The sequence below is a fragment of the Arthrobacter sp. 210 2 genome, from assembly GCF_059093025.1.
On the sequence record NZ_JBNHIE010000001.1, the window covers coordinates 451624 to 681424 of the forward strand.

General features: G+C 63.4%; 208 protein-coding genes, 1 tRNA gene and 3 pseudogenes (2 of these 212 running past the window's edge). 104 read left to right on the plus strand and 108 right to left on the minus strand.

The window, feature by feature from the left end:
• On the plus strand, positions 1-291 hold the 3' portion of the coding sequence (locus tag AC5RWA_RS02160; RefSeq protein ID WP_494056365.1) for a hypothetical protein. Its footprint begins 96 nt before the window's first position; the window shows 291 of its 387 coding nt (coding positions 97-387); the start codon falls outside the window, past its left edge; its stop codon occupies positions 289-291.
• Positions 292-341: 50 nt separating this feature from the next.
• On the opposite strand, the gene AC5RWA_RS02165 is transcribed toward AC5RWA_RS02160, so the two are convergent.
• Complete coding sequence (locus AC5RWA_RS02165; RefSeq protein WP_494056366.1) at positions 342-2750, minus strand: tachylectin-related carbohydrate-binding protein; 2409 nt, start codon at positions 2748-2750, stop codon at positions 342-344.
• A gap of 260 nt (positions 2751-3010) precedes the next feature.
• Between AC5RWA_RS02165 and AC5RWA_RS02170 the strand changes: the two genes are divergently transcribed.
• Positions 3011-3532: a hypothetical protein gene (locus AC5RWA_RS02170; protein WP_494056367.1), complete on the plus strand. Its 522-nt coding sequence runs from the start codon at positions 3011-3013 to the stop codon at positions 3530-3532.
• 116 nt (positions 3533-3648) lie between these two features.
• On the opposite strand, the gene AC5RWA_RS02175 is transcribed toward AC5RWA_RS02170, so the two are convergent.
• Both AC5RWA_RS02175 and AC5RWA_RS02180 read right to left on the minus strand, forming a co-directional pair.
• Positions 3649-7257 (minus strand): choice-of-anchor L domain-containing protein, encoded by a 3609-nt coding sequence (locus tag AC5RWA_RS02175; RefSeq protein WP_494056368.1) that lies wholly within the window; start codon positions 7255-7257, stop codon positions 3649-3651.
• Complete coding sequence (locus AC5RWA_RS02180) at positions 7254-7850, minus strand: hypothetical protein (protein WP_494056369.1); 597 nt, start codon at positions 7848-7850, stop codon at positions 7254-7256. Before AC5RWA_RS02180 ends, AC5RWA_RS02175 begins: the two co-directional genes overlap by 4 nt.
• A 220-nt stretch (positions 7851-8070) precedes the next feature.
• On the opposite strand from AC5RWA_RS02180, the gene AC5RWA_RS02185 reads away from it, so the two are divergent.
• A complete protein-coding gene (locus tag AC5RWA_RS02185; protein WP_494056370.1) occupies positions 8071-8694 on the plus strand; it encodes a hypothetical protein in 624 nt (207 codons plus the stop codon).
• A 78-nt stretch (positions 8695-8772) separates the two neighbouring features.
• Here AC5RWA_RS02185 and AC5RWA_RS02190 read toward each other — a convergent pair whose 3' ends face one another.
• Together AC5RWA_RS02190 and AC5RWA_RS02195 are read right to left on the minus strand one after the other, a co-directional pair.
• Positions 8773-9402, minus strand: a complete 630-nt coding sequence (locus AC5RWA_RS02190; protein WP_494056371.1) for a hypothetical protein — start codon at positions 9400-9402, stop codon at positions 8773-8775.
• 431 nt (positions 9403-9833) lie between these two features.
• A complete protein-coding gene (locus AC5RWA_RS02195; protein WP_494056372.1) occupies positions 9834-10805 on the minus strand; it encodes a hypothetical protein in 972 nt (323 codons plus the stop codon).
• A gap of 635 nt (positions 10806-11440) precedes the next feature.
• Here AC5RWA_RS02195 and paaA point away from each other — a divergent pair.
• From paaA to galU, 12 genes are all read left to right on the plus strand, one after another.
• Positions 11441-12433 (plus strand): 1,2-phenylacetyl-CoA epoxidase subunit PaaA, encoded by a 993-nt coding sequence (gene paaA / locus AC5RWA_RS02200; RefSeq protein WP_494056373.1) that lies wholly within the window; start codon positions 11441-11443, stop codon positions 12431-12433.
• Positions 12430-12864, plus strand: a complete 435-nt coding sequence (paaB, locus tag AC5RWA_RS02205; RefSeq protein WP_494056374.1) for a 1,2-phenylacetyl-CoA epoxidase subunit PaaB — start codon at positions 12430-12432, stop codon at positions 12862-12864. The genes paaA and paaB overlap by 4 nt, the downstream gene beginning before the upstream one ends.
• Entirely contained in the window at positions 12861-13760 is a 900-nt protein-coding gene (gene paaC, locus AC5RWA_RS02210; protein ID WP_494056375.1) for a 1,2-phenylacetyl-CoA epoxidase subunit PaaC, read from the plus strand. Before paaB ends, paaC begins: the two co-directional genes overlap by 4 nt.
• An 8-nt stretch (positions 13761-13768) precedes the next feature.
• On the plus strand, positions 13769-14290 hold the full coding sequence (gene paaD, locus AC5RWA_RS02215) for a 1,2-phenylacetyl-CoA epoxidase subunit PaaD (RefSeq protein ID WP_494056688.1): 522 nt from the start codon (positions 13769-13771) through the stop codon (positions 14288-14290).
• A gap of 9 nt (positions 14291-14299) precedes the next feature.
• Positions 14300-15526 carry a 1,2-phenylacetyl-CoA epoxidase subunit PaaE gene (paaE, locus tag AC5RWA_RS02220; RefSeq protein ID WP_494056376.1) on the plus strand — a complete coding sequence of 409 codons (1227 nt, stop codon included), beginning with the start codon at positions 14300-14302 and terminating at the stop codon, positions 15524-15526.
• A gap of 112 nt (positions 15527-15638) precedes the next feature.
• Positions 15639-16427, plus strand: coding sequence for an enoyl-CoA hydratase/isomerase family protein (locus AC5RWA_RS02225; RefSeq protein ID WP_494056377.1), 789 nt, complete (start codon positions 15639-15641; stop codon positions 16425-16427).
• Between the two features lie 246 nt (positions 16428-16673).
• On the plus strand, positions 16674-17300 hold the full coding sequence (locus AC5RWA_RS02230; protein ID WP_494056378.1) for a hypothetical protein: 627 nt from the start codon (positions 16674-16676) through the stop codon (positions 17298-17300).
• Entirely contained in the window at positions 17297-17590 is a 294-nt protein-coding gene (locus AC5RWA_RS02235; protein WP_494056379.1) for a PqqD family protein, read from the plus strand. The genes AC5RWA_RS02230 and AC5RWA_RS02235 overlap by 4 nt, the downstream gene beginning before the upstream one ends.
• Positions 17591-17879: 289 nt before the next feature.
• Complete coding sequence (locus tag AC5RWA_RS02240; protein WP_494056380.1) at positions 17880-18809, plus strand: hypothetical protein; 930 nt, start codon at positions 17880-17882, stop codon at positions 18807-18809.
• A gap of 87 nt (positions 18810-18896) precedes the next feature.
• Complete coding sequence (locus AC5RWA_RS02245) at positions 18897-20477, plus strand: tyrosine-protein kinase domain-containing protein (protein WP_494056381.1); 1581 nt, start codon at positions 18897-18899, stop codon at positions 20475-20477.
• Positions 20478-20557: 80 nt separating this feature from the next.
• On the plus strand, positions 20558-21388 hold the full coding sequence (locus AC5RWA_RS02250; protein WP_494056689.1) for a nucleotidyltransferase family protein: 831 nt from the start codon (positions 20558-20560) through the stop codon (positions 21386-21388).
• A 65-nt stretch (positions 21389-21453) separates the two neighbouring features.
• Positions 21454-22344, plus strand: a complete 891-nt coding sequence (gene galU, locus AC5RWA_RS02255) for a UTP--glucose-1-phosphate uridylyltransferase GalU (protein ID WP_494056382.1) — start codon at positions 21454-21456, stop codon at positions 22342-22344.
• Between the two features lie 20 nt (positions 22345-22364).
• Here the strand turns inward: galU and AC5RWA_RS02260 are convergent, their stop codons facing one another.
• The 14 genes from AC5RWA_RS02260 to AC5RWA_RS02325 all read right to left on the minus strand — a co-directional run bounded on the left by AC5RWA_RS02260 (position 22365) and on the right by AC5RWA_RS02325 (position 39849).
• Positions 22365-22811 (minus strand): VanZ family protein, encoded by a 447-nt coding sequence (locus AC5RWA_RS02260; protein ID WP_494056383.1) that lies wholly within the window; start codon positions 22809-22811, stop codon positions 22365-22367.
• A gap of 271 nt (positions 22812-23082) precedes the next feature.
• The gene (locus AC5RWA_RS02265) at positions 23083-23718 is read right to left on the minus strand and encodes an LPXTG cell wall anchor domain-containing protein (RefSeq protein WP_494056384.1); all 636 of its coding nucleotides are present in this window, start codon (positions 23716-23718) and stop codon (positions 23083-23085) included.
• A 173-nt stretch (positions 23719-23891) separates the two neighbouring features.
• Positions 23892-25670 carry a DUF4012 domain-containing protein gene (locus AC5RWA_RS02270; RefSeq protein WP_494056385.1) on the minus strand — a complete coding sequence of 593 codons (1779 nt, stop codon included), beginning with the start codon at positions 25668-25670 and terminating at the stop codon, positions 23892-23894.
• Positions 25671-25768: 98 nt separating this feature from the next.
• Positions 25769-27082 carry a UDP-glucose dehydrogenase family protein gene (locus AC5RWA_RS02275; RefSeq protein ID WP_494056386.1) on the minus strand — a complete coding sequence of 438 codons (1314 nt, stop codon included), beginning with the start codon at positions 27080-27082 and terminating at the stop codon, positions 25769-25771.
• Between the two features lie 64 nt (positions 27083-27146).
• On the minus strand, positions 27147-28580 hold the full coding sequence (locus AC5RWA_RS02280; RefSeq protein ID WP_494056387.1) for a sugar transferase: 1434 nt from the start codon (positions 28578-28580) through the stop codon (positions 27147-27149).
• A gap of 37 nt (positions 28581-28617) precedes the next feature.
• Complete coding sequence (locus tag AC5RWA_RS02285) at positions 28618-29136, minus strand: serine O-acetyltransferase (RefSeq protein WP_494056388.1); 519 nt, start codon at positions 29134-29136, stop codon at positions 28618-28620.
• A gap of 9 nt (positions 29137-29145) precedes the next feature.
• Positions 29146-30252, minus strand: coding sequence for a glycosyltransferase (locus AC5RWA_RS02290; protein ID WP_494056389.1), 1107 nt, complete (start codon positions 30250-30252; stop codon positions 29146-29148).
• On the minus strand, positions 30245-31522 hold the full coding sequence (locus AC5RWA_RS02295) for an oligosaccharide flippase family protein (RefSeq protein WP_494056390.1): 1278 nt from the start codon (positions 31520-31522) through the stop codon (positions 30245-30247). The genes AC5RWA_RS02290 and AC5RWA_RS02295 overlap by 8 nt, the downstream gene beginning before the upstream one ends.
• A 14-nt stretch (positions 31523-31536) precedes the next feature.
• Positions 31537-32934 carry an O-antigen polymerase gene (locus AC5RWA_RS02300; protein WP_494056391.1) on the minus strand — a complete coding sequence of 466 codons (1398 nt, stop codon included), beginning with the start codon at positions 32932-32934 and terminating at the stop codon, positions 31537-31539.
• A gap of 44 nt (positions 32935-32978) precedes the next feature.
• On the minus strand, positions 32979-33836 hold the full coding sequence (locus tag AC5RWA_RS02305; RefSeq protein ID WP_494056392.1) for a glycosyltransferase: 858 nt from the start codon (positions 33834-33836) through the stop codon (positions 32979-32981).
• 4 nt (positions 33837-33840) lie between these two features.
• The gene (locus AC5RWA_RS02310; protein WP_494056393.1) at positions 33841-34821 is read right to left on the minus strand and encodes an NAD-dependent epimerase/dehydratase family protein; all 981 of its coding nucleotides are present in this window, start codon (positions 34819-34821) and stop codon (positions 33841-33843) included.
• Between the two features lie 87 nt (positions 34822-34908).
• Positions 34909-36393: a tyrosine-protein kinase domain-containing protein gene (locus AC5RWA_RS02315; RefSeq protein WP_494056394.1), complete on the minus strand. Its 1485-nt coding sequence runs from the start codon at positions 36391-36393 to the stop codon at positions 34909-34911.
• Between the two features lie 447 nt (positions 36394-36840).
• Positions 36841-37863 carry a UDP-glucose 4-epimerase GalE gene (galE, locus tag AC5RWA_RS02320; RefSeq protein WP_494056395.1) on the minus strand — a complete coding sequence of 341 codons (1023 nt, stop codon included), beginning with the start codon at positions 37861-37863 and terminating at the stop codon, positions 36841-36843.
• Positions 37864-37971: 108 nt separating this feature from the next.
• On the minus strand, positions 37972-39849 hold the full coding sequence (locus AC5RWA_RS02325) for a glycosyltransferase family 2 protein (RefSeq protein WP_494056396.1): 1878 nt from the start codon (positions 39847-39849) through the stop codon (positions 37972-37974).
• 1531 nt (positions 39850-41380) lie between these two features.
• On the opposite strand from AC5RWA_RS02325, the gene AC5RWA_RS02330 reads away from it, so the two are divergent.
• The 3 genes from AC5RWA_RS02330 (at position 41381) to AC5RWA_RS02340 (ending at position 46861) form a co-directional block, all read left to right on the plus strand.
• On the plus strand, positions 41381-41566 hold the full coding sequence (locus tag AC5RWA_RS02330) for a hypothetical protein (protein ID WP_494056397.1): 186 nt from the start codon (positions 41381-41383) through the stop codon (positions 41564-41566).
• A gap of 1028 nt (positions 41567-42594) precedes the next feature.
• The gene (locus tag AC5RWA_RS02335) at positions 42595-43863 is read left to right on the plus strand and encodes a WD40/YVTN/BNR-like repeat-containing protein (RefSeq protein ID WP_494056398.1); all 1269 of its coding nucleotides are present in this window, start codon (positions 42595-42597) and stop codon (positions 43861-43863) included.
• Between the two features lie 1675 nt (positions 43864-45538).
• The gene (locus tag AC5RWA_RS02340) at positions 45539-46861 is read left to right on the plus strand and encodes a MinD/ParA family ATP-binding protein (RefSeq protein ID WP_494056690.1); all 1323 of its coding nucleotides are present in this window, start codon (positions 45539-45541) and stop codon (positions 46859-46861) included.
• Positions 46862-47120: 259 nt separating this feature from the next.
• Here AC5RWA_RS02340 and AC5RWA_RS02345 read toward each other — a convergent pair.
• Positions 47121-47452 (minus strand): annotated as a pseudogene (locus AC5RWA_RS02345) (transcriptional regulator).
• A gap of 149 nt (positions 47453-47601) precedes the next feature.
• On the opposite strand from AC5RWA_RS02345, the gene AC5RWA_RS02350 reads away from it, so the two are divergent.
• Complete coding sequence (locus AC5RWA_RS02350; protein ID WP_494056399.1) at positions 47602-48417, plus strand: MBL fold metallo-hydrolase; 816 nt, start codon at positions 47602-47604, stop codon at positions 48415-48417.
• Between the two features lie 292 nt (positions 48418-48709).
• Here the strand turns inward: AC5RWA_RS02350 and AC5RWA_RS02355 are convergent, their stop codons facing one another.
• From AC5RWA_RS02355 to AC5RWA_RS02370, 4 genes are all read right to left on the minus strand, one after another.
• Positions 48710-49438, minus strand: coding sequence for an ANTAR domain-containing protein (locus tag AC5RWA_RS02355; protein WP_494056400.1), 729 nt, complete (start codon positions 49436-49438; stop codon positions 48710-48712).
• A gap of 732 nt (positions 49439-50170) precedes the next feature.
• Complete coding sequence (locus AC5RWA_RS02360; protein WP_494056401.1) at positions 50171-50635, minus strand: Lrp/AsnC family transcriptional regulator; 465 nt, start codon at positions 50633-50635, stop codon at positions 50171-50173.
• A 196-nt stretch (positions 50636-50831) separates the two neighbouring features.
• Positions 50832-51053 (minus strand): hypothetical protein, encoded by a 222-nt coding sequence (locus AC5RWA_RS02365; protein WP_115526443.1) that lies wholly within the window; start codon positions 51051-51053, stop codon positions 50832-50834.
• A 407-nt stretch (positions 51054-51460) separates the two neighbouring features.
• Positions 51461-52075 carry an ANTAR domain-containing protein gene (locus tag AC5RWA_RS02370; RefSeq protein ID WP_494056402.1) on the minus strand — a complete coding sequence of 205 codons (615 nt, stop codon included), beginning with the start codon at positions 52073-52075 and terminating at the stop codon, positions 51461-51463.
• 297 nt (positions 52076-52372) lie between these two features.
• On the opposite strand from AC5RWA_RS02370, the gene AC5RWA_RS02375 reads away from it, so the two are divergent.
• From AC5RWA_RS02375 to AC5RWA_RS02385, 3 genes are read left to right on the plus strand one after another with little or no spacing between them, the layout of a single operon-like run.
• The gene (locus AC5RWA_RS02375) at positions 52373-53611 is read left to right on the plus strand and encodes a thiamine pyrophosphate-dependent dehydrogenase E1 component subunit alpha (protein ID WP_494056403.1); all 1239 of its coding nucleotides are present in this window, start codon (positions 52373-52375) and stop codon (positions 53609-53611) included.
• Entirely contained in the window at positions 53608-54720 is a 1113-nt protein-coding gene (locus tag AC5RWA_RS02380; RefSeq protein WP_494056404.1) for an alpha-ketoacid dehydrogenase subunit beta, read from the plus strand. The genes AC5RWA_RS02375 and AC5RWA_RS02380 overlap by 4 nt, the downstream gene beginning before the upstream one ends.
• A gap of 2 nt (positions 54721-54722) precedes the next feature.
• Positions 54723-56315, plus strand: a complete 1593-nt coding sequence (locus tag AC5RWA_RS02385; protein ID WP_494056405.1) for a dihydrolipoamide acetyltransferase family protein — start codon at positions 54723-54725, stop codon at positions 56313-56315.
• 61 nt (positions 56316-56376) lie between these two features.
• Here AC5RWA_RS02385 and AC5RWA_RS02390 read toward each other — a convergent pair whose 3' ends face one another.
• The 14 genes from AC5RWA_RS02390 to AC5RWA_RS02455 all read right to left on the minus strand — a co-directional run bounded on the left by AC5RWA_RS02390 (position 56377) and on the right by AC5RWA_RS02455 (position 68819).
• Positions 56377-57333, minus strand: coding sequence for an ROK family protein (locus tag AC5RWA_RS02390; protein ID WP_494056406.1), 957 nt, complete (start codon positions 57331-57333; stop codon positions 56377-56379).
• Entirely contained in the window at positions 57326-58144 is an 819-nt protein-coding gene (locus AC5RWA_RS02395; protein ID WP_494056407.1) for a hypothetical protein, read from the minus strand. The genes AC5RWA_RS02390 and AC5RWA_RS02395 overlap by 8 nt, the downstream gene beginning before the upstream one ends.
• A 93-nt stretch (positions 58145-58237) precedes the next feature.
• Positions 58238-59320, minus strand: coding sequence for a hypothetical protein (locus tag AC5RWA_RS02400; protein ID WP_494056408.1), 1083 nt, complete (start codon positions 59318-59320; stop codon positions 58238-58240).
• A gap of 199 nt (positions 59321-59519) precedes the next feature.
• Complete coding sequence (locus tag AC5RWA_RS02405; RefSeq protein WP_494056409.1) at positions 59520-61391, minus strand: alpha-amylase family glycosyl hydrolase; 1872 nt, start codon at positions 61389-61391, stop codon at positions 59520-59522.
• Between the two features lie 98 nt (positions 61392-61489).
• Positions 61490-61819 carry a hypothetical protein gene (locus AC5RWA_RS02410; RefSeq protein ID WP_494056410.1) on the minus strand — a complete coding sequence of 110 codons (330 nt, stop codon included), beginning with the start codon at positions 61817-61819 and terminating at the stop codon, positions 61490-61492.
• A gap of 15 nt (positions 61820-61834) precedes the next feature.
• Positions 61835-62047 carry a hypothetical protein gene (locus AC5RWA_RS02415; protein WP_494056411.1) on the minus strand — a complete coding sequence of 71 codons (213 nt, stop codon included), beginning with the start codon at positions 62045-62047 and terminating at the stop codon, positions 61835-61837.
• A gap of 32 nt (positions 62048-62079) precedes the next feature.
• Positions 62080-63855: a M6 family metalloprotease domain-containing protein gene (locus AC5RWA_RS02420; RefSeq protein ID WP_494056412.1), complete on the minus strand. Its 1776-nt coding sequence runs from the start codon at positions 63853-63855 to the stop codon at positions 62080-62082.
• Positions 63856-63963: 108 nt separating this feature from the next.
• Positions 63964-64407 (minus strand): DUF2752 domain-containing protein, encoded by a 444-nt coding sequence (locus tag AC5RWA_RS02425; RefSeq protein ID WP_494056413.1) that lies wholly within the window; start codon positions 64405-64407, stop codon positions 63964-63966.
• The gene (locus tag AC5RWA_RS02430) at positions 64370-64876 is read right to left on the minus strand and encodes a hypothetical protein (protein WP_494056414.1); all 507 of its coding nucleotides are present in this window, start codon (positions 64874-64876) and stop codon (positions 64370-64372) included. Before AC5RWA_RS02430 ends, AC5RWA_RS02425 begins: the two co-directional genes overlap by 38 nt.
• Positions 64877-65142: 266 nt before the next feature.
• Positions 65143-65508 carry a hypothetical protein gene (locus AC5RWA_RS02435; protein ID WP_494056415.1) on the minus strand — a complete coding sequence of 122 codons (366 nt, stop codon included), beginning with the start codon at positions 65506-65508 and terminating at the stop codon, positions 65143-65145.
• Positions 65509-65576: 68 nt separating this feature from the next.
• Entirely contained in the window at positions 65577-65768 is a 192-nt protein-coding gene (locus tag AC5RWA_RS02440) for a hypothetical protein (protein WP_494056416.1), read from the minus strand.
• Between the two features lie 185 nt (positions 65769-65953).
• A complete protein-coding gene (locus tag AC5RWA_RS02445) occupies positions 65954-66949 on the minus strand; it encodes a DUF8320 family protein (RefSeq protein ID WP_494056417.1) in 996 nt (331 codons plus the stop codon).
• Complete coding sequence (locus AC5RWA_RS02450; protein WP_494056418.1) at positions 66946-68142, minus strand: sensor histidine kinase; 1197 nt, start codon at positions 68140-68142, stop codon at positions 66946-66948. Before AC5RWA_RS02450 ends, AC5RWA_RS02445 begins: the two co-directional genes overlap by 4 nt.
• Before the next feature lie 5 nt (positions 68143-68147).
• Positions 68148-68819 carry a LuxR C-terminal-related transcriptional regulator gene (locus AC5RWA_RS02455; RefSeq protein WP_494056419.1) on the minus strand — a complete coding sequence of 224 codons (672 nt, stop codon included), beginning with the start codon at positions 68817-68819 and terminating at the stop codon, positions 68148-68150.
• A 502-nt stretch (positions 68820-69321) separates the two neighbouring features.
• Between AC5RWA_RS02455 and AC5RWA_RS02460 the strand changes: the two genes are divergently transcribed.
• Positions 69322-77271 carry a PKD domain-containing protein gene (locus AC5RWA_RS02460; RefSeq protein WP_494056420.1) on the plus strand — a complete coding sequence of 2650 codons (7950 nt, stop codon included), beginning with the start codon at positions 69322-69324 and terminating at the stop codon, positions 77269-77271.
• Between the two features lie 167 nt (positions 77272-77438).
• On the opposite strand, the gene AC5RWA_RS02465 is transcribed toward AC5RWA_RS02460, so the two are convergent.
• Entirely contained in the window at positions 77439-77633 is a 195-nt protein-coding gene (locus AC5RWA_RS02465; protein ID WP_494056421.1) for a hypothetical protein, read from the minus strand.
• Between the two features lie 216 nt (positions 77634-77849).
• Between AC5RWA_RS02465 and AC5RWA_RS02470 the strand changes: the two genes are divergently transcribed.
• Complete coding sequence (locus AC5RWA_RS02470) at positions 77850-78584, plus strand: ANTAR domain-containing protein (protein ID WP_494056422.1); 735 nt, start codon at positions 77850-77852, stop codon at positions 78582-78584.
• An 845-nt stretch (positions 78585-79429) separates the two neighbouring features.
• Here the strand turns inward: AC5RWA_RS02470 and AC5RWA_RS02475 are convergent.
• The 7 genes from AC5RWA_RS02475 to AC5RWA_RS02505 form a co-directional block, all read right to left on the minus strand.
• The gene (locus tag AC5RWA_RS02475; RefSeq protein WP_494056423.1) at positions 79430-79576 is read right to left on the minus strand and encodes a hypothetical protein; all 147 of its coding nucleotides are present in this window, start codon (positions 79574-79576) and stop codon (positions 79430-79432) included.
• 291 nt (positions 79577-79867) lie between these two features.
• Positions 79868-80773, minus strand: coding sequence for a diacylglycerol/lipid kinase family protein (locus AC5RWA_RS02480; RefSeq protein WP_494056424.1), 906 nt, complete (start codon positions 80771-80773; stop codon positions 79868-79870).
• A gap of 9 nt (positions 80774-80782) precedes the next feature.
• Positions 80783-80941, minus strand: coding sequence for a hypothetical protein (locus tag AC5RWA_RS02485; protein WP_494056425.1), 159 nt, complete (start codon positions 80939-80941; stop codon positions 80783-80785).
• A 410-nt stretch (positions 80942-81351) separates the two neighbouring features.
• Entirely contained in the window at positions 81352-82152 is an 801-nt protein-coding gene (locus AC5RWA_RS02490; RefSeq protein WP_494056426.1) for a DUF2382 domain-containing protein, read from the minus strand.
• Between the two features lie 519 nt (positions 82153-82671).
• Complete coding sequence (locus tag AC5RWA_RS02495) at positions 82672-83367, minus strand: DUF3618 domain-containing protein (RefSeq protein WP_494056427.1); 696 nt, start codon at positions 83365-83367, stop codon at positions 82672-82674.
• Positions 83364-83795, minus strand: coding sequence for a phage holin family protein (locus tag AC5RWA_RS02500; protein ID WP_494056428.1), 432 nt, complete (start codon positions 83793-83795; stop codon positions 83364-83366). Before AC5RWA_RS02500 ends, AC5RWA_RS02495 begins: the two co-directional genes overlap by 4 nt.
• Positions 83792-84598, minus strand: a complete 807-nt coding sequence (locus AC5RWA_RS02505) for a hypothetical protein (RefSeq protein WP_494056691.1) — start codon at positions 84596-84598, stop codon at positions 83792-83794. The genes AC5RWA_RS02500 and AC5RWA_RS02505 overlap by 4 nt, the downstream gene beginning before the upstream one ends.
• A 143-nt stretch (positions 84599-84741) precedes the next feature.
• Between AC5RWA_RS02505 and AC5RWA_RS02510 the strand changes: the two genes are divergently transcribed.
• Together AC5RWA_RS02510 and AC5RWA_RS02515 are read left to right on the plus strand one after the other, a co-directional pair.
• Entirely contained in the window at positions 84742-85380 is a 639-nt protein-coding gene (locus AC5RWA_RS02510; protein ID WP_494056429.1) for a TetR/AcrR family transcriptional regulator, read from the plus strand.
• Positions 85381-85492: 112 nt separating this feature from the next.
• On the plus strand, positions 85493-85777 hold the full coding sequence (locus AC5RWA_RS02515; RefSeq protein ID WP_494056430.1) for a hypothetical protein: 285 nt from the start codon (positions 85493-85495) through the stop codon (positions 85775-85777).
• Between the two features lie 422 nt (positions 85778-86199).
• Here the strand turns inward: AC5RWA_RS02515 and AC5RWA_RS02520 are convergent, their stop codons facing one another.
• Both AC5RWA_RS02520 and AC5RWA_RS02525 read right to left on the minus strand, forming a co-directional pair.
• A complete protein-coding gene (locus AC5RWA_RS02520; protein ID WP_494056431.1) occupies positions 86200-86763 on the minus strand; it encodes a DUF1942 domain-containing protein in 564 nt (187 codons plus the stop codon).
• 77 nt (positions 86764-86840) lie between these two features.
• Positions 86841-87698, minus strand: a complete 858-nt coding sequence (locus AC5RWA_RS02525; RefSeq protein ID WP_494056432.1) for an SGNH/GDSL hydrolase family protein — start codon at positions 87696-87698, stop codon at positions 86841-86843.
• Between the two features lie 213 nt (positions 87699-87911).
• On the opposite strand from AC5RWA_RS02525, the gene AC5RWA_RS02530 reads away from it, so the two are divergent.
• On the plus strand, positions 87912-88331 hold the full coding sequence (locus AC5RWA_RS02530; RefSeq protein ID WP_494056692.1) for a nuclear transport factor 2 family protein: 420 nt from the start codon (positions 87912-87914) through the stop codon (positions 88329-88331).
• A 100-nt stretch (positions 88332-88431) separates the two neighbouring features.
• Here the strand turns inward: AC5RWA_RS02530 and AC5RWA_RS02535 are convergent, their stop codons facing one another.
• Positions 88432-88734, minus strand: coding sequence for a hypothetical protein (locus AC5RWA_RS02535; protein ID WP_494056433.1), 303 nt, complete (start codon positions 88732-88734; stop codon positions 88432-88434).
• 235 nt (positions 88735-88969) lie between these two features.
• Between AC5RWA_RS02535 and AC5RWA_RS02540 the strand changes: the two genes are divergently transcribed.
• Both AC5RWA_RS02540 and AC5RWA_RS02545 read left to right on the plus strand, forming a co-directional pair.
• Positions 88970-89794 carry an SGNH/GDSL hydrolase family protein gene (locus AC5RWA_RS02540; RefSeq protein ID WP_494056693.1) on the plus strand — a complete coding sequence of 275 codons (825 nt, stop codon included), beginning with the start codon at positions 88970-88972 and terminating at the stop codon, positions 89792-89794.
• A 181-nt stretch (positions 89795-89975) separates the two neighbouring features.
• Positions 89976-91178, plus strand: a complete 1203-nt coding sequence (locus AC5RWA_RS02545) for a serine hydrolase domain-containing protein (protein WP_494056434.1) — start codon at positions 89976-89978, stop codon at positions 91176-91178.
• Positions 91179-91705: 527 nt separating this feature from the next.
• Here AC5RWA_RS02545 and AC5RWA_RS02550 read toward each other — a convergent pair.
• The 3 genes from AC5RWA_RS02550 to AC5RWA_RS02560 are packed head-to-tail and all read right to left on the minus strand — an operon-like array spanning position 91706 to position 95282.
• Positions 91706-93385, minus strand: coding sequence for an ArnT family glycosyltransferase (locus tag AC5RWA_RS02550; RefSeq protein WP_494056435.1), 1680 nt, complete (start codon positions 93383-93385; stop codon positions 91706-91708).
• Complete coding sequence (locus tag AC5RWA_RS02555) at positions 93382-94674, minus strand: glycosyltransferase (protein ID WP_494056436.1); 1293 nt, start codon at positions 94672-94674, stop codon at positions 93382-93384. Before AC5RWA_RS02555 ends, AC5RWA_RS02550 begins: the two co-directional genes overlap by 4 nt.
• On the minus strand, positions 94671-95282 hold the full coding sequence (locus AC5RWA_RS02560; RefSeq protein ID WP_494056437.1) for a GtrA family protein: 612 nt from the start codon (positions 95280-95282) through the stop codon (positions 94671-94673). Before AC5RWA_RS02560 ends, AC5RWA_RS02555 begins: the two co-directional genes overlap by 4 nt.
• A 1027-nt stretch (positions 95283-96309) precedes the next feature.
• Here AC5RWA_RS02560 and AC5RWA_RS02565 point away from each other — a divergent pair.
• Positions 96310-97119 (plus strand): hypothetical protein, encoded by an 810-nt coding sequence (locus AC5RWA_RS02565; RefSeq protein WP_494056438.1) that lies wholly within the window; start codon positions 96310-96312, stop codon positions 97117-97119.
• Here the strand turns inward: AC5RWA_RS02565 and AC5RWA_RS02570 are convergent.
• Both AC5RWA_RS02570 and AC5RWA_RS02575 read right to left on the minus strand, forming a co-directional pair.
• Entirely contained in the window at positions 97010-98668 is a 1659-nt protein-coding gene (locus AC5RWA_RS02570) for a serine hydrolase domain-containing protein (protein WP_494056439.1), read from the minus strand. The genes AC5RWA_RS02565 and AC5RWA_RS02570 overlap by 110 nt on opposite strands.
• A gap of 9 nt (positions 98669-98677) precedes the next feature.
• Positions 98678-99403, minus strand: coding sequence for a hemerythrin domain-containing protein (locus tag AC5RWA_RS02575; protein ID WP_494056440.1), 726 nt, complete (start codon positions 99401-99403; stop codon positions 98678-98680).
• Positions 99404-99581: 178 nt separating this feature from the next.
• Between AC5RWA_RS02575 and AC5RWA_RS02580 the strand changes: the two genes are divergently transcribed.
• From AC5RWA_RS02580 to AC5RWA_RS02595, 4 genes are all read left to right on the plus strand, one after another.
• Complete coding sequence (locus AC5RWA_RS02580) at positions 99582-100748, plus strand: papain-like cysteine protease family protein (protein WP_494056441.1); 1167 nt, start codon at positions 99582-99584, stop codon at positions 100746-100748.
• Positions 100749-100856: 108 nt separating this feature from the next.
• Positions 100857-102533: a M48 family metalloprotease gene (locus AC5RWA_RS02585; protein ID WP_494056442.1), complete on the plus strand. Its 1677-nt coding sequence runs from the start codon at positions 100857-100859 to the stop codon at positions 102531-102533.
• Between the two features lie 111 nt (positions 102534-102644).
• A complete protein-coding gene (locus tag AC5RWA_RS02590) occupies positions 102645-102785 on the plus strand; it encodes a hypothetical protein (RefSeq protein ID WP_494056443.1) in 141 nt (46 codons plus the stop codon).
• 305 nt (positions 102786-103090) lie between these two features.
• Positions 103091-104296 carry an acyltransferase family protein gene (locus tag AC5RWA_RS02595; RefSeq protein ID WP_494056444.1) on the plus strand — a complete coding sequence of 402 codons (1206 nt, stop codon included), beginning with the start codon at positions 103091-103093 and terminating at the stop codon, positions 104294-104296.
• A 233-nt stretch (positions 104297-104529) separates the two neighbouring features.
• Here AC5RWA_RS02595 and AC5RWA_RS02600 read toward each other — a convergent pair whose 3' ends face one another.
• Positions 104530-104910 carry a DUF1304 family protein gene (locus AC5RWA_RS02600; protein WP_494056445.1) on the minus strand — a complete coding sequence of 127 codons (381 nt, stop codon included), beginning with the start codon at positions 104908-104910 and terminating at the stop codon, positions 104530-104532.
• A 149-nt stretch (positions 104911-105059) separates the two neighbouring features.
• On the opposite strand from AC5RWA_RS02600, the gene AC5RWA_RS02605 reads away from it, so the two are divergent.
• Positions 105060-107087 carry a multicopper oxidase family protein gene (locus AC5RWA_RS02605; protein ID WP_494056446.1) on the plus strand — a complete coding sequence of 676 codons (2028 nt, stop codon included), beginning with the start codon at positions 105060-105062 and terminating at the stop codon, positions 107085-107087.
• A gap of 124 nt (positions 107088-107211) precedes the next feature.
• Here AC5RWA_RS02605 and AC5RWA_RS02610 read toward each other — a convergent pair whose 3' ends face one another.
• Positions 107212-107658: an ANTAR domain-containing protein gene (locus AC5RWA_RS02610; protein ID WP_494056447.1), complete on the minus strand. Its 447-nt coding sequence runs from the start codon at positions 107656-107658 to the stop codon at positions 107212-107214.
• Between the two features lie 191 nt (positions 107659-107849).
• On the opposite strand from AC5RWA_RS02610, the gene AC5RWA_RS02615 reads away from it, so the two are divergent.
• The gene (locus AC5RWA_RS02615) at positions 107850-108113 is read left to right on the plus strand and encodes a hypothetical protein (protein ID WP_494056448.1); all 264 of its coding nucleotides are present in this window, start codon (positions 107850-107852) and stop codon (positions 108111-108113) included.
• Here AC5RWA_RS02615 and AC5RWA_RS02620 read toward each other — a convergent pair.
• The 5 genes from AC5RWA_RS02620 to AC5RWA_RS02640 form a co-directional block, all read right to left on the minus strand.
• Positions 108094-108915, minus strand: a complete 822-nt coding sequence (locus AC5RWA_RS02620) for an alpha/beta fold hydrolase (RefSeq protein ID WP_494056449.1) — start codon at positions 108913-108915, stop codon at positions 108094-108096. The genes AC5RWA_RS02615 and AC5RWA_RS02620 overlap by 20 nt on opposite strands.
• 38 nt (positions 108916-108953) lie before the next feature.
• Positions 108954-109853 (minus strand): diacylglycerol/lipid kinase family protein, encoded by a 900-nt coding sequence (locus AC5RWA_RS02625; RefSeq protein WP_494056450.1) that lies wholly within the window; start codon positions 109851-109853, stop codon positions 108954-108956.
• A 54-nt stretch (positions 109854-109907) separates the two neighbouring features.
• Positions 109908-110066 (minus strand): hypothetical protein, encoded by a 159-nt coding sequence (locus AC5RWA_RS02630; RefSeq protein WP_494056451.1) that lies wholly within the window; start codon positions 110064-110066, stop codon positions 109908-109910.
• A gap of 394 nt (positions 110067-110460) precedes the next feature.
• A complete protein-coding gene (locus AC5RWA_RS02635) occupies positions 110461-110712 on the minus strand; it encodes a hypothetical protein (protein WP_494056452.1) in 252 nt (83 codons plus the stop codon).
• Between the two features lie 222 nt (positions 110713-110934).
• Complete coding sequence (locus AC5RWA_RS02640) at positions 110935-111210, minus strand: hypothetical protein (RefSeq protein WP_494056453.1); 276 nt, start codon at positions 111208-111210, stop codon at positions 110935-110937.
• A gap of 180 nt (positions 111211-111390) precedes the next feature.
• On the opposite strand from AC5RWA_RS02640, the gene AC5RWA_RS02645 reads away from it, so the two are divergent.
• From AC5RWA_RS02645 to AC5RWA_RS02660, 4 genes are all read left to right on the plus strand, one after another.
• The gene (locus AC5RWA_RS02645; protein WP_494056454.1) at positions 111391-112107 is read left to right on the plus strand and encodes a TetR/AcrR family transcriptional regulator C-terminal domain-containing protein; all 717 of its coding nucleotides are present in this window, start codon (positions 111391-111393) and stop codon (positions 112105-112107) included.
• Between the two features lie 473 nt (positions 112108-112580).
• The gene (locus AC5RWA_RS02650) at positions 112581-113828 is read left to right on the plus strand and encodes a BTAD domain-containing putative transcriptional regulator (protein ID WP_494056455.1); all 1248 of its coding nucleotides are present in this window, start codon (positions 112581-112583) and stop codon (positions 113826-113828) included.
• Between the two features lie 1134 nt (positions 113829-114962).
• Entirely contained in the window at positions 114963-116096 is a 1134-nt protein-coding gene (locus AC5RWA_RS02655) for a glycosyltransferase family 2 protein (protein WP_494056456.1), read from the plus strand.
• An 11-nt stretch (positions 116097-116107) separates the two neighbouring features.
• Positions 116108-116254 (plus strand): hypothetical protein, encoded by a 147-nt coding sequence (locus AC5RWA_RS02660; protein ID WP_494056457.1) that lies wholly within the window; start codon positions 116108-116110, stop codon positions 116252-116254.
• Between the two features lie 13 nt (positions 116255-116267).
• On the opposite strand, the gene AC5RWA_RS02665 is transcribed toward AC5RWA_RS02660, so the two are convergent.
• Complete coding sequence (locus tag AC5RWA_RS02665) at positions 116268-117428, minus strand: glycosyl hydrolase (RefSeq protein ID WP_494056458.1); 1161 nt, start codon at positions 117426-117428, stop codon at positions 116268-116270.
• 269 nt (positions 117429-117697) lie between these two features.
• Positions 117698-117865: a hypothetical protein gene (locus AC5RWA_RS02670; protein ID WP_494056459.1), complete on the minus strand. Its 168-nt coding sequence runs from the start codon at positions 117863-117865 to the stop codon at positions 117698-117700.
• A 179-nt stretch (positions 117866-118044) separates the two neighbouring features.
• Here AC5RWA_RS02670 and AC5RWA_RS02675 point away from each other — a divergent pair, with 179 nt between their 5' ends.
• Positions 118045-119838 (plus strand): glycoside hydrolase family 5 protein, encoded by a 1794-nt coding sequence (locus AC5RWA_RS02675; RefSeq protein WP_494056460.1) that lies wholly within the window; start codon positions 118045-118047, stop codon positions 119836-119838.
• A gap of 133 nt (positions 119839-119971) precedes the next feature.
• Here AC5RWA_RS02675 and AC5RWA_RS02680 read toward each other — a convergent pair whose 3' ends face one another.
• From AC5RWA_RS02680 to AC5RWA_RS02705, 6 genes are all read right to left on the minus strand, one after another.
• Positions 119972-120316 (minus strand): hypothetical protein, encoded by a 345-nt coding sequence (locus tag AC5RWA_RS02680; protein WP_494056461.1) that lies wholly within the window; start codon positions 120314-120316, stop codon positions 119972-119974.
• 123 nt (positions 120317-120439) lie between these two features.
• Positions 120440-121516, minus strand: coding sequence for a LacI family DNA-binding transcriptional regulator (locus tag AC5RWA_RS02685; RefSeq protein ID WP_494056462.1), 1077 nt, complete (start codon positions 121514-121516; stop codon positions 120440-120442).
• Between the two features lie 38 nt (positions 121517-121554).
• Complete coding sequence (locus AC5RWA_RS02690) at positions 121555-122460, minus strand: carbohydrate ABC transporter permease (protein ID WP_494056463.1); 906 nt, start codon at positions 122458-122460, stop codon at positions 121555-121557.
• Positions 122460-123338, minus strand: a complete 879-nt coding sequence (locus tag AC5RWA_RS02695) for a carbohydrate ABC transporter permease (protein WP_494056694.1) — start codon at positions 123336-123338, stop codon at positions 122460-122462. Before AC5RWA_RS02695 ends, AC5RWA_RS02690 begins: the two co-directional genes overlap by 1 nt.
• A gap of 81 nt (positions 123339-123419) precedes the next feature.
• The gene (locus AC5RWA_RS02700; protein ID WP_494056464.1) at positions 123420-124754 is read right to left on the minus strand and encodes an ABC transporter substrate-binding protein; all 1335 of its coding nucleotides are present in this window, start codon (positions 124752-124754) and stop codon (positions 123420-123422) included.
• Positions 124755-124797: 43 nt separating this feature from the next.
• On the minus strand, positions 124798-126231 hold the full coding sequence (locus tag AC5RWA_RS02705) for a glycoside hydrolase (protein ID WP_494056465.1): 1434 nt from the start codon (positions 126229-126231) through the stop codon (positions 124798-124800).
• 272 nt (positions 126232-126503) lie between these two features.
• On the opposite strand from AC5RWA_RS02705, the gene AC5RWA_RS02710 reads away from it, so the two are divergent.
• Positions 126504-128063: a glycoside hydrolase family 32 protein gene (locus tag AC5RWA_RS02710; protein WP_494056466.1), complete on the plus strand. Its 1560-nt coding sequence runs from the start codon at positions 126504-126506 to the stop codon at positions 128061-128063.
• Positions 128064-128139: 76 nt separating this feature from the next.
• On the opposite strand, the gene AC5RWA_RS02715 is transcribed toward AC5RWA_RS02710, so the two are convergent.
• A complete protein-coding gene (locus tag AC5RWA_RS02715) occupies positions 128140-128787 on the minus strand; it encodes a LysE family translocator (protein ID WP_494056467.1) in 648 nt (215 codons plus the stop codon).
• Between the two features lie 66 nt (positions 128788-128853).
• Positions 128854-129267 carry a DUF7793 family protein gene (locus AC5RWA_RS02720; RefSeq protein WP_494056468.1) on the minus strand — a complete coding sequence of 138 codons (414 nt, stop codon included), beginning with the start codon at positions 129265-129267 and terminating at the stop codon, positions 128854-128856.
• Between the two features lie 56 nt (positions 129268-129323).
• Here AC5RWA_RS02720 and AC5RWA_RS02725 point away from each other — a divergent pair, with 56 nt between their 5' ends.
• Positions 129324-130661, plus strand: a complete 1338-nt coding sequence (locus tag AC5RWA_RS02725; RefSeq protein WP_494056469.1) for a cation:proton antiporter — start codon at positions 129324-129326, stop codon at positions 130659-130661.
• Between the two features lie 67 nt (positions 130662-130728).
• Here the strand turns inward: AC5RWA_RS02725 and AC5RWA_RS02730 are convergent, their stop codons facing one another.
• The 5 genes from AC5RWA_RS02730 to AC5RWA_RS02750 all read right to left on the minus strand — a co-directional run bounded on the left by AC5RWA_RS02730 (position 130729) and on the right by AC5RWA_RS02750 (position 138630).
• Positions 130729-132102, minus strand: coding sequence for an MFS transporter (locus AC5RWA_RS02730; protein ID WP_494056470.1), 1374 nt, complete (start codon positions 132100-132102; stop codon positions 130729-130731).
• Positions 132103-132141: 39 nt separating this feature from the next.
• Positions 132142-133617 carry an NAD-dependent succinate-semialdehyde dehydrogenase gene (locus tag AC5RWA_RS02735; protein WP_494056471.1) on the minus strand — a complete coding sequence of 492 codons (1476 nt, stop codon included), beginning with the start codon at positions 133615-133617 and terminating at the stop codon, positions 132142-132144.
• Positions 133618-133637: 20 nt separating this feature from the next.
• Positions 133638-134888 (minus strand): iron-containing alcohol dehydrogenase, encoded by a 1251-nt coding sequence (locus AC5RWA_RS02740; protein ID WP_494056472.1) that lies wholly within the window; start codon positions 134886-134888, stop codon positions 133638-133640.
• 164 nt (positions 134889-135052) lie between these two features.
• The gene (locus AC5RWA_RS02745) at positions 135053-137017 is read right to left on the minus strand and encodes a helix-turn-helix domain-containing protein (RefSeq protein ID WP_494056473.1); all 1965 of its coding nucleotides are present in this window, start codon (positions 137015-137017) and stop codon (positions 135053-135055) included.
• Positions 137018-137109: 92 nt separating this feature from the next.
• A complete protein-coding gene (locus AC5RWA_RS02750; protein ID WP_494056474.1) occupies positions 137110-138630 on the minus strand; it encodes a SulP family inorganic anion transporter in 1521 nt (506 codons plus the stop codon).
• Positions 138631-138807: 177 nt separating this feature from the next.
• Here AC5RWA_RS02750 and AC5RWA_RS02755 point away from each other — a divergent pair, with 177 nt between their 5' ends.
• Both AC5RWA_RS02755 and AC5RWA_RS02760 read left to right on the plus strand, forming a co-directional pair.
• A complete protein-coding gene (locus AC5RWA_RS02755; protein WP_494056475.1) occupies positions 138808-139209 on the plus strand; it encodes a VOC family protein in 402 nt (133 codons plus the stop codon).
• 133 nt (positions 139210-139342) lie between these two features.
• Positions 139343-139669, plus strand: a complete 327-nt coding sequence (locus AC5RWA_RS02760) for a hypothetical protein (RefSeq protein WP_275726116.1) — start codon at positions 139343-139345, stop codon at positions 139667-139669.
• Positions 139670-139690: 21 nt separating this feature from the next.
• Here AC5RWA_RS02760 and AC5RWA_RS02765 read toward each other — a convergent pair whose 3' ends face one another.
• Entirely contained in the window at positions 139691-140434 is a 744-nt protein-coding gene (locus AC5RWA_RS02765; protein ID WP_494056476.1) for an SDR family oxidoreductase, read from the minus strand.
• Between the two features lie 407 nt (positions 140435-140841).
• Entirely contained in the window at positions 140842-142524 is a 1683-nt protein-coding gene (locus tag AC5RWA_RS02770) for a sensor histidine kinase (protein ID WP_494056477.1), read from the minus strand.
• A 229-nt stretch (positions 142525-142753) separates the two neighbouring features.
• Here AC5RWA_RS02770 and AC5RWA_RS02775 point away from each other — a divergent pair, with 229 nt between their 5' ends.
• Complete coding sequence (locus AC5RWA_RS02775; protein WP_494056478.1) at positions 142754-143590, plus strand: alpha/beta fold hydrolase; 837 nt, start codon at positions 142754-142756, stop codon at positions 143588-143590.
• Positions 143587-145377, plus strand: coding sequence for a sensor domain-containing protein (locus AC5RWA_RS02780; protein WP_494056479.1), 1791 nt, complete (start codon positions 143587-143589; stop codon positions 145375-145377). The genes AC5RWA_RS02775 and AC5RWA_RS02780 overlap by 4 nt, the downstream gene beginning before the upstream one ends.
• Before the next feature lie 145 nt (positions 145378-145522).
• On the opposite strand, the gene AC5RWA_RS02785 is transcribed toward AC5RWA_RS02780, so the two are convergent.
• Positions 145523-145846 carry a hypothetical protein gene (locus tag AC5RWA_RS02785; protein WP_079596497.1) on the minus strand — a complete coding sequence of 108 codons (324 nt, stop codon included), beginning with the start codon at positions 145844-145846 and terminating at the stop codon, positions 145523-145525.
• Between the two features lie 218 nt (positions 145847-146064).
• Here AC5RWA_RS02785 and AC5RWA_RS02790 point away from each other — a divergent pair, with 218 nt between their 5' ends.
• The 3 genes from AC5RWA_RS02790 (at position 146065) to AC5RWA_RS02800 (ending at position 147935) form a co-directional block, all read left to right on the plus strand.
• On the plus strand, positions 146065-147222 hold the full coding sequence (locus tag AC5RWA_RS02790) for a hypothetical protein (RefSeq protein WP_494056480.1): 1158 nt from the start codon (positions 146065-146067) through the stop codon (positions 147220-147222).
• Complete coding sequence (locus AC5RWA_RS02795) at positions 147174-147431, plus strand: hypothetical protein (RefSeq protein ID WP_494056481.1); 258 nt, start codon at positions 147174-147176, stop codon at positions 147429-147431. Before AC5RWA_RS02790 ends, AC5RWA_RS02795 begins: the two co-directional genes overlap by 49 nt.
• Before the next feature lie 87 nt (positions 147432-147518).
• Positions 147519-147935 (plus strand): hypothetical protein, encoded by a 417-nt coding sequence (locus tag AC5RWA_RS02800; protein WP_494056482.1) that lies wholly within the window; start codon positions 147519-147521, stop codon positions 147933-147935.
• On the opposite strand, the gene AC5RWA_RS02805 is transcribed toward AC5RWA_RS02800, so the two are convergent.
• Complete coding sequence (locus AC5RWA_RS02805; RefSeq protein WP_494056483.1) at positions 147928-148269, minus strand: thioredoxin domain-containing protein; 342 nt, start codon at positions 148267-148269, stop codon at positions 147928-147930. The two genes, AC5RWA_RS02800 and AC5RWA_RS02805, sit on opposite strands and share 8 nt — an antisense overlap.
• A 153-nt stretch (positions 148270-148422) precedes the next feature.
• Between AC5RWA_RS02805 and AC5RWA_RS02810 the strand changes: the two genes are divergently transcribed.
• The 17 genes and pseudogenes from AC5RWA_RS02810 (at position 148423) to AC5RWA_RS02890 (ending at position 162372) form a co-directional block, all read left to right on the plus strand.
• The gene (locus AC5RWA_RS02810; RefSeq protein WP_494056484.1) at positions 148423-149640 is read left to right on the plus strand and encodes an MFS transporter; all 1218 of its coding nucleotides are present in this window, start codon (positions 148423-148425) and stop codon (positions 149638-149640) included.
• Positions 149641-149657: 17 nt separating this feature from the next.
• Entirely contained in the window at positions 149658-150362 is a 705-nt protein-coding gene (locus AC5RWA_RS02815) for an esterase/lipase family protein (RefSeq protein ID WP_494056485.1), read from the plus strand.
• Positions 150359-151291 (plus strand): LssY C-terminal domain-containing protein, encoded by a 933-nt coding sequence (locus AC5RWA_RS02820; protein ID WP_494056486.1) that lies wholly within the window; start codon positions 150359-150361, stop codon positions 151289-151291. The genes AC5RWA_RS02815 and AC5RWA_RS02820 overlap by 4 nt, the downstream gene beginning before the upstream one ends.
• Positions 151292-151424: 133 nt before the next feature.
• Positions 151425-151982, plus strand: a complete 558-nt coding sequence (locus AC5RWA_RS02825) for an alternate-type signal peptide domain-containing protein (protein ID WP_494056487.1) — start codon at positions 151425-151427, stop codon at positions 151980-151982.
• A gap of 70 nt (positions 151983-152052) precedes the next feature.
• Positions 152053-152661, plus strand: coding sequence for a hypothetical protein (locus tag AC5RWA_RS02830; protein WP_494056488.1), 609 nt, complete (start codon positions 152053-152055; stop codon positions 152659-152661).
• A gap of 55 nt (positions 152662-152716) precedes the next feature.
• Positions 152717-153295: a signal peptidase I gene (locus tag AC5RWA_RS02835; protein ID WP_494056695.1), complete on the plus strand. Its 579-nt coding sequence runs from the start codon at positions 152717-152719 to the stop codon at positions 153293-153295.
• Complete coding sequence (locus AC5RWA_RS02840) at positions 153295-153816, plus strand: hypothetical protein (RefSeq protein WP_494056489.1); 522 nt, start codon at positions 153295-153297, stop codon at positions 153814-153816. The genes AC5RWA_RS02835 and AC5RWA_RS02840 overlap by 1 nt, the downstream gene beginning before the upstream one ends.
• 655 nt (positions 153817-154471) lie before the next feature.
• Positions 154472-154564 (plus strand): annotated as a pseudogene (locus AC5RWA_RS02845) (acetyltransferase); the annotation flags it as partial.
• Positions 154565-154643: 79 nt separating this feature from the next.
• Positions 154644-155066, plus strand: coding sequence for an LbetaH domain-containing protein (locus tag AC5RWA_RS02850; protein ID WP_494056701.1), 423 nt, complete (start codon positions 154644-154646; stop codon positions 155064-155066).
• A gap of 73 nt (positions 155067-155139) precedes the next feature.
• On the plus strand, positions 155140-155436 hold the full coding sequence (locus AC5RWA_RS02855; protein ID WP_494056490.1) for a hypothetical protein: 297 nt from the start codon (positions 155140-155142) through the stop codon (positions 155434-155436).
• Positions 155437-155513: 77 nt separating this feature from the next.
• Positions 155514-156350: a gamma-glutamyl-gamma-aminobutyrate hydrolase family protein gene (locus AC5RWA_RS02860; protein WP_494056491.1), complete on the plus strand. Its 837-nt coding sequence runs from the start codon at positions 155514-155516 to the stop codon at positions 156348-156350.
• A 217-nt stretch (positions 156351-156567) separates the two neighbouring features.
• On the plus strand, positions 156568-157683 hold the full coding sequence (locus AC5RWA_RS02865; protein WP_494056492.1) for a glutamate--cysteine ligase: 1116 nt from the start codon (positions 156568-156570) through the stop codon (positions 157681-157683).
• A 34-nt stretch (positions 157684-157717) separates the two neighbouring features.
• Positions 157718-157861 (plus strand): hypothetical protein, encoded by a 144-nt coding sequence (locus AC5RWA_RS02870; RefSeq protein ID WP_494056493.1) that lies wholly within the window; start codon positions 157718-157720, stop codon positions 157859-157861.
• Between the two features lie 15 nt (positions 157862-157876).
• Positions 157877-158611: pseudogene (locus AC5RWA_RS02875) on the plus strand (aminotransferase class I/II-fold pyridoxal phosphate-dependent enzyme); the annotation flags it as partial.
• 330 nt (positions 158612-158941) lie between these two features.
• Positions 158942-159196, plus strand: coding sequence for an Orn/Lys/Arg family decarboxylase (locus AC5RWA_RS02880; protein ID WP_494056696.1), 255 nt, complete (start codon positions 158942-158944; stop codon positions 159194-159196).
• A gap of 21 nt (positions 159197-159217) precedes the next feature.
• Positions 159218-160999 (plus strand): N-acetylglutaminylglutamine amidotransferase, encoded by a 1782-nt coding sequence (locus tag AC5RWA_RS02885; protein WP_494056494.1) that lies wholly within the window; start codon positions 159218-159220, stop codon positions 160997-160999.
• Positions 160999-162372, plus strand: a complete 1374-nt coding sequence (locus AC5RWA_RS02890; RefSeq protein ID WP_494056495.1) for a M20/M25/M40 family metallo-hydrolase — start codon at positions 160999-161001, stop codon at positions 162370-162372. Before AC5RWA_RS02885 ends, AC5RWA_RS02890 begins: the two co-directional genes overlap by 1 nt.
• Before the next feature lie 102 nt (positions 162373-162474).
• Here the strand turns inward: AC5RWA_RS02890 and AC5RWA_RS02895 are convergent, their stop codons facing one another.
• The 3 genes from AC5RWA_RS02895 to AC5RWA_RS02905 form a co-directional block, all read right to left on the minus strand.
• Entirely contained in the window at positions 162475-163380 is a 906-nt protein-coding gene (locus tag AC5RWA_RS02895; RefSeq protein ID WP_494056496.1) for a phosphatase PAP2 family protein, read from the minus strand.
• 75 nt (positions 163381-163455) lie between these two features.
• Positions 163456-163962 carry an SRPBCC family protein gene (locus AC5RWA_RS02900; protein WP_494056497.1) on the minus strand — a complete coding sequence of 169 codons (507 nt, stop codon included), beginning with the start codon at positions 163960-163962 and terminating at the stop codon, positions 163456-163458.
• 4 nt (positions 163963-163966) lie between these two features.
• Positions 163967-164314 (minus strand): ArsR/SmtB family transcription factor, encoded by a 348-nt coding sequence (locus tag AC5RWA_RS02905; protein WP_476246304.1) that lies wholly within the window; start codon positions 164312-164314, stop codon positions 163967-163969.
• A gap of 68 nt (positions 164315-164382) precedes the next feature.
• On the opposite strand from AC5RWA_RS02905, the gene AC5RWA_RS02910 reads away from it, so the two are divergent.
• The 3 genes from AC5RWA_RS02910 to menD all read left to right on the plus strand — a co-directional run bounded on the left by AC5RWA_RS02910 (position 164383) and on the right by menD (position 169577).
• Positions 164383-165414 (plus strand): o-succinylbenzoate synthase, encoded by a 1032-nt coding sequence (locus AC5RWA_RS02910; RefSeq protein WP_494056498.1) that lies wholly within the window; start codon positions 164383-164385, stop codon positions 165412-165414.
• Between the two features lie 149 nt (positions 165415-165563).
• Entirely contained in the window at positions 165564-167639 is a 2076-nt protein-coding gene (locus tag AC5RWA_RS02915) for a PhoX family protein (protein ID WP_494056499.1), read from the plus strand.
• A gap of 207 nt (positions 167640-167846) precedes the next feature.
• Complete coding sequence (gene menD, locus AC5RWA_RS02920) at positions 167847-169577, plus strand: 2-succinyl-5-enolpyruvyl-6-hydroxy-3-cyclohexene-1-carboxylic-acid synthase (protein ID WP_494056697.1); 1731 nt, start codon at positions 167847-167849, stop codon at positions 169575-169577.
• Positions 169578-169600: 23 nt separating this feature from the next.
• Here the strand turns inward: menD and AC5RWA_RS02925 are convergent, their stop codons facing one another.
• From AC5RWA_RS02925 to AC5RWA_RS02950, 6 genes are all read right to left on the minus strand, one after another.
• Positions 169601-170425 carry a VOC family protein gene (locus AC5RWA_RS02925; RefSeq protein WP_494056500.1) on the minus strand — a complete coding sequence of 275 codons (825 nt, stop codon included), beginning with the start codon at positions 170423-170425 and terminating at the stop codon, positions 169601-169603.
• Between the two features lie 17 nt (positions 170426-170442).
• Positions 170443-171657, minus strand: coding sequence for an aminotransferase class I/II-fold pyridoxal phosphate-dependent enzyme (locus AC5RWA_RS02930; protein WP_494056501.1), 1215 nt, complete (start codon positions 171655-171657; stop codon positions 170443-170445).
• Between the two features lie 264 nt (positions 171658-171921).
• Positions 171922-172722, minus strand: a complete 801-nt coding sequence (locus AC5RWA_RS02935) for an amino acid ABC transporter ATP-binding protein (protein WP_494056502.1) — start codon at positions 172720-172722, stop codon at positions 171922-171924.
• A 12-nt stretch (positions 172723-172734) separates the two neighbouring features.
• Positions 172735-173526, minus strand: a complete 792-nt coding sequence (locus tag AC5RWA_RS02940) for an amino acid ABC transporter permease (protein ID WP_494056503.1) — start codon at positions 173524-173526, stop codon at positions 172735-172737.
• Positions 173527-173659: 133 nt separating this feature from the next.
• Positions 173660-174460: an ABC transporter substrate-binding protein gene (locus AC5RWA_RS02945; RefSeq protein ID WP_494056504.1), complete on the minus strand. Its 801-nt coding sequence runs from the start codon at positions 174458-174460 to the stop codon at positions 173660-173662.
• Positions 174461-174705: 245 nt separating this feature from the next.
• Positions 174706-176082, minus strand: a complete 1377-nt coding sequence (locus AC5RWA_RS02950; RefSeq protein ID WP_494056505.1) for an isochorismate synthase — start codon at positions 176080-176082, stop codon at positions 174706-174708.
• Between the two features lie 109 nt (positions 176083-176191).
• On the opposite strand from AC5RWA_RS02950, the gene AC5RWA_RS02955 reads away from it, so the two are divergent.
• The 5 genes from AC5RWA_RS02955 (at position 176192) to AC5RWA_RS02975 (ending at position 181511) form a co-directional block, all read left to right on the plus strand.
• Entirely contained in the window at positions 176192-176983 is a 792-nt protein-coding gene (locus tag AC5RWA_RS02955) for an alpha/beta fold hydrolase (RefSeq protein WP_494056506.1), read from the plus strand.
• 51 nt (positions 176984-177034) lie between these two features.
• Entirely contained in the window at positions 177035-177811 is a 777-nt protein-coding gene (locus tag AC5RWA_RS02960; protein WP_258868660.1) for a demethylmenaquinone methyltransferase, read from the plus strand.
• A 3-nt stretch (positions 177812-177814) separates the two neighbouring features.
• Positions 177815-179146, plus strand: a complete 1332-nt coding sequence (locus tag AC5RWA_RS02965) for a geranylgeranyl reductase family protein (protein WP_494056507.1) — start codon at positions 177815-177817, stop codon at positions 179144-179146.
• Positions 179143-180243 (plus strand): polyprenyl synthetase family protein, encoded by a 1101-nt coding sequence (locus tag AC5RWA_RS02970; protein ID WP_115526353.1) that lies wholly within the window; start codon positions 179143-179145, stop codon positions 180241-180243. Before AC5RWA_RS02965 ends, AC5RWA_RS02970 begins: the two co-directional genes overlap by 4 nt.
• Before the next feature lie 428 nt (positions 180244-180671).
• Positions 180672-181511, plus strand: coding sequence for a type IV toxin-antitoxin system AbiEi family antitoxin domain-containing protein (locus tag AC5RWA_RS02975; protein WP_494056508.1), 840 nt, complete (start codon positions 180672-180674; stop codon positions 181509-181511).
• Positions 181512-181623: 112 nt separating this feature from the next.
• Here AC5RWA_RS02975 and AC5RWA_RS02980 read toward each other — a convergent pair whose 3' ends face one another.
• Positions 181624-182052 carry a hypothetical protein gene (locus AC5RWA_RS02980; protein WP_079596531.1) on the minus strand — a complete coding sequence of 143 codons (429 nt, stop codon included), beginning with the start codon at positions 182050-182052 and terminating at the stop codon, positions 181624-181626.
• 13 nt (positions 182053-182065) lie between these two features.
• Positions 182066-182734, minus strand: coding sequence for a trimeric intracellular cation channel family protein (locus AC5RWA_RS02985; RefSeq protein ID WP_079596532.1), 669 nt, complete (start codon positions 182732-182734; stop codon positions 182066-182068).
• A 60-nt stretch (positions 182735-182794) separates the two neighbouring features.
• On the opposite strand from AC5RWA_RS02985, the gene AC5RWA_RS02990 reads away from it, so the two are divergent.
• The 5 genes from AC5RWA_RS02990 to AC5RWA_RS03010 are packed head-to-tail and all read left to right on the plus strand — an operon-like array spanning position 182795 to position 188629.
• Positions 182795-183676 carry a sirohydrochlorin chelatase gene (locus tag AC5RWA_RS02990; RefSeq protein WP_494056509.1) on the plus strand — a complete coding sequence of 294 codons (882 nt, stop codon included), beginning with the start codon at positions 182795-182797 and terminating at the stop codon, positions 183674-183676.
• A gap of 54 nt (positions 183677-183730) precedes the next feature.
• Positions 183731-185476, plus strand: coding sequence for a nitrite/sulfite reductase (locus AC5RWA_RS02995; protein ID WP_079596534.1), 1746 nt, complete (start codon positions 183731-183733; stop codon positions 185474-185476).
• Positions 185476-186276 carry a phosphoadenylyl-sulfate reductase gene (locus tag AC5RWA_RS03000; protein ID WP_494056510.1) on the plus strand — a complete coding sequence of 267 codons (801 nt, stop codon included), beginning with the start codon at positions 185476-185478 and terminating at the stop codon, positions 186274-186276. The genes AC5RWA_RS02995 and AC5RWA_RS03000 overlap by 1 nt, the downstream gene beginning before the upstream one ends.
• Positions 186273-187220, plus strand: a complete 948-nt coding sequence (gene cysD / locus AC5RWA_RS03005; protein WP_115526347.1) for a sulfate adenylyltransferase subunit CysD — start codon at positions 186273-186275, stop codon at positions 187218-187220. The genes AC5RWA_RS03000 and cysD overlap by 4 nt, the downstream gene beginning before the upstream one ends.
• A complete protein-coding gene (locus tag AC5RWA_RS03010) occupies positions 187220-188629 on the plus strand; it encodes a sulfate adenylyltransferase subunit 1 (RefSeq protein ID WP_494056511.1) in 1410 nt (469 codons plus the stop codon). Before cysD ends, AC5RWA_RS03010 begins: the two co-directional genes overlap by 1 nt.
• 93 nt (positions 188630-188722) lie before the next feature.
• Here AC5RWA_RS03010 and AC5RWA_RS03015 read toward each other — a convergent pair whose 3' ends face one another.
• Positions 188723-189160 carry an SRPBCC family protein gene (locus AC5RWA_RS03015; protein ID WP_494056512.1) on the minus strand — a complete coding sequence of 146 codons (438 nt, stop codon included), beginning with the start codon at positions 189158-189160 and terminating at the stop codon, positions 188723-188725.
• 78 nt (positions 189161-189238) lie between these two features.
• Here AC5RWA_RS03015 and AC5RWA_RS03020 point away from each other — a divergent pair, with 78 nt between their 5' ends.
• Positions 189239-190405 carry an RtcB family protein gene (locus AC5RWA_RS03020; protein WP_494056513.1) on the plus strand — a complete coding sequence of 389 codons (1167 nt, stop codon included), beginning with the start codon at positions 189239-189241 and terminating at the stop codon, positions 190403-190405.
• Here the strand turns inward: AC5RWA_RS03020 and AC5RWA_RS03025 are convergent.
• On the minus strand, positions 190402-190788 hold the full coding sequence (locus AC5RWA_RS03025) for a hypothetical protein (RefSeq protein ID WP_494056514.1): 387 nt from the start codon (positions 190786-190788) through the stop codon (positions 190402-190404). The genes AC5RWA_RS03020 and AC5RWA_RS03025 overlap by 4 nt on opposite strands.
• A 186-nt stretch (positions 190789-190974) precedes the next feature.
• Here AC5RWA_RS03025 and AC5RWA_RS03030 point away from each other — a divergent pair, with 186 nt between their 5' ends.
• The 6 genes from AC5RWA_RS03030 to AC5RWA_RS03055 all read left to right on the plus strand — a co-directional run bounded on the left by AC5RWA_RS03030 (position 190975) and on the right by AC5RWA_RS03055 (position 197342).
• A complete protein-coding gene (locus tag AC5RWA_RS03030; RefSeq protein WP_494056698.1) occupies positions 190975-192114 on the plus strand; it encodes an ABC transporter substrate-binding protein in 1140 nt (379 codons plus the stop codon).
• Between the two features lie 27 nt (positions 192115-192141).
• Positions 192142-192867 carry an ABC transporter ATP-binding protein gene (locus AC5RWA_RS03035; protein WP_494056515.1) on the plus strand — a complete coding sequence of 242 codons (726 nt, stop codon included), beginning with the start codon at positions 192142-192144 and terminating at the stop codon, positions 192865-192867.
• Positions 192857-193792 (plus strand): ABC transporter permease, encoded by a 936-nt coding sequence (locus AC5RWA_RS03040; RefSeq protein ID WP_494056516.1) that lies wholly within the window; start codon positions 192857-192859, stop codon positions 193790-193792. Before AC5RWA_RS03035 ends, AC5RWA_RS03040 begins: the two co-directional genes overlap by 11 nt.
• A 192-nt stretch (positions 193793-193984) precedes the next feature.
• Positions 193985-194431, plus strand: a complete 447-nt coding sequence (locus AC5RWA_RS03045; RefSeq protein ID WP_494056517.1) for an SRPBCC family protein — start codon at positions 193985-193987, stop codon at positions 194429-194431.
• Between the two features lie 87 nt (positions 194432-194518).
• Positions 194519-195775 carry a uroporphyrinogen-III C-methyltransferase gene (cobA, locus tag AC5RWA_RS03050; RefSeq protein ID WP_494056518.1) on the plus strand — a complete coding sequence of 419 codons (1257 nt, stop codon included), beginning with the start codon at positions 194519-194521 and terminating at the stop codon, positions 195773-195775.
• 100 nt (positions 195776-195875) lie between these two features.
• Positions 195876-197342 carry an FAD-dependent oxidoreductase gene (locus AC5RWA_RS03055; protein ID WP_079596545.1) on the plus strand — a complete coding sequence of 489 codons (1467 nt, stop codon included), beginning with the start codon at positions 195876-195878 and terminating at the stop codon, positions 197340-197342.
• Between the two features lie 93 nt (positions 197343-197435).
• On the opposite strand, the gene AC5RWA_RS03060 is transcribed toward AC5RWA_RS03055, so the two are convergent.
• From AC5RWA_RS03060 to AC5RWA_RS03070, 3 genes are read right to left on the minus strand one after another with little or no spacing between them, the layout of a single operon-like run.
• Positions 197436-198740 carry an SRPBCC family protein gene (locus AC5RWA_RS03060; protein WP_494056519.1) on the minus strand — a complete coding sequence of 435 codons (1305 nt, stop codon included), beginning with the start codon at positions 198738-198740 and terminating at the stop codon, positions 197436-197438.
• 30 nt (positions 198741-198770) lie between these two features.
• Positions 198771-199598 carry a DUF1206 domain-containing protein gene (locus AC5RWA_RS03065; RefSeq protein ID WP_494056520.1) on the minus strand — a complete coding sequence of 276 codons (828 nt, stop codon included), beginning with the start codon at positions 199596-199598 and terminating at the stop codon, positions 198771-198773.
• A 3-nt stretch (positions 199599-199601) separates the two neighbouring features.
• The gene (locus AC5RWA_RS03070; RefSeq protein WP_079596720.1) at positions 199602-199892 is read right to left on the minus strand and encodes a hypothetical protein; all 291 of its coding nucleotides are present in this window, start codon (positions 199890-199892) and stop codon (positions 199602-199604) included.
• Between the two features lie 155 nt (positions 199893-200047).
• Here AC5RWA_RS03070 and AC5RWA_RS03075 point away from each other — a divergent pair, with 155 nt between their 5' ends.
• Positions 200048-200584 carry a hypothetical protein gene (locus AC5RWA_RS03075; RefSeq protein ID WP_494056521.1) on the plus strand — a complete coding sequence of 179 codons (537 nt, stop codon included), beginning with the start codon at positions 200048-200050 and terminating at the stop codon, positions 200582-200584.
• Positions 200585-200686: 102 nt separating this feature from the next.
• On the opposite strand, the gene AC5RWA_RS03080 is transcribed toward AC5RWA_RS03075, so the two are convergent.
• From AC5RWA_RS03080 to AC5RWA_RS03090, 3 genes are all read right to left on the minus strand, one after another.
• A complete protein-coding gene (locus tag AC5RWA_RS03080) occupies positions 200687-201940 on the minus strand; it encodes an AI-2E family transporter (protein WP_494056522.1) in 1254 nt (417 codons plus the stop codon).
• Between the two features lie 85 nt (positions 201941-202025).
• A complete protein-coding gene (locus AC5RWA_RS03085; RefSeq protein ID WP_494056523.1) occupies positions 202026-202706 on the minus strand; it encodes a FadR/GntR family transcriptional regulator in 681 nt (226 codons plus the stop codon).
• Between the two features lie 11 nt (positions 202707-202717).
• Positions 202718-204004, minus strand: a complete 1287-nt coding sequence (locus AC5RWA_RS03090; RefSeq protein WP_494056524.1) for an MFS transporter — start codon at positions 204002-204004, stop codon at positions 202718-202720.
• A gap of 143 nt (positions 204005-204147) precedes the next feature.
• Here AC5RWA_RS03090 and AC5RWA_RS03095 point away from each other — a divergent pair, with 143 nt between their 5' ends.
• Positions 204148-205719, plus strand: coding sequence for a CYTH and CHAD domain-containing protein (locus AC5RWA_RS03095; protein ID WP_494056525.1), 1572 nt, complete (start codon positions 204148-204150; stop codon positions 205717-205719).
• A gap of 78 nt (positions 205720-205797) precedes the next feature.
• Here AC5RWA_RS03095 and AC5RWA_RS03100 read toward each other — a convergent pair whose 3' ends face one another.
• The gene (locus tag AC5RWA_RS03100) at positions 205798-207234 is read right to left on the minus strand and encodes a PucR family transcriptional regulator (RefSeq protein ID WP_079596552.1); all 1437 of its coding nucleotides are present in this window, start codon (positions 207232-207234) and stop codon (positions 205798-205800) included.
• Positions 207235-207405: 171 nt separating this feature from the next.
• Here AC5RWA_RS03100 and AC5RWA_RS03105 point away from each other — a divergent pair, with 171 nt between their 5' ends.
• Both AC5RWA_RS03105 and gabT read left to right on the plus strand, forming a co-directional pair.
• Complete coding sequence (locus AC5RWA_RS03105; protein ID WP_115526457.1) at positions 207406-208836, plus strand: aminobutyraldehyde dehydrogenase; 1431 nt, start codon at positions 207406-207408, stop codon at positions 208834-208836.
• Between the two features lie 73 nt (positions 208837-208909).
• Positions 208910-210280, plus strand: a complete 1371-nt coding sequence (gabT, locus tag AC5RWA_RS03110; RefSeq protein ID WP_494056526.1) for a 4-aminobutyrate--2-oxoglutarate transaminase — start codon at positions 208910-208912, stop codon at positions 210278-210280.
• A 76-nt stretch (positions 210281-210356) separates the two neighbouring features.
• Here the strand turns inward: gabT and rarD are convergent, their stop codons facing one another.
• Complete coding sequence (rarD, locus tag AC5RWA_RS03115; RefSeq protein ID WP_494056527.1) at positions 210357-211415, minus strand: EamA family transporter RarD; 1059 nt, start codon at positions 211413-211415, stop codon at positions 210357-210359.
• Between the two features lie 104 nt (positions 211416-211519).
• Here rarD and AC5RWA_RS03120 point away from each other — a divergent pair, with 104 nt between their 5' ends.
• The 8 genes from AC5RWA_RS03120 to AC5RWA_RS03155 all read left to right on the plus strand — a co-directional run bounded on the left by AC5RWA_RS03120 (position 211520) and on the right by AC5RWA_RS03155 (position 221057).
• Positions 211520-212518 (plus strand): DNA topoisomerase IB, encoded by a 999-nt coding sequence (locus tag AC5RWA_RS03120; protein ID WP_275728565.1) that lies wholly within the window; start codon positions 211520-211522, stop codon positions 212516-212518.
• Positions 212519-212570: 52 nt separating this feature from the next.
• Entirely contained in the window at positions 212571-214031 is a 1461-nt protein-coding gene (locus AC5RWA_RS03125; protein WP_494056528.1) for an FAD-dependent oxidoreductase, read from the plus strand.
• A 107-nt stretch (positions 214032-214138) separates the two neighbouring features.
• Positions 214139-215479, plus strand: coding sequence for a helix-turn-helix domain-containing protein (locus tag AC5RWA_RS03130; RefSeq protein ID WP_494056529.1), 1341 nt, complete (start codon positions 214139-214141; stop codon positions 215477-215479).
• A gap of 161 nt (positions 215480-215640) precedes the next feature.
• Positions 215641-217167 (plus strand): acetaldehyde dehydrogenase ExaC, encoded by a 1527-nt coding sequence (exaC, locus tag AC5RWA_RS03135; protein ID WP_079596722.1) that lies wholly within the window; start codon positions 215641-215643, stop codon positions 217165-217167.
• 43 nt (positions 217168-217210) lie between these two features.
• Positions 217211-218233, plus strand: coding sequence for an alcohol dehydrogenase AdhP (gene adhP / locus AC5RWA_RS03140; RefSeq protein WP_176156816.1), 1023 nt, complete (start codon positions 217211-217213; stop codon positions 218231-218233).
• Positions 218233-218640 (plus strand): DUF779 domain-containing protein, encoded by a 408-nt coding sequence (locus AC5RWA_RS03145; protein WP_494056530.1) that lies wholly within the window; start codon positions 218233-218235, stop codon positions 218638-218640. The genes adhP and AC5RWA_RS03145 overlap by 1 nt, the downstream gene beginning before the upstream one ends.
• Positions 218641-218815: 175 nt before the next feature.
• Complete coding sequence (locus AC5RWA_RS03150) at positions 218816-220381, plus strand: amino acid permease (protein ID WP_494056531.1); 1566 nt, start codon at positions 218816-218818, stop codon at positions 220379-220381.
• A 73-nt stretch (positions 220382-220454) separates the two neighbouring features.
• Positions 220455-221057 carry a TetR/AcrR family transcriptional regulator gene (locus tag AC5RWA_RS03155; RefSeq protein WP_494056532.1) on the plus strand — a complete coding sequence of 201 codons (603 nt, stop codon included), beginning with the start codon at positions 220455-220457 and terminating at the stop codon, positions 221055-221057.
• Positions 221058-221091: 34 nt separating this feature from the next.
• Here the strand turns inward: AC5RWA_RS03155 and AC5RWA_RS03160 are convergent, their stop codons facing one another.
• The 3 genes from AC5RWA_RS03160 to AC5RWA_RS03170 all read right to left on the minus strand — a co-directional run bounded on the left by AC5RWA_RS03160 (position 221092) and on the right by AC5RWA_RS03170 (position 223824).
• Positions 221092-221727, minus strand: coding sequence for a DUF2461 domain-containing protein (locus AC5RWA_RS03160; protein ID WP_494056533.1), 636 nt, complete (start codon positions 221725-221727; stop codon positions 221092-221094).
• A gap of 122 nt (positions 221728-221849) precedes the next feature.
• Positions 221850-223331, minus strand: coding sequence for a catalase (locus AC5RWA_RS03165; protein ID WP_494056534.1), 1482 nt, complete (start codon positions 223329-223331; stop codon positions 221850-221852).
• 7 nt (positions 223332-223338) lie between these two features.
• Entirely contained in the window at positions 223339-223824 is a 486-nt protein-coding gene (locus tag AC5RWA_RS03170) for a Fur family transcriptional regulator (RefSeq protein ID WP_494056535.1), read from the minus strand.
• A 131-nt stretch (positions 223825-223955) separates the two neighbouring features.
• Between AC5RWA_RS03170 and htpX the strand changes: the two genes are divergently transcribed.
• Positions 223956-224822, plus strand: coding sequence for a zinc metalloprotease HtpX (gene htpX, locus AC5RWA_RS03175; protein WP_494056536.1), 867 nt, complete (start codon positions 223956-223958; stop codon positions 224820-224822).
• 164 nt (positions 224823-224986) lie between these two features.
• Here htpX and AC5RWA_RS03180 read toward each other — a convergent pair whose 3' ends face one another.
• On the minus strand, positions 224987-225478 hold the full coding sequence (locus AC5RWA_RS03180) for a YajQ family cyclic di-GMP-binding protein (protein WP_079596566.1): 492 nt from the start codon (positions 225476-225478) through the stop codon (positions 224987-224989).
• 186 nt (positions 225479-225664) lie between these two features.
• On the opposite strand from AC5RWA_RS03180, the gene AC5RWA_RS03185 reads away from it, so the two are divergent.
• The 3 genes from AC5RWA_RS03185 to AC5RWA_RS03195 all read left to right on the plus strand — a co-directional run bounded on the left by AC5RWA_RS03185 (position 225665) and on the right by AC5RWA_RS03195 (position 226907).
• On the plus strand, positions 225665-225919 hold the full coding sequence (locus AC5RWA_RS03185; protein ID WP_476246262.1) for a hypothetical protein: 255 nt from the start codon (positions 225665-225667) through the stop codon (positions 225917-225919).
• Between the two features lie 168 nt (positions 225920-226087).
• Positions 226088-226169, plus strand: a tRNA-Tyr gene (locus AC5RWA_RS03190).
• A 312-nt stretch (positions 226170-226481) separates the two neighbouring features.
• Entirely contained in the window at positions 226482-226907 is a 426-nt protein-coding gene (locus tag AC5RWA_RS03195) for a CBS domain-containing protein (RefSeq protein ID WP_494056537.1), read from the plus strand.
• 101 nt (positions 226908-227008) lie between these two features.
• On the opposite strand, the gene AC5RWA_RS03200 is transcribed toward AC5RWA_RS03195, so the two are convergent.
• Both AC5RWA_RS03200 and AC5RWA_RS03205 read right to left on the minus strand, forming a co-directional pair.
• Complete coding sequence (locus AC5RWA_RS03200) at positions 227009-228016, minus strand: LysM peptidoglycan-binding domain-containing protein (protein WP_494056538.1); 1008 nt, start codon at positions 228014-228016, stop codon at positions 227009-227011.
• 364 nt (positions 228017-228380) lie between these two features.
• The gene (locus AC5RWA_RS03205) at positions 228381-229115 is read right to left on the minus strand and encodes a potassium channel family protein (protein WP_079596569.1); all 735 of its coding nucleotides are present in this window, start codon (positions 229113-229115) and stop codon (positions 228381-228383) included.
• Between the two features lie 67 nt (positions 229116-229182).
• On the opposite strand from AC5RWA_RS03205, the gene AC5RWA_RS03210 reads away from it, so the two are divergent.
• Positions 229183-229737 carry an acyl-CoA thioesterase gene (locus tag AC5RWA_RS03210; RefSeq protein WP_494056539.1) on the plus strand — a complete coding sequence of 185 codons (555 nt, stop codon included), beginning with the start codon at positions 229183-229185 and terminating at the stop codon, positions 229735-229737.
• 7 nt (positions 229738-229744) lie between these two features.
• Here AC5RWA_RS03210 and AC5RWA_RS03215 read toward each other — a convergent pair whose 3' ends face one another.
• Positions 229745-229801: the 3' end of an efflux permease Rv1217c-related protein gene (locus AC5RWA_RS03215; RefSeq protein ID WP_494056540.1), read on the minus strand. Its footprint extends 744 nt past the window's final position; only the last 57 of its 801 coding nucleotides appear in the window; its start codon lies beyond the right edge, outside the window; the stop codon is at positions 229745-229747.

Sequence of the window (229801 nt, forward strand, 5' to 3'; positions counted from 1 at the left end):
ATGGTTCAGTCGGGCGCGGTCCGTGAGGCGGTCCAGGAACTGGAGCGCGGCGTTGCGTCATTGGGCCTTCCGGACCACGAGGCCGCGGCAGTGCTTAGGCACGTGAAGAAAATCGACGAGGAAGTCAGCAGTCCCCATCCAGAGCCGGGGAAGGTGGCTGATCCACTCAGGAAAATCACGGAAATCGCGAGCGCCGCGGGTGCCCTTGCGAGCCTGGCAGGACCCATCCAGACCTTGGTCACGTGGCTCGGTCCGCTCGGAGAACCCATAGCCAGGCTGCTGGCCGGATAACCGCTTCGGGCCGGTGACAGACCTTGATGGGGACCGCTCCGGCCTGACTGTCAGGTCAGCAATACTTGCTGCACATCGGACCCGGCCCAACCGTCGCCAACCTTCGCCCCGGGGGTCCAGTTGGTTCCGCCGGTTTTGAAGTCGTGGTGGCGCCACATCCAGAGTTCCTGGTTTGTGTGGGTTGCGTAAACGAAGCCGTTGCCCGCCACCCCGAGTAAGCGGTATGGCTGCCAGCCAACGCCGATTTGCAGGGACCCGTGCCAGATCGGGTAGCCCTGGTCGTGGCCGTAATGCCGGTACCACAGCAGCCGCCCGTCGGGCAGGGTGCCATAGATGGTTCCGTCCGGTCCTGCCGCCAGTGCGGTGAACCCGTTCCAACCGTTCCCCACCGTGTAAGGACCCTGCCAGCTGACCGTCCCATCCCGGCGGCCGAGGTGGCGGTACCACAGCAGTGTGCCGTCGGGTTGGACCGCGTAGATCACGCCGCCGTCCCCGGCGAACACGCGGGTAAAGGTGTGCCACCCGCTTCCCACGGCCTTAGGTCCGTTCCACTGCGCGCCTCCCTGGTTGCGCCCCTCGTGGTAGTACCAGAGCAGGGTTCCGTCCGGTTTGATGGCGTAGATGACGCCGTCTCCGCCGGCGAAGACCGATTTGAAACCTGCCCAGCCCGTGCCCACCCGTTTTGGCGGTTCCCACTCGTAGGCCCTGCGGTAGCGGCCGTTGTGCCGGTACCAGTCCATGTTTCCGTTGGCCCTGACCAGATACAGGTTCGCTGACATGCGTGCTTCCGCGGGCCAGGCACGGTTGCCCCAATGCGTGATTCCACCCATCACGGCGTCTTCACGGGTGTGGTGAAGGAACTGGAAGAACTGGTTGCGGTTGTCTCCGCCGAAGTCCACGTGCGTGGGAATCTCCCAAGCGACGGATGTCGGGTCGATCCACGCCCGGCGGATGCCGCCGTCGGCCGCCTGTGTGTAGCTGGGGTCCGCGCCGACGCGCAGCTGTCCCTGCCAGCCGTCGTGCTGGCTGTCCCACGCGCCGATGGTTTCGACACGGTCGAAGCCGCTCCCGGCACCCACCGTGGTGCCGCGGGAGAGCACCACGCCGAACCAGGAGCCGTTCCACGCGCAGCGTCCCGCAGCCCGGTAGGGATCCCGGGAGTGCAGGTATAGCTCGAAGGGCTGGTCTCCGATCCGGCAGTGCAGGCCGCGTCCGCCATCAATGAAACCTCCCGTCACCGGGAGCGTTCTGCCGTCGGTCCCGTACCAAGTACCCAGGGCGATCGGGGCGTTGGGGGCAGGTACCCCTTTGTCGGAGCGGATGTCCAGGAACCGGCGGATGACCAGGCGTCCGCGCCAGCCGTCGTGGTCAGTTTCCCACCGTCCAAGCCACATCGCAGTCCACTGCGTCTGCACAGGACGGACGGATTTGATGTAGTAAGCCTGGGAGGTCACGAGGGAGAAGTTGGGATCCCCCGAGTACTTCATGGTTTCGAACCCGGGCAGGCGCTGTGAATTCTTAATCAACAGGACGCCCAGGTCGTCGTCGTACCCGTAAGCGAGCATGACGTGGCCCGGAACATTGATGACCACGTCGTACCCGGCCGCGAGGGTAGTTTTGAGGTCGGTGAGCGTGTAGTTCTGGAGGAGACCAAAATCTGCCACGCTGTATTGGGCGAACCACCTTGCCATCAGCGGGATACTGCGCAGGTCATACTCGAACCAATCAGCCTGGTCCAGGGTGCCGGGGCCGGCGTTCTGGAGGGCTCCGCCGGTGCCCGGTATGCCGTCGGCCAAAGCCTGCAGTGCCGGTTGGTCAATGTACGGGGCATGGTCGAAAAGCGGCAGGTGCCAGTACTTCATATGGTGAACAATGTCAGCGCTGCCCTGGAATCCGATAAGCGAATGGATTCCACCGCCCGTGTTCTGATTCTCATGCGCCTTGGAAACATGAAAGAGGTAATGCTCAGACAGTTTCACGCGGGTGCCCTGCCGGGCGTACGCCGCTTCGAGGGCAGCGGCGCCGGCGAAAGCCCAGCAGGTTCCCCTGGAACCCTGGGAGACCCTGAAATCTGTCTGCCAAACGCGGTGGTCGACGCGTCGTGGCAGCGGGGCCCGCTCCAGGACAGGGGGTCCCACCACCTCGGGACGCCACAGGTTCGCCGCCAGATATGCCTCAAAGCTTTCCGCCGGTTCCACCAGCGGGTGCTCCGGCCTGGCCGGCACCATTTCCGAGGCCCGCCGCGCAAAGTCCAGTGCGTCCACCGGCACCTGGGCCTGGTCAGGCTCCGGGGCTGAAAGTGATTCGGCGTCCAATCCCTTCGGTCCGGCCGCATAGCCGTCGTGTAGCGGCTCAGGCCACGCACCCCTTTGTGGATCCGATGCCAGTTCAGCAATGGGCGGCGGCTCTTCCGCCAACAACGGTCCGTCCTTGGCGCGGTCCCTCTCAAGTTCAGGCATGGCGTCGCTGTCCCTTCAGGCGTGCTGCGTAGTGCGCCTCTGCTGCCAGTGGCGTCATGCTTGAGTATTTGCACCTGGCGTTACTGGGCCGTTACTGGTACGTGCTTCCGCTTGAGTACCAGTCCGCAGGCGGGCCATAACCCTTCGGCGGAAGGGTGGTAACGCACCAGTAACGCCACGCCCCTATCCTGATCCTCATTCGACAAGGCGACCGCACGCTTGCGGAGTCAGGAACGCGGCAGTTCGGACAAGGGTTTGAAATGACAGGACAGAAAAGTACCCGAAACCCGTGGAAGATCGCATGGGCGATTGTCGGTGGTCTGGCTGTTCTTGTCGGTCTCGTGTCGGGTGCAATCACTTTGCAGGGCCAACTGACGGGGCCTCCTAAATTTGCATCAATCATCGAATCAGTGGATCAATCAGCAGATTTTGCAGCCTTCCTGCAGGACCATGACGGTAAACAGGTTGAGTTGGACGTGACGTGCAAATGGTCCAGCACTGCTTGTCATATGCCAACCGCGGACGAAGTAGACGCGGGCTTATTTTCCGACGACAACGTCTTGGTCCTTTACACACTGCAGCCTTGTGGAGACATGTTCAGATGCACTTCTGGAGCCTACTGGCTCCATCTCACCGCGGACCCCTCGGCCAATGCGCAAATAGATAACGGCGGTTTTGGTGCGGGAACTTTGGTCGTTAGGGGTTCCTTTTCCGTGCGCGTTGCGGGGCAGCTTGGGTCCCGGCCGCCCGAGGTCATGAATGTGAACCTACGCGCCAAGTAAGTTCCTCGGACTCGTGGATTGGTCCGGCACCAGGACTGGGTCCCCGAGGGCGATAAAACAGAAGGACCGGTCTCGCGTGGAGACCGGTCCTTCCTGTTCTCGTTCTATGCCAGCAGTTAGCTGACCTTGACTCCGGGCTTGCACTGTGCGGCAGGGTTCTCAACACTGCCGAACTTGATGCCGTCCAGGAGAACGGCCGAGTCCAGTGCCGAATCTCCCATGTCAAAGATGGATAGGAACAGCGAATGCTTGCCGGGCGTCACGGGCGTGGTGGCGCGCAGCATGCTGGTGGCTCCGTTGAACGACGTTCCGGCGGCGTTGTTCTCGTTGATGGTCCAAGGCCCCGCAGAGTTGATGGTTATGGGGTTCCCCAGCTCATCGAACGCGAAGTTCCGGGGAGCGGTGATCTCCTGGCCTTCAACTGTCCAAGTGCTCTTGTCCAGCTCAACGATGAAGGCATCGTTGAACACGGAGCCCACGTAGTGCGGGTATTCATCCGAGTAGAAGCGGAAATCGAACCCAACCAGGCAGTTGACCCCGGACGGTACGTCCAAATCGATGCGCAGGGTAGTGGCGTCATAAATACCTTGGCCGCGCTTCGACGCCACGCCGAACGATCCGTAGCTTTGGCCGGCATCAAAGAGGTAACCCGCGCGTCCTGTTGACAGGGCGAGATAGTCCGCTCCCGTCGTCGGCATCCCGGCCACGGCCTGCGTGAAGACGCCTGCTGCGCTGGGATCGGGCGGACCTTCCACAAAGTAGCTCGACGTGACATTCGCGCCGTCCACATCCAGTGCTGAGGTTTCCTTGGTGGCATTGGAAAGCTCGTCCTGCCCATAGTCAACCTCGTCGGCAGGGGGTTCCTTCCCAAACAGCTCGGAGTAGTCAACCAGGGTGGTTTTCAAGGACCACTTTTTGGTTGCTTCCAGCAGGGTGACGCTGAGCAGCTCCTTGTTGATGACCGGGACGGTCAGCTCCGCCTTGAGGAAAGCTTTACCCTCCAGGAACAGCTCAAACTCCACGTTTTTCTTCTCCAGGTTGAACGCCGCTGAAATGGCCGTTCCCACCTTCACGCTGAAGCCCACTTCCGGGCCGGCAAGCCCATATAGCCTTGCAGCGAAGCTGACCTCGGGACCCACCGTGGCCTCGACCTTCCCCGTGATCCCGGTGCCGCTGTCCAGGGCAAAGGGCTCGGTTGTGACCTCCGGACCCTTGTTGATGGGCGAGACCTTGCCGTTCTTGTACTCCATACCCAGTTCGGTCTTGCGCTGGATGGAAGCGGACCCCGCGAGCGTGGCAGTACCGGAGACCCCGAACTCGCCCGTCATCTCGATACCCGCATCCGACGTCAGGACCACGGGAATTCCCACGTAGAAGGTCATCGGCTTGAACTTGATGGTGTGCTTGGCGGCTTTGAACTCCTTCGACCAGGACTTCTCCACAGCAACCGACATCTTGGATGAAGCCTTTGCTGTCGACTCCATGACGGTGGAAAATTCGTCCACGCTGGGGTAGGGGAGCGGAGGCTTGGGCGGAAGCCAGGATCCCTCGGTCCACTTGGTCTGGGCCTTCAACTTCACCTTCAGCGCGAAACCCAGTTCAGCCTCGACGCCCAACTCCACGGATATATCGTCCTTGGTGTCCCCACTGGACGTGTCGTCGCCTGCGTCCTCTTCTTCATCCTTGAACGTGGCAGATGACTTGAAGGACAGGGATTCCTCGAACTCAGTTTCCATGGGCACAATGCCAGGCACGGCTGTACCGGCACTGCCACCGGTAGTCCCGAAGGAGCCCGTAACGGTGCCTGTGGCCACGTCCTGTCCCTCCGGGGTCAGGACTTCACCGGGGAACGGTGCCAGGTCCACGTCATCGCCGGTGAGCGCAGTGAAGAACACGTCGGAGACAGTGCCGGCATCCGCAGGGTCTACCGGTGCGGTGTCAGTGCCCGCAAGGTCGCCGGCATCCAGGGCTTCTGTGTGTTCATAGTCCACCTGGAGGAACACCTCGTCGAGCGTGGCGGCGATGGTGGTGAGCTTCCACTGGCCGTCAACAATGTCGACGGCGACAACCCTGCGAAGGAAACCGTCCGGTGCGCCCGAGCTGCTTCCGGCAACGATGATCTCTCCCGGTGCCACATTGGGGTCGGTAGCGAAGAAGACGGCGTCGGCGGTTACGGCCGCTACCTCGGCGGTGTGCCCGGGGCTGCCAATGACCACGGTGTCCGGTGTGATCACCGTGTCGCTGGCCGCTGGGACAGCCACTGAGCCGCTCCAGCTCGCGCTGGTTGTGGCCCCGGACCGGTGCACCAGGATGAACTCGAATGTATGCGCCGCGGAGTCCTGGACTGCCGTCGTAAACGTCCAGTCCAGGCCGTTTTCACCAGGGCGAACTGCGGCGGAACCGTGTGGTTCGCCGTCGAGCTTTACTTCGATCCGTAGTGGTGCCGTGCCGTCTGGCGTTGCCGTTCCATCAAACGTCAGTGCGTAGGTGTCGGTGGCATCAACCGTGCTTGTGGCCGGTGATGTGATGTCCAAGGCGCCCTGGGTGGAACTGCTTCCCGCCTCCGCGGCCAGGAAGGAGCCCAGTTCCAGCACGGATACGTCCGCTGAGCCGCGGCGCAGCGTCAGGGCCGGGTCCGTTACAGGAACGACGGCGAGCTGCGGCTGAGCGCCCGATTCCGGGTCAACCACGGCGCCGCGGGCGCGGCCGCGGTACGTGCTCCCCAGCTCCACCATGGTGAGGTCCTCGGCGGCGGAAGAGCCTACGAGTGCCAGCGCGTACTGGGTGCCGGAAACGCCTTCCAGGTTGACGGCCTGGGCAGCAGCATCTTTCAGCGCGTAGCTCTGCTGGCTGGCGCCGGCCGTGGGCCAGTACGATCCGGGGCCGTTGACTGCCGCCGCGTTTTCCGGAGCTTCCGCCACGTACCCGCGAACCGCAAGGCGGAGCTGGACGGCCGGACCGTCGGTGCGGACCTGTATGTCACCATCAGCGGACGGCGTGACTACCGTGGAGATGGAAGTCGTTCCGGCCTTTACGGGCAAGCGCTGGCCATCGAGGATCAGGGTTGTGGGAGCAGCGGCCGTGACGGTGCTGGTCACGTGTGCGGCCCGGACGCCGCTGACGGGAACGCCGCCAAGGCCGGTCAGGCCGACGGTGTTTTCGTCCTGGCCGATGCCTTCGCCCGGGCCGCCGGCGGCAAGGGCTGCGCCGGTGTCGGCACGGACCACTGCGTTGGCAAGGGCCACTGTTGAACCTGCCGCTGCGGGGTCACCGGCAAAGAGAGCGAGCACGTCCAACCGTGCGTTGACGTCGGACGTGGACTGAAGCGCCACCTGCCCGTTGCTCGCCGGGACCAGCACCGTGGTTGAGGCGGACTGGCCCTGCCGGTAGCTGAGCGCCGGCGTCCCGGCGGCGGAAACGTCCCCGTCCGCACCGGCATTGAACACTGAAATGCGGACGAGTGCGGAGTGTGCCGCTGCGGCGGCGGGGCCGAGCCCGACGGGCACCTGCTGGCCGCCCTTGAGTGCTTCGCCGCGGCCCAGTTGGGGTTCGTAGACGGGAACCGACGAAGGAACGGCCGGAGCTATGCTGGCCGGATCCGCCGGATAGGAGTCCACTGCCAGCGCCGGGGCGGCTGGGACCAGCAGGCTGAGTGCCAAGGACGCTGCGGCCACAGGCGCTACCCAGCCGCGCAGAGTCATGGATTTGTGCGCAGTTCTTCTCATGCCCGTGCCTTCTTCCTGGCGATAAGGAGGGCACCGAGGCCCAGGGCAAGGGCGGCGGCGGCAAACGGAAGCAGCATGCCCAAAACGGCGCCGGTGTCCGGCAGCGCGCCTTGCGCCGCTGCCGTCGGTTCGGTCGCCGCTGCTGCCGGGGTCAGCGTCCCGACGGCGGGCGCCACCGTTGCAGTAACTGTGGGTGCCGGCTCCGTTGGCTGCTGGGTTTGGGCCCGGGCCGCCGTCATCGCCGTGCGGTAATGCTCGGTGTAGAGGGCCGTGCCCGTGGCATCCACTGCAGTGAACGCAATGTCCGGGTCTGCCGCAACGGAAAGTCCGATTGTCACGGCCACGTCCTTGCTACCGGGAGTGACGATGGCCGCGGCCCCCAATGCCGTGTCCAGGGTGGACACGGCCTGTCCGTCCACCGTGATGGCGGTGTTGGCTGCGTTGACCGCCGGATCTTCCAGTTCGATCCAAAGCTGTTCGGCCCCCGGGGTGCCCTTGATGATGATGCGTGCGTACCCGTTTGAATCTAGTTCGACGGCTGACGCAGAGGTTGGTACGGAAGACAAACTCAGACCAATGGCCAGTGCGGCCATGGCTGCAAATCTTCGCCGGCGCAGGCCGGCGGATAGCTTTAAAATGCCCACTAAAGTGAAGCCCCCATTTATTTATTTTTGGACTCGGCCTGGCCCAGTGCGACGGAGTCTGGGCGGGAGTACGAAATCTCCCGGCAGCCGATAGTATCGAAGGAAAACTAACACGACTTGCGTAACCCGCAAAAATTGTTTCCGATTTGCGACGAAAGGGCGAATTGCTGTGGAACGTTACTCTGCTTTGGTTGGACTGGCTTTGCCATTAGGCACAGCCGGCGCTAATGGCCTCCCGGCCGAAACGCTTTTGATTGTCGTTGTTGGCGCACTGATAGCAGCAATTGGTGGGCGTATTCTGTGGCGCAAGGCGGCACGTGCTAAACGGACCCAGACGGCAACCATTGAGGGGCGCCGCGTTCCTGGCCGAGTTGTCGCAGTCAAGCCGCAAACGGGCTTTGACCGGGAGCGAAGCAGATTGGACATCCGCGTGAAGCTCCAGTACTTCAACCCGGCCCTCGGTCGCGAGGAAACTATTTTCTACATTCTCGACCGGAAAACGGACAACCTGCCCCCTCAGTTAGCCGGGCCTGGCGGGGGAATAGTTGATATGGGTGCCATATGGAACCGGCATGGGGAAATGCAGGGGTACAAGACGGCTCTGCAGGCGCAGGGCTATTCCCGGCAGCAGGTGAAAGAGGCCATGATGGAACGCGCACTGCAGCAGGCGGCGGAGGCGCCGGATGAATTGGACCATGACGGTTATTTGATCCTTAAAAGGCCCATCGAAGCCGGCGTTTTCATTAACACTAATAATCCCGGTGAATTACCTGGTGTTTATGTCGTTTTCTAAGGGTGCGTTACAGTCCCTGGTTATTTGAAAGCCGAAGCGCATTAGCCCTCGGTCGTTGTCACATCGATTCCACGCCTCCTACACCGGCAGGAGATTGGGGTGGTTTGCTAGGAGGTCTGCATTGGCTCCCTCAAAGACGTTGTTTACGGAGTCAATAAGGAAGTCGGGTTCGCCCGGCCCGGCACCGGCGTTGGGCACGAACGTAAGGTTTACCTGCAAAACACCTGTCAGGACGCCTTCCGCGTTGCCGTAATCCTTGAGGGAAACGGGAACGGCCACGTCGTAATTGAAGGCAACTTTGTTCGGCACGGAGAGGTCCATGTCCCTCACATGGCCGACCAATTGGCGGGCAGCGTTGCCCTGCCCGTCTTCGGTGGGTTCAGTGAAGGCGCAGATGCCCGAAGTCGAGGCCGCGCATGTTGGCGACGCCTTGACAGCGTCCTCACTGTCCGGGGTACCCAGGGCGAACAGCGCCCAAGCTCCGAAGGGAGCAGGGTCTCCGGAGCCCACCTGCTGGAATTTGTCCTGGAGTGCGGGGCTGAAGTAGTTGGCCCACAGTTTGGCGGTGTTGGCGTGGGAATTGCCATCCTCGGCCCACTTGCCGGAAAGCGAGTACTGGTTCTGCACCATGGCTGTTATGTACGCCTGCGCAAGGAGCATCTGCTTGTCGGTATCGCTCTGCTCGGCTCCTGGCAGCCCTTCCAGCATCTGCGTGTCCAGCGGCGCCGCTGACGGCCCGGATGGTGCCTCCGTGGCAGTTGTTGTCGCTGGTGCAGCGCTGGAAGATACGTCGGCCTGCTGGGTTGGTGCCGGCGCCCCGCATGCGCCTAAGCCAAGAGCCAGGACTCCCAGTAAAACCAAGGTGCGGTGGCGTGCAGCGGTATTCCCCATAACGATCCTGACATTGAAGCGTGCGATTTATGGGTTTGCGCGCGGACGGTGGCGTCCGTCGAAAGTTCCCCCAGACTTGAACTCTAATTGCAAGTCACATGGATTCCAACTCGACGCAGGCTATCGTTACGGCTCTGACCTGCGGAGATGCTATCTCGCGGGCAGGGCCGCAGGACCTAGGCCGTGCTTGGCGCTGCCGACATTCCGTGACGAGCCCGAAATATCGGTCGCGCCAGAGAATCTGCGTGTCATGGACGGGTTTGCGTGCCGGGGATGGCAGAGCGCGTAGGGCGGCGGGGCACGCCGGCCGCTGCCAACATGCGTTCCAGTTTGCCTGCCGTGAGATCGCCCCAGTCCCAGCGGACCACGTCCCTTCCCGTCGCTCGGATACGGTTTTCGCGGTTCTTTTCCGCCACAACAGCCTGCGAAGCGGTCTGGCCATTGAGGTATTCGAGTTTGAGGTACTTCTCCACGCCATCGAATTCACCAACGATCCTGGCCTTCTTCCAATAGAAGTCCGCGTAGCCCAGCAGGCCGGCCTCGTTTCGAATCTCCTGCTGCAGGATTGGAGCTTCGAAGCCGGCCAGGTGGATCAGGCCACGGCTCCACGATTCCCCGGCTGAGCCCGAAGCGGGATCGGCAAACTCAAGTACCGCCCGGATCCTCCGCCCGGCGGCAGCGGAATAGTTCGACCCGATGCCGGCTTCCAGTTCAGCCTTGGTCACAGCGGGCAGCCGCCGGGCCCGGTCCGGTCGAAGTACATGGTCCACGGGAACCACGGCTTCGGCGAATGGGGTAAACGCTGCCAGATCCAGAACGGTGCGGATGCGGTCGGTGACCAGCAGGCCCTCCCGCCGGACCACATTGAGGCCTGCCCTCGCGGTGTAGTGGCGGCTGACTCCGGCACGCGACCGGCCGCCGTCGTTCTTGAAAGTGAGGGCCTGGACCGGGAGGTGCATGCCAACGGTGGATATTCCCCACACGCTGGCGGACGAGTGGCGGGCGAAAACGGTGGGCTTCTCGAATGTCTCGGCAGCTGCCTGGACGCGGAGGCGGTACTGCTCCCACGGCTTCATGGCCCGCCATGCTTCCCCGTCTACGTAGACGCCGTGCCGGACGCGGACCAGGGTGCCGGCCTTCACGAGCTTGGCGAGCTCGTTCGGAGTCATCCCGTGAACGAAGCGGTCGCGGGACAACAAGAGTGGCGGAAGATCCGGCATGGACTCACGTTGCCAGCTCCGTGTCGCCCGTGGGCAGGGGGTGTGCCGCTATGTGGAGAAGTGCTGGCGACGCTTAATTCCGGGTCGACCCGCAGCTGTACTGGCGCGGCCGGTATATGGGCCGCGAAGGGGAATGTGCGCATCGAAACCGGGTTTGCGAGTCGCAGGGCAGAGCGCGCAGGTGTGGGCCGGCAGAAGCGGACGACGGCGGCGCCCGCCTCAGTAGCGGGAGATGGCGACGCTCAAATTCCGCCTCGACGCTCAGGTGCACTGACGCGGCCGATATATGGGGCGCGCGGGGAAATGGCCGCGTCGAAACCGAATTCGCGAGTCGCAGAAGGGGCGTCACGGGAAAACCTGCGGGAGGTGATAGTGCGTCGCCGGAAAACCTGCGGGAGGTGATAGAGCATTTGGCGAAAACCCGCAGGGGCTGATAGAGCGTCCCGGGAAAACCCGCAGGAGGTGATGGGGCGTCGGGAAGAGGGGGAGTAGCGGGGGCAAGGGAGCGGAGAGCGGAGCAGCGAGGAGGGGGAACACGCCCACCGCTTGACGGCCCCAAACGCTTCCGCATATCCTGAACGAACGGTCGGTAAATAATTCCGCACGTCCCAGAAGGTCTTTGCATAGGAGCAACCATGGCAGCGCAGAACCTGCAGTCAGTGCCCGCCGAGCTATCCCCGGAAGCAGAACAAGAGGCGCAGGCCCACTTCGACCGCGTCATGGCCGAGGACTCACGCATCGAGCCCAAGGACTGGATGCCGGCGGCCTACCGCAAGACCCTGCTCCGCCAGATCAGCCAGCACGCCCACTCCGAGATCATCGGCATGCAGCCCGAGGCCAACTGGATCTCAAGGGCCCCCAGCCTCAAGCGCAAGGCCATCCTCATGGCCAAGGTCCAGGACGAGGCCGGCCACGGGCTCTACCTCTACTCCGCCGCCGAAACCCTTGGCCAGACGCGGGACAAGATGATGGACGACCTCATCGCCGGCAAGGCCCGCTACTCCAGCATCTTCAACTACCCTGCGCTCACCTGGGCGGACATGGGCGCCATCGGCTGGCTGGTGGACGGCGCCGCCATCTGCAACCAGGTCCCGCTGTGCCGCGCCTCCTACGGCCCCTACGGCCGCGCCATGGTCCGCATCTGCAAGGAGGAGAGCTTCCACCAGCGCCAGGGCTTCGAGATCCTCCTGGAACTCTCCAACGGCACCCCCGAGCAGAAGCAGATGGCCCAGGACGCGGTGAACCGCTGGTACGCCCCGGCCCTGATGATGTTCGGCCCGCCGGACGACGATTCGCCCAACTCCAAGCAGTCCATGGCCTGGAACATCAAGCGCTTCAGCAACGACGAACTCCGCAGCCGCTTTGTGGGCATGATGGTGGAACAGGTCAGGGTCCTGGGCCTCACGCTCCCGGATGACCAGGTCCGCTTCAACGAGGACACCAAAAAGTGGGAGCACGGCCCGCTGGACTGGCACGAGTTCCAGGAAGTGCTCGCCGGCCGCGGCCCCTGCAACGCCCAGCGCCTGGAGCGCCGCAGGGAAGCGCACGACGACGGCGCCTGGGTCCGTGAGGCAGCCGCCGCCTACGCAGCAAAACAGTCAAAGAAGACGAAGGAATACGCAGCATGAGTCCGCACGGCAACCCGGAAGTCCCCGCAAGCTCGGCCACCGAGATCAACCGCGACGCCGAAAAGGTGAGCCCGGCGGTGGTTTCGACAGGCTCAACCAACGATCGTCCGGTGGTTGAGCCCGAGGTTTCGGCAGGCTCAACAACTGACCGCGGGGCCTGGGGCCTTTGGGAGGTCTTTGTCCGGTCGAGCCGCGGGCTGAGCCACGTGCACGCCGGCAGCCTGCATGCACCGGACGCCGCCATGGCCCTGCGCAATGCCCGCGACCTCTACACCCGCCGCAACGAGGGCGTCTCCATTTGGGTTGTCCCGGCCGAGGCCATCGCCGCCAGCGACCCGGACTCCAAGGGATCGTTCTTCGAGTCCCCGCAGGGCAAGGACTACCGGCACGCCACGTACTACACCAAGAGCGAAGGGGTAAAGCACCTGTGAGCACCCCCGAAACCACCACCGGCCACGGCGACATCTCCACCGGTGTAGCTGGCAGCGGCGACTCCAACGCCTCCGCAACAAGAATCACCCCCGGCAACGCGCTCCGCCCGGAGGACATCGCCCTCGAGGTCCGCACCGGCCTCGCCAAACCAAGCGAAGACGTCGCGGAGTACGCCCTCAGGCTGGGCGACGACGCCCTGATCCTCGCCCAACGCCTGGGCCACTGGATTTCCCGTGCACCCGAGCTGGAGGAGGACGTGGCCCTGGGCAACATCGCCCTGGACCAGCTGGGCCACGCCCGGTCCTTCCTCAGCTACGCCGGCGGTGCCTGGGACAAAACCGAGGACGACCTCGCCTACTTCCGCCGCGAGCACGAGTTCCGCAGTGTCCAACTGTTCGAGCAGCCCAACGGGGACTTCGCGGTGACCATCGCGCGGCAGTTCATCGTGAGCTACTACCAGTTCGAGCTGTACCGCCGCCTCACGGAATCGTCGGACGCCACGCTCGCAGCCATCGCCGCCAAGGCCGTGAAGGAAGTGGACTACCACCGGGACCACAGCGTCCAGTGGATCCTGCGGCTGGCCGGCGGCACCGAGGAGTCGTGCACCAGGATGATCCACGGCCTGCGCCTGATGTGGCCGTACGTCAATGAACTGTTCCAGGACGATGAGCTGACGAACCGCCTCGCCGAGGCGGGTGCCGCCGTCGCGCCGTCCACCCTGCGGGAGGACTTCGACCGGCTGACCGGCGACGTCCTCAAGGAAGCCGAACTGGAGGTGCCGGACGTTCCGGCAGCCCCCGGCGGCGGCCGGCACGGGAAGCACTCCGAGCACCTGGGCTACATCCTGGCCGAGATGCAGGTCCTGGCCCGCGAGTACCCGGGAGCCAAGTGGTGACCGCGGCCATGTACATCTCCAACTTCGAGACCAGGACCCGGACGCCGCGGCAGTCGGGGTGGGACATTGCCGCCACCGTCTGCGATCCCGAGATCCCCGTGCTGACCATCGCAGACCTGGGAATACTAAGGGACGTGCAGGTGACAGAAGACGGCGCAGTCACCGTCACCATCACCCCCACCTACTCGGGCTGCCCGGCCATGGACGCCATCCGCGACGACCTGCAGACAGCGTTCGCCAAAGAGGGCTACAGCAACGTCCACGTGGACCTGGTCCTCGCCCCGGCCTGGACCACGGACTGGATGACCGACGAGGGCAAGGCAAAGCTGCGGGAGTACGGCATCGCGCCGCCGTCGGGCAAAGCAGGGCTGGGCCACAACGGCCCCGTCCGCCTGAGCCTGGCCGTCAAGTGCCCGCAGTGCCAAAGCCTGAACACCAGGGAACTCACCCGGTTCGGTTCCACGTCCTGCAAGGCGCTGTATGTGTGCCAGGACTGCAAGGAACCGTTCGACTACTTCAAGGTCCTGTAAGGAAGCCCCATGCCTGTTGTCCGCCAGACCGCCGCCGAATCGGCGCAGGCCGCCGGCCGCCGTCGTCCGTCCTTCCACACGCTCGCCGTCAAGGAGGTGCGCCGGCTCACTGAGGACGCCATCGAGGTCTCCTTCCACGTCCCGGCGGAGCTCGCCGGCCAGTTCGACTACCTGCCCGGCCAGTACGTGGCCCTGCGCACCAAGCTGCCGGATGAGACCGGCGAGCTGCACGAGGTGCGCCGCAGCTACTCCATCTGCGCGGAGCCGCGCAGTTTCCCGGACGGCAGCAGCGAGATCCGCGTGGCCGTGAAGAAGGACCTGGGCGGGCTGTTCTCCACGTGGGCCAACGCCGAGCTGAAGGCGGGGGACACGCTGGACGTCATGAGCCCCATGGGCGCGTTTGTGTCCAAGCACGGCCGGGACGGCTCCACCGTGGAGCAGAACGTCATGAATTCCATGAACCATCCGGAGGACATGGCGGGGGAGCCGGGCAACTTCGTGGCCATCGCGGCCGGGAGCGGCATCACCCCGGTGATCGCGATCGCCCGCACCCTGCTGGCCGCCAGCCCGGACACCCGGTTCGACCTGATTTACGCCAACAAGGCGGCCATGGACGTGATGTTCCTGGAGGAGCTGGCGGACCTGAAGGACAAGTACCCGCAGCGGCTGGCCATCCACCACGTGCTGTCCCGCGAGCAGCGGATCGCGCCGCTGCTGAGCGGCAGGATCGACGCCGAGAAGCTCCAGCAGCTGCTGGGCACCGCCATCCACGCGGACGACGTGGACGAGTGGTTCCTGTGCGGGCCGTTCGAGCTGGTGCAGCTGTGCCGGGACACCCTGGCCGAGCGCGGGGTGAAGCCGGAGAACATCCGGTTCGAGCTGTTCACGTCGGGCAAGCCGGACCGCCCGGAGGGGCACGCCGGCCGGCCCGTGGTGGTGGACGAGTCCAAGGAGACGTACAAGATCACGTTCAAGCTGGACGGCCTGCAGGGCGACGTGGCCAGCCCCACGCACGCCCGCGAGTCCATCCTCAACGCCGCGCTGCGGGTCCGCCCGGACGTGCCGTTCGCGTGCGCCGGGGGAGTGTGCGGCACCTGCCGGGCCAAGGTGGTCACCGGCAGCGTGACCATGGACGAAAACTACGCGCTGGAGCAGGATGAGCTGGACAAGGGGTACGTACTGACCTGCCAGAGCCACCCCACCAGCAAGGAAGTCACCGTCGACTTCGACGTCTAAACGAGCGGGTGGTTTCGGTGGTCGAGCTTGTCGAGACCCAGAAGCCCAGGTGGTCGAGCCATCGCCGGTGGTTGAGCCTGTCGAAACCCAGCCCAAGTAGAAACGAGAACGAATGATCTCCCTCTCCATCAGCAACGGCGTCGCCGAGGTTGTCCTGAACGCCCCGCACAAGCTGAACTCGCTGGACGAGCAGGCCCTGCAGGATTTAACACAGGCGTACGACGACGCTGCTGCCGCCGCCTCGCGCGGTGAGGTGCGGGCGCTGCTTCTCAGGGGAGAGGGCCGCGCCTTCTGCGCGGGCCGGGACATCCAGAACGTGACCCCGGGGGGCGACGACGCCGCGGCGTACCTGGGCGGGCTGGTGGAGCCGCTGCTGAAGAAGATGGCGGCGTTCCCGGCGCCGACGTTCGCCGCGGCTCACGGTGCGTGCCTGGGCGTGGGGCTGGGGCTGCTGCTGGCCACGGACGTGGTGTACGTGGCGGAGAACGCGAAGTTCGGGTCGCCGTTCGCCAAGCTGGGAGCCACGCTGGATTCCGGCGGGCACTGGTACTTCACGGAGCGGCTGGGCATGCACCGGACGCTGGACCTGATCTACACGGCCGAGCTGATGAGCGGGGCCGAGGCGGTGGCGCAGGGAATGTTCAGCCGGGCGATGCCGGCAGATGAACTCCTGGACACGACGCGGGAAATTGCGTCGCGTGTGGCGCTGGGTGCCACCGGTGCCTTCAACGCCAGCAAGGAACTGGTGGCGCACATCCGCGACCAGCGGCTGGGCCTGTGGGAGGCCATGACCGAGGAAAACACCGAACAGGCGCGGCTCTGCAAGACAGAGGATTACGCCGAGGGATTCCGGGCGTTCCAGGAGAAGCGTGAGCCGAAATTCAGCGGCTTCGGTGGTTGAGTCCATCACCTTACGTGGTTGCGCCTGCCGCCTTTCGGTGGTTGAGTCTGTCGAAACCAAAGGGTCAATCTGATCACCCCGGGCGTTAGGCCTGTCGAAACCTCAACTCAAAACCTCAACGCCAAGCAGAGGAGATCTTGACTCAACCTTGAAGCTTTGGCTGGAGGAATCTTTAGACACATTCGCAAGAGTAGAAGAAGCCGGATATCCCGGCCCAAGCACAGCGTCGGCTATCAGTAGCTGACCATGCTCAAAACTACTCTGGGGGCGTCATTGTCTGAGGTTTTGAACGAAAAGGTCACTAGCGGCGAAGAGAACGGCTTCAGCCGCCGCAGGGTAGTCGCTGGGGTGGCTTGGTCGTTGCCCGTCATAGCGACTGCAATTGCCACTCCGGCTGCCGCGGCGTCGGGACCGACGCCGCCACCCGTGACCGTGACACCGGCATCCGGCTCATTCACAACCGGAACGCAAAGCATGCTTTCATCATCGGCTACGGGCCATGATCGTACAGGCGTGACGGTACCTGCAGCTTTGAGTCTTAAGGACCTGGGTGGAGTAATTGGTTCCATTCAGGTTTTGATTACTATCGCCCCTCAGTCGGCGGCCTCCTCTGCACCCGCCGTCTCCTTTTCAACGGTCACCGTGGGATCCACTACCTTGACCTTCACGCCGCCCTCTCAGGGCAACACGTTCAGCGCCAATTTTGCCCATACCTTGCAAGCAGGTGCTACAAGCCTCGAATTTCTGTTAAGCGGCTACACCTACAGCGGACGCAAGCAGGATGCCGCCACCTACGCTGTAACTTCCTTGATTACTTTCCAACAAAGCGGTACCACCAAACAACTGGTCCCCGGCTCCACGATAACGCTATGACCACGAACGTCATCTGGCGGCACTCCAGCCATGTTGCCAAAGCCCGCACCGGTTCTAGTTGCCGCGTCGCACTGCTTCACCTCGACGCAAACCAACCTGTGGTCCTCGAAGGCACGGCTGCGACCATCTGGGATCTCATCGACGGTAAACGAACAGAGCAGTCCATCCTCAGCGAGCTCGAAGCCACCTTTGAAGACCAGTCAGGGCAGATGCAGTCCCAGGTGGAACAGTTCCTTGCCAGCCTGGAAGCCCAGCGCTTGATCGAGGCTGACCGCGACGCTTCGCGCTAACAGCTTGTCCGGGGGAATCATGGGGAACGCATTTTTTGCATGGGAACAACGGCTGTTCGCCGAATTGGCAAGAAGCAGTGACCTGCTGGCCCTGGAGGTCTTGGGCACACAGTTCGCTGTTCGCTGGGGCCCTGCGGCCACGTGGCAGCAGCGCGAGAGTATGAGCCTGGCTTGGGGACGATGTGCCAGCAGCCGCAAGCCCCTGCTTCCTTCGCTGCCGATGGAACCCTCAGATGATCAGCCGTTCAGCGCTTCAGTCGCTTGGAAGTCGCATAAGCACGACGACGGGATGTTCCAGCTGCAGGCTGCCTCCTTCGAGGAGCTGGCTGAGAACCTCACGTCCCGGCTTACGGTGACCGCAATCCTTGCCAACGCAGGCGAGCTGACGATGCTCCACGCCTGCGGAGTGGCGGACCCAGCAACAGGGGCGGTGGTCGCGCTGGTGGCGAAGTCGGGAACGGGCAAGACCACTGCGGCTTCCGTGTTGTCCCGGAAATATGGTTATGTCACGGACGAAACCGTAGCCATCGCACCTGGCGGAACGGTGGTTCCATACCCAAAGCCACTCTCCATAAAGCATGCGCCCGGGCAACCCAAGCGACAGGTGGGACCGGACGAGCTTGGACTTCAGCCAGCGCCTGTTAGCCCCGTCATCAAGTCCATCGTGCTGTTGGACCGGGTCCAAAGTGACAGCCCTGTGGCGCCGGTACTGCAGAGGATCCCGCTGGCCGACGCTGTGCTTGCCCTGATTCCGGAGTCGTCCTCGCAGGGCGAGATCGAAGAGCCGCTGCAATCACTCTGCCGCCTGATCGACAGCGTTGGGGGAGTGTGGCAGGTGACGTATTCAGAGGCGGGTGATTTGCCGGCAGCGCTGGATTCATTGTTCGGCACACAGCCGCGGACAGAGCCTGAGTGGGACTCCGAGGCAATAGATGACGGCTGGCCCGGACACCTACCGAACGGCTGGATCCGGCGTGCAGTACCGAAGGATGCCGTGCGCATCGCCGGGGACATGCTGGTCATGCTGGAAAACGAGATTGTTCGGCTCAGTGGGATCGGCCCGGCGATCTGGGACGCATCCGCCGGCCCAGTCCCGCTGAACCAGTTGACTGAAGAAGTATGCAAGGTGCATGGCACACCGGAGGGCCACATGGACGCCGTCATGGCAGCCACAGAGCTGCTTATCGCGAAATTAGTCCTGCATCAGGGCAATAAGTAGTAGCCCGACCCCGGAGACCTTTCGAAAGCTATACCCGGCCGCAAAGACCGGACAGGAAAACTAGAATCTTGAGTGAAGGAAACTACCATGAGCACAACCAACGGGCCCGCGGAAGCACCGCCTGGCATGGACCTGACCGACTACCTCCGCATGCTTCGGGCGTACTGGAAGGCAATAGTCGCTTTCACCCTGCTGGGTACTTCATCGGCGGTCGGCTGGACTGTCGTCCAACCCAAGGTTTACTCCAGCGATTCCAGCGGCATCGTGGTCACTCCGGGCTCGGACAACGTCAGCCTGTCACTGGCTGGGGACAGCCTTGCCAAGGCCAAGGTCAAGAACTATGAGTCTGTAGCCAAGTCGCGGCTCGTGGCGGACCGCGTGATCGCCTCCCTGGCACTGGGGACCACCGCCGACGCCCTGCTCGGGAGTATCAGCGTGAAGGTACCGCTGGACACCGCCGAGATACGGGTGACCGCCGAATCCACCGACCCGGCCACAGCACAGCGCGTCGCGGATGCATGGGTCAACGGCCTCGCTGCACAAGTTGAAGCGATCGAAACGGCACCTGCAGCCGACTCCACCGTTGAGGCTGGCGCAAACGCTAACTCCGACGCGGGGTTGCCAGCAAACGTCACCGCAACGGCTGTCCGTGTGCTCCCGCTGGGCAAAGCGATCATTTCTACGAGCCCCACTTCGCCCAACCTTAAGCTCAACCTGGCATTGGGCGCTGTCGTCGGACTGGGCCTCGGCGTGGCCTATGCGGTGGTCCGCCGGCACCTTGACCGTCGTATCCGCAGGGCTGCAGAAATCGAAGGGTTGTTCGGTGTCCCTGTGATCGGCACGCTTCCGGTGGACCACCGCCTGGACAGGAAAAGCACGGTCTTGGATGCCGGCACTGCGGCGCAAGTGCAGGACGCCGGCGGAGCGATGGCTGAAGCACTCCGGGAACTGCGCACCAACGTCAGCTTTCTAGACGTGGACCAGCCGCCCCGGATCATCGTGGTGACTAGCTCGGTGCAGTCAGAAGGCAAATCGACCGTCACGGCTAACCTCGCGGTCACTATGGCGGCTGCGGGTGAGAACGTTGTAGTGGTCGACGGCGACCTCCGCCGTCCCACGCTGGTGGACGTTTTCAACCTTGTTCCAGGGGTGGGGGTCACCGATGTCCTCACCGGCACCGCTGAGTTGGCGGACGTCCTTCAGCCCTGGGGTGCGCTACCTAATCTGTCTGTCCTCGGATCCGGACGGATCCCTCCGAATCCCAGTGAGCTGCTGGGTTCCGGTGCCATGAAGAACATGCTCGATACCCTGGCCGAAGACGCAGTCGTCCTGATAGACGCTCCGCCTCTGCTTCCAGTAACCGATGCTGCCGTGCTGTCCCGCGCCGCTGACGGAGCTATCCTGGTGGTTCGTACGGGCCGGACCACTCAGGAACAGGTGGCACAGTCCCTAGGAAACCTTGAGAAGGTCAGGGGACGCATCCTCGGTGCGGTCCTGAACTACCTGCCGACCAAGGGAACAGACGCCTATTTGTATTACGGAACCTATACCTCCGCTGGGCGGCCAGCGGCTCTTGCTGAACTACAGCTGGTCCGCAGCGGAGGGGATACCGGTGCGGAAGGCGTCATAGAAGCGGCGCTGAGCGGGCGCAGGGCAAGGGATAAGTGACCTCCGTGGCGACCCCTGCCGATGAAACTCAGCTCAGCATCCCCGAAGGGGTGCTCTTGGGGCATGCCTTGGTGTCGCGTGTGGCCCAAGGTCTGGGCATTCGGGCCTTCTTTATAAAGGGCCCAGTCAGTGTGGTCCAAGGACTGCGCCAGCCGAAGATGTCAGCGGACGTGGACGTTTTCGTGTCACCCACGGATGTCGAACGAATGCTGCAGGGCCTACGCGAGCGGGGTTGGCAAAATCGGCCGGCAGATCCGGACACCACAACCTTCCCCAAGCATGCAATTACCCTCGTCCACCGTGAGTGGCCGTGCTGCATTGATCTCCACTTCCGCTTTCCGGGCATGGAGTTTCCCGCTACCGATTGTTTTGAGGCGATGTGGGCGCGCACCGAGGAGCTTGGGCTGGCGGGACAAGCGCTGCGGGTTCCATCAAGGGCGCTGGGGATTCTGATCTTGGCGCTCCATGCCCTCCGGTCACCGCAGTTGCCAGCTTGCCGACATGAACTGGAGTTTCTACGCCACCTGACGGAAGAAGAATCACAGGCAGCGGATGTTCTGGAAATCGCGACAGCGGCAGGGTCACTGGCGGCCATACGTCCATTTCTGGAGGGCCTCCTTTCGGGGATGGCGATGCCGGAGTGGCCTGAGCCATCCACCGAATGGCAGAACCGTCTCGTGACTAGGGCGCCTGGCAGCGCGCGGCTCATTGCAATCGTCCAAGCTCCATGGCTCGAAAAATTGAAAATGATATGGAGAGCGGTTTTCCCACCGCCTGAGGTCTTCCTAAGCGGCAACATACACGCCGACATGTCAATACGCGGACGCCTGTCGCTCCATCGAGCCAGATGGGCCCGGTTCCTACGCTCGGCTCCTCAAACCCTCCGGGACCTCAGGACCCTACGCGGTTGAGCTTTGAACCGAGAGAACGACCGATAAAATTGCCTTTATCTCCCGAGAATTTGTAAGGTTCAGCTATGACTATGGGGAAAGCTGTTACCAAAGCCGTCATTCCTGCTGCCGGACTGGGAACTCGCTTCCTGCCCGCAACCAAGGCGATGCCGAAGGAAATGCTGCCGGTTGTTGACCGTCCGGCCATCCAGTACGTCGTTGAGGAAGCCGTAAAGTCCGGCCTCAACGATGTCCTGATGATTACGGGCCGCAGCAAGCGTGCCCTCGAGGACCACTTCGACCGCGCTCCCGGCCTGGAACGGGTGCTGGAGGAGAAGGGCGACAAGGACCGGCTGGAGTCGATCCAGTACGCTTCCGAACTGGGTCCCATCCACTACGTCCGCCAGGGTGAGGCCAAAGGACTGGGCCACGCGGTGCTCTGCGCGAAGCAGCACGTGGGGGATGAGCCCTTCGCCGTACTCCTGGGCGATGACCTGATTGACGAGGCCGAGTCCCTGCTGACCACCATGATCGAGGTGCAGCAGAAAACCGGTGGCTCGGTCATCGCGCTGATCGAGGTTGATCCCTCCCAGATCAGTGCGTACGGTTGCGCGGACATCACCGCAGTCGAGGGTGAAGACTACGTCCGCGTCAACAGCCTGGTGGAAAAGCCGGCGGTGGCTGACGCCCCGTCCAACCTGGCCGTGATCGGCCGGTACGTGCTGCACCCGTCCGTGTTTGGCGTTTTGGAGAACACAGAACCAGGCCGTGGCAACGAGATCCAGCTGACCGATGCACTGCAGACCCTGGCCGCCGGCGAGGGCGAAGGCTCCGGCGTCTACGGCGTGGTCTTCAAGGGCCGCCGCTTCGACACGGGCGACAAGCTGAGCTACCTCAAAGCAGTCATCACACTGGCCTCGGAGCGGGTGGAGTTCGGTGAGGACCTGAAGACCTGGATGAAGGCTTTCGTTAACTAGCTCTTTGCCGTACTGACTTTTTAGAGGTCCGCAGCCGGAAGGCGGCGGGCCTCGAGTTTTTTGATTCCCCAAGCGGCAAGCAGAGCCCCTATGACAGCTCCCGTCGTATTTGTCATGAGATCCAGAAAGCTGGCATAGCGGCTGTGAAGAAAGAGGAGCTGGCCTAGCTCCATGCAGCCGGAGATGAGCAGCCCAAATGAGCCAGTCTCCCACCAGCGTTTGTTGGAAAATGCCAAAGCACTAACAAATCCGAGCGGCACAAAAAGGGCAATATTAGCCACCGCTTCAGTGAATCTGTAATTGAACCAGCGGGGAGCTCCTCGTTGCTGAAGGGAATTCAAGGTGTCGGTCAACTCCCCTTGTATAGGTTGGTCTACGGGGTTCGGCCAGAAAGCCACAACTGCCAAGGAAACCAGTATGGCCGCCAAGAGCAGTTGCCAAATCTTGCGATTGCGGATGAGGCTCACAAGGCCCTCAGGATGTCCGTAGAAGGGCTAACGCTGCCGCTACCACCAGGAGCGCGAGAAGGACGTGGTGGAGCACACGTGCGTGGGGGAGCGGCATTGAGAAGTCCGACTCGCGGGGTGTTTTGAACCAATGTTTCCCCATAGACGTAATAGATGCGACAGCCCGGCGGTGGCCGCGGTGCTTGAACCTGTCGAAACCTCAAACGCAGAAGGTGGGGGTTCTCCGTTCCCGGAGAACCCCCACCTTCCTTGTTGCTTTAGGCTCTGCAGACTAGGCTGAAGCCTCTGCCTTGGCGCGGCGGCGGACTACGACCACAGAAGTTGCGCCGGCGGCCAGTGCTCCAGCACCGACCAGGGTCCAGAGGACCAGACCGGAGTCAGCGCCTGTGTCAGCAAGACCGGTACCGGAGTTGGAAAGAGACGCTGATGCGCCCGTTCCATTGCTTCCACCTGCGTTAGCCCCTGCTGCGCCACCGTTAGCAAATCCCGGTGCGACTACAACCCTGACGGGCCCGACGGTTACACCGGACGTATTGCCTGTGGCCGTGATCGAGTAGCTGCCAGCCTCAGAGATAGAGATCGGGAATTCCACGACTCCCTGAGCGTCAGCGGTTGCACTGAACGTCTGCGGGGCCAAGAAAACCGGGATCTTTGCGGCGAAAGACGTACCACCAGCAATGTTGGCGCCACCGGCGGCCGGCGGGTTGCCGGGCGTAACGGTGATGGTGAGGGTTTCGCCTGCCAGGAAGCCCTGACCGCGGAAGACGAAAGTTTCGCCCGGGCCGACGGTACCGTCGGAGACGGCGGCCTGAGGCGGCAGTGGCGGGTAGGTGCCAGCGACGGCAGGTGCCGAGCCGATCAGTGCGATAGAACCGGCAAGCGCGAGTGCTGCAAGAGTTTTCTTCATGTGTCCCCCCGGAGACGTTTAAGTTTTTGATGTACCCGATTTTGGGGAGTATTCCCCTCCGCACGAGACCCTGTGCAGAACTACGGATAATTATCCCAAAAGAGACACTACCACTTGCTCTTCGCGGTGAGCAATCTCAATCAAGACGGTTTACTTAGTGTTAACGCTGACCCTTAGCTGCTACCGCAAGGCGCGTTTTCTGTTGGTCGTGTTACCTCGTTTACAGCTTGGACCGTAGGAGTGACAACCAATGTCGGTGGCGTGTGCTGAACAATTTTTCCGAATGTGAAGTCGACTGTCCGGCTTTCCCCTGGTGCTAAGCGTATGGCCAGTACTCCAACGGGCCTGTTGCTATGTAAATAGGGGGCAAATTCAGTCCTTTGCCCGTCTAGCTTCACCGTTTCAACGTTGGCTTGAATTGGTCCGTAAGCAAGGATATTCGTCTGTACTGACCCCCGCGGCACTCCGAAGTTGGCATCCCCAGTTACATAGGCTGGCAAGGAAGTGGCTGCATCCGCTGGCGCAGTGTTTGTGCTGGTGACCCGTACCGTGATCTGTTCGTAACCGTCCTTCGGGCACTCCTTGATCAACTGGACGGTTCGCCGAACATAATAATCCATTTTGGCGCCCGTCCCATCGTTGAAGTAGGCACCGAACTCCGCAGGCTGGACGCTTGGCCCTGAAATCGAGCCGCTCAAGGGGTATTTCCCTATGACCGTCTGCTCGTCAGTTAGACCTGACCACACCAGAACGCGTCCTTCCGTGGCCCCACGAGAAATGCCGCTGATCAGACTTTTCGCATCCGCGCGGCCGCCATCCAGGGCTGAGAATATCTGGCGTGCCACCTCTGCAAAGTAAGCATCTTGCATCTGAGGTTCCGGAATCCTGGCGTAGACATCCGAAAGTAGGGTTTGGACTACGTTTGTACCATTCAACTCTACCGGCAAGCCGCTTTCTGCAAGGTCGACATGTTCAGGAGCTGCAACAGAGACGGGACCGGTTGCCTGCAACAGATAACCAAGCGTCACTGGGTCAATGGACAGTACACCATCAACGTGCTGCCCCGTCTTTTGTTCCCACATGGACTGAGCGGTACGAGCTGCCGTCGGAAAATCGGGAGTCAGATTAGCGTCTTGCATAAAACGCCCCAAGCGTGTCGAGAAAATCTGAGTCTGTTCAGCATCAACAGGCACGGCAACGTCCATTACTCCTAGTTGACTCGCACTGGTCTGTTGCCCCAAGCTCAGTTTGCCTTCATCTAGCGTTAGCACCGCCAGTGCGCCTGGAATACCGCCAGATGCTCGAGACTCTGCGTTGTTCTGGATCATGAGAAGGTAGGTCCGAGGGCTGCCGTGTCCTAGCATGGGCGGTAGTAGCTGCGAAGCGTCCGCTGCGGCGTCGAGTGTTCCCGTCACTTCTCCCAGTTGTCCCCGAGCTTGAGTTAAGGGATCGGCTACTTGAGGCAGGAGGGAGCTAACGTCTAATCTTTCGAGTCGATCAGCAGATGTCCTTACCGCGTGGGCTGCAGAGACGATGGAAGGAGAAGCAGCGTCGACCACGGTCAGATCGACGCCGGCGGTACCGGGCACTAAGGTGTTCCAGTCTAGAGAAGCGGCAACGCTAATTAGTGGAGTAAGACCCAGTTCGACTACGTCGTCAGCTGTGCGAGCAACTTCCGATACGGCACCGAAATTAGCTCCCAGGCCAGGCATTGCAGAGGCTAAGCTCCAGACTGGGTCTTCAGCAGCTAGGCGCGCTGAAGTTGTGTGGGCACGCATCTGCGCAAGTGTTGCCTCGGCTTTGTCCAGATCATTTGTGCTGATGCTGTCCTTGAGAGGCGCAACCAACGCGGTTGCCGACTCAAGTTCGTCCTTGATTACCGATGCTTTTACTGCCAGCCAAGCCAGAGCGGCGGCACTTATTAGCACAAAGATTGCGAACCACAGACTCACCCGCGCCAGATTTCTTCGGTTTCTCTGGTTCGCGGTCGCCGGCGGTCGATATGCCGAACGTAGACGGTGGTCGACGCCGCTGAGTACTACTGGTGTCGTCACGGTCGCCCGATCCCTCTATAAGACCAACCGGCAGCGCGCCATTTTGCTACGTTGAGGACGTTACGGCCGTCCAGAATGCGCTTACTGGCAACATGCTCAGCGATTTCGTATGGGTCTAGGTCACGGTATATGTCCCACTCCGTTAGGAGGAGTAGTGCGTCAGCGTTGGCCACTGCTTCATCAATTACCAGCTCATACTGGAGCTCAGGGAAACGCCGGGCAGCATTAGGCAGGGCGCACGGATCGGTGACAGTTATTATGGCTCCATGTAACTGCAATTGAGCCGCAATGCTCAAGGCGGGTGAATCACGTACGTCATCACTATCGGGTTTGAAAGCAGCCCCCAGCACGGTAATTCTCTTACCCAAGAGAGTTCCCTCGCATAATTCACGCGTAAGTTCTACCACTCGCGAACGGCGCCTCATATTGATCGCGTCAACCTCACGGAGGAAGGTTAGAGCTTGATCGGCTCCAAGTTCCCCAGCCCTGGCCATAAAGGCGCGAATGTCTTTCGGCAAACAGCCACCCCCGAAACCTATACCGGCATGTAAAAACTTTCGTCCTATTCGATCGTCGAGGCCTATAGCGTCCGCCAACCGCGTCACATCCGCTCCTGCCGCCTCGCAAACTTCAGCCATAGCGTTGATGAATGAAATCTTAGTTGCAAGAAACGAATTTGCTGCGGATTTAACTAGTTCAGCCGTCGCGTGATCGGAAACTATCCGGGGGACTCCGGAGGCGAGAGGTACGGCGTAGACTTCATCGAGGATGGCGACTGCTGGATGCTCTTCGGACCCGTCATCGACACCGTAAACGAGGCGATCAGGTCGCAGGGTGTCTGCAATCGCATGGCCCTCACGGAGAAACTCGGGATTCCAGACTAGGTGTACCTTCGCGTTATGCCCGCTTAGAAGCTCGGCTAGTCGTCCTGCAGTGCCGACAGGGACAGTTGATTTTCCGACGACCACCGATCCGTCTTCCAGATAGGGAAGTAAGCCGTTGAAGGCCGCATCCACGTGAGTTAGATCCGCCCCGTTCTCACCCTTTTTTTGAGGCGTCCCAACGCAAACGAAGTGCACCGCACTGCCTGAAGCTAAGGAGATATCCGTTGTAAAAGTCAGATTACTTGCGACCGCGGAATCCTGAAGAAGTTGGTCAAAAGCCGGTTCGAAAAACGGCGCCTTGCCATCAGATAGCATGCGGACTTTCTCTTCGTCCACGTCAATACCAATGACTTCGTGTCCGAGCTTCGCCATGCATGCTGCGTGAACTGCCCCCAAATACCCGCAACCAATCACAGAAATGCGCATTACGTTTTCCATCCTTACTGTGCTGAGAAGAGAATTTTCTGCCTAGAATCTACGGGATCGAAATCTAGACTGCGCCCGTGCTTGCAAAAACAGCCTTAAAAGTCTTAAGGAGGATTACGACGTCTCCCATCAGTGACCAGTTCTCCACATAGTAGAGGTCAAGCCTGATGCTCTCTTCCCAAGTCAAATTTGAGCGACCGCTTACTTGCCATAATCCGCTCATTCCAGGGCTGACGTAGAGCCTCCTATGCGCGTCGTCGTCATAAAGTGCAACCTCTCCCTCACGCTGCGGACGAGGTCCGACGAGACTCATGGAGCCACCTAGGACATTGAACAATTGCGGCAACTCGTCCAGGGAATACTTCCGAAGAATACGACCGACCGGGGTGATGCGTGGATCATTTTCGACTTTAAAGAGTGGTTTGTCGGAAGTCCCTTGGGCTGCCAGCAACGCATGAAGCTCATCATCTGCATCAACTCTCATAGACCGAAACTTAAGCATCATGAAAGAGGTGCCCCGAATGCCAATGCGCTGCTGGCGGTACAGGACGGGGCCGCTACTTGTGGTCTTGACAATAAGTGCAATAGCGAGGAATAGCGGAAGCAGGCCCAAAACGAGTATCCCGGCGAACGTCAGGTCAAACGCCCGTTTTGCGACCTTTTTGCCACCTGTGAGTTTTGGTGTCGAGACGTGAATTAGCGGAAGTCCGGCTACAGGCTGAGTGTGTATGCGGGGCCCAGCTACGTCGGTTAAGGCTGGGGCAAGAATCATCCCAACATCTCGCGCGGCCAACTCCCATCCGAGCCGCCGCAACTCCCGCGGATGCATGTTCACACCTGCGGATACAGCCACTGAATCCACGCCCAACTCGTTGATTGTGGACAGAATCGAGTCGAGGTCTGAATCTACGCCTGCTACGGGAACTCCTACTTCGGCTAAGGCAGTGGAGGCGGGTGCACCAGGTAGGTATGCGGCCACGGGCTGATAGCCAGCTGCGGGGGCACTTCGTAATGATTTGACGAGGTGCGATGCAGCATGGCGGCTCCCGATAATGAGAACTCGAGAACTGCTTTTCCCTTGGCGGCGATCAATGCTCAGATGTTGCCGGAGAAGCCAACGGGCAACCAAAAGTCCCACCACTCCTGCTGGGAAGGCGAGACCTACGAATCCTCGGGCAGTGTCCACTCTCGCTGCATAGGAAAAAACTGCAACAAAGCCAAACAACCAAGCCGATGTTGCTATTACCCGTTTATATTCCTCGGAACCAGCACCCAGAATGTGGGGTTCCCGGGAGCCCCAGAAACCGAGCATGATCCACCAACTCGCCGCCAAGATGACAGAAAGAAGGATGTAATCAATATCCTGACGTTTGTCTTCCGAGATATCGTCAAATCCGAACCGCACGCCATACGCTCCAACAATGGCCCAAACTATGACAAGAGCATCGACACATCGGATGCGCCTGACATATTTTGCCCGCCATTTAATAGCCTTCAAAAAAACCCCATGCCTTTTTCTACTTAGCGAACAACGACTAATGACCGTACTTAGAAAGTGCTACTGCGGGAACGCCTACGGCCGTAGAGTCATCCGGGATATCGGAAAGAACAACTGCATTGGCCCCTACGGTCACGCGATTACCAATGGCTACCCCGCCCAGGACGCGACAACCAGCGCCAAGATAAACGTTTCGACCGAGTCTGGGGGAATCAGACCCATCCCAGATTCTGCCCGACGCACCAAGCGTTACTCCCTGTTGGATTTGGCAATCGGAATCGATGACGACGTCTGGGCCAATCACAACACCTGATGGATGAAATAGAACCAGATTTGGGCCGATATCGGCCTGCCATGAGATATCGGCTCCGGTAAGTACCTGATTCAGCTGCTTTATGAAATAACCGCAGGCGGGGCTGATTGCGCCAAGCCTTGATGACAACCGGTATAGCCATACGGCCTGATATCGCACAGTACAAAATGTCAAAATAGATCTTGAGGTCCGAGACACATTAGCGGTTGTGTGAGACACGTTGCACTCGAAGTCTTGGAGCATAATCTTCTCCTAAGACGAAGATGAAGTTGTAGTTTGGGAGTAAATTTGAAAAGACGCGGGTCCAAGCCGCCTACTGTCGAAACGTTGTTGGGCATAGCACGCAGCGCTTTCGCCGAACTCGCGACGGAGGCCCTCATCGTTGATGAGCTGCCAAAGGTAGTCCCGCAATTCCTGATCATCCTTAGCTATAAAGCCCGTTACGCCATGCTGAACCACGTCGACGTTGCCGACACAATTTGAGACTACGCAAGGAATACCAAGAGCTTGAGCTTGGACGACGGCGATTGGGAGGCCCTCCCACAGCGAAGTTGATACATAAACGTCGAGGCCCGCGATCTTACGAAGGGCCATCTCTTCGGTCTGCCAGCCGGTCACGTGAACAGAAGGAGTTGAGATCCAAGCATCTGCTTCAGAAGTCCCACCCCCTCCAATCCATAGAAAATCTGCAACGCCTTCAAGTTCGCCTGCCAACGCCGAAAACTTCCACGGAGCCTTTGCATACGTCACTCGGCCGGCTGTGCCGATCATCGGACGAAAGCCTTCCCGACTAGCAGGAGGCAGTGAAAGGATGTCGATTCCGTTTTCCAGTACGAACAAGCGCTTTGAGGAAAGACGGCTTCGCGCTGCCTCACGCTCGGATGGAGATACGAGCGCCATGGAGCTGCCTGTCGAATGCAGAGCTCGCTCTATCAGAGCGAATATGCGCCGTTTGCCTGCAGAGACGTCCTGGCGAAGGAACGAGAAGCCATGAGGGCTGTATATTGTTGTCTTTTGCCGATTCAATCTTAGGGCGGCAAGTCTTCCAACCGCACCCGCAAAGGACGAGTGGAGATGGATATGGGTGGGATGAATTCGTTTGATCACCCGAACCATCTCGCGAAATAGGATGAACGAAGATTTAATGCTCATGCCCCGGCCGGATGCCTCAATAAGGCAAATGTCGTCAGCGAAGAGTCGTCGTAGATCTTCTGGACTTGGCGTATCGTCCCTCCGACAAAGCAAGACATGAACACGTGCAGCGCTAGCCGACTGTGAGTTTGCCAACTGCACGAGTGCATTCAGCACGCCGCCACTACTGGCTTGAGAGACATGCAAAATTTCGAATTGATCAGACATGCTGGTTTACACCTTTAGCGAAAGATTTGCCTTGCCCTCGTTCATCGCGCTTTTCGCGACGGTATAGTCCCATAAAAATGGTAGCCATAAAAAGTGCAAGGCCTGATGAGCAGACTAAAGCAGAAACTATTACGAAATCGGGGCCCACGACGGGGATTAAGGCCACGTTGGCTATGACAGCAACCAGCGCCGCTAAGAACTGCACGATGCTCCTGAGAGCTTGCCGGCCCAAGCCCATCAGAGCATCACCGAATAAATAATGGATCCCGTTCATGGCGAGAAGAGGGGATAATGCCCATAAGTAGGTGCTTGCCTGTTGGTAAGACGGTCCCAAAATCACAGGAATGAGGGGCGAAGCCAGGGCAAGCCCAATACCGATCAGGAGTCCATAGGCCAAAGTGAAAAAGAAGGGCTTCTTTATCACGCCCCATGAAGAGACGGGTCCTTCTAATCCTGCTCGAAACAGTTTCGTGTTGAGGGAATAGACCATTGCTTGTATTGGCGCCGACGCCATCGTAATAATCTTGGAAGCGGCTGAAAGGGCGCCCGAGGCCGTCAAGAGGCCGTATGAGGAAAGAATATACTTGTCCGCATCCGTATAAAGGGTGCGTGAAGCGGTGCCTAAGCTGAAGTAGATGCCCAGCCTCCAAGTCGTCTTCATGTTGTCCCACTTGACAACCGGGCGACCAGTGGCCCTCAAAGCCCAAGCGAGTACAATCGCGCTTGTTAGCACCGTTGTTCCTGCGTATAGGAGTGACCAGTTTGCTGCCGTGGGAGTTGGATAGAAACTGAACGCCAGGGCTGCTAAAACCCGTAGTAATCCCGTCAAGATCCCGCATAGGGCAGTCCGACCAAGTTGATCTTTAGCTTGGAAGACCTGTTGAGCTAAATCAAAAAGACGAAGGGTAAAAATCTCAGAGACGATAAGTGGGACGAGCACGTTGAGAAAGCGGCTGCCGCCTAGGGAGCCTACCCAGAGAGCAGTCAGGGCAAAAGGAACCGCAGTCGTCAGTATATAAATGATTGCAGTCCCCATTTGCGGCCGAAGCATGAGAGGGTCTCTTGCAGTCTGGAGGACTAGAACATTTCCCGCCCCAACGCCAACTAAGCAAGCCAACACGGAAACAAGAGCTATAGCACCGGTGAATAGACCGAACTCAGACGCACCGAGCGTTCGGGCTATCAGAACGAAATAAATTCCCTGAGTGATAAATCCGAATGCGTAGGAACTGAGCATTCGAGCGGCACCTGAGGTCGCCACTTGTTTCATGAAAGAGGTCCTCTTCACCTTAGTATCCTCTTTCTTGACATTCCCACGCTGAATTTGGACGCGGTAGTACCATACATAATCCAGGGTAACGTGACAGCGGCGATCGCAGTCATATAGAGATACCTAAAGTCACCCAGTAGTGCGTTCACGAAGAAGGACCAAACTATGGAAACCATCAGAACCACAAGCACAGGTAGCGCGGCGATACTGCCCATCTGATACCTCCGCAAGGCCATTGAGGCAACGAAGCCGATGATCAGGGGCATGAGCACGACTCCAGGCCATCCGAAGTCGAAATAGAAATCCAGATAGGAGGTCCCGGTATTAGTGGTGAAAGGTGCACCGAATATCTCTACAGAGTAATAATCGAACGCATGGGGCGCTACTGGAACTGGTATGCCAGCCCGCTTGAGCAGCCCGAAGAGACCGGTGAAGGTATAAGCTCCGAGACCTTCAGCGGGTGCGACAGTTCCGCTTATTTCTGCCGGTGGGGTCGCTATAGAGAAGCCAGGGGCGATTCGTTGGTTAAGACCAGCAACAGAAGATACGAGATATTGGGCGAGAGATTCAAGGCCGGTCGAGTTATGCGTGGCATTATTACGCTGCTGTATAGGATAAAGGAGTACCGGAAGCAGCACGGCACCACCTATAACCAAGGCTGCAAGGCGACCGCGACTCCTTTTCTGTCTTCTTGAACGCGCTTTCGAATCATCGTTTCTTGAAATTTTATCGGCATAAAGAGCGGAAACTGTGAATATAAGGAAACACATGAAGAAAGACGTCCGCTGAAGACTGAAGAGGCTATAACCAGCAGACAGGATCAGTGGTATCGATGCCATGACACGGTGGCCGGTCTTCCAGAGGACCGCACCAGTGAACAGCGAAATATGACCGAGAAATAGAAGATAACCAAGGCTTCCACTGATAAATGTAGAACCGTCCAATGCCGTACTTGTCATCTGCAGCCGGTCTTGAGAGTACTGGTATTTGTATTCATTGCCGAGGGCGGCGGATGTAGAAAAGATGGCTTGAACGCCGCCCAGCCTCTGCAAGATGGGCCATGCGTCAACAGCCTGCATCACGCCGTAGCCTGCTAGAGCAAAGCTCAAACCGAAATGGACTCTGAATATCCGCTGGCTATTTATTTTCGGAAGGATACGTCCATCCGTTTTCCAAGACGCGCTAAATAGCCACCCTAGTAGCGAGCCCGTAGCACAGGCCAAGAACCCAACGAAGACCATCGTCCATAATTCGGGCGTCAACGAAGGCTCTAGTGCACCGGGAAAAGTGGCGATTAGCATCACTGCTACCCACGGAGCTGCCAGGGCAGAAATTGGATTGAGCCAAGGCATGCCCAAGTAGTGCCCTATGACTAGTAGAGAGGCTGCTACAGCGATTAGAGCGATGATCATGTGTTACTCACATTTTGTAATTACGAGGAAGGTACGTGGTGATGCTAGAGCGAAAGAATATGATCGAGTTCCGAGACAGCCTCTATGCGTTGTGACTCATCGAGAGTCGTCCACTTTCGGTCATAAAGAAATTCTGCTACGCGTCCTGCCGTAGCAGCAAAAAACATGGCCTCTTTGAAGTACGACCTGGTCAGGCACAGAGCCCGCGCAGCCTTGGAATCCTCAAGCGAAATATAACGAAGGAGAATCAGTCGGTTGTAGGACTCATTCCGACGAAGTCGAGAAGAGGACATTTTACGCGGAACACGGTAATACATGAGCCGATCTGGTAGCTTCGCAAACTTGCTAGTTTGACAGGTGCGAAGCCAGAGTTCTTTGTCTTGAGCACGAAGCAAATGCTCATCATAGGGGTTTGCGCGAAACCAGCAGGTTTTGCCCATAACAGTTGGATGGGAAAAGGCATTGCTGCGGAGAAAGCCTCTAGGGTGGGTCGGTAGCTCTGGCTCTATGAAGGCGCCGACCAGTTCTGAATCCTCATTGATCATGAACGCCTTGGTGCCCAGCACATCCAAGTCGGGATCCGATTCAAACTCCCGCACCTGCCGTTCTATGCGAAGCGGGTGCATCAGATCATCGCCGTCCATCCGTGCAAGGAGGGGGAAGCGAGCCAACTGAGCTATCTTATTGAGCGCAGCAGCTAAACCTGATCGCTCGTGTTGTTCATAAACCCTGACGCGCGGATCTCGAAAACTTTTCGCTACTACTGAAGCGGCCGGGCTTGGGCCGTCTCCAAGGAGAATCAGTTCCCAGTCCTCATGTGTCTGGTTTAGCACGGACTTGACGGCCAGTGCCAGTTCCTCAGTTTGATCTGTATAGGGAATCCCAATGGATACAGAACTCATGCTGCTACCGTCTGTTCCCGGCACCACTTGAAAGGAGACTAGATGGGATTCCCCGCAACCATGCGACCTGACTTTCCAAACCTTCTTCGATACCAATGGCCGGGACCCAACCCAGTAACTCTTCTGCTCGCATAGTACTTCCCCCAGTTCTCCGCACGTCGCCAGGAACCTTGGAAGCATATGAGACCTTGAGGCGTTGTCCCAGAATCGACTCCAATATCTGGAGGGTGCTATTGACAGTAATTGAAGTGCCACCGGAAAGATTGATGACAGAACCAGGGGTAGGGGGTGATGCAAGGACACGTAGGTTCGCCGAGACAATATCGCTTACATGTGTAAACTCGCGTACTTGTTCGCCGTCGCCGAAAATGGTCAGTTCACCTCCTTCTAGGCCCGCCTTTATAAATTTAGTGAACGCCATATCAGGTCTTTGCCCAGGTCCATAGACCGTAAAATATCGAAGTGAGGTCGTTGGCACTCCAAAGTTTTTTGCGTAAAGAGTGACGAGATGCTCTGCCGCTAGTTTAGACACGCCATATGGACTCATTGGGTTCGGCAGGTCAGATTCTTGTGTCGGATATGCGACTGCATCACCATAAACCGATGAGGACGACGCATAAACAAAAGCGCGAATCGAAGAATGCATCTTGGCTTGCTCAAGCAAACGTTGTGTCGCAATAATATTTTGGCGGGTGTAGTCGGTGAAGTGCGAACCCCAAGACTTTCTCACGCCAGGTTGTCCGGCTTGATGGAAAACGGCACTGGCCCCCTCGAGGAGACCAGCTAGGTCGCCATCCACTAGATCAACGTCAAGGAGAGTGAAGCGTGGATTATCCAGGGATGAGACGTTGAATCGCTTTATGTCTGGGTTGTAATAATCTGTAAAACTGTCAACCCCGACTACATCAATCTGTGGATCGCGAAGTAATTCACGGCAGAGATTACTTCCGATAAATCCGGCGGCACCAGTTACTACGACTTTCATAAAAGGGGTTCCATTCAAATAGCTTTAGTCAAATGCTTGCTGCGTGACCGGAACGGATATACCGAGTCTGACAGCCCAATTCAATATTTACGTTGAAGGGAATTTGCTCGCCGATCGAGTGGGGCGATTGTCCAGCTGGTGGACGTAGTCGTCGAAAGCCTCTGTGGCAGGAGGTACATCTTGGCTTTGGGATTTAATGGCGAGCTTCTGTGGACTGGATGCGGGGCCATGTCCGTAGTAGCTGTATGCGTACGCGTCTGGACCTTTCACCGGAAGCCGATTTAGGACAACTCCGAGAACCGTCGCGTCAACCATTTCCAGAGCATTTAGCGACTTTTCAAGCTCTGGTGTTTTCAATTTTTGTGATCCAACGACGACAACAACTCCGCCGACATGCTGCGAGAGCACGGCGGCGTCCGTAACCGGAAGCAGCGGCGGCGCGTCAATGATGACTGTGTCAAACACTTCTTCTAGCCGCTGCAGTAAACTGCTCATCTCGTCCGACCCGAGCAGTTCACTGGGGTTCGGCGGGATCCGTCCCGAGGTTAGTACAAACAGATTGTCTTCCCCCCAGGGCTGCAAAAGTTCGTTGACATCAGCAGCCCCAATCAGGGCCGTTGTGAGTCCCGCGTCGCGCCCAAGTCCGAGGTACTCATTCACCATGGGGCGCCTGAGATCAGCGTCGATCAGGCACACCGACTGCCCTGCCTGAGCAAGTGCTATGGCCAGGTTAGTTGCGGTGGTGCTTTTGCCTTCACCAGGCAGGGAAGAAGTGACCAAGACTGTTTTGGCGTTACCAGAAACGTTGGCAAATTGTAGGTTGGTGCGCAGCTGCCGGAACGACTCGGCCCGAGGGCTCTGAAACCCTGCTTGGGTGAGCAGCGGTTTCTTTGTGGCTTCCTGATCGAAGGCGATGCCGCCAAGAAGGGGAACATCTGTCACTCGACGCAAATCTGCTTCGCCCCGAATGCGACTGTCTTGGGTGTTGCGAAGGAAAGCTGCCCCTAACCCAAGGGCAAGACCTGCAGTCAGACCCGCGAGAAGATTGAGCTTTGTATTAGGTGCCGACGGCGCCGTTGGGGCCTCTGCAGGAGTAATGATCGATAACCCGACCGGTGATGTCCCACCCGTTTTTGGCTTTTCAAGACTATCGATTGCCCTGATAAGGCTATCCCCGATCGCTTGAGCAATCGCAGCGGCCTGCACGGGGGAGGTATCTGAAACGGAAATGTTGATCAGGACAGTGTTGAGATCGGTTGAAGCAATAACCCGTTTTGACAACTCTTCCGAGGTGTCGGACAAGCCCAGGGCATCGATGGCCGGCTTCAGGACTACCGGCGTTGTCACAGTCTTAACATAGGACTGGACGCGTGCTTGACTGAAAGTGTTTCCTTGCTGAAGCTCAACGACTGTGCCCGAATTTTGAATCGACACAAACAGTTGAGTAGTAGCTGTATATGTTGGCTTAACAAGGATGGATGTCACAGCTCCGGTCATTAGACCCGCTAGTGTTAGGACAAGAACCAAGATCCAGTTGCGGCGTAAGATGCGCGTGAAGTCGCGTAGATCCATACTGAGTCCCCCCGAAGTGATTACAAGAGGCTGTATTGGCGCCTCATGAGCAAGAAATAGCTCGTTCTAGGTAAATCATACCTGCTCGGCGATGCTCAAAAACGCTTGTGGCCATTGTGCTACTCAATACGTGCTCGCCTTTGAGTATGACGAGGAAGCGTAGCGTGGCTGCACTCGTGGATGGCGGTAATGATGTCAACCTAGACGGACGCTTGGGCAGCCTTTGCCAAAACTAGTCATTCAGCTCGACGGACGATGAGGTTTTGGACAGGCGATGTGATTCTCACAACTTACTCAGCAAGTTGGCCGGGCCCTGCGCAAGTAGAAAGCAATTATCAATGGTCGTTTCCAACGGAGACTCAGGAGCTGAGGACTCCAAGCGCCGACCTGTTGTGGTCTGAGGGGTGCACCTGTTTTTCTAAAAGGGCGTAGACCGATTGTCCTACGTCAGGCTGAGCTGCTGCCGTAACCGCTTGGATTTAAACTTTGCCAGCGCCAGTGGTCTTCACACATTTGGTTCAGATCGCGTTGCGCAGACCATCCAAAGTCGGCGAAAGCAGCTGACGGATCGGAGTAACTGACGGCGGCGTCGCCTGGTCGCCTCGATGCAAACTCATAAGCGATAGGTCTGCCAGCAGCCATGCTGAAGGCCTGTATCACCTCGAGGACGGAGTACCCCCGACTCGTGCCTAAATTCCAGCGGTGTATGCCGGTCTTACCAGGGAGGTAATCTAGCGCAGCGAGATGGCCGGTTGCTAGGTCAACCACATGGATGTAATCCCGAACTCCTGTCCCGTCGGGAGTGGGATAATCGGATCCGAAGACTTTGACGAGTGGTCTACGCCCAATAGCTACTTGCGCCACATAAGGTACCAAGTTGTTAGGAATTCCCGTGGGATCTTCACCTATGAGTCCCGACTCGTGGGCCCCGACTGGGTTGAAGTAGCGAAGAACACCAATCCTCCAGCCGGGGTCTGCCGCAGCCACATCCGCCAAGATGTCTTCGATTTGCTCCTTCGTGCGGCCGTACGGATTTGTCGCGTCCATTGGCGTGTCTTCGGCCAGAGGCATGTGTTCGGATAAGCCGTAAACCGTGGCAGAAGAACTGAAAATCAGAGTGCGTACGCCAGCCTTATCCATACACTCCAAAAGGTTCAACGTACCGACAACGTTATTACGGTAGTAGCGCATTGGCTGTGCAACCGACTCGCCAACCGCCTTTAGTCCAGCGAAATGAATAACAGCATCGAACTCGAACTCCGCAAATACTGAACGCAGCGAATTCATATCGAGCAGATCGACCTCACGGAAAGATAAGGCTCTTCCGGCCAGTTTTTGAACTCGCTGGAGCGATTCGTACTTTGAGTTCACCAGATTATCAAGGGCAACTATGTCGTGCCCCGCTTCGAGTAGGGCCAGAGTTGTATGCGATCCGATATAACCCGCGGCGCCCGTAACCAATAGTCTCATTTGTCCAACTTCGGTTGAATACGTTTTGTATATGAATTGATTAAATCGACAACTTCTTTTAGCGAAGTGATCACGTCTCTGGTACTCAGCAGTCGGGTGGGAGGCGGATCAGTGCCAGAATGTCCTACTGAAATCCCCTTTGAGGCCAGCTTCTATTCCTTCAGTAATACGCTTAGCCTGGTCTAGCTTCCGATAGCGAATGGCAGTGACCCACAGGGCTGACCGGAAGACTTTCTGATTCAACTTGAGCCGGAGCCGCTGGCTTGGGCCAATGCTTCTACCTACATCAAAAGCGACTCGATTGCGAACGGCGAAGTAGGTCCGTTTCGAGTCAGTTGCGTGGAGTAACCCTGCAAGGCCGGCGTGGCCGTTCGACTCAGTCCATTTGGCATCAATGTCTTGCACGACTGCATGTGTAGCCAAGGCTAAATTGCCTCCAAGTTGCCAAAATCTTGCCGTATATTCCGTGTCATCTTCGTATAGACCGAGGGCGGGATTTGGAAAACCGACAATTTCTATCGCTTTGCGGGAGACCAGCAGGCCACCGTAAGGGGCATAAGGTACTGCTGCATGAGAAGTGTCGTTGTATCGGTTTGTTTTTGGAGCGAATTTTCGCGCAAAAGAAAAAAATCGATGTGCAACATCAAAGTACATAAAGGAGCCCTTTGGCGGATAAGCGCGTGACGCGGAAGTGCCACGAGCAACCGCCACATGTCCGGTGTTAGTCGGTCTGAGCGCACAAACCCCAATAGGGCCGCCAGTACTCGATGATTCTAAGTTCTCATGCACGCGAAGTATTTCTTGTAGCGCTTGCTGATCGCACTCGTTATCGTCATCCAGCAGCCATACATAGTCTGCGCCGGCACCAAGGGAAGACTTTATTGCTTCTTCGAAGCCGGCTGCTGAGCCTCTATTCTCGTCAAACGCGACCAACTCGATTCGACTGTTGTTGCCCGAGAATGTTCGAAGCTTAGTTTTGGATGGCTCCTCTGATCCATTATCAATGATAATAACTTTGGCAGCACCGGCAGCCAGAGCAGCTCGAGCTGTCCGTTCAACTAGGTCGTATCGATTGGAATAAGTCACGGTCGCAGCAACGACGTGACACTCAGTCGCAGATGGAGACAAGGCCGAAAGTTCCTTTAGCGTAGTTAGAACTTGCGAGGCGGTAAAAAATTCTTCGTCATTGACATGTTCCCATTTGGTGTTGAACAGTACGGGCGAAAGGCCGCAGTTACCGATAAGGCCAAGAAGTGCTTGTTTCAAATGGGATGCCATGTTTCGTTTGATCCGTAAATGGGGGGCCGGATCGTAAACATCGAACTTACTTAGGATGAGTCTGTTGTAGGCCTCATCTCGTTGCATGCGCCTGGCGGGCAGAGAACGCGGGCGACGATAGTACAATAAACGGTCAGGCAATTTCTCAAATTCGCTATGCGACCAAGTTCTCAACCATAGTTCTTTGTCCTCACCGCGCAAAAGACTTTCATCATAAGGGTTTTCAAGAAACCAGTCTCGTTTGGCCATAACGGTGGGATGCGTGAAAGCGTTACTTTTGAAGTATCCTGCGCCAGTTTGCGGAAGGTCAGGCTCCTTGAAGGTGCCCGCTAATTCCGAGTTTTCGTCTATCAAATAGGCTCTGGTCCCAAGGACGTCTAAAGAAGGAGACTGGTCGAATTTCTTTTTTTGGAGCTCGATTCTGAAGGGATGCATGACGTCGTCGCCATCCATGCGCGCTACTAGCGGGTACCGGGCCAATCGACTGATTCGATTCAGAGTCGCGGCAAGCCCCATGCGCGAAGCATTCTCGTAGTGTCGAATTCTAGGATCATCGTAGAGCCGTGCGATGGCCGCCGTTGCATTGTCGGGCTTATCACCGATGAGGATAAGCTCCCAATCCTGATAGGACTGAGCTAGGACGGAACGGATGGCGAGGCCGAGAAGTTCGCCTTGATCTGTATAAGGCAAGCCAATTGAAACGCTCATCTAAGTCCCACTCTGTTTGCAGAAAGCCTGGTAACGGAGGGGCAGGTGAAATCGGAAAGACAAAGCAGTTCCGCTTCCGCACTGGGAAGCACGATCAACGCGCCACGGTTTTATACCGTCCCCCCACAGTTGGCTAGAATAGCAGGCTCGCGGCTTCGGATTTGCACTTCACACGCGGTCTAGGTGGGCTGACCACGCACGTTAGGCGACAGTCGCCGTGGTTAGGTGACATGAATAAGACGAGCCCAAACCAACGGCAAAGTCGAACGGTGTAACCACACCATGCGACAGGTATGGGCTACTTCTGCCCCTGCCGCTCAGAGACCGAGCGCGTCGCCAGCTTCCGGGATGGCTTCATAGCTAGACCACCGTCGAACTTCCACTGCCCTGAAAGGTCAGACAGCGGCCGGCCGCACCAACCTCTCCCGTCATGCAGCTAGCTCGGCATCGGCAGTAGCGGTCGTATGCGGCAAGCTACCTTCCTAAAGTGACAGAATGTTTCGACAGGTGCCAGGTGCATTCCCATTGAGTTCGGTTTCTTGGCGACCGGTTTGTCTCGGGGTCTTCACCGGCCGGGCCCCCGCGTCACCGCGGCTGCCGGTCGGTTTGCCTTCAGAGGGCACCACTCAGGGCGGCACCCGTCCGCCGTACGCTGCGTCCGCAAAGCGGCCTTAGGTGGCTCGCGGCAAGGGCCAGGGGCTCGCTCATCATTAGCTCTCGTGGAGCCCCTCAAGGGGCTGCTCGCACTGTATGCGCGCTGTAGGGGAAAATAGTTTTCTTGATCATCGATGGCCGCTGATGGACCCCACTCGGCGACCAAGGCAGAGGCGAAGTTACTTGCCGAAGCTGACCCGCTGCACGCCTTTCTACTGGAGAGGACCGTTTACCTGCTGGACGCCACGGGTGGACTGGGACGCGTAAAGAACATTGTGCGCGGTCAGTCAGCAGGGAGATGCCTAGGCTTGCCGACCAATGTCGACATAAAGCGGCTCTCGGACGCCCTTGAGCAGATGAGCCGAATGTGGGAACCGCCGACCGCCTAGGTATTGGAAGGTTCAGCCTTCGACAGATGCCTCCTACCAGAGCCACTGCCGCAATACCACCAAGGCGATCAGCAGAATAGGCGTGCCCCACTGGAGGATTCCGCAGGCTTGGCTTGTAAAGCTCAAACCTGCGCCCTCGGTGTTGTTGCTCGGGCGCCGAACCAAGGTGCGGTACGCGACTAAGTATCCACTGCCAGTGAATTCGAGTACACGACACTCTGCCCATGGCTTCAGGACCGGTCATACCGTCGGTAAATGGAGCGTTTTTATCAAGCGGTGTGCAAATTCGTAGCTGGGTGGATCGTGTGTGATGACCCGGATAAAGGGCCTTCACGCCTTGATCAGGAAGATTTGCTCGCCCACTTACGGTATGAGCTGGGTGGCCTTTCAAAGTAGGCTGCCCCTGCCGTGTCCCTTGACGAGATCCTTCACAAGCCTTGATCGAATCTTGACCGTGGCAACAGTTCTAGCTTGTAGTGTCAACTTCTATGGATGCAAAGCCTGCTGATGATCATGACTACATCACGCCCGACGCCATCGAGGCCGAGGCTCAACGGCTCTACGGCGAGGACCGGTACGCGGCGCTGCAGGATGAGCACGTGAAGGACGCCTATCGGAAGCGGGCCAAGCAAATTCTTCAGGACGCCATAGACGCCCACGGATGGAACGGCTAGCCAACCGCTACCGAGCATGCACCTTCGGCCACGACTCTTGCCACTCCTAAAGGCCAAGGTTCATCCTTTCGGCGTAGTGGCAATCAGTTAGGTTCACCGTAACTTGGTTGGTCCGTCATAGAATGACACGCCCCCTAAACTTGCAGCCTGCAAGAACCACGAAGCGATGCATGAATGCGGTTGCCTTGGATCCTAAATTCCTCGGGCGGTTTTTCGCAGAGACCGAATTCCACGTCGCCGGTTCAGCCTTGCGGGTGGCTTCAGCGTTGCGCACGATCATAGAAGCGGCCTTACGCGCTGATGGGAACTTCGCCGATTGGGATCTTATCGGAGACCGTCCACCGCGCCCGCTTTTGGTACGGCGTACTGAAATCGTCAGCAATGGCCAACGTCGGAAACATATTCTGGCCAGTCCCAAACCGCAAAGGTTCAAAGCAGTGTGGTCAAGCGCTGCGAAAAACGCTAGTCGTTCCAGATCTCAGCCTCCTTGCTTTGCATGACGTCCGAAACGGCATGCTGCCCTCGACGAAGGGCTGGACGAGTGGGACAAGAATGGAATACCCGTGGATCTAACGGCCCAGGTCACAGATTACGTGTCCGTGGGTCAGTGTCTCCGTGTTCCAGGCCAGTACGAATTTCTAGGCAGCGGCCAACGACATTTTCGAAGTGGTAGCGACAATTCAGGCGCGAGAAGCTAAAACCTTAAGATGATCTTGAGTTTCAAGTATTCTTCGCAGAATTCGTGCGTATCGAAGCAGCCGAGTTAAGTGAAATATGGTGGGTGCTCGTCGAAAATTCAGGTAGTTAGTACTGTGTGGGCGGAGAGATTCGCCCACTACTTTCGTGTCATGGAACCCATACAGCACTCCTCAGATGTCCCCCGGGTTAGTCGGCGGAAAATGTTCGGCATTGTGGCGTCTTCGACAGCCGGTGCCGGGGCGACCGCTCTTCTCGCCGCCGCGCCTAGTAGAGCGGCCTCGATCGAGCCGGCTGCCGTTGTTCCCGCGGCCACCCCCACTCCGACTTTCATGCTCGACCAGCGCATTACGAGCTCCAGGCCATACGGCGATACTTCTCAGGCTGTTGGTGGACGGTCCATCATCGGGGTTTTCAACGACGGAAAGACTCTCTTAGGCCTGAATTCGTATGGCTTGGCCCAATCTGATAATGGCGGAAGCAGCTGGTTTCCACGCAATGTGCCCGCCGATGCGCCGCCATCTGCCTCGAAGGCTGGCAAAACGGCTATTGTCTTGTTTAAGGGAAACTACTACTTTCAGACGCTCAAAATTTCTGACGGTCGCCCAGGCATTTTCCGTGCAGCCCCCGTTGCTGGAATAGGCAACTTCAACTGGTCAGGTTCCCTGCTCAACGGTGCACAAGGTTCCACCATTTTCAGCACCGCCTTCGACGCCGACGCCCAATACATCTACTGGGGGGAGTATGGCGACGCTGTGGGGGGCCCCTCCGTTTACCGCTCGGCCGACGGAACAACGTGGCAGCGCGTTCTCGGGCCCGGCGGTTTCGCTGCCCGCCATGTCCATGGAATCAGCGCAGACCCCTACAACCCCGGTCACGTCTACATGGCCATAGGTGATGCTGATTCTTCGGGCTACAACTACAGGTCAACGGATTACGGAGCTACTTGGGCGAAACTTCCCGGGGAATTGGGCGCATCTCAGGCGTACCAGTCGTGCCAGATCAGCTTCGATGCCAGTTCCATCTGGTACGCCTCAGATACCACGGCAGGAATGTCCGTTCTTCGTGTCGACAAAGAAACTCTGACTCCGAGATGGCACGCACGCCACAGCCACCGGCACACAGCCGTCCCCGGCGGGCTTCCGTCCCGCAAAATAAATGACCTCGCACTGACCAGCGGGAGCCCGGTCGTTACGTCCGCGTCTGCAAAATTCTCGGCAGAGGACGCGGGGAGCAGGCTCCGAACCCTGGGACAAGACTTCGTCCCGATAGATACATACATTAAGTCAGTTGACTCACCCACCCAGGTCACGTTGTACAACAACGCGAAGCTCACGATTACAGGTGTAACTTCCATCTTGGGCGGGGAGTCGTGGGGGGTCATGGCGTACTACGGAGCGGTCGACCCCAAGACGGGGATCTACTACTTCGTGTCCATCAACGGCGGGGCCGGGGGGAACGTCGACGGTCTGTTCGCGTGTTACCCAGATGGCACGACGGTGTTGTTGGATGTTCTCACAACCTCACCTGACAGCCGCATGTTCATTGCGGGCGGTCGACTTTGGGTTCAAGGCTTTTCGCGGCCGCTCCTCACCTTGTAAAAGCGTCTGAGACGTGCTTACGCGCCGCTCTGCAGGGTCCCGGCGGCTAGTTGCAGCAAGCGGTGTCACACAATGACTTGCCGGGGAGCGAGTCGCATCGCGAGCGGCCGAGAATATCGTCGGGCCTTCATCACCACAGAAACGGCCCGAACCATGTGAAACTTTCGGCACCAGCCAACAGTGCTGGGCGGAACGGGCTGACAGCTCGTTCGAGATCTTGAGCGAGTGCAGGTACTAATACTTCACCGCCGCCTTGCCCGCGTGGAGGACGATGACACGTCGCTGGGGACGTGTCACGTCGATCCACGCACCGGCACTGTCGGACAGGGCGAGGCCCAAGGTGTTCCACCGAGCATGTTGTTGCCATTGCCCGCCATACCAATGAGACCGCGGCGACTGCCGACCTCAGCTGAGTTCGCAGAAGCCGGTGCAGGAAGTCCTATTCGCTCATTAGGCCAAGAATTCATACGTGTTGATACGTATATCAAGTCACGGATTGTGCCACTTAGGGGACGCCTTACAACAGCGCAAAGCTATCCGTTTCAGTGTGACCGTGGTCTTAGCGGTGAACTATTTGGGGGCCATGGCTCTTAGGAGCGGCGGACGCGAGATCTGGCATAGATTCTGTTTGGATAAAGGGGGCCACGGTGCACATGTGAGCGGTCTTTTCGCCTGCTACCCCAACGGCACCGCCGTGCAGTTCTCCTGGACATATGCACACCATTCTGTGACAGGATCTATATCCGTAAAGGCCGGATTAGGGTCAAAGCATTTTGCGACCGCTGTGGGCCTGTGAACGACTGGTGCTGGCGTTCGGAGCGGGTTGTCAGGCGTGCCGACGACATTCAGATTGGCGAATACGCACTGAAGGCCGCAATCGAGTTCGGTGTCATATCTCCGCTGAAGCATGATCCTAAATGTAGCGCTGGTCCTGAACGGGCCCGTTCATCATCAAGCGCCTCCGCCGAATTGACATGGCAATAGAAGGGTTTAGCATCCTGTGTTTTGTCATGGCCGCGCGTCGTCACAATGACTGTGACTTGATCAAACCTTGAGGATGTGTTCAGTACTATCCGTTGCATGGGTAATCACACGCGCTATGCCTATACGCGAACGTCACGCTGGGATCTGCGGCAGGCGCGGTACCGCATCTTCTCCTTTTGTGCGTTGACCGTTCTTGCTGCAGTGACGATAACAACCGTGGTGATCGCCCTCTCTCCGTAGTCTCCATGAGCAGAGGGAGCTGTTAACGTGACTTGTCAAAGGACGAGTCACGTGGTTAGGTCGTGATCGATGGGGATCACTGTGACCGATGGAGGCTGTTGTGGCTATTCACGAATTTGCTATTGCTCTATGTACCATGCTTGGCACGTTGCTGGTTCCCTTTTTTGTCATACATCAAATGTTGCGATTGAAGCGCCGCGCAATCCGGTTTACCGCCCCCGTTTCATCACGAGGTAACCGCCGCTAGCTGTGCCATACGTTGACATCAATCCTCATAAGGGCCGCCCCAGATGGCACGGTTACGCCGTCCTGGCTGTCCTGCTCATCCTGACTGCCGCCGCCGTTGGGAATGCCTTCAGCAGGTTCTGATCAGGCATTCCCGCTGAGGCCCTTAGACTTAATGTCTGAACCAGTGCTGCGAAAATTTTGCCGAATCTCCTGGGGGGACTTAATGCCAGATGCGGCGGATCAGAACGCACGCGCCCATACAGAGGATGCAGGGCAGCCACGACTGCGCCGACGCCGCGACTTTCGTCGCGCCGACGGCGATTTGTCGGATACCCGGACAGGAACCATGCCAGCTGTAACACCCAACGCTTCTAGCCACTCAGAAGGCAAGCCGATGACGCGCCGCACCTCCTGGGCGGAAGCTGCAGCCGCAGCGGACGCTGCAAAGCCGGCAGCCCCCAGCCGTCCACCGGTATCAGCTCAATCGACCGACTCGGAAGCCATTCCCTCGGTCTCTGGTGCAATCGAGCTGGAAGTTGCGTCCGCTGCCCCGCGTGAAACCCCGGTTTATCGGCGTTCCAGACCCACAGTGGCGGACGCTATCGCCGAAAGCCCTATGCCAGGTTTCATCAGCTCGCCCGGACTATTCGTCAAAGAACAGAAGCCCCGCCCGGTAGGTGGGTTCCGTGGTGCCCTCTATAAGATGACCGGCGGAGCATGGAACCTGGGGCCAGGTGCTAAGCAGCGGCAAGAAGACGAGTTGGCCCGACGCATTTCGCGTCAGCTCCAAGGCAGCTACAACACAGCTATCCTGAGCCTCAAAGGTGGCATCGGTAAAACCTCGACCACTGTCGGTGTTGGCTTAACCTTGGCCGAATACCGCGGAGACGCTCCGTGCGCAATCGACGCAAATCCCGACTCCGGAGATCTTGTGGAACGCGCATTGGGTGAAGGCATCTACCAGCAGTCCAGCCCGAGGACAATCACAGATTTGCTGGAAAACATTGAATCCATTGACTCGCTCACGGCCCTTGCCCGATACATGCATCACGCCGGCCGGCTACACCTGGTCGCGGGGGAGCAGGATCCGGAGGTTTCGGATTCACTAACGGCTGCCGAATACCTGCGCATCCGGAGGCTTGTCTCCAGCTACTACTCCGTCGCGCTGACCGACTGTGGTACTGGCGTAACCCACAACGCGATGAGTGGAATTCTGCAGTCCGCAGACAACTTGGTGATCGCGGCTGGATACGCTGTCAGTGGTGCGAAGAGGGCTCGGAGCACTCTGCAGTGGCTGGCAGGCCACGGGTATGAGGACCTGGCGCGGAATGCCATTGTGGTGATCACGGACAAAGATGAAGTCTCCTCCCGGGTGGACAAGGACGCTATCGAGGAACACCTCTCCGGTATCTGCCGCGAGTTGATCGCCGTTCCGCATGATCGTGGTGTTGCGGACGGCGACCTGGTCACTCTGGACGTGCTCAAGCCTGAAACTCGACGTGCCTACAAGGAGATTGCTGCCGCAATCGTCGACGGGTACAGATAGAAAAAGGTCGCGCGAGTGTCTCGCCGTTTGCTGCTCCGTTCTTTGAGAGTGCCCAAATTTCGACCACAATCCTAGTCGAGCCTTCGGCCGAGGCCGAGCTTTCGGGCGCAGCTTGAATCCATTAGGGCACGGCATTACGAAGGAGTGGCGGAATGACTATCACCGTATACGCAGTAGCACTGGACGGAATGGTGGCATCACTCGCGGGTGTGGGACTTTGGGCCGTGGGCATCATCAAGGTAAAGGCCCGGCACAGCAATTAGCGCGTGTCCACGTCCTCGAAGACCAGGAACGTCTGAGTCTCCAGCACTCCCGGCATCCACTGCAGGTGGTCGAAGATGGCCCGTCGCAGCGCGACGTTGTTTACGGCGTGGAGCAGCAGCATCACGTCGAAGTCGCCGCCTACAGGGCCACTGAGGTAGTCCTCGGGGATAGCGCCGAGCTGGAGCTCGCGGCACGCGTCCTGCTTCCGCTTCGGCGTCGCGTAGGCTGACGAGCGGAGACTCGCCTTGATCGGGTGTCAACCAGCCCCGTGAACCTAGACAGCACCCCTTCACTCGTGATGTCGGTGACGGTCGAAAAGTGAGCCAATGTGAAGGCTTGGCGTCCAGCGGTCGTACGGTTTCGACAGGTTCAAGCGTTGAGGGATTCCGGGGGTTTGGCCAGGTCAACCCAGGATCGGTGGGTACAATCGACGCCTAGACGAACGCACACTGCTTTGACGGAGGTACGGAGAAACAATGTGGGAATGGCTCGAAGTCGGCGCGAACAACTATTTGCTGGTCACCGAAGGATCGCAGCTCAATACCGGACTGATTGTAGGATCCGAACGGGCTATGGTAATTGACACCGGCTGCGGTCCTCGGCAGGGCCAAGAGATCTTGGAAGCGGTCCGGGAGAAGACTCAACTGCCTCTCGTCGTCGTCAACACCCACCCCCATTACGACCACTTCTTCGGCAACGCAGTATTCGCCGAAGCTGGCGTCACCGAATTCTGGGGTCACCAGCACTGCGCCACTGAAATTGATGAGCGAGGGGACCTCCAGCGCCGCTTCGTCGGGACACTGGAACCGGAGATGTCAGCCGGAGAAGGTCAGAACGTGGAACTCGTGGTGCCCAACGCCATCGTGAAGGACCAGCCCGTATTGGTGGATCTAGGCGGACTGACCGCTACGCTCTTCCATTTGGGCCGCGGCCACACTGACGGCGACCTGCTGGTCGGTACACCCACTACCTTATTCGTAGGCGACCTTGTGGAACAGGGCGCGCATCCGTCCTTTGAAGACTCCTACCCGGAGGAGTGGGCGGACGCGCTCCGGCACATCTCAGCGCTGCGCCACCGCTACGAGTTCCTAATTCCCGGGCACGGTAAGCCGTGCAGCGACCAGTTTGTCAAAACCATGGCGAATACCATGACCACCGCGGTTCGCCAGGCGCGGCAGTCGATACGAGATACTCCGAGTGATGCCACTAAGGCCATACCGGTCCTGCCCTACGGACCGGAGCAGTCGCGCTGGTTTATCAAGCGGCTCCAGGAGACCCGCAGGGAGCACTAGCTCGTGTGCCGCTTTTCGGGCTCCTGTGCACAAACCTTGGCCCAACCTTCGGGTGATTCTTCACGCAATCTCGCGCCTGATCACGTAGCTCGTTGCTTGAGGCAATCCCGGGCAGGACGAAGGGAGCAAGTACGACTATCACCGACTACCTTGTAGCCCCTGGCAGAATGCTGGGATCGGTGGGGGCCGCTGCCTTCTCGGCGACGGACCTATGCAAAGGCACGCCACTAATTGGAAAGTCAAAGCCGGAATTGAACCGCCGCTCCTGGGCGCAGCATTGCGATGAAGTCCGCTACGCCAGCATTGGAGGCTCGAACCGGGTCCCCGGCGAACCGCCGGCCATCGCTTTGAGAATGTTCTCCGCAACGCTACGGACCTTCAGGTTCCGCTGCCGGGACACTCCTGCAAGCTTGCTGAACGCCTCGCTGTAGGAGCAGCGGTTCTGTGCCATAATCACCCCGCACGCAACATCGATAGAGGTGCGGCTTTCCAGAACCGTCTTCAGATTATCTCCAGCGGAACGGACGCTTCGCACCTCCAAGGCCAGCTTCATGCTGGACGATGCGAGCCCCGCCAGCCACGTGGCCTCGCCCACCAGCTCAGACGTGAACTCGAACCCCGCCGGCCCCAAGAACACCAGGGTGCAGGTGGTCCGCGCCTCAAGCGCTAACGGAACAGCCAGCGCCCCTCCGTACCCGGAGCCCGCCAGCCGGCGCCGGTACGCCTGCCACCGCTGGGCCGTGCCGTCGGTTGTCACTACCACGGGTCCTGCCGTCGCAGCCGCCTGCTCCATGGGACCATCGCCATACCGGTCCTCGGAGGACGCCACGTTCACGGCCGTGCTGGTATTGCCAGCAGTGACGGGTGGACTTCCCGGGTACACCATTGTGGCGGCACAATCAACTGCGGTCGCCGCCGATCCGGTGAGCGCCAGTGCAGCGGCATCAGCCAGCCGCTGCACGGACGCCACTTCTGTGTCCGCTCCTGTGATCAGGTCCAACAGAAACCCAGGGCGTTCCATGCGCTTGCTTCCGGATGCCGGTTGTACTGTCACGTTTTTGCCCCCACTCGACGTTCATTCCGCACCGCGGCAGCGCGGCCCTTTCCTCGAGGCTAGAGGTGTGCTCCGGCGCGGACACGAGTAGCGGGTACTCTACTTTTCCTGCCGGTTCTGGGCAGTACTTGCTTTACGCTGAAGCTTCCGAAGCTCTGCAGAAAGGCCAGTAGAAGAGGACTTTCGGTGGCGACCACTTCGGCTTCGATGAGGTTTTTGCGATATTGCTGTCGATTCAGCGAACTGGGTAGCGCGGCCAAATTCGAAAGTTTTGCCGATTCCACAACGAAGTGACAGTCGATCAACGACACCAGGTCCGGCCCCTGCTCGGGACACTTTCTGCCGCTGACGCCCCTGTCGTGGGCATGGCGCGTGCTGCACGGCGAACTAAATCATCAATCAGATCATCCGTAAGGTTCCCCTTTATAGAGCCAGCTGCGAGGCGGCACAATTCGCGAAGTGTACTGATATCCAGGCCAAGTGAAAGGCCCCGCAGCAATGTGACTAGCGCGGGGCCTTCCCAGTCCCTTTACGCAACTGATGAGTACTTGTTAAGGGGACTGCAGCCAACGTTAATCGAGAGGGTCACCCGGTTTCCAATCGAGCGGCTAAGTAGCTTCCCATCTTGTGGCAAAAGTAATCCCCGGCCTTATGGAGGAGGACAGCCTGACCCTGGATGTGCGAGCTCGCCCCCGGAGCTCAGCGGGTATCCACGTCCTCGAACACCAGGAACGTCTGTGTATCGAGTACTCCGGGCATGGACTGCAGCTGGTCGAAGATGACTCGCCGCAGGTCGATGTTGTCCACCGCGCGGACCAGCAGGATCACATCGAAGTCGCCGCCCACCAGGGCGATGTGGTGCACCTCGGGGATGGCGCCCAGCTGGTCACGGAGCTCCCGCCAGGAATCCTGCCGCAGCTTCAGGGTCACATAGGCGGACGACCGGAGACCCGCCTTGATGGGATCCACCAGCGCCGTAAACCGGGACAGCACCCCCTCGCTCGTGAGCCTGCCGATCCGGGTGTACGCATGCGCCCGGGAGATGTGGACGTTCTCCGCCACCTGGGTGACGGACATCCTGCCGTCCCGGGTGAGTTCGGTAATGATCCTGCGGTCAATGTCGTCCAACGGTACGGGTTCCGTCCCGGCATCCCTGGCTGCCATTTGTCCACGGCCCCTGTTCGGCGATTCTGGTGAGACTTACAATTCGTCTTCCAGCATAGGCAGAATCGGCCAGCTTCTCCACGGATCCCGCAGGCACAGGATACGAACCTCCCGCGGCAGGGCACTGGGAGTGGATACTGGCCTTCAGGAAGGCCGGCAACAACGGGTCGTCGTTCAGGGCAGCGGAGACGACAGGTTACCGCCGCTGGGCATCATGCAGTTCCGCTGCACGCCGGATGAAGTCGCAGTCGCTGGGGGAGAGGATGCTCTCACCGTGCCGGTCCTGTTCGAACTCGGCGCCAGTGGCTTTTTTGATTTCCGCTGCGATGGTCCGGGGGAGGATTCTGCACCCCGGATTGTCCAGCAGCCACTGCCGCGTTTCTGGCTCGAGCCGGTCCCACAGCTTGTCGATGCCCATTACAGTTACCCCACTCTTAGTCATTCCCGGTATGTGAAATGCCGCCTCGCCCGCGGGACGGATGACGCAAGTCCCAGTCCCCGCCAGCCGCAGGGAAGGCTGACCGCGAGGAGTGATCCAGAGGCGGAGGGGACCGCGCTGTCCCCTCCGCATCCGTCGCCGCACCACGAGCCCCCAAACCACGGGAAATCCCTGCCACCTGATGCGGAGCTTCCTGCCTGTAATGAACGGAAGAAATCTTCCGACATTGACTGATTGACGTTTTCGTCAATCACGACCATCCGAGTGTGGCCCTCCCGTAAGTGGGGGTCAAGGGCTTTTTGAAAAGAGACGAACCTTTACTCCAAGGGGCAGGCTGGCGGCACTTGATTGCTTTGGCAACCGGGCAGACGGGGGAGTGCCGAGGGTCAGGTTTGGCGCTGTTCCTGCCCGCTGCCAAGTTCGTCCCGGGCGGCTTGCAGCAGGGTGACGCCGCGGGTGCGTGCTGTCCCGAAAAGCTGTGCGGCTGCTTCTTCCGGGGTGCAGCCGCTCCGCGCGGCGATCGCTGTGCGGGCCTCCGCGATCACCGAGCGCGAGGCCAGAAGTGACTCCAGCTTGGACAACTGTTCATCCAGCAAGGCCGGATCCGGTAACTCCTCCGGCGCGGGGCGCAGGGCTCCGTCGGCGGATGCCGTCCGGGCCTGGAGTACGGAACGGGCAGCGGCGAGCAGGCCGGCGGCTTCCGGGTATGCGAGCCGGTAGACAAGGCGCCCGTCGGACCAGAGGCGCTGGATCAGCTGCTGCCCGCGCAGCTGGGTGAGGTGCCGCGCCAGGTGTGTGGCCTTCACTCCCGTGCCTTCGCAGAGTTCGGGGATGGAGGACTCGCCGTGGGAGAGCAGCTCCAGGATCTGTGCCCGGACCGGATGGGCCACGGCCTTGAACACCTCCGCCGCAGCAGACATCGCCGGTCCGGCGCCGCCACCATGTATCGGTGCGGCCATCGGAGCCGCGCGGCTCTCCGAGCCAATGTCATGGCTGCTCATGCGCTTCGCTTCCTTGGGCTATGCAAGCCATTATCCTCCGCTCTGCGGTTCACGGCCGGGAGATCAGGTCGGGGAATTCAGGCGTCAGTGGAGGTGGGTGGGTTCGGCCGGCTTGAGCCCAGTATCCCCAGCCGCCATTTTGTCCACGGCGCTGCCGGTAACCTGCGCCACACTTACAATTCGTCTTCCCGCAGGACCAGAAACAGCCAGCTTCTCCACGATTCCCGCAGACGCTGGATACGAAACCTTCCCCGGGTCAATACTGGGAGTAAATAGTGGCTTTCGAAGGATGGACCAATGACGATCTCCGCAGACCACACCGCACCGGACACTGCCAAGGCCAACCAGGCCGGCAACGCGCCAACCGAGGACGCCCTCACCGAGGCTGTCAAGAAGTTCGGGATCACGGTGGAGGACTACATGCTCCCGGCCCGGCACCAGATCCAGATGGTGGACCCGGACGGCCGGCTCAAGCCCGAAGGTGAGCAGGGCACCGAACCCGGCCACGAGTACCCTTTGCCCGGCGATGCTGAACTGCTGGCAGCGTACGAGCAGCTCGTCGTCGGACGCCGCGTCAACGACCAGAACTCTGCGCTGGTCCGGCAGGGCCGCATGGCCGTGTACCCGTCCAGCCACGGCCAGGAGGCCTGCCAGGTGGCGGCCGCCCTGTGCCTGTCCGGCGGCGACTGGATGTTCCCCACCTACCGTGATGCGGTCGCCGTGATGGCGCGCGGCGTGGATCCCGTCCAGGTGATGACCATCTTCCGCGGCGACTGGCACGGCGGCTTCAACCCCATCGAGCACAAGGTGGGCATCCAGTGCACGCCGCTGACCACCCAGCTGCTCCACGCGGTCGGCGTTGCCCACGCGGCCAAGCTCCGCGGCGAGGACACCGTGGTGCTGGCCATGTGCGGCGACGGCGCCACCAGCGAAGGCGACTTCCACGAGGCCCTGAACTTCGCCGCCGTCTTCCACCTGCCGGTGATCTTCTTCGTCCAGAACAACAAGTACGCCATCTCGGTGCCGCTGGCACACCAGTCCGTGGCGCCGTCGCTCGCGCACAAAGCCGTGGGCTACGGCATGGCCGGTGAACGCGTGGACGGCAACGACGTCGTCGCGCTCCTCGCCGTCCTGGACCGGGCTGTGAAACTGGCCAGGCAAGGCTCCGGCCCCCTGCTGGTGGAGGCGCACACCTACCGGATGCAGGCGCACACCAACGCCGACGACGACACGCGCTACCGGGAGAGCGCTGAAGTTGCCGAGTGGCGGGCCAAGGACCCCGTGAACCGGATGCGGACCTACCTTACGGACCGCGGTCTATTGGACGACGACGGCGAGCGGCGGATCCGCGAGAAGGCGGAAGCGGTTGCCACGCAGCTGCGTGACGGCCTCAGCGAGGACGTGCCGGTGGACCCGCAGGAGCTCTTCCGCCATGTTTTCGCCAAGACCACGCCGCAGCTGAAGGAACAGTCCGCCCTGCTCGCCGACGAACTTGCCCGCGACGCCGCATCATCTACCGAGGAGGCCGCCAAGTGAGCCCCACCATCACCACCTCGTCCGAGGCCAACGGCAACGTTTCTGCCGCTACTGCCCGTGCCGCCGCGTCGGCCGCGGCTTCGGCGGAAGCCGCCGGGCCGCAGCCGGTCACTCTTGCCAAGGCGCTTAACACTGCCCTGGCTGACGCGATGCACGCCGATCCCTCCGTCCTGGTGTTCGGCGAGGACGTGGGCATGCTGGGCGGCGTCTTCCGGATCACCGACGGGCTCACCGCGACGTTCGGCGAGCAGCGCTGTTTTGATACTCCGCTGGCCGAGTCCGGGATTGTGGGCATGGCCGTGGGCATGGCGATCAACGGGATGCGCCCGGTGATCGAGATGCAGTTCGACGCGTTCGCGTACCCGGCGTTCGAGCAGATCGTCAGCCATGTGGCCAAGATGCACAACCGGACTAAGGGGGCGGTGAAGCTGCCGCTGGTGATCCGGGTGCCCTACGGCGGCGGCATCGGGGGAGTGGAGCACCACTGCGACTCCTCCGAGTCCTACTACGCCCACACCGCCGGGCTGAAGGTGTTCACTCCGGCCACCGTGGCGGACGGGTACCGGATGCTCCGCGAGGCCATCGACTCGGACGATCCCGTGATGTTTATGGAGCCCAAGAAGCTGTACTGGTCCAAGGACCTGGTGGACCTGTCCGAGCTTCGGTCCTCCTACTCTTCTGCTGCTTCGGCGGGGCAGTCCTCTGAGGGGCGTGCCGCCGTCGCGCGTTCCGGCACTGACGCGACGCTGATCGCATACGGGCCGTCCGTCCCCACGGCGCTCGCCGCCGCCGAGGCCGCCGCGCTGGAAGGGCGCTCCCTAGAGGTCATCGACGTGCGCACCATTGTGCCGTTCGACGACGCTACGGTCTGCGAGTCGGTCCGGAAGACCGGCCGGGCCGTGGTGATCGCGGAGGCGCACGGCTTCGCGTCCGTGTCCTCCGAGATCGTGGCCCGGGTGCAGGAGCGCTGCTTCCACTACCTGGCGGCCCCGATCCGCCGCGTGACCGGGTTCGACATCCCGTATCCGGCGCCGAAGCTTGAGAAGTATTACCTGCCCGGCGTGGACCGCATCCTCGACGCCGTTGACGATCTGCAGTGGGAGAACTGACCATGAGTGAAGCACGCGTGTTTTTGTTGCCGGACCTGGGCGAGGGGCTGACCGAGGCGGAGCTGGTGTCGTGGCATGTTGCGGTGGGTGACACGATTTCCGTGGACCAGCCGATTGCGGAGGTGGAGACGGCCAAGTCAACGGTAGAGGTGCCGTCGCCTTATGCCGGGGTTGTGGCTGAGCTGCACGGGCAGCCGGGGGAGACCCTGGACGTGGGGAAGCCGCTGATCTCGGTGACGCCGGTTTCCTCGGTGGTTGAGCCTGTCGAAACCTCGGTGGGCGAGCCGGTGGTTGAGCCTGTCGAAACCAAGCCCGTCGAAACCGAACTGGGCGACCCGGTGGTTGAGCCTGTCGAAACCAAGCCTCTCGAAACCAAAGAGGCCGAAACCTATCGTGAAGAAGAAAAGGCCGGGTCCGGGAACGTCCTGATCGGCTACGGAACCCCTGGCGGCCACGGCGTAGCCCGACGCACCCGGGCACCCAAGTCATCAGTGGCGGTGGTTGAGCCTGCCGAAACCAAGCCCACGGAGGACGACCTCACCCTCCTGCGTACTCGCGTCCCCGGCAAGCTCGGCGCAGTGATTTCCCCGCTGGTCCGACGCATGGCCCGGGAGCACGGCGTCGACCTCGGCGAAATCCCGGGCTCCGGCGACGGTGGCCTGATCATGCGCAAAGACGTCGAAGCGGCGATCCACCCGGCGGTAGTTGAGCCGAGCCCGGTGGTTGAGCCCAGCCCGGTGGTTGAGCCTGGGGCCACGACCGCAGGGTCCCCTGGCCGAGCTAGCGAGGTTAGGGAGCGGGTGGGGAGCGAAACCAAGCCTGCCGAAACCTCCGGGGCTCCTGGATCTCGACAGGCTCGATCACCGGAGGGAACCGACGCCCGCACCGGCCTCGCCGTCTCCTCCCGGACTCTGGTCAGGGGCGTACGCAAGGCCGTCGCAGCGAACATGACCCGCAGCCGGTCGGAAATCCCCGAGGCGACAGTCTGGGTGGACGTCGACGCGACTGCCCTCGGAGAGCTTCGCAAGGGGCTCAAGGCCGGTGGTTCCGAGGTGCCGGGCCTGCTCGCGTTCATTGCCCGCTTTGTCACCGCGGGGCTGAAGATGTACCCGGAGCTGAACACTCGTATCGAGACCGGGCAGGACGGGTCGCAGGAGATCGTCTCTTTCGACGGGATCAACCTCGGCATCGCTGCGCAGACCGATCGTGGTCTCGTGGTGCCGTCGGTCCGGTCTGCTGAGAAGCTGAGTGCCCGCGAGTTGGACGCGGAAATTCGCCGGCTGACCGACGTGGCCCGGCAGGGCAAGGCCACGCCGACCGAGCTCGGCAGTGGCACGTTCACGCTGAACAACTACGGGGTGTTCGGGGTGGACGGGTCGGCGGCGATCATCAACCACCCGGAGGTAGCCATCCTTGGGGTGGGCCGGATCATCGACAAGCCCTGGGTTGTGAACGGTGAACTGGCGGTCCGCAAGGTCACCGAGCTGACGTTGACCTTCGACCACCGCGTCTGCGACGGCGGAACGGCAGCCGGCTTCCTCCGCTTCGTGGCCGACGCCATCGAAAACCCCACAACCCTCCTCGCCGACCTCTAACCCGTCGCGGGGTTTCGACAAGCTCATGCATGATGGCACCAGCCAATAGTCGAAGGCGATACTAGGTGCGCTGCATGTCAGTTGCCATCAGGGCAGCACCTGAGGCTGCTATAAAGGGATCAAGACGAGCAATTGTTATCCGGCAGTTGCTCATGTCACTGAAAGCGTAGTCCGTGACCGCATCATTGAACGCTGTTTGGAAAAGTGTTGCCGATGGGTGCTGTGAGTCCTGGCCCAGGAACGGCTCAGGACCCCCGACCACAATCGACGCCGGATTGAAAAGATTAATAAGAACAGCTAAACCCTGCCCGAAGTTGCGACCTGCGCGAGTAAAGGCAGAAATCGCAGCCGAATCGCGCTTGGTGACAAGATGTGCAGCCTCAGCAAGTGTCCTGACGTTGTTTCTCCGTCCCCAATTAATTTCACGGGTGATATTCGCAGCTGACAGCAGAGCCTCCAGGCATCCGCGTGAGCCGCATCTGCAACGTGCTCCTGTCGGCTGGACGATGACGTGTCCGAATTCGCCGGCGCCGCCAGTCATGCCGCGCAGCAAATTCCCGCCAGCAATTATCCCACTGCCTAATCCGTGTCCCTCAGGAGCAATGTACACGGCAATGATATTGCTGCCTTCCTCGACTGATGCACTGGTTTTTGCATAGTGATAGACCATGCAATTAACGTCATTGTCGAGGAATACCGGTAAGCCAGTGAGTGCCTCCAGATCGGACTTGACACTGATGTCAGTCCAGTCCTGACCTTTGGGAGCAAGGGCTGGAGCATAAACGACCCTTCCGGTCTTGGGATTAACATGTCCACCGATTGCGATTCCTACAGTTGCAATATGTTGGTCAGCCAGGCGTTCCGCACGCGCTGCAATGAGGCGAAGGACGTCGTGCGGGGTTTTGATCGTATGGTTCAGGGGGATGTCATCCAGGGTCGGTGAGCCGGTCAGAGAAGGCTCCGCGACGACTATCGTGTCTCGAAGGACCGTACAACCCAGGGCTAGGGGTTTATTCATCAAGATTGTCCATAGCAGGGTTTGGATCGCGCAGGTTCATGATAATGCCCTCAACCCAGTGCAAGACATGGCCGAGGTAATAGGGGCTAAATTCCGGCCTGTCATAATCCCACTGCCATGAACGGGCGCTAGGAGTTAAGAGGTTTGTGCGGTCCTTTTCAAAATGCTTATGCGTTAACTTGCCGACCATGTCCTGTAGTTCGGTGGTGACTTGGATCTCGACCTCACTCCGTCGGAGTTCAGGTCCTAGGTAATCTAATCCAATCACTTCAAATTCCTGAGGTATTATTATGTGTATTGCATAGTATCCCGTGTCTTTTGCTTTTGCTTGAACGCTCGGATTGATTGAACTAGCTTTTGCCTGCTCATCGATTTTATCGACCAAAAACTTCACGCCGTCCAAATACCGGACGGTAAAACGTGTCCTGATGATATCCCAAAACCGCTCGAACCAAGTGTCCGGTAGAACCCAGCCGAGGTCGGGTTCACGAGGCCAATTCCGATTGTTGAGAACGTTTTCGCGCCATGTCTTGTTGAGGAAGGAGTCCCAGGATTTCATATCCAGCCTCGCGGATGCCGGCCCGGAGAACAGTCGATGGCCATTCGTTTCGCTATATTCTTCGGCCCAGCCAGAGAGCCCGCGTTGCACCCCGGACCAAAAAGGCGAGGATTCAAAGTGATTCAGCAAATCCAGTTGTTGATGCAAGAAACGTCCTGGTCTGAGCTCACGGTTATCGCCATCCCAGGTTTTTTCGAGCCACTCAAGATAGTTTTCGAGGGTGGGTTTATCCTGCAGTGGTCCTTTTTGCATGATGCTGCCTTTACATCGTCCTGATATTTCACCCGGGGGGTACTTACACGCTCATCGGCGGCTGGTTGCCTACCCAACACTGTTCTCGAGCCTTTATTCCGTAGCGGGTCTTTCAGCAGTGCTGTGTGGTTTTCCTCCGACGAGATTGAGCACAGCGTGCGCTTGGCGGTCGACGAACTTGGTGATGAGTTGCTGTGCGGCGCCGAATATGACTGCCCAGGCCAAAATTTGAGCGGAGCTATCCAGGGCCGAGAGTCCAGGTACAAAACCTCCGCGCATGAGAAGTAGACCGACGACAGCGGTCAGTGCTCCCGTGGGCAGTTTTACGATGGCCAACGCCACCGGCAGGCTGAACGGTGTACTCGATCCCCTCACTTTCCTTAGTGAGGCGGACCCGGAGAGCGCCGCTGCTACAAGACCGACAAACTCAATGAGCAAGACATCGCTTGCACGCGCGGCTTGGGCGACTACTTCGTCGACGTCGGTGCCATCTCGCGCAGCTGCGGCCGGATCAAAGCGGCTCTCGTTGGTGGGGCACACGATTTTGTTCAGTTCTTGTGGATAGAAACATAAGGCCAAATCTTGGGGACGCAACCATCCCAGCACCGCTACCGCCACGGAGATCGCGAGGAGGGTCAATGCGGTGATAAGTAGTGTATTTCGAAAGGTTCGTACTTGTGCGTATTCCAATCGGGAGCTGGTATGGGCGGCTGCCACCGCGATGGCCAAGTTTTCTTTGCCCTCTTCGTTCAAAGCGCCGGTTCCCTCATGGACAATCTTTTCGACGCGGATTCTTCGGGGATCGTTGCCGTCGAGGTACTTGCGGACGTCCGAGTGTATGTCCGGGAGCCGCCCCTTTACATATGCGGCAGGTGCCCTTCGCAGTAGAAGCTCGTCAGCTGCGTGCAGGCTCCCAAGCGCGGATTCCATGGCAGTTCCGGAAGCGGCGCGACCGGCCCCAATGCCGTGATTGATTGCTGCTTGTTCGGCTGCCAACAAGTGCTTCTCGATACCGTCGTCTAGGGCAGCTAGTGCTTCCGGAGACCTCTGTTGGTCGGCGGGAAGGTCAAGGGTTTTGATCCATGCCATCATGGCCCTGGCATTAGTGACGCGTATGAGAACTAGTTCCCGCCATACTTGGCTCTTATGTGAAGTGTTATCCGCAGAATTGTTCATGATCGGCTCCTGATGCCATGAGCTTGGAGACACTGAACGTATCTGGAAGAGCGTTATCACTGCGTTATTGCCAAATGCGCCCCGTCAGGGTGGCTCTGCCAAGAAACGAAACGAGCACCGGTACACCTGTCTCAGCCACTTCCGCAACAGAAGAGTACGACGGGGTCCGCGTCTCGCTTGCCCACTTCGGTGGCCGCGTCTAAGAGTGCAGGTAAACGGCACCGTAATTCGAAGGGACGCGGACCGGGAGGACGTCGCCGTCGTTGGGGACCTGCCGGTCGGGCCGCGGGTTGCTTGCCTTGTCGATCTGTTCCTCCCAGCGGCCCGCCTTGGGCCATTGGATCCTGGCCTCAACGTCCTGGTCCGAAAAGTTGAGGACGACGACGATCCGTTCAGCGGGAGCACCGCCGTCGGTGTCGGCCTCCCGCCGGAAGGTGATGATCCCGTTCTCCCGGTGCACCGGATCGTCGTAGTAGAAAAAGGAGCCCCGGCTGCGCAGCGCCCGGTGCCGGGAACGCAGTTGGCCCATGATCCGGTACAGCCGGATCAGTGCCTTGCCTTGGGCATCGTAGAAGTACTCCCAGTGGAGCGGGCGGCTGTACAGCACGCGGCCCAGGCCATGGCCCGGCACGCTCCAGTTTTCTGCGAACTCCTGTCCCTGCCAAAGCATGGGCACGCCTTTGGCGGTGTAGAGGGCAATCACGTAGGGCTGAGTCTTGTAGAAGCGTTCGCGGTTTCCAAAGGGCTCGCCGAGCAGGTCGGCCGGCCCCTGCGTACCAAATTGGTTGATGAAACGGCTGTGGTCATGCGACTCGAGGTATTGGAATGGTGCCACGGGAATCACGTCACCGGTTGCCGGGTTCGTGTACCGGCTGGGGTAGCCAATCAATTCAGGGTCAAGCTGGTGCGCGAACGAAACCTGGACCTGGTTGCCCGCCTGCCGGTTTGCTTCATCGAGCAGCCCGTTCTGCCAGGCGGTGTTCGAGTACGTGGTGCGGAGAACGCCGCGGGCGTCCGGGAGGTGTTCTGCGCATTGAATGATCCGGCTGTATCCGCTGTCCGCCAGGAACCGCGGGTAGGTGCCTGATTGCTGACTATGAGTGTAGGTTCGGTAGACGAGGTCGGCGTACCCGTTGCCGGTTGGGCCATCGAAAATTCCCGGCACGTAGTCGTAGCGGAAACCGTCAACGTGAAACTCGTCCAGCCAGTACTTGCTGGCGGTGAAGAAGTAGTCGCGGGTGAATCCGCGTGTGAAGTCTGTACCTGGCCGGGCGAAGAACTCACCTGCGAACGGACCCATCATTGGATTGGGCCGGCCGGAGCTTTCATAAACCAGGTTGTAGGCAAACTCGGGATGGGAGTGGGAATAGACGGCGTCCAGGATGACCGCCACCCCTTTGGCGTGGCATGAGTCCACCAGGCGCTTCATGCCTTCCGGTCCGCCGTAGCGTTCATCGGGCGCAAAGTAGGACAGGGGTGTGTAGCCCCACTCAACGTCCTCCTTGACGTTGGTCACAGGCATCAGTTCAATGGAGTTGACGCCCAGGCCTTTGAGGTACTCAAGCTGGAGGACGAGCCCATCGAAGTTGCCGTTGAATTCGCCCACGTGCAGCTCGTAGACCACCAAGTCGTCCACAGCGGGCACCACAAAGCCGGCGTCCTGCCAAGGGAAGGCAGCGGCGGCACCGTCCACGGTGAAAGCAGACAAATTTCCCCTGCCCGTCGCCCGGGCAAAAGGATCGGAAAACCAGTACGTCACCACGCGGTTATGGTGCAGCAGCTGGAACCGGTACAGGTATGTGCCCTCCTGGCCAAAGTGGCCGTCACTGTGCGCGGTCAGGTCGATAGTGGCATCCCACAGGCTGAATTCGGAGCCGTCGTGCCAGGACAAATGGAAAATCTTCGGTTCGATGCCCCGGACAAACTGGTCCTGTTCGTGGATCACGCGCACCTGCACGCGGTAGCCGTCCCAAAAAGTGATGCCGGGCAGATAAATGCCGATATGCAGCTGCCAATGCCCGGCCGGATCCCTGGTTACTGAAGCGCCGCTGTCCCTCAAGCTGATTGGCACCTTGCTGTTCCTCTCCTATGTCGTCCAGGCAGGGCTGACTACGCCAAAGCCTTAAGGCAGGACATACGACGGCGGCGCGCGCCGCCGTCGTACTCCGCTTATTTGTCCCGCAGTTCCTCTGGCGGCAGCGGCTCGGGTGCGCTTGTTCCGCCAGCCGGCGCGAACGAATCCGAAGGCGACGGCGGCGGCCCGGCTGCGTCCCCGCCCGCCGCCGGGGCCACCAGCTGGTCCAGCGGCAGTGGTTCCGGAGCGTCGCCGGCCGTTCCGGCGGCTGTGCCTTGGGATGCGTCGGTGGGGGAGCCAAGCACATCCGGCCCCAGCGGTGACGGCGCGCTGGAACTCCCGGAACTCCCGGCGGCCCCTGTGCCGGCGGTCTGTTCCGTGCCCGAGGAATTGATGGTGATGTTGATGGGGAACTCGTTCGGCATCACTGTCTCCCGTGGCTACAGGTAGACCTGGGTGATGTTCTTGGCCGCGTCCAGGACGACGAATACCTGTTTGCCGTTGGCCTTCGCCGTGGCGAGCAGCAGGTGGACGTTGGTGACGCCGTCCGTCGAGTTGGGCAGGACCTTGTGCCACGCCCCGTCCAGGGCGAGGATGGCCCACGCGTTCTGCGAGTGGTGGGTGGTGAAGACTTGGTTGACTGTGGTCCACATGGTGCTTTTCCTCCGTGCTGTTTGTAAGGGGGTCAGATGTATGCCTGGAAGACGGCTGCGGCGTCAGCGTTGACGGTGACCGTGAGATTCCGGCACCTGGCAAGTGCGAACAGTGCCAGCATGTTGGTGATGCCGTCCGGCGTTCCGGTCTGGATTTTTCGCCAGCCGTGGCCGGCCAGATTCACCCACCCGTTTTGGGCGTGGTGGGTGGCGTAGACGCTGTCCACGGCCAGGTTGGAGTACCACTGGGCTCCTGTTGCCCTGGTCTTGACGGTCATGGATGCCCCGACGGCGGAAACCTGCTCAATCTCCAGGCCTGATGCCGTCCCGTCCCACCAGTTGCTGGAGGGAGCGGTGGCCGCGCCGAAGGTACCGCCCGCGCCGCCGTAGAGGTCCTCCACGTCGCCGGCGTTGGCCCTGCGCTCGAGGTCGAACCGGTTGTCGGCCTGTTCCAGCGAGCATTCGTAATGCTGGCTCGCGGTCATTTGTTCGTGGCTGTTGTTGCCGTTGACGTCCACATGCCAGATCGCCAGGCCGGCGTCAGGCAGCGCGGCGTCCCGGCCGGACTGCTGGCGGTTTTCCAGGATGAAGTACTCGGAAGCGTTCCGGGCATGGATGAGGAAATCGTTCTTGCCCGCCTCCACAGTGGCAGTGGTTCCGGCGGCCAGGGTGGTCACGCGTGAGGACCATCCTGCGGCGTGTTTCAGGTAGGCCTCAACCTGGGTGGGGTTTTTGTCCGGCCCGCCGAAGCACATCAGGGAGTAGTGGCCAATGCCGTTGCCGACGTTGACGGAGTCATAGTCGTATAGGTCCGGGAAATCGCAGACCATGTGCCCGTTTTCGTGGCAGAACGTGCGGAGGGTCAGCTGGCTGCCGAGGTCGGTGATCTGGTAGTCGGAGAACCGGCGGCCGCCGCCCACGCTGTAGGACGTCGCCAAAGCCCAGGCGTGCGGCCACAGCCCCTGGGACCAGGCGTTGGACCGTGCGCCGGCGTAAAAAACGCTGAGCGCCTGGATGAACCCGCCCGAGTCTGCTGTCAGGGTGGAGAAGTTGAATCCGTCTGCCTTGAGTTTGTCCAGGGCTTCTTTGATCAGCTCCTGCGCGCGGGTGCCGTAGGTGATGGCAGGATCCGTGTAATGGGTCCGTGGGTGTTTGGCGCGGTAGTAGGCCGCCACCACATTCTTGTACCTGAGCTTGCCGTCCGAGACGTCCCTGAAGTAGTCGAATGCCGAACCGTTGTTCCCGAATCCGGAGTAGCCCGGCTTGTTGCAGAAATCGTCCACTTCGCCGCGGCTGATGGTCTGCGGGAAGTCCGAAAAATCGATCAACAGGACCAAGCCGAGGTAGTCGCCGGTGGTGCTCCCGGGCGGGGGTGCGCCGCTGGGTCCCTCCGGCGCTCCATCCGGTGCCAGTCCCTCCGGCGGACGCACGTTCCGGAGGTTCTGGTCCTCCTGCCGCCGCTGCATCCAGCGGGGAACGGGTCCCATCGCTCGCCGCGCTTCGTCGGCGTGAACCCGCGAGGCCTGCCGCGTCACCCGCAGGTGCTTGGGCAGCGAAGGCACCTGCCGGTCCTCGGCCTCAGCACTGGGAGCAACACCGCCGGGAACCCTGGTCCCGCTGGCCACCAACGCTGTGCCGTCGTCCGTCAGCTTCGCATACTCGTAGTAGCCATCCTCCGCTTGGACAACGGTGTAGCCGTCAAGGGTTTCGAAGACGGCCTCGAACTGGTTTCCCCATCCACGCAGTGTCACCTCAGAGTCATCGGGGTTCCTGAACGTGAAGATGTCACCTACAAAAGGACTGGGCATATCCCGCCTCTTTCTTCCGAAGAATTGCCTTGATGAATGCAATACATGGGCGATTGCTACGGTAGAGGTGGCGGCGTTATTGGGGCGTTACCGGACCGTCAGGGTGGCTTAGACGGGTAGGGGCCAAGGCCATACAGCGAGGTTTCGAATAACGCCGAATGCCAATATTGCTGCGATAAGAACATCGGTTACTGCTTGGTCAAGACGGTGGGACAGCAACGGCTGCCTGCTCAGCAGCATGAGAGCGCACCACAGCCAGAGGCATCCAAAGAGAGGAAAACCCGCGTTCATGCTGGCGATCCCGCCCCAGTCGCCTGTTGCAAAGCTGTACGTCGCCCTTGTGAAACCGCAGCCTGGGCAGGCGTACCCACTGACTTGGCGGAACAGGCAGGGATGGGCCACAGTCAGGTAGGGGTTGATCTTCAGCGTCAGGAGGACCCAGGCAACGGGCGCAACGGCGAAAAGAATCCCAAGGCTGGGACGAATGGTCCGCCCGCTTCTGCGGTACCCGCAGCTACTTTGAGGCCAGGGGAGCGCCCATCTCGCCTTCATACGTCCCGTTCACGTCAGAGGCGGCGACAACTGTTTGCACCTTGAGAAATGTGTCATTGATGTTGCCCTGCCAGCGAAGAACCCTATTCCGTGCACGGTCCAAAGTGATAAACCCCTCCGTCCCTCCGGACGTCGACGGCTTGGCTGTTATGGTCATGTTCCAGTGGGTGATGGTCCGGTTTCCCGCCGTGATAACCAATGAATCATTGGTCACCGCACTGAAGTAGATCGTTTCCAGCAGGGGAGCGTTTTCGCGCAGGTCTTCTACCTCCAAGTTCTGGAGAATTACGCCCAACATCTCCTTCGGGTCGTGGACGACGGAGAAAGAAGCAGTAGGAATCGAGTTTGCATATTCCTCCTGCTTGCGTCGCGCCTCGGCTTCAGCGTTCCGCCGCTTGATTATGGGAATTACCTTGGCGGCCACGACAGCGGCAATGACCAGAAAACAAAAAACCGAAAAGAGATCCACTCGGGCTTCCCCCATGTAGTAGCTATTGATTTGAAAGTCGGGTTATGGGAAGGTCCTCGGCGAGCGTGCAGTCCCTTCCAGCTGTGAGACGCAAGTTGCCGGGAGGCTGGACCGCGATTACCTCAGCCAGCCCGGCAGCTTGCTGGACGTCACTTAGTTTTTGGACACTTGGGGAGTTGCGAACAACGGTGGTTCGAGTAGTTGTTCTTTTTGGCCTCAAGGCACCAAGCACAGTTGCAGTTGCACATTGTTTTCCTCCTTCCTTTCTACGAAGGGCTTCGCTCAAGCTTGTTGGCGACTGCCAGCGCATATGCGCCGTGCGCCAACGCTGCTGCACGATATGTGTTTGTCAGGGCGTGCATATTCGAGAACTCCACCCAGAAGGCACTCCGCATGAACAGGCCTTCGCCTACAAAGGAGAGGCCTACGACGGCGTACGGTGCTATCGCTGTGAGCGCTTCGAAAATGTGGTCTGAATCGATGCCTATCAGCACCTGGAAGTAGATCTCATTGATGCCGTTGTCGGCGATCATTTCGACCGGCACTGCTCCGTCAACGGAGACGGACATCTTCCACATCGCTTTCGCGCCGTCGATTCGCTCCAGCGAGACCACATCTGCGTCGCTTTGCAAGATGTAATCGATGTCGGCCGGAGTTAGTCCCGCGGGAAACGAACTGAGTTCGCTCTTCACGAGGGGAACTATCCCTTGTTACGGAGATGTCGGGCGATTTCCGCTTCGATCTCGCGGCTGGATGAGACCCCGTATTCTTTCGCGAGCGTTGATGCTGCCTGGCTGATGTTTGCCTGTGCAACGCTCGTCGCGAGCCCTGCCACAACGATCAGACCTTGAACAGCCTCTTTAATCTTGATTTCTGGAACTTTGCCCATCATGCCCCCTATGTCCGGTTCTGGTTCGCGGTCGTCCTAAACCTAGTGAGCAGATGCCGTTTTTGGTCTGCCTCGACCCGGTCTTGGCAGCACATGTCCCCGGAAGAGGGGACACCTTTCACCGGGTTGGAGCCACGGGGGACCGACACCGCCTGTACGGCTCTGTGGTGCTTTTAGTCCAGAACGGTTTAGCGCTCGGAGGACCGGTCTGTGAACTCTACGAAGGTGACCTCGTCCGAGTTTTCGGGGGCGGCATAAATGGTGACGGCCAGGTCTCCGCCTTGTGGTCTGGCGCGGGCGGTTACAGTGCCGGTGCGAGCTTGGTTAAGGATGCTGACGACGTGTTCAGTGACAGCGGCAAGCATTCGTGGCGTGAGGTTCTGACGCCGGTCATCCAGGAGCTGAACTGTGACTCCGCGTTGGCGCGCGCTCCGGGCGGCTTCAACCACTTCTGCCGTGGCCAGGACGCGCCCGCGAATTTCATCACGGAACTGGGCTTCCGCGAGTTGGAACTCCAGCCGGTCCCTTTCCGTGATGGCGTGGTGCGGATTGGCAATTTGGCCAAGGGCTGGACCGGCGACCTGCCGTACATGCTCCAGCCAATGTGTCCGGGCCACGTGCAGTGCCTGTTCGGCCGCGAACCAGTCAGCGGCAGCCTCGGCGTCGGCGCGGTACTGGCCTACCTTGCTGTCATTGGTTCGCAGGAGATGCCCGATGCCGGTGCTGACGGTTACCCACCCGACAGTGGCGATGTTCAGCATCAGGCCGCCTACGGGTCCCATCGTGGTTTGCGATGCCCAGAAGGTGTTCAGGATGACGGAGAGCAGCACGCCGATCCATGACAGCAGTACTTGCCCACGAACATTGACAGCCACCAACAGGGTGTACGTCGCGGCGAGGTGCCATGATGCGTACCCGGGCCACCTGTCCGTGGGCAGCACGCTGGTGACCAAAAGGGTGAGCGCCGTGACCGCGATGAGCACGAAGACGGTTGAACGCAGGGGCAGCCGCCCCGAAGAGGGCCTGAGCACGACGGCGACGGCGGTGAGATAGACGGCCATGGCCAACAGCACGGGCCACGCCGAGGACACTATGTCTAAGGAAAGCAGTCCCAGCGCTATGTGTACGGCGACGAACGCTGCACATAGGGCGGCCATTACTTTGGTGGAGATGGCGCGGATCATGGTTCCACTCCTTCCCAGGCGATGCGCACTTCGGTACCGGCGCGGGGAGCGGTAATGATTTTCGCTGAGCCGCCGGCGGCTTCCATGCGCCCGACAATTGATACCTTTATCCCGAGTCGGCGGTCTGAGACCGAGCCCGGGTCGAAACCGGAACCATTGTCTTTGATGGCCACCCGCAGTTTCGCCCGCCCATCCGTGCGTTGCCCGGTGATGCTGACGTCGCATCGGACGGCACCGGAATGCCGCACTGCGTTCTGAACTGCTTCCGTTGTTGCCTCGAAGACAGCCCTGACGACGTCGGCGGGCAGCAGCAGGTGCTCCGCAGACTCACAGGTGACGTTCACAAGTGGTCCCGACGTACCCGACCCAACCGTAAAACGGATGCGGGCAGCAACCTCGGCAACCGCGGCAGGGGCTGATTCCGGAGCTTCTGTCGCTTGCCGGTCCAGCCGATCCAGCGCGCTTTGCGCCAGTTTGGCGCTGGCCAGTCGTTCCTCGGGGGAGCCGGCGTGGGCGGCCGTCAGGAGGGCCGTCATCACACTGTCATGCAGCAGCCCGTCAAGGCGCAGCCGCTCGTTGCTCAGGGCAGTGGCCGAGGCGGCTCCCGCGTATTGCTCGATAGCCTGGTCCGCGGCTGTATCCGCTCGCTCCGCTGCCCGCCTGAGTATTCCGATCGTGACGCAGATGATGAGCCCCAAGACGGTTGCGAACGTAGCGTCCTGGACCGCAATCAGCCACCCACCGGATCCGCCCTGGGGCGTTGTCCTTACTACGCCGAACACGCCGCCAATGATCACCGTGTAAAGGCACCCTTTGCGGGCCCCGAAGCTGTAGGCAGACCACGCCGCGCCGACGTTGATCATCGACCAGAGCCAGGGCGTACTGAAGTTTTCCGGCACAGACGTTGGCACGGCGAAGGGCCACAACGCGAGGCCAGCGATGACCAGCACTGCGAGGGTGCCCGCTAGAAGGGACAGCCCGTGGCCCCGAACCGAGGCCACAGTGAAAACCACCACCAGTGCAAGGAACAGCCAAAGGAACACAGCATTCCACCACGTGGCAGCGTACGGGGTTTGGCTCGTCACGGAACCTGCAGCCTGAAGCAGCAGCAGAAGTGCGAACGCTGCGATGCCACGGGCCATCAACCGGTGGGTGTCCCTCGCCGAAATACCCGTTGGGGAGGCTGCGGTCATGACACTCAGCGCTTCCGCAGGGGAAGCAGAGGGGGGAGGATGCCGTCCTCGACGGCACGCCGGTAAAGGTCGATCTTCGTGGTAGCGGGGCGGCCGGCGGCCTCGTATTTTTCTCGGATCCGGTCGATGTTTTTCTTCACGGTGCTCTCGGCAACGCCCATGCGCCGTGCCACCTGGTACTGGCCCAGGCCTGCGGCATACAAAGCGATGCATTCACGCTCACGGTCCGACAGGTTTGCTTCGACGAAGTCTGTGTCCACCTCAATGGCCGCAGCCAACTCCTGGCTGTCGATCGTTTCGCCAAGGGCAATGCGGCGGAGCTTGGCGAACGTCTCGGAAATTGGTTCGGACTTCAGGGAAACTCCCATAGCTCCGTTGGCGATGGCGTCCTGAATCTGCCCCGCATTGTCTCCAAGGGTGAAGACGAGGATTTTGTAACCGGAGGCCGTCAGTCTCGAAACGTTGTCGCCAGGCTGGGAGCCGTCCGCAAGGGACAAATCGAGGGCCACAACATCACAAATGTCCCGTCCTGCACCAAGAAAGGCATCAACGGTGGGGGCGCCACCAATAACCCGTACATAGGGCGTTTTGCTATCCGCTTCACGGGCCGCCGAGGCCGCAAACCCGAGACGGACGGCTTCATGGTCGTCGATGATCCCCGCTCGTACTGTTTCCACCCTTACCCCCTGCATTTCCGGCAGCCCCAAAGAAGATCATTTTGGGGTTCCATTCAAAATGTTCCAACTGTGACGCGGTGAGTTTCCGCCGTCTCCCCGGGGTTACGCGGTGTCCCCACTTCCGGGGACATTGCCGGGATTAACTCGCTGTTGCTGGTGCTGTGTGTCCTTACCGGCTTTAGAGTCGAGCAGAACTACTGGGCGAAGGCAAAGAGCAGGCAGTTGCTTCTCCAGTAGTTCGGGAAACCAGCGGTCATATTGGGGGGGCCGCTGGATTCTCCAGAGCCATCAAACGACTGACAAAAACTAATTACCGTATGAATACTTCGTCACGCACTGGCGCCTCGAATAAAATAGCAAGCAGATTTTGGTGACAGATTTTGTCACATGCTCCCAAGGGACTCTATTTGGGAAATCCGACATATTTCACCGGACAACGTAACTTTTTCTGTTTCTGATATCTTCCATTCGATAGCGCTTTTGCCGCATTTGGGGGAACAATATGAAACAAGGTCCTGCTTCGAACGTGTCCGGGATAGCGCGCCTGAGGCGCGTCATCTCCGTAGGGATCACCTCATCACTCCTGGCGGGATACATGGTCCTGCTGCCGGCCTCGATGATCCCGGCAGGTGCCGTGGAACCCCTTCCCTCGCCCTCGGCGTCTACAAGCGAACCCTCAGGCCCCTCAGCGCCGGAACTGACAGCCCCGAGCGAATCCCTGCCTGCGTGGACCATGGATCCGCAAAACCAGAGTGAAACTGACCAGCGCATGCGGCCGGGCAATTACAGCCCCAAATTACTGTCCGTGCGGCTGGCTGATGAAACGGGTTCTCCGGTGGCGGACGCCGTCGTCAAGTTCCAAGTCACCGCGGGCGACGCTTTTTTTGACCGGACCAGCACCACCGTCCTTGAGATGCCCACCAACGCGGAAGGCGTCGCATCCGCCAGCAGCCGTTACAGCGAGGCAATGAGCGGACTCGTTGCGGGTTCAAATTACACGGGCAACATCACGGTTGATGCAACCGTGACTGGCTCGTCTGCATCCTTCACTTTCGACCAGATCCATTCAACTGTTGCCGAAAGGCTCGAATACGTGGGAGGCCGCGACCAGGAACTTCACAGCCCCTACGAGCTAATAAAGCCCCTTTCCGTTCGAGCCGTCGATGGTGACGGCCATCCGGTTCCCGGTACCCAGATTGAGTTCGTCGCCAAGGACGGAACGGCCAACTTCGGATACTCGTATCCGACAGCGACCATCGCGGCCAATGAGGAAGGCATCGCTTCCACAAGCGAGGGGGGAAACTATTACCAGGTGCTCCGATCCGGGCTCAGCCCAGATGGCTACGCCGTGGCAGCGGAAGTTGAAGCGAGGCTCGGCGGTGCGGAGGCCGTCCCGTTCTCCATACCGTTAGCTCCGGTCGAGAGCATTGAAATTCTTTCAGGTGACAACCAGGAAGTGGCCGGGGAGGAGTTCTACCAGCCCCTCCAAGCAGTTCTTCGCGACCGCGACGGCCAGGCTTTGGCCTACAGAAAAACCACTTTCCAGATCACCGGCGAAGCCAGCTTCATGAACACAGGTGAAGCCAAAAAGACCTTTGACACCTCCAGCCAATGGGATGGCACCGTCACGGTGCCCCGGTACACGCTCCGTGCGAACGGCGGCCATGCTGCTTCAGGTACGTCGCTGACCGTCGGTACCTCAAGCGGTGGCAAGAGCACCGATTTCCACCTCAAAGTCACCCCGCAGCCAAGGGCTTGGAACCTGACGCAGGAGTACGGCAGCGGCCAGACGACGGCGGCCGGGGACGCGTTCGCCACGCCGCTCGGCGTCTACGCCCGGGACGAGCAGGGCCGTTCGGCCGGCTACGCTCCGGTGACGTTCGAGATCATCAACGGGGGCGGCGCCTACTTCGCGCTCGCCGACGGTAGCCGGACGACGGCGCTGACCGTTGAGGCAGACCGCTACGGCCGGGCCAGTACACCTCAGCTCTGGAGCGGGAATTCCCTGGGCAGCTTTACCGTCAAGGCAACCACCCCTGACTTCGCCGGCCAGCTGGCTTTCGACCTGGACGTTGTGGGGCAGCCTGCATCCGTACGCCTCTATCCGGAAACGGGCACCACGGCGTACCCCGATTCCAGCCTGGGATGGCCCTACGCAGTTGTCACCGACAGCGACGGACGGCCCGTGGGCAACCAGACGGTCACCTTCACCGTGGAGAGCGGAGCGGTCAGCATTGGCCACAGCACCGACGGAAGCGGGAAGAGCCGTAGCGGCATCACCGACTCCAATGGCATCGCCTACGCGGGGGATGCACTTTACACGGGTGCCGGGAAGTCCGCCTATGGCCCGGCCGCCCTCAGCGCCACCCTCGCCGGCGGGCAGCGGGCGGACGCCTCATACACCGTTGTCACCTATCCGGCCGTCAAGCAACTGTTGGTGGTTGGCGGCGAAGGCTTCTCGGCGAAGCCGGGTGAAACGTTTGGGCCGGTAGACATTCTGGCGGACAGCCAGACGTGGCCCTACGCAGGCTACACCGACGTGACCTTTGAACTTGGCGGCAGCACGGGCAGCTACTTCCTGGACGGACAGGGCCAGCGCGTGGACGGGCCGGTGACTGTCACGGCTTCCCGCTACGGTTACGCGCAGGCGCCCACCATCGTGGCCGGTGACACCCCCGGAAGCCTCAGCCTACGGGCATCAGCATCTGGCGTTCCCGACGTACAGGTGAACCTTTCAGTCAGCGGTGGGGCCAGCGGCATCACCAAGACGTCCCAGAATGGCCTTCAGGTACTTCCCGAGGACAGCTTTGGCTACCTCAGCGTCCGTGTCCAGGACGAAGCCGGAAACCCCGTGAGCAATGAGGAAGTCACCTTCACCGTCCGGGAAGGCGGCGCTTCGTTCTCCGGGTACTGGTGGGGGTACTGCGGCGGCCAGACAAGCGGCAACAAGACTATGACCGTAAGAAGCGACGCGTTCGGGAACGCGTACTCGTCCGTGGCCTTGTGCGCCGACGCCGGCCCTGATGCTCCGGGGGAAGTCATTGTGGACGTCACCGCGGCCGGAATCCAGGGCGAGCCCTTCACGTTTACGGTGAAGCCGTTCCCCGCGGCTGCTGCCCTGCACGCATATGACCTGTCCAGTCCGCACATCAAGACCGGCGACGACCTCTACGGCTTCCCCTACGCGTACGCACGTGACAGCAGCGGCAATGCTGCGGGTTACGCCCAGGTCACCTATGCCATCGAGGGAGATACCGACGCCCGTTTCAAGGTCACCGACCCGGCAACAGGAACTGTCAGCCTGGAACATCAGGTAGTCCTCACAGGAGACCGGTGGGGCAGCCTTCCGACTCCGACCATTGCTGCCGGTGAGGTTAGGGGAACATTCTCTGTCACGGCCAGGAGCGGCGAATCGAATGAGCTGCGCTGGGACGGCCTGCGCGTCGTCGGTCCCATCGCTTCCGTGGCCGCCGTAACCGGCGATGGCCAAAAGCTCTACCCGAACAACTACACGTCCGGGCTGCGCGTGGTGGCCAGGGACTCAGACGGGTATGCCGTTCCAAACCAAGCGATCACCTTCAAACTGCCGCCGGAGCTGGAGCACCGCTTCGCCTACGGCTGGTCCACCGCCGCGGCGGCAACAACCGACGCCAACGGCGAAGCGGTGCCCGGATACTCCTACCAATCCGGCGTCTATCTGGGTAACACCACCGGACCTTTCAACGTGACGGTGGAACACGGAGGCCAGACCTACACCGCTTTCAGCCTGGAAGCGCTGGCATACCCCGCGGCGAACGTGCTGGACAGCGCCGGCGGGGGAGGCCAGAGCACCCAACCCAACAGTGGCTTCCCCGCACGGCTGTCAGCCAGGGTCGCCAACTCCGGCGCCGCCGTCGGCATTCCCAACGTCCCCGTCACGTGGGCCATCGAGGGGACCACGGACGCCTACTTCGTCCTCGACAACGGGACCCGCGCCTCTTCAACGGTCGTGACCTCGGATGCCGCAGGATGGGTGGTTGCACCAGCACTCTTCTCGGGCAGCCAAGGCGGAAGCTTCACGGTGACGGCAACCGCTGACGGGATAGTGCCGGCGGTCTTTGACCTTGGCGTGCTCAGTTCCGCGCGGATCCTGGAGAAACTGGCCGGGGATGGCCAGGTTGTAAAGGTCGGCAAGACTTTTGACCCGGTGCAGGTAGTTGTTAAGGACGACGCCGGGAATCCGGTACCGAACCAACGCGTTCGTTTTACTGCCGAGGCGCCCAGCCGGGCGAACTTCGCGGGGACCTTCAGGACCTACGCCATCACCGACAGCCAAGGGCGGGCCAGCTCCGGCCCGATCACCGCTGGACCCGAAACAGGCCAAGCCACCGTCACTGCAGTCTCGGGAACCCTGGAACCGCAGGCCTTTACGTTGACCGCAGAGCCGCTGGCCACGCCCGCGGTTCTGTCCGAAGCCACGGGCAATGGACAATCAGTAACGGCAGGAGGCGTTTTCCCGGTACCGCTGGGCATCCGTGCCCTGGACGCCGAGGACAACCCCGCCGAGCAGGTCACGGTCACCTTCACTGTCACCGGCTCCAGCGGGTCAAGCTTCGCCGATGGTGCTGCAATCTACACGGGGAAGACGAACGCGGACGGCTGGATCTACCCGCCCTTGGTAACTGCGGGGGCAACGGCCGGCACGCTGTCGATTGTTGCCTCAGCGGACGGTGTTGCTCCCTTCGCCTACGAGCTCACCATCAAGGATCCCAACACGGCACCGCAGCTTGAGCTGGCCACGTCAGCCGCCGCCGTCGAGCTCGGTACGTCGGTGACGTACACGCTCACCGCCACCGACGCGGACGGTGACGCACTGTCCTACGCCATCGATTTCGGTGACGGCGCAGGCGTTGAGGGCCGGTATCCGAGCAGCCAAACAATCACTCACGCGTACACCCAAGCCGGCTCGTACCTGGTGCATGCGACGGTACGGGATGCCGCCGGGTCAACATCCACAACGGCCCGGATCAACGTGGTGCTGCCGGAGCCTCTGCTGGCGGACGCGGGGGAGCCTCAACAGGCCGAAACCGGTCAGGCAGTGCTGTTCGACGCCGGCGGATCCAAGCCTCTGGCCCTGATTCAGGAAGCCAGGTGGGATTTCGGTGACGGAACCACGGGCAGCGGATTGCGCGCCCAGCACGTTTACTCGGCGGCCGGCGAGTACGCTGTCTCGCTGACTGTCCGCAACGGCAGTGAGACGTCGACGTCCTCGACCACTGTCAGGGTGGAACAGGCGAGTGTCCTGCCGGGGCTGGCGGTCACGGTGAAGTCAGGGACCGGTCTCCTGTCCGGTGCCGTCGTGACCACCAACCTTTCCGACGGCCGGCGGGTCACCGCCACTTCCGGAGCCGACGGAGTTGCCGTCCTTCGAGGACTGCCCGACGGCGGGCACAGCGTCTTTGTGTCAGCCGGTGGACACCTGCCCCTGGTGGTGCAGGGAGTGGTGAGCGCGGGAACAGGCAGTGCGGAGGCCGTACTGACCTCCGGGGATGTCGGTACCGCCGTCCTCGACACGCGGACGCTGACCATCGGTGAAATTACCGACCTCGGGATCGACCCGGCGGCGCCTGAAAACCAGCAGGTGTTCGAATCAGAGATCCATCTCGCTGTCAATGGTGAAGAGGTCGCTGAGGTTCCGCCGCTGCAGGTGATCTGGAACCTCGATAACACCATCGGTGTCCGAACGGACCCCTTCGCGCCGGTCCACTGGGTTGGAAACACCAATACCAGCCTCACCATCGGAAACTACGACTTCGCACCGAGTACCACCACCGTTGGCGGCCAGCGCATTGTGCAGTGGCTTATTGTTCCAACGCGGGGGAGCTACCTCAAAGAGTTCTTTGAGGCCCGACTCGTTGTCCAGAACCTTTCGGATGTGGCCTTTACCTTCACCAAGGGGCAGGCGGAGATTGTCCTTCCCGCAGGGGTGAGCCTGGCCCCCACGGCGGCCCTGCAGACGGCGCTCGTGCCGGCAGCGGACATCCCGGGCGGCGGAAGCACCACCATCTACTGGACCCTGAGGGGCGACACAGAGGGCGAATACAACATCGCCGCCACGTACACAGGTGTCCTGGAACCTGTGGGGGCTCCGGTCCGCCTTGAGGCCAGCACGGAAAAGCCCCTGAAGGTTTGGGGCGGCTCGGCGCTGGAAATGGAAGTGATTGCCGATCCTTCGGCCGAAGAACTTCACCCGTTCCGGGTCACCGTGAAACTGCGCAACCAAACGCCGAAGGACTCCGGCATACCGGTGTACAACCCGACGTTCGAGGTTTTCGCAGGCACGAACTACCTGTTGGCACCCGACGTTGACTACAAGATGTCAGCCGCTGCGCTCCTCCCTGGCGAGGTGCTGGAAAAGGACTTCATTGTCTACTCACGCGGCTCGGGCGAGATCGGGGTCGACGATGACGACCTCCGCCAGAGCTTCATTGTCTCGACCGGCGGAACCGTAGATGTGGACTATGCACCCGTGGCGACTCACTCTGCGCGTACTCCAAGTTCGAACGTGGACGGCTTGTGGGGAGGTCTCTGGTTCGACAGGGAGCTGGCGATCGGCTGGGATCGCAGCATCGAGGGCGCCGAATTTTTCCTTTACTCCCGGAACAACTTGGATTCAGGGGAGTGGAAGCTCGTCACTGAGGGGCACATTCCGAAACGCGCCCTGGTGCGCCAGTTGGCTGCCGGCAGCAGCCAGCTCGGAAAGTACTACGCAGTGGTTACTAAGTCACCGGGTGGCGACATGATGCCAATGCACAAGCTCCTCGAGATGCCAGTGACTCCTCCGCCGCCGCCCGCACCGGAGACGGATGACGAATTAGAAATCCATGACAGCTCGGTTGACCTGGAGTGTAAAGAGGTTCTCTTTATTGGCGCAGCCGGATCCGGAGAAGAACTGTTGGGGGCGGCAAATAAGGAGGTAGCAAAAGAACTCGCGAAGTTGGAGGAGGAGGAAGATGACAGAGCCTTCGGCGCGGTCCGTATTGACTACCCTGCGGCGGCGGTCCCGCTTGTAGGCGGCGACTTGACTGTCGATGCCCCAGACTACATCAGCAGCATCGCGTCAGGCGTCGTCGAACTTAAGCGCTTCCTGTCCAAACGAGCCGAAAAGAACTGCCTCGATGAAAAGTACGTTTTGGCCGGGTACTCCCAGGGCGGCATCGTTGTTTCACGCGCTATCTCCGAATTACCAACTGAACTAGTGCCAGCAGACAAAGTTGCTGGGGTCTTCCTCCTCGCGAACGCGGCCAACAGCCCAGTCATCGGAGGGCACACGTGGGGTACGGCCCAGTTCAAATACGGGATAGCACGGCCTGTTTGGCAGCCGGAAGTGCCCATCCACCTTGCTGATCACACGTATTCTCTGTGTGATCACAACGACTTGGTCTGCGACTCTGTTACAACTGTTGGAGGAGCGGCCCTTGAACGCGACGGCAGTAAGGTCATCGACGGCAAGCGCGTGCATGAGACTTATGACTCAAGGCGAGGCAAGGAACTTCTTGAATTTGCGAAACTGATGCGCGACCGGCTCATGAGTGTCGCAATTCCAGAGTCTGACCCGCACAGGATTGAAGCGGCAGGAAATGTTCAGTTTCGGTCTCAACTCACCACTAAGACACTCGAGGGCGCCACGGCGTTCTGGGAACTCGCTGGCGGGCCTTTGCCGTCGGGTGTTGAGCTGACGGTTACCCCCGAAGGAGCGGTTAGTGGGCGTGTGCCGCCGGGCTTTTGGAAGTTCCAGGTGTCAGTGATGGGCCACGCATGGCAGGGACAGAGATTCCTCACGCTCGAAGTACGTGCTGGGTGGGCCGCGGCCGTGTCGCAGATCATCCCGGAGACCGTCGGCGCCCCCGAGAACATGCTCAAGCCATATCGGGTCAGGCTGCTGGACAGTGCTGGCAAACCGGTTGCCCGGGCAGAAGTTGAGTTCCGCATTGAAGGTCCAGCATCCTTCACGGGAGGGGCGCAGACCGACAAAGTCCTGAGCGACGCTAAGGGGTACGCGGAATCAATTATTCCGGTTCCCACCGGTGGGAACGGGACAGTGACAGCCGTGGCAACGGTTCCTGGCCAGCCGCCCGTTGCTCTTGACCCGCAAGAAGTTGTTCCTGAGGTCCTACCGGAGGGTGTTAGCGCAGTTGTGACCCCGAAGTTCGTTGCAGGGAAGGTGGTCCTGGAAGTCCAGGTCTCGAACTCCTCCAACGAGTCAAAAATGGTGACGTTGGACAGCCGCTTCGGGTCAAAGAACCTGGAGGATATTGCGCCCGGGTCGGCCGTTACTCACGTGTTCGAAACGGAGCAGAAGCAGGCGCCGCAGGGTTCCGTCCGCGTGACCGCAATCGGTGCAACTTCGTCCGGATCGGAAGTCCGGAACTACGCCGCCTACAACCCTGGCACCGAGAAGAAGCCTGCGTAGGCGATTTCCCAGGGGGCACCCGCCCCTTGCAAAAGGTGAAACGTACGACGGCGGCCCGCGCCGCCGTCGTACGCGCAGCCGATTACTGCGTGGTAAGGGTGTAAAGTTCGGTGCTCTTTTGTGGACGCCCGGCGTCAAGCAGCTGTGATAGCGCTCCCTCAGGCAGATCATCTGTCCGGCTCAGCAGGCTTTCTCGCGGAGTGGAGTTCTTCGACCGCCAGACCGAGGAGGTCCAGGTCCAAGGCGCTTGGCTCGATAACCCCGTACAGAAATGACTCGAACTCAAATGGGCTTGCGTTGCCGCCGCTGGCGAAGTACTTCAGCCAAAGCTCATTGACGTCAGTTTCGTCTTGTTCGATCATTGATCGCGCTGTCAGTCGTGGGTCTTCCACAATGACTACTCCCACTTTGGCGGCCCGGGTTCGGGTGCCGGCCGCTCTCCTTGTGTCCCTGCTGCTTAGGATCACTCAATGGTTTCATAGACTGGCCCGAGGTCACCAGCAGCCGCCGAGGATCGGTTCCGCCCGGATCCGCATTGCGGCTCGGAAGGGGCCTGATTCCGTAATAGATTGGCACAAATGGGCACTTCCGAAGGCATGGACAACACCGAGCGGCTGCAGGACATGGTCGCTGGCATGGATGACATCAAGGACCTCCTCGACGGCATGACAAGGCTGGCCGCCACCACTCTCACGCGGCTCACGGGAGCGCGGATCGAGTGTTCGATGACCCTTCACAGACGCCAACGTCCGGCCACGATTGCCGGCAGCAGCGACCAGGCCATCCTCCTGGACGGCATCGAACAACGTCTCGGAGATGGGCCGTGCCTCCACGCGCTGCGTACCGGTGTACCGGCACTGCTCGAGGACGTTTCGGCGGACTTGCGGTGGCCCAGCTTCCGAAGCGAACTCACGGACAGAGGCTTCGCCAGCGTCCTGGGTGTCCCCCTGAAACTGGGAACCAACGCCTCCGCAGCCCTGGGTTTCTTCGCCGCCGCACCTGGCGCCTTCGCTGAACATATCGTCAAGGACGCTGAACTGTTCGCAGAGGTCGCCGCCAGGGCCCTGAGGTTGGGCCTCAGAATCGCCGCAGCCGAACTCCAGACCGAAGACATCACCGCCGCACGGGACCAAAGGACCATCATCGACATGGCCCGCGGCATCATCATGGCCCAAAACCGCTGCAGTGCGGAGGAAGCGTCCAACATCCTCCGCACGACCTCCACCACCCGCAACCTGAAGCTCCACGACGTCGCTCGCAGGCTCATCGCCGGTACCTCGGGAACGCCCGGCGACGCCCACCTCGAACCATAGCGGAAAGGCACGCCTTCCAGCTTGGGTTCCCGAAACCTCCTCGTCTCAAATCTAGTGACGACCGCGGGCCGGTCCCCCCAAACGGTGGCACCGGCCCACGGCGGCGGCCTCCCTGCTCGGGGCCACCGTCACCTACTGCCACATCCTCGGGGCAGCAGGTGGTCCTAACTCGCTTCCGGGTATGGGCCTCCAAAAGTAGGTGTTGAGGCGGGAGGAATGATGCCCCCAGGGGAGGCGGAGCGGAGGGCGAACTCTGCGTCAACAAGGTCAAGGAGCTCCTGCGGTACGGCCAATCCGTCGGCCTCGACATGGCGTTTGAGCACGTGACGGAGCCGGAGGAGATCCGATACCGGCACGGCCGGCCAGCGCCGGAAGGATTTGAAGACCCTCCCTGAGGGCGTAAGGCCAAGTGTGGTGTCTTGATGGGAGTAGCCTATTTCGGATGCCATGGTCGGTCGCTCTCTTGAGTGCCGCGCCGGCTGACTGCTCAACCACGAGTACGAACAAGATACCAAGCACGTCCCCTCGATGAAACCACCTCGCGGGCTTCCTGCAGGAACAGTTGCCTGTCTAGGTGCATCTCGGAGAGCATGACTAATGCCCCACTCCCCATCGCTCGCTGAGTCAGGGCAGTTTAGTGAGGGCTAGGATGCCGGCTGTTGTCTCGGCGGCACCGCCGTGTTGGAACATGTGTGGTTTTCCCGGTATTTCCAGGAAGCGGCCGTCAGGGGCGGTAGCGGCCAGTTTTTCACACCAGATTCGGGGGGCGACGGGGTCCCGTGAGCCCCGGATGACCAGTGTGGGTTGGCTCACCGGGGCGAGTGCCGCTTCGAGGTTGTAGCCCATCATGACGGGCAGTTCGGTGAGGTACCAGCGCAGCCGGAGCGGGCGTAGTCGTGCAGGACCGTGGCGTTGGCCAGCGGGCTTTCCATCAGGGAGTCACGGCCGAGTGCCAGGGTCTGCTGGAGAACCGTGCGGCGGGCCGGGTTCACTACCGGACCCAGGAGTATGACGTGGGAGACAAAGTTGGGACGCTGAAGTGCGAGTTCAGCGGTGGGACGTGCCGATGCCGTGCAGCAGCACAAACGTTGGACCGGATGGAAGCCCGTGGGCGGCGAAGGAGTGCACGTGGGCGGTCAAGGACCCGGTGGTGACGATTCTGGGAGTCAGGCGGGGACGTGCTCACGGCAAGGTGCGGCGGTAGGGTGCTGCTCCAGCGTCTGATGTTTCATCGGTTAAAGGGTGCAACGTCTTCCTTCTGTTGTTTTGGGGGTTTTGCCCGCTCATCCCAGTGTTGCCAAGGCAGCGGGAGCGCATTCAATGGTGACGGTTGTGTTCGCCTCGACCGAATTCACCTCTCCGTCGATCTGGTACGGGATGGGTTTGAGCGTGGTGAATTCGTAGCTGCTGACGCTGGGCTGGTCTCCCAGGCCCTGGGTTGCGGATTTAAGTGCGGTAAGCAACACCCGCAGCTTTGATCGGTGCGGGAAAATAATGACTTCAAACAAGCCGTCTGATGCCTTGTCGTCGGCTTCGCTGAGGGTGGCGTACTTTGCCATCTGGGCGATGTTGGCGAAGACGAGGCTGTCGAACTTCCGGCGCTTGCCGTCTTTTTGGCGGATCTCGAACGGTTTGAATTGGGAGAAAGTGCGGATGACGGAGATCATTTCCTTCAGCGCGCCTTTGCTGCCTTTCTCCAGATCAATGGCCATGACAGGTGTCAGTCCGAAACCGATGTAGGAGTGCGCATATTCGGCAGGGGCATCGGGCGACTGGCCTTTTTTGATGCGCAGCAGGTCGATCCGCCGTACAGCGCCGCCGGCGATGGCGTCCTCCAGCGGTTGGGTGCCGGTGGTGCGTCGGTGATCGTTCGCGTTCCCGGCAGCCATCACGGCGCACACGGCGTTGGGGTTTCCGCTTTGCATGACGCCGTTCACGACCTCGTTGTAGCCCCCGTCCCCGCTGACGGAAACGATCAGCACGTCCCTGCCGCTGCTGGCAGCCGTACGTGCCAGCTCTACGGCATGGCCCGCATGACCCGTTGGCTCGAGCCTGATTTCTGCGACATAGGGGAGAATCCCGGCGAGTTCGGAGTGCAGCTCCCCGGCGAGCTTGGGTGCGTCGCCGGTGCTGTTGGGGTTGAAGATGATCACGATTTCGTCGAAGGTCCGCGCTGTGCCTGTGGTCATTGCATGCCCTTAGCTGTTTCCGGTGTGGACGATGCTGTCCGGGTCCTGCTGGTGGGCCGGGGCGTCGGCAAGGCCCGCGGGGGTGAGGTCAAGGTCCTCCAATGGGCCGTCACCCTGGCTGACGGCCGGAAGGGTTGAGGGGTCAATGTTGTGGTTGTGGTTCGTCATGATCGGGTGCGCCTTTGGTCCTGCCCGCGGGGGCATCGGTGAGTGGGTTTAGTTGGCCTGTTCCATTTGTAAGCCGCAGAGACCAATGCCTGCCGCAGCCTATATAGGTCCTCATGGGTCATCAGTTGCAACGAGTCGGGGGTCTTGCATCAGGGTGCCTTCACCAGCTCACCGTGTTGGTTGGCCCCATTGCTTGAGACGCTGTTTCGATGCAAGTTTAGTGCGCCCGGATCCCGACGCCCGCTGTTCCCCCACCAAAGGGGCCAGGGGCATCCGTTCCGAGTCCGGGCATCAAAGACAGGAAGGCCTCGACCGCTTTGTGCAGTGAGTCCAGATGGCCCGCCCTCCGGAGACGGAAAGCGGGCCACCTGGGCTCTCGTACGGTCGGCTTGTCGGCCGGGACTTGCCTCTTAGCGGTGGGTGCGGCCGTCGTTGTCGAGTTCGATGTTTTCTTTGCGGACTTCCTCGGTGACGGTGTGCTCGTCGGTGACTGTTTCCTTGTCCAGGCGGACGCGTTCGACGGGGACGGCTTCCTTCTGCACAACGGGGCGTTCTTCGTGGAGGATCACTTCGTGTTCCTCTTCGCTGATTTCGGGTCCGTCCAAAGCGGCGCCGATGTTGGCGTCGGTGATGGGTTCGCGTTCGAGGCGTACTTCTTCGCGCTGGACCGGGACGGTGGTGGTGACATTCTCGGTCACGACGTACTTGCGCAGCCGTGCCTTGCCGGTGGCCTGCTTTTCGGTGCCGACGTGCAGCTGTTCTTCGGAGCGCGTCATTGCGTTATCGGTGGTGGGGCCGGAGGTGTCGTGCCCCACCGCGCCACGTGCCGTAGTTTCACGATCGGTGGCGTCCCGGTCGGTGGTGTCTCGATGGGTGCCGGTGTAGGCGGCGCCGCCGGAGCGTTCGTAGTAGGTGTAGAGCTGGTCTTCTTCTTCAGGCTCCAGGTGGCCGTCGGGGGCGACCCGGGGGGCGTCCTTGACCTTGTCCCTGGTGTAGGGGACGACGACGTCGTTACCCTCCTGGGTGGCTGCGTCCAGCGGGACGAAGGACTCGTGGTTCCCGAACAGGCCGGTCTTGACCGTGACCCAGGTCGGTTCCGTCGTGTCATCATCGGCGTAAATCTGGCCGATGGACCCGATCTTGGTTCCGTCGGAGGCGACGACGTTGCCGCCTGCGGTGGTCAGTGCGGAGAGGTTTTCGGTGCTGATCATGAGGTGTGCTCCTTTTTATTTATTGGGTGGACCTGAGACGGCCCACTACTTTCGTTCGGTACTGTCGCCGGGGTGAGTCTTGGCGTTGAGATGGGTGGTTAGCGGTTCATGTCCGTGCCGGGACCCCAGCTCTGTTCGTGCCCGCCGTTCCGTCGTCCCATGCCATGCGGTGCTGCTTCGTTCTGTGTTCCTCAGACGGAGGATGTGTTGTTCCAGCTGGTGGCGGAACTCGTCCTCATCTGCTGCTTCAGCTTCTGTCTCCTCCCGGATCAGGTCTTCAGCAGCATTGAGGACGTCCCGTCCTTCCGGTGTGAGGCGAAGGTAGGCGCTGCGACCGTCACGGGCCGGTTCTTTAGTCAGGAACCCCAGGCTTTGCAGACGCCGCAGGACCTTGCCCAAACTTTGCCTGGTCACGCAGAGCATCGCTGCTGCCCGGGGCCGCCAGCCGGGAGGTGCGGTCCGTGTCCCTTGGCCGTCCCGCCGGGTTGCGGGACGGCTTCGGGGCCTTGTCCTGGCCGCTCACATGTTCTGGACGTTGTCCTTGGCGTCGAAGGCGCGGTCTTTGACATCGGTGGCCGCGCTCTGGCCTTCGGCTTTGACGTTCTGGAGGGCGTCAGCGGCGGTGGTCTTGACGCTTTCCACCGCTTCCTGGGCCGGTTCCTTCAGGTCCTGGACCACGTCCTTGGCGGCCTCGCTGACCTTGCCGGCCAGCGGTTCGGCTGCTGTCTTGAGCTGCTGGGCCGCTTCGCGTTCCCTGGTGCTGGCCGGGATCAGGGACGAGATAAGCATCCCGGCGCCGAACGCGATCAGGCCGGCAGCCAGCGGGTTGCCCTGGGCCTGGGCCTTGACCTGGGCCGGGGTGTGGGAGATCGCGGTGCCGGCGCCCGAAAGCTTGGCGGCAACGGTGTCCTTAGCCCCGTGAAGAGTATCGCCGGTGGAGTGCAGGGCGTTACCGGCCTGCCCGGTCCCGGAGGAGACCTTGTCCTGAACAGTGGACACTTTGTCTCCAATAGTGGACGTGGCGGAATCGGCGACTCCCATGACCTTGTCCTTCACCCCGGTGACGGCGTCCTTGACGCTGCCCTTTACCTTGTCGGTCTGGCGCTGGACGATGTTGGACGGGGTAACCTTGTCGGCGACGGCGTCCACGTTGGTGCCCAGGCGTGCGCGGGTCTCTTCTATTTCCTGACGAATTGCATCCGGGTTATCGCTCATCGGTTTACCTCACCTGGTTTTAGGGTTGGGGGAATTTCAGACATTGTCTCGCCGGTCTGGGGCATGCCCTTGATCTGCTTGAGTTCCTTGCGCCCCATCGAGGCCAGGACCGCGGCGATGATGCCCCAGATCACGGCAACGATCACGGCGGCCCAGCCCAGCGGCATCAGGGCGCCCAGGGCGAACATCAGCGCCAGGGACAGGAAGACCAGGACGAAGTGCCCGGCGACGCCTGCGCCGGCGAACATGCCCGCACCCTTTCCTGCCTTCGAGGCGGACTGCTTCGCCTCTGCCTTGGCGAGTTCGACTTCCTGGCGCATCAGCGTGGACAGATCGCGGGTCACCTCACCGAGCAGGTCACCGAGGGAGGTGTTGTCCGCTTTCAGGTGCGCCTCGCTGGGCGCGGGTTCGGATATCTGACTGCTCACAGGTGCCGTCCTTCGGGGGCCCGATACACCTCGTCGTCGAACCGCAGCGGGGTATCTTCCGCAGTGCCTGAGGGCAGCGTGGCGGTGGAAGCGGGTGCTGCACCGATGACAACCGGCTCCTCGTACAGGTCAGTGCCGCTGCCCGTGGCGTACACGGTCTGCTGCGGCAGGGTAGCTGCCTGCGGAGCCCGGACCGGCGGCTGGGCCTGACTGGACTGGCTTCCGCTTTGTGAGTCCGGGACGCCGGCGGCGAGGCTTCGCGTGAGCCGTCCGGCCAGAAGACCGGCGCCTGCGGCCAGCAGCAGGAAGGTGCTTGGACGGTTACGGGCGAAGCGCTGCACTTCGTTCAGGAGATCACCCGGTTCCTTGTTCTCGATCCAGGAAGCCACGGATTCGCTGCGCTGGGCTGCCTGCCGGATAAGGTCGCTGGCCACACCCTGCTGCTCCGGGGCCTCAGCCATCATCTGCAACTGGCTGGAAAGAGTGCGGATACCCTCGGCAGCCTTCTGCTGCTGTGTGCCGGCCTGGTTCGACAAACCCGACTTCGCCTGGGACAACAGGTCCTTCGCGCTGGACTTCGCCTCGGAGGCGACGTTCGCGGCCTCTTCCTTCGCAGTCTGGGCGACACCCTGCGCGGTGGTCGCGGCATGCCCTGCCACGCTGGAAACCTGTTCCTTCACTGCGTCCTTCTTGGACCCGGGGCCTAAGTCCGGGGTGACGGACGGGGTCATCTCGAAGATGGTGGTCGCTTCCGGATCCCGGGACGAGGACCCTGTGACGTTGGTCCACTGATTTTCCGTCATCATGCTCTCTTTCCTTCGCGGTCAACTGCTGGGATGACCAGCACTGATGCAATACTAAGCATGATTACTAATTTTTAGTAAGTACCCTTTCTATATTTCTGTACTGACTGGTCTGTCTGCTTTGCGTGTAGTGTCTGCTGGTAATGGGACACACTTATAACTTTCCACCCGCCACTGATGAAGCGCCTGCTCCTCCACACCAGAGCACCGGTGGTGCCAGGGAGCGCATACTTGCTGCCGCTTACCAGCTGTTCTTACAGCGGGGCATCCGCGATGTCGGCATCGCCGAGCTGATATCACGGGCCGGGGTCGCCAAAGCGACGTTCTACGCGCACTTCACGTCCAAGGATGAACTGGTTCTTGCCTACTTGGAGCGCTGTCACCAGGACCTAACCGTTGAGGCAATCATCGCTGAAACCGCAAGACGGACCGAGAGCCCGACGGGCCGGCTGCTGGCCATTTTCGATGTCCTGGACGGATGGTTCCGCCAGGAGGACTTCCAGGCCTGCGCCTTCGTCAGCACACTGCTGGAAATGGGTCCCGCCCATCCACTCGGAGTCGCATCAATCGACTACTTGGCGCAGGTCCGGGCCTTCATACGCACGCTGGCCGTGGAGGCCGGCCTTGAACAACCCGACATCTTTGCCCGCTCCTGCCACATCCTGACAAAGGGTTCGATCATTTCAGCGGTCGAGGGAGACCGGGAGGCAGCCGTCTTCGCCAAACGCATGGCCGCCTCCCTCATCCGCGACCACGGAGGCGACGCAGCCATGCTCCCCTGACTCATTACCATCAGTCACTTGATCCATCTACATCTGCGTTTTCTGGCGGTAACGAGCCCGCCAGATGCGTAATCCCCATTTATGTAGAGTCCACGAACAGGAGCAATTAGAGATGGAAAAAACCCCGGACTACGCCCGTTTTGTTCAGGACTGTATTGCCGCCGATACGCGCGATGACCACAGGCTCACAGAAGACCAGTTGTTCGGGGTGTACCTGAGCTGGTGCGCACTCCTCGCACAGACCCCCGGACCCTGCGAATCGTTTTGGGCAGCGATGTCCCGGCTGGGCATCCACGAACGGCGCGGGAACGACCACCAGTACATACGGCCCGGACTCCGTATGACCGGTCCAGCCGCCCTGGACTACATCCTCGCCAGCCAACCAAGCCTGGTCTGACTACAAACCTCTGCCCACTCAAAACCCAGGCCACCAGCTCCCGGTGCAGAGGGCCGTCATAGCTGTCGAAAAGTTGGCTGTTCACCTCAAGACGCCCCGTCGCCGAGCTGCTGCAGCGACGGGACCTAAGGCTCTGCCTTGAGTTCGCCGCACTCTGCTATACGACCGCCCCAGTATCGCTTCTGCTCCCGCACGTCTCCAAATTGATCCGAGGAATCATCGTGTGTGCGCAGGCTCCGGCCAGTTCCACAAACCCGAAGGTCACAAATCCGACTGGATATGCCTCGAAACCTCTCCGCTTCAAAAGCCTAGGGTTTCGAGGTGAGTTCAAACCGGCACCGGCTGAGACTGCCTGCCGGGCCTGTGCCAGCCCTGGGATAGCGATGCGAGGGCGACACGGAGCGGCGCAAAAACACCGCCATTTATCGCCAACAGTCACAGGCAAGGGTGAACGTGGCTGCCTTATCGCCAACGTCGTCGGTGACCACGATGGTGGTGGGGCCCTTCTTGACGTCGAACACCACTACACCCTGGCGTCCATCGCCGGCGGCGACTTCCTCGGTGGGCAGGCCCTCGAGCCCGTCCTCCAGGTAGATTCCTTCGCCCTCGTTGCCGTCGGCGTCGTAGGCCTCGAAGTTTGACGAGCTGGCCAGGCTGGTTCCGGTCAGCGTCTCCCAGGAGACATTGATGGCGAGGAAACCTCCGTTTGTCGGCTTCATGTAGGACATGCCGGGAATCTCCTGAGTGTAGATGGCGTCGATGAAGCCCACCTTCACGGTGTTCCCATCGGAGACCGTAATGACGAAGGAGGTGTCATCACCGGCAGTAACGAAGGGCTGTGATGCCGCTTCACTGATCCCCGGGGCGGTGGCAGAAGGAGGGTGTCCATAGGGGTCCGGCTGGTATCCGCCCTGTTGTCCTCCCTGGTACGGTCCGCCAAAGCTGGCAGGTGCGGTGGGGATGGGTGGAGCTGACTTTTCGTTCACCCGTTGAACGTACTGGAGACGGCGAAGAACGGCGATGGGCAGAAATGCCCATCGCCGTCGTTCGTTCTCTTCAGACGTCAGTGCTGCAAAGCCCGGATTCCCGCCTCGCGGACGACCGCCCGGTAGTATCCCTTGGCGTAGCCGGTTTCAGTGGGGTGGAAGCCGGCGTCACTTCCGGGCAAGTGGATCCAGGATGCCGGCGAGCCGATCCCGTGCCCGTCGAACTCGTCAGTGACGTCGACGTAGACGGTCCCGGAGACCTGCCTGGCAGCCTTCCTGACGACCTTGTTCAAGGTGTCCGTGCCCTTGTTGAAGACCTTGGCCGCTTCGTCGGTGATATAGGTTTGGTCGCCGAATTCCGGGGAGAACTGGTACGGATATCCCAGCGCGACGATCGTGGCGTTGGGGGCCTTGGCGCGAATGGCCTCGTAGGCATTGGTTAGGGCGGCCAGAACCTTGGTCCTGGCAAGTGCTTCGCCGGCCTTGACCGCCCGCTTGCAATCGTCCAACAGGCTGGGCTTGAGGCAGGCTTCGAGAATGCCCTGGAAGCCGACGTCGTTGCCGCCGGCCGTGATGGTGACCAGATCCGTTTCAGCATCCAGCCGGCCGGCGGCCGACGCCACATTTACCTGGAGGGGAACCATCGCGGCGGTCCAGCCCGCGCAGGCGGCGTTGGCTGCGAGTTCCACGTCGGGCCGGTCATCCAGCACGTTCACATAGCCCGGCGATGCCTGATAGCACGGCGCCGGATTATCGGGGTAGAGCGGGGAGACGCTGACATTCGGCGCGCCAATGCCTGACGTGTAGGAATCGCCGAAGGCTACGTAGTCCAGTGTTTCGGATTCATGTGCGGCTGCCGGCGCGGCTATGGAGCCGGCCACCAGTGCGGTGGCAGCAACGGCCAGGGTCGCGAGGCGCCCCGCAAACTTCCTCATGGTTCTGTCCCTTCGCTTTCTGTCCGGGTTACGGCAGATGCCCTGACGTTCGTGGAGAACGATGTCCCACAACTACTTCCAGCGGCGTTACTGCGGCGTTACTGCTCTAGCTTCGGGGATGGTCGAGGTACACGGCGGGCGGCTGTTGGGGGCGGCCCTGTCCACGAGATGGAGCCGGCGCTACCATTACTCCCTGGTTGAAGGAGGCGCGTGATGCTCGAAGAGGCGGACCTCATGCAGGCCCTGCGGCGTCACTGGGAGTACTCAGGCAAGGACGAGGACGTTGCCCACGAGATTTACCACGACGATGCAGTCCTGGAGTTCCCTCAGTCCGGGGAACGGTTCGAGGGCGTGGAGAACTTCCGCGAATGGCGGCGCCGGTACCCAGCCAAGCTCAAATTCCACACACGGCGAATCAGCCATCGTGCCGACCTTGTGGTCGTGGAGAACCTGATCAGTTATGACGGCGCGCCCTGGATGTTCACTGTCAATCTCTTGGAATTCAGGGGCGACCGGGTTGCGCACGAGCGGATCTACATCATGGATGGGTGGGACGCCGCTGAGTGGCGCGCTCCCTGGCGCTCCGCCGTGCCGGCAGACCAGCCCCCGCCACCGGTTTCCTCCGCTTCGTAACGAAAGGCCTGCACACTCCTAGCCGATATCGCAGCCGGCCCGCTCCTGAGGTGGGGCGTACGACGGCGGCGCGTGCCGCCGTCGTACGCCTATAGCTGTTTCAGGCAGCCTTCAGGATTTGGCCTGCCGGGCTGATGCCGCCGGCAGCCAGCAGGGCATCCAGCTCGGCGGCCTGGTGTGCTTGAAAGGCCTTGTCCGCGTTGGCGTGCGTGCTGGCGAGGAGAGGTATGTCGAGACTGGCGTTGCATCCCCGGCAGCGGATCTCGTCTGTCCACGCCCAGCTGTATGCTGCGTGCGCTTCCCGTACCCGTTGCATCGCAGTGGTGATGACTTCAGTCTTGGCCGCAAAGTGCGCCGCGTCCTCATTGCTGAGGCTGCTACCAATTTCGATGTCGATGCTCATCGTCGCCTCTTTTCCGTTGTGTCCGGATGGTGGAGTCGACAGTAATGGCTGTTGCGCGGCGAAGGAACGACCGGAAGGTCACGGTTGGTTAACCCTTTTAGCAGCGGTGCCGTCGTGAGCAGAAGAAGAGCCCCGCTTCGGGTCTCTTTCCGCACGGTTCTTTACCCCGGCGATCGAAGCCGCAAGCGGCCGGCTGCCCAGATGGACTCGCTTCCGCCGGTAAGATGTGCCCGTGATGGGAAACGGCGGGCGCATGCAGGAATGGATCAAGTACGCCGCACTTTTCGTGCTGGCCGTGGCCGCCTTCGGGGTGGCAGCCATCGCCCTGATGGGTCCACGCGGCGTGGATGAGGCCGTCCCCGTGACGGCACGCGCTTCGGTGGCCGCGCCGACGCCGACTGCCTCTATGGCTCCCACGTCTCCGGCTCCCACACCCACGGGCCCTGCAACAGCGGCACAACCGGGAATTGCGCTGCCGGCCGAGCCCGTCCTTCTTGTTATGGGCGACTCGTATACGGCCGGTGTTGGTGCAGACCAGCCGGACCAGGGGTGGGCGTACCTGGTTGCCGGGCAGCTCGGATACCCCACCAACATTGACGGCGTGTCCGGGACCGGATTCGCCTGGGGCGGCGGGCAGGACGAGCTGGCCGGCGAGTACGAAATTCGTTTGCGCGAAATTGCCGCCAACCCCGCGTTCGTGCCCAACGTCCTTCTTCTGCAGGGAGGACAAAACGATTCCCAGGTTACCAATATTGAAGAAGTCACTGCTGCCACGACGCAGACCATTGAGGCCGCCCGCAGGTTCTGGCCGGGAGTCCAGGTGGTGGTGCTTGGGCCGTCGGCGCCACAACCCCTCGCGGAGCAACTGCGCGGTGTGAACAGCGCCGTCCGCGCCGGTGCCGCAGCTGCCGGCGCACCATTTATTGACGCCCTTGAGGCCGGCTGGTTCACAGCTGCCAACAGCCCGGCATTCGACGCTGACGGGGCCCACCCAAACTCCGCCGGTCACGCGTACATGGCTGAGAAGTTCCTGGAGTCCTGGGCCACGCTGGTCCAATAGCCCCACGCCGTGTGGGCGGTGACGGGTACGACGGCGGCGCGTCCCGCCGTCGTACCTGTCACCACGGCCAAAAGCGGGCTCCGATGAGCTCCTTCGCTCAGGTTCCTGAAGGAACTAGCCAGAGGTTTCAGGAACATAATTAGTAGTGGGCTGGGCGACACATTCTCGGAGAGGAGTGGTCATGATCCGGGCCCTGCTGTACAGGCTTAATATCGGGCACCACTGGCTGCCCGGGCAACCCCTGGGGTCCGGTTCCGTGACGAAGGGGAAGCCCGCAGTGGTGGCCGTAGTTCTTGTACTTTCCGGGTGCACGTTCGGCACCCCTGACGGAAGCGCCACCACCCCTGCTGCGGAGCTTGCCCCGGTGCTGGAAGCTTTTGTCGCCGATGCGTCCGCTCATGGAGCGCCTGCTGTGGTCTTCCATGTCCGGGATGGTGACCAGGAAGAGCTACGGGCCACCGGGGTGAAAGACCTGGAGTCCAACACGAAGGCGGTCCCCACGGACAGAACGTGGATCATCGGGGCGGGGACGCCGATGGTGGCCGTGTCCGTGATGAAGCTGGCGGAGGCCGGCACCGTGCGCCTGGAGGATCCCGTCGCCGCCCATCTGCCCGAGTTCACGGCGATCTTCCCGGCATGGGACCGGATAACCGTGCGGGACCTGTTGGGCAGTACCTCCGGCCTGCCCGACTACTTTCCACCCCTGATTGAATCCAGGAGCCTGGACGAGCTCCAGACGCGCCCGTTGAGCTTCGAGGAACGGCTTCGAATCGCAGCGGGGGTGAACCTGCCGCCGGGGCCCGTGTCCTACTTTGCGTGGTCTGCAACGGACTGGGAAGTGCTGGGCTGGCTCCTGGAACGCAAACACAACCGCGGACTCGCAGAGGTGCTCGCCAAGGATGTGTTTGAGCCGGCAGGAATGGGCAACACCCACCTGGCGGCGGCAGGGCAGCCCCCCGAGCGCATGTTGCATGGGTACGTGCTGGAGGACGGGAACAGGCGCGACTTCACGCGTATTGACGCGGTGGCCGGGTCGGCTGATTCCGGGGTCATTTCAACCGTTGAAGACCTCAGCAGATTCGTGGCGGCGCTCACCACGGGCCGGCTCATCCGCGAGGAAACATGGAAGGGCATGATTGAGGCCGAGCCGTTTCCTTTGGGTGGCATCTATCTAAGCGGCGATGTCTGCCCGGGCGCAGGCCACGTCTTCGTATCCGGGGGTGGTGGCCCGTACAGCGTCCAATCCGTTTCCTCCCTGGACGGCCAACAGCAGGTAACGGTAGCTGCGGTGCTTCCGCCCCAGGAACTGAACGTCACAGACGCGCCTCCGCTCGTCCCCGAGATGGAGGACGCAATCCTGCAGACAGCCAAGAGCATGTGTTAGCTAGAGCACCACAACCGTTAGGCATCCATGTACTTGAGGCACGGCCGGACCTCACCCTCCAGTTGGCCCCACCCAGGAGCTGAAATCGCCCCTTGTCCCTTCGCCGCGTTGATCGTCATCCTTGCCACACCGGCGGCAGCGTTTATACACGGTCCCGTCTTCGGCATGTTCGAGATGCCATTCGTGCCGAAGGTTCAGCTTGCACAGCAGGGCCTGGATCATGGCAGCCTCCGATTCAAATCGCAGTGCTCTGTACCTTTAACTATGGCCTTCGTCCCCTCTCTGGGGAACCGGCAGTTTGTCAGCTCGAGCATGCCGGCGCCCGATGCGCTCCTGATCAAGTGACGTTCACCCCCCAATCAAATTGATTTCCTGAACCGTTGAGCCGCTGAGAAGTTCCTGGAGTCTGGGCCAGATTGGCCGAAAAGCCGGATGCCTGCGCGGGAACCAGTTGCCGACGAGACCCGGCGAAGTTCCGCAAGTCCGAAGCGCATCGCGCTGGCTGGCCTGTCGTGCCAGGCCTGCACTTAAGGAGTTATGGCAGCGGTGGGAGCCTCTTCCGGGTTCAGACGCATCCACTCCGGGTCGACCGGGTCCATGTCCGGATTGACCTTCAGCAAGCGGATCTGCTGGCCAACAGGGCCCCACGCCTTGACTAACTCGCTGTGCGAGAGAGCGGCATGCGCTTGAGGAGCGTTTTCTATCCCCAGGATTTCTCCTCCCACGAACACCTCCATGGCACGGCCCGTGAAAATGTAGTCAACGTCTTTCCACCCGCCGGGCAAATGTTCCGCCTGCTCCAACGGGTCCCGGTCCAACTTGAAATGCCAGAGCGGACCGGACCAGCCGTCCGAACTCCACCCCATGTCCACCAGCTCGTTCCACGCATTGTCGTCAGTAAGAATTGTCGTATCCCTAGGAAGATTGGAGTCGATATAAGCCAGCGCCTCCTGGTACGGCACGTTCTGGTTCTCGGTCACTGCGCGGAACGATTTTGCGGCCCATGAGGGAGCCACAGCGAACACAGAGGCCGCGACCAGGCCCGCCACGACCGCACGAGCCGTCCACTTGACCGTTCCTCGAGATCGAAAGCTTGCCGCGTGCCAGAGCTTCCAGGCGAGGTGAACGATGATCAACGCAAAGAACGGCAGCGGGGTGATGATGTACATTCCGGGGATGTAGCCGCCGCGCAGCGCTACCAGGAGGTAGACCACCGGAACGAGCGCGATACCGCGCGACTGTCGGAAAAACAGCCCCACGAAGCTCAGCAGCATCCCCGCGGTGACAAGGTACGGATCGAGCCCCAGCCACCCCTTCAGTATGTTGTTCGCACCTGAGCCATCAGTGAACATAAAACCCGCACTGCCTCGACCGTGGAGCTGCCAAACTATGGTTTCCCAGAGCGAGACGTGCCCGGGTCCCGGGACTAGTTCATTCTTGATGATTGCGAACAGCACCCAACCGCTGATCACTAACGCTCCGGTTCCCAGGAACCCAACGAACGAGAAGGCACGAGTCCGGGTCCATGAGGATACCCACAGGGCTACCAGGGCCGCTGGTAGAGCCACCGCCGCAGTCTCCTTACTAAGGACGGCAACCCCGAAGGCAGCTCCAGCCGCAATGTGGTACTGGAGCTTGGGCTTACCCGTGACCAGTGCGAAGCAGACGAGCAGCCAGACAAGCGCGATGTTGTCCAGGAAAATCTGCCGCCCCAGATTAATCGTCATCGGAGACAGCGCCCATACCAGCGGGGCCACGAGTGCAACGTATTTGGGCAGTCCCACGTGGCGTGCGATCTTGTACATCAGCGCAGCGGAGATCACCGCGATCAGGGCCATCACCCCACGCCCCGCGGTTTGAACAGGGATGTCGTCGCCACTCCAGAACCACTGCAGCGGCGTAAGCAGTACGGCCAGCTGGATCCATCCGAGCGGGGGATGGTCGTACCAGTACGTGTAGTGCGCCATGACTCCTTGATTGGCTACTGCCCAGGCCTGTGCGAAGTACGTGCCCTCATCGTCGTTGCTGAACTCCGGGTATCCGTGAAGATTGACACCGTAGAGGACTGCAACGAGTGTAAGGACCAGAATGAGCGGTACTGCTCTGAGCAGCCGGTAGCTCCAGCGATGCGGATCAGCCTGCTTTGTCTTCGAAGGATGTTCCACCACCCTCGGGGTGATCGGAGTGGTGTCCTGGATCGCGGTCATGCTTTGGCCCCCTCAGCCGGAGGATTGATGATGCTGGTGGCGAAGACATTGAGGTGCGTACCGGTGTGGGGAGTCTTGTCCCAGATAAAGTTTCTACGGCGGAACTTAACGACGGCGGCAACGGCGGCGTATAGAAGCATGCCTTGGTAAAACGGAGTCGAGACGACCAGGAGGATATAGTCGCGCACTCCGATCCTGAAGTTCATGTCGCGCCCGAACTCCCGCAATACCAAGACCTCGAAGATCACGGTCAGCATCAGCGGAATGAGTGGTACGTAGGTGATCAACACGATGCCGGTAGGAAGCGAGAACGCGATCGCGGTGAGGAACGCTATGGGGAGGAGGACCCCCGCCAGTGCCATCGCGTACTGCTGGACCAGTGTCCACCAGCCGCTCAGGCGACGCTGCCACGACGGGAGCTTCTTCCACTCTCCCTTGGCCAGCACCTGCATAAAACCGAGGCTCCACCGGGTCCGCTGCTTGATAAACGCCTTCACCGTGGTGGGCGCCTCTTCCAGAGTTGTAAGCGCCGGATCGTAAACACACACGACGTGCTTGCCCAGTGCTGAAAGCCGCACGCCGATTTCGCAGTCTTCTGCAAGGCAATTGTCATCCCAGCCGCCTACCTCCTCCAGGAGATGACGCCACACGAAGACCGTGTTGCCCCCGAGCGGAATGAACCCGGAAACCGCATGGCCGTGCAGGCGTGATCGGAACCAGATGCGGTACTCCAGGCAGTTGCGCAGCGTAAACCATCGACTCCGGTAGTTGATGAGGTGAACCGCTCCCTGAACGACGTCCGCACCAGTGAGCTGGAATGTTCCGTCGATGTGATCGAGCAGCCCGGGAGCGGTCAAGGACTCAGCATCTATGATTCCGACGATGTCCCCGGTGCAGAGCTGGAGCGCGGAGTTGAGCTGACGGGGCTTGTTTTTGACGGGGTCGCAGTTGATCGAAACCTTGATGTTCTGAGGGTGCAAGGCGGCGAGCATCCGAGCACGGTCCACCGTGTCCACGTCGTCATCCCCCACGGAAATGACGATCTCGACTTCGCTGTGAGTCTGGTCCAGGAGCCGCTGAACAGTCGCGGTCATGACCTCATACGGTTCGTCCCGGCAAGGAACGATGATCGAGAAGGAGCGTTGACTGGACACGCTGTCGGTGGCGAAGTTGGTTGACTCGTAGTTCTCAGGAGTCCGCCAGGCATGGAGCATCCACCATAGCGTTCCTACGCAGACTGTGAAGAGCAGGACAGTGCCGAGCAGCAGGAAGAAGATCAGCGCGCTCATGCGGAGACCCCCTCTACTCGGTCGCCTACTCGGTCGCCGGCTGCACGGTGGCGTGCGTCCCGCTTCACCAGCTTGGGACGATAGACGACCCTGCTCGCGAAGAGGAAACGGGCGATGAACGCGATGGCCAGTGTCACCGCTTGGGCAAGTACTGCCAGGACGTGCATCGTTTCGACAAGGAGGATCAGAAACGGCAGACGGATAAGCGCCTCGACGTTGTTGAACAGCAGGTGCTGGGTCAGGCGGCCCTGCCATGAATGGGTGCCGTCCCGCAGGTCGCGGAACACGAACCGCTCTTGAAGCAGGAAGTTATGAAGCATGGAGATTTCAGCGGCGATGACCGCGGCAGCAACGTAGCCGATGGCGAATCCATCTTGGACGAGCAGTGCCATGACGAGCAGATTGACAACGGTCCCGAGCGCTCCAACTACCGCGAACCGGGTCATACGGCCCAGGCGGAGGCTCGCCGCTTGATAGAAAGACAGAGTTCCGTTGCGCCAGCTGGTCTTATTCTCTGCCGCCAGGCGTTTACTGACCGTGAAGGGCAACTGGGGCCAGTGCAGATTCTTGAAGCTGCGTTGAGGCGGCTGCTTAGGGCCGAAAATCATGGTAGCTCCCGGTGAGTTTTCGCAGTTTTGACTCCATGCAGGCAGGCTGCAATGGCGCCGAGGTCATAAGCGTTGTGCACTCTCAGCGGAGTTAGGTTGGAGTTCGGTGCTGCCATTCAGGGAACCAGGTCCAGGGCATCAGCCCGGGAATCCCCGATGTGGACGAGCGAAATTTAGTTCGATTGAGCGGAAGGTCGTAACCGATACCGCTTAGGGGCTATTAGCTTTATTGCCGTTTGCTCGACGTAGAGTCAGCGTAGATCGCCTTCGGCCAGCTTCTATATAAAGCCGAGTACCTGTTTTTCATAGAGTGGATTACTTGTATTAGTCCCGTCTCGGAACTAATCTCCTAACAATTTGTTTCCGTCCGATTACTCGCACTTCACTTATGCGTGGGAATATTTCTTTTGTTAACCCATGCCGTAGCAGTCCACCCCGTCCGAGCTGCGTTTAGGGTTATTTTGCGCCGGAATGCTGGCACGTGGACCATGATTTTTTCACCGTCTAAATAATGACTAAATCACCTGACTGAGCTCATGGGACATGGTCATCATGGCGCTCGCGTTATTGTCAATCTCTTCGTCGCATTTCAATTGAGGACGTAATTTTGCGTGCCCGATCTCCGGCGGCAAGTGGTGAAGAACAAATCCTACTGAGGAGTGTTGGGTTCGTCGGGATGTTGCCGGCCCAGCTCAAGGAAGTTGACGTCCACCCTGCCGGGAGTGCGCGGCTTCGGTGAGCCCCGCAGCTTACGGGGCTCACGAAGAGCCGCTTACCGAGCTGGGTTGCCCGGTATTCGTCGCGGGCCAGCGTAAATGTATAGAAGGTGGTGCTTCCGGACAGAGCAGTTACGAACAGCCCACACCAGGATGGGCCTTCTCCTGGCCCAGCGGGGCCAGCAACATCAGCACCGAAGAGACAGTCAGTAGTGCGGAAACGACCGCGAGAATTCCATGACCCACCAAGTGCTGCCCTGGGGCTCAACCACCGACCACGCTTAATCACCGGCTTACCCGGAGAATGAACTATGGATGACGGCCAGGCCCTAGAGCAAAAGCAGTCCCTGCCCGACCGGCTGCAGTTCGTACGCGTGGTGGCCTGGCTCATGGTGGGAGTGTCCGCCGTCGGACTGTTTGGCATCGTCGATCTCATGACCCTCCCCGGCTGGGTGGACCAGCGCTACGTCTGGGCCGTCTCCCTTGAAGCCAGTTGGGGGAGCCTGATGACGTTCATCGTGGCAGGATCCTACGCCAGCATCGCGCTGAACCCCCGTGACCCCTGGCCCGGAACAGCCCTCCTGGCCGTGGCGGGCATGGCGCTCGTACTGTGCGCCATTTTCGGTGCCGACAACCGCCCGCTGCCGCTGGCGCTGATCGTCGCCGTCCCCGCCATCGGGCTCCTCTATTCTGCGCGGAAGGAGATCGCGCCGCCCGACCGCTCCCTGCGGCCGGCCTGGCTGCACCTCCTCATAGGGGCATCAGGAGTGCCACTGTGGCTGGCCTACTCGATGCACGCCCTCCAGATGTCCAGGCTTGAACCGAACGCGGGCCACGACACCTGGGGTATCGAGCACTGGCCAGTCCAGGGCGCCGCCGGCATCACCATCATGATGGCTGCCCTGATCATGGGCTGGTGGGGTCCGGCCCGTCCCCTTGCCCGGGTGAGCATCAGCTTGTCCGTCGTCTATATCGGCGTGGCGATGCTCGCCTACCCCGACCGGGCAGGCGCTATGGAAGGTCCGATGTGGGGTGTGGCAATGGTGCTGTGGGGGACGGTCCTGTCGCTGCTGCCCGCGAACGGAACCACAGCCATGCCGCCACGGCAGTCCGCACGATAGCCCACGCAGCCGCCAACACCAGGGCGGGCACGATAAACAGCCCGGCGTCCGGGACCGTGCGCACGATAACCGGCAGGTCGGCGTCGAAATGGCTCGGGATGTAAACCGATCCCAGCCACAGGATGGCTGCGTCCAGCAGCAGGGGCAGAACCCCGACGGCGGCGATCCGGCGTCCCGAGACCTGCTGGCCGCTCCGTGCCCACCGGTACAGCGCGCGGCCCACGAAGCCCAGCGACACGAGCTCCGCGAGGAGGGCCAGCAGCGCCACCGCCCAGCCGAACTGCTGAAGCGGCTCCTCCCGGACTGTGGCCGGCACGGGAGCCTTGCCGTGGAGGATCCGCAGGACGTTGCTGTCCATGGCGCGGGCCAGGGAAGCGGTGGACTGGCTGGCGCCGTTCACCAGCAACACAACGCCCAGGCGCTCGCCGGGGACCATGGCCAGGAACGACTGCGTGTTGGACCACGAACCGGTGTGCTCCAGCACCAGGGGCAGGCCGTACCACTGCTCCTTGGGCGCCGCCGGGTCCAGGCTCTCCCACAGCGGACGGGCGAACCACGCCATTGCGTACGAGCTGAACTCATTCACCGTGACCGTCGGCTTCACGAGGGCCGCCGCGGACTCGGGGGAGACGATGGCCCTGCCGCCATACTTCCCGCCGGACAGTTCTGCGATGAGCAGGCGGCTCAGGTCCTCGGCCGAGGAGTACATCGTGGATGACGGTGCACCTGTTGCGGGGGCCGGCATGTCCGTCGGGCGCCAGATGGAGCCGAACCACTGGTAGTAGCCATGGGCTGCCCGGTTGGCCGCTGCATAGTCGGCAGAGGCGTGGCTGTCAGCCATCTGCAGGGGCGTAAAAACGTAGAGCTTCATATACTGGGCGAAACTCTCACCCGTCACCGACTGCACCAGCAGGCCCAGGACGTCGTAGTTGAGGTTCGAATAGGTGAAGGTTTTGCCCGGGTCATCAACGAGGGCTGCGTCCGACAGGTCCCTGACACCCTGCTCCAAAGCGTCGTGGCTGCGGTCGTCCGCGGCCTGGTAGGCGCGGCCGTCCCGTTCCGAAAAGCCCGCGGTGTGGTTGAGCAGGTGGGCCACGGTAATTTGTGCAGACTTTGTCTCGTCCGCCGTGCGGAACCACGGAATGTAGTGCTTCACCGGCGTGTTGAGGTCCAGCAGGCCGGCGTCCACCTGCTGCATCACGGCGACGGCGGTGAGGGCTTTGCTCGTTGAGGCGAGTAGTACCGGCGTCTGCGGGGTCATGGCGCGGCCGGAGGCGTCTGCCACGCCGAATGCGGAGAGGTGGACCAGCTGGTCACCCTCCACTACCGCGAGCTGCACCCCCGGCAAGCCCAGCTGCTTCATCTGCTCCTGCAGGTACCGGTCAGCGGCCTGGAACCGGTCACTACCTATCTGCGCAATGGCGGCGGGTGGGTCCTTAACGTGCACCTGGGCGGCGGCGCCCAGGCCTAAGGCGATGAGAACGGCAACAGCCACCTGAACGACGGCGGCACGCGCCGCCGTCGTCCGCGTTTCCACAGGCACAGCCACCAGGGCAGGTTAGAACGTCTCGGGAATGGGTCGTCCCGGAAAAAGTGCGGAGTACTGCCTCCGGTACATGCCGCGGCCCACGAGTTTGTAGGCAAGGCGGACGGGTGTGGGGATCTCGTTGAACAGTTCCCTCCGGTCCGCGGGCGGGTTCGTGGCCAGCACCATCCCCAGGTAGGCGACCATGAATTTCTTGTCGAACTGCTTGATCCCGTGCTGCCCGATGTTCTTGTTCTCCTCCTCGGTCATCACCCTGTCCGCCACGGGCATCACCTCCGTGACCTCGCGCCGCAGGTGCACTTTCAGGACAGCCGAGAGGTCCTCGTAGCGTGCGGCGAGTTCCGAACCGGCTTCGAGGTCAGCGGTCTCCATCCAGCGCAGGCGGTTGGGCTCGATGTGCTCCAACCGTTGGGTGACCTGCCGGTGCTGCTCGAGCATCTGCGCCACGTGCAGCGCGCAGGCTGGGGCCCGCTGCTCCAGCTGTGGGTACATGAGCAGGTCCTCACCCTCGTGGTGCACGTGGAGGACCTTGTCGAAGTTGCCGAGCACTTCCCCCACGTACGCCGCGCGGCCGGTGTCGCCGGCGCTAACGGAGCGCACCAGGCCGGGCGCCTCGTCGTAGGCCCACAGGAAAAAGCGGTGGATGCGCCTCATGGACGCCGACCCGGTGCAAAGTTCGGGCCCTGGAGGCAGGGGAGCAGCGGTCTCGCCGGGCTGCATGATGAAGAAGTCGGTCATTGGTGAATCCTTCAGCGCTCGTCATGCGAGACCCGGACCTCTCCCCGCCAGCATCGTAACGCCTGCCCATGTGCTTCACAATGGCGGCACGCCCCTATTTGTGGAGCGGATAACGCAGCAGTAACGCCATTGGGCGGATTCTGTAGGCACTCTTGTATCCGTCAGGAAGGGACAGGTCATGAGCCTCGATGAGGTTATCCGCGCCACCAGCAGCCCGTACAGGTCGCTGCTCTGGGACGGTGAGATTCTCGGCAGTCATTTTATTTCCAAGCAGCTTTCCTTCACCATGCAGGCGCAGACCCAGTCCAACTGGTGCTGGGCGGCGGCGTCCACCAGCGTTTCGCACTACTACTGGTGGTTCAGCCATTGGACCCAATGCAAGGTGTGCAACGCCGAACTCAACCGCACGGATGCCTGCAATTCCCCTGCGCCCGCAGCATGCAACGTGCCCTGGTACCTGGACCGCGCCCTGACCCGGACAAAGAACTATGTGAGCATCACCGGACCGGTGACCTTCGCGCAGATCCGTGCCGAGATCGACGCCGGGCGCCCGCTGGGTGCGCGCGTGGGCTGGAGCGGGGGCGGCGGTCACTTCATGGTGATCTACGGCTATGCCAGGATCTTCGGCCAGCAGTATCTTGATATCGATGATCCGATCTACGGCAAGAGCCACCTGAGGCTCAGCGACTTCTCCAGCAACTACCAAGGGAGCGGAACATGGACCCACACGTACTACACGAAGAGCTACTTTAAGTTGCCGTGGCGCCAGGTTCCGCTGCCCGACCCGGTCCTCAGGAAGATCTGGGAATCGCGGCAGATGCTGCACGTGAAGCAGTTTGCGGACCCCCAGCATGCCGAGCAGCGCCGGGCCGACGACGACTCCGTCCAGATCGGCATGGCCCAGCGCGTCTACAGCCTCGGCCTGGACCGGTTGCTGGGAGAACGCGCCGGGGGCGGGCCGGAAGCCGTGGGCCTGCGGGTGTATGAGTCCACCGACGGCAACGCGTCGGCGTTCTTCGATGTAGACGAGGGCGAGGAGGGAAACGTCCGCCAAATGTCCGCCGCCGCGTCCCATCTGGAACCCTTCAGCCGGGCGGTGGAGGCCGCCCTTCCGTTGGCTGAGAATTCCGCCAGGGACACCGAACTGCGGCTGTTCCGTGTCCCCGCGCTGAACTTCGAGGCAGTGTGGGTCAGCCACGAGGGCGGCGAAGAGGACCTGCTGCTGCCCCTGACCAACGTTGGAAGCCTCCAGGTCGGGTCGGAGTACGGCTATGAGGAGGCGCTCAAAGCACTCCGTGACGCCGCCCGGCCGCTGGCGGACATGGACGACACGATGGGCGCGTAGCGGGCCGCGTCGGAAGTCTACGCGTCCGAGGGCGGGCCCGTTCCGCCGTCGTATGCGTTGTTCAGCCCCTACGCCCACGCAGTTGCAGAGCGGCAAGGAGGCAGGAGAGTGACACGAGACGAAGCTTTGAGCACGGCGGGGCGTTCGGCACCAAGCGGGCATCTGCCGGAACCGGAACAGCAACCTGACCATCGGGTGGACCCGCCCTTGGACGTCAACGCCCTCCGGCACCCCGCCGAGTACAGCAGACTGGTCTTGGCGGCGACTACGGCCGTCATCGCCCCGGGCGTGATGGTGATGTTCATCGTCATCGTGCTTTCCACCGGTCCCCTAGAGGTTGTCGGTCTTGCTGCCCTGTTTCTGGCGCTGGCAGTTGGGGGTCTCTGGTTGTTCCTCATGAGTGGACGCGCAAGACTGCTGGGCAACTGTCTTCTCGTCTCCCATGAGTCCCTTCCCGAGCTGCAGCTCGTGGTAGATGCGGTGCGCGATCGAGTGGGGTACAACCGACGGGTGGACGTCTACGTTTCCGACTCCGCGGACAATCCGGTCACATTGGCCACTTTCCTGGGGACCCGCATCCTCGTCCTCAAGTCGACTACCGTGAGTGACCTGCAAACTGAGGCAAACCTGCCGCAGTTGGAATTCCTCCTTGGCTCAGTTTTCGGTGCCTTGAAGGCACGGCACCAACAGTTCATCCTGCTGAGCGTCTTGCTCGAGTTCGAGACCAAGCTGAAGATCCTCAACATACTCCTCGCCCCCTATTTCAGGGCCACCGTCTACACGGGAGACCAGATCGGTGCCGCCTGCTGCGGTAGTCTTCCGGCTGCCTTAGCCATGATGAATCGCCTCCTGGTTGGCAAGGAACTTGGTTCCAGCGTGTTGTCCGAAGGCGTTGTGAACCAGGCCGCTGACGTTCGGAAGCGCTGGTTACCGCGGCTGGAGCAAATGAACTCAACGATGCCCCACCTGACCAACCGCTACCTAAATCTCATGGCTTTTATGGCGGCAAATTTCCCTGAGGAAACCAAGGCATATCTGGACTCGCTGGAGGAGCCTGCCCGTGAGCTTCTGACCGCGTTCAACGAAACCTCACCCCACAGGACGCGGCGCATTCCCCGGCCCGCCCCAATGGCGGCCGTGGCTGCCGCCCTGATCACAGCGGTAGTGCTCTTTCTGGTTGGTGTGGGAATGACGCAGTTGCGACCAGTGCTGCTCACGGTTTTTGAATCGGCTCCAGTTCCTTCTCCATCGCCAACAGCCGAACCAGAACCCGGCCCAACGTTTCCGGTACCTGAGCCCAGCCCGACATTCTCGATACCCGAGCCCAGCCCCACGACTTCAAGCCTTTTGCCTCTGTACCTTCTTCTCAGCGCAATCCCGGACGCAGTCGAGCCGTGCCGTCAAGTCATTGTGGAACCGGCATTTGGGCAAGGTGCCGTGCTAGAAGTGGAATGCACGCCAGCGAATATGGATTCCCTTGCCTACGTCGAGTACGAATCTGCAGCATCGATGGAGGCAGCCTATGCTTCCCTCGTCCCGGCCAGTCTTCCCGGGGCGGACTGTAGTGCTGCTCCATCCGGCCTCGTTTATGACATCAGCGCGAGTAATGGAGTCCGGGCTCTCTCGTGCTATGAGAACCAAGGCGGGGCTATCGCTTTTGTCTGGACTTCCACCGTGCGTAATGTCCTGGGTGACACCCACTTGCTAGGCATCTGTACAAGTAGCTCCTTGGCGTACCCACGGATGTACGCGGAGTGGGAATTTCTGGTCACCGGGGGACCCTAGGATTCACCGGTGCGCGCCCGCCGTCGTCCGTCTTTATTCGAGTAGTTGGCCTTTCAAAGACAGGTACGCGATGCGCGGGTGCCGGCGCCTGCGGCTGCATAGACTCGGCGCATGGCAAATGTAATGGAGCGCAGGCATGGGCGCCGCAGAGGGCCAGGGCCTGCCAAAGGAACGGGCCAGCCGCTCGCTGTTTTGGGCGTCGTCGTCCTGATGATTGCCGCGCTGGTCACGGCTTACGCCCTGATGCGATAGTCCGGCTGATGCACGTCGTACTGCCGGCTCCGGATGGACAGGATTTCGATTGCCCCCATCAGTTTGTGGGACGTTGTGACGCATGCAGCGGGTCGTTAACGGGACAGGGAGCGCTGGGCGGCACCGGCACTTTTGACTCCTCCCGCAGTGGTCCTTCTGCCTTCACAGAACCTCTGGACGCAGCGTAGGGTCCTGGGAAGAAGGCTTACGACGGCGGCCGCGCGCCGCCGTCGTAAGCCTCCACATGGAGGTTCCGCCCAGCGCTCGTTCAGCGGAGTTACCGGAACGTTATATATGCTTGCTGAGTGGTTTTTAGGTCAAGCAGCGGAAATTCATCAGTCAACGAACGCGCGGCAGCCCCGGAAACAGGGCTCGTATCCGGGCGCCAGCATGCCCTGGACGGGCTCCGCACCCTCGCCGTGGCGGGGGTCTTTTTCTTCCACACGGCAACGGAACTCATCCCCGGCGGGTTCATCGGTGTGGACGTCTTCTTCACACTGAGCGGATTTGTGATCACCCTCCTGATCCTGAAGGAACGCCTTGCCACCGGGCGGCTGCGCCTCGGTGTTTTCTACGCCAAGCGGCTGGCCAGGCTGTGGCCCGCCCTGCTGGTGCTGTGCGCCGTGATCATCGCGGTCGGCCTGCTCTTTCCCGCGTCCGGCTGGGGCGGCCAGGAAGGCTTCGTCCTGCCGGCCGCCGGGTACGTCATGAACCTTGCCCACTTCGGCGTCTTCGGCAACTCCATCACCGGCGAAACCCTCGGCCCCACCTGGACCCTGGCCGTGGAGGAGCAGTTCTACCTGGTGTGGCCGCCGCTGCTCCTGCTGATGCTCCGGTTCTGGAAAGTACGCACCGTCACCTGGATGACGGCCGGGCTGGCGGGCGCCTTCCTGCTGGAACGGTTCGTGCTGGTTTCACTCGGCGCGCCGCTGGGCCGTCTCTACAACGGGCCGGACACCCGGGCCGATGAACTGCTGATCGGGTGCGCGCTGGCCCTGCTGTTTACCTGCGTCCGCCGGGGCTCCGGACTCCACGGTTTCCTGCGGGCGGCTGCACGGTGGGGCGCCCCGCTCGCCGCCGCCACCCTGGTGGCTGCGGTGTTCCTGCTCGAGGAACCGGACGCTCCCGGCCCGTGGTTCGGTGCTTTTTGGACGGCCGGCCCCACCGCGCTGTCCCTGCTGGCGGCCGTGCTGATCGGATCGCTTGTCCTGCAGCCGGCCGGTTTCATGGCACGGTTCCTCAGCCACCCCTGGCTTGCGGGCCCCGGCCGCGACCTCTCCTACGCCATGTACCTCTGGCACATCCCCGTCTACCTCCTGCTGATGCCCTTGATCCCGGTGTTGCCTGTCCGCATCGCGCTGGCGGCGGCCCTCACCGTGCTGCTGGCTTGCGCGTCCTTCCACCTGGTGGAGCGGCCGCTCCGGCGCTGGGCAAACGCAAGGCTGTATCCCGTCGTCGTCCGTCCAGCTCCTGCGCACGTCTCGGAGCGGGAACTGGTGCACCTGCGCTAAGAATCTCCAGTCCATTTCCTTTGCCAAAGCCCTTTACGTGGTGGGTCCGGGTTACTAAAGTCGTTTCTTGTCATAGTCCGGATGGGCGCTGTGGGGCGTCCGGGAAGGGGGAGTGCATAACCGCTGACCGTTGCCAGAAGACAAATGACCACTACGTTGAAAGCCCCTCTCAGGAGGGGCTTTCCCTTTGCGGTGCGCCAGAGCGAGCGCCGCTTTTGCGGGCGGTCCAGTTTTTACCGGAGGAAAACGTAGAAGAGCACTGCCAGGCCGGGAAACAGTGCCTGTCCGAGGGCACTGATCAGCAGGCGTTTTTCGGTGACCCACAGCCAGAATCCCAGGAAGACGTGGCTCGCGCAGCAGAAGAGCACGATCGCTGTCCCGCCGGCTGCGTTGCCGGAGTTCACCATCCAGAGCCCCGCGGCGATGCCTAGCCCAAAACTGATGTTGTAGGCGCCCACGTTCATCGCCCACATGCGCACGGCCGGAACGTCCTCCGGTCTAATCAGGAAGATCCAGTGTAAGCGGCGGTCGCCGTGAAGGAAGATCTCCAGCAGGCCGACGGCGATCAGTGCCAGGGCGGTGCCGCCGGCGAAAATCTGGCTCAGCAGGTTCATGTGCGTACTTCCTCATCCCATGGGCGCAGGCTTTTCGTGCAGAGTACGCCGCGGCGGCAAGCGCCTTCAATGGGTACAGGCAAGGTGCAGCGTTTCAGGGACCAGATTTCCCCAATGTTTTCTCAGGGTGGTTATTCCAGTCTTTAGCCATGTCAATTACACGCCGGCAGGCATTGCAAATAGGTGGAGTTGGAATCATCGGCGCCTTTGGTCTGGCGGTGCCGTTGACGTCAGTGGATGCGAAGTCGGCCAGCCGGCTGGCACCCAGCAACATGCCCAGACCCTTCCAGCGGGCCCTCGAGGTGCCCACGGTACTTGCGCCGACGCGCACCACGGTGGACCCCGATGGCCACAAGCGGCATCATTACCGGATTGAGCAGAAGCTCGGTTCGGCCAATATCGTCCCGGGCCTGAGCACACCCATCCTTGGCTACAACGGGACCTTCCCGGGGCCCACCATCAAGGTGAACCAGGGCGAACGTATCACCCTGATGATGGACAACGTGCTGCCGCTGTTCCATCCGCAGTGGGGGTACCGGCTCGATACGTCCACCCACCTGCACGGTTCGGCCTCGCTGCCGCAGTTCGACGGGTACGCCAATGACCTGACCGGGCTTGGCTACTGCAAGGACTACGAGTACCCGAACTTCCAGCCTGCACGGACCCTCTGGTACCACGACCACGCGGTCCACAACACGGCGCAGAGTGTCTACTCGGGGCTTGCAGGCCAGTACCACATGCATGATGACGTGGAACGCAGCCTCCTTCCCCAAGGCAGGTTCGACGTGCCGCTGACTGTATCGGACGCCATGTTCGACGCTAACGGATCCCTGGCCTACGACGACAACACCCACTCCGGCCTCTGGGGCGACATCGTGCTGGTCAACGGGGCACCGTGGCCCGTGATGAAGGTCCAGCGGCGGATCTACCGCTTCCGCATCCTCAATGCCTCCATTGCACGTTCCTACCGTTTCTCCCTCAGCACAGGGGATCCGGTGACGATGGTGGCCACCGACGGCGGGCTCATGCCCACCGCACAGCAGGTGTCGTCATGGCGGCACAGCGGCGGGGAGCGTTACGAGGTCCTCATCGACTTTTCCAAGTACGCGGCAGGAAAGCGCGTGGAACTGCGCAACCTGTCCAATGACAACAACGTGGACTACGACTTCACGGGCAAGGTCATGGCCTTTGATGTGACCGATGAACCGGTGGACACGTCCGGACCGGCCGCAAAGGTCATGCCGACACTGCTCACCCCCAGCACGCCCATGAGCCTGACCACTTCCCAGTCCGTGAAAAGCCGGCACATGCGCGTGAAGCGGGACAACGACATCTGGACCATCGGCGGAATGACGTGGGACGAGGTGGTGGAAAGCGGCTACAAGAAGGTCCTGGCGGATCCGGACCTGGACGATGTGGAGATCTGGACCATCGAAAACAGCTCCGGCGGATGGTTCCATCCCGTCCACATCCACCTGGTGGACTTCCAGATTCTCAGCCGCAACGGTCGTCCCCCGTTCGCCTACGAACGCGGGCCCAAGGACGTGGTGTACGTGGGCGAGGGGGAGACGGTCCGGCTGCTCATGAAGTTTGAGCACCACCGCGGCAGGTACATGATCCACTGCCACAACCTTCCGCATGAGGACCATGACATGATGGCCCAGTTCAGCGTGGGCATGGACCCGAACGAACCCGACCCGAACCACCCCATCGAGGCCTCGAAGCCGCATCCGATCAACCAGGCCGCGCCGGTGGAGGCACCGGTGGACGAACCAACGGACGAGCCGACATTGGAAACCCCGGAACCAACCGCCAGCGCAACCGCGACTGCCGAGCCAACGGAAACGGCCACCACCCCGGCGGAGCCGACGGCGACAGCAACCCCGACGGCAAGCACCGACGTCCTCACCATCACCACCGCGCGGCACCGCCTTAACAAGGACATGGACGTCGCGGGAACCTCCAGGATCGACGCGGCTGTCCCCACCGGTTCAGCCTCGGTGAAGGTTTATGACGTCACGCCCGGACGTGCCGAAACCCTGCTGGGAAGCGTCCCCATCAATTCCCTGGGCAGCTGGTCACTGTCAGCCAAACCCGGCCCGCGCCAGCAGGTCACATCCGTCCGGGCCGAATCCAGCCGCGGCGGAACGGCCACCCGACGGGTGGATACCCGGTAACAGGTGCCAACGCCCCCGGCGGTCTTACCGCCGGGGGCGCCTAACCATGTCTTGGGGGCTTCGGGGGCCCCGGCCGGGGTGCCGTCGCCTACCCGGGCCACGTGTCCGTCGGGGCGAATTGTGGCTAGGGATCGAAGTAGGTGGCTCCAGGCGTTCCTGAGATGCTGGAGACGATTTGGGCGGCCACCTCGTGGAGCTTTTGGTTGCGGGTGCTGGAAACGCTGCGGAGTATGTTGAACGCTTCCTCTCCTGTGCAGCGGTTCTGGGCCATGATGATGCCGCGGGTCATATCGATCGCGGTCCTGTGGTGCAGGGCAGCGGTGAGATCCTCGGAATGGAGTTCCGCATCTTTGATGATCTCCTCAGTGAAGATCCGAGGGGCGGCAGCGAAGAAGCTCAGGGCCGCCGAGGCGTTGGTTCCCAGCTTTAGTGGAACAGCCAGAAGGCAGTCAAAGCCTCGGTTTGTTAGTTCGGCACTGAACACGGGCCATCGGGTGTCTGCCGAGAGGTCTTTCATTAGGACCGGCGCCTGCAGCCGTTCGGTGTTGTCCATTCCTGCCGGGGTGTCCATGGGGGCCAATCTATGAGAGAAAAGCGCCCCTCGTACCCGCAACAGCCGCCCGTACCGGTGCCATATCTTCACCCAACGCTGGTGACCTCTGGCCCTGTCCACCGTATGATTCGATTGGGTGGTCTTGAGCAACAGGGACCTACTGAGAGGGGCGGGCGTGAGTTCGGCCCGCCAAAATGAGAGTAGTCAATGTGGACGATCCCCGACTGACAGCGCGATCGATGATCGAACACGACGAAGCCGATGTCTACGACCTTTGGTTGCAGTACTTCGCCAACGGCGGTAACGCATTGCAATTCGATTTCGAGACGTTCCTCTACGGCGCTTCCGAGCCAAGCGCCTTGGACATGGTCTTTCTCGGCTTCGCGATAGAAGAGCTTCATACCCGGGGAAACCCTCCGGGCCCGGCTACTGCCCCCGGCCTGCAGAAGGCGTTTACCGGCGGTGGAGCGTGAGGATGCCTGCGGCTGTGCCGGGGGCGCCGCCGTGCTGGACGATGTGGGGTTGGCCCGCTACTTCCAGGAAGCTCCCGTCCGGGGCGGTAGCGGCAAGTTTTTCGCACCAGGCCCGCGGCGCTACGGGATCCCTTGAGCCGCGGATCACCACGACGGGTTGGGCCACAAGAGCAACCTGCGCTTGAAGGTCGTAGGTCATCATGACCGGAAGCTCGGTGAGGTACCAGCGCAGCCCGGACCGGGCGTAGTCGGTGAATACGGTGGCATTCCCCAATGGGCTCTCGAGTAGCGAGTCAAGGCCCAGGGACAGGCTCTGCTGAAGTACTGTTCGGCGGGTTGGGTCAACCACCGGGCCCAGAAGCGCGAGGTGGGAGACCATGTCCGGGCGTTGAACCGCGAGCTCGGTAGCGAACTGTGTCCCCATCGAGTGTCCGATCACCACGGCGCGGCTTACACCCATTTTTTGGAGTGTTGCGGCGGTGTGGTGCGCGTAGTCGGCCACGGAGAGTTGCTGGTCCGGTCTGGGCGTTCCGCCGAAACCGGGCAGGTCGATGGCGTAGGTGTCCCCGTGCCGGGCCAGAAGGACCTGAAGCCGCCGGTAGTAGCGGTGGGACATGCCGATGCCGTGCAGCAGCACAAAGACCGGGCCCGACGAACCAGAAGGGCCTGCCAGGGTGTGAACGTGGGAGGTCAGGGACCCGGTGGTGACGATCCTGGGCGTCGGCCGCGGGCCCCTCCAGGGCAGGCGCCTGCGGTAGGGCGATGATTCAGTGTTGGGCTGTTGCTCGGTTGCGGTGTGCACCGGTTGTCCTGTTCCTAAGGGGCGGTTCGATTGGTTTGTTAGCCCAGGGTGGCGAGGGCACCTGGGGCGGATTCGATAGTGACCCGCGTGTGCGCTTCAACGGATTTCACTTCTCCATCGATCTGGTACGGGATGGGTTTGAGGGTCGTGAAGGCGTAGCTGCTGACGCTTGGCTGCTGTCCCAGGCCCTGTGTAGCCGCCCGCAGTGCGGTCAGCAGCATCTGTAACTTTGATCTGTGAGGGAAGGTCACCACTTCGAATTTGCCGTCTGAGGGGTGGGCCTCGGCTTGGCTGAGGGTGGCGTATTTTGCCATTTCTGCAATATTTGCAAAAACAAGGCTGTCAAACTTCCGGCGCTTGCCCCCTGCTTGGCGGATTTCGAACGGCTTGAACTTGGAGAAGGTGCGCATCACCGAGAACATTTCCTTCAAAGCGCCCTTGCTGCCCTTTTCCAGGTCGATCGCCATGACCGGGGTGAGGCCGAAGCCGATGTAGGAGTGCGCGTACTCGGCGGCGGCGTCCCCTTCCTGCCCTGCCCTGATGCGCAGCAGATCGATGTGCCGTACGGCGCCACCGGCGATCGCTTCCTCCAGGGGCTGGGTACCAGTTGTCCGGCGGTGGTCATTGGCGTTCCCGGCACCCAAGACTGCACATACCGCGTGCGGATTACCGGCCGCCATCACGCCGTTTACCACTTCGTTATAGCCCCCGTCCCCGCTGACCGAGACCACCAGCACGTTCCGGCCTGTGCTTGCAGCGTCGCGTGCGAGTTCGACGGCGTGGCCGGCATGCGCTGTGGGTTGGAGCTTGATGTCGGGAGCGTAGGGAAGAAGATCTTCCAGCTTGGAACGGAGTTCCGCGGCGAGTTTGGGTGCGTCACCGGTGCTGTTGGGGTTGAAGATGATAACGATTGATTCAAAGGTCCGAGCAGTGGTCATGGTGCGCTCCGTAGTGGCGGGCTGCTCTGGCAGGCGGGATGCGGGCCGCACTGTCTAGCTGTTTCCGGTGTGGACGATGCTGTCGGCATCTTGTTCATTGGCCGGGGCGTCGGCGAGGCCACTGGGGGTAAGGTCGAGGTCTTCTATGCCGGCAGGGCTGGCCTGGCCGCCAATAAGAGTGGTTTCAGGCTTTGTGTGGCCGTTGTTCGTCATAATCTGGGTGTCCTTCGTCCGGCCGTGGGGGCGGGCTGGTGGATTAGTTGGGCAGCTCTCCCTGGAACCCGCCCGGAGGAACCGTGGCGAGGGCGGTGTGCGGTCTGGTTCCTGTTGCCGGACGATGACCATGGGGGTCAACGAGGTCCTATTGTCCCGAAGAGAGCACGGGAAGAGCTGCGACGTGATCCGCGGTCGTGTCCAGGACCCGGGAGGCAAGGCACTGAGAGCAGTGGACGGCCACGGCGAGGGTACCTGCCCGCCGGCCCGTGACGGGCGGGGATTCGACGAGCAGGTGCGAATCCGTGTCACAGTTGGTGCACCAGGGGCGTTTTCCGCGTGGCTGGTGCACGTCCTGGGGGACATAGCTGTGCGTATTTGTCGTCATCGTGGACTAGACGACGGCCCGGTAGCTGTGCAGGATATAGTCTGCTGCCGCTGGGCCCTTCATACGCAGGCACTGCCCGGGATTGACGCGATGCGTCATCGCGGCCCAGAACGTGTGCTCTGACAGGGGGGAGTGGTGGGACACGAGGCACCAGCTGGTGTACAGGCCGTACAAGGAGTCTCCATCAAGAGTGGAGGTGGAATCATGGTCCAGGTAGGTAGCTTCCTGGAGGAACTGGTCGAACTGTGAATGCGCCATGAACGGCTCTTTTCAAACACGGTGCAAAATTATCCGCCGTTCGGCTACAGCGGCCTCAAACCCGGCGCCCTGCACGGGACGCCAAGCGGTACTGCCGTACGAGTTCTTCAACCCAGGCAGGCCAAACAAAAAAGGTAAAACAAGTCAGTGGTGGCGCGGCACCGTTGTGGGTGCCGCGCCAGCATCAGTCAGTTCCCGGCGCGGGGGCCGGAAGAGCACGCGCTAGGCGTGGTTGTTGCTCACGCGGTTCCCCGCCTTGGCCAGGCCGCGGGCCACCATCAGGCCGACCGTGAGGAAGGCGATGTACTGCATTGCGTCGTTGGCGTTGAACACGTCAACTCCGTTTTCGCTGGCGTCATCCCCAACAACCGTTGCGGTGATGATCGTGGCGATGACTGCCGCAACATAAACGGCGAACTCAAGGGTCCGGGTGGAGATCTTGATGTCGTTGGCGTTGCGGACAGCGCTGGAGTGCTCGTTCTGCGTGTGGGTTGTCATGTGGTTCTCCTCTAGTAAGGGCGTGAGTGACCGTGCCGGCCATGCAAACTCTGATCCCTTTACTGAAACCATGTCGACAACTTCTCTACAGTGTAGACTTTATCTGTAGACTAATCATTAAGCAAGCTTACGTATCTCTCAATGGGTGGGCCTGACGCAATCAACAGGATGGATTCCTCCATGGCCTCCCCCGCAGAACCCAACAATCCAGCAGGCGCCCGTAAAGCGCGCCTGAGCAGGGAGCTGGTGCTCTCCACCGCGCTGGCGCTGGTGGACAAGGAGGGCCTGGATGCCCTGTCCATGCGGCGCCTTGGGCAGGAACTGAACCGGGACCCTATGAGTCTTTACCGGTACGCGGCAAACCGGGCGGCCCTGCTGGACGGAGTGACCGAGATGGTCCTCAATGAATTGGCCATCTTTCCGCATGACCCTGACTGGCAGGCGCAGCTGCGCAACATCGCCCACGACCTCCGGCTCCTCGCACTGCGCCACCCCAACGTAGTGCCCTTGTTGGTCACCAGGCCCCTTTCCACGCCCCTGGGCCTGCGGCCGTTAGGTACGCTGCGGCCACTGGAGCAGATCCTGACGCTGCTGATAGAAGCCGGCTTCACCCCCACGGACGCGCTTCACGTCTACCGCGCTTACTATGGATTCCTCTACGGACACATCCTCAACGAACTCCAGGAATACATCGTGGACCCGGACGAAAACGAGGCCATCCTCCGGCTGGGCCTGCACCGCCTGCCGGCAAAAGACTTCCCCCACCTGCGGGCCCTGGGGCCCGTCCTCGCGGACTACGACGGCGACGCGGAGCTCGACCAAGGTCTCACCATCCTGCTCAGCGGACTCGCAAACCAACTCGCGACACCCGGAGCTGACCTTCGTAACGGGGACTAGCAGAACCCCAAGACTCAATCCATCAGGGCACGCCGCCGCGTTCACAGTCAACGGCTTTGGGCGGCGCCCGGGCCCCCGCTCTTTATTCTGAAAGTAGGGGGATTCCGTGATGCGCCGCGGAACGCGTGATTCCGCCCCCGCGCGGGGCTACTTAGGTTTGTCCAATCGTTTGAGCCCCATCCGCGCCTACTCACGTTTCACCAGCACAAACGCTCCACGATGCAGTTGCGCACCTGCGTATCCGCCGGCTTCCGCTGGATGGGCTCTGAGTACCTGCAGCCAAGTACTAGGTGGCCGGACATAAATGGCTGGCCTGGAAGCGAGTAGTGACCACTGTTGTTCGCCCTTTTTCCCGCCAATTCAATGGAACCCAGCAGTACTCAACTACTCGGGGGCACATCGTGACTATATTGGAACTGGCGAAGAAGAGCGGCGATCCGGGTCCGACTTCCGCATCACCGCAGGCACCTGTATTGACGATTTCGGTTTTTGGTCCGTTGACCATCCGCCGCGGGAGTATGGAGCTGGGCTCTAATGATCTTGGCGGGCCCAAGCCCCGGCAGGTGCTGGAGATCCTTTTGTTGAACTTCGGCTCGGCGGTGTCCAAGACCCGCATCATGGACCTGCTGTGGGGTGATAATCATCCGTCGGTGGCGTTGCCCACGCTGGAGAGCTATGTCAGTGTCCTGCGGCGGCACCTGCAGCCGGGGTCTGGTCGGGGCGGGCCGCTGCGGACGGTCACCGGCGGCTATGCGATTGACCGGTCGTTGGTGGACCTGGACCTGAACCGGTTCGATACGCTGCTCAAGCAGGCCAGCCAGGCCGCCGCGCCGGCCGCGCTGGCGTTGCTTAGCGAAGCGCTCGAGATCGCTTCGGCCCCGCTGCTGGGGGATGAGCTGCTGCCGGCCTGGGCCGAGGAGGAACGGGCCCTGCACGCGGCCAAGGTCAGCCTGGCCCGGGTCCAGGCGGCCGAGACTGCGCTGGCCGTGGGGGATGTGGGCAAGGCGATTGCCTGGGGCGGTACTGCGGTGAAGGAAGATCCCCTGAATGAACGGGCCTGGACGGCCCTGATTCTGGGGCTGGAGCGCAACGGGGAGAAAACCGAGGCGCTGCGGGCGTATGACCGTTGCCGCAAGGTGTTGGATGAGGAACTGGGCTGCGCGCCCAGCCCGGCGCTGAAGGAGGCACATGCCCGGCTTCTGACCAGCACCGCGGCCGCCCAGGGGCCAGCAGAAGCCCGTCCCTCCATTCATGTGGTGGCCGGCAGCCGCGAGGTTGCACCGCAGCTGACCAAGCAGGAAACCGAACGGCTGCGGATCCTGATCGTTGATGACCACACCACGTTTTCGGACCTGCTGGCCGGGGCGCTGGACCGGGAGCCGGACCTGAAAAGTGTGGGGGCGGCGAACTCCGTGGAGACTGCGGTGACCATGTTCCGGGAGCTGCGTCCCGACGTCGTTATTATGGACCTCTATTTGACGGACGGCTCGGGCCTCAAGGCCGCCGAACACATCCTCTCGGAATCACCGGGAGCCCGGATCGTGATGCTCACCGGCAACCCGTCGCAGGAAGCGCTGCGTGAGGCTGCCCGGATGGGTATCTGCGGGTTCCTTCCCAAAGACGGCGCGCTGGGAGTCATGCTGGACACCCTGCGGCACGCCCACCCCGGCAACATGATCGTCCACCCCTCCCTGGTGGCGAGCTTGGTCGGTGCTGCCTGACCCTGCCGGTTCATCGTTTGAAAATTAATGCCTGCCTGACCTCATTCGCTGCCACTAAGCTCGTGGCGGCCACTTCACCGAAGGCTACGGCTCTTCTAAGAACTGCAGGAGTAAAGATGCCGCCCTTGGTGGCAAGGAGCGTCATCGCGCCAAAGTGACCGGCTGCCAGTTGCAGCGGCACTGATGCTACTGACCGACAAACTGCTACTGACCGATAAACGGACATCCGTCACCGTTCCCGGTAGGGGGGCAGCGCGCACCTCGTGAGGCCGCGTTGAAGACGACCGTCAGCCGCCCGCCCAATGCCTGCGACACGGGCCAGTCACCGGACTCTTGGTCCCATGTGGCAAGGCCGGCGGCACGGTTGCAGTTGCCGGCAGTCAAAGGGACCTCTTCCGGACGGATCAGAGTCACGGCACAATCGAAGGCGTGGCCGGTAGCCCGTAGAAGTGCTGATTCAGCAGTCGGGGCGGGAAACCCTAAGGAGACATGCTCCGCGCCGGCATGCACATCCAGCATGAACGTGGAGGGGCTTTCCCACCATTTATCCCGTGAGAAGGTCCCATTCCGGGGGCCAGCCGAGTGGATGCCGGGGCCGGTGACCGCCCGCGGGACCACGCTGTCCCGCTGTTGCCTCCGTCACCGGCCCCTGCCTAATATCGTGCATGGCGCACGTTGATCTCAGTGTCCATACCCTGCCCCCCCGACAGTAAGAATGCCCTCAGCAATATTTCTGGCGACTGTACCCGGGCGTCGAGGGGGAGCACACGAGTAGTGTGTACTCTATTTTCGCTCCGGGGGAATCCCTGGAAGATCCCCTGCATGCTGGCGGAGCATTTGGGAGGCCGTACCTCCATGTAGCCTAATTCACACCGAAACTCGAAATTTATCCCCTTTAGCCTGAAGTTGTGCGTAGAGCCACAAATGGAATTATTCGGCATTATTGGCGTTTGTTAAGGCCGCTAAAGTCTGAAATTTAAAAGCGGATCGCGAAGCTCAAGAAAATGCGTTGAGGAAGAATTGAGAGTAATTGATTGAACCTTGATGCCGCGCGGGGGTTTAATCTGCGATAGGGGCTATTAGCTGGATTGGAAGGTCCGGCCTGGACTTTTCCACGTCCAGAAGGAGGCCTCCGTGTCCACAGTTCTGCCCTCGGCGGCTAGCGCAAAGGTCCACCCAGGTGCCACTGTCCCCGGGCTGCGGGTGGTAGTGCTGGTTCCTGCGTACAACGAGGCCGGGTCCATCGGGGCGACGCTTGACGGGCTGATGCGCCAGGACCGGCCTGCGGACCTGATCGTGGTGGTTCCCAACGGCTGCACGGATTCAACAGCGAGGGAAGCGCGAAAGTATCCGGTCACCGTGATGGAGCTGCCCCGGCTGGAACACCGCAAGTCCGAGGCATTGAACCGCGCTTGGGCGCAGTATGCCTATGACGCGGACGTGCTGGTTTGCCTGGACGCGGACACCGTGCTGCCACCGAATGCGCTGGCAGCCTGGGAAGCTGAATTCAGTGGTGGGGAAGGCGTCCTCCTGGGAGGATCCTCCTCGAAATTCACCATGCAGGATCCCGGGCTGCTGAGCCGGCTGCAGAAAGCCGAGTTTGCCACGTGGACCGATACGGCGCTGCGGCGGGGACGGACGAGCGTGCTGGCCGGTACCGGCTGTGCGATCAACAACGCGGTCCTGCGGCAGATCGCCGCCCGGGACGACCGGGACGGGCCGTGGGTCTACACCTCCCAGGTTGAAGACTTCGAGCTGACCTACCGGATCCGCGAACTCGGCTACGTATGCCAGGTCTCGCCGGACGTGCGCGCCTACACCGATTCCATGAAGTCAATCAAGGCCCTCTGGGGCCAGCGGATGAAATGGCAGGTGGGCACGGCAGAGGATCTGCTGAACCTGGGGCTCAACCGGCTGACACTCCGGGACTGGGCCCAGCAGGCCATGGGCCTGCTGGGCGTTTTCCTCAAACTCCTGTGGATCACCGTCATCGTGCTGTCGTTGAGCCTTGGCGTGTTCCAGGTGGTCCTGTTCTGGTGGCTGGTGCCCATCCTGTTCGTGGCGCTGGACGTCAAGCGCGCACTGCGGATACCGCACTGGGACTGGAAAGACGTCCTCATCGCGGCCACCTTCTTCCCGCAGGAACTATTCATGTGGCTGCGCTCCGGATGGTTCCTGGCGTCCTGGTCAGCAGTACTCACCACCAAGATCACCCGGCGGCGCATCGACCGCTGGGAAGCACAATACACAGCAGAGGAAATCAACTAACAATGTACGGAATGAACACCTCCATGCCCGCGTCCGGGGCCGCCCTGGCCTACACCGGACTCAACGTTGGAGCAGGCCTCCTGACGGCACTGGGGATCATGCTGATCGGCGTGGCCCTGATCGCCCTGGTCCGCCGCAACCCCGCAGCCCGGCCGTAACCATCAACACGGACTACGACGCCCGGCGCGCCGCCAACACAGAATTGAAGGCGGCCGCCGAGGCGTCGCTGCTGTTAATTCGCCAGTCGGCTTCCTTTTGCATGTGGAACCAGACGAAGCCCACCACATCCGACTGCGCCGCAAGGTAGGACACCAGGTCCGTGTTCCACGCGGCCTTGGACCCGCCCGCCTCACTCGACGCCGTCTCGGCAATCAAGATCGGAACTCCTGGTGCCAGGGACCGCAGTTGGGCGATTCCGGGCGCGAAGAGATCCTGCGGCGAAATCCAGCCGCTCCACGAGGCGGACGTGCCCCAGTTGTACCCGTCCAGCGCGACGATATCCACATAGCCGGCACCCGGATAAAGCCCGGACAAGTCGGTGGAACCCCAGTAGGGAACATTCGGGCTCCATACCCACGAGACATTGGACGCCCCTGTGGCCGCCATGACGTCGTGTACGTGACGCCACGCCTGGACGTAGTCCCCGGCCTCGTTGCCGTTGACCCCCTCAGCCCAGGGGTACCAGTCACCGTTCATCTCGTGGGCGAACCTCAGCTGCACCGGGTAGCCCCAGGCGGCCAGCGCCTGCCCCCACTGGATGATGCGGGCATCAAAGTCTCCTGCCGCAATCCTGTCCAAGGAGTAGGCGGGCTGGTTGAGCCCTCCACCCCAGGCCCACGGTTCCCACGTGACCAAGGGCACCGCACCACGGGCCCGCACGGCGTTCATTTCACTGATCGGCGGCGCCTGGAGGAAGTCCTTGTAGAACAGGATGTTGGACGGGCTTTCCCCGGCCAGCCGTGACACTTCGTCCAGTTCTGCGCTTGCCAGCGGCCCGCCGGTCGTGGCGACTCCAAACCGCAGGGGAGCCGTGCTGACCGGCGGCAGCGCCGGCGCCGGGGCCGCCACAGTGAACACCGAGGACGCCTGGACTGAAGATGTTTTTGCCGAGATGGTCAGCTTTCCGGTTGCGGTTAAAGGAATGGTGATGGCTGTGCTGAATGCACCGGTTGAGGTAGTCCGAAAGCCAAACGTGGTGGAGCCCGCGATGACCGTTCCTGATGTGGAGACCCTGAACCCGGTCCCGTTGACCGTGACTGCGGACCCTGCAGGACCGGTGGTTGGACTAAGCGTTATCTGGGCTGTTGCCGGTGCTGCCTGCACCGGCTGCACGCCCGCAAATGTGAGGCCTAGGCCGATGCCAAGAGTGGCCGTAAGTATCTTCACGAACTTGAACACAGAGATCTGTCCCCGCAATCGTCAAGGCTGCCCCAGCAGCCGCCAGTTCCGTGCCAGCAGGCACTTCCCTGATCCTAAAGGCCGCCAATTGCCCGTGTCTCAAGATCCGCTCAAGTTTCTTGCCGAGTCCTTTACGCGGCGGACCTGGCCTATCGAAGTCAGTTTTTGTCCTGGTCCGGCTGGCATCGGCCGGTCGCGCTGATTCAGCGGGGAATGCGGCGTCCCCTGAAACGGTTCAGCAGCAGAAGGACCAAAGCAACGATCACCAGCACCGGGGCCACACCCAGGAGGAACCCCAGCGTTTTGACGGCCAGCCCCACGATGAAAAGGATCACGGCGACCACCAGAATCGCCACCACCAAAGTTCTCATCTGTCTCCGCCTCATGGTCGCAGTAATCTCCCCAGCGTACGCCGATGCCCCCGTTCCTGATCCCTGGATGCGCGATCAGTCCTTGCGGTTCCGCAGGTGGAACGAGGTCAAAGATTTATCCAAGGTCAGTTGCCTAAACTGGGCGCAACTGCTTTATGGCCAGGCAAGGGGAGCTCATCATGACCGACAGCAGCGCTTCATCACCGGATCGCCCAGCAGGGGCAAAGGCCTGGCGGGTAGCCGGGCGGCGCAAGTGGCCGTGGTGGATTGGAGGCGCGCTGCTGGTGCTGGTCCCGTCGCTGATCCTTGCCGGCATCACGTTCCTGGGCGACAAGGATGACCCACCGGCGGCCGGACCGACGTCATTCACAGGCTTCGTTACTGCCGCCGGCCGAGGCCTGGTCCTCAACGGGGAACCCGCCAGGCTGAAAGCAGTGAACTTTTCCAACCTCTACCACCGGAATCCGAAGGGGACTGAGCTTCTCAATTCCCAACACCATTCCGAGACGGATTTTGAGCGTGCCAAGGAGCTGGGATTCAACAGCATCCGCTTCGCCTTCGACGGGGACTGGTTCGTCGATTCGCCAAAGATTTTCCTGGAGTGGCTGGACCAAAACGTCACCTGGGCGCGGCAGCATGAGATGCGCTTGATCCTTGACCTGCACACACCCATCGGGGGCTTCTGGCTGGACCCCACCAGCGATCAGGTAAGTTTCGACATCTGGTCCAACCCCCGGATCCAGCAGCAGAACGCCGATCTGTGGCGCGTCATCGCCGATAAGTACAAGGATGAACCTGCCATCGCTGCCTACGACCTGCTGAATGAGCCGGTGACCACTGATGCGACCGGGGAGCAGTGGAAAAAGTTCGCGCAGCAGCTGGTGGATTCGGTCCGGTCCGTGGACCAGAACCACCTCCTGGTTATTGGCGGGATTTACGGGGTCAACGGCCGCTACGGGGCCGCCGGAATCGACCAGCACTTTCTGGTCAACGACAACAACGTGGTGTACGACTTCCATTTCTACGAGCCCATCAAATACACGCACCAGTACGCCTCCTGGGTTGAAGGCCCCATTCAGGACGGCGGCCGGTACCCGGACCCGGACGTCATCCTGCCCACAGGAAACAGGACCCTGCTGCCCGGAAGCCGCATCACCACCCCGAGCCTGCCGAACGGCACCTCGGACTGGGCTCCCTATGACAGCGGCATCATCGCCATCAACGACCCAAACGCGGTAGCGGCGGCGCCGCTCATGACAGTGCAGGGCGGCGTGCAGGGAACCGCCGGGTTCGACGCCGTCACCGTGACCGAGTACCGGGCGGATGGGACAGAACTCCGCAAGATCGTTGATGAACAGCTGAACAAGGACTCCGTCCTGGACTGGTACCAGTGGAGCTTCGGCGGAAACACGGCGGCGCCTGCCGCCTTTGCACGGGATACCACCGGGCACCTGGATGACGGCAGCCTCTCCATCAGCAATGCAACAGACCCCGCGGCCATCACAGGGTGGAGCAACGACAGGCATCTGTTCAAGGTGACACCTGGCAACAAGTACCGCATCCAGGGCTTCATGCGGGGACAGGACATAACACCGTCAGCGGGCACGGCGACCCGCATCGGGCTCCAGCTGGACGTCTACGCCAAGACGCCCGGAGCACCCGGAAACGGCTTCCTCCAGCGCGACAAAACCTACCTGGCGCACGAGATGGAAAAGCACCTGAAATTCGGCGCCGACAACAACGTCCCCATGTCCGTCATGGAATTCGGGACCGTGCGGCAGGCCTTTGAAATGGAGGGCAAGGGCGGTCAGCAATGGGTCACTGACATGCTCAGCCTCCTGGAGGAGAACAACCTCAGCTTCGCCTACTGGGAATACCACGGGGCCCAAATGGGCCTCTACCTCAGCGGCCAGGGCCAACCGGGCGAACCCAACGTACCGCTCCAGGACACCCTCCGGCGCGAGCTGCCCTGAGGGCTGCTGAGCCCCCACCTAGGTGACCCATCCAGAAAATGACGCGTACGACGGCGGCCCTCGCCGGCGCCGTACGCGTTGCCTTAGTGCCCCGTGCCCCGCGCATCCCGCTCGTGCCGCCGGAGCGCACGTCTCAGCTGCCGTCGCCGTTGGCGGCGCTGATGAACTGGGCCAGCATTTTTGCCTCGCTTGAGGTCAGGAAGACCTCAATGGGCTTGGCCTGGTTCGCGATTTCGAGGGTGAGCGTGAAGCCCTCGGACCCGGCGCATGGGCGGGCGGACCATGTCTGCAGGATCGGCGCCATGTCCTGTCCCAACAGCACGTAGCGCTCCTCCATGTCCCAGGGCGAACCGGCCTCGATCAACGCCTTGTGCTCAGCGCAAACGAAGGCCTCGTGGTAACCGGCAACGAGGTTCTGGTTCCCCACCAGGAAGGCGGAACCGGGATTGGTGCACCGCAGCACCGAGCAAGTAATCATGCTGCGAGGGTAGGTAATGAACGTTGGGGAACCCTAACGGCGCAGCTAGGGATTTCCTTGTTTCACAAATGTGTCCATCGCCTCACTTCGTCCCGTCTGCGCAGCAGTCGTCGGACGTGTCAATTAGGCGTGGGCCTGCGCCCGGACTGACGTGCGCTCCACTGTGGGGCAGTGGACTTTCGAGATTCCCTCGGTTGCGCCGTCGAGCTCCAGCAGCATGCGGACGCCCGCAGCGCCCAGTTCGTAGTGGGGGAGGGACACCGTGGACAGCGGTGGGCGAAGGTGCGCGGCGATGACTTCCTGGTTGTCGAAGCCCACCACGGCGATGTCGTCCGGGATGGACAGTCCGTGCTCGCGCAGCCCGTCGTAGAGGCCCATCGCCATCCGGTCGTTATAGCAGTACACGGCCGTGGCGCCGCGCTTGAGCAGTTCCCCGGTTGCCCCGTACCCGCCTTCCTGGTCCGGATAGGCTTCCATGACCAGCTCGGGATCGAACGGGATGCCCGCGTCCTCAAGCGCTTCCCTGTACCCCAGGAGCCGTCCGTCCTTGGCCGGGGCGGGGATGGTGGCGTTGATAAAGGCGATGCGGCGGTGGCCGTGCCGCAGCAGGACCTCCGTGGCTGAGCGGCCGCCCTGCACCTCGTCCGGAACCACGGACCGGGTGCCCGGCTCGTTAGAGAAGCAGTTGACCAGGACAAAGTCCGCTTCCCGCAGCGACGCCGGAATCTCGGTCTGCCGGTGGAACCACGTGGAGTAGAGGATGCCGCGCACTTTGTACTCGAGCATCATGGTGATGGCGTCCTGCTCCAGCTCGCCGTTGCCCTCAGTGTTGGCGATGAGGAGGGCGTAGCCGTGCTTCCACGCCTCGTCCTGGGCGCCGTGGATGATCTGCCCGGCGAACGGGGTGGTGGCAACGCCGTCGGCCACCAGCCCGATGAACCGGGACGTGCCGCTGACCAGGGTCTTGGCCATCGCGTTGGGGCGGTAGCCCAGCGACCGGATGGCATCCTTCACGCGCTGCCGCGTTTCCTCCGCGATCCGGGCGTCCTTTTTCTTGTTGACCACCAGCGAGACCGTGGCGGTGGAAACCCCGGCCGCTTCCGCGACGTCGCGGAGGGTGACGGGGTGGGCGCGCTCGGGAATCCGCCGGGCACGGGGCGCCCGGGCCGGTTCTCCCGGGCCTTTCTCCATTGAAATCATCTGTCCTCCTTCAGGAGTATATCCATCCGCTCCGGACGTCATCCCTTGGTCGCCCCGCTCTCAAGGCCCTGGATCAGGGCCTTGTTGAGCACCAGGAAGACCAGCAGCAGCGGGGTGATGGTGACGCACACGGCGGCGAAGGTTGCCGTCCAGTCCACCTTGCCCATGGCGCCGATGTAGTTCTGCAGGCCCAGCGGAATGGTCTTCAGGTCCTCGGACAGGACGAAGGTGTTCGCGAAGATGAAGTCGTTCCAGATGAAGATGCTGTTGACCAGCACCACGGTGACTACGGTGTTGAGGGACAGCGGCAGGGTGATTAGCCCGAAGATCCGGTAGGGCCCTGCGCCGTCCAATGATGCGGCCTCGTACGTTTCCCGCGGGATGTATTCGAAGAACGACGAGAACAGGTAGACGGACATGGGCAGGGAGAACCCGGCCAGCGGGATGATCATCGACTGGTAGGTGTCCAGCAGGTTCACCGCCGAGTAGTCGATGAACAGCGGGACAAGGGCGATCTGGACCGGCACGATGATGCCGATCAGGAACAGCCCGCGGACCAGCTTGCTGAGGCGGAACCCGAGCACCTGGATGGCGTAGGCGGCCATCATGCCGAACAGGACAATGAGGATGTTGGCGCCCATGGTCACGACGAAGCTGTTCAGGATGTTCCGGCCCAGGTCGCCGGTTTCAAACGCCCGGGCATAGTTTTCCCACGTCAGGGAACTGGGCAGGGCAAAGGGGTCCCCGGTGGCGAAGTCCTGTTCGGTGCGCAGGCTGGTGAGGAACAGCCAGGCCAGCGGATACACCTGCACGATCACGATGAGCATGATCAGGACCCGCGACAGCGTCCGGAACAGGTTGGGCTTACGGCGGCGGCGCGTGGCCTTGTGCGGAGCGGGCGGGACGGTGGTGGGCGGCGTAGCTGGGGCTGCCTGGGCGATCATTAGTCTGCCTTCCGCTTGAGCAGGAACAGTATGAGGCCGACGGCGACGAGGCACTCAATGACGATGAACACGGAGATGGTGCTGGCGTAGCCGAAGTCCGTGCTGGTGAACGCGGTCTTGTACATGTAGGTGGTCAGCAGTTCGGAGGACTGTCCGGGGCCGCCGTTGGTCATCAGGTACGGGATGTCGAAGCCACGCAGCCCGTAGGTGGTGGCCATGATGGTGGTGGTAATCCACACAGGCCGGATGTACGGAAACCGGATCTTGGTGAACAGGGTCCAACGGGACGCGCCGTCCAGGACCGCGGCTTCTTCCAGTTCCTTGGGCACGGCGATCAGGGCTGCGTAGATGATGAGCATGTAGAGCCCGGTGAAGCGCCAGCCTTCGGGTGCGGACACTGCCGCCAGGACGGTGTTGACGTCCGAGAGCCAGGGCCGCTCCAGGGCGCCCAACCCGATCCAGTGCAGCAACTGATTGAGCAGGCCCGCGGGGTCGATGGAGTAGATGCGTACGAACAGGAAGGCGATGGCGACGGTGGAGATGACTGCGGGCAGCAGATAGAGGGTCTTGATGAGCTCCCGCCCGCGGCGGAGGGACGTGAGCAGGCTGGCCACAACCAGGGCGCCGCCGAGCTGCAGGACCAGGCAGATGGCCAGGTAGATCAGGGCGTTGAAAAACGCGCGCCAGAAGATGTCGTCGGCAACGAACATCCGGACGTAGTTGTCCAGCCCGACGAACTCCATGTCGCTGATGCCGTTCCAGGAGAAGAAGCTTAGGAACAGGGACTGGAGGATGGGGAAGAGGACTGCGGCGCAGTAAAGCAGCAAAGGCGGGAGCAGGAAGACCAGGACCGAGGTCCGTGACCTGTTGGGAAGCATCCTGTTGGGTTGCATGGCGGGCCTTTCGGGCGGGGGACCGATGTGGCCCCCCGCCGCAGTGGTTACGTGAAGAAGCAGTGCTTACTTGAAGAACTTGGGAGCGTTCTGGGCGATGGCGTTGTCCATGGTGCTGGTGAACTGCTCGGGCGTGATGTTGCCCTGGACCAGGAGGACCAGCTCCTGCTGCAGCCGGCCGTTGGTGGTGGGGTCGAGCTGCGTGTCCCACGGCATGGCCTGCTTCGACCCGAGGTTGTCCGCCTGGTCGAGGGCCTTCCGGTACAGGGGAGTGGCGTTGGCCGGGATGGCGGTTTCGACGTCGGTGGTGGGGGAGAGCGCGCCGGTGGCGGCGTATTCGGCCGGGTACTTTTCCAGGGCGAACTTCAGGAAGTCGCTCACCAGGGGGTCATAGGTCTTGGCGTTCACTGCCATGCCGATGCCGGAGGGAGAGACGAACTCGTTGGCCGCCGTCACGGACCCTTCAGTAACGGGAAGCGTGAAGAAGTCGATATCGTCCCGGACGTCGGGGTTCAGCTTGTCCGTGGCGAGGCTGGGCAGCTCCCAGGTTCCGATGTTGTACATCGCGGCCTGCCCGGACGTGAACTGGTTTTGCGCATCGGAGTAGCCCTGGGCGGAGAACCCCTCCTGGAAACACTTGGCCTTGCCAAGCTCGGCCAGCCAGGTGACCGTCTTCTGGCCTGCCGGATCGGCGAACTTCGCTTCGCCCTTCTTCAGCTTCTGGACAAACTCCGGCCCTGCTTCCCGGAACGGCTGGTAGGCGGCATAGCGTTCCAGCGGCCACTGGTCCTGGCCGTCGATGGCGATGGGCGTGATGCCGGCGTTCCGCAGGGCGGTGCACATGGCGGGGATGTCATCAAGGGACGTTGGCACCGCAACCCCGGCCTTTTCCAGCAGGGCTTTGTTGTACCAGATGAATTCCAGCTCGAACTGGAACGGAATCATGTAGAGGGACCCGTCGTCGAACCGCTGGTAGTCCAGGGCGCCCGGACGGTAGTCCTGGTAAACGTCCAGGGACTTCAGCAGCTTCTCGGCGTCCACCATCTTGCCCTGCTTGGCCAGCTGCTGCGCGAAGGGCGTGGCGTCGGTGTCGAACAGCTCGGGGAGCTTGTTGGCCGCGGCCAGGGTTTCGAGCTTCTGGATGTAGGAGGGCCGGTCCGGGGTGGTGATCAGGTTCAGTTCGAAGCCCGGGTGGTCCTTGGCATAGTCGTCAGCGATCTTTTTCATGATGTTGATGACGGCGCCGTCTGCCGGGCGGGAGAGCAGCCACGAGATTTCGCGGGGTTTGATCTCCCCGGTGGGGCTGACGTTGGAGGGATCGGTGGAGCTTCCGCCGCCACAGGCCGTCAGGGCCAGGGCGGCAACAGCTGCGGCAGCGGCAGCGCGGAACAGGTTTTTCATTGCGGCAATCTTCCTTGATTGGAACGGAGGGGAACGGGGATATTCAGTTGTCGGTGCGCTTGCGTACTTCAAGGTTTGCGGTGGCGGATCCTTCGCCGGCGAACACTCCAATCCGCCCGGCCGCCAGGTCGTAAATGCGGGCGCTGAGGGCCACCTGCCGGTCCAAGACGGCGACGCACACGTCCCCGTCCACCACGACTTCCAGGGTGTGTTTCCCAGGGCGGAGGTCGCAGGGGCGTTCGAGTTCAATGGCGAACGGGACGTCGCCGGAGACGTGCCATTGGGCGTCGCCGGTGATGGTGCGTGGCCACCGGTCGAACACCAGGCGCCCGCGCTTCGGTTCCAGCCTGAGGACGTAGGAGTGGTCACCGTCGGGGGACGACCGCAGCAGCAGTCCGCATTCGGTGGTGCCCGGTTCGATGTCCAGCACCGCCTTCGCATAGAACTGCGCGGGCAGGTCCTCGTTGGAGACCGCGGCGGCGTAGCCGTCGGGTGCCTCCAGCCGGGCGGGAAGGTCCCGCTTAAAAGTCACCGGGACCTCGTCCCAGAAGCTGTCCACCAGTTCGTCGGCGAAGCCGAACCCGAGGGTTCCGTCGGCGTTCTGCCGCGCCTCCAGGACGGACATGGTGCCCGCCCACTGCCAGGGGCCGCCGTCGTGCTTTCCTTCCTTGGTGGCGATCCACCCGAAGAAGAAGCGTCGCCCGTCCCGCTCTGCGGTCTTCGACGCGTAGAAGGCGCGCCCGTCGATGGAGTCCCGGCCAGGTACTGTCCACGGGCCGTCGGGGCTCTTGGCCATGCGGTACCGGGTGGTGAACGTTTCGGAGAACTCGGAGTACACCATGTACCACCAGTCGCCCCAGGCGAACACGTCCGGGCATTCGTGGGTGATGTACCGGCGTGGGTCCCAGAACGGGTCGGTGTACTGCCAGGTGATGAGGTCCGTGGAGACGCACTGGGCTATGACGCCGCGGCGCCGTTCGGGTCCCTCGGAGTGCCGGGCCGCGATGAGCATCCGCCATTGGCCGGCGGCCTCGTCCCGGAAAACGAAGGGGTCCCGCCAGTCCCCGGGCTCGTAGCCGCCGGGTGCGCCGAAGGTGTGCCCGGGGTGCTTGGCCCAGGTGCGCATTCCGTCTGAGCTGGTGGCGTGCATGACCAGCTGCAGCGGCAGCCCGTCCGGTCCCAGGTTCTTCGGATTCTGCCCCGTGTAGAACAGGTGGTGGTGGCCTGCTTCGTCAACGACGACGCTGCCGGTGTACGCGTTGAAGTCCAGGTCGGTCTCGGTTCCGTGGGGGAGGGCTACCCCGTGGTCCTGGTACTGGGTGAGGTCTTTTGTGGTGACCAGGTTCCATGACGTTCCCGGTTTCGGGGCGGAACGGAGTTCGTGAAGGTAGTAGAGCCAGAACTCCCCGTCCTTCTGGAAGGGGATGAGGTCTCCCACCCATCCATCGGCGGGCTGGAAGAAGACTGGATAGCTCATCGGCGTTGATGTCCATTTCTGCTAAAGCGTTTGATCAATCAAAGGCTAGCGGCGGTCGACCCCTTGATCAAGCGTTTTAGCAGAAAACTTTTCGAGTCACTTTGCTCGCACCCGCTCGGTGGTGTGGGGAGTGATAAAACGCTTGACCGGCCGGCGGAAACCACATTATCTTCTGCCTAAGCGATTTACCACGCCGACGGGGATCGCGACGAACCAAGGACGGTTCTGCAGCAGCAAAGACGCAGCTGCCACCCTGAGAGGATTCCTTTCCCATGACACCTGACATTTCGCGGCGCCATGTCCTGCAAGGCACGGGAGCAGGAGCGCTCACCCTGCTGATGAGCGGCTCGCTGCCTAGCCCGGTCGCCCACGCCCAGCGCTCGCTGCGGGCGGTTTACCACATGACACCGCCGTCCGGCTGGCTGTGCGATCCGCAGCGTCCGGTGCACGTCAACGGCGCGTACCACCTCTATTACCTGCACTCCGGGCAGAACAACGGCCCGGGGGGATGGGACCACGCCACCACTACCGACGGCGTGGCCTTCACCCACCACGGGGCGGCGCTGCCGCTGCAGCCGGACTTCCCCGTGTGGTCGGGATCAGCGGTGGTGGACACCGCCAACACCGGGGGTTTCGGGGCAGGCGCGATCGTGGCGCTCGCCACCCAGCCCACCGGCTTCATCCGCAAGCACCAGGAGCAGTACCTGTACTGGTCCACGGACGGCGGCTACACCTTCACGGCACTGCCGGATCCCGTCATCGTCAACACCGACGGCCGGACCGCCAGCACCCAGGCGGAAATCGAGAACGCGGAGTGGTTCCGCGACCCCAAAATTCACTGGGACGGCACACGCAATGAGTGGGTGTGCGTGATCGGCCGGGCCCGGTACGCCGCCTTCTACACCTCGCCGAATCTGCGGGACTGGCAGCTGAAGCGCAACTTCGACTACCCCAACCGTGCGCTCGGCGGGATCGAATGCCCGGACCTGTTCGAGATGACTGCCAGTGACGGCACCCGGCACTGGGTGCTTGGCGCCAGCATGGACGCCTACAGCATCGGCATGCCCATGACCTACGCCTACTGGACTGGCGTTTGGGACGGTGACCAATTCATCGCCGACAACCTCACGCCGCAGTGGCTCGACTGGGGCTGGGACTGGTACGCCGCCGTGACCTGGCCGGCGGCCGAGGCGCCGGAGGAGCGCCGGTACGCGGTGGCCTGGATGAACAACTGGAAGTACGCCGCCCGTGATGTTCCCACCGATGCCTCCGACGGGTACAACGGGCAGAACTCGATCGTGCGGGAGCTGCGGCTCGAGCGGCAGCCCGGAGGATGGTACAGCCTGCTGAGCAGCCCTGTCGCGCAGCTCGCGAACTACGTCCGTTCCACAACGTTGCTTCCCGACCGCAGCGTGAACGGCAGTGCCGTGCTGCGGTGGAGTGGCCGCGCCTACGAGCTCGAACTCGACATCTCATGGGACGCCGCCGTGAACGTGGGGGTATCCGTGGGCCGCTCAGCCAACGGCACACGCCACACGAACATCGGCAAGTACGGTGCCGAGCTGTACGTCGACCGGGCTCCGTCAGACCAGGCCGGCTTCGCGCTGGCACCCTACACGCGTGCCGCCGCCCCGATCGACGCTGCCGCACGGACAGTGCACCTGCGCATCTTCGTGGACACGCAGAGCGTCGAAGTGTTCGTCAACGCCGGGCACACGGTGCTGTCACAGCAGGTCCACTTCGCGGACGGTGACACCGGGATCTCGCTCTACACCGACGGCGGTCCCGCCACCTTCTCCGGCATCACCATCCGCGAATTTGAAGGAAACTAGGCACCAGCTGCGGTGAGGCGTACGACGGCGGCGCGCGCCGTCGTCGTACGTGTTGCCTGAGGTGCCTCCGCCGGAACTAGTGGGCGGGTTCGAGGGCGAGCTTGAGGCCGAAGCCCACCAGGACTGTTCCGGTGATGGCGTCGATGATGCGGATGCTGCGGGCTCCCTTGAGCCAGCGGGAGGCGTACCCGGTGCCGAAAATCAGCAGGGTGAACCAGGCCATGGCCAGCAGGCAGTGGACGCCCGCCAGCAGGATGCCCACAAGCAGGGGCGACACCCCTGCGGGAATGAACTGCGGGATGGTGGCGATGTAGAACACCCCGACTTTAGGGTTGAGCAGGTTGGTTCCGGTCCCGGTCAGCCAGCCCCGGACAAGGTTGTCCCGGCCTTCCACCGGGGCCATTGTCCCGCCCGCGGCGGGTAGTCCTTTTTGCCGCAGGCTTTTCCAGAGCAGGGACAGTCCCAGCCACACCATGTAGGCCGCGCCGGCGATGGTCAGTATGCGGTAGGCGAACTCCGACGCTGCCAGCAGCGTCGATACACCCACCGCCGCCGCGACGCCCCAGATCATCGCTCCCGTGCTGATGCCCGCCGCGGTGGCGAAGGCATAGCGGCGTGACTTGGAGATGGACGAGCGCAGGACAAGCGCGGTGTCCAGGCCGGGAACCAGCGTGAGGAGTCCGGCAACCAGGGCAAAGGAAAGAAGGGCCTGAAGAAGGGTCACCAGTCAAGAATAGGGTGCGGGCGATGCCGTCTTCTGATGTACTCCCAGCCGGTAGACCGCCGGGCGTTACCGCTGCGGTGCCGGCGAACCGCCGGGCGGAAGCGGGCTGTCCGTTTGGAGCAGCCAGTCCAGGGCGCCTTCGCGGGACGTGAAGAAGCGGGTAGGACACGGCAGCGTCTGCCGTTCAATGGTGAAGTTGGCAATGATGCGGTCCACCGGGCTGGAACCAAGCAGGGCAATCCGCGAAGCGGCGCACGGGATCTGGAAAGCGGACTTGGCCTGGCGGGTCACCGCTTTTGTGGTCCCCATGTCCACCAGCATGGGGTATTCGGACCCTCCGGAAATTTCGTTGACGGTGGCCATGGCCGCGTGCACGTCATCGCTTTCCAGAACAATTCCCGGTCTCCAGGAAAGGTGGATGATTCCGTCGGCACCGAGTTTTACAGTGCCTTTGCCGCCATCAACAACGATTGGTTCCATTTCTCTGCTCCCCCAAAATACTGATCAGCCACTTTTAGCGGCATGCAACAAACTACATGGGTACGTGGCTGTATGGCGCCAGCCCAGAGGCGGCGGTAGCTTTGGAGTACTGTTCCTTCGAAGCAGCCGAGGTGCCGGAGGTACCGCCGATGCAGGGCTTGTCCACGTCATTGGTCCTGATCGCCCTGCTGGCTATCGCAGCGCCCCTTGCGGCGCGCTTCCTGGACCGGGTGGTCAAGGTGCCGATTGTGGTCTTCGAGATTGTCCTCGGCATCATGCTCGGTCCCAGCCTGTTGGGGTGGATCCAGCCCACGGAGTTCATCGACACGCTGGCGCAGTTCGGGCTGGCCATGCTCTTCTTCGTGGCCGGAAATGAGATTGATTTCGCCGTGATTCGGGGACGGCCGGTCAACCGTGCCGCCGCCGGCTGGGTCATCTCATTGGCGGCAGGCATCGGCGCCGGGTTTGTCCTGGGCCCGTCGCCGGCTGCTGCCGTGATCATCGGGGTGGCCCTGTGCTCCACGGCGCTGGGTGCGCTGTTGCCGATTCTCCGCGACGCCGGCGAATTGAGATCCCCGATGGGTATCGCGGTCACGGCACTGGGTGCGGCGGGGGAGTTTGGCCCCCTGGTGGCGATTTCGCTGTTCTTCAGCGGCAGGGAGTTGGGGCCTGCCACGGCGGTGCTTCTCGGGTTTGTCCTCCTGACCGGCCTGGCGATCTTCCTCGCCTCCCGGGCACGGCACGCGCTGCTCCACTCCCAGGTCACCCGGACCCTGCACACCAGCGGCCAGTTCGCCGTCCGGTCCATCATGTTCATCCTGACCGTGCTGGTGGTCCTGAGCATGGTGGTGGGACTGGACATGCTGCTGGGTGCCTTCGCCGCCGGGGTCCTCTGGAAGGTGGCCATCGCACGGGCCCCCGAACAGGACCGGCACGTCATCGAGACCAAAATCGACGCGGTCGCCTTCGGGTTTTTGGTGCCCATTTTCTTCATCGACACGGGCATCGACTTCGACCTGCGCGCCCTCACCGCCAGCCCGGCCGCCCTGGCACTGGTCCCGCTGTTCCTGCTCCTCCTGCTGGTGGTCCGCGGCCTGCCGTCGCTGCTCGCCGCCCCACCCAAGTCAACACCCGCCGATAAACGGGCCATCGTGCTGTTCGGGGCAACGGGACTGCCGATCATCGTGGCGGTGACCGCCATCGGCCGGAACGAGGGTCTGATTTCCAGCGGAATCGCGTCGGCACTGGTGGGAGCAGGAATGCTCTCCGTGCTGCTGTTTCCGCTGCTCGCACTCCGCCAGCAGCGCCGCAGACCGCCGGGACGCCTCCGCGGCCCAAAGAACTCCCGGCGGAAGGTGGCCCGGGTTGATACCTCTGGTGAAGCACCTCAGTGAGTGACGGTTAACGGGATGTACGACGGCGGGCGTGCCGCCGTCGTACGTCCCAACCTCTCGTGGGGTATTACTTGGTGCCGATGCCCTGCTCGGCGGTCCGTGCGTTGGTGTCGTCCAGTTCCTGGGCGGCGGTGATGCGCCGGTCCAGCTTTGCGAGGGTTTCCGGTGCCAGGAGCGTGGCCACAACGGTGATGACGCCGATCACGCTGAAGTAGAGGATCACCCAGCCGGGCTCGCCGTTTCCGGCGTTCAGGAGCGCTACCGCGACCAGCGGAGCGACGCCGCCCGCCAGGACGGAGCCGAACTGGTAGCCCATGGAGGCGCCGCTGTAGCGCAGCTTGGTGGAGAACAATTCAGAGAAGAAGGCAGCTTGCGGTCCGTACATGGAGTTGTGGAAGACGGCGAGCCCGATGACGATGGCGAGCGTTGCCAGCAGTGCGCTGCCGGTGTCGGTCATCACGAAGTAGAGCGGGAAGAACAGGAGTCCGCCGATCGAACCGAACAGGTAGAGCGGCTTGCGTCCGATCTTGTCCGAGAGGATGGCCCACAGCGGGACGGCGATGACGCCGATGCCCGAGGCGATCAGGACGGACAGCGTTCCCTGGTTGGCGCGCTCTGCTCCGAAGGTCCTCATGATGTAAACCACCGAGAACGTTGTGTACAGGTAGAAGGCCGAGTTTTCTGCCAGGCGCATGCCGACGACGAGCCAGATGCCCTTGGATTCCTTCTTCATGGCTTCGCCCAGCGGCTTCTTCGAGGTCTGCTTCGTCTCAAGAAGTTCCTTGAAGTCGTCGGAGTCCTCAAGCTTGGCGCGGACGATCAGGCCGATGACAATCAAAACCACGCTGAGCAGGAACGGCACGCGCCACGCCCAGGCGTCGAAGACTTCTGCGGGCACGGCCGACTTGACGATCAGGACGCTGGAGTTGGCGAGCAGCATGCCTGCCGGGACGCCCATCTGCGTGAAGCTGCCGAAGAATCCGCTGCGTCCGGGAGGGGCGTGTTCGATGGAGATGACGGCTGCGCCGGCCCATTCGGCTCCGGCGCCGAAGCCCTGGAGCAGGCGGAGCACCGTCAGCAGGATGGGAGCCCAGACGCCGATCTGGGCGTAGGTGGGCAGCAGCCCCATGGCCAGCGTGGCGAAGCCCATGATGAGCAGGGACAGTACGAGCATGGGCTTACGGCCGATTTTGTCGCCGAAGTGGCCGGCGAACATGCCGCCGAAGGGACGGGCGACGAAGCCGACGGCGTAGGTGACAAAGGCCAGGAGGAGCCCGGTCGCCGGGTCCTGTTCGGGGAAATAGAGCCTGCTGAAGACGCCTGTCGCGGCGAGCAGACCGAAGATGTAGTAGTCGTACCACTCAATGGTGGTGCCTGCGAAGCTGGCCAGCGGTACGCGCCACGCTGCCTTCGGCTTGGCTTTGGTAGTGGAGATCGTCATTGGTCTTTTCTTTCGGATGGAAACGAAGGGAGCGGCGGGCTACCAGTCGAGGGCGATGTACTTGGTTTCGGTGAAGTCCAGCAGGCCCTGATGCGCGCCTTCGCGGCCGAGGCCGCTTTGCTTGACTCCGCCGAATGGTGCTGCGGGATCGGAGACGAGTCCCCGGTTGAGGGCCACCATGCCGCTTTCGACGCGTTCGGAGACCCTGAGTCCGCGGCGAAGGTCTTCGGTGAAAACGTAGGCTGCGAGGCCGTACTCGGAGTCGTTGGCGGCGGCGATGGCTTCGTCTTCGGTGTCGAAGGGGATGACCGAGGCCACCGGCCCGAAGATTTCTTCACTGACCATGCGGGCCTGGAGCGGCACGTTGGTGACGACAGTGGGCGGGTAGTAGTAGCCGGCCCCGTCCACGGCCTTGCCGCCGGCGAGGAGCCGTGCTCCCTGGCTGACCGCGTCGCGGACCAGCGAATCGACTTTGCGGACGCTGGCCTCATCCACCAGCGGCCCCACCTCGGTATCGGCTTCGGTACCCGGACCCACGCGCAGTGCGCTCATCCGTTCGGCCAGCCGGCGGGCGAACTCGTCGTGGATGCCGCGCTGGACGTAGATGCGGTTGGCGGCGGTGCAGGCCTGGCCGCCGTTGCGCATCTTGGCGACCATGGCGCCGTCGATGGCCAGGTCGAGGTCCGCGTCATCGAAGACGAGGAAGGGCGCGTTGCCGCCAAGTTCCATGGAGCACTTGAGGACATTGTCGGCCGCCTGGTGCAGCAGGTGCCGCCCGACGCCTGTGGAGCCGGTGAAGGACAGCTTGCGGACCCGGGGGTCGGCGAGGATCGGGGTCATGACCTCGCTTGTTTTGCTCGTGGTGATGACGTTGACCACGCCGGCGGGGGTTCCGGCGTCGAGCATTAGCTGGGCGATCGCGAGGGAGGTCAGCGGCGTGAGCGTGGCCGGCTTGAGCACGGCCGTGCAGCCGGCTGCCAGCGCGGGTGCCAGTTTGCGGGTGGCCATTGCCGCCGGGAAGTTCCATGGGGTGATCAGTACGCAGACGCCGATGGGCGGGTGCTGGACAAGGATCCGGTTCGAGCCCGACGGCGAGACGGACGCATCCCCGATGATGCGGACCGCTTCCTCGGAGTACCAGCGGAAGAATTCGGCGGCATAGGCCACTTCGCCGCGGGCATCGGCAAGGGCCTTGCCGTTCTCGAGGGAGATGAGGTGGGCGAGCTGCTCGCTGCGCTCGGTCATCAGTTCGAAGCAGCGGCGCAGGATCTCGGCGCGGCGGCGCGGGGGAGTTGCCGCCCATTCGGGGAAGGCTGCTGCCGCGGCGTCCACGGCTGCGAGGCCGTCTTCGACGTCGGCGTCGGCGATGCCGGTGATGATGGAGGCATCGGAGGGGTTGATCACCTCGACGAGGTCACCGCCGGCCGCGTGCTGCCAGTTGCCGGCAATCAGCAGCTCGCGGGGCACCGTCAGGCCGTCAATGTCGAGGGGTTCGAGGGTGGAAAGAAGTGTCATGTGGAAGTCCTTGGTGCTGGTCAGCGGATGGTGCGGTCGCCGGTAAAGGCGGCGTGGACGATGGAGGTTACGGCTTCGAGGTCGAGGGGCACAGGGTTGTTGTCGATGAGCCGCTTGGAGTTCAGAGACAGCTTGGCCACCTGTGCGAGGTCGCCTTCCTGCAGGCCGAGGTCCTTCAGGGTGGGGGGCAGCTCGATCGCGGCGATGACTTCATCGATGGCCTCCACGCCTGCGACGGCGGCGGCGCGCGGGTCCAGGCCCTTGGTGTCGCGGCCCAGGGCTTCGGCAATCTGTGCCAGCTGCGGCTGGATGGCCTGGAAGTTGTGGCGGACAACGTAGGGGAGCAGCAGGCCGACGCCTACACCGTGGGGAGTGTGGGTCAGTGCCCCCACCGGGTACTGGATGGCGTGTGCCGCGGCGGTTCCGGCATTGCTCAGGACGACGCCGCCGTACAGTGCCGCGAGCATCATTCCGGCGCGGGCCTCGATGTTTTCCGGGTCCTTGTAGGCAGTGACGAGGCTGCGGCCCACCAGTCCAATGCCGTTCAGGGCAATGGAATCGGTCAGGATGTTCTTGCCGACGAAGACCCGCTCAGCGGCGAGCTCGGGGGTGGGTTCCCGGGTGATGGCGGTGAAGGACTCCACCAGGTGGACCAGGGTGTCAGCGCCGGTGGCGGCCGTCAGGGGCGCGGGGCAGGAGTAGGTGAGTTCGGGATCGCAGACGGCGGCGAACGGGATGATGTGCGGGCTCGAGATGCCCATCTTCATGCCCAGGTCAGGATCGGAGACGACGGCGATGGCCGTCGCTTCGGAACCGGTGCCCGCGGTGGTGGGCAGGGCGATGACCGGCTTGGTGGGCCCGGGAACGGCAAATTCGCCGTAGTAGTCGCTGGGCTTGCCACCGTGCGTGAGCAGTACGGAGACGACCTTGGCCATGTCCATGCAGCTTCCGCCGCCAAAGCCGATGATGACGTCGATGTCCTGGCCTTTGAGCTCCTCAACGCAGGCCAGGATGCCTGGCGTGGGCAGCTCGGCCTGGGTGTCTCCGTAGACCGTTACGGTCAGGTGCCGGTCCTCGAGGCTGCGGACCAGGGCCTTGAGCTCGTCCGAGGCGGCCAGCCGCGGATCGGTGCAGATGAGGATGTTGGTGCCGAATTCGGCTGCGATGCCGGCAATTGCGAAACGCTGCCCGGCGCCGACGACGACGCTCCGGGGCAGGCGCAGGACGCCGAAAGTTGCGGGACGGATGCCCGCTGCATGCGCACACGACATTGTGAATGACTCCTAAAGATGGGGTTGGCGGGCTGCCTGACAGGTGCCGCAGAAACCAGCATTCCAGAGCCGCGTGATGGTCACCATGTAGATGTGCGCCACACAAAAAGCGCGCTTATGTGCGCGGGCGCCATGTGTGTCCCGGTGGAGGGCAGAACAGCTGGTCAGGCGCCGGACGTGACCCCGGACGTCTTTATCCTCCAGAGACGCAGCGCCACCTGGACGTCGAGGGAACGGCTTCCCCGGCGCCACGTGGCACCGATCAGGGCGTCGATCCGGTCCAGCCGCTGCCGGAGGGTGTTGGGGTGGATGTGGAGGGCGTCGGCCGTCTCCTGCATGGCCCCGCCTTTTTCCTGGAACATCCATGCCGTGAGGACCAGCTGCGTTCCGCGCCGCTCGTCGTAGCCCAGGAGCGGGCCCAGCTGTGCTGTCAGGAGTTGTCCGGCGAAGGGGCTGTCCATGGCTCCGAGCAACATCCCTGCGGTGCCCAGGGCGGCGCGGTCCGCTGCCTCGCCGTCACGCGAGAGGGCCTGAAGTGCCCGCAGGACGGTGTGGGCCTCGGTGTGCGCCGCCGACAGGCCGGCAAAGCCGGTGACCGGTTCCGATGTCCCCACGCTGGAGGTGATGCGGCGCCGCTTGAGCTCTTCGATGATGGACCGGCCGTTGTCCCCGGCGCCGGTTCCATCAGCTCGTCCCGTGCGCCGTTCGAAGGGTTCGATGATGCACAGGTGCGACTCGTGCAGGGCAATGATTCCCGGGGTGCCCTCTGCCCGGAGCCTCAGCACGGACAGCGCCCGCTGGCGCTGGTCGTCAGCGACCCCCACCACGCGCACCACGAGCTGAAGGTGGTTTGCGAGGCCGAACTGCCCGGCCCTGCGCGACAACGCCTCCGCATGTTCAGACCGCGGGCTGAGCAGGTCGTCGATGAGTTCGAGCTGCAGCCGGTACTGCGCGTCCTGGAAGGTGCGCTCGAAGAGCAGGGACACGCTGAGCACCAGGGCGCTGCGCTCCAGGACAGCAAGACGGGCCGGGCTGAGTTGCTCTGCGACGATGAGCGTAGCCAGGTGCTGGTCGCCCGCAACAGCGGACATGGCCGTGTACTTCCTGCCCGTGACCTCGAACTGCACCGCCGAGCTGTTTGCCACAGATTCCTCAGCCGCCCTCAGGGCCGGAAGACTCGTGAAGTCACTGTCCGGCGCGACTCCCGCCAGCGGCTCGCCCATGGGGGAGACCAGGAAAACAGGGGCGCCCAGCGATTCGGCCAGCAGGCTGAGCAGGTGCGGGAGGCTGCCGGTGGAGGCAAGGGTCTCCATGAGCCGCCGGTCAAGGGATGAAAGCTCTTCCAGGTCCCGGACATGGGCCAGGTTCTGCTGCTGTGCCTGGTCCAGCCGGGCGAGGGCATGGGCCATTTCGCTGAAGTAGCGGGCGTTCTCCAGCGCGACGGCGGCGTGTGTGCCGATGGATTCCATCAGGGCAACGTCGTCGCTGCTGAACTGGTGCGGGTGCCTGTCGGCCACCAGCAGCGCGCCGATGACTTTCCCTTCGGCGCGCAGCGGAACACCCATGATGGCCCGGACGCCCTCCGCGGCAACGGCACTGTCGCTGGACTCCAGGTGGGATTTGGTTTCGTCCAGGAGATAGTCCGCGCTTTGAGCCGGTGCCTCACCGGTGGCCACGGCGCCGAGCACGCCTTCGCCAAGCGGCATGCGGATGTTGCGGAACAGCGCCGTGGTTGCACCGTCGGTCACACGGACGTAGGACTCGCCGCTGTCGTAGTCGTTCAGGCTCAGGTAGGCGATGTCGCTGCCGATGAGCGACCTGGTGCGCCGGACGATGGCTTTGAGGACCGCCTCGACGTCGCGTATGCGGGTGAGGTCGGTGGCTGTGTCGTAGAGGACGCGCAGCAGGCCCTCCCGGCGGCTCGCCTCCCACAGCCGGGCATTCAGCCGGCGTGCGGCCGCAGCGGTGGACTGGCCGATGGCTCCGTCGTCCAGCCAGTCGGACAGTGTTGTCTCGAGCTCGGCCGCGGAAATACCGCTGTCCAGCATGGCCATAAGCCGGCCAGCGCTCCTGGCGCCGGGTGACGGTCCTCCTCCGGCGTGGATGGCAGAACTGTCATCGGCGCGCATGAACATAATGCTAGCCGCGGCAAGCCCGCAGGAAAGCGGACGACGGCGGGCGCGTGCCGCCGTCGTACGGCCCCACCTTAGTGGCTGTTGCCTTAGTTTCCTGCGCCCAGCTTGCCGGCGAGGCGTTCACGCATGAGCGTGCTGGCGTCATTGAGGCCGATGATCCTGACCTCCTTGCCGTGGTGACGGTACTTCTCGGTGATGGCGTCCAGGGCAGCGATGGTGGAGGCGTCCCAGAGGTGGGAGGCGTGCATGTCGATGACCACGCGCTCCGGGTCCAGGGCGTATTCGAACTGGGTGAAGAGGTCGTTGGAGGAGGCGAAGAACAGCTCGCCGTTCACCGTGTAGGTGGCGGTCTCCTGGCCCTCGATGTCCTTGACGGTCCGCTCGACGGTGACGAAGTGCGCCACCCGGCGTGCGAACAGCACCATGGCCACCAGCACGCCGGCGCCGACGCCAATGGCCAGGTTGTGCGTGGCCACCACCACGATGACCGTGGCCACCATGACCATGGTTTCGCTCTTGGGCATCATCTTCAGGGTGCGGGGGTGGATGCTGTGCCAGTCGAACGTGGCCCAGCAGACGAAGATCATCACGGCCACCAGCGCGGCCATCGGGATCACCGAGACCACCCCGCCGAGGGCCACCACCAGGATCAGCAGGAAGACGCCGGCCAGGAACGTGGAGATCCGGGTCCGGGCACCCGAGGCCTTGACGTTGATCATGGTCTGGCCGATCATCGCGCAGCCGCCCATGCCGCCGGTGAAACCGGTGACGATGTTGGCCACACCCTGGCCCCACGCCTCGCGGGTCTTGGAGGAGCGGGTGTCCGTGACATCGTCCACCAGCTTGGCGGTCATCAGCGATTCCAGGAGCCCGACGAAGGCCATGGCCAGCGCGTACGGGAAGATGACCTGCAGCGTCTCGAGGGTGAACGGGACGTTGGGGATGAACAGGGACGGCAGGGACTCGGGCAGGTCGCCCTTGTCCCCGACGGTGGGGACCGTGATGGACGCGAACACCGTAATGAGGGTCAGGACAACGATGGCGACCAGCGGGGCCGGAACCACGGTTGTCAGCCTGGGCAGCCCGAAAACGATGAGCAGAGCAAGGGCGGTGAGCGGGTAGACCAGCCACGGGACGCCCAGGAGTTCGGGGACCTGGGCCATGAAGACCAGGATGGCCAGGGCGTTGACGAAGCCCACCATCACCGAGCGGGGGATGAAGCGCATCAGCTTCGCGACTCCGGCAAGTCCCAGGATCACCTGGAAGATCCCGGCCAGGATGACGGTGGCCACCAAGTAGTCCACGCCGTGGGTCTTCACCAGCGGGGCGATCACCAGGGCCACGGCGCCGGTGGCCGCGGAGATCATGGCCGGCCGGCCGCCCACCACAGCGATTGTCACGGCCATGGTGAAGGACGCGAAGAGGCCCAGCCGGGGGTCCACTCCGGCGATGACCGAGAACGCGATGGCTTCCGGGATCAGGGCTAGGGCGACGACGAGGCCACCCAGGACCTCGGTCTTCAGCCTCCTGGGGGACCTGAGTGTTTCCCGCACCGACTGGAGCTGTTCGGGCGTAGAGGCAGGGACATTCCCGGCGGTGGCGGCCATTGCTGGCTCCGTTCGTGGTCTGGAAGACGCACGGCAGCGCCCTCGCACTGTTCGAAGAAATGGTCTGTTCGAAGATTGAAGGGGCGCAGCACCGCGCCGGGGCGGCCTTTGTGGTGCGGCCGCTCCCGGTCAATTCTACGTGGCCGGAACGGGCCTTATGCGGGGTACTGTGGCGGGATGGAGATGCGCCTTGAAGTAGTGCAGGTACCGGTGGCTGACGTGGACAGGGCCAAGGCCTTCTATACGGAGAAGCTGGGTTTCGTGCTGGACCACGACGTGGAGCACATCCCCGGAATGCGGGTGGTGCAGCTGACCCCGCCGGGATCGGCGGCGTCAATCGTCATCGGGACGGGCATGACCTCCATGGTGCCGGGCAGCCTCGAGGGGCTGCAGCTGGTTGTTCCGCACATGGACACCACGCGGACCGAACTCCTGGCACGAGGTGCAGGCATCAGCGAGGTCCAGGACATGGGCGGCGTGCTGTTCGCCTACTTCTCGGACCCGGACGGCAACCGCTGGGTCATCCAGGGCGCGATTCCTCCCGGCATCCGGGATGCGCATCTGCAGGACCAGGCCTAAGCGGCCCTGCCGCGGCGCAAAATTGCCTGTATCTTGAGCAAACCGCGCTGACCTGTGGCAGCGGCATGGCTATGGTGAATTTACGGGTTTAAGCATCCGGACCGTTCGAAAACTGCATCGGGAGCAGCTCCCCATGCCACAGCGCAAAGCAACGCGAATCTGGCTCACCGCCGCCCTGGTTACCGCGGTGGTGCTGGGCGCGGTCTACTACACCCAGTCCACGTTCATTGCCAGCGGCGACCTCAGCGATGCCTGCCTTGCCGCCGGCCAGGAACTAGACCTGAACTACCGGCTCCGGCATCCGCGCGACGGCAGTGCGGTGTTCCCGCTCCACAACAGATGCAATGCCGTGTCGGACCTGGTCCCGGAGTGGGTGAACCCCACGCTGAGCCTGATCGCCGCAATGCTCTCCCTGGCCCTGGTGGGCCTGCTGTTCAGCCGCATCCGGAAGCACGCCTAATTTTTTGGCGTTCAGGTCCGCTTAAACGGCGCCTTCCAGCCACTCCAGGAACGTCTGGCGTCCGACGGCGGCACCCTCCGCCGGGACCAGCGCGCCATGGCGCATGGCTTTCCCCATCGACCCCGGGAACGGGACCTCGACGATCCTCTTGCGCCGGCCCGTCTTATCCAGATAAGCGCGGACCAGGCGGGCGAGCTCCTCGGTGCGGGGGCCGCCCAGGTCGGCGATGCGTCCCTGCGGACCCGCCTCGGCTGCCGCAACCAGGGCTTCCGCCACCTCGCTGGCCGCCACGGGCTGGGTGAACATTTTGGGAACCAGCACCACCGGGCCTACGGAGGCGACGTCCGCCGTCAGCGGTACAAACTCATGGAACTGGGTACAGCGCAGGAGGGTCCAGGGCACGTCCCCGTGCCGCACCGCGTCCTCCTGCGCCAGCTTCCCGGCGTACAGGCCGGACGTCGCATGGTCGATTCCCACGATCGAGAGTGCCAGGTGGTGCCCTACACCGGCCTTCTTTTCCGCGGCGAGCAGGTTCTGGGTGCTGTTGGTGAAGTAGTCCACGTTCTTCTTGGTGGCCATGGACTTGATGCCGGACACGTCGATGACCGTTTCCACGCCCTGGAGGGCCTGCTCCAGGCCCTTTCCGGTCACCAGGTCAATGCCCTCGGAGCGGCTCAGGCTCACCACCTCATGGCCGCGCGCGCTGGCCTGCTCCACGACATAGCGGCCAACGGTTCCGGTTCCCCCTGCAACGGCAATCCTCATACAAGAAATCCTAGGACTCTTCCCGGCCGGTGCTGGGACGTCGCTTGGGTTGATGGCGCCGATGAAAGCAGCAACATATTTCTGATAAGCGCTGTTGTGGTGTTTGTTGGCAACCTTATGGCGACTTTCGGGGCTGCTTGGCGGTGCCGGCTTCGTGACACCGCCAAGCGCTGAGACCATCGGTTGCCCGACTCAAGGCCTGTGGGCTGCTGGGCCCAATTCCCAGGTGCACCCCCATGCGCTCCAGGCCTTTCACCAACTACTGTGCATGCCGTAGCTCAAGGACCTCGGCACGTTCGCTCAAGAAGCCCTCAAGAGTTCCTCAAATCCTGCCCGCGGAAGGCGCCGGTGGTATGGGGGCAGCGATAGCCCGTGCCGCCGTCGGACGCTGGCATGTCCTGCCCCTCCTAAGCTGGGCTGTACGGCAGGGACAAGGTGACCGTGGTTCCCTTCCCGGGTGCGGTGCTGAGGCTGATGGACCCGCCATGGCCCTCAACGATGGTCTTGCTGATGGGCAGTCCCAGGCCTGCTCCGGGGATGGCCGTGTCCCGTGACCGTTCGGAGCGGAAAAACTTTGAAAAGGCGTGTGCGGCCTCATCCCCGGTCATCCCGATGCCGGGGTCGGTGATGGAGCAGACGAGGCCCTGGCCATTGCTTCGGAGGCTGGCGGTGACTGTTCCGCCGTCCGGGGAGTACTTGATGGCGTTGGACAGCAGATGCTTGAACACGTGGCGGATCCGGCCCGGGTCCACCCGGGCAACCAGCGGCTGGCTGGCCTCCATCACCAGGCGGAGCCCTGAGCTGGCCGCCCGCGGCCGCATGGATTCCACCACTTGAGCCAGCAGGTGGGTAATGTCAGCTTCCTGCACGGAGAGTTCCACGCGGTCGGATGCGACGGCGATCAGATCGTTCACGAGCGTCAGCAGATGCGTCGCGTTCTTGTGAATGATGAGCAGTTCGGGCTCGATCTCCTTGTGGTCCGGCTCGTCAAGCACGATTTCGAGGTAGCCGAGGATGGAGGTCAGCGGGGTGCGCAGCTCGTGCGAAACCGTGGCCACGAAGTTGTCCTTGGCCTTCAGTGCGTTGATGAGTTCAGTGACCTCCGCAAAGGTAACCACGGCGCCAGTACACACGCCTTCCGCTGAACGAATGGGGGAGGCGCTGACCGAATAGGCATGCTGGTCATCGCTTGTGCCGGCGTAATACAACTCGTCAGTAAACTCTTCGCCCTTTGCCGCCCTGATATTCGGCAGGCGTTCCGTGGGGGCTTCGCTTGTGCGGTCGGGGAGGAACAGCGGCCGCCGCCCTGTTGCCAGTCCGGCCAAGGCAGGGTCCACCTCCAGGGCCTTGTTCGTGAGCACGCCGCGTCCGTCCTGATCGATAACCCAGACACCGACGTTGATCGAGGACAGGACTGCATCGAGGAGCTGCTGGCGGCGGATGCTTTCGGCCAACGTGTCTGCCAGCTCCCGGTCCTTTTGGGTCAGCGTCTGATGCTGGTTGATAAGGGCGCGCGCCACGAAGTGGGCGGTGAGGGCGACGCCGGCCATGATCAGCGGAAGGAAGATGGTGCGGATGGCGGAATCCTGCGCGTCGTCCCGGCCCATGGCGAATGCCGGAACGGTGGCGCTCAGCAGCACGCCGAGGATCGCCAGCAGCACGCCGGGACGCCCGCGATTAACGGAAAGCCGGATCACAGGAAAGACCAGGAGCAGGCTCAGGACACTGAATTCCGGGCCGCCGGCCTGCCGGGTGAACCCGATAGCCACGCAGTCAAGGACGGGAACTACTGAGAAGACGGCGGACGGCAGGCGATGCCACGGAACAATGGCGGCCAGTGCGAACAGTAAGGCGTGGCCTGCCACGGCTGCCTGGAAGGCAGGGTCCTGCAACGTTGCCGGGCTGAACACCCCGGCTGCTGCCACCAAAAGGACCAGCATGATGGCCAGCGGTAGCTGCCCGGCGGCGGCCTGCCACCGGCCGCCACCAGTGCCCAGCAGGGGCTCGGCGGCTCCTGCCCACGAACCCCCGGCTGTTTGCCCCAGACGCTGCCGCCACTCGAAGACAGTCCCGCCTTTAATATCCTGCATCCGACTCATCTGTTCCCCCCGGCACAGACTAAAATAGACAGCCTCCGGCTACTTGAAGTGCTGCTGCCCACAGCCTACCTGCCGGCGTCCGGCCATAAAGGAAGCCCAGCGTTCGTTGGCTGAGGTTACCTGCAAAATTCGCGCAAGCCGAACCGGGTCCTAGGATTCCGCATCACCCCGCCGCTAATATCAGGAAAAGCACAGTCACCTTATTTAAGGGCGAGTGAATATGGTCGAAGCAGCAACCGCCGCCGTTTCATCGGTGATCCGCCGGAACAACGTCACGGTGACGGGCAATGCGGAGGGGCCGGTGATGCTGTTCGCGCACGGTTTCGGCTGCGACCAGGACATGTGGCGGCGGCTGCTGCCGTACTTCGCCGACGACTACCGGGTGGTGCTGTTCGACCATGTAGGTGCGGGCCGCTCCGACGCCGCGGCCTACAACCGTGCCAAGTACGGGACGCTGGACGGTTACGCAGCGGACCTGCTGGAGATCTGCGCCGCCCTGGAACTCCAGGACGTCATCCTTGTTGGGCACAGCGTCAGCGCAATGATCGCCGTGATCGCGGCGGTGCAGGAACCCGGCCTGTTCTCCCGCTTGGTGCTGGTTGCCCCGTCCCCCCGCTACACGGACGATCCCGACGACGGCTATGTGGGCGGGTTCTCGCAGGCTGACATCGAGGGCCTGCTGGACTCACTGGACAACAACTACTTCGCCTGGGCCGAGGCTTTGGCGCCGATGGTGATGGCGAACCCCGAGCAGCCCGGGCTCGCCGAGGACCTGCGGAGCAGCTTCTGCCGGACCAACCCGTCCATCGCACGCCACTTTGCCAGGGTCACGTTCCTGTCCGACACACGCCAAGTGCTGGACGAGGTAGGCACCAGCAGCCTGATCCTGCAGTGCTCCGACGATCTGCTTGCCCCGCCGGAGGTGGGCGACTACCTGAACCGGCACCTGAGGCACAGCACGCTGGTGCACCTGCAGGCCACCGGCCACTGTCCCCACGTCAGCGCGCCGGAAGCAACCGCCCGCGCCATCCAGCAATATCTTGCTGCGAGCCCATGACAAGCGTGCCTGGCCCGGAGCCTGTTGGCTTCGAGGCGCTCTTCCACCAGGCACCCTGCGGTTACCTGGTAACCGACGACGGCGGCCGCATCACCGCGGTGAACGGCACCTTCCTGCACTGGTCCGGTTACAGCCTTCCGGACTTGGTCGGTTCCGCCATCCAGTCACTGATGCCGGTGGGTGACCAGATCCTGTATTCCACCCACTGCATCCCGCAGCTTGGTATTGCCGGTGCGGTGTCCGAGGTTGCGGTCGAAATTATCTGCGCTGACGGCAGCCGCCGCGCTGCCCTGCTCTCGGCATCACGCAGTCCGGCATCCGGGCAGCAACCGGCCACCGTGCGCATCATCATCTTCAGTGCACACGAACGCCGCATGTACGAAAAAGAACTGGTCTCGGCGCTGCGGGATGCGGAGGAATCCGAAGCCCGCCGCGCCGAAGCTGAGCGTGAACTGCAGCGGCTCGCCCTGCAGGACCCCCTGACCGGCCTTCCCAACAGGGCCGGGCTGAAGGCAAAGCTGGATGGATTCCTTGCAGCCAGGCGTGCCGGGCAGGGCACGCTGGCGGCTTTGTGCATCGACCTTGACCACTTCAAGGCGGTCAATGACAGCCTGGGGCACGCAGCGGGGGACGAGCTGTTGGTCGCCGTGGCGCGGCGCCTGGTCCCTGCCGCGGGGAAGCAGGCCACCGTTGCCCGGCTGTCCGGCGACGAGTTCATCGTTGTGGACATTTTTGCCGGGACGGATGAAGCAACGGCACGGGCCGCGCGGCTCCTGGACGTCCTCCGGGCCCCGATGCTGATCGAGGGGCTGGAGATTGTGACGTCCGCAAGTATCGGCGTCGCGGTTGCCGGCGAGGACGGCGAAACCACGGACGATTTGGTCCGCCGCGCCGACATCGCGATGTACCGGGCGAAATCGCTGGGGCGGAGCCGCTGGGAACTGCACCAGCCGGCAGAATCCGACCCCACGGCGGACCGGCTCCGGGCCCTCGCCGAGCTGCGCCACGGCATCAGCGAGGGCGCACTCCGGCTGCACTACCAGCCGCGCGTCGATCTGCGCACCGGCCTTGCCGTTGGCGTGGAGGCGCTGGTCCGCTGGCAGCACCCCTCGCGGGGACTCCTCGCGCCGTCGGAGTTCATCGGGATGGCCGAGGAATCGGGCCTGGTGCGGCCGCTGGGCGCATGGGTCCTGGAGGAAACGCTGCGGCAGGCCGAAAACTGGCGGATCGAAGACGCTGGCGGGTCCAGGCTTGAGGTGGCGGTCAACCTGTCAGCCCGCCAGTTGAACGACCCCGGGCTGGTGCCGATGATTGAACACGCCCTCCGGCTGCGGAGGATGGATCCTTCGCTCCTGGTCCTGGAAATTACCGAGACCGCCCTGATGGACGATCCCGGCGGCGCCCTCGACCAGCTCATGGCCCTCAAGGACCTCGGCGTCAGCCTCGCCGTTGATGACTTCGGCGTCGGCTACTCCAGCCTCACCTACCTTAAGAAATTTCCCATCGATGAGTTGAAGATCGACCAGTCTTTCATTATGGGGTTGGGAACCGACACCGGCGACGCGGCGATTGTGACCAGCTGCATCGACCTGGCGCACGCTGTCGGCATCCGGGCCGTGGCCGAAGGCGTGGAGACCCCGGGCCAGGTCCAGGTGCTCAGGGCAATGGGCTGCGACTATGCCCAGGGCTACCATTTCGCCCGCCCGCTGCCGGCTCCGCTCCTCAGGGAATGGCTGAAGGCCAACTCCCAAGGACAGCGCCCGGATTCCAGCCCGGTGCTGAGCTGAAGTCCTGAGAAGGCCCCTTTAAACCCAAAAGCACAGCCACCCGTCTATTCAGGTACAGCTGCGCTCAAGGGTTTGGGTCAAGAAAAGTTTTGGGTGGCGAACCCGGGGCCCGATGCTGGGCGCTGTGGGTTGCCGTTGCCTTGGCCTATGCGGCCAGGCGGGTGGCTGCTGCCGGAGCCTTCCGCCGCGGTGCCAGGACGCTGATGGTGCAGGGCGCCTGCTGCGGATCGATTTTGGCTGGCAGATGGTGGGTTTCGGAACAGGCCCGGAGCATCTCCAGGGCTGCTTCATCCACCCACGCGTGGGAGATATCGAGTTCCAAATCCAGGCCTTCCCTGAGGGAATTGGCCCGCTTTGCTACTACATATAGGGCGTTGACGCTGTGGACGGTGATATGCCCCTTTGCAATCACCTTTGCACGTGCGTGGTCGAGATCGATACGGACAACAATGTTCAGCTTAGAGTTCAAGTTGTAAAGCCTTCCCCGGCATTGGCTGCGACGCTGCAGCTTCTTGCTATGGCCGTTTGCATCAGCCTCATCCAGAGTAGGGGGCGAATGTGACCCACGCAACATGGTGACGTTTATTACATTGGATGGTCTTTTCATTACCCCGCGCTGGCCTGTGAAAGAAGGGGGGGGGGCTGGCAGCCTTTCGCTTCCGTCCGGCCCGGGTGGATCATGTAGCCATGGGCAAGCGCGTGAGCGATGGCCTGGGGGATGCCAAGAAGGACAACGACGACGCTGACGTTGCGGAAGTGCCGGGCAGGCCCCCGGACCACGCCGTGGTGTTTGTCCATGGCATGGGCCGGGCCCTCAAAGGCGGCACCCTGCAGGAGTGGGCCCAGCCGCTGATGCTCAGCCTGCACGATCTGTCCCTGGACCTGGTCCGCGGTGACGTCCCGTGCCCGCACCTGGTCATCACCAAGGCCAATGCGGTGGGGGACGCGCCGGAGGTATGGGTGAAAGTGCTGTGCGGCTATGCGGACGGCAGGCCGGACTACCTCACTGTCCTCATGACGGAGGCGTCCTGGGGCAGGGACTTCGAGCCGGCGTCGGCCGCGTCCACTTACTCCTGGGCGCTGCGCACCGCCCTGCGCGTCTACAAACGGTCCGTGCAGCTGATCAGGTGGAACCTCTATCCCGGCCGCCGGCGCAAGCCCCGCATTGCTCGCGGCCCGGCTGCGGCAGATGCTGCTGACGCTGATCGCGGCGTCTGCCGGGTTCTTCATCCTGCTGGCCGTGCTGGTGGTGCTGCTGCTGATCATCGTGCTGGCCTGGATTCCGGGCCGGGCCGGTGGATCGGGAAAATCGTGTCCCTGTTCGCGGACTTCCTGGGCGATCCGCAGGTGTGGAAGCGCAAGCCGCTGCAGGCGGCCGCGATGCGGCAGCGTGTGGTGGACACGCTCCAGCGCTGGGACCACGACGGCGGGACGCAGGTGACGGTGGTGGCGCACAGCCAAGGTGCCGCGATCACCGGGCAGGTCCTGTTCCAGATCCAGGCGCGGGCCACCAACTTCGTCAGCGTGGGCAGCGGCCTGGACCTGCTGGGCTACGCGCAGTGGGGCGGCGGAACGGGGAGGACCCGGTGGACTGGCTGGCCAACCCGGACCGGCTACGCTGGATCAACGTGTGGGGCAAGTTCGACTTCGTCCCCGCCGGGCCCATTTCCACGCACGAGAACGGGCTGCTGCCCGTGTTCGGAAAGCTCTATGCGCGGGACACCGCAGGCGACGGAGGGCCCGGCCCGGAGGAGCACCCGGTGTACAACAGGTCCGGGCGCATCTACGACCACATCGTGTACTCCAGCAGCCGGGTGGAGGTGCTGGATCCGCTGGCCCGCCTGATTTTGGACCCGCCGGCAGACCTGCACGGCCTCGTGCTGCGCGGGCTCGACGGCGACCGGCGGCTCCGGCCGCACCGCGTGATGGTCAAGAGCCTGGGAGTGACCCGGCTAATCTCGATCCTTACCGCTGCGCTGAGCGCCCCGGCCGCGCTCGCCTGGCTGGGTTCGCAGGACTGGGCGCGGAACCGGGTCCAGTGCGGCCCGCCCTGAGGTGGCCAGGATCCGTGGTGGTCCTCCTGGCTGTGCTCGGGCCCGTCCTACCACTGGGGGGACTGGGAAAACTGGGGTGTGCTGGCGGTGACCACCGCCGTGTTCGCTGCTGTTCTCATCGGACTGCTCAACGGGCCAGTGTGGGGTGTGCTGCACAACCGGCTGCAGCGCATGCGGAAGCCGTCCTTCCGGCAATCCAGCGACCCCACCCGCAATCCGCCCGCCAACGCGTGGTGGTACGTCACCTGGTACCTGCTGATCGTCACCGCGGTGGCTGTGGCCGTGCCCTTCATGCTGGCATGGCCGGACCCCTGGGTGCTGGTGGTGGTGCTGGTGGTTGCGCTGTGGGCGCTCTGCTTCACGCGCACGAGCATCAGCGGGTTGCCGACGCGCACGGGTGAAATGCGGGACACGAAGGAAGCCCGGGGCACCCAGGAAGCCCCGGACACGCAGGAAGTGCGGCCGGAACCGCCGCGGACGGCAGCGAGCCTGCCGCCTAACTGATGACGGGGATGCTCCCGGTTAGCACTGTCACCGGGGCGGACGACCAGCGCTCGCGTTCCGGCTCGTAAGAGATCACCATCGAGACGTCGGTTTCCTTTGCCTCGTCGATGGCGAGCAGCAGGGCGTCCTCCATGTGCCGCGCATACTCGAGCCGTTCGGCCAGGGTGCCCTGGAGGTCGGCGTCGTCAATCAGCACATGGCCCTTGCCGTCCACGATGACCTTCAGGGAATACCCCTGGTCCTCATGGAGGGATCCCCGGGTGGATGAAATTTCGGTGACTCTGTCTGCCCGGACCAGCCCGTTGCCGAGCGTGCGGATCCAAACTTCACCCATCGAATGACCTCCCCTTGGCTGTGGGCGCGGAACAACGCCCCATAAGTCGAACGCTACTCCTCCGCGGGTCATTTGTGACCCCCGAATTTGCGCTGATGTGTCCCGGGCCGTACGTGGGAATTGCCTGCTGCTCCCGGCCATAAAATAAATCTGATGACTTCCCCCGAAAACCAGCAGCCCTTCAGCCTGCGCAGCATCGCCGTGGCCGCGTTCGGGCCCACTTTGCTCTACGGAATCGGCACCGGGGCCATCTTGCCGGTGGTGGCGCTGACCGCCCGGGACCTGGGTGCCTCGGTGGCCGTCGCGGCGCTGATCGTCACGCTGATGGGGCTGGGATCCTGGTTCTTCAACCTGCCGGCATCCCTGGTGACCCTCAAGTTCGGTGAGCGGTGGTCCATCGTGGGTGCCGCCGTCGCTGCAGCTGTAGCGCTGGCGGCAGCGGGACTGACCTCGCTGGTGCCCGACGGGCTCTGGCTGCTCGCGGCGGCGATGGCCGTCGTCGGCATGTCCGGAAGCGTTTTTGGCCTGGCCCGCCAGAAGTACCTCACCGAGGCTGTGCCCGTGCAGTTCCGGGCGCGGGCGCTGTCCACGCTGGGCGGCGTGAACCGGATCGGCGTGTTCATCGGCCCGTTCCTGGGTGCGGCCGTGATGCAGTTCTCCGGCATCGGCGGTGCCTACTGGGTGGGTGTGATAGCCATGGCGGCCGCCGCGCTGCTGTCCCTCACCATCCCGGACCTTGCCGCGGTGGGCGTGCCCGCCGGCGGACACAAGGGTCCCGAGCCCACCCTCCGGAGCGTCGCGGTGTCCCATGCGGGCGTGTTCCTCTCGCTGGGTGTGGGCATCCTGCTGCTGAGCGCACTGCGATCCTCACGGCAGGTGGTGATCCCGCTGTGGGCCGACCACCTGGGCTTCGACGCCACCTCCGCCTCGCTGATTTACGGCCTGTCCGGGGCGATCGACATGCTGGTGTTCTATCCCGCCGGCAAGCTCATGGACCGCAAGGGCCGGCAGTTTGTCGCCGTCCCGTCCACGCTGCTGATGGGCACGGCGCTGCTGCTGATTCCGCTGACCGGGTCCTTTGTGGGGCTGCTGCTGGCGGCGCTGCTGATCGGGTTTGGCAACGGCATCAGCTCAGGGCTGGTGATGACGCTCGGCGCGGACTTCTCGCCGGACCGCGGGCGGGGCCAGTTCCTGGGGCTGTGGCGGTTCATGGCCGATGCCGGGTCCACCGGCGGGCCGGTCCTGCTCTCGGGGGTGACGGCGCTGGCCTCCCTGGGCGCGGGGATCTCAGCCACGGGTGTCCTGGGGTTCGCGGCGGCGGCCGTGTTCGCCGTCGTCATTCCACGGCTGAAGCACCGCCGCAACTACTGACCCGTTATCCTCATCAGATGAGTGAAACGGGGGCGCCTGCCCGGAGCAGTCCGCTGCAGAAGGCCGTGTGGTGGGCGCAGGACTACGTCTATGCCGCGGTCTGCCAGGTCCAGGGCATGCTGTCCCGGGTGCAGCCGGGCTCCTTCCACCAGGGCCACCGCACCCCGGTGCTGATCATCCCGGGCGTGTACGAGAACTGGCAGTTCATGATGCCGCTGATCCGGTCAATCCACGACGCCGGCCATCCGGTCCACGTGGTCACGGTCCTGCAGCGCAACAAGCTGGACGTACCCGTGGCGGCGCGCCTGGTGGCGCAGCACCTTGAGGAGGCCGGGTTGCGGGACGCGGCGATCGTGGCGCACAGCAAGGGCGGGCTGATCGGCAAGTACGCCATGCTGAACCTGGACCCCGAGGGCCGGATCTCCCGGATGATCACGGTGTGCACGCCGTTTTCCGGGTCCCGGTACGCGAAGTACATGCTGCTGCCGAGCCTGCGGATCTTCTCGCCCAGCAACGCGCTGACCCTCCAGCTGGCGCGTGAGGAAGCCATCAACAGCCGGATCACCTCCATCTACGGCCCGTTCGACCCGCACATCCCGGAGGGCAGCGTCCTTCCGGGTGCCACCAACATCGAGCTGCCCACGGCCGGGCACTTCCGGATCCTTGGGGATCACGAAACGGCCCGGATTATCGTGGAGCAGCTGACCCCCGACGAGCCGTGAGCCGCGTTCCTGATCCCGGCGGAAGGTACGACGGCGGGCGGCCAGTTCCGCACGAGCCGGACCATTCGCGTTCCAAGAACGGGGTGGAGCGGCGTCAAAGCCGGTGGGCAACCGTCCTGGCAGTGCTGCAGCGGCTGCTCTATCTGGTGGTTACCGTCGCGGTGGGCTGGGCAGTGTGGTTTTTCCTGCTGTCGCGGCTCTCCCGCGGGCCCGAGCAGGCCTGGGTGTTCCTTCCGGTATGGCTGATTCTTGCGTACGCGCTGCTGCCGCGCATCCACAAAATCCTGAGCAGCCTGTACATCCCGGACTACTTCATCGGCAGGACCCGGACAGGCGACGGGGTCCTGGGCGACCCCGTGAACCTGGCCGTGGTGGGGACGGGGGAGGAGCTGCGGAAGGCGATGCTGACTGCCGGCTGGGTTGAAGCCGACCCCATCACCCCGGCCACTGCGTGGCGCACCCTGACATCCACCCTGTTGGGCAGGAGCTACCCGGCGGCGCCCGTCAGTTTCCTGTACGTGTTCGGCAACAAGCAGGACTTGGCGTTCCAGCGCGAGATCGACGGCAACCCCCGCAAGCGCCACCACGTGCGGTTCTGGAAATGCCCGGCCGGCTGGATGCTGCCCGGCGGGCTGTCCGTGGACTGGGTTGGCGCGGGCACGTATGACAGGAGCGTCGGACTGTCCCTCTTTACATTCCAGATCACGCACAAGATCGCCGACCGGACCGACGAGGAACGCGACTTCATCATCGAGACCCTCCGCGCGGCCCGCGCCGTGGAGTCGGTGCACGTGATCCTCAACTACTCCAGCGGCTACCACCACCGCAACGGCGGCGGCGACGCCATCCGCACCGACGGGCACCTTCCGATCATCGACCTGTACGAGCCGGGTCGGCCGGGGAGTTCCAAGCCAGGCAGTGACAGCTAAACACGCAGGTCAGAGGCCACTTTAGCCTTCAATTTCTTGAGCAAACTTTGACGGTTTCCCCCCAAAATTCCTGATAAAGCCCATGCATTGTTGTTCCCAGCTAGACCACACACAAAAGTCTGAGGGACACATCATGAAGAACAGCACCCTGATCAAGGGAACCGCAGCCATCGCCGTAGGCGCAGCACTGCTGCTGGGCGGCGGCGGAACGTTGGCCAACTGGAATGCCGAAGCTTCCGCGACGCCGGGCACCATCGTTTCCGGTGACCTCAACGTTGAGAACAAGGTAGCGGGTGTCTGGACTGACGGACTCGGCAAAGATATCACCCCTCAGATTGACGCCGGCACCTACCTAGTTGTCCCGGGTGACAAGCTCACGTTTAAGCAGGAGCTGGCTGTAACGCTCTCGGGTAATAAGATGGCAGCGGAAATAACGACCGACGGCATTGATGAGACCAGCGGTTTCTTGGCAAAGAATGTCAGCGTCTCCGAGCCCGTTCTGACCGTTGGCACCGCTGAGATCAAGAACCCCTTGACGCCGACCGGCAGCACCCAGACGGTAACCGCCACCATCACGTTTGATTTCCTTGCCAGCACCACTGAGCGCGACAGCGTGAATGCAAGCTATGACTTCAAGGATGTCGCATTCAAGCTGACACAGGTGAACTCGACAGGTGACGGCCTGTCCTAGTCTGACGCGGGCGGGTGGCTGAACCGCCACCCGCCCTCAGCAATCGGAAACAGGACCAGGGGAGGAACCGGTGCGCATCAAGTGCTCACTGCAGGCAACGGCACTCGTCGCCGCAGCAGTGGTCCTGGGACTCCTGACGGTGCAGGGGACGTATGCGCTATGGAGTGCCAGCGCGTCAGCTGCACCCGGGACTGTTGCCTCCGCATCGTTCGACGTTGCACTTAGCGCGGTGCCATCTGGCCAGGCAACCAACATGACCCTGGCCGACGGCACAACGTCCGCAAACCTGGCAATCACACCTACCGCCACTTTGACGCCCGGGACTTCGGTTTATGGGGGAGTCCTGGTCACGAACAACACCAATGCAGGCGGATCCTTCGACACGGTCATCACAGCCAGCCAGGGTACGGTGACAAACGTTGCCAGTGGAAGCTTGCGATCCTACGTCAGCTTCTACGCCAAAACTGCCACCTCCTCCGCGGAGTGCAGCACCATCGCGGGCTACGCACCCATCGGTTCAGCCGGATTGTCATCCCCCGCAGTGGGCAAGGGCGGATCCACCGTCTTCTGCTTCCAAGCAAGTCTCAGCTCTAATGCCCCGTCGTCAGTGAAAGGACAAGCAGTGAACATCTCTCTTCAGCTCACCGCACGTCAGCTCTGTGGGGTGCCAAGTGGCTGACTTGACGGAACGGCCCGTTGCCAACGCAATTCCCCAGGGGGAAGCGAGGCACTTGGTGCAAGCGCCGTCGGGCGCCGAAAAAACTGGGGGCACCGGCTCTGGTGCATGGACCGCCGTCGGACGGCTCCTGAGCATGGCTGCCATGATCATCGCATTGTTCGCCGCGATGATCCTGATTGTCATCCCCGTCGTGACGGGCTCGCACACCTACACGGTGCTCACCAACTCCATGGCACCGAAGTTCCCACCAGGAACGTTCCTGGTGATGAAGCCCGTGCCATTCGATGAAATTCAGTACGGTGACGTGGTCACGTTCCAGCTGCACTCGGGGCGGCCCGAGGTCGAAACACACCGGGTGGTGGGCTTCGGTGCCACCCAACAGGGTGAGAAAACCCTCATCACCAAGGGCGACAACAACGGTGCCAACGACGCCGACCCTGTCCGTGAGATCCAGATGAAGGGCAAGCTGTTCTACGCGGTTCCTTCTGTTGGTTTCCTGGCCAATGCCCTTGGGAACTCCGACCGTGACGCATGGACCATCGTCGCCGCTGTCGGGCTCATCGGTTATGGCGCCATCCTGGTTTTCAAGTCCGTGCGCGCATCGCGTCGCAGCCGGGCTGCTGAGGGAAAGTAATGGCCCGGATTCGGAATCTTCCAGGTGCGGCAACGGCCGTCGGTGCGTTTGTGCTGACTGTGCTGCTGGGCCTGGGTGGTGCATCCACGTCAGCATTATGGCAGCAGAGCGCCACGGCGACCATGACGGTCACGGCTGCGGCTGCCTGGCCCGGTCCCGCAATTGCATCACTCACCTGCACCAACGATTCGCCGGAGAAGGTCGCGACGCTAAGGGTTACGGTCCCGGCCACCGCCACCATCACGTACGCGGCCCTGCAGGCCAACGGTACCTACGGGCCAAGCTACTCGGGCCTGCTTAGCCTCCTTGCGTTGACTCCCGGAACTATTGTTCTGACGTCAAACACCAACCCGTTGCTGGCATCTCCGATCCTGCGTGACAATCCTGCCGGCCCGTTAACCCTGCGGATTACGGCAACTTACCTCGACCAGACCACGGCATCCATGGACATCACCTTGAACAACCACATGTCCAACGGGAAGATCATCTGCCCCGTGGCTCCCGTGCCCTCCCGCGGGTAATCACAAGCTAGCTCGGCGGAAGCAGGTGCCGCTATGTCCCCCCACATAGTGGCACCAGCTTCTGCCGAGCTGGCGTGTGAGTTCAAACGGGAATACTCAGCCAGTTTGGGAAAGTTTTGGCGGAGGTAAGCCGGTATTTGTATCGGGCCTTCCGGTGGGGCCGAGGCCAGGCACTCGGTGCGCGTCCGCCGTCGTAATTCGGACCAGGGCGGGTACCTGGCGGCGCCTACTTCAAGACGCCGCCAGGAGTCTATGGCTTCAGGAGAGCCATCCGGCCGGGGCCCAGGGGCCCGGCAAGAGCAACTATCCATTGCATGGATCAAAATATGGCGCTGAATCACTCAAGAAACCTTCAAGTTCTCAACAGGATTTGGTCATCAGCGGCAATCCCCTAAATCCGCAGGAAAACCCCATAAACCAACCGTGTTTCCCGTGCCGTCTTCCCGGGGACCTGTTGCGGCGTTAACTTGTATTTGGGCACGCTGGCGGATTGCTCCTCGAATCGCCGAGGCCCTGACCAACAGCCAGGAGCCAAGAAGCGGTGTCCGGGCAAGCCACAGACCTGCCGCCCGCCTCCCGGGCCCGGAAGCGACACCCCTTGAGCGAATTGCTGTTGCTGGCCGCCACTGGACTGGCGCGCGAAGTGCTGCTGACCGTGCGCGCCAGCGGCCAGTATGACGTCCTGGGGATTCTTGACGACGACCCCCAACTCCTCGACGTCCTGATCGACGGCGCCCCCGTCCTCGGCGCCCTCGAGGACGCCGCCATGTTCCCGAAGGCGCTCTTCGCAGTGTGCCTGCCCATAGGGCCGGGACAGGGAAGCGGTGGTGGAGCGGCTTACCCAGTCGGGTGTGGAAGGCACCCGGTATGGCACAGTGCTGGATCCGGACATCCGCCTGCCGGACGACTGCCGGATCGGCCCGGGAAGCATCCTGCTGCGGCACGCCACGGTTGGACCGCAGGTGTCACTGGGGAACCACACGGTGGTGATGCCGTCCGTGACTCTGGGCTGGGCCCTGCAGGCAGGGGACTTCACCACGTTCTCCGCCGGGTCCTCGCTGGGAGAGGGCGTGCGGGTGGGCCGGGGCGTCCACATAGGCGTGAACGCCGGCATTGCTGACGGCTTGTCCGTGGGTGATTATTCGTCAGTGGGGATGGGTTCGGCGGTTGTGCAGGACGTGCCCGAGTACGAGACGTGGGTGGGAGTGCCGGCGCGCACCTCCCTCCCGGGCGGGGGCCTTGCCTTCTAGCGGGCCGCGAAGATCTGCGCCGGGTATTGCCGGTCCCGGTGATTCCCATCCACACACATGCGGAGGACAGTTCATGGAACTCTTCAGCGACAGGCCCGCCATGGCTGCCGCCGCCCTGACCCGGCTCGCAGCGGCAGACGCAGAAGCCGGAGGCCGTCTGGCAGGCCGCCTCCAGGTCTTCCTCAGCGACCTGATCGTCCGGAACGGGCCGGCAATCATGGAGCAACTCGCCATCGAACTGGCTCGCCAGCATCTGGCATCCCTGGACAGGCTCGCCGCCGCCACCGGATGGCCGGCTGCCAGGTACCTTGACGACGTCGAGCTTGCCGCGGCCATGGCTGAAACGCCCGACAGCGGAACTGAGATGTGATCTTCATCCGCTTGAAACAAAGCAGGGCCGCCACTCTCATATCCTTAAAGGCAGAGAATTCGCCTGGAAGGAAAACCTTGGAAACGACCGACGCCGCCGTGAAGCCCATCATCGGCCTCAGCACCTACCTTGAGCCTGCCGGCACCACCGGCTGCGGCACAGTCAGCGCGGCGTTCCTTCCCGAGACCTACCTTGCCCCCATCATTGCAGCGGGCGGCGTGCCCACCCTCCTGCCGCCCCAGCCGGTGGCCCCCGGCGTGGTCGAAGCCCTAGTGGGCAGGCTGGACGGGCTGCTCATCCCAGGAGGCTGGGATGTTGATCCCGCCCTCTACGGCCAGGAAGCCCATCCCGAAACCGGGGAGCCCCGGCGTGAGCGGGACGCCTGGGAACAGGCCCTGATCCGGGAAGCACTCCGCCAGGACGTGCCGCTGCTGTGCATCTGCCGCGGGGAGCAGCTGCTCAACGTGACGCTGGGCGGCACGCTGCACCAGCACCTGCCCGACGTCGTGGGGAACGGGCAGTACCAGTTGGGCGGCTACGCCTTCAACCAGATCCCTGTCGATGTCCGGCCTGACTCGCAGCTTGCCCGCCTGATTGGCCCGGACACCCAAATTGTCCCCGTGGCCCACCATCAGGCGGTGGACCGGCTCGGCGAGGGGCTCATTGCCGCAGCCTGGAGCGAGGACCAAGTGGTGGAAGCCATCGAGTACCCGGCCAACACCTTCACGCTCGGCATCCAGTGGCACCCCGAGGAACTGCCCGAGGACTTCGGGCTGTTCCGCGGGTTCGTCGAAGCAGCCCGGGCAAAGTACCTGTCCCGCCTGCTGCCGGCCACGCCGTCGTCGGTCTCGTCCGCATCGATGGCAACGTCCGCCGCCACGGCCACGATCTCCATCCAGCCCGAAGCCTTCTAGCCTGCCCTGTATAACTGCCCCTCTTTGGGGGCAGTTGACTCCCCACGACTTGCGGACAGGAACTAAGCATGCTTACGATGTGGTGACCAACGGAGGTTAAGCCAACGCCCCACGGGTTCAACCGAGGAGTAGTCATGGCTTATCTTGTCCCCATCTGTCGTCCTGCTGCCGGGCACGTCCGCCGCAGGGGAAGCGCCGGTTCCAAGGAGCTGCGCTGATGCGCCGCGTGGGTGTCGAGGAAGAGTTCCTGATCCTCGACTTCACCGACGGCCACGCTGTTCCTTTGGGCCAAGTGCTGGAAAGCCTGGCCGACGATGGCCTCAGCAGCGAGATGAAGCAGGAACAGATTGAAACCTGCACCCTTCCCAGGATCACCCTGGAGGAACTCGCACAGGACATCACTGCTCGGCGGATGAGTGCAGACGCCACAGCCCGAGCGGCCGGAGCGCGTTCCGTGGCCCTGGCGACGTCACCCCTGCCCGTGCAGTCCACAACTACGCCGGGCCTGCGGTATCAGCGGATGATGGAGCGGTTCGGCCTGACGGCGGTGGAGCAGCTGACCTGCGGCTGCCACGTGCATGTGGAGGTCGAGTCGGACGAGGAAGGCGTGGCCATCCTTGACCGGATCCGGATCTGGCTCCCGGTCCTGACGGCCATCACCGCCAACTCCCCGTTCTGGAACGGCGTGGATTCCGGCTACGCAAGCTACCGCTCCCAGGCCTGGAACAGGTGGCCCACCGCCGGGCCCTGCGAGATTTTCGGTTCCGCAAAGGCCTACCACGCGCAGGTGCAGGAGATCCTCACCTCGGGAGTTCCGTTGGACAAGGGGCAAATCTACTTTGACGCGAGGCTCAGCCACCGCCATCCCACCGTGGAGATCCGGGTGGGCGACGTGTGCCTGTTTGCCGACGACGCCGTCCTCCTCGCCGGCCTGGTGCGGGCCCTGGCGGAAACGGCAGCCCGGCAATGGCGCTCCGGCGTGCCGCCCGTGTCTGCGTCCGCCGCGCAGCTTCGGCTCGCTGCCTGGCAGGCGGGCCGCTACGGGCTGGACGGGCAACTGTTGGATCCCCTGACCGGCAAGCCCCGGGCCGCCTTCGAGGTGGCGATGTCCCTGCTGGACCATATCCAGCCCGTGCTGCGGGAGCAGGGCGAATTCGGCACAGTGGAGGGTTTGCTGTTCCAGGTCCTGAACAGGGGAACAGGGGCCGCCAGGCAGCGGGCCGTCCACGCCACCACCGGCAGCCTTTGCGGCGTCATCGCCGACGCCGCCGACGTCACCTGCCTGCCTGCCACACCGATCCGAAAGCTCACAGACATCCCTGCTCATGGCTGAACAGGGAATTTAGGCGAACTACCCGGGAGGGCAGATGGACCAGAATGAAACACCGGTGCTCGATGCGCTGGCTGAACACCAGAAACTCGACAGGTACGGCTTCACGCCGCCCGCGCACCGCCAGGGCCGCGGCGTCGATCCGCGTGTGCTGGAGGTGCTGGGCGAACAGAGTTTCTAGTCCGACGTCGTTGCCTCCTCGGGCCTGGACGACCGGAAGTCCTCCAACGGCTACCTGCAGAAGGCGGAGCAGTTGATGGCCGAGGCGGTCAATGCCGACATGGCCTTCTTCTCGACCTGCGGAAGCTCCCTGTCCGTGAAGGCAGCGATCCTGGCCGTCACCCGTGGAGAAGGGGAGCTCCTGATCAGCCGCGACGCGCACAAATCCGTGGTCTCGGGGCTGGTGCTCTCCGGGCTGCAGCCGCGGTGGATCAAACCCAAGTGGGACAACGAGCTCAAGCTCTCCCATCCGCCGGCGCCGGAGACCGTGGAGGAGATGTGGCAGCGGTACCCGGACGCCTCCGCCGCGCTGATCGTCAGCCCCACTCCCTACGGCACATGCGCGGACATCGAAGCGATCGCCGAAATCTGCCACAAGCGGGGCAAACCGCTGATCGTGGACGAGGCGTGGGGCGCGCAGCTGCCGTTCCACCCGGACACACCCACCTGGGCGATGAATGCGGGCGCGGACATCTGCGTCGTCAGCGTGCACAAGATGGGGCTCGGCTTTGAGCAAGGCTCCATCTTCCATTTGCAGGGAAACCTGGTGGACCCGGTCCGTCTGAACCAGTGCGCCGATGTCCTCTCCACCACCAGCGCCAACGTTATGCTGTACGCCGCAATGGACGGGTGGCGCCGGCAGATGGTGCAGGAGGGCAAATCGATGATCGACAAAGCCCTCGAACTGGCCCGCGGACTCCGCCGGGACATCGATGCGCTGCCCGGTTTGCATGTCCTGGAAGACGAACTGGTCCACGCCGAAGCCTCCCACGACCTGGACATCCTGCACATCTTGATCGACGTTTCAGAACTCGGAATCAGCGGTTTCCAGGCCACGGATTGGCTGCGCGAAAACTGCCGGGTGGACATGGGCACCACGGACCACCGCCGAACCGAAGCCGTCATCTCTGTCTCCGATGACAGCGAAACCGCACAGCGGCTCCTCGATGCCCTCCGCGCACTCACCGTTGCCGCCCCGGACCTGCCCCGGCCGCCCGCCGTCGTAATTCCTGATGAGGAGGACCTCTTCCTGGAGACGGTGATGCTGCCCCGGGATGCCTTCTTCGGCCCGGTGGAAAACGTCCCCGCGGAGGAGGCACCCGGCCGCATCGCCGCCGAAATGGCCACCCCTTACCCGCCGGGCGTTCCGCTGTTGCTGCCCGGGGAAAGGATCAACAAAGCCGCCATCGATTACCTTCGCAGCGGGGTGGAGGCCGGCATGGTCCTGCCCGATCCCGCCGACCCGTCCCTGAAGACCATCAGGGTGGTCCGCGAAGAGCAGCATAGATCGCTGTAGGCCGCAGGAAACGAGGAAGTTATGTGCGGAATAGCAGGCGAAATCGCCTTCAACGGTAGGACGGCCTCCCGGGAGCCCGTCCTCGCAATGATGGGGGCCATGACCTCCCGCGGACCCGACGGAAGGGGGATCTGGGACGACGCCGGCTGGGTTGCCCTGGGACACCAGCGGCTGAGCATCATCGACCTGTCTTCGGCGGGGGCGCAGCCGATGCTGGACGACGGCGGCCTGGCCCTCACCTTCAACGGCTGCATCTACAACTATCGCGACCTGCGGAGGGAGCTCGAGTCGGAGTTTACCTTCCGGACAACCAGCGACACCGAGGTGATCCTCAAGGCCTACCGGAAGTGGGGCGACGACTTTGTCCACCACCTGGTGGGCATGTTCGCCATCGCGTTGTTCGATCCGCGGCGGCAGGAGGTCCTCCTGGTCCGCGACCGGCTGGGCATCAAGCCGGTCTACGTTTCACACCTGCCGGGAAAGCTGCGCTTTGCCTCCACGCTCCCCGCGCTGGTGGCGTCCGGCGGCGTGGACACGTCCCTGGATGAGGTTGCCCTGCACCACTACCTCAGCTGGCACTCGATCGTTCCGGCGCCGCGGACCATCCTCCGCGGGGTCCAGAAGCTGCCGGCGGCCACCATCCGTACTGTGCGCGCCGACGGAACCTGGGAGGACCGCGAGTACTGGCGCCCTGATTACACGCGCGACGCTTCACGGTCCGGGTGGTCGGCTGGGGACTGGCAGGACGCCGTCCGGGATGCGTTAAGGACGGCAGTACGACGGCGGATGGTGGCCGACGTGCCGGTGGGTGTCCTTTTGTCCGGGGGCCTGGATTCGAGCCTGCTGGTTGCCCTGCTGGCCGAGGAGGGCCAGCACGGGCTTTCCACCTTCAGCATAGGATTCGACGGCGCCGGCGGCGACGCAGGCAACGAGTTCGCCTACTCCGACCTGGTGGCACGGGAGTTCGGCACCCGCCATGAGCGGCTTCACGTCAGCACGTCCGAGTTCGCCCCGTCCATCGATGGCGCGGTGGGTGCGATGTCCGAGCCGATGGCCAGCCACGATGTGACCGCTTTCCACCTGCTCTGCAGGACGGTCTCCGAGCACCTGAAGGTGGTGCAGTGCGGACAGGGCGCAGACGAAGTCTTTGCCGGCTACGCCTACCATCAGCCGCTCGCCGCGGCGGGCCGACAGGACGCCCTCCGGACCTTCTCTGCATCCTTCGTGGACCACAGCCACGAGGACCTCATGGGGATCCTGGAACCTGAATGGTTCTGCGGGTCCGATGTAAGCCGCAAGGTCCTGGCCGCCCATCTGGAAACACCCGGAGCTGATACCGCCCTGGACGCCGTCCTGCGGCTGGACACCCACCTGTTGATGGTGGACGACCCCGTCAAGCGGCTGGACAACATGTCCATGGCGTGGGGCATCGAGGCCCGTGTGCCGTTCCTTGACCATGAGCTGGTGGAGCTCGCCGCCGCCTGCCCGCCCGGACTCAAGGCCTCGCAGGACGGGAAGGGAATCCTGAAGGACCTGGGCCGGCAGATGCTGCCCGCAGCCATCATCGACCGGCCCAAGGGATACTTCCCCGTTCCGGCCCTGCGGCACCTTGAAGAACCGTTCATCTCCATGGTGCGGGATGCCCTGCATGCCCCGGAGGCCAAACAGCGCGGACTCTTCCGGCCCGCCTACATCGACGGTTTGCTCGCGGATCCCAATATCCAGCGGACCCCCGTCAACAGCAACGTGCTGTGGCAGTTCGCCCTGCTGGAAATGTGGCTGCAGCGCCACAGGGTGGGCTGATGTCCCTGCTGCCCGGATTGCGCCAGGCCGTCGCGGCGGACTTTCCCGCCGTCGTCGACGAACTGTCCGCACTGGTACGGATCCCGGCGATGGCGTGGGAGGCCTTCGACCCGTCGCAGCTGGACAAGGCCGCCCAGCAGGTGGCCGGGCTGCTCCGCGATGCCGGGATGGCCGACGTCGACATTCTGCACGCGCCACGGACGGACGGCGCACCCGGGGCGCCCGCGGTGGTGGGACGCCGGCCTGCGCGGCCGGGCCAGCCGACCATCCTGCTGTATGCCCACTATGACGTCCAGCCAGCAGGGGACGTGGAGCTGTGGGAGAGCCCGCCGTTCGAAGCGGTGACGCGGGGCGGCCGGCTCTGGGGCAGGGGAGTGGCCGACAACAAGGCCGGCGTGCTCCTACATATTGCCGCCGTCCGCACCGTGCTCCGGGTGCTCGGCGACGGGCTCGGCCTGGGCGTGACCGTGTTCATCGACGGCGAGGAGGAAGCCGGGTCGCCCAGCCTGCCCCTGCTGCTGCAACGGCACGGGGACCTGCTCAAGGCGGACGTGCTGGTGGTGGCCGATTCCGGAAACTGGAAAGTGGGCGTCCCCGCGCTCACCACCAGCCTGCGCGGGTTGATTCTGGGGACCGTGGAGGTCCGGGTGCTGGACAACGCCCTGCATTCAGGAACCTACGGCGGGCCAGTGGTGGACGCCGTCGCGGCGCTGTCCCGGCTCCTCGCAACGTTCCATCACGACGACGGCAGCGTGGCCGTGGAGGGCCTGCTTGCTTCGGAGTCTTCCGGGCCCGCGCTCACGGAAGCCGAGTTTCGGGCTGACGCGCGCGTCAGGCCGGGCGTCCCCCTTGCCGGGACGGGCAGCATCACCTCGCGGCTGTGGACCAAGCCGGCGCTTGCCATCATCGGTGTGGATGCCCCTTCCGTGGCGCTCTCCTCTGACACGCTGCAGCCGGTGGCACGGGCCCGGTTCAGCCTGAGCCTTGCACCAGCCAGCGACACCGCGGCGGCCATGGAAGCGGTCCGGCGGCATGTCGAGTCACACGTTCCCTTTGGTGCTGAAGTCACCTTTACGCCGGGCGGCCAGACCGAAGGATTTGCCGGTGACGCGTCCTCCCCGGTGTCCCGGCTGATGCTCTCGGCGATGGAGGAGGCGTGGGGAGTGCCGGCGGTGTCCATGGGTGTTGGCGGGTCCATCCCCGCCGTCAATATCCTGAACAAGCTGTACCCCCAGGCGGACATCCTGATCACCGGCGCCGAGGACCCGGACTCCCGCGCGCACGGGGCCAACGAGTCCATCCATCTGGGTGACTTCCAAAACGCCATCCTGGCCGAGGCCCTGCTGCTGGCCCGGCTTAACGCCCGCGACTAACCCCCGTCCTACCTGCCCAACTAAGTAGCAGTAACTGCCGTTATGAGCCGTCAAAACGACAGTTACTGCCACCTAGTTGGGCCGGGGGCTGCGGAGGTGACCCTAGCGCCTGGGTGAGCCCCGGCGTCGGGCGGCGTAGGCGAACAGCGACGTGGTGGCAACCGTGGCCAGATACCCGGCGATCACGATCAGCGAGATGCCGGCCCAGAAGTAGTTGGTGGTGCTGGCCTCCTGCCACGGGCTGGGCGCGAGCCGGAGCAGCGAGTACGAGGCTACCGCGGCCGACGCCAGCCCGATCATGACCGGCAGCGTCAGCCAGATCCGGGCCGAGCCGATGTGGCCGCCGAAGCCGTCCCACGCATTCCAGGCACCGCGCCGGACAATGAGCCAGCCGGCCGGAATCATGAACGCCCCCACCAGCAGGAACGCCGCCACCACGTCAGCCGGCCGGTGCCACTGGTTGATCAGGGTGGACACCCCGGAGGCGATCGCGAACGTACCGCCCACAAAACCCGCCATCGGGCGCCAGCGCGGCGACGCCATGAGGAACACCGCCGCGGCCGCGGACGCCGCCAGCGTGGTGTGCCCGGAGGGCAGCGAGTTCAGGTCCAGCGTCACCACGCCCTTGTCCGGGCGGGCCGGGAGCAAAGCCTTCAAAACCTGGGTGGCCACGTTCGCGCCGATGCACGCCGCCACCGCGATGGCCGCTTCGGTCCAGCGCCGCCGGATCACCGTAACAAAGAGCACCACGACGGCGGCCATCACCAGCGAGATGGTGGGCAGCAGGTCCAGGAACCTGGTGGTCGCCTTGCCGGCCGGTCCGTGCAGCTCCACGGCTTCCACCAGGGCCGACTCGTCGATGAACTGCCCGGTGGTGGTCTGGATGAAGTAGTAGTACGTGGCCATGAGCCCTGTGACGCAGGCCAGGGTGGCAAGCACGAAAAGGAACCCCGATCCCGGTGCGGGGCGGGCTGCGGTCCTTGCGGTTGCTTGCCGTGAAAGAGTCATTTGTTCAAGGATTTCACAGAAAGCTGGGACTGCGCCGCAAGCCCAGGCCGGTCCGCGGAAGACCCGGAGAAGCAGTTACGCCAGCGCCGCCGCCAGCTCCTCGATGATCTCGAACTGCTCCCGCACGCCGCCTTCCATACCGGACTGCGCAATCATGTCGCGGACTTCCCTGCTGCCCGCGTCGGTGCGGATACTGACCAGGGTGGCGCCCCCGTCGGCATCCGCGAAGGTGACAGTGTTGACCACTGCCCCCTCCTCGCTGTCCGGTGCCGCGTCCGGAGTTTCCATGACCTCCGTGTGCACAATCCGTTCGTTGGGCACAATCTCGCGGTACGTCCCGTGGAAGGCCAGCTCGAAGTCGCCGTGGGCCAGCATGACATACCGCCAGGCCCCGCCCACCCGGAAGTCCATGTCGACGACCGTCATCTCGCCGCGCCTGCCTGGCCACCACTTTTTGACGAGCTCCGGTGTGGTCCAGGCCCTGTACACGAGGTGCCGGGGTGCGTTGAGCGTCCGGGTGATGAGGATTTCATGCTCTCCCGGGAGGGTGACGTTGATGGTGCCGCTGCTTGTCTGTGCCATTGCCCTAGTCCTTCTCTTGGTTTTCCTGATCCTTGAGGTCCTCCAGCACGTCGGCCAGGGCGTCCAGCCGTTCCTCCCAGAGGTGCCGGTAGCCGGCCACCCAGTCGTGGATGGGCTTCAGGGCCTGCGGATTCAACCGGTACAGCCGCTGCCGGCCTTCACCGCGCACGTCCACCACGCCCACGTCCCGCAGGACGCGCAAGTGCCGGGAGACGTGCGGCTGGGCCAGGTCCAGGAGGTCCACCAGGTCGTTCACCGGCCGTTCGCCGCCCGCCAGGACATCCAGGATCTCCCGACGGCGGGGCTCGGCCACCGCATTGAACGCGTCCGACGTTGTTGCTGCCCGTGCCATAACCACATCATATATCCATATCGATATGCATTGAAAGGGGTTCCAGTCCCCGCTTGTACAGTGAATCCATGCCCTCCCGCCCAGCTGTCCCTTCCGCCGACATTCCTGGCTTCGATGAATTGCTTGCGTCCGCCCACGTGGTCAGCCTTCCCATGCGCGTGAAGTTCCGGGGAATCATGGAACGCGAAGCACTGCTGCTGCGCGGTCCGGCGGGCTGGGGCGAGTTCTGCCCGTTCCCGGAGTACGGCGATGCAGAGGCATCCCGCTGGCTGACCGCCGCCATCGAGGCCGCCTGGTCCGGCTTCCCTCCGCCCGTACGGTCTGTCATCCCGGTTAACGCGACCGTCCCCGCCGTTCCGGCTGACCGGGTTCCGGACGTCCTGGCCCGTTTTGGCCGGGTGGGCGCCGTCAAGGTCAAGGTTGGCGAGCGGGGCCAGACCCTTGACGACGACGCCGCCCGCCTCGCCGCCGTCCGTGCCGCGCTGCCCGAAGCCGCCATCCGCGTGGACGCCAACGGCGGCTGGGACGTACCCACCGCGGTTGAGGCACTCACCCGGCTGTCCGCCGTCGGGCTTGAATACGCGGAGCAGCCCGTGCCTACCATCGAAGGGCTCGCCGAGGTTCGCCGCTCGCTGCGGACGGCCGGCATGCCCGTGCTCATCGCCGCCGACGAAAGTGTCCGCAAGGAGTCCGACCCCCTTCGCGTCGCACGGGCCGGAGCTGCCGACCTGATCGTGGTCAAGGTGGCGCCGCTTGGGGGAGTCCGGCGTGCGCTGGACATCGTGGCGCAGGCCGGACTTCCCGCCGTCGTGAGCTCAGCGCTGGACACGTCGGTGGGCATCCGCGCCGGGCTGGCCTTGGCGGCTTCCCTTCCGGAACTGCCCTATGCCTGCGGGCTGGGGACCGTGTCCCTGTTCGAATCCGACATCACCAAGGATCCGCTGGTGGCCGGCGACGGCGCCATCCGGCTCCGCGACGTTGCCGCCGACGCCGGACTGCTGTCCGAGTACGTCGCCGCACCGGAGCGCCGGGACTGGTGGCTCGCGCGGCTCCGTCGCGTGCACGCATTCCTCGCTCCGCAGCAACCCCCTATCACTTAACGCGGCTTTTCCTGGGACCCTCTATCACATTTTCGCAGGTCACCACGGGTTACCGGCGGGTTTACCCTGGGTTCACCCTACTGACCACTTGACGTAGAAATCGGCTGACAGGGTGGGCGAACCGCATCGATTTTCCCTGGAAGGCCCCCATGTCTGAAACGACTGCCCGCAAATTCACCCTGCTGCCGATGCTCGGCCACACCAAGGGCAAGCGCAGTGCCGTCACCTGCGCGCTGAAATGCGACAACGCCTGCGCCGGCGACGTCTGCAACACCAGCTCCAACAGCTACTTCCGCGACATCGCCTCCGCCACCATGTCCCGCCGCGCCGCCCTGGGCTTCGGTGCCGCCGGCGCGCTCGCCGTCGTCCTCGGTTCAGCGGTGACCTCTCCCGACTCAGCTTCCGCCGCCGGCCTGTCCAAGGCCGCGAAGGAAGGCTTCGGAAAGTCCAAGCTCCAGTTCACACCCATCCCGTCCATCGACGCCATGGTGGACGCCGTCACCGTGCCGGAAGGCTTCACCTGGCAGCCGGTCATCCGCTGGGGTGACCCCATCTTCAATGGCACGCCCGAGTTCGACATCAACAACCAGACTGTTGCAGCCCAGGAAAAACAGTTTGGCTACAACAACGACTACACGGACATCCTGGAAATCCCGGGCAGCAAGGGCCGCCGCGCAGTCCTGTTCTCCAACCACGAATACACCAACGAGAACATCATGTTCCCGCCCACCATGCCCGCCAAGCAGATGCGTGCCGTGGGGGCAGCCGCACATGGCCTCTCAGTGGTGGAACTGGAACGCAAGAACAAGAACAAGCCGTGGACCTACGTCAAGGGTGCGGAGTTGAACCGCCGCTTCCTGAACAACACGGTGTACGAACTGACCGGCCCGGCCGCCGGTTCAGCCTTGGTCAAGACGAAAGACGACCAGGCCGGCCGCTTCATCAAGGGAACCCTGGGCAACTGCGCCGGCGGTACCACCCCGTGGGGCACCATCCTGTCCGGCGAGGAAAACTTCCAGGGTTACTTCGTCGGCAACGGCACCTCTGACGGCGACAAGCGCTACGGCATCACCTCCAAGCCCACAGCCCGGCAGTGGGAGCTGGACGAGGACCGCTGGGACACCCGAAAGCCGGGCTACGAGAACGAGGCGAACCGCTTCGGCTGGATCGTGGAAGTTGACCCCTTCGATCCCGACTCCACCCCGAAGAAGCACTCCATGCTGGGCCGCTTCAAGCACGAGGGCGCCAATGTCATCATCGCCAAGTCCGGGCATGTCGTGGCCTACTCCGGCGACGACGAGCGCTTCGACTACCTGTACAAGTTCGTGTCCAAGGACAAGTACCGCGAGGGCGACCGCAAGCACAACATGACCCTGCTGTCCGCCGGTATCCTGTACGTCGCCAAGTTCACGGGCAACTCCCCGGCCGCGGAAATCACCGGAACCGGCGCAGTCCCGTCCGACGGCGCCTTCGACGGCACGGGCGAGTGGCTGCCGCTGGTGCTTGACGGCAAGTCCGCCGTGCCGGGCATGTCCGTGGAAGAGGTCCTGGTGTACACCCGCCTGGCCGCCGACAAGGTTGGCCCCACCAAGATGGACCGCTGCGAGGACGTGGAGCCGAATCCGTTCACGGGCAAGGTCTACGTTGCCTGCACCAACAACTCCAACCGCGGTGTTGGATCCAACGAAGGCGCAACCGAGGTCAACCCGCGCAACCAGAACCGCGACGGGCACATCGTGGAAATCACCGAAAGCGGTGACCAGACCTCCACCAAGTTCACCTGGAACCTGCTCATGGTCTGCGGCGATCCGGCGCAGGGCGATGTCACCTACTTCTCCGGCTTCCCGGTGGACAAGGTTTCGCCCATCTCCTGCCCGGACAACCTGGCCTTCGACTCCGTGGGCAACCTGTGGATCTCCACCGACGGCGCCCCTTCCGGTATCGGCCGGGCGGATGCCCTGTTCAAGGTCACTTTGGACGGCGTTGAACGCGGCAAGGTGGAGCAGTTCCTCGCCGTGCCGCGTGACGCCGAGACCTGCGGCCCCATCATTCACGACGAGGAGCGCACCGTGTTCGTCGCGGTGCAGCACCCGGGTGAGGACGGCACCTTCGAGAAGCAGGTTTCCTTCTTCCCGGACTACGTCCCCGCAGGTACTACCCCGGCTCCCGGCCAGGCCCGCGCCCCACGCCCGTCAGTGATCCAGGTGTTCCGCACCGACGCCTAATTCCTGCCGGGTGATTGAGCCTGTCGTTTTCAAACGCTCTATCACCTTTCGCAGGTTTTTATGCGACGCCCCATCACCTTTCGTTGCTTTTCCGGCGACGCCCCATCACCTCCTGCAAGGCCACGGCCGAAAGGTGATGGGGCGTTTGGGCTTTTGGTGCGAAAGGTGATGGGGCGTCGGTGATGGCAGACTGGTTTGGTGACTTCGCTGAACGACTCTGCCCCCGACGCTACGGACACCGCCCCTGAGCTGAGCGCCCTCGCGGCGGCACGGATCGCCGTCGGAATCCTGCTCGACGGCGGTGTGCGGCACGTGGTGGTTTCGCCGGGTTCGCGGTCGGCCCCCATGGCATACGCGCTGGCGGAGGCGTCCGCGGAGGGCCGGGTGGAGCTGCTGGTCCGGATCGATGAGCGGGCCGCCGGGTTCACAGCCCTGGGGCTGGCTCTTTCCACCGGCTCGCCCGCAGCCGTGCTGACCACGTCCGGGACCGCGGTCGGGAACCTGCTGCCCGCCGTGATGGAGGCCAACCACGCCGCTGTCCCGCTGATCGTCCTGTCCGCAGACAGGCCCGACGAACTCCGCGGCACCGGCGCCAACCAGACCACCATCCAGCCGGACCTCTTCGGCGAGCAGGTGCGCTTCGCGGCCGATGTTCCCGCCGGCAGCAACCCGGAACGTGCCATCCAGACCGGCCTCTCCGCAGCCACCGGCGCCTTTCCCGACCTGCCGCCCGGCCCGGTCCAGCTCAACCTTGCCTTCCGCGACCCGCTGGTGCCGTCGCCGGAGGAGGCCCTCCCGCCGGCGGTGGAGCGGCAGCGCTACCGGATTGGCACCGAGCCGCTCGTCATGAACCTGCCGCCGGCGCCGGATGAGCTGCCGGAACGGCGGACGGTTGTCCTCGCCGGGCACGACGCCGGTCCCGTCGCCGAGGCGTTTGCCCGCGCCCACAACCTTCCGCTGCTCGCCGAACCGTCATCCAACGCCCGTTTCGGGCCGAACGCGGTAGGCCCGTACCGGCTGCTGCTGGAGCATTTCGGGCCCTCTGCCGCGCAGCCGATCGAGCGGGTGGTGCTGTTCGGCCGGCCCACGCTGTCCCGGCCGGTGGCGGCGCTCCTTGCCCGGTCCGACGTCCAGGCTGCCCTGTACCAGCCGGTTCCCGTCGCCTGGTACGAGCCCGGCCGGCGCACCGAGCTGCCGCTGGAGAACCTGGCGGACCTCGCTGAGTTCGCCGGCCGTGGCGCCGGAGCCTGGCTGGATACCTGGCTGCTGGCGGGGTCGGCGGCGCAGCATGCCTTGGACGGGGTGCTGTCCGCCGAGGCCGCGGCAACCGGACCGTCCGTGGGGTCCCTCGTCTGGCAGCACACCCGCGGCCAGCTGCTGCTGGGCTCCTCCAACGGGATCCGGGACGTTGACCTGGCCGGCCTGCCTGCCCCCGAACCTGCTGCCACCGTGTACGCCAACCGCGGCCTCGCCGGGATCGACGGCACCATCTCCACGGCCACCGGCATCGCACTGGGCGGGCGGCAGGAAACCACCGTCCTGCTCGGCGACGTAACCTTCCTGCACGACGCCGGCGGTTTGCTCCTCGGCGCGGGGGAGGAGCAGCCTGAGCTGCGGATCGTCGTGCTCAACGATTCGGGCGGCGCCATTTTCGGCCTGCTCGAGCACGGCGCCGTCGCGGAAGGCGGCCGCTACGGAGACGCCGTCGAACGCCTCTTCAGCACCCCGCACTCCGTGGACATCGCGGCACTTGCCGCGGCGTACGGCGTCGGGCACTCCGTCGTGAGTACGACGGCGGGACTCGCCGAAGCGCTCGGCCAACCGGTGGCGGGACGCAGCATCGTGGAAGTCCGCACGGACCGCCATTCGCTCCGGCAGCTCCACGGGCGGATCAAGGAATCCGTGGCCACGGCCGTCGGGGGAGTCCTGGCGCGTTAAGGCAGTGGATGGCGGATGAGGGACTAGCCCGTTGGCGGCGTGAACTGGCTGGCCGTGAATTCCGCTCCTTGCGGATCCTGGATCAATGCCTGACGCGTCCACCCGGTGTCCTCCTGGCTAAGGACCTGCCCGCCGAGCCGTTCGGCGTCCAGGACCGTCTGGTCCCGGTCGGCCACGGTGAAGGTGACATGCCAATGTGGAGGTTCGTTGGCGGCAGTGTCGCCGATCCAGGCGATGGCATCCTCGAAGCCGGGCGGGGCGGAGAAATCTGTCTGACGCTTCCTGATGTCCGGGTAGATGGTCGCTTCGAGGTGGTCGCCGTAGCCGGGACGTCGAATCATCAGACCGAAGCCGACGTCATCCACCTGCCATCCGAACGCGTTCTCGTAAAACGCGATGGCTGGCTCGCGTTCGGACGTGTGCAGGTCGCTGAAGTTCCAGGCCCCCGGCTGGTTAACGGCCTGCGCTCCCAAACGCCGCTTGGCCTGCCAGATGCGGAACACCACTCCTTGCGGGTCGGCCAGGACCGCGCTGCGCCCGCCCTCACCTGCATCTTCCGGCGGAGACAGCACTTTGGCTCCGGCTGCGGCGAGCCTCTCCACTGCAGCATCCGCCTCATTAACCGCAATGTACGTGTTCCACGCTGTGGTGCCCTCGGAACCGCTGCCGATACCGCCGACCTCCTGCCCGTCGAGCCGTGCTATCAGATACCTTCCGGGCGCCCCCGGCGGCATCACGTCTTCAAAGGTCCAGCCGAAGAGGCCGCCGTAGAACTCCTTGGCGGCCTCGACGTCAGGCTGTTCGGTGTCGACCCAACACGGGACACCCTGCGGGTAGGTCCGTTGCATGTTTTACTCCTGTCCCATCACGGGCGGTGCTCCTCAATCGCTTCTTTGAAGGCAGGCAGGCTGCGTTCGACCATGTCGTCGTTCGCTGTCAGGGAGATCCGGAAGAAGCCCGGTGTTTCGAACAGCACGCCCGGAAATACGAAGACATCCCGGCGGGCAAGGGACTCGGTAAATGCCTCGTCGTCCGGAACGGGGGAGGGAACGTAGAGGTAAAAGCTCCCCTCCGGCGGCTGGACTCGGTATCCCATTCCGCCCAGCGCGTCCACGAGCCGGTCCCGGCGCCGCTGCAGCTGGCTGACGTCGATGGAGAACTTCTCAAGTTCGGGAAGCGCGTGCTGCAGCAGGGCGTTCGGATACACCCAGCCCATCGCCACCTGCAGGCCTGTGATGGCCGGGCGCATCGCGTCCCGGTGCGGCATGGCGGGCGGCAGCGCGAGATAGCCCACCCGCTGGCCCGGGGAGAGATGGGTCTTGCCATAGGAGTAGGCCAGAAGCGTATGCGGATAGAACTCCGCCGGGCTGTGGAAGCGCAGGCCGTCAAACACGATCCGGTTGTAGGCTTCGTCCGAGACAAGATAGATCCGCCGGCCAATTCTTGCCGAAGCCGCCTCCAGCAGATCCGCCAACCGGGCAAGCAGTTCCGGGGGATAGATCCTGCCCGTGGGATTGTTGGGCGAATTAACGATCACCACCCTGGTCCGCTCCGTGATGGCCGCCTGGATCGCATCGAGATCCAGGTCGAAGGTGGTGGTGTCCACCGTGACCTTGACCGGTACCAGCCCGGCTTCGAGGATCAGCGGCTCGTAGAGGAACCAGGGCGGCAGGCTGTAGATGACCTCATCACCCGGATCAGCCACGGTTTTCAGCGCCAGGGCGATGGCGGCGAACCCTCCGGTGGTGAGGTAGATATCCTCGGTCCGGAAGGGAACGTCCAACAGCCGCTGGAGGGATTCCGCGGCGGCCTCCCGGGCTGCCTCACCGTTGGTCTGGTATGCGAACCACTGATCGTTCTTCGGGGTCAGGGCGTCTCGAAGCGTATTGACGTATCGGTCGGGCGGCATCTGGTGGGGATTGCCGAAAGTGAAATCACAGACATCTGACTGGCCCTTCCGGCGCAGGCTGGCGTCCGTGATGTAGGCGTCCACCCGCTGGAAAGACCGGATCGAAGCCAGCCGTGCGGCGCGGTGAGATACCGCTTCCGTGGCCCGGGATGTGGTTGCCGGATCTGTCATGCCAGCGCTCCTCTCAGTGCCGGCCGGGATGGGACGGCAGCCGGATGGGCAGCACGCTGCTGAGCCAGGGCTGTTAGTGGGACCCATTCTGTTCCCGGCACCGGCGGAAGTAAAGGTCGGGTGCAAAGGTGCGTGCCGCCGTCGTACATGCCCGGACGGGCGGCGCCCATAAACCCTCACGACGCACAAAATCCCTGGCGCTATGGATATATCCAGGCGCCAGGGAATGTGTGTCGATTGTGAACCAGCGGAGTCGGGAAGTGCCTACTCTTCGATCTCGATATGCGTCGGATCAAGGACGCGGCGCAGGAATTCCTTGGTGCGCGGCTGCGTGGGGGCGCCGATGACCTGCTCGGCCATGCCTTCCTCCACCACAACGCCGCCGTCCATGAATACCACGCGGTCCGCCACTTCGCGGGCGAAGCCCATCTCGTGCGTGACCACCAGCATGGTCATGCCCTCCTTGGCCAGGTTCCGCATGACGGACAGGACATCGCCCACCGTCTCGGGGTCCAGGGCGGACGTGGGCTCGTCGAAGAGCATCAGCTCGGGGTCCATGCTCAGCGCGCGGGCGATCGCCACGCGCTGCTGCTGCCCGCCGGAGAGCTGGTCCGGGAAGCGGTCTGCGAGGTGGCCCAGACCCACACGCTCAAGGTTGTGCATGGACACCTTGTCCGCCTCGGCCTGGGACCGTTTCAGGACTTTGGTCTGGGCGATGGAGCAGTTGCGCTTCGCGTCCAGGTGCGGGAACAGGTTGAACTGCTGGAACACCATGCCCACCTTGCGGCGCATCTTGTCGATGTCCACGTCGGGGTCGGTGGCTTCGAACCCGCCAACCTGGATGCTGCCCTGGTTGGGCTGTTCCAGCAGGTTGACGCAGCGCAGCAGGGTGGATTTGCCGGAGCCGGAGGGCCCGATCAGGCACACCACCTCGCCCGGAGCCACGTCCAGGCTGATGCCCTTGAGGACCTCGTTGGATCCGTAGGACTTACGCAGGTCCTTGATTTCCACGCCGGCGGCGTGGATGGTGCCGGTTCCGCCGGAGGAGCGTACGACGTCGTTCATTGTCTTCCCTGCCTATCGCTTGGTCCGCGCGGAGCGGCTTTCGAACTTCCGGGCCAGGAGGCTCAGGGGGATGGTGATGACCAGGTAGAAGGCGCCCGCCACCAGGAGCGGCGTCAGGCCGGCGCCCAGGCTGGAGATGCCGTCGCGGCCGAACTTTGTGAGCTCGTACTGTGAGGCGGTCAGGCCCAGGACGTAGATCAGAGAGGAGTCCTTGGTCAGCAGGATGATCTCGTTGGTCAGCGGCGGCAGGACGATCTTGAACGCCTGCGGGATCACGATGGTCACCATGGCCCGCCACTGCGGCATGCCGAGCGAGCGGGCCGCCTCGAGCTGGCCTTTAGGGACAGCCTGCAGGCCGGCGCGGAGGGTTTCGGCGATATATGCCGAGGCCACCATACCCAGCGAGATCATCACGATGACGGTGACGTTCCACGAGACGCCGAAGGCCAGCGGAACGCCGTAGCCGAAGGCGATGAAGACCAGCAGGGCGGGGATGCCGCGGAAGAATTCGATGTAGCCGGTAGCGATCCAGCGGTACAGCGGAAAGCTGGAGAGCTTCATCAGGGCCAGCAGCAGGCCGCCGGAAAGGCCCACAATGAAGCCCAGGAACGTGTAGACCAGGGTGTTGACCAGGCCGGTGACGAAGATGCCCGGGAACATGGGCCCGATCTTGGCGAAGTTGAAGACACTGTTGCCGATGGTCTCCCAGTCGGTGGCCAGGGTCAGCGCGGCGACGGCCACAATAAAGATTCCGGCCTGGACATACAGGCTTACTCTGGCGCGCTGACGTGCGGTCATTGCCATGAATTGCTCACATTCGTTATGCGTGGCAGAGGCCCCGGACGGAAGCGGTACAGCTTATCCGGGGCCCCTGCTGCGTGGTTCTCAGGGCTGGAAAGGGTCCGGGGCTGCTGAAGCCCCGTATCCCCGCTCTGGTTTACTTGGCGGCTTCGCCGAACCAGGTGGTCTTGAACTTCTCCAGCGAACCGTCGTCGTTCAGGCGCTTGAGCGTGCCGTTGACCTTCTCGGCCATGGCGGTGTTGCCCTTCTTGATGGAGATGCCCAGCTGCTCGCCGGTGGCGAACTCCTCAACGCTCTTGAACTTGGGGTCGTCCTTGATGGCGTAGCCGAGTACGGACTGGTTGCCCAGTGCGGCGTCGATGGTGCCGGCCTGGAGCGCCTGGACCAGGAGGCCGGTGTCCTCGAACTGCTGGGCGTCGATGCCCTGTTCCTGCGCGTAGTCGGCGCCGGTGGTGGCCTGCTGGACGCCCACCTTCTTGCCCTTGGCGTCGTCCAGGCTGCTGATGCCCGACTCTTCGCTGGCAACGAGGGCGAGGTCGTCATCGAGGTAGGGGGTGGAGAAGTCCATGACGGCCTTGCGGGTGTCCGTGATGGAGATCGAGGAGATGCCCAGGTCGCACTGGGTCAGCGCGGTGCCGGTCTCGATGGCTTCGAAGGAGCTGTCCACGATGCTGAGCTCCGCGCCCAGGTCCTTGGCGACCTCCTTGGCGATGTCCACGTCGAAGCCGACCGTCTGGCCGTCCTTCTCGAACTCGAAGGGCTCGTAAGGGATGTCCGAGCAGACGGTGAGCTTGCCTGCGTTGATCAGCTGGATGCCACCTTCCGAGGCGGCGGGGGTGGAGCTGCCGCCGCACGCCGTGAGGGTGAGGGCGCCAACGGCGAAGAGTGCTGCTGCCTTGGCGGTCATTTTGGCCGTGGCCAGGGACTTGAGCTGCATAATTCTTACCTTTTGTTGCAGGGGTATGCGGTACTAAATCGGTTCATAGTGTAGCGCCGATTATGAGATGTGCATCACAGGAAACTTAGTTTCACTATTGGATAACTAAATCACATAAGAAATCAACCCGGCTGACTGCCCGGCTGTCTCCTATTCCGGACTCTTACCCAACTAAGTAGCAGTAACTGCCGTTTTCACCCTCCAAAACGACACTTCCTGCTACTCAGTTGGGCCAAGCGGGGGGATCAGCTCCGGATACCCAAGGCTTCGAGCATCGGGCGGAACTTGGCCCAGGTTTCAGCCAGCTCGGCCTCGGGCTGCGAGCCGTCCACTATTCCGCATCCGGCATACAAGCGCACGGTATCCGGAGCTTCGATCACAGCGCCGCGCAAGGCGATGCCCCATTCACCGTTTCCGGCAGCGTCCAGCCAGCCCACGGGCCCGGCGTACGGGCCGCGGTCCAGGTGTTCGAGTTTCCGGATCAGGGCACCGGCAACCTGCGTGGGCGTTCCGCAAACGGCGGCAGTAGGGTGCAGCGCATTGATCAGCGCGAGGCAGGTGGGCACGTGGCCTTCCACCTCGGTGAGCTCTGCCTTGACGTCCGAGGCCAGGTGCCAGACATTCGGCAGTTCGAGGATGAAGGGCTCGTCGTGCGCGTTCATTGCCTCGGAGAACGGCGCCAGCTGCGTGGTGAGCGACTGGATCGCGATCTCGTGCTCGTGCCTTTGCTTCTCGGATCCGGCCAGCACGCGCGTGGCGTAGTCCATCGGGATGCCGTCCTCGCCGTGGGCATCGCGGCGGTCAAGTGTTCCGGCCAGCACGCGCGCCTGCGCGGTCCGGCCCTCCACCTGGATCAGCATTTCCGGGGTGGCTCCCACCAAACCGTCAACGCCGTAGGTCCAGCATTCGCGGTACCGCACGGCGAGTTCGCGCAGCACCTTCGCGGCATTCACGCCGGTGGGGACGGTAGCCACAACGTCCCGCGCCAGCACCAGCTTTTCCAGCGCCCCGGTCCGGATTTCCGCCACCCCCGCTTCAACGGCCGCCATCCAGGCTTCCTCGCTGAGGGATCCCGTGTGCAGCGTGGCGCCGGCAGCCAGGGGGAGAGGGCGTACGACGGCGCCGCCCGCCCCGGCGGGAACCTCACCGTGGTCAGGGTTCCCGGCGGAGTCCGCTGCCGCCGCCGGCCGCCCGCCGCTCAGCCAGCGGTCCAGCGCGGCGAGGGCACCCTCTTCGGTGAGGTCGCCGTCGTCGAACGTCAGCTGGGTAAGCCAGACCTGGCCGTCCCGCACGCCCACTACGATCTCCGGCACGATCAGGCGGGATTCGTGGGCGGAGGTCTTGGAGAAGGCGAAGGAGCCGAAGGCCACCGGGCCCGTGCCAGGCAGCTCCACGGAATCGGTGATCTCGGCTTCGATGACGAGGTGCCGCCACCAGATGTCGGCTTCCAGGAAGCGCTCCGGGCCCGTGGCCGTGAACCGCGCGATCTCGCCAAAGCCCGCAAGCCCGGCCTCCCGCCGCGTCCAGCAGAGAACATCGTCCCGGACCAAGAACGAAGGCAGCCCGCCGGGGAATGCTTTTCCATCCAGGGGGATTGTCAAGGTGCGGAAGGTGCTCGTCATGATTGCCTCAACGCTACCCGAAAGTACTTAAAGGTACTTGCGAAACCGCGTACCTTGGACGCGGTCCGCTCCCGTGCCCTCTTTCACCGGCGGGGCGTACCCTTCAGCTATGGACGCGGAAGTCCGCAGGCTCACGCTCAGCACCGGTATCACCGTCCCATGCCTGATCCAGGGCGATCCCACGGCCAGGCCGCTGCTCCTCCTGCATGCCTGGGGTGAATCGCGCAGGTCCTTTGACCGCCTGGTCCCGCTGCTGCCTTGGTTCCGCATCGCCGCTCCGGACCTCCGCGGACAGGGTGAGGCCGACAAGCCACGCCACGGCTACTCCCTGCGTGACCAGGCCGGGGACGTGGCGGCCATCCTCGATGCCTTGGGGCTGGAATCGGCAGCCGTGCTCGGCTCTTCGAGCGGCGGTTATGTGGCCCAGCAGTTGGCTTTGGGCCAGCCGGGACGCGTGGATGCGCTGGTACTTGTGGGCTCGCCCCTCAGCCTTGCCGGCCGCCCGCCGTTCGCGGACGACGTCGATGCCCTGGCGGATCCGATGGACGAGGCGTGGGTGCGGCAGTCGCTCGAGTGGTTCCCCCTGCACCGGTCCGTCCCGCAGTGGTTCTTTGAGGACCGCGTCCGAGACGGCATGATGATGCCGGCGTACGTCTGGAAGGACGCGCTGCGAGGCCTCTACGAAGCCATCCCGCCCACCGAAGCAGGAACGATCAACGTGCCCGCGCTGATCCTGTACGGCGGGCAGGACACACTGCTGTCCCGGACGGACCAGACAGAGCTGGCGGCACGCATCCCGGGCGCGGAACTGAAGATCTACCCGGACGCCGGCCACCTGGTCCTGTGGGAGTGCCCTGACCTGGTGGCGGAGGATGTTAGGGCATTCCTGCGGCAGCCGTGAGTCAAACGCCCGGTGGTCCGGACGCTGCCGAACATTTGAGACAATGACATGGTGAACCGAGCATCCTTGGATAAGCGTCCGGACGAAGTAGCCACGATGTTTGACGACGTCGCACCGAAATACGACGTCGTCAATGATGTCCTCTCGATGGGGCAGACCCGCCGCTGGCGCAAGGTTGTGGTGGAAGCCATGGAAGTCTCCAAGGGCCAGCGGGTGTTGGACCTGGCCGCCGGCACCGGCACCTCCAGCGAGCCATATGCCGATGCAGGCATAGATGTGGTGGCCTGCGACTTTTCCCTCGGGATGCTCAAGGTCGGCAAGCGCCGCCGCCCCGATATCGACTTCATCGCCGGCGACGCCACCAACCTGCCGTTCGCGGACAACACGTTTGACGCCACCACCATTTCCTTCGGCCTGCGGAACGTCAACGAGCCCAAGAAGGCGCTGCAGGAGATGCTCCGCGTCACCAAGCCCGGCGGCCGCCTGGTCATTGCCGAGTTCTCCCAGCCCGTGGTGCCGCTCTGGCGCACCATGTACACCGAATACCTCATGCGCGCCCTGCCAGCCATCGCCGTCAAGGTCGCCTCCAACCCGGACGCCTACGTCTACCTGGCCGAGTCCATCCGCGCCTGGCCGGACCAGGACCACCTGGCCTCATGGCTGCAGGAAACGGGCTGGGAAAACGTCACCTACCGCAACCTCACCGGCGGCATCGTGGCGGTGCACCGTGCGTTCAAGGCTCCGGAGTCAACGCCCGACGGCGGGGCTGCCGCCATCGCTGCGCGCAAAGGCCCGGTGGCCAAGCTGCGCCGCAACATCACCCGCTGACCTGTGAGGGTACTGATTGTCGGCGCGGGTCCGGCTGGATCCACTGCCGCGTACTACCTCGCCAAGGCGGGCATCGAGGTCACGGTGCTGGAAAAGACCAGCTTCCCCCGGGAAAAGGTCTGCGGTGACGGGCTCACGCCCCGCGCCGTCCGTGAGATCCAGAAGCTCGGCCTGCCGCACCCGGAAAACGACGGCTGGCGCCGCAACAAGGGCCTGCGCCTGATTGCCGGGGGCCGCACCATCGAACTGCCCTGGCCCGAGGTCTCCGACTTCCCGCAGTACGGCCTGATCCGAACGCGCCTGGGCTTCGACGAGGAACTGGCCCGGCACGCCCAGGCAGCCGGAGCCACCATCCTTGAGAGGCACAGCGTTACCGACGCCCTCTCCAACGGAAGCGGCCGCGTGACCGGCGTCCGCGCAGCGCTCTTGGACGAGTCCGGACGCAAGACGGGGGAGACGCGCGAGTTCAGCGCCGACGTCGTCCTCGCCGCGGACGGCAACTCCACGCGCACCGCCGTGTCCCTCGGCATCCAGAAGCGCGACGACCGTCCCCTCGGCGTGGCTGTACGCACCTACTTCACCAGCCCGCGCACCGACGACGACTGGATGGAAGGCTGGCTGGAGCTCCCCGGACGCGACGGCAAGCTGCTGCCCGGCTACGGCTGGGTGTTCGGCGTGGGCGACGGCACCTCCAATGTGGGCCTGGGCATCCTGAACTCCTCCAAGGAATTCGGCAAGCTCGACTACAAGCAGGTCCTGCGTGAATGGACCGCCGGCATGCCCGCGGACTGGGGCTTCACGCCCGAAAACCAGGTAGGCGAAATCCGCGGCGCCGCCCTGCCCATGGGCTTCAACCGCACCCCGCACTATTCACCCGGCCTGCTCCTCCTGGGCGACGCCGGCGGCATGGTCTCCCCGTTCAACGGCGAAGGCATCTCCTACGCGATGGAGTCCGCGCGCTTCGCCGCCGAATTCATCATCGATGCCTCCTCGCGCTCGGCTTCTTCGGGCGGAATGTACGACGCCGACGCGCACCTTGGCAGGTACGCGGACTATGTGCGCCAGCAGTGGGGATCGCACTTCACCCTGGGCCGCGCGTTCGCCGCGCTGATCGGCAAGCCCGCCGTCATGAAGCTCGCGCTGCGTACGGGCATGCCCATCCCGGTGCTGATGCGGTTTGTGGTGCGGCTTCTGGCCAACCTCACCGACCCGTCGGCGAAGGGCGTCGAGGACCGGATGATCCGTGTCCTGGAATCGCTGGTTCCGGCCACATCCACTACCCCGTCTGCTTCGAACCAGCGGTATCCGCAACAAAAAGTTAGGGTTAACCCGTGACCAACCCCGCAGACCACAGCTGGACCCACGCCGGACACGGCATGACGGCCGCTGAACCTTCGCTCAACACCAGCGCCATCGCCACCGGCCTCCAGCTGCCCGCGGGTTTTGCCGCCATTGCCGAGGACGCTGAACTGGGCCCGGCCATCACCAACAACCTGGCCAAGGTGGAGAAGAAGCTCCGCGAAGCCATCGCCAACTCGGATCCCCTGGCTGACGCAACGTCGCGTCACCTGGTGGAAGCCGGCGGCAAGCGGATCCGGCCGCTGCTCACCCTGCTCTGCGCCCACCTCGGCGACGCATCCCTGCCCGCAGTGGTGCAGGCCGCCGTCGTTGTTGAACTGACGCACCTGGCAACCCTGTACCACGACGACGTGATGGACTCCGCCCCGTTCCGCCGTGGCGCCCCCACGGCCCACGAAGTGTGGGGAAACTCCGTAGCCGTCCTCACCGGCGACCTCATCTTTGCCCGCGCCTCCATCCTGGTGTCCGAGCTCGGCTCCCGGGCGCTGGGCATCCAGGCCCGCACCTTCGAGCGCCTGTGCCTGGGCCAGCTGCACGAAACCGTCGGCCCGCGCCCGGACGAGGATCCGGTGGCGCACTACCTCTCCGTGATCGCCGACAAGACCGGATCGCTGGTGGCCGCTTCCGGCCAGCTGGGCGCCATCTTCGCCGGGGCTGATCCCGAATTCGAGAATGTGCTGGTGGAGTACGGCGAGAAGGTGGGGGTTGCCTTCCAGCTCGCGGACGACGTCATTGACGTCACCGGCGTTAAGGTGAAGTCCGGCAAATCGCCGGGGACCGACCTGCGCGAAGGGGTGCCCACCCTGCCGGTGCTGCTCCTGCGAAAGGCTGCCGCGGACGGCGACCAGTCCGCCGTCGAACTTCTCCGGCTGATCGACGGTGACCTGACCTCCGATGAGGCATTGGCCGAGGCTGTTGCCGGCCTGCGCGAGCACCCCGTGACTGCAGAATCCTGGGTGGTTGCGCGCCGCTGGGCCAATGAAGCGATTGCCGCGTTGGCCCCGCTGCCCGAAGGCGTGGTCAAGGATTCGCTGTCCAACTTCGCCCTGGCCGTGGTGGACCGCGCCAGCTAGCTTTCTTTGGATATGTCGAAGCCCGGCTCCCCCCAGGCGCCGGGCTTCTCCATGTGCGGCGCCGCCGTCCCGTTCGCCGGGGCGCCTGTTAAACGGGATAGCCCCGGTCCGCAACAACAATACGAGTCATATGTTGCTGTGAACCGGGGCTATCTCTCCGTTCGCATCAGACCCGCCGGAGGCGTTTAGCGGATCCGGAAACAGTCTATGACAGGTTTGTCACAAGAAGCAAGCCCCTTGTTACTGTCCGTGTCAAAAACTTTTCGCCGCTGGATCTGGAGCCCTCGTGGGGCACTTTGAAGGCCTATTGCGGGATTTGGCGGCAAAGTCGCGGCGTGTCCGCGTCGAAGTGCCCCGGGACGGACCGGTTGTCCACATGAGGGCGCTTCGCACTGCTCCTGGTATGAGCTTCGCGCCACTGTGAATTCATGGACATCGAAACCTTTCTCCGGCGCCGGGGCGGCGCTGCCCGGACCGCCCGTCTCCTGAAAGCCGGCTACTCACGAACACGGCTGGACAAGGCACTGGATGCCCGGCAAATTGTCCGGGTCCGGCGGGGTGTTTACAGCCTGCCGGACGAAGCCGGAGCTCTCGGGTTGGCGCTGCAGCACAATGCACTACTGACTTGCCTGTCCGGCGCGCCCCTCTACCAGCTGTGGACGATGCAGGAGGCAGACAAGGTCCATCTGAGTCCGGGCCACAAAAAGACGGTGCCCGGAACGTTGACCCACGGCCGCATACTCCATCCTGTGCACCCCTGGCTGCCTGTCGCAGGTTTGGCCGACGTCCTGATCCATGCCTTGCACTGCCTGCCCGAGGTCGAGGCCTTGGTTATGGTTCAAAGCGCGGCACAGCGGGGAGACATCACCCTCGACTTCCTGCGCCGCAAGCTTCCCGGAAACCGTAATGCCCGCGCCCGCTCAGTTCTGGATTATGTGATCCCACGGGCGGACTCTATTTTGGAGGTACTGGCCAACTACCACTTCAGCCGGGCGGGGCTCCATGTCCGGAGGCATGTCCAGATTCCAGAAGTGGGCGAGGTGGATTTCCTGGTTGAGGAATGCCTGGTTGTGGAGACCGACGGCGCCACGCACCTGGAGCCCAACCAGGTCAAAAAGGACAGGACGCGCAACAATGCCACGGTGATCGGCGGCCGCCTCTGCCTCCGGTTCGGCTATGCCGACGTCGTCCATCACCCGGAGCGGATGGTGGCCCAAGTGTTGGCGGTGCTCGATCAGAGCCGGCGGGGAGCTTTTAGCGGCCGCTGAGTACCGCCGTCGTGGGGCATTTTGGGCGCTGCAAGCCGAGGAACAGGCTCGATACCCCGCGTGTCCGTGTCAAAGTGCCCCAGGAAGGCCGGAGGCCCGAAGCAGAGGAGCCCTAGTCCTCTTCGTCGTCCTCGAAGGCCCATTCGAACATGTCGAACACGAACTCGGAGAAGGTGCCTTCTTCGGACTTCCACTGGCCGCGGGCGTTGTTGCGGCGGTACACGATGGGGTCCGGGATGCCGAGGTCGCCCACCCGGAAGCCCCAGGTGAACTGCTCTTCCTCGTCCTCGAGGAACATGAGGAAACCTTCGTCGTCCACCTCGAGCTCTTCGGGGTCCCAGAAGTAGTGGTAGGCCTCCATGAGGTCCTCGCAGCCACCCAGGGCGAGGTAGAACTCGCGGAGGACCAAGGGGATCTGGAACTGGTGCTCGGCCAGGGCCTTGTCCAGCTCCTCTTCGGACAGCCCGTCCTCTTCCTGCCATTCATCCTCGAGATACTTCGGAACAAGCGAGCGGAACTTCTCGAGGAACATGTCAGTCATGCTCATATCCTAGCTAATTGCGGACCCTCGCTTCGCCGCCGTCAGGGCCCGGCCGGTGCCACCCCTGGACCGCCAGCGGCACGTACCAGGACCGGCGCCACGCCACCACCCGGAAGGCAAAAACAACAGCCGCAACCAGGCACGCAGTGACGGCATTGAATGAACCCGTCACCCACAGCACGGAGGTCAGGGTTGCCCCGCTGAAGGCCGGCAGCGCATACAGATCCCCGGCATCAAACAGCTGCGGCACCTCGTTGGCAGTGATATCGCGCAGCAGCCCGCCGCCCACCGCAGTTGTGACGCCCAAGAGGACTGCTGCAAGCGGGTTCATTCCCAACGAAATCGCCTTCAGGGTGCCGGTGATGCAGAACAGTGCCAGCCCGCCCGCGTCGAACAGGACCAAAAGCGAGGTGAAACGCTGGACGCTGGAGTACAGGAAATACACCAGCACCGTTGCCAGCAGCGGCGGCACCAGGTAGGCCGGGTTGGTGAAGGCGGCCGGAACGGTGTTGAGGATAATGTCGCGGATTACGCCCCCGCCCAGGGACACCAACGAGGCCAACAGGAGCGAGCCCAGGATGTCGAACCGCTTCCGCGCCGCCAGCAGGGATCCCGAGACGGCAAAGAAAAAGATACCGGCCAGGTCCAGCCATACCAGGGCGATGTCAAAAGGGAATGTCATGGAGCGTCCCGGCAATTCAAAGAGGGCGGACAGGGCGGCTCCAACGTTACGCTAGCCCCTATGAACAGCCCCATCATGATCGCCTGCGCCCATGGGACGTCCAACACACAGGGAGCCGCCGAGGTCAACGCCCTGCGCGACGGCATCGCCGCCCTCCGCCCCGGCCTCGACGTCCGGGAAGCGTACGTGGACGTCCAGCAGCCCGACCTGGTGGACGTGGTGGCGGGCCTGCCGGAGGGGGAGTCCGCCGTCGTGGTGCCGCTGCTGCTGAGCGTGGGCTACCACGTGAAGGTGGACATCGCGCGGGCAGTCAAGAGCCGCCCGGGCAGCGCGGCGGCCGCACCGCTGGGCCCGGATCCCCGCCTGGCGGCACTGCTTGACCAGCGGCTGCGCGAAGCCGGGGTAACGGATAACGACGTGATCGTGCTGGCCGCTGCGGGTTCGTCCAACCCCAACGCCGCGCTCAGCGTGGAGGAGCTATTGGGCCAGCTGCAGGAGCTGCGGTCCAACCGGATGGTGGCCGCCTATGGTGCCTCCGCCAAGCCTTCCGTGCCCGACGCCGTCGCGATGCTTCGGGAGGAACTGGAAGGCGGTGCCGGCGCGGGGGAGTCCGCGGGAGCGGTCGACGTCGGCGGGCGCGTCGTGATTGCCTCATACCTCCTGGCGCCGGGCTTCTTCCACGACCAGCTCGCCAAGGCGGGCGCCGACCTCATCACCGAGCCGCTGCTGCCGTCTCCGGTGCTCGCCGAGATTGCGCTCGAACGGTACGACGCCGCCGTCGCGAAGGCCCGGGAAGCTGCCGCAGCAGCGCCGGCTGCGCAGCCGGCGAAACCGAAGGGTAAGGGCCCGGCGGAAGCCGCCGCGGACCGCCCGTCCGATGCACAGCAGGAAGGCTTCTTCAAGGCGGTCCGGCGTTTCGTGACGAAATATTTCCCTAGGTGACTTAGCGTTTCCGGGCCTTTGTGACGCAATTCGGGCGGGACCTACAGTCGATGCATGACTGATACAGCTCTAGCCGGAGCGTCCGCGGACTCCGCTGCCCCTAAGCGCCCCGCCCGCCCTGCCCGTCCCGCTGCAAAGCCGCACGGGCAGTGGAAAGTGGACGGCAAGACGCCCCTTAACGCCAACGAAACCTGGAAACAGGAAGACGACGGCCTTAACGTGCGCGAGCGTATCGAAACCATCTACGCCAAGGAAGGCTTCGACGCCATCCCGGGCCAGGACCTGCACGGCCGGTTCCGCTGGTGGGGCCTGTACACCCAGCGCAAGCAGGGGATCGACGGCGGCAAGACCGCAACCCTTGAGCCGCACGAGCTCGAAGACAAGTACTTCATGCTCCGCGTGAGGATCGACGGCGGCGCGCTCACCACCGAGCAGCTGCGCGTCATCGGCCAGATCTCCGTGGACTTCGCAAGGGACTCCGCCGACCTCACCGACCGCCAGAACATCCAGCTGCACTGGATCCGCGTGGAGGACATCCCCGAAATCTGGAACCGCCTGGAAGGTGTTGGCCTGTCCACCACCGAGGCCTGCGGCGACGTTCCCCGCGTGATCCTCGGCTCGCCCGTGGCCGGCATCGCCAAGGACGAGATCATCGACCCCACCCCGCTGATCGCCGAGCTGGGGGAGCGGTTCATCGGCAACCCGCTGCTGTCCAACCTGCCCCGCAAGTACAAGACCGCCATCACCGGACACCCCAGCCAGGACGTGGTCCACGAGATCAACGACTTCGCCCTGGTAGGTGTGCGCCACCCCGAGCTGGGCATCGGCTACGACCTCTGGGCAGGGGGCGCGCTGTCCACCAACCCGATGCTCGGCAAGCGCCTTGGCGCGTTTGTGACGCCGGAGCAGGCAGCGGACGTGTGGCTCGGCGTCACCAGCATCTTCCGCGACTACGGCTACCGCCGCATGCGCACCAAGGCCCGCCTGAAGTTCCTGATGGCCGACTGGGGACCGGAGAAGTTCCGCCAGATCCTGGAGGACGAATACCTGGGCTACAAGCTGGCCGACGGCCCCGCCGCGCCCAAGCCCACCACCCCCGGCGACCATGTGGGCGTGCACGAGCAGAAGGACGGCAAGTTCTTCATCGGCGCCACGCCGGTGGCCGGCCGCCTGTCAGGGGCCGCCCTGGTCAAGCTCGCGGACACCCTGGAAGCCCGCGGCTCCTACCGCCTGCGCACCACCCCGCACCAGAAGCTCGTTGTCCTGGACGTCGAGAAGGACCACGTGGAGCCCTTGGTGGCCGAGCTCGACGCGCTGGGCCTGTCCGCCCGCCCGTCCGTGTTCCGCCGCGGCACCATCGCCTGCACCGGCATCGAGTACTGCAAGCTGGCCATCGTGGAGACCAAGCACACCGCCGCCACAGCCGTTGCCGAACTTGAGCGCCGCCTGGCCGACCTCGCCGAATCCGGCGAGCTGCCGCACGCGCTGTCCCTGCACATCAACGGCTGCCCCAACTCCTGCGCCCGCATCCAGACCGCGGACATCGGGCTTAAGGGCATGATGCTTCCCACGCCCGACGGCGACCCCTCCCCGGGCTTCCAGGTCCACCTGGGCGGCGGGCTGGCTTCCAGCAGCCGCGAAGAGGCCGGCCTGGGACGCACCGTCCGTGGCCTGAAGGTGTACGTGGACGACCTGCCCGACTACGTTGAGCGCGTTGTCCGCACCTTCGTTGCCCAGCGCGCCGAGGGCCAGACCTTCGCCGAATGGGCCCACGCAGCAGACGAGGAGGCACTCCAGTAATGAGCAAGCACGCACTCGGAGTAGACCCTGTGGTTGAGCCGGCTGAGGCAAAGGCGACGGTGGTTGAGCTTGTCGAAACCAAGGCTGCCGAAACCCCCAAGCTCCGCTCGAAGGAAGAGCTGAAGGCCCTCGCCGAAGCCGGCGCCGCCGAGCTCGGCTGGGACGCCCCCGCCCGCGACGTCATCGCCTGGGTGGAGCGCAACTTCGACCTGCCCGCCGTCGCCGTCGCCTGCTCCATGGCCGACGCCGTCCTGCCGGCCCTGGTCGCGGACCAGATGCCCGGCGTCGACGTCCTGTTCCTTGAGACCGGCTACCACTTCCCGGAAACCTACGCCACGCGTGACGAGGTAGCCGCAAATCTCCGCGTCAACGTGGTGGACGTGCTCCCCGAGAACACGGTGGAGCAGCAGGACCGCCTCCTGGGCAAGGACCTCTTCGCCCGTGACGCCGCCCAGTGCTGCGCCCTCCGCAAGGTGGCCCCGCTGCGCCGCACCCTGTCCGGCTACGAACTCTGGTTCACCGGCGTCCGCCGCGACGAGGCACCCACCCGCACCAACACCCCGCTGGTCACCTGGGACGAGGCCAACGGCCTGGTCAAGGTGAACCCGGTGGCCGCGTGGACCTTCGACCAGCTGGTCCAGTACTCGGACGACAACCTCCTGCCCGTCAACCCGCTGCTTTCCCAGGGTTACCCCTCCATTGGCTGCCAGCCCTGCACCCGGAAGGTGGCGCCGGGCGACGACCCCCGCGCCGGCCGCTGGGCAGGGACCGACAAGACAGAATGCGGACTACACGTATGAGCACTTCCCTAACCGAGGAGACCACCCAGGTGACTGAAGCCGCCGTTTCCACGCGCCTCTCCAGCCTGGACACCCTTGAGTCCGAGGCCATCCACATCATCCGCGAGGTTGTTGCCGAGTTCGAGAAGCCCGCGCTGCTGTTCTCCGGCGGCAAGGACTCCGTGGTGATGCTGCACCTGGCCACCAAGGCATTCTGGCCCGGCAAGGTCCCGTTCCCCGTGCTGCACGTGGACACCGGCCACAACTTCCCGGAGGTCATCGACTTCCGCGACCGCACCGTGGAGCGCCTGGGCCTGAAGCTCGTGGTCGGCTCCGTGCAGGAGTTCATCGACCGCGGCGAGCTCGCCGAGCGTGCCGACGGCACCCGCAACCCGCTGCAGACCGTCCCGCTGCTGGACGCCATCCAGCAGAACAAGTTCGACGCCGTGTTCGGCGGCGGCCGCCGCGACGAGGACAAGGCCCGCGCCAAGGAGCGCATCCTGAGCCTGCGCGACGAGTTCGGCCAGTGGGACCCGCGCAACCAGCGCCCCGAGCTGTGGAACCTCTACAACGGCCGCCACACCGTGGGCCAGCACGTCCGTGCGTTCCCCATCAGCAACTGGACCGAGCTGGACATCTGGCGCTACATCGAGCGCGAGAACATCGAGCTGCCCGGCCTGTACTACGCCCACGAGCGCGAGGTTTTCGCCCGCGACGGCATGTGGCGCGCAGTGGGCGAGGTGTCCCAGCCCCTGCCCCACGAGGAAGTCATCACCAAGACCGTCCGCTACCGCACCGTGGGCGACATGTCCTGCACCGGCGCCGTCGAGTCCGACGCCTACACGGTGGCCGACGTCGTCGTTGAAGTTGCTGCCTCCACCCTCACCGAACGTGGCGCCACCCGTGCAGATGACCGCATCTCCGAGGCAGCCATGGAAGACCGCAAGAAGGACGGGTATTTCTAATGAGCACGATTTCCGAGATTTCGACAGGCTCACTCACCGAAGGCCTGCCCACTACGCTCTTCCGTTTCGCCACCGCAGGATCGGTCGACGACGGCAAGTCCACTTTGGTGGGCCGCCTCCTTCACGATTCCAAGGCAATCCTGGCTGACACGCTCGACGCCGTTGCCCGCACCTCCGCGGACCGCGGCTTCGGCGGCGAAAAGGGCGGCATCGACCTGGCGCTGCTGACCGACGGCCTGCGTGCCGAGCGCGAACAGGGCATTACCATCGACGTGGCCTACCGCTACTTCGCCACCGACCGCCGCAGCTTCATCCTGGCCGACTGCCCCGGGCACGTCCAGTACACCAAGAACACGGTGACGGGCGCGTCCACTGCGGATGCCGTCGTCGTACTCATCGACGCCCGCAAGGGTGTGCTGGAACAGACCCGCCGGCACCTGTCCGTGCTGCAGCTGCTGCGTGTGGCGCACGTGATCGTGGCCGTGAACAAGATCGACCTGGTGGACTTCAGCGAGTCCGTGTTCCGCGAGATCGAAGCCGACGTGCAGCAGGTGGGCCGCGAGCTGGGCCTCGGCTCCGACGGCATCTCCGACCTGCTGGTTGTGCCCGTTTCCGCGCTCGACGGCGACAACGTGGTGGAGCGCTCGGAGCGGACCCCCTGGTACACCGGCCCGGCCCTGCTTGAGGTGCTCGAGACCCTGCCCGCCGCCGACGAGCTGGAAAGCCACCTTGAGAGCTTCCGCTTCCCGGTGCAGCTGGTCATCCGTCCACAGGGCGCGCTGGCTCCCGATGCCGTGGCCGCCGGCCTGGATGTGGAGGCCTACCGCGACTACCGCGCGTACGCCGGCCAGATCACCGAAGGCTCCGTCAAGGTGGGCGACAAGGTCTCCGTGCTGACGCCCGGCCAGGACCCGCGCACCACAACTGTTGTTGGCATCGATTTCGCCGGCGCCTCGCTGGAGGAAGCCGCCGCCCCGCAGTCCGTCGCGATCCGCCTGGCGGAGGAGTTCGACGTCGCCCGCGGTGACACCATTGCTGCTGCCGGCACCGTCCGGGAAGCGTCAGCCGACCTTTACGCGGCGCTGTGCTGGCTGTCCCCGAAGCCGCTCCGCGAGGGCCAGAAGGTGCTGGTGAAGCACGGCACCCGCACCGTGCAGGCACTGGTCCGCAACGTGTCCGGCAAGCTGGACCTCGCGTCCTTCAAGCTGGAGCCCGCCTCGAACCTGGAACTGAACGACATCGGCCACGCGCAGCTCCGGCTCGCCGCGCCGCTGCCGCTCGAGAACTACCTGCACCACCGCCGCACCGGCGCGTTCCTGGTGATCGACCCGCTGGACGGCAACACGCTGGCCGCAGGCCTGGTCAAGGACCACCCGGGCGACCACGAGGACGAGCGCTACAGCATCTGATTTTCGCCGAGTTCGCCGGAATGCAACGAGGTCGCCGCAAAATTGCGGCGGCCTCGTTGCATTCCGGCGATTTCGCGGTTTAAGGGGACTGGCTTACTGGCGGGCCTCAAGCATCGACTTGAGCTTCTGCAGGTCCTTCCGGGTCTCGCGGCCGATCATCGGGGCCATGACCAGCCCGGCGAGTTTGGAGGAACCCGAGGGCTTGCCGGTGTTGCCCAGCGTCATCCGGGTTCCGCCGCCTTCGTCGGTCCAGGTGTAGGTGGTCTGCATGGGGAACGGACCCTGGGCGGTGCGCATCACCAGCTTTTCGCCGGGAACGTATTCCACAAACTCATAGGTGTAGTTCAGCTCCCGGCCCAGGAACTTTGCGGTGAACGCCACCTTGGAACCTGTACCTGTTGGGCCGTCAGTCAGCCGCTGGGATTTATGGATATTGACGTACCACTTCGGCGCGTTGTCCGGGTTGGCCGCATACGCCGCCACCTCCGCGCGCGGGCGGTTGATGAGGATCTCGGTTTGGACGTTCACCATGTTTGCGTCTCCTTCAGGGGGTACCGGGTTTAGCCTAGGACTTACGTTAGTCCTCGGCGGTGCAGTGGGAGACGGAGCATGGAAACCATCAACAACAAGCTTCTCAACTGGGCGTCCATCCTGGATGACCAGACCCGGAAACAGGCCGTGATGACGGCAGAGTTGCCGTTTATCTACCCGCACCTGGCGCTCATGCCGGACGCGCACCTGGGCAAGGGCGCTACCGTGGGTTCTGTCATCCCAACCCTGCGGGCGATTATTCCCGCCGCGGTGGGAGTTGATATCGGCTGCGGCATGATCGCGGTCCGGACGCAGTACACGCTGAAGGACCTGCCGGCGGACAGGAAGCGGATCCGGGAGGACATCGAACGGGTCATTCCGCTGTCCGCTGGCCATAACAACAAGAAGATCCTGCCCACCGCCGAACCCCGGATCGCCGAACTGAAGGCGCTGGCCTCAAAAGCGGGGTTCGATCCCGCCCAATACGTGGCCAAATGGGAACTGCAGCTGGGATCCCTGGGCTCGGGCAACCACTTCATCGAAGTCTGCGCGGATGAGAACGACAACGTCTGGCTCTTCCTGCACTCCGGCTCGCGGGGCATCGGCAACAAAATTGCCCAGCACCACATTGGCGTCGCCCGGCATGTCGCGCGGAAGGACCAGGTTTACCTCCCCGACCCGGACCTCGCCTATCTCGACGAGGGGACGCCGCAGTTCGACCGGTATATCGCCGAGCTGCGGTGGGCCCAGCACTTCGCGCTGCTGAACCGCGAGGAAATGATGGACCGGGTGAGCGCCCAGTTCAGCCGCTGGGTGGGCGGGCCGGTGCAGGAACGCGAACGGATCAACTGCCACCACAACTTCACCCAGCAGGAGACGCACTACGGCAAGTCCTTGTGGGTGTCGCGAAAGGGCGCCATCAAAGCCGAGCGCGGCGATCCCGGACTGATCCCCGGGTCCATGGGGACGGCGTCGTATGTTGTGGAAGGGCTCGGCAACCCGGAGTCTCTGAACTCCTCGCCGCACGGGGCGGGCCGGGAGTACTCACGCAACGCGGCCCGAAAGACTTTTTCGCTCGAGGAGCTGAAGCGGGCCATGCGCGGGATTGAGTTCCGTGCGTCGGAGGCATTCATCGACGAAATTCCCGCCGCGTACAAACCGATCGACCAGGTGATGCAGGACGCCGCAGACCTGGTGAAGGTCCGGCACAAGCTGCGGCAGCTAGTCAACGTCAAGGGCAACTAGCTGGACCCGGATGCGGCCTCGCCGGTTTTCGAAGAGAAGGACCCATAACGGGTGAGGTAAAGGGACATCCCCACAAAGGCGGCCACGCCCAGGAGCGGTCCCGCCCAGAGGGCGGCCGGCGTGCCACGAAGGAGTACCGCGGCGGCCCCGAAGATGCTCCCGATAACGCCCGCGCCCGGGCCGGCCCCAGCAAACCTGCCGCGGATGTCCCGGCTCAGTTGGCGGTGTCTGCTGCCGTACAGGACGGCGACGAGAATCAAAGCGGCACCCGTAATCACCGGCCACGGCCATGTTGCCGTTGCCACCACTCCCACGGTCAGCCCTAGCATGCCGGCCAGGACCAGCCAATAGTTCCTTACGGTGGCAGTAACAGCAGTCTTCATCAGCATCCCCCAGGTGACGTCATACCCGCCGGCAGGCTACAAATCTATCTAAAGCCTGCGGAAACAAAGCGCACTCACACCGCCGAATGTGACGCTAGATGAACCTGCGTGACCCCCCGTTTAGGCTTCATTGAACGGGTTTATGTCACTCCCTATGGTGAAACAATGACTAGTTCCAAGCCCGGGATGACCCGCATCGTGGCAGGCGAAAGCGCAGCACCCAAGCGCAAGCGTGCCATCGAGGCTGCCCTGGCCGTCGGGCTGGTCCTCCTGATTGTGGTGGGAGCTGTTGTGGCCTCCACTGTTTCCCGTAACACTGAGGCCCAGGCCGTGACCCCCACCCCTGCCGCGGAGCTCAAATTGGGGTACTTCGGCAACGTCACGCATGCCCCGGCCCTGGTGGGCGTCAAAGAGGGCTTCCTGGCCGAATCGCTGGGAAACACGACCCTCAGCACCGAGACATTCAACGCCGGTCCTGCTGCCATCGAGGCGCTGAACGCCGGCGCCATCGACGCCGCATACATCGGCCCCAACCCGGCCATCAACTCGTTCGTGAAGAGCCAGGGCGAGTCCGTGAAGGTCATTGCCGGCGCTGCCGCGGGCGGTGCCCAACTGGTGGTTAAGCCTGACATCAATTCCGCCGCAGACCTTAAGGGCAAGACCATCGCGTCCCCGCAACTGGGCGGAACCCAGGACGTTGCCCTGCGCGCGTGGCTGGCGAACCAGGGCTACAAGACCAACGTTGACGGCAGCGGCGACGTCGCCATCAACCCCACCGAAAACGCCCAGTCCCTGAAGCTTTTCCAGGACGGAAAGCTCGACGGCGCCTGGTTGCCTGAGCCGTGGGCGTCCCGGCTGGTGCTCCAGGCCGGAGCCAAGGTTCTGGTGGACGAAAAGGACCTGTGGGACGGAACCGGTACGGGCAAGCCCGGCGAATTCCCCACCACCATCCTGATCGTGAACCAGAAATTCGCCGCCGAACACCCCGAGACGGTCAAGGCGCTCCTGGCAGGCCACGCCAAGTCGATCGCCTGGCTCAACGAGGCACCCGCGGACCAGAAGGCCGGCGTCATCAACTCCGCCCTGCAGGAATCCGCCGGCGCATCCCTGGCCCCGGATGTGCTGGAACGTTCACTGGCCAACATCACCTTCACCCTTGACCCGCTGGCCGGAGGCTACCCGCGCCTGCTTCACGACGGCGTCGAGGCGGGCACCACCAAGCAGGCCGACATCAACGGCCTCTTCGACCTCCGCGCACTCAACGAGGTCAACGCGGCTGCAGGCAGCACCACCAAGATTTCAGCAGCCGGCCTCGGCCAGGACTGATCCATCCCACTACCTAAGGACGGCACCATGCCAGTCGTACTGGAAAACCTGGGCAAGCGCTTCGGCGACGGCGCCCCGGTACTGGACGACGTCAACGCCACCATCGCGCAGGGCGAGTTCGTTGCCCTCCTCGGTGCGTCCGGCTGCGGCAAATCCACCCTGCTGAACATCATCGCGGGGCTGGAGGCGCCGACGTCGGGCGCCCTGGAAGTGCCCAGCGACGGTGCCGCCTTTATGTTCCAGGACGCGGCCCTCTTCCCGTGGCTCACCGCCCGGGAAAACATCGAGCTGGCCCTGAAGCTGCGCGGCGTGGGCAAGGCCGAGCGCCGGATCAAGGCGCAGGAACTCCTTGAGCTCGTGCACCTTGGTACCGCCGGCGACAAGCGGCCGCACGAGCTGTCCGGCGGCATGCGGCAGCGCGTGTCCCTGGCCCGCTCGCTCTCACAGGACCGGCAGCTGCTGCTCATGGACGAGCCGTTCGCCGCGCTGGACGCCATCACCCGGGACCTCCTGCACGACGAGCTGGAGCGCATCTGGAAGGAAACCGGCCGCACCATCGTCTTTGTGACCCACAACGTCCGCGAAGCCGTCCGGCTGGGCCAGCGCGTGCTGCTGCTGTCCTCCCGTCCCGGCCGCGTGGTCCAGGAATGGGCCGTCACCGAGGAACACCGAACCGACGCCGGGCTTGCCGGCCAGCTGACCGGGGTCATCACCGCCCGGCTGCGGGAGGAGATTCGCCGCCATGCCAAGTAAATCCCTGTCCGGCTCCGCGCCCGCATCCACTCAGCACGTCCATGCCGCTTTGACGAGGACTTCCACCGGGAAAGAGGACCTGCGGGAACTCGAGTCCGGGCTGGACTCGCTGCAGTCCGATGCCGACCGCAAGCACCGGATCGAGTGGAGCCGGATCCTCCTGCCGATCGCCGCCCTGGCCGTCCTGATCCTTGTCTGGCAGTTCTACGTCTCCCTGGGCGTCAAGCGCCGCGACCTGGTACCCGGCCCGCTGGATGTTGTGGGCCAGATGGGCGTCCTCTGGAACGAGGGTAAACTCCAGGAGGCCCTGTGGACGTCGATGCAGCGCGGACTGGTTGGCTTCCTGATCTCGGTGGCCATCGCCACACCCATCGGCCTGCTGCTGGCACAGGTTGCACCGCTGCGCCGAGCCTTCGGCCCGCTGATCTCCGGCCTGCAGGTCCTGCCCTCGGTGGCATGGGTCCCCGCCGCCATCATCTGGTTCGGCCTCACCGACGCCACCGTCTATTTCGTGGTGTTCATGGGCGCCATCCCGTCCATCATCAACGGGCTGATCTCAGGTGTGGACCAGATACCGCCGCAGTACCGGCGCGTCGGCACCGTGCTGGGCGCTTCCCGGCTGCAGATGGCGCTTCAGGTCATCCTCCCGGCCGCGCTTCCCGGGTACCTGGGTGGCCTCAAGCAGGGCTGGGCCTTCTCCTGGCGCTCACTCATGGCCGCGGAAATCATCGCCGTGGGCGGGACGATCGGCTTCGGTTTGGGCTCGCTGCTGGACCAGGGCCGCATCCTGTCCGACATGACCGTGGTGATGTCGGCAATCCTGCTGATCCTCGCCGTCGGCATCCTGATTGAACTGCTGGTGTTCGGCCCCATCGAGAAGCGCCTGCTGCGCAGCCGCGGCCTCCTCTCCGGCAGCACCCGGTAGCCCTTACACCACCCTTGCAAGGCCCGACGGCGACCTCCGCCGTCGGGCTTTGCTGTGTGCTTGTGCTTTTGCCCGCCGCCGTCGTGGGGCACTGTGACACGGACACGCCGCGTCTTATGGCCGGTCCGGCACTGTGGCCCCCCAATGTGCCCCACGACGGCGGGTCCCTGGGTCCCGTGACAGACTGGCCGGATGACCGTCAGCTTCGTGTGCCGCACCGAATCAGCGCTGCCTCCGGAACGCCTCTTCGACCTGGCCCGCAGTATCGACGTGCACGTGAACTCCCAGCAGGGCGCGGGGGAGCGGGCGGTGGCTGGTGTGACGTCCGGGCTGATCGAAGAGGGCCAGGAGGTGACGTGGCGGGCGCGGCACTTCGGGATTCCCCTGACCATGACGAACCGCATCACCCACATGGACTTCCCAAGCAGCTTCACGGACGAGCAGGTCCGCGGCCCGTTCAGGAGCTTCCGCCACGTCCACGAATTCGAAGCGACGGCCACAGGCAGCGCCATGACGGACAGGGTGGAGTTCACCGCCCCGTTCGGGTTCCTGGGCCTGCTGGCAGAGCGGCTGGTGCTGGCCGGCTACCTGGAGAAGCTCATCGTCCACAGGGGCCGGTTCCTTGCCGGCCTGACCTGAGCATCCTTTGTGACGCAGCGTTACCTTACGTGAACTGGTGTTGCTCGGCCTTTGTGGGCGATTGTGACGCGGCCCTACCGTTGATTCATGGCAATTCAGGATATCTACCCCACAGCGCTGCGCCTCCTCGGCCGCCCCGTGCTGGTGGTGGGCGGCGGCCCCGTTGCTGCACGCCGCGCCAAGGGGCTGCTCGACGCCGGTGCACGGGTCACCGCCGTGGCTCCCGTTGCCTCTCCCGCGCTCCGGGAACTGGCCGACGCCGGCCTTCTCACCTGGGAGCCGCGCACCTACCGTCCGTCCGACGTCGACGGTGTCTGGTTCGTCCAGACCGCCACCGGTGATGCCGCCGTGGACGCGCAGGTTTCGGCCGACGCCGAGGCGCAGCGTGTGTGGTGCGTCAACGCCTCCGACCATGAAGCCTCCGCAGCCTGGACGCCCGCCGTCGCAGAAGTTGACGACGTCAAGATTGCTGTCAACGCCGGGGGCGACCCCCGCCGGGCCATGGCCGTGCGCGACGCCGTCGCCACCGCCCTGGAAACCGGCGACCTTCCGCTGCGCCGCCGCCGCGCCCACCGGGGATCAGTTGCCCTGGTTGGTGGAGGCCCCGGTGACACCGGCCTCATCACCGTCCGCGGCCGCCGGCTCCTGGGCCAGGCTGACGTCGTGGTGGCGGACCGCCTGGGTCCGCGTGAACTCCTCAACGAACTGGCACCCGACGTCCGCGTGATCGAGGTCGGCAAGACCCCCGGTCACCACCCCGTGCCGCAGGCCCAGATCAACCGCATCCTGGTCGAAGAAGCCCTCGCCGGCCACCGCGTGGTCCGGCTCAAGGGCGGCGACCCCTACGTGCTGGGCCGAGGCGGCGAGGAAGCCGAACACTGCCGGCAGCACGGCGTCGAGGTTGAAGTGGTTTCCGGCGTCACCTCCGCGATTTCCGTTCCCGCAGCAGCCGGCATTCCGGTCACGCACCGCGGACTGGCCAAAGGCTTCAGCGTGGTCACCGGCCACGAGGAACTGTCCGAGGTTCCTGCCCGCCCGGACCACACGATCATCCTGCTCATGGGCGTCGGCCAGCTCCGCGAATCCGCGTCCGCCCTCGGCAAAGCCGGCCTGCCCGCTGACACTCCGGTTGGTATTGTTGAAAACGGCTACTTGCCGGACCAGCGCGTCACCATTGGCACGCTCGGTTCCATTGCGGACCAGGCCGAGGCCGCCGGCGTCGCAAATCCCGCAGTCATTGTCATCGGTGACGTTGTGCGCGTGAGCCCCTTCGCGCCGTCGCACTTCCGAACCGCTGACTACAGCACCACCACCCCGAACAAGCCCCGAATCCTCACCACCTAGCCCACCAACCCAACCGGGTAGCGCCAAGTGTCGTTATGAGCCGTCAAAACGACAGTTAGTGCTACTTAGTTGGGCCGGAACGAACAAAAGGAACACAGCCGTGTCATCAAGCACTACCGTAGGTTCTGCCGAACGTCCGCTGCGCGTCGCCGTCGTGGGCTCCGGCCCGGCCGGCGTCTACGCCGCCGACATCCTCACCAAGAGCGAAGCCGTCAAGAGCGGCGAGCTGACCGTGAGCATCGACCTCTTTGACCGCTACCCGGCACCCTACGGCCTGATCCGCTACGGCGTTGCCCCGGACCACCCCCGCATCAAGGGCATCGTCAACGCCCTGCACAAGGTCCTGGACCGCGGCGACATCCGCTTCTTCGGCAACGTGGACTACGGCACAGACCTCACCATCGAGGACCTCCGCACCCACTACGACGCCGTCATCTTCGCCACCGGCGCCATCAAGGACGCGGACCTGAACATCCCCGGCATCGAGCTGGACGGCTCCTACGGCGGCGCGGACTTCGTCTCCTGGTACGACGGCCACCCCGACGTTCCCCGCGAATGGCCCCTCGAGGCCAAGGAAATCGCCGTCATCGGCAACGGCAACGTGGCCCTGGACGTGGCCCGCGTCCTGTCCAAGCACGCCGACGACCTCCTGGTCTCCGAGATTCCGGACAACGTCTACGCCGGCCTGAAGGCCTCGCCCGTCACCGACGTGCACGTCTTCGGCCGCCGCGGCCCGGCCCAGGTCAAGTTCACCCCGCTGGAGCTGCGCGAGCTGTCCCACTCCAAGGACGTGGACATCATCCTGTACCCGGAGGACTTCGAGTTCGACGAGGAATCCGACCGCCAGATCCAGACCAACAACCAGACCAAGACCATGGTGGGCACGCTCACCAACTGGATCGCCGAGCAGCCCGAGGACCTCTCCGAGCTCAAGGCTTCCCGCCGCCTGCACCTGCACTTCCTGCACAGCCCGGTGGAGATTTATGACGACGCCGAGACGCCGGGCAAGGTTGCCGGCATCAAGTTCGAGCGCACAGAGCTGGACGGCACGGGCAATGCCCGCGGCACCGGCGAGTTCGTGGACTACCCGGTCCAGGCCGTCTACCGTGCCATCGGCTACTTCGGTTCCGCCCTGCCGGAGATCGAGTTCGACCACAAGAAGGGCGTCATCCCGAACGACGGCGGCCGCGTCCTGGACGCGTCCGGCACCCACGTGCCGGGCATCTACGCCACGGGCTGGATCAAGCGCGGACCCGTCGGCCTGATCGGCCACACCAAGGGCGACGCCCTGGAAACCGTGACCTACCTGCTGGAAGACCGCGAAAACCTTCCGGTGGCCAGCGTTCCCGAGGCGGACGCCGTCGTCGAACTCCTGGACGGCCGCGGCGTGCAGTTCACCAGCTGGGAAGGCTGGCTTGCCCTGGACGCGCACGAGCTCGCCCTCGGTGCAGCTGCCACGGAGGCCGGCGGCTCGCACGGCGTCGAGGTCAAGCGTGAGCGCATCAAGGTTGTGCCGCGCGAGGACATGGTGGCCATCTCCCGCGACGGCGTGGCCGCGCAGGTCTAAGACACCACAAGCAACGCGGGGTCTCTTTCCGCCCGATGAACGCGGTTCATTGGGCCGGAAGCGACCTCGCGTTGTTGTTTTAACCCGACGGCGCTACTTTCCGGCGCCGCCTGCCGCCATCAGCTCCAGCCGCTTGAGGGTTTCCCGGTTCCGGACACCGATCATGGCGTCCCGGAGGAACTTGGGCATGAGCTTGCCGGGACCCTTGATGGCGTCTTCGACGATGGTCACCTGGCACTGGTTGCCCCGGTCCTCAAGGGTGATCACCACCTTGGCCTCACCCATCGGCCAGCCACGCGCCACAAGTTCCAGCAACCGGCCCGACTCGGCGTTCACCACCCTGGTGCTGTCGTTGATCACCAACGGCCAGGCGCCGACGGAGTGGTGCAGCCGGGCACCGGCCTGGGGCCACGCATCGTCCACGGCCCGGATCCTGGAGGCTCCCACCACCCAGCCGGAATACAACCAGCCGTCGGAGAGGACGCGCCACACGTCGGCTGCGGGGGAGTTGAACAGCTGGGACACGGTGGACATGGTCTTCCTTCTCTCTGCGATGCGGGCTTGGTTGAGGGCAGAACGTCCGACCGCGGCAGGCGCCGGCCGCTGCGCCGTCCGGTAGGAGCGCTCCCGCAGGCGGCGCGTCCAGGCATAAGTCTGCGCCCCGGGCGGCTGGTTCTCCAGTGGGTTGAAGCGCAGCGGCGTGTCACCGGGCGGGGACCCCGCGTGAAGCACCAGCTCGCCGCACTGCCGCCACCGTCCCAGCGGCCTGGCCCAGTACAGCCCCAGCACCCATTCCCCGGAGGACAGCGATCCCGGCGGCAAACTGACCGTCCGCAGTCCCAGCAGAACGGGCCCGTTCCTGCCGCGGTAGGGCATGAGGGTGGTCATGGTGGCGCCGTCGACGTCGAGCCGCGGCTGGAGCAGGAACCGTCCGGGAATCCGCCAGCCGGTGGAGGAGAAGAGCACATCCGCGGGACCGCCGGTGCCAGGGGTGCCGACAGCCGGCGTGACGTGCAGCGCGAGCCCCAGGACGTCCGGCAGTGCCTGCGGCAGGCCCACTGACCGCGAGAACCTGGCCTCCACTGCGTCCGTGCCCGGCGAATCCAGCCACTCCAGGCCACTCGCTTCGTGGGGGTTGCCGGTCCGCGTCAGCTCCCCGGCCAGGCCCAGCCCCTTCGGATGGATGGGGCGGTCCGGCCTGGCCAGCTTGAGCACCCGGAACAGACCCTCGAAAGCACGTCCGGCCGTTCCGGAGATCGCCGGGGCGGCGTCAGCCGGTTCCCTTCGCCCGGTGCCAGCCGCAGGCCCTCCCGCTGTGGAGGCACGCAAGGTGCGTTCCGCGCCCCGGCTGCTGGCGCCGTCGTCGGCTGTTTGGTCCGTCGTCAGGTGCTGGGTCATGTTTCCTTCGTACCCCGAATCCCGGAGGAATTACATACGGCCGAACCGCGAGCGGATCAAGGCAAAAATCCCGTAGGCGATGAAACCGGCGCCGATTGCTACCAGTAAGGACGGTCCGAAGGGATGGTCGCGCAGGGCCTTCAGGCTGCCGTCCAGTCCGGTGGATTCCTCGGGTCGGTGCTTGGCCGCGGCAATGACGAACAGGAGTCCGGTGAGGTTCAGGGCAATGCCCTTGGCGATGTGGCCCGTGACGCCCAAGGTGTCGATCAGCCGGCCGCGCCGCGTTCCGTCGAAGTGGAACAGCTCCTCCTTGAACCCGCGCCGGGCGCCCTTGAACACGAAGTAGATGCCGATCCCGATAATCGTCAGGCCCAGGGCCACCAGCACCCACAAGCCCAGCGGGTTGGCCATCAGGGAAGCGCTGAAGTCCCGCGCGCTGTCGCCGGAGTCGCCGCGCAGCCCCACCGCGAAACCGGCGAAGCTGAACCCGACGCTGCCGTAGGCAATGGCCAGGAAGCCTGAGGAAATCAGCTTGGAGACCCGCTCCTTCCGGGGCCGGCCCCGCATGCGGAGTGTGGCCTCGCTGGCCTGCCACATGGACAGGCCACCGCATGCTGCCACGCATGCCCACATGACTGCCGGGCCCCACGGGTTGGCAGCCAGCTGTTCGATCGCGCCGGTAGCATCGGGCTCACCTGGCTGGCCGAAAGCGACGGCGACGGCGATGGCCCCCACAATGATGTGCAGCAGGGCCATCACAGCGAATCCCGTACGCGCCAGGACGTCCAGGACCTTGTGGTTCGAGGCTTCCTCGATGGCGTCGGCGGCCTGGCTGAGCGTTGAGTCCCGGTCCGACATCGGTCAGCCGTTCATGGGTCCTTCGGCACGCAGCTTCTCCGCGCCGGGTCCTTCGACATGGACGGTGCAGCGCACCACCAGCTGGCCGGGGGCGTTGTCCAGCTCCACGAGGGAATCGTGTCCGCTCAGCACGGTGAAGACCTCCGAGCCTGCCACAGCAGCTACGCCCTTGGCCTGCGCCGTCTCCCGGGCATTCCGCAGCGCCTCGCGCTGAAGCCCGTCCACATATGTGCTGTCGTTTTCCCGGGCCGGGTCCCCGAAGGCCCAGCCGAACAATGTCCCTGTCATTCCCATGGCCACGATATTACGCGGTCCGGTGCCCGTAAGACGGGCTTTCGTAACATTAGTAAGTGTGCTTACCATAGGCGGACCATGACCTCGATGGGACACGGGAAGCGAAGTCCGCAGCAGCGGCATCCGGAACCAGTTCAACGTAAGGAATGCACATCATGGCAGGAAATCTCATTGCCCGGTCAGTACACGACCTGACAGCAGCAGCCTGGTTCGGTGGCTCCCTGATGGGTGCCATCGGCCTGAACGGTGCAGCGGCGGAAGCCAAGGACCCCGCTGAGCGGACCCGGCTCTCCAGCGCCGGCTGGATGAAATGGGCGCCGATCCAGACGGCAGCCTTTGCCTCCCACCTCGTGGCGGACCTGGCCATCGCCTGGGAGAACAAGGAGCGCATCGCCCAGCAGGACGGCGTGGCCCGGGACACGGCCATCAAAACCGTGGTGACCCTGGCCGGCGCTGCGGTGACCTTGTACTCCGGCATGCTCGGCAAGAAGGTGGAGAAGCTGGCCGGTGAGGGTTCCGAAGGCGCAACCGAGCCGCGGCCCGGTGCTTCCGACGAACTGCAGGCGGCCCAGCAGCAGCTCAAGACGCTCCAGTGGGTCATTCCGGCCTTCGCCGGACTCGTGGTGATCCTCGGCGCCAAGCACGGCGAGATGCAGCGTCCCAAGAACGTGTTTGCGGGTCTGCGCCGCTAAACGCGACGCGCACAGCCATCTGTCGACGCACAAAAAACCTGGCGCACCTGATATTTCAGGTGCGCCAGGTTTTTTGTGCGTCGAAAAGGAGGAACCGCAGCGCTAGACGGGCTGCGTGTTCGCCGGCGGCAGGTCCGGGTTCATGTCTTCCATGTTCGGATCCTCGGCCGTCCACACCTGGATGATCGCCCACGCCACGGCGGCCAGGGGGACGGACAGGACTGCGCCCACGATGCCTGCCAGGATGGTGCCGGCCGTCAGGGCCATCAGGATTACCAGGGCGTGGAGCTGCAGTGACTTGCCCATGACAATGGGCTGGAGGAGGTCGCCCTCCAGCTGGTTGACCGCGATGACCACGGCCACCACGATCAGGGCCACCACGGGCCCGTTGGCCACCAGTGCCACCAGCGCGGCCAGGATGCCGGCCACGGTGGCGCCCACCAGCGGGACGAAAGCTCCGATGAAGACGATGATGGCCAGCGGGAAGGCCAGCGGAACCTGCATGATCAGCAGCGCGGCGCCGATGGCCACCGTGTCCACCAGTGCCACGATGGCGGTGCCGCGGACGTAGCCGCCCAGGACCTCAAGCGTGCGGCTGCCAACCCGGCGGAGCTTGGCCTCGCGGGCCCCGCGGAACGGGCGGAGGAAGAAGTTCCAGATCTTGGCGCCATCCTTGAGGAAGAAGAACAGGATGACCACCATCAGGGCCGTGCCGGCGATGAACTCGGTCACCACAGACAGCCCGGTGATCGCTCCGGAACGGACCTGGCTGCTGGTGGCAAACTCGATGATTCCCTGGCGGGCCTGCTCCAGCTGCTCCTGCTCGATGGGGATCGGCCCGGTGCGCAGGAACTGCTCAAGCTCGTCGAGGCCGGATGAAGCCTGCGCTGCCAGTTCGCCCCACTGGCTGCGGACCGAGAAGTAGATCACGGTGAAAACGCCGCCGAGCAGCAGCAGCAATCCGATGAACGCGATGCCCGTGGCCAGGCCTCCGCGCATTCCGCGGCGCCGCAGCATGTTCACGAACGGGCCGATGGCGGCTGCCAGGATCAGCGCGATCAGGATCGGAATGACCAGGAGCTTGATCTGCATCAGCGCGTAGACGGACACCACGGCGACGGTCAGGATCAGCAGGATCTGGGCCGCGCGGATGCCCACCCGTCCGAGCCCGTCGGACCAGAGTGCGCTGGGCGGCTTGGTTTCCCGGAGCTTCGCGCCCCGATGCAGGGCAGCTTGTCCAAGGGGTTGGCCCTGCCGCGGTGCCCCTTCGGCTGCCGCCGCGGCCTCGGCGCCAGGTTTCGGCTGTGGGGTCTCGTTGCCCAACTCGTGTTCGGTCAGGCGTGTGGATCGCGCCATGGGCACTCCTCATCATCGGCGGCACCCGCCTGCGGGTGCAGGGCAGGCTTAACTACCTACGTCAGATAGTAAGCCTACTGACCGATTACGTGCCGAGCCACTCTGCGCAGGAGTTCAGGTTTCTGTTCACGGTGGCGACGGCGGCGTCCTCGTCGTGCCGTTCGATGGCCGCCAGCAGCAACTCGTGCCCTTCCTGGGGGAGCCCTTCGAAGCCCGGCCGGCCCTGCTGGATGAGGAGGTCCTGGTGGAGGACGGGCCCAAAGCTGACGTAGAGCTCATGCAGCAGGGGGTTGCCGGAGGCCTGTGCCACCCGTTCGTGGAAGCCCCAGTCTGCCCGCGCCCAGCCCTCATAGTCCCCGCCCTTCCAGGCCTGGTCCCGGGTGGTGAGGAGCCCGCGCAGGGCGGTGACGTCGTCGTCGGTGGCGTTCCTTGCAGCCAGCCTCGCCGCCTGGGTGTCCAGCCCCAGCCGGACTTCCAGGATGTGCTCCTCCGTGTGGTCCTGGTACATGCGGCGGGCGGCGCCGGAGATCTCGCTGGTGGCCCGGACGTAGGTGCCGTCGCCGCGGCGCACCTCCAGCATTCCGCTGTGCGCGAGGGCCTTGATGGCTTCGCGAAGGGTGCCGCGGGACACTCCAAGCCCTGCGATCAGTTCGGTCTCGGACGGGATGCGCTGGTTCAGCGGCCATTCGCCGGAGTGCACCATGGTGCGCAGTTTGGCGGTAACTTCATCGGCCAGGGGCGCACGGGTGGAGGGGCTCAGTGCCATGGCGTCCTACTTTATCTGGTGTTGGCTTTGCCGGTCATCGGCGTGCCGGTGATCAGGTGGGCCACCACAATCTGGACCAGCGCCAGGGCCAGCAGGATCGCGAGGGGCAGGGTCCAGCCCCCGGTTGCCCCGTGCAGCAGGCCCATTCCGAAGGGCCCGGCAGTTGCCAGCAGATAGCCGGAGGACTGCGCCAGGGTGGAGAGCGCGGTGGTTTCGGCCGTGCTTGCCCCGCTGCGGCTGATCATCACCATCACCAGCGGGAAGATTCCGAGGCCAAAGCCCAGCAGGACGGCCGACACGAAGGAGAGCTGCACGGGCAGCACCAGCAGTGCCACCAGCCCCAGTGCCATGACGATGCTGACCAGGTACAACGCCGGCCGCAGCATCCGCGGCCGTGACCCGATGGCGATCAGGACCATGCCGGCGGGGACCGAGACAAGCTGCATCAGTCCGAACATCAGCCCGCTGTCCGAGGCGCTGAGCCCCATGGTGGTGAGCATGTAGGGAAACCAGCTCAGCAGGGCGTACGCGAGCAGGGCCTGCAGTGTGAAGATCGCGGTGAGGAGCACGCCTTTTCGGGTCCGCAGCAGCGGCCAAGGGGAGACGGCGTTTGAGGGGCCGCGGGAGCTGTTGCGGTGCGCGTGCAGCACCACGGGAAGGAACGCCAGGAAGGCCGCGACGGCGGTGATTCCGATGGCGCCGACGGCCGCGGACGGCGATCCCAGCGCCTGCGCCAGGGGGACCACCGCCACGGCGGTGACGGTTGCACCGGTGGTCATCGTGACCGTATACATGGCGGTCATCAGAGAAGTCCGGGAGGCGAAATGCTCGCGGATGAAGGACGGCATGGCCACGTTGCAGACGGCCAGGCCGGACATCCCCACAACGCTGCCGGCAACCAGCATCCCGGTGGCCGGAACGCCGCGCAGCAGGAGACCGCCGGCCAGCATTGCCAGGGCCAGCAGAATCGCCTTCTCCACGCCCAGCCGCCCGGTGAGCCAGGACGTTCCCGCGCCGGCAAGTGCGAAGCAGAGGGTGGGGATGGAGGGAATGATTGCCGCCACCAGCGGGCCGTAGCCGAGCACGGTCTGCAGATCGTGCAGCAGCGCCGACGCCCCGGTAATCCCCGCACGAAGGTTCAGCCCGATGAGGACGAGCGCAATAACGCCGAAGACGACGGCGGACCGCGGCTTTGCCTGCACGGCCTGGACTGCCGCGGACGCGGGAGCGGCAGCGGCTGATGCCAAAGCGGCCGGAGCGGGAGCGGATGCGGCCGGCGAGGGCGGGGTGGCAGACATACTTCAAGGGTAAAGGTTAGACGTTTGATGTCTAGGGTTTTGTGGGCAAGCTCTCCCGGCTTTCCGGCCCGGGGCAATAGACTGCGAACGGGCGGATGCCGGGCATCCGGACTACGCACTGCAGCAATTGTGGAAGGACGGCTGTGAAGGCTTCCGAGGGACTTGAGGTCGAGAAAAAGTACGACGCCGGCGACGACGCCGTAGTGCCCCCGCTGCACGACCTGCCCGGCGTTGCCCGGGTGGGCGAGCCGCACACCGCGTTGCTGGAAGCCGTCTACTTCGATACCGCCAAGCACACCCTGGCCTCCCGCCGTATCACCCTGCGCCGCCGCACGGGCGGAACCGACGCGGGCTGGCACCTGAAACTGCCGCCCGAATCCTCCGCTTCCACAGGGGCCGAACCGCAGGAGCGCCGCGAGCTGCACGCCCCGCTGGGCCAGCCCGGCGTCGTTCCGGACAGCCTGCTGGCCCGCGTGCAGGCGTATGTGCGGGGAGCGGAGGTGGCCCCCGTGGTCCGGCTGCGTACCGAACGCACCACCCATGCGCTGTATGGCGGGGACGGCGTGCACCTGGCGGACCTGGCCGATGACCGCGTGACGGCGGAGCGCCTGCACGGGCAGGATGTGTCCGGCGAAGCAGCCGGTGAAGGGCACAAGCAGCAGTGGCGTGAGTGGGAGCTGGAACTGGTCCACGGGGAGCCGGAACTCTTCGCCCCGGCCGAGCAGCTTCTGCTGGCAGCCGGCGCCCGTCCCGCCGGGCATGCCTCGAAGCTGGCCAAGGCCCTGGGCACGTCCGCCAGCCGCGAGGAGGGCACGCCCGCACTCCTGTCCGGGAAGAAGGCCCCGGCCGCCGCCGTCGTCACCGTTTACGTTGCGTCACAGATCGAGCAGCTCCTTGCCCAGGACGGGGCGGTCCGGCTGGAAGAACCGGAAGGCGTGCATGACATGCGTTCGGCCACGCGTCGGATCCGTTCCGGCCTGGCCGCGTACCGGAAGCTCTACCGGGCAGTGCCGGTGCGGCGGCTGCGGGACGAGCTGAAATGGCTGGGCCGGTTGCTCGGCGAGCCGCGGGACGCCGAGGTGCTGCTGGGCCTCCTCCGTGGACACATGGACAGTCTCCCTCCGGGCGAGGGTATCGACGCGGCGCGCGCCCGGGTGGAACGCCAGACTGGAGCCACGTTCGACGCCGGGTACCAGCGCCTCCAGGAGGCCCTGCAGTCCAAACGCTACTTCAGGCTCCTGGACAGCCTCGAAGACTTCCGGGACAACCCGCCCGTGCGCGCCCAGGCCGTGGCGCCGGGGCAAAGGGTGGCTGCGAAAGCCGTGGACAAGGCTGCGAAACGGCTGCGGCGCTCGCACAAGGCGGCCGCTCACGCCCGGCGCGGAACGGACCACGAGAATGCCCTCCACCAGGTGCGCAAGGACGCAAAGCGGCTCCGGCATGTGGCGGAATCAGCGGCCCTCGTGAAGGGCAAACGGGCGGGCAAGGTGGCCAAGGCGGCCCACCGGCAGCAGAAAACCCTGGGCGATTACCATGACGCCGTGCTGGCCCGCGACCTGGTCGCCGGCCTCCGGTCGGACCGGGATCCTGCGGCAACGGCTGAAGCCTACGGGGCGCTGCAGAAACGGCAGGAAGAACTGATGGCGGCCGCCGAATCGAAGTACCGGAAGGCCCGCAAAAAGTCCCGCGACCTCCTGCGGCGCGGAGTCCTCTAGGCGCAGGTCCAAGGCAACGCGGGGTCAGATACGGCCCCGAAACGGCGGACATTGGGCCTGGAGTGACTCCGCCTTGGCTTACTTGCCCTGCCGGGCGGACAGCCGGGCCACGGCCAGTGCCAGCCACAGCTGCACCCGGTCCGAGGTGACCGACGGGTCGTATCCGGTCAGCTCGGTGATCTGGGCCAGCCGGTAGCGGACGGTGTTGCGGTGCAGGGTGAGCTCCTCGGCAACGGCCGCCACGGAACCGTTGTTGTTGAGGTAGCTTTCCAGCGTGGCCATCAGCTCGGCGCCATGGGCGGCATCGAAAGTGCGCAGCGGGTTCAGCGATTCCTGCGCCATGTCCGCCAGCGGCACGTCCTCGCTGGCCAGCAGCAGCGATGTCAGGCTCAGCCGCTCCGGCTCGTTGACGGGCAGCCCGTGGCTTGCCGCATCCCGGGCCTCGAAGTAGCTCCAGCGCAGGCCGTTCGGTTTGGTGTACGCGCCGCCGATTCCGATGGTGGCGTGGATCCCGGCCTCGGCAAGATGGTCGCTGAGCTTCCGCGCCAGGGCCGGCGCCTTCCCGCCGTCGTCATTGACCACCAGGACCAGGTCCTTGCCGACGACGGCGGCAACACAGTTCTCCAGGTCCCGCGGCACGGAGGTGCTCACTAAGGCTTTGTTGTGCGCGGCGGAGACGGCCAGCAGCACCACGTTCTTGCGCGTGCTGTTCACGCCCACGCCGGCCAGCCGGCGCTGCGCCTCGCTGGTTTCGAGCGCGCCGTGGATGACGTCCTCGAGAACCTGCCCGCACAGGGCGCGCTGCGCCTGGCGCTGCTTGACCATGTTGTTCAGCTCCACGCTGATCAGGTTCTGGGCGTAGCCGATGATGCCGGAGTCCTCGAACGGTTGCCGGACCCACAGGGTGCAGGCATCGCGGCGGCCGGTGGGGATGGGGTAGGAGGACCAGGTGTCTGCGGACGGCGGCTCGCTGCTGCTGTTGTACAGCTGCGCCGTGAACTGGGTGAGGGCGATATCCGTCCGGAGCATGCTGCCCAGGTGCTTCAGGAGCTCGGCGAGCCCGCCGCCGGTCAGCAGCGCCCGGGCCAGCACCTGGTGCCCGGCGATCAGCCGCTCCAGCTTGGCATAGTGGTCCGCGGACTGGGCATCGGCCACCAGCTTGCCGATGGCGATGAACGGGGTTTCATAGGGGACCTCCACCACAGGCAAGCCCCACCGGTTGGCCTCGGCCAGGAGTGCCGGCGGCACGGCATCATGCGAGAGCCCCACACCGAATCCGATGCCCACGGCCCCGGCCCGCTGCACCTGGCGGACAAAGCGCCGCTGCTCCGGCGCGGAACGCAGCCGCAGCCCGGTGGTGAGGATCAGCTCGCCGCCGTTGATGAACCGCTGCGGATCCTCGAGCTCCGTGACCGCCACCCAGTTGATGTCCTGGTGCCAGGTGGTTTCAGCAACCCCTGCCTTGGAAAGCTTCAGGGAGTTCACGCCCAGCAGGGCAGCGAGGGAAATGGCCATGCATCAAGGATAAACGGGCTCTGGACAACCGCACTAAACACCGTAAGGAAGGGTGTGCAGGTGGCTATTCACTGGGCAGGGGCGCTGGCATAGGCTCAAGGCAGTTCCATCCATCCGCCCTGGTCCAATAACCCTGGCGCCGATGGCCCCTTACGAAAGAGGTTGCACACCGTGGTCCAAACCTTGCAGAACTTCATCAACGGACAGTTCGTCACCCCTGCCGGCACAGGCCTGCTGGACGTCGTGAACCCCACCAACGGCGAGGTGGTGGCCGTTGCGCCCATCTCCGTGCAGGCCGACGTCGATGCCGCGATGGCCGCTGCGAAGGACGCGTTCAAGACCTGGAAGCACGTCACCCCGGGCCAGCGTCAGCTGATGCTGCTCAAGCTCGCCGACGCCATCGAAGCCAACAGTGACGAACTGGTGGAGGCCCAACACCGCAACACCGGGCAGGTCCGATCCCTGATCGCTTCCGAGGAAGTGGCCGCCGGCGCAGACCAGCTCCGCTTCTTCGCCGGTGCCGCGCGCATCCTGGAAGGCAAGTCCGCCGGCGAGTACTTCGAGGGCCACACCTCCTATGTCCGCCGCGAACCCATCGGCGTGGTGGCCCAGGTGGCCCCCTGGAACTACCCGTTCCTGATGGCCATCTGGAAGATCGGCCCCGCACTCGCCGCCGGCAACACGGTGGTCCTGAAGCCCTCGGACACCACCCCGGAATCCACCCTGGTCCTGGCCCGCCTGGCAGGGGACATCCTGCCCGCCGGCGTCCTCAACGTCATTCTCGGCACCGGCCAGACCGGCGCCATGATGGTGGAGCACAAGGTCCCCGGCCTGGTGTCCATCACCGGCTCCGTCCGGGCCGGCATCGCCGTCGCTTCCGGCGCCGCCAAGGGGCTCAAGCGCGCCCACCTCGAGCTGGGCGGCAAAGCTCCCGCCATCGTGTTCAAGGACGCCGACATCAAGAAGAGCGCGGCTGCCATCGCCGAATTCGCGTTCTTCAACGCCGGCCAGGACTGCACCGCCATCACCCGCGTGCTGGTGGAGGATTCGGTGCACGACGACGTCGTGGCAGCCATGGTGGAACACACCAGGACCCTGCACACCGGCTCGCAGAACGACGAAGACAACTACTTCGGCCCGCTGAACAACGTGAACCACTTCAACGCCGTGACGTCCGTGGTGGAGAACCTGCCCGCGAACTGCCGCATCGAAACCGGCGGCCACCGGGCGGGGGAGAAGGGCTACTTCTTCGAGCCCACCATCATCACTGGCGCCAAGCAGACCGACGACGTGGTTCAGAAGGAAACCTTCGGCCCCGTCATCACCGTCCAGAGCTTCAGCACGGAGGAAGAAGCCGTTGAGCTCGCGAACGACGTTGAATACGCCCTCGCCTCCAGCGTCTGGACCACCAACCACGGCACGGCCATGCGCCTGAGCCGGGACCTGGACTTCGGTGCCGTCTGGATCAACACCCACATCCTGCTCACCGCCGAAATGCCGCACGGCGGCTTCAAGCAGTCCGGCTACGGCAAGGACCTCTCCATGTACGGCGTGGAGGACTACACCCGCATCAAGCACGTCATGAGCGCACTCGACTCATAAATTCTTCGGTCATTGAGCTTGTCGAAACCAAGATCTCGACAGGCTCGATCACCAGGCTCTGAAAGGAAAACCCATGACCACCACCGCATCCGATATCACCTTCCGCCTGGAGCAGAAGCGCCGCGTCCAGGCCGACTTCCCGGGCCCCAAGTCCCTCGCCCTCGCCGAGCGGCGCAAGTCCGTGGTGGCCGCGGGCGTCGCTTCCGGCGTTCCCGTATACGTGGCAGACGCCGACGGCGGCATCATCCATGACGTTGACGGCAACTCCTTCATCGATCTCGGCTCGGGCATCGCAGTCACCAGCGTGGGCGCGTCCGATCCCGCCGTCGTCGGTGCCGTCAAGGAAGCCGTGGAGCACTTCACCCACACCTGCTTCATGGTCACACCCTACGAAGGCTACGTGGCCGTCGCCGAGCAGCTGAACCGCCTCACCCCCGGTGACCACCAAAAGCGCACCGTCCTCTTCAACTCCGGCGCAGAAGCCGTGGAAAACGCCGTGAAGGTGGCCCGCCTCGCCACCGGGCGTGACGCCGTCGTCGCTTTCGACCACGCCTACCACGGCCGCACCAACCTCACCATGGCGCTGACCGCCAAGGCCATGCCGTACAAGACCAACTTCGGCCCGTTCGCGCCCGAGGTCTACCGCATGCCCATGAGCTACCCGTACCGCGAGGAAAACCCGCAGATCACCGGTGCCGAGGCTGCCAAGCGCGCCATCACCATGATCGAAAAGCAGATCGGCGGGGACCAGGTTGCCGCGATCATCATCGAGCCCATCCAGGGCGAGGGCGGCTTCATCGTCCCGGCTGAGGGCTTCCTGCCGGCGCTGGCTGCATGGGCCAAGGAAAAGGGCATTGTCTTCATCGCTGATGAGGTCCAGTCCGGCTTCTGCCGTACCGGTGAATGGTTTGCCGTCAACCACGAGGGCGTCATCCCGGACATCATGACTCTTGCCAAGGGCATCGCCGGCGGTATGCCGCTGTCCGCCATCACCGGCCGCGCCGACCTGCTCGACGCCGTCCACCCCGGCGGCCTGGGCGGCACCTACGGCGGAAACCCGGTAGCGTGCGCCGCTGCCCTGGCATCCATCGGTTCCATGGAGGAATACGACCTGGCCGGCCGCGCCCGCCACATCGAGGCACTCGCCACCGGCCGCCTCCGCGACCTGCAGGCAGAACTTGCCGGCACCGGCACAGGCGTGATCGGCGACATCCGCGGCCGCGGCGCCATGCTGGCCATCGAACTGGTCCAGGCCGGGTCCAAGGAACCCAACCCCGAACTGACCAAGGCCGTTGCTGCCGCCTGCCTGAAGGAAGGCGTCATCATCCTTACCTGTGGCACCTACGGCAACGTGATCCGCCTGCTGCCGCCGCTGGTCATCACCGATGACCTGCTGAACGACGGCCTGGACGTCCTCGCCGCCGCCATCAAGGCCAACGCTTAACCGGAAACGACTCCCTCCGGCAACGCCAGGAAGGCGGGACCAGCATCTGCTGGTCCCGCCTTCCTGGGTTTACGGACTAGGCCGGGTGGTGGGCCGCATACTTGCGGGCCACCGAGTTTTTGCGCGCGGTCCGCAGAATGTCCACGGTGAGGACGATGAGGGCCAGCCACACCACACCGAATCCGATCCAGCGGTCCACGGTCATGGCTTCCCGGAACACCAGCAGCGCAACAATGAACTGCAGCACGGGCGCGAAGTACTGCAGGAGCCCGATGGTGGTCATCGGCAGCCGGCGGGCCGAAGCGCCGAAGAAGACCAGCGGGACGGCGGTGATGACGCCGGAGGCCAGCAGCAGCCAGAAGTGCCCTGCACCCTGGGTGGTGAGCGTGGCGGAACCCGTGACGGCAAGGAAAACCATGGTGGCCGCCGCGAAGGGTGCCAGCACCATGGTCTCCACGCTGAGGCTTGTGACTGCATCCACCCTGGGGCCGACACGTTTCTTGACGAAGCCGTAGAGGCCAAAACTGAAGGCCAGGGTCAGCGCGATCCACGGCAGCTTGCCGTAAGAGTAGGTGAGGACGCCCACCGCCACAAAACCGATCCCGACGGCGGCCCACTGGAGCGGACGCAACTTTTCCTTGAGGACGAAGACGCCAAGGAGGACGGAAACCAGCGGGTTGATGAAGTATCCCAATGAAGCTTCCACCGTCTGGTTGGTGGTCACGCCGTAGGTGTACGTCAGCCAGTTGATGGCGATCAGGAACGCGGCCAGGGCCAGGGGGCCGAACACCGAAGTGTTCCGGACCGCCGCAACCAGGGCCGGCCAGCCCCGGGTGACGGTGATCAGCAGTGCGCAGAAGAGCAGGGACCACACCACGCGGTTTGCCACGATTTCGATGGCGCCTGCCGGCATGAGGACAAAGAAGTACAGGGGGAGCAGCCCCCACAGCCCGTAAGCCCCGATGCCGAAGAGGATTCCCGCCGTCGTCTCTTTGTCCACTGCCTTGGGGGCGCCTGGCTTCGCGGCACCCGCTGCTCCGCCTCCGCGGGCGCCTTTGGCAGAAGCGGTGCCTGTCATGGCTGCGGTTGGCGGACTGGCAGGGGAGGATCCTTCAGGGGTGGGCACGAAACCCATAACACCAGCACCGGGACAGGTATTCCAAGCCGGCACCGCCGGAAACGCCAAATAGTCAGTAGGCTTGCTTTTATGATGTTTGCCGACCTGCCGAAAGCCGCCCCATGAGGCTCCGGCGCAGCAACGCCTCAGGCCGCGGATACCGCAGGGTGCCCGCCGGCAAGGGCTTCAGCTACCGGGACCTCGATGGCTCCACCCTGCCCCCGGGGCCCGTCAGGGACCGGCTGGAGAGTATTGGTATTCCGCCGGCCTGGACGGACGTGTGGATCGCCCCGTTCGAGAACGGGCACATCCAGGCGACGGGGGTGGATGCGGTGGGCCGGCGCCAGTACATCTACCACCCCGAATGGCGGGAGCGGAAGGACCGGCTCAAGTTTGACCGTTCCCTGCAGCTTGCCGAGTCCCTGCCTTCCGCCCGTCGCCGGGTGACGATGGACCTGCGCAGTGAAGGGTTCACCCGGGAGCGCGTCCTTGCCGGGGCGTTCCGGATGCTGGACAGCGGGTCCCTGCGGGTAGGCTCCGAGCGCTATACCAACGAGAACGGCAGCCGCGGACTGGCCACCCTGCTGTGCGCCCACGTCCAGGTCCGAAAAGACCGCATCCACCTGAGGTTCCCGGCCAAGAGCGGAAAGGACTGGGAATCGGAGATCCGCGACCCCGACCTGGCTGCCCTGCTGCGCCTGCTCAAACGGCGCGGCCCCAACGCCAGGCTCCTTGCGTACAAGGAGGGCGGACGATGGCGCCCGGTCACCAGCGCCGACATCAACGCCTACGTGAAGGAACGGACCGGCTCCGACTTCACGGCGAAGGACTTCCGCACCCTGCGCGGCACCATCGCGGCTGCCGAAAGCCTGGCCCGGACCGGTCCCCAGAGGACTGCCGCCAAACGGAAGAGGGCCATCAGCCGGGCCATGCACGATGCCGCCGATACCCTGGGAAACACACCCTCCATCGCACGGAAAAGCTATGTGGACCCACGCGTGCTGGACCACTACCACGCCGGTGAGACCATCGACCCCAAGCGTCTTCAATCGGCGGAGGCGGAGCTTCGTGCGCTGCTCTACCGCGAAGGCAACGTGGTGCCGCTGGCCAAGAGCGGGTGAGGCCTAGAATAAGGGATTGTGCGCTACCCGACTCGGCGCATCCCGATGCATCATGAAAATGGTCAGTTCAGAAGGGCTCCCGGTGTCCAACCCCAGCGAAACAGCTTCCAACCGCCCGCTCCGCGTCGCCATTGTGGGCGCAGGACCGGCGGGGGTCTACGCTGCGGATATCCTCACCAAGTCCCGCGGCGTGAAGGACGGCGACTTCGAGGTCAGCATTGATCTGTTCGAGGCATACCCCGCACCCTACGGCCTGATCCGCTACGGCGTAGCCCCGGACCACCCCCGCATCAAGGGCATCGTCAACGCCCTGCACAAGGTCCTGGACCGCGGCGACATCCGGTTCCTGGGCAACGTGACGTACGGCCGGGACCTCACCCTGCACGATTTCCGGTCCTTTTACGATGCGGTGATTTTCTCCACGGGCGCGGTCAAGGATGCCGACCTGGCCATTCCCGGTATTGAGCTGGCGGGTTCCTTTGGCGGCGCCGACTTTGTGTCCTGGTACGACGGGCACCCCGACGTTGGCCGCGAATGGCCGCTGGAGGCCAGGGAGATCGCGGTGATCGGGAACGGCAACGTGGCCCTGGACGTGGCGCGCATGCTGGTGAAGCACCCGGAGGAACTGCTCAGCACCGAGATCCCGGACAACGTCTACCAGGGCTTGAAGTCCTCGCCCGTCACGGACGTGCATGTGTTTGGCCGCCGCGGCCCGGCCCAGGTGAAGTTCACGCCGCTGGAGCTGCGGGAGCTCAGCCACATGAATGATGTGGACATCGTGCTGTATCCGGAGGATTTCGAGTTCGACGACGCCTCGGATGAAGCCATCCGCACCAATAACCAGATCAAGACCATGGTGAACACACTGACCAACTGGCTGGTGGAGGAGCACGCAGAATCCGAGAACCCTTCATCGCGGCGCCTGCACCTGCACTTCCTGCACAGCCCCGTGGAAGTGCTCGACGACGGCGCGGGCAAGGTGGGCGGCATCAAGTTTGAGCGCATGCAGCTTGACGGCACCGGCAACGCCAAAGGCACCGGGGAGTACATCGAGTACCCGGTCCAGGCGGTGTACCGTGCCATCGGCTACCACGGCTCGGCCCTGGATGAACTGGAGTACGACGCCAAGCGCGGGGTCATCCCCAACGAGGGCGGCCGGGTCCTGGACGCCGAGGGCAACCCGGTTCCGGGCATCTATGCCACCGGCTGGATCAAGCGTGGACCTGTCGGCCTGATCGGCCACACCAAGGGCGACGCGCTGGAAACCATCGGATTTCTCCTCGAAGACCGGCTCACGCTGCCCCCGGCCCAAAACCCGGATCCGCAGGCCATCATCGACCTGCTGGAAGAGCGCGGCATTGAATACACCACCTGGGAAGGGTGGAACCGGCTCGATGCCCATGAGGCAGGCCTCGGTGCCGCCTGGACCGGGCCCGAGGGCCTGGACCACGTGGTCCGGGAACGGATCAAGGTGGTTCCCCGCGAGGACATGATCCGGATTTCCCGCGGCTAAGGGTTTTTCAGGGAATCCGGGGCGCTACGGACCGGTGCAGGGTTAGAATGGCGGCCACCCCTTGGCCGGCATGGTGATGCCGTGCCTACAGGCAGCACAGGAGTTCAATGAGGAACCTGATCCAGCCGGAACCACTGCAGACCAGCGCCCTGGCCGCCCACGAACAGCTCGACGGCGGCGCCCTTCCGGATGCCCCCAGCGGCCTGCGCAACCTGATCCGCGAGTCCTGGCAGCGTTCAGTCAGCTTCAAGGCGAATCCGGACAACCCTGCAGCACCGCTGGCGCTTGACCGGGATGAGCTGGAGGACTACCGCAGCCAGCACCCCCTGGCCGCCATCATGCCCGTGATCAACAAACTCCTGGTCCAGCCCAGCCACGACAGCGGACTGCTGGTGGCAGTCGGCGACGAAGTGGGCCGTTTGCTCTGGGTGGAGGGCGACCCCGCATTGCAGCGCCGGGCCGAGGGCATGATGTTCGTCCCCGGCGCCGACTGGTCCGAGGCCACGGTGGGCACCAGCGCTCCGGGAACGGCCCTTGCCCTGGGCCGCGGCATCCAGATCGCCGGTGCCGAGCACTACCAGCGCGCCGTGCATGCGTGGAGCTGCACCGCCGTACCCTTCCACGACCCCGATTCCGGTGCGGTCCTCGGCGTCGTGGACATCACCGGCACCGCCACGGCGGTGGCCCCCCACACCCTGTCCCTCGTGGAGGCAACCGTGGCGGCAGCCCAGGCGCAGCTGCGTGTCGAGCGCCTCCAGCTGGCCGCAGAGCTCGCCCGCAGGCCTGAACGACGGCGGGCCGCGTCTCCCGCTGCCCGCGCACCTGGCGCGGGCACCAAGGAAGGCAGCCTCTACCGGAACAGCCTGCAGCTGCTGGGCCGCGACCAGGCCCTGCTCAGCCTCGAAGGCAAAACCGTTGCACTGTCCGCCCGGCACAGCGAAATCCTTGCGCTGCTCAGCACCCACCCTGACGGGCTCACTGCCGAAGAACTGACCGTCCTGCTGTACCCCGGGGAAGGCTCCGCCATCACGCTCCGGGCGGAGATGGTGCGCCTGCGCAAAGTCCTCCAGCAGCTCAATCCGGATGCCGTCCCGGGATCGCGGCCCTACCGCCTGCCCGTGGACGTGGTGCCGGACAGCGGCCAGGTGCTGAGCTGCCTGCAGCGCGGCGCGCACCGCATCGCCCTGGAAATCTACCGCGGCGCCGTCCTCCCGCGGTCCGAGGCGCCCGGCATCGTGGAGCTGCGGGACAGGGTCTCGTCGCTGCTGCGCGAGGCAGTCCTGACCGACGGCAGCGCCGAGTCGCTCCTCAGGTACGCCGAGCTGCCCGAGGCAAGGGACGACGTCGGGGTCCGCCGTGCCGCCCTCCGCCTCCTTCCTGCGCGCTCACCCAAGCGGGCCGCCGTCGTCGCTGACCTGGAACGGCTGGAAGCCGAGCTCCGCGCCTAATCCCCACCCGCTCCCTAACCTCGCAAGCTCGGCCAGGGAACCCGGCGGGCGTGGCCCCTGTGCTCAACCAACTGGGCAACGTTGCAACCTGGCTGCAACCTGTCCGCTCCTACGCTTGCTCCAACGGCGAAAGCCTGGACTGCACAGCAAAGGAGCTAGCAATGACTGTTTACGCACAGCCCGGAACCGAGGGCTCGAAGGTCACCTTCAAGGACCGCTACGAGAACTGGATCGGCGGCGAGTGGGTGGCCCCCGTGAAGGGCCAGTACTTCGAAAACATCACCCCCGTCACGGGCAAGGCCTTCTGCGAGGTGGCCCGCGGCACGGCAGAGGACATCGACCTGGCCCTTGACGCAGCCCACAAGGCGGCGCCGTCCTGGGGCAAGACGTCCGTCGCTGAACGTGCCGCCATCCTGAACAAGATCGCCGACCGCATCGACGAGAACCTGGAGATGCTCGCCGTCGCCGAAACCTGGGACAACGGCAAGCCTGTCCGGGAAACCCTCAACGCGGACCTCCCGCTCGCCGCGGACCACTTCCGCTACTTCGCCTCCGCCGTCCGCGCCCAGGAAGGCCGGCTCTCCCAGCTCGACGACGACACCACCGCCTACCACTTCCACGAGCCGCTCGGCGTCGTGGGCCAGATCATCCCCTGGAACTTCCCCATCCTGATGGCCGTCTGGAAGCTCGCACCGGCGCTCGCCGCCGGCAACGCCGTGGTCCTCAAGCCGGCCGAGCAGACGCCGACGTCCATCCTGGTGCTCATCGAGCTCATCGGCGACCTCCTCCCGGCCGGCGTCCTCAACATTGTCAACGGGTTCGGCGTCGAGGCCGGCAAGCCCCTGGCGTCCAGCCCCCGCATCCGGAAGATCGCCTTCACCGGCGAGACCACCACCGGCCGCCTGATCAGCCAGTACGCCAGCCAGAACCTCATCCCCGTCACCCTGGAACTGGGCGGCAAGAGCCCCAACATCTTCTTTAACGATGTCGCAGCAGACACCTCGGACGCGTTCTACGACAAAGCGCAGGAGGGCTTCGCGCTGTTCGCCTTCAACCAGGGCGAGGTCTGCACCTGCCCGTCCCGCGCCCTGGTGCAGGAAGACATCTACGACTCCTTCATGGCCGACGCCGTGGCCCGCGTAGCGAAAATGGTCCAGGGAAACCCGCTGGACACGGAAACCCAAGTGGGCGCCCAGGCCTCCAACGACCAGCTCGAGAAGATCCTGTCCTACATCGACATCGGAAAGCAGGAGGGCGCCAAGGTCCTTATCGGCGGCGGACGGGCAGAGCTGCCCGGCGACCTGGCCGGTGGCTACTACGTCCAGCCCACCGTTTTCGAGGGGCACAACAAGATGCGGATCTTCCAGGAGGAGATCTTCGGCCCGGTTGTGTCGGTGACAAAGTTCAGCGACTACAACGACGCCATGGGCATCGCCAATGACACCCTGTACGGCCTGGGCGCCGGCGTCTGGTCCCGCAACGGCAACATTGCGTACCGTGCCGGGCGCGAAATCCAGGCAGGCCGCGTCTGGGTCAACAACTACCACGCCTACCCGGCGGGTGCCGCGTTCGGCGGCTACAAGTCCTCAGGCATCGGGCGGGAAAACCACTCGATGATGCTGGACCACTACCAGCAGACCAAGAACCTCCTGGTCAGCTACAACGAAAACAAGCTGGGCTTCTTCTAAGCCTTCGCACACCATCGCTACAACGACGCAAGGATTTTCGCCAATGACGACGACAATGCAAGCAGCAGTAGTAAACAGGTTCGGCACAGAGCTCCAGGTCCAGGACCTTCCCATCCCAACCCCCGGCCCGGGGGAAGCCCTGGTCAAGGTGTTCACCACCGGCGTTTGCCACACCGACCTCCACGCCGCCGAGGGCGACTGGCCGGTCAAACCCTCACCGCCCTTTGTTCCCGGCCACGAGGGCGTAGGCGAAGTGGTGGTACTGGGCGAGGGCGTCACCGACCTCGCGGTGGGCGACCTGGTGGGCAACGCCTGGCTCTGGTCCGCCTGCGGCGACTGCCAGTACTGCCGCACCGGCTGGGAAACCCTGTGCGAGGTCCAGAAAAACGGCGGCTACAGCGTGGACGGGTCCTTCGGCGAGTACATGCTCGTCGATACCCGCTTTGCCGCTCGCATTCCGGCGGGATCCGACCCCGTCGAGGTGGCGCCGGTGCTTTGTGCCGGCGTCACCGTCTACAAGGGCCTGAAGATGACCGAAGCCAAGCCGGGCCAGTGGGTCACCATCTCGGGTATCGGCGGGCTGGGGCACATTGCCGTGCAGTACGCCGTGGCCATGGGGCTGAGGGTTGCGGCCGTGGACATTGCCGACGACAAGCTCGCCCTGGCCAAGGCGCACGGTGCGGAACTCACCGTCAACGCACTGCACGAAGACCCCGTGGAAGTGATCCAGCGTGAAACCGGAGGTTGCCATGGAGTCCTGGTCACCGCAGTGCACCCGTCAGCTTTTGGACAGGCGATCGGCATGGCCCGCCGCGGCGGGACGATTGTGTTCAATGGGCTGCCGCCGGGCGACTTTCCGGCGCCCATCTTCGAGATTGTGCTCAAGGGCTTGACCGTCCGCGGCTCGATCGTGGGCACGCGCCAGGACCTGGAGGAGGCGCTGGACTTCTACGCCCAGGGAAAAATCCACCCGACGGTATCCGTGCGGGAGCTTTCGGAGGTCAACGCCGTGTTCGACGAGATGAAGCACGCCAAGATCGACGGCCGCGTGGTCCTGAGGTTCTGATGGCCCTGGACAGCCTCGATGCTGCAGTGACGCTGCCCGGGGAGGACTTTTCCCGGGTGGCGCTCACGCCGCCGGCCGTGGAGCTGCTGCGCTCGCTGTGGCTCCGGCACGGACCGTTGATGTTCCACCAGTCCGGCGGCTGCTGCGACGGATCCTCGCCCATGTGCTATCCGGCAGGCGACTTCCTGACCGGCGATTCGGACGTCCTCCTGGGGCTGTTTGATCTCTCGGATGGGCCGGAACCGCAGCCGCTGGAGTTCTGGATGTCCCGGGAGCAGTTCAACTATTGGAGCCACACCCACCTGACCGTTGATGTGGTTCCCGGGCGGGGGAGCGGCTTTTCGGTGGAAGCGCCGGAGGGCAAACGCTTCCTGATCCGGTCCACCCTGATGGACTGGCCGGCCTAGCCCGTTCGGATAAGTAGTCCTTGAGGCCCTCCATTCGGAGGGCCTCAAGCGCTTGATGCAGAATAAAGTTTGGCAGAAGGGCTGTCTCACCATTCGGAACAATTGGGGCCGTCCAGTGGATGGATACTATCGTGGATAGGTCCGTTTCCTTCACAAATCAGGATTGTGATCCCCAATGAACCTTCTCCGGACCAAATCCATCGAGCAGTCGATTGCCGACGCCGATGAACCCGGACGCAAGCTCAAGCGCTCCCTCAGCACCTGGGACCTCATGATCATGGGCGTCGCCGTTGCTGTCGGCGCCGGCATCTTTTCCGTGGGTGCCAAGGCTGCCGCCAACTTCTCCGGCCCGGCCGTGACCCTGTCCTTTGCCATCGCCGCCATCACCTGCGCCCTGGCCATCATGTGTTACGCCGAGTTCGCCACCGCCATCCCGGTGGCCGGCTCCGCCTACGTCTTCACCTACGCCACCATGGGTGAGCTCCTTGCCTGGATCATCGGCTGGAACCTGATCCTGGAGCTCTTCACCGCCGCGGCCGTCATCGCCAAGTACTGGGGCATCTACCTCAGCAAGGTCTTCGCGCTGATGGGCGCGGACATTCCGCCGGCCGTCTCGCTGGGCGGCGTTGACCTCTACTGGGGCGCGTTCCTGATTGTTGCCGTCTTCACCGTGCTGCTGGTGCTCGGCACCAAACTGTCCGCCCGGGTAGGCAACATCTTCACCCTGATCAAGATCGGCGTTGTCCTCTTCGTGATCGTGGTGGGCTTCACCTACGTCAAGTTCGAAAACTACGCGCCGTTCATCCCTGCGGCCGAGCCCACCGGCGGCACCGGCGCCGCTGACGTCCTGAAGCAGTCCTTCTTCGGCTTCCTCACCGGCGCGGCTCCCGCCCAGTACGGCACCCTGGGCATCTTCGCAGGTGCCGCGCTGGTGTTCTTCGCCTTCATCGGCTTCGACGTGGTGGCCACCTCCGCGGAGGAAGTGAAGAACCCGCAGAAGACCCTTCCGCGCGGCATCTTCGGCGGCCTCGCCCTGGTCACCCTGCTGTACATCCTGGTGTCGCTGGCCCTCACCGGCATGGTGTCCTACACCCAGCTGGCCGAGGCCGAGAACCCGACACTCACCACGGCCTTCGAAGCCGTTGGTGACACGTCCGCCGCGAAGATTATCGCGTTCGGCTCCCTGGTGGGCCTGACCACCGTGATCATGGTCCTGCTGATGGGCCTGTCCCGCGTGGTCCTGGCCATGAGCCGCGACGGCCTCCTGCCCCGGGCACTGTCCAAGACCAGCGAGAAGCGTTCGACGCCGGTCCGCCTCCAGATCATCTGCGGCGCCGCGGTAGCTCTCGTGGCAGGCCTGACCAACGTGGACCTGCTCGAGGAAATGATCAACATCGGCACGCTGTCCGCCTTCGTTGTGGTCAGCCTGGGCATCCTGGTGCTGCGCAAGAAGCGCCCGGACCTGAAGCCCGCCTTCCGCGTCCCGTTCGGCAAGGTCCTGCCGGTTGTGTCCGCCCTGCTGTGCCTCTACCTGATGACCAACCTGGCCGTGGAGACCTGGATCTTCTTTGCCATCTGGCTGATCATCGGCCTGGCCATCTACTTCGCTTACGGCCAGCGCCACTCGCGCCTGAACGAGCGCTTCAGCGCTGCCAGCGCCTCGGTCAACGGCCCTGCTGCGGGTGGTTCAACCGCTGCCGCCACCGAGCGCGACGACGAGGACGAGTTCACCCGCGCCTGACCGGCCCGCTGCTGATGCCCGCCCGGGCCATACCCGGGCGGGCATTTGCATGTCCGGCTTCTAGGATGGATTCATGGCACGACCCACACGACCCGAACGCAAAGCCGAGCTGTTGGGCGCCATCCTGGATTACCTGATGGATAAGACGCTGGCGGAGCTGACGTTCCGCAGCCTTGCCGAGGGGCTGGGCATGAGCGCCTACGTGCTGGTGTACCACTTCGGCAGCCGCGACCAGCTGATCAATGACATTGTGGTCTCGATCGAATCCCGGCTGGACCGCATGCGAAACACCGATGTCCACGACATCGACCGCGCCGCCTGGCGGGAGTTCCTGCTGGATTCCTGGCAGTGGACCATGGCTCAGCGGAACCGGCACCTGACGCGGCTGGAATTCGAGGCCACTGCCCAGGACATCGTCGCCGCCGAGCCGCGCGGAACGTCCCAGGAGCATTTCCGGATGCTTCACCACAAGACCCGTGACTGGCTGATGGTCCAGGGGATCCCAGAAGCACATGCGGATACCGATGCCCGGCTCTTCACCTCCACCTTCTACGGGCTGCAGTTCGACTTCGTGGTCATGAACGAACCGGAGGCGGCCACCAAAGCCTTCGAACTGATGCTGACCGTGTTCTTCAACAACCTCGAAACCCGCCTGGCCGCCGTCCAGGACGCCTAAACAGCAGGCCTTGCCCACTGGGCTGCCGGCAGTATCACGGGGCTGCGTGCCGGGTAACCCAGTCCACGAGCGGGCGGAGCTCCTCCCAGAGCCTGGCGATTTCCGGGACAGCGGCGGGGCCGTCCAGCCATTCGGGCTGGGCCAGATCAACGCTTGCCGCCAGCGATTTGTGTTTGAGGAGTTCGGCCCGCGGATGGTCACGGGCGTAGCCGCGCGGCACTGTCTTGAGCTTCTCGCCCTCCACCGCAAACCCGGCGGCAGCAACGGCCTCCACAATGTGCCGCAGCGACTCCCCGGTGCCCGAGGCGTCGACTGAGTTCCGGTACCTCGCCAGCTGAGCGGGTGAATGGGAGTGGTAGCCACCGCCCACCAGCAGGCCCTCCGCGCTGATCTGAAGGTAGTACCCCACACCTTCCTGTCCCGAGGCAAAAGCGCCCTGTGCGGTCTTGTAGGGCGACTTGTCCAATGAAAACCGGACATCCCTGTTGGGGCGGAAAATTTTTCCTGGCCCGAACCGGGGTTCAAGTTCTTCGAGGAGCGACGCGAGCGGATCCCGGACCAGCGACTGGTAGCTGTCCTTATGCTCCAGCCACCACTCCCGGTTGTTGTTGTCCTGCAGCTCGGCATAGAACCCGAAAGCACCGGCGGGTATGCCCTGGAAAGTTGTCATACAGCGATCCTAGGGAGCGCGCTTGGCCGCGGCTACGGCGCCGGCGGCTATGTGGAAAGCGAAAAAACCACCCCGCCACGGCAGCCGTGGCGGGGTGGTTTCAGATGCAACCCCGGGCGGAATCAGCCGATCTTGTTGGCTGCCTCAGCGTCGGAGAGGGGTGCTGCGCCGAGGTTGGCGCGGAGCTTGGCGCCGAGTTCGGCGTCAACGTTGGTCCAGTACTGGATGGCGCGTTCCTTGATGTCGGAGCGCTTGACGCCGCCCACGGCACCGGTGATGGTGTCCAGGAAGCGGGCCTTGGCAGCGTCGTCGTAGACCTCGCGGTACAGCGCGCCGGCCTGGACGAAGTCGCTGTCCTCGGCGTGCAGGGAGTGCGCGGCGAGGGTCAGTTCGCCGTCGTTCTCCCAGCCGCCGGCCGGGTTCTGCGGCTCAAGGGCAGCCGGGCCACCGAAGGTGTTCGGGGCGTAGACCGGAACCGAGGGGGCGTTGAACAGGTAACGTCCGGCGCCGTCCTGGCTGTAGTTGTTGACCTGGTTCTTGGGCTGGTTCACCGGGATCTGGGCGTGGTTGGTGCCCACGCGGTAGCGGTGTGCATCCGCGTAGGAGAAGATGCGGGCCTGCAGCATCTTGTCCGGGGACGCGGCGATGCCGGGCACGAAGTTCGACGGCGCGAAGGTGGCCTGCTCGATCTGCGCGAAGTAGTTCTCCGGGTTCCGGTTCAGCTCCATGGTGCCCACCTTGATCAGCGGGTAGTCAGCGTGCGGCCACACCTTGGTGAGGTCGAACGGGTTGAAGCGGTAGGTCTTGGCGTCCTCGTAGGGCATGACCTGGACGTGCAGGTCCCAGGACGGGAAGTTGCCGGCTTCGATGTTTTCGGACAGGTCGCGGATGTAGAAGTCCGCGTCCGAGCCGGCCAGGGCTTCGGCCTGCTCGCCGGTCATGGAGTTCACGCCCTGGTTGGACTTGAAGTGGTACTTGACCCAGAAGCGTTCGCCTGCGGCGTTGATCCACTGGTAGGTGTGTGAGCCGTAGCCCTGCATTTCGCGCCAGGAGGCGGGCAGGCCGCGGTCACCCATCAGCCAGGTGACCTGGTGGGCGGACTCGGGGGACAGGGTCCAGAAGTCCCACTGCATGTCGGCGTCGCGCAGGTGGGTGCCCGGGAGGCGCTTCTGGGAGTGGATGAAGTCCGGGAACTTGATGCCGTCGCGGATGAAGAAGACGGGGGTGTTGTTGCCCACGAGGTCGTAGTTGCCCTCGGAGGTGTAGAACTTCACGGCGAAACCGCGGGGATCGCGCCAGGTGTCCGGGGAGCCGTTCTCGCCGGCGACGGAGGAGAAGCGGATGAGCATCTCGGTCTCAACGCCGGGCTGCAGGAACGCTGCCTTGGTGTAGGCCGAGATGTCCTCGGTGGTCTTGAACGTGCCGAATGCGCCGCCGCCCTTGGCGTGCACCACACGCTCCGGAACCCGCTCGCGGTTGAACTGGGCGAGCTTTTCCACCAGGTAGTGGTCGGTCAGGATGATGGCACCGTCGGCACCAACTGACTTCGAGTGGGCGTCGGACGTGACGGGGGCACCTGACTGGGTTGTTGAAATGACAGTCATTTTTCTCCTATTTCTCTATTTCTTGCGAGGGACGATTGGAGGGAAGTTGTTGGGACTGCTGGCAGTCCTGGCAGATGCCCTGGTACATGACATCGGCGATCTGAATGGTCATCGGCTTGGCGTTCTCATCCCAGTGGGGCGTGAGGCAGGGGGCATGGCCCACCGCGCAGTCCACGTCCTCCACCCGGCCGCAGCTGATGCAGATGGCGTGGTGGTGGTTGTCGCCCACCCGGGTTTCGTACAGAGCCGGGGAGTGCGGCGGCTCGAACCTGCGCAGCATGTGCAGGTCCGTCAGGTCGCCGAGCACCACGTACACGGACTGTGCTGTCAGCTCGGGCAGCTCAGCGCGGGCCGCAGTGAGGATGCTTTCGGCGGGGGAGTGGGGGTGGCGTTCGACGGCGGCCAGCACGGCGAGCCGCTGCTTGGTCACCCGGCGGCCGTGAGCGCGCAGGGCACCAGCCCAGTCCTCGTGGCCGCCTGTGTGCTCCGTCATGGCTCCATTGAAACACTTATTATGAATATCTCACAATAAGGGTTGGCTAACCTCGGAATTTCCCGGCAGTGAACGCCGTCATGGAACCGTGTTGCACGGAAAGCCGTTCCCATAGTGAGCAAGGAGGAGACGTGCACAAGCACTACAACGGACTGAAGACAGCGGCGCTGTTTGGCGTTTTGTGGGCGGTCCTGCTGGGCCTGGGCGCATTGATAGGTGCAGGCACGCGCAGCTCCGCGCCCATCTGGATCATGGCGCTGGTCGGCGTGGCCACCACCGCCTACGGCTACTGGAACAGTGACAAGATCGCCATCCGGTCCATGCAGGCCTATCCCGTCACAGAGGCCCAGGCGCCGCAGCTGTACCAAATGGTCCGGGAGCTGTCGGTCCGCGCCAACCAGCCCATGCCGCGGATCTACCTCTCACCCACCATGAGCCCGAACGCCTTCGCCACGGGACGCAATCCCGGCAACGCCGCCGTCTGCTGCACGGAGGGGATCCTGCAGCTCCTGAACGCGCGGGAGCTGCGCGGCGTGCTGGGCCATGAGCTCATGCACGTCTACAACCGGGACATCCTCACCTCGTCGGTGGCGGCCGCCGTCGCCGGCGTCATCACCTCGGTGGGCCAGATGCTGCTGTTCTTCGGCGGCGACCGGCGCAACTCCAACCCGCTCGCCATGCTGGCCATGGCCCTGCTGGCACCCTTCGCGGCGTCCCTGATCCAGATGGCGATTTCCCGCACCAGGGAGTACGACGCCGACGAGGACGGCTCCCAGCTGACCGGCGACCCGCTGGCGCTTGCCTCAGCCCTGGCCAAGATCGAGCGCGGCGTGGGCATCGCGCCGCTGCCGCAGGACCAGAGGCTGGTCAACGCGTCGCACCTGATGATCGCCAACCCGTTCCGGGGCGGCGCGATGAACAAGCTGTTTGCCACGCATCCGCCCATGCGGGACAGGATCGCCCGCCTGGAGCGCATGGCCGGCGGGCCACTGCGGTAGGCGTGCGCCGCCGTCGGGCCCTAAGCGCCCAAGAAGCCCCGCCGTGCTGCGGAAACTCCCTGGTGATACGCAAAGAGGCCGGCGCAACCCATATTCCGGGTGCGCCAGCCTCGTTGTGCAGCGGCAGGTCTTTTTGCGCGTCGAAGGACGACGGCGCCGTGCCGTTAGCTGCGGAAGTTCACGAACTGCAGGTCGGCTTCCTCGAAGTCCTTCAGCAGCGCCATGGTGGCCTGCAGGTCATCGCGGGACTTGGACGTCACCCGCAGCTCGTCGCCCTGGATCTGGGACTTGACGGACTTGGGGGCCTCGTCGCGGATGAGCTTGTTGATCTTTTTGGCCAGGTCCTGGGCGATGCCCTCCTTGATGGAGGCTTCCAGCCGGAATTCCTTGCCGGAGGCGTAGGGCTCGCCGGTGTCCAGGGACTTCAGCGAGATGCCCCGGCGGATCAGCTTGGACTGCAGGACGTCCAGGACGGCCAGGACGCGTTCCTCGGAGTTGGCCTTCATCAGGATCTTTTCGCCGCTGAAGTCCACCTCGGCGCCTACGCCCTTGAAGTCGTAGCGCTGCGCCAGTTCCTTCTGTGCCTGGTTCAGTGCATTGGCCACTTCCTGCTTGTCTACTTTGCTTACGACGTCGAACGTTGACTCGCCTGCCATGACTCTCCTTCGCTGGTGGGAGCCCTGTGCGCGGACAGGGCATGGATCACTGCGTTCAAGCCTAATACGGATGCCCCGCCCGGTGGAGTGGAGGAATTCACAGTTCCCTCTCAGCGGACGCACGGAGGGAACGAAGGAGTGCTGGGGAGAGTTGTACGTGTTGGATTGTTGCTCGAAGGGAACGCCATGCACCGCAAAGCCGTCAGTTACGTCTCGAAAACCACCACCGCTGCGGCCGGGGCGGTGGCAACGGCGGCAACATCGGTGGCCGCAGCCGCAGTTGCTGCCTCCATCATTTTCAGTCCCGTTGCGGACGCGTCCTCCCGCCTGGAAGGTGTGCACGCAGACCTGCTCCGGGCCGTCCAGTTGAACCAGATCACTGAGGAGCAGGCCCTGAGGTTCGAGGCCAAGCTGGCCGGGAGGATCCTGGGCGAGGCCTGACGGGCCGGATTTCCGCGTAATTCCGGTGATTTTGCTGCCGCCCGGGCCTCGATTCGATTCTTCGGCGGAAGTTCTGTAAAGTTGTCTTGCCCGCGGTTACTGGAAGCGGAACGGCCCGGAAACGGACGTTCCAAAGACTGCAGCCGAGGGTAGCTTCTTGTGAAGTTCGGCAGATTACCCGAGCGGCCAAAGGGGGCTGACTGTAAATCAGCTGGCAACGCCTACGGGGGTTCGAATCCCTCATCTGCCACCCAAGGAAAGCCTCCGGAACCTGATGGTTCCGGAGGTTTTTTCGTGTCCCGGCATTGTTGCCGGCCGAGCCGCCCCGCTTCACTGGCTACCCCCGGCTCCACGACCCGCCAGCAGTCAGTTTTCCCCGCCTGATGGTCTATTCCCCGCGGCGTTTCAGGAGGAGTAGTCCATAAGGCGGGGAGAATTTCAGGGGGACATGGGCGCCGAAATCGCCGTCGACACCGTACCGGCCCGGGCGTAGTCTGGCAGTTATCGGCGCACGCGGCCCCGATGCCCTGCGTCGATACATCCATCGATAAAGGAGGATTCAATGAGTGCTGTACGTGAATTCATGACCACGGATGCACGATGTATTAAGGAAAACCAGTCACTGGTGGATGCAGCCCGGATGATGATGGACCTGGACTGCGGATCACTGCCGATCTGTGGCGATGACGGCAAGTTGATGGGCATGATCACCGACCGCGACATCGTTCTCAAGTGCGTTGCCGCCGGCCGCGATCCCGGCCAGATGATGGCCCGGGACCTTGCCGCCGGGCGCCCTCACTGGATTGATGCCGACGCCAACGTGGACGCTGCCATCGAGATGATGGAAAAGCACCAGGTCCGGCGGCTCCCCGTGATCGCCGACCACAAGCTGGTGGGCATCATCAGCCAGGGTGACATCGCACGCAACTACTCCGAGCAGCGTGTGGGCGAACTGGTGGAGCATATTTCAGAACGCCATCGGGTGTAGCGCCACTACGGCAGCGCAACCACGTGGCCTTGTCCGCGGATCCCGTCCTACCAGGTTCGGACCCGCGGACAAGCTTTAACACCCCGCAACCAGGCGGGGAATCAGTTCAGCGCAATCAGGAGCATCTGGCTGGTGCCCGGAATGCAGGTCTGCAGAATGGCGCGGGGGAACCCTCCGAATACGTTGAGTACGTCGTTGGTGGTGCCCGGGTTGGGAACCTGTCCGCGTGCCGTTGCCGTGTAGGTGCCGTAGCCGGGGATGCTTACGGTTTCCCCTACCCCGATTCCGGAGAACCGTGCCCAGCCGCCGCAGAAATCATGCTCGGTGATAAACAGCGAATACCCGTCGCCTGGGGTGTAGTGGATCGGGCCGATGCAGGCGTCCACCATTTCCTGCCCGCCAGCGCCCGCAACATAAATGGTCCGCACGGCAGGAGCAGCCGGAACAAAGGCGGGAGCCGGGGCGGGTGCCGGAGCCGGACCCGGGGCCTGAGCCGGCACGGACACCGGTGCAGCTGCCGGGGCGGGCGCTGCTACTGCCGGTCCGGTCAGCACAAGGGTCTGGCCCGGCACGATCACGCTGTAGGGGCCGAGGCCGTTGGCGGCGAGCATCGCGTTCATGTCCACGCCGTGCCTGCCCGCGATGGCTGCGACAGTGTCGCCGGGAACCACGGTGTAGAGGTTCGGGTCGCCGGCCGGTGCCGGTTGAGGGTCGGGGGCCGGCGGAGCCGGTGCGGGTTCCACGGGTGCCGGTTCGGAAGCCGCAGGGGCGACTGCCGCCGGAGCTTCTGCTGCCGGGACGGCGGCAGGCTGCTGCCCGGGAGCCGCACTGCCCCCGGCCTCGACGGTGGTGCCGTCGCCGGCAGGTGCCGCGGCGCCGGCAACCTGGCCAGCCGCCGTCGCGCCCTGGCTGACCGAGCCCTGGTTCAGGGAAGCCGGCGGCGCTGCCAAGGCTCCCACGCCTACCGCTGCTACGACGGCGGCGGTGGCCATTCCGGCCCACAGCCTGTTGCTGATGGCCGGCCGGCCCGTGGTCAGGTCGGTACGGGGTTCGTCAGTGGCGAAGCTTCTGCTCTCGCCTTCAGGTGTAGTGAGGTAAGGCTCGTTCATGGGTGGCCCATCCGGGGTCGGTCCGGCCGGGCGCGAAAGCGGGCCGGCAGGACGGAGCGAGATGCAGCGTGCCGGCAGCCCAGGCAGATGCCGGGGCCGCGCAGGCAGCGCGGGATGGAGGCATCCGCATACCCAGAAATACGGAGGCTCCGCGAGTAAGCGGAACCTCCGGAAGCCAACCCGGGGGACCCGCCAGTGCGTGTTCGGTCCTAGGAGTCCCGAGTCTAGGAAGCGGGCCTGGGGCACGGCACCAGTAGGAATTACCCGAATTTTTTAGGCCGGTACTTGGTGGCGCCGTAGCTGCTACTCACGCACGCAGGGCGCACATACCTGCCCCCCGGAGCTGGTCCGGCAAGGAAGCGGCCTACAGTGCGCGCTGTTCCTTAAGCTCTGCAATTTCCCGGCGAAGCGAGGTAATTTCGGCCACGAGATCTGCCACTTCCTCCCGGATCGGTTCCTCCATGGCGTCGGCGGTGGTTTCGGCGGTGTCCTCCACCCTTTGGACCAGCCAGGACGCGATGGATGCCGTGACCACACCCAGGACGGCGATGCCGCTCATCATGAGCGCGGCGGCGACCATCCGGCCGATGGGTGTCACCGGGTACATATCGCCGTAGCCAACTGTGGTGATGGTGGTCATGGCCCACCAGAGCGCATCACCGAAAGTCACGATCTTCGCGTCCGGCGCTGACTGCTCCACGTCCAGGACGGCGAGTGCCCCCACGAACACCAGCATCGCCGCGGAACCGGCCACATAGGTGACCACGCGGCCCCGGAGCGTATCGCCCAGTGTCCGGTGCAGCACGGACAGCAGCGTCACCAGCCGCAGGAGCCGCAGCGGGCGGAGCAGCGGCAGGGCCACGATGAGCAGCTCGTGGAGGTTGCGGACGAACCAGTCCCAGCGGTCGGTGGAGAGCCAAAGGTTGGCTGCGTAGTCCAGGGCAAAGATGCCCCACGTCACCCACATCACGCCCTCAAGCCACAATGCCGCGCTGCCTTCGACGCGGCCGATCACCTGCCACGCATAGGCACCCAGGAAGACGAGCGCAGTGACCGTGAGCGGCCAGTCCGCCCGGTCCCGGTAGCGTTGTTGCGTCATGCAGGAAATCCTACGCGGGCGGACCTGCCGCCTGCCGGCCAATGTTACCGGCGGGTAGCATTGGGGGATGCACCTGCTCCTGAGAACCCTTCTGATGCTGTTCCGTTCGGCCCGGCGGCAGCCGCTGGCTGTCTGGGACAGCTCATCGCTTCCCCTGCGCGTCCTGCCCACGGACATCGACATCGCCCTGCACGTCAACAACGGCATGTACCTGTCGCTGATGGACCTGGGCCGTTTCGACCTCATGGTGCGCAGCGGGGTGTGGAAGCGGATGCGCCGGCGCGGCTGGGGACCGGTGGTTTCGGCTGAAACCATCGCCTTCCGTAAGTCACTGCAGCTGTGGCAGCAGTACACCATTGAGACCCGCATCATCGGGCTGGACGCCAAAGCCATCTACTTCGAACAGCGGATGGTGTCCGACGGCGAAATTTACGCGCGTGCCTACATCGCCACCCGCCTGGTCACCAAGGCAGGGCCGGTCAGCCAGGAGGAAATCCTTCAGGAGTTCGGCGAGCCTCCTCTGGATCTGGTGCTGCCGGAATGGATCCACGAGTGGCGGGCTGCGAGTGCTTTGCCAGGCAGCCGGACGCCGGCGCCGCACGCCTGGGGGAGCAACGCCTGACGGGTTGCTAGGCCCCCACGTCTCGCCGTTCAAGCCCGACGGCGGCAAGCGCCACGAGCGCGGC

Coding starts and splice junctions, on each gene's coding strand:
- AC5RWA_RS02370 (WP_494056402.1), bottom strand. CDS start 52,075: ATGAGCAGCCATGACATTGGCTCGGAGAGCCGCGCGGCTCCGATGGCC.
- AC5RWA_RS02740 (WP_494056472.1), bottom strand. CDS start 134,888: ATGTCGTGTGCGCATGCAGCGGGCATCCGTCCCGCAACTTTCGGCGTC.
- AC5RWA_RS03075 (WP_494056521.1), top strand. CDS start 200,048: ATGGCAGGAAATCTCATTGCCCGGTCAGTACACGACCTGACAGCAGCA.
- AC5RWA_RS02490 (WP_494056426.1), bottom strand. CDS start 82,152: ATGATCAGCACCGAAAACCTCTCCGCACTGACCACCGCAGGCGGCAAC.
- AC5RWA_RS03060 (WP_494056519.1), bottom strand. CDS start 198,740: ATGACCCAGCACCTGACGACGGACCAAACAGCCGACGACGGCGCCAGC.
- AC5RWA_RS02530 (WP_494056692.1), top strand. CDS start 87,912: ATGCTCGAAGAGGCGGACCTCATGCAGGCCCTGCGGCGTCACTGGGAG.
- AC5RWA_RS02195 (WP_494056372.1), bottom strand. CDS start 10,805: ATGCCGGATCTTCCGCCACTCTTGTTGTCCCGCGACCGCTTCGTTCAC.
- AC5RWA_RS02535 (WP_494056433.1), bottom strand. CDS start 88,734: ATGAGCATCGACATCGAAATTGGTAGCAGCCTCAGCAATGAGGACGCG.
- AC5RWA_RS02550 (WP_494056435.1), bottom strand. CDS start 93,385: ATGACCGCGATCCAGGACACCACTCCGATCACCCCGAGGGTGGTGGAA.
- AC5RWA_RS03090 (WP_494056524.1), bottom strand. CDS start 204,004: ATGTCTGCCACCCCGCCCTCGCCGGCCGCATCCGCTCCCGCTCCGGCC.
- AC5RWA_RS02980 (WP_079596531.1), bottom strand. CDS start 182,052: ATGACTGACATGTTCCTCGAGAAGTTCCGCTCGCTTGTTCCGAAGTAT.
- AC5RWA_RS02725 (WP_494056469.1), top strand. CDS start 129,324: ATGGGTACGTGGCTGTATGGCGCCAGCCCAGAGGCGGCGGTAGCTTTG.
- AC5RWA_RS02880 (WP_494056696.1), top strand. CDS start 158,942: ATGCTGCCCCGGGATGCCTTCTTCGGCCCGGTGGAAAACGTCCCCGCG.
- AC5RWA_RS02190 (WP_494056371.1), bottom strand. CDS start 9,402: ATGCTGGAAGGGCTGCCAGGAGCCGAGCAGAGCGATACCGACAAGCAG.
- gabT (WP_494056526.1), top strand. CDS start 208,910: ATGACCACCACCGCATCCGATATCACCTTCCGCCTGGAGCAGAAGCGC.
- AC5RWA_RS03170 (WP_494056535.1), bottom strand. CDS start 223,824: ATGACGGAGCACACAGGCGGCCACGAGGACTGGGCTGGTGCCCTGCGC.
- AC5RWA_RS02580 (WP_494056441.1), top strand. CDS start 99,582: ATGAGCCTCGATGAGGTTATCCGCGCCACCAGCAGCCCGTACAGGTCG.
- AC5RWA_RS02720 (WP_494056468.1), bottom strand. CDS start 129,267: ATGGAACCAATCGTTGTTGATGGCGGCAAAGGCACTGTAAAACTCGGT.
- AC5RWA_RS02300 (WP_494056391.1), bottom strand. CDS start 32,934: ATGATCATCGCTCTAATCGCTGTAGCAGCCTCTCTACTAGTCATAGGG.
- AC5RWA_RS02815 (WP_494056485.1), top strand. CDS start 149,658: ATGAGTGAAACGGGGGCGCCTGCCCGGAGCAGTCCGCTGCAGAAGGCC.
- AC5RWA_RS02900 (WP_494056497.1), bottom strand. CDS start 163,962: ATGGCACAGACAAGCAGCGGCACCATCAACGTCACCCTCCCGGGAGAG.
- AC5RWA_RS02510 (WP_494056429.1), top strand. CDS start 84,742: ATGGGACACACTTATAACTTTCCACCCGCCACTGATGAAGCGCCTGCT.
- AC5RWA_RS02400 (WP_494056408.1), bottom strand. CDS start 59,320: ATGAACAATTCTGCGGATAACACTTCACATAAGAGCCAAGTATGGCGG.
- AC5RWA_RS02360 (WP_494056401.1), bottom strand. CDS start 50,635: ATGGCAGCCAGGGATGCCGGGACGGAACCCGTACCGTTGGACGACATT.
- AC5RWA_RS02235 (WP_494056379.1), top strand. CDS start 17,297: ATGACCACGAACGTCATCTGGCGGCACTCCAGCCATGTTGCCAAAGCC.
- paaE (WP_494056376.1), top strand. CDS start 14,300: ATGCCTGTTGTCCGCCAGACCGCCGCCGAATCGGCGCAGGCCGCCGGC.
- AC5RWA_RS02410 (WP_494056410.1), bottom strand. CDS start 61,819: ATGCCGAACGAGTTCCCCATCAACATCACCATCAATTCCTCGGGCACG.
- AC5RWA_RS02450 (WP_494056418.1), bottom strand. CDS start 68,142: ATGACCGCAGCCTCCCCAACGGGTATTTCGGCGAGGGACACCCACCGG.
- AC5RWA_RS02285 (WP_494056388.1), bottom strand. CDS start 29,136: ATGCTCCAAGACTTCGAGTGCAACGTGTCTCACACAACCGCTAATGTG.
- AC5RWA_RS02485 (WP_494056425.1), bottom strand. CDS start 80,941: ATGACGAACCACAACCACAACATTGACCCCTCAACCCTTCCGGCCGTC.
- AC5RWA_RS02885 (WP_494056494.1), top strand. CDS start 159,218: ATGTGCGGAATAGCAGGCGAAATCGCCTTCAACGGTAGGACGGCCTCC.
- AC5RWA_RS02760 (WP_275726116.1), top strand. CDS start 139,343: ATGCCACAGCGCAAAGCAACGCGAATCTGGCTCACCGCCGCCCTGGTT.
- AC5RWA_RS02870 (WP_494056493.1), top strand. CDS start 157,718: ATGGACCAGAATGAAACACCGGTGCTCGATGCGCTGGCTGAACACCAG.
- AC5RWA_RS02985 (WP_079596532.1), bottom strand. CDS start 182,734: ATGACATTCCCTTTTGACATCGCCCTGGTATGGCTGGACCTGGCCGGT.
- AC5RWA_RS02710 (WP_494056466.1), top strand. CDS start 126,504: ATGACACCTGACATTTCGCGGCGCCATGTCCTGCAAGGCACGGGAGCA.
- AC5RWA_RS02735 (WP_494056471.1), bottom strand. CDS start 133,617: ATGACACTTCTTTCCACCCTCGAACCCCTCGACATTGACGGCCTGACG.
- AC5RWA_RS02905 (WP_476246304.1), bottom strand. CDS start 164,314: ATGGCACGGGCAGCAACAACGTCGGACGCGTTCAATGCGGTGGCCGAG.
- AC5RWA_RS03065 (WP_494056520.1), bottom strand. CDS start 199,598: ATGTCGGACCGGGACTCAACGCTCAGCCAGGCCGCCGACGCCATCGAG.
- AC5RWA_RS03120 (WP_275728565.1), top strand. CDS start 211,520: ATGAGGCTCCGGCGCAGCAACGCCTCAGGCCGCGGATACCGCAGGGTG.
- AC5RWA_RS02265 (WP_494056384.1), bottom strand. CDS start 23,718: ATGAAGAAAACTCTTGCAGCACTCGCGCTTGCCGGTTCTATCGCACTG.
- AC5RWA_RS02780 (WP_494056479.1), top strand. CDS start 143,587: ATGACAAGCGTGCCTGGCCCGGAGCCTGTTGGCTTCGAGGCGCTCTTC.
- AC5RWA_RS02385 (WP_494056405.1), top strand. CDS start 54,723: ATGAGTGAAGCACGCGTGTTTTTGTTGCCGGACCTGGGCGAGGGGCTG.
- AC5RWA_RS02690 (WP_494056463.1), bottom strand. CDS start 122,460: ATGATCGCCCAGGCAGCCCCAGCTACGCCGCCCACCACCGTCCCGCCC.
- AC5RWA_RS02325 (WP_494056396.1), bottom strand. CDS start 39,849: ATGAGCGTTTCAATTGGCTTGCCTTATACAGATCAAGGCGAACTTCTC.
- AC5RWA_RS03180 (WP_079596566.1), bottom strand. CDS start 225,478: ATGGCAGGCGAGTCAACGTTCGACGTCGTAAGCAAAGTAGACAAGCAG.
- AC5RWA_RS03160 (WP_494056533.1), bottom strand. CDS start 221,727: ATGACAACTTTCCAGGGCATACCCGCCGGTGCTTTCGGGTTCTATGCC.
- AC5RWA_RS02645 (WP_494056454.1), top strand. CDS start 111,391: ATGGCCTCCCCCGCAGAACCCAACAATCCAGCAGGCGCCCGTAAAGCG.
- paaB (WP_494056374.1), top strand. CDS start 12,430: ATGAGTCCGCACGGCAACCCGGAAGTCCCCGCAAGCTCGGCCACCGAG.
- AC5RWA_RS02505 (WP_494056691.1), bottom strand. CDS start 84,598: ATGACGGAAAATCAGTGGACCAACGTCACAGGGTCCTCGTCCCGGGAT.
- AC5RWA_RS02240 (WP_494056380.1), top strand. CDS start 17,880: ATGTTCCAGCTGCAGGCTGCCTCCTTCGAGGAGCTGGCTGAGAACCTC.
- AC5RWA_RS02995 (WP_079596534.1), top strand. CDS start 183,731: ATGACTGATACAGCTCTAGCCGGAGCGTCCGCGGACTCCGCTGCCCCT.
- AC5RWA_RS02670 (WP_494056459.1), bottom strand. CDS start 117,865: ATGAGAACTTTGGTGGTGGCGATTCTGGTGGTCGCCGTGATCCTTTTC.
- AC5RWA_RS02855 (WP_494056490.1), top strand. CDS start 155,140: ATGGAACTCTTCAGCGACAGGCCCGCCATGGCTGCCGCCGCCCTGACC.
- AC5RWA_RS02395 (WP_494056407.1), bottom strand. CDS start 58,144: ATGCAAAAAGGACCACTGCAGGATAAACCCACCCTCGAAAACTATCTT.
- AC5RWA_RS02640 (WP_494056453.1), bottom strand. CDS start 111,210: ATGACAACCCACACGCAGAACGAGCACTCCAGCGCTGTCCGCAACGCC.
- AC5RWA_RS02700 (WP_494056464.1), bottom strand. CDS start 124,754: ATGAAAAACCTGTTCCGCGCTGCCGCTGCCGCAGCTGTTGCCGCCCTG.
- galU (WP_494056382.1), top strand. CDS start 21,454: ATGACTATGGGGAAAGCTGTTACCAAAGCCGTCATTCCTGCTGCCGGA.
- AC5RWA_RS03000 (WP_494056510.1), top strand. CDS start 185,476: ATGAGCAAGCACGCACTCGGAGTAGACCCTGTGGTTGAGCCGGCTGAG.
- AC5RWA_RS02310 (WP_494056393.1), bottom strand. CDS start 34,821: ATGAAAGTCGTAGTAACTGGTGCCGCCGGATTTATCGGAAGTAATCTC.
- AC5RWA_RS02460 (WP_494056420.1), top strand. CDS start 69,322: ATGAAACAAGGTCCTGCTTCGAACGTGTCCGGGATAGCGCGCCTGAGG.
- paaA (WP_494056373.1), top strand. CDS start 11,441: ATGGCAGCGCAGAACCTGCAGTCAGTGCCCGCCGAGCTATCCCCGGAA.
- AC5RWA_RS02890 (WP_494056495.1), top strand. CDS start 160,999: ATGTCCCTGCTGCCCGGATTGCGCCAGGCCGTCGCGGCGGACTTTCCC.
- AC5RWA_RS03030 (WP_494056698.1), top strand. CDS start 190,975: ATGACCCGCATCGTGGCAGGCGAAAGCGCAGCACCCAAGCGCAAGCGT.
- AC5RWA_RS03020 (WP_494056513.1), top strand. CDS start 189,239: ATGGAAACCATCAACAACAAGCTTCTCAACTGGGCGTCCATCCTGGAT.
- AC5RWA_RS02695 (WP_494056694.1), bottom strand. CDS start 123,338: ATGCTTCCCAACAGGTCACGGACCTCGGTCCTGGTCTTCCTGCTCCCG.
- AC5RWA_RS02775 (WP_494056478.1), top strand. CDS start 142,754: ATGGTCGAAGCAGCAACCGCCGCCGTTTCATCGGTGATCCGCCGGAAC.
- AC5RWA_RS03010 (WP_494056511.1), top strand. CDS start 187,220: ATGAGCACGATTTCCGAGATTTCGACAGGCTCACTCACCGAAGGCCTG.
- AC5RWA_RS02990 (WP_494056509.1), top strand. CDS start 182,795: ATGAACAGCCCCATCATGATCGCCTGCGCCCATGGGACGTCCAACACA.
- AC5RWA_RS02730 (WP_494056470.1), bottom strand. CDS start 132,102: ATGACGATCTCCACTACCAAAGCCAAGCCGAAGGCAGCGTGGCGCGTA.
- cysD (WP_115526347.1), top strand. CDS start 186,273: ATGAGCACTTCCCTAACCGAGGAGACCACCCAGGTGACTGAAGCCGCC.
- AC5RWA_RS03195 (WP_494056537.1), top strand. CDS start 226,482: ATGAGTGCTGTACGTGAATTCATGACCACGGATGCACGATGTATTAAG.
- AC5RWA_RS02955 (WP_494056506.1), top strand. CDS start 176,192: ATGGACGCGGAAGTCCGCAGGCTCACGCTCAGCACCGGTATCACCGTC.
- AC5RWA_RS02560 (WP_494056437.1), bottom strand. CDS start 95,282: ATGATTTTCGGCCCTAAGCAGCCGCCTCAACGCAGCTTCAAGAATCTG.
- cobA (WP_494056518.1), top strand. CDS start 194,519: ATGGCAATTCAGGATATCTACCCCACAGCGCTGCGCCTCCTCGGCCGC.
- AC5RWA_RS02945 (WP_494056504.1), bottom strand. CDS start 174,460: ATGCAGCTCAAGTCCCTGGCCACGGCCAAAATGACCGCCAAGGCAGCA.
- AC5RWA_RS02625 (WP_494056450.1), bottom strand. CDS start 109,853: ATGACCACTGCTCGGACCTTTGAATCAATCGTTATCATCTTCAACCCC.
- AC5RWA_RS02605 (WP_494056446.1), top strand. CDS start 105,060: ATGTCAATTACACGCCGGCAGGCATTGCAAATAGGTGGAGTTGGAATC.
- AC5RWA_RS03165 (WP_494056534.1), bottom strand. CDS start 223,331: ATGACTGTCATTTCAACAACCCAGTCAGGTGCCCCCGTCACGTCCGAC.
- AC5RWA_RS03045 (WP_494056517.1), top strand. CDS start 193,985: ATGACCGTCAGCTTCGTGTGCCGCACCGAATCAGCGCTGCCTCCGGAA.
- adhP (WP_176156816.1), top strand. CDS start 217,211: ATGACGACGACAATGCAAGCAGCAGTAGTAAACAGGTTCGGCACAGAG.
- AC5RWA_RS02660 (WP_494056457.1), top strand. CDS start 116,108: ATGAACACCTCCATGCCCGCGTCCGGGGCCGCCCTGGCCTACACCGGA.
- AC5RWA_RS02390 (WP_494056406.1), bottom strand. CDS start 57,333: ATGAATAAACCCCTAGCCCTGGGTTGTACGGTCCTTCGAGACACGATA.
- AC5RWA_RS02930 (WP_494056501.1), bottom strand. CDS start 171,657: ATGACAGATCCGGCAACCACATCCCGGGCCACGGAAGCGGTATCTCAC.
- AC5RWA_RS02290 (WP_494056389.1), bottom strand. CDS start 30,252: ATGTCTGATCAATTCGAAATTTTGCATGTCTCTCAAGCCAGTAGTGGC.
- AC5RWA_RS02470 (WP_494056422.1), top strand. CDS start 77,850: ATGGGCACTTCCGAAGGCATGGACAACACCGAGCGGCTGCAGGACATG.
- AC5RWA_RS02165 (WP_494056366.1), bottom strand. CDS start 2,750: ATGCCTGAACTTGAGAGGGACCGCGCCAAGGACGGACCGTTGTTGGCG.
- AC5RWA_RS02865 (WP_494056492.1), top strand. CDS start 156,568: ATGCGCCGCGTGGGTGTCGAGGAAGAGTTCCTGATCCTCGACTTCACC.
- exaC (WP_079596722.1), top strand. CDS start 215,641: ATGACTGTTTACGCACAGCCCGGAACCGAGGGCTCGAAGGTCACCTTC.
- AC5RWA_RS02295 (WP_494056390.1), bottom strand. CDS start 31,522: ATGAAACAAGTGGCGACCTCAGGTGCCGCTCGAATGCTCAGTTCCTAC.
- AC5RWA_RS02525 (WP_494056432.1), bottom strand. CDS start 87,698: ATGAGGAAGTTTGCGGGGCGCCTCGCGACCCTGGCCGTTGCTGCCACC.
- AC5RWA_RS02480 (WP_494056424.1), bottom strand. CDS start 80,773: ATGACCACAGGCACAGCGCGGACCTTCGACGAAATCGTGATCATCTTC.
- AC5RWA_RS02675 (WP_494056460.1), top strand. CDS start 118,045: ATGACCGACAGCAGCGCTTCATCACCGGATCGCCCAGCAGGGGCAAAG.
- AC5RWA_RS02755 (WP_494056475.1), top strand. CDS start 138,808: ATGGAGATGCGCCTTGAAGTAGTGCAGGTACCGGTGGCTGACGTGGAC.
- AC5RWA_RS02425 (WP_494056413.1), bottom strand. CDS start 64,407: ATGAAGGCGAGATGGGCGCTCCCCTGGCCTCAAAGTAGCTGCGGGTAC.
- AC5RWA_RS02750 (WP_494056474.1), bottom strand. CDS start 138,630: ATGGCCGCCACCGCCGGGAATGTCCCTGCCTCTACGCCCGAACAGCTC.
- AC5RWA_RS02555 (WP_494056436.1), bottom strand. CDS start 94,674: ATGAGCGCGCTGATCTTCTTCCTGCTGCTCGGCACTGTCCTGCTCTTC.
- AC5RWA_RS03130 (WP_494056529.1), top strand. CDS start 214,139: ATGAGGAACCTGATCCAGCCGGAACCACTGCAGACCAGCGCCCTGGCC.
- AC5RWA_RS02635 (WP_494056452.1), bottom strand. CDS start 110,712: ATGGCGCATTCACAGTTCGACCAGTTCCTCCAGGAAGCTACCTACCTG.
- AC5RWA_RS02895 (WP_494056496.1), bottom strand. CDS start 163,380: ATGACTCTTTCACGGCAAGCAACCGCAAGGACCGCAGCCCGCCCCGCA.
- AC5RWA_RS02170 (WP_494056367.1), top strand. CDS start 3,011: ATGACAGGACAGAAAAGTACCCGAAACCCGTGGAAGATCGCATGGGCG.
- AC5RWA_RS02180 (WP_494056369.1), bottom strand. CDS start 7,850: ATGGCCGCACTGGCCATTGGTCTGAGTTTGTCTTCCGTACCAACCTCT.
- AC5RWA_RS02445 (WP_494056417.1), bottom strand. CDS start 66,949: ATGATCCGCGCCATCTCCACCAAAGTAATGGCCGCCCTATGTGCAGCG.
- AC5RWA_RS02545 (WP_494056434.1), top strand. CDS start 89,976: ATGATCCGGGCCCTGCTGTACAGGCTTAATATCGGGCACCACTGGCTG.
- AC5RWA_RS03145 (WP_494056530.1), top strand. CDS start 218,233: ATGGCCCTGGACAGCCTCGATGCTGCAGTGACGCTGCCCGGGGAGGAC.
- AC5RWA_RS02420 (WP_494056412.1), bottom strand. CDS start 63,855: ATGCCCAGTCCTTTTGTAGGTGACATCTTCACGTTCAGGAACCCCGAT.
- AC5RWA_RS02790 (WP_494056480.1), top strand. CDS start 146,065: ATGGGCAAGCGCGTGAGCGATGGCCTGGGGGATGCCAAGAAGGACAAC.
- AC5RWA_RS02600 (WP_494056445.1), bottom strand. CDS start 104,910: ATGAACCTGCTGAGCCAGATTTTCGCCGGCGGCACCGCCCTGGCACTG.
- AC5RWA_RS02245 (WP_494056381.1), top strand. CDS start 18,897: ATGAGCACAACCAACGGGCCCGCGGAAGCACCGCCTGGCATGGACCTG.
- AC5RWA_RS02765 (WP_494056476.1), bottom strand. CDS start 140,434: ATGAGGATTGCCGTTGCAGGGGGAACCGGAACCGTTGGCCGCTATGTC.
- AC5RWA_RS02975 (WP_494056508.1), top strand. CDS start 180,672: ATGGACATCGAAACCTTTCTCCGGCGCCGGGGCGGCGCTGCCCGGACC.
- AC5RWA_RS03205 (WP_079596569.1), bottom strand. CDS start 229,115: ATGACGCAACAACGCTACCGGGACCGGGCGGACTGGCCGCTCACGGTC.
- AC5RWA_RS02565 (WP_494056438.1), top strand. CDS start 96,310: ATGGATGACGGCCAGGCCCTAGAGCAAAAGCAGTCCCTGCCCGACCGG.
- AC5RWA_RS02910 (WP_494056498.1), top strand. CDS start 164,383: ATGCCCTCCCGCCCAGCTGTCCCTTCCGCCGACATTCCTGGCTTCGAT.
- AC5RWA_RS02175 (WP_494056368.1), bottom strand. CDS start 7,257: ATGAGAAGAACTGCGCACAAATCCATGACTCTGCGCGGCTGGGTAGCG.
- AC5RWA_RS03200 (WP_494056538.1), bottom strand. CDS start 228,016: ATGAACGAGCCTTACCTCACTACACCTGAAGGCGAGAGCAGAAGCTTC.
- AC5RWA_RS02330 (WP_494056397.1), top strand. CDS start 41,381: ATGGATGCAAAGCCTGCTGATGATCATGACTACATCACGCCCGACGCC.
- AC5RWA_RS03150 (WP_494056531.1), top strand. CDS start 218,816: ATGAACCTTCTCCGGACCAAATCCATCGAGCAGTCGATTGCCGACGCC.
- AC5RWA_RS02950 (WP_494056505.1), bottom strand. CDS start 176,082: ATGACGAGCACCTTCCGCACCTTGACAATCCCCCTGGATGGAAAAGCA.
- AC5RWA_RS02915 (WP_494056499.1), top strand. CDS start 165,564: ATGTCTGAAACGACTGCCCGCAAATTCACCCTGCTGCCGATGCTCGGC.
- AC5RWA_RS02770 (WP_494056477.1), bottom strand. CDS start 142,524: ATGCAGGATATTAAAGGCGGGACTGTCTTCGAGTGGCGGCAGCGTCTG.
- AC5RWA_RS02610 (WP_494056447.1), bottom strand. CDS start 107,658: ATGGACACCCCGGCAGGAATGGACAACACCGAACGGCTGCAGGCGCCG.
- AC5RWA_RS02840 (WP_494056489.1), top strand. CDS start 153,295: ATGGCCCGGATTCGGAATCTTCCAGGTGCGGCAACGGCCGTCGGTGCG.
- AC5RWA_RS02365 (WP_115526443.1), bottom strand. CDS start 51,053: ATGGGCATCGACAAGCTGTGGGACCGGCTCGAGCCAGAAACGCGGCAG.
- AC5RWA_RS02350 (WP_494056399.1), top strand. CDS start 47,602: ATGTGGGAATGGCTCGAAGTCGGCGCGAACAACTATTTGCTGGTCACC.
- AC5RWA_RS02705 (WP_494056465.1), bottom strand. CDS start 126,231: ATGAGCTATCCAGTCTTCTTCCAGCCCGCCGATGGATGGGTGGGAGAC.
- AC5RWA_RS03040 (WP_494056516.1), top strand. CDS start 192,857: ATGCCAAGTAAATCCCTGTCCGGCTCCGCGCCCGCATCCACTCAGCAC.
- AC5RWA_RS02515 (WP_494056430.1), top strand. CDS start 85,493: ATGGAAAAAACCCCGGACTACGCCCGTTTTGTTCAGGACTGTATTGCC.
- AC5RWA_RS02340 (WP_494056690.1), top strand. CDS start 45,539: ATGCCAGATGCGGCGGATCAGAACGCACGCGCCCATACAGAGGATGCA.
- AC5RWA_RS03125 (WP_494056528.1), top strand. CDS start 212,571: ATGAAAATGGTCAGTTCAGAAGGGCTCCCGGTGTCCAACCCCAGCGAA.
- AC5RWA_RS02825 (WP_494056487.1), top strand. CDS start 151,425: ATGAAGAACAGCACCCTGATCAAGGGAACCGCAGCCATCGCCGTAGGC.
- AC5RWA_RS03035 (WP_494056515.1), top strand. CDS start 192,142: ATGCCAGTCGTACTGGAAAACCTGGGCAAGCGCTTCGGCGACGGCGCC.
- AC5RWA_RS02805 (WP_494056483.1), bottom strand. CDS start 148,269: ATGGGTGAAGTTTGGATCCGCACGCTCGGCAACGGGCTGGTCCGGGCA.
- AC5RWA_RS02440 (WP_494056416.1), bottom strand. CDS start 65,768: ATGATGGGCAAAGTTCCAGAAATCAAGATTAAAGAGGCTGTTCAAGGT.
- AC5RWA_RS03080 (WP_494056522.1), bottom strand. CDS start 201,940: ATGGCGCGATCCACACGCCTGACCGAACACGAGTTGGGCAACGAGACC.
- AC5RWA_RS03185 (WP_476246262.1), top strand. CDS start 225,665: ATGCACCGCAAAGCCGTCAGTTACGTCTCGAAAACCACCACCGCTGCG.
- AC5RWA_RS02575 (WP_494056440.1), bottom strand. CDS start 99,403: ATGACCGACTTCTTCATCATGCAGCCCGGCGAGACCGCTGCTCCCCTG.
- AC5RWA_RS03100 (WP_079596552.1), bottom strand. CDS start 207,234: ATGGCCATTTCCCTCGCTGCCCTGCTGGGCGTGAACTCCCTGAAGCTT.
- AC5RWA_RS02495 (WP_494056427.1), bottom strand. CDS start 83,367: ATGAGCGATAACCCGGATGCAATTCGTCAGGAAATAGAAGAGACCCGC.
- AC5RWA_RS02230 (WP_494056378.1), top strand. CDS start 16,674: ATGCTCAAAACTACTCTGGGGGCGTCATTGTCTGAGGTTTTGAACGAA.
- AC5RWA_RS02940 (WP_494056503.1), bottom strand. CDS start 173,526: ATGGCAATGACCGCACGTCAGCGCGCCAGAGTAAGCCTGTATGTCCAG.
- AC5RWA_RS02810 (WP_494056484.1), top strand. CDS start 148,423: ATGACTTCCCCCGAAAACCAGCAGCCCTTCAGCCTGCGCAGCATCGCC.
- AC5RWA_RS02225 (WP_494056377.1), top strand. CDS start 15,639: ATGATCTCCCTCTCCATCAGCAACGGCGTCGCCGAGGTTGTCCTGAAC.
- AC5RWA_RS02315 (WP_494056394.1), bottom strand. CDS start 36,393: ATGGATCTACGCGACTTCACGCGCATCTTACGCCGCAACTGGATCTTG.
- AC5RWA_RS03025 (WP_494056514.1), bottom strand. CDS start 190,788: ATGAAGACTGCTGTTACTGCCACCGTAAGGAACTATTGGCTGGTCCTG.
- AC5RWA_RS02355 (WP_494056400.1), bottom strand. CDS start 49,438: ATGGAACGCCCTGGGTTTCTGTTGGACCTGATCACAGGAGCGGACACA.
- AC5RWA_RS02275 (WP_494056386.1), bottom strand. CDS start 27,082: ATGCGCATTTCTGTGATTGGTTGCGGGTATTTGGGGGCAGTTCACGCA.
- AC5RWA_RS02935 (WP_494056502.1), bottom strand. CDS start 172,722: ATGAACGACGTCGTACGCTCCTCCGGCGGAACCGGCACCATCCACGCC.
- AC5RWA_RS02335 (WP_494056398.1), top strand. CDS start 42,595: ATGCTCGACCAGCGCATTACGAGCTCCAGGCCATACGGCGATACTTCT.
- AC5RWA_RS02540 (WP_494056693.1), top strand. CDS start 88,970: ATGGGAAACGGCGGGCGCATGCAGGAATGGATCAAGTACGCCGCACTT.
- galE (WP_494056395.1), bottom strand. CDS start 37,863: ATGAGACTATTGGTTACGGGCGCCGCGGGTTATATCGGATCGCATACA.
- AC5RWA_RS02305 (WP_494056392.1), bottom strand. CDS start 33,836: ATGAGTTCTGTATCCATTGGGATTCCCTATACAGATCAAACTGAGGAA.
- AC5RWA_RS03155 (WP_494056532.1), top strand. CDS start 220,455: ATGGCACGACCCACACGACCCGAACGCAAAGCCGAGCTGTTGGGCGCC.
- AC5RWA_RS02375 (WP_494056403.1), top strand. CDS start 52,373: ATGACGATCTCCGCAGACCACACCGCACCGGACACTGCCAAGGCCAAC.
- AC5RWA_RS02415 (WP_494056411.1), bottom strand. CDS start 62,047: ATGTGGACCACAGTCAACCAAGTCTTCACCACCCACCACTCGCAGAAC.
- AC5RWA_RS02685 (WP_494056462.1), bottom strand. CDS start 121,516: ATGATTTCAATGGAGAAAGGCCCGGGAGAACCGGCCCGGGCGCCCCGT.
- AC5RWA_RS02680 (WP_494056461.1), bottom strand. CDS start 120,316: ATGATTACTTGCTCGGTGCTGCGGTGCACCAATCCCGGTTCCGCCTTC.
- AC5RWA_RS03085 (WP_494056523.1), bottom strand. CDS start 202,706: ATGGCACTGAGCCCCTCCACCCGTGCGCCCCTGGCCGATGAAGTTACC.
- AC5RWA_RS02925 (WP_494056500.1), bottom strand. CDS start 170,425: ATGCAACGGACCTACCCGCAGGGTGTCCCGTGTTGGGTCGACACCGAA.
- AC5RWA_RS02590 (WP_494056443.1), top strand. CDS start 102,645: ATGGCAAATGTAATGGAGCGCAGGCATGGGCGCCGCAGAGGGCCAGGG.
- AC5RWA_RS02630 (WP_494056451.1), bottom strand. CDS start 110,066: ATGACGAACAACGGCCACACAAAGCCTGAAACCACTCTTATTGGCGGC.
- rarD (WP_494056527.1), bottom strand. CDS start 211,415: ATGGGTTTCGTGCCCACCCCTGAAGGATCCTCCCCTGCCAGTCCGCCA.
- AC5RWA_RS03210 (WP_494056539.1), top strand. CDS start 229,183: ATGCACCTGCTCCTGAGAACCCTTCTGATGCTGTTCCGTTCGGCCCGG.
- paaD (WP_494056688.1), top strand. CDS start 13,769: ATGTACATCTCCAACTTCGAGACCAGGACCCGGACGCCGCGGCAGTCG.
- AC5RWA_RS02465 (WP_494056421.1), bottom strand. CDS start 77,633: ATGATCGAACAAGACGAAACTGACGTCAATGAGCTTTGGCTGAAGTAC.
- AC5RWA_RS03015 (WP_494056512.1), bottom strand. CDS start 189,160: ATGGTGAACGTCCAAACCGAGATCCTCATCAACCGCCCGCGCGCGGAG.
- AC5RWA_RS02745 (WP_494056473.1), bottom strand. CDS start 137,017: ATGCGCGCCGATGACAGTTCTGCCATCCACGCCGGAGGAGGACCGTCA.
- AC5RWA_RS03070 (WP_079596720.1), bottom strand. CDS start 199,892: ATGGGAATGACAGGGACATTGTTCGGCTGGGCCTTCGGGGACCCGGCC.